The following is a 230,686-nucleotide window of genomic DNA, read 5'->3' on the forward strand; positions in this document are numbered from 1 at the left end:
CCCACGAGCTTATGACACCGCGGCGGCGATGGCATTGCCCACCTCTGCAGTGGAACGCCGGTTTCCGTCCCGGCCCGCAAGGTCCTTTTCCACTGCCCGTTCCACGCGGCCGGCTTCTTCGCTGAAGCCCAGGTGCTGCAGCAGGAGCGCGGCGGAAAGGATGGCTGCCGTCGGATCGGCCTTTTGCTGCCCCGCAATATCGGGTGCGGACCCGTGGACCGGCTCGAACATGGAGGGGTAGGTGCGGTCCATGTTGATGTTGCCGGAGGCGGCGAGGCCGATCCCGCCGGTGATCGCGGCCGCGAGGTCGGTGATGATGTCACCGAACAGGTTGTCAGTGACAATCACGTCGAAACGTGACGGATCGCTCACCATAAAGATGGTGGCGGCGTCCACGTGCAGGTAGTCGTGGGTCACGTCGGGGAACTCCTGCGCCACTTTTTCCACGGTGCGCTTCCACAGCCGGCCGGCGTTCACCAGGACGTTGTGTTTGTGGACCAGGGTCACGTGCCGGCGTGGCCGGGCTGCGGCACGGTGGAAGGCATCGCGGACCACGCGTTCCACACCGTAGGCGGTGTTCAGCGATACCTCGGTGGCGATTTCCTGCGGGGTGCCCTCGCGCAGCACTCCCCCGTTTCCGGCGTATGGCCCCTCGGTGCCTTCCCGGACCACGATGAAATCCACGTCTCCGGGTGCCGCGAGGGGACTGTCCACCCCGGGGTACAGCCGGGACGGACGCAGGTTGACGTAGTGGTCCAGGCTGAACCGCAGCTTCAGCAGCAGGTCGCGTTCGATCAGCCCGGAGGGGACGAGCGTGTCACCCGGTGCCGCGCCTACTGCGCCGAACAGAATGGCGTCATGCCCCTTGAGGGCTTCCAGGGTCTGTTCCGGAAGGGTCTCCCCGGTGCGGAGCCAGTGCTCCGCCCCCAGCGGATACTCAGTCAGGTCAACGGTGACTGGGCTGCCGCTGGTGACCGCCAGCAGCACCTTCACGGCTTCCGCGGTAACTTCAGGGCCGATTCCGTCTCCGGGGATGACGGCCAGGGAAATGGTCCGGGGTGTTTCATCGCTCATGCTGCCCATCCTAGGGAGCCGGACCGCCAGCCGGGCAACGCGGGCCGCATGGTGGACACCCGGGGACCACGGTGGACACGCGGGGACAAAGTAGGCACCGGGGACAGTTGCCACCCGGGGCAGCTGGAGTTCACCCCGCAGTATGACGCGGAGCCAGCCTTCGGCCCCCTACAGTTGGTATCCATGCTCGTGCATCGAAGATTCTATGCCTGGATCCAGGCGAACCCCGGGAAAGTGGATTTCTGGCTGGCCGTGGCTGCCACGCTCCTGTTCGCCCTGCCCTTCCTGCTGATGAGGGGAGGTCAGTTTGTCGAGTTCGCCCTCTCCGCGGCGATCTGCATGGCGCTGGCGTGGCGGCGGCGCCGTCCGGTGGCCGCTGCCGCGGTCCAGGCTGCCGCCTGCATCCTCCAGCTGTTCCTCGTACCGGTCACCGCCCTGCCGGCGGACCTCTTTGTGTTTGCCACTGTGTACTCTCTGGCCGCCTTTGCCCCGCGCTGGGCCAGTGTGGGCGGTCTCATCCTCGCCTCAGTCGGCGGCGTCCTCTTCATCATGCAGTACTCGGTTATACCGTCCATGGAGTCCGGATATTCGCTGGACATCGCGCTGACGAGCGATGCGCCTGCATGGGTCGCCCTGGAAGCAGTGCTGCTGGTGGCGTGGATGTTCGGCGATCTGACCCGCACCCGCCGCCTCGCCCTGCGGGCACTGCAGGACCGTGCCCATCGTCTCGAAGTAGAACGCCAACAGGAACGTGAACTCGCAGCGGCCGATGAACGCAGCCACATTGCCCGCGAAATGCACGACATCGTGGCGCACTCACTCTCCGTGATCATCACCCAGGCCGACGGCGCCCGGTATGCGAGCGCGAAGGACCCGGAAGTCGCGCCGAAGACGCTGGGCGTCATTGCGGAAACGGGCCGCGGTTCCCTGCGGGAGATGCGCCGCCTGCTCGGGGTGCTCCGCGGCGACGAGGCCGCCTCGACCCGCCCCCTCCCCTCCCTGGCCGACGTCGAGGAGCTCCTGGGGACGGTCAAGCGCAGCGGCCTGGAAACCGCGCTCAGCATCACGGGAACACCCCGCCGCCCCCTGCCGCCCGGTGCCGAGCTGACCGCTTACCGGGTGGTACAGGAATCCCTGACCAACGTACTCAAGCATGCGGGACCGGAGGCGAGCGCCGAGGTCACGCTGCAATGGACTCCGGCGGGACTGAAACTCGGTGTCCTCGATAACGGCCTGGGCGCGGCGTCAGCCCTGCACGACGACGGCGCGGGGCAGGGCATCAAGGGCATGGACGAACGGCTCTCGCTCTACGATGGAACGTTGACGGCCGCCCCTGCGGCCGGCGGAGGATTCCGCGTTGAAGCATTCATCCCCTACACGGAGGCCTAGGCACAGTGCCGGATTCCCCCTGGACGGCAGCGTCCGACCCCTCACCCACCGAACCCATCCGGGTGCTCCTGGTGGATGACCAGCAGCTCGTGCGCGGCGGTTTCCGGATGCTGATCAATTCCCAGCCGGACCTCACGGTTGTTGCCGAGGCCGGTAACGGACGCGAGGCCCTCGCCGCGCTGGCAGCGGTATCCGCCGACGTCGTGCTCATGGACGTGCGGATGCCCGGCATGGACGGCATCGAGGCCACATCCCGGATGCTGGACGGAGGAGCCAGCAGCGCCGGACCGAAGGTCGTGGTCCTGACCACCTTCGACCTGGACGAATACGCGCTCTCCGCCATCCAGGCCGGAGCCAGCGGTTTCCTGCTCAAGGACGCCCCGCCCGAGGAACTCCTCGAGGCCATTCGGACGGTCTACCGCGGGGACGCGGTCATCGCTCCGTCCACCACGCGCCGCCTGCTGGACCACGTCGCTCCCCTGCTGCGCACGGCCGGCGCTCCCGGCAGCCGGCATGCCGCCGCCGTCGCTTCCCTGACCCCGCGCGAACACGAGGTCTTCACCCTGATTGCGCAGGGCCTGTCCAACCCGGAAATTGCCGCAAAACTGTACCTGTCCGAGGCCACGGTAAAAACCCATGTGGGACACATCCTGGCCAAGCTTGAGGCGCGGGACCGGGTACAGGCAGTGGTTATTGCCTACGAGACGGGAATTGTCGCACCCTAGGGACATGGCCACGGTCGACGACGTTCGCTCCATCTGTCTCTCCCTCCCCGGCGTGAACGAGCGCCTCAGCTGGAAGCAGCCGGCCTGGTTCGCCCGTACCCTGATGGCGCGGATGTGGGAGGAAGATGTCCTGACCGTGAAGAGCGCCGAACGCGGGGCGCTGGCAGCGATATCGCCGGACGTGTTCTATTGGACGCCGCATCACGACCGGTCCCCGTTGCTCCTGCTGGCCCGGCTGGAGCGTCTGCCCCCGGATGAACTGTCCGAGCTGCTCCGCGAGTCCTACCGGCTGGCCGGCCCCCTTCCACCCACGGTATGAGACACGGAGGAACAGGACCCACCTGCCCTCCGATGTGACGGCACCCGGCTGGTCCATACGCTGGCGGTATGACATCACTTGCACAGCATTCCCCTGCGCCCGGCTCCGGAAAACCGCGTCTCGCCGCAGCAGCCCAGCTCCTGAATAAGACGTACGGAACCGGGGACACCCGCGTCCACGCCCTGAAGGACGTGGACGTCAGCTTCGAAACCGGTACGTTCACCGCCATTATGGGCCCCTCCGGCTCCGGCAAGTCCACCTTGATGCACTGCCTCGCGGGCCTCGACACCGCCGGCTCGGGGCGTATCTGGATCGGCGGTACGGAAATCACCGGTTTGAACGACGCCGACCTCACCCGCCTGCGCCGCGACAGCATCGGCTTTGTGTTCCAGGCCTTCAACCTCGTGCCCACGCTGACCGCGGAACAGAACATTACCCTGCCGGTGGCCCTGGCCAATGGCACTGTGGACCGTGAATGGCTGGACTTCATAACGGAGACCCTCGGGCTGCGGGACCGGCTGCGGCACCGCCCGCACGAACTTTCCGGCGGACAGCAGCAGCGCGTGGCCGTTGCCCGCGCCCTGCTGACCCGGCCGCATGTCCTCTTCGGCGACGAACCCACCGGCAACCTGGACTCCAAGTCCGGTGCAGAGGTCCTCTCGCTCCTGCGCCGCTCCACCAAGGAGTTCGGCCAGAGCATCATCGTGGTCACGCATGACCCCGTGGCCGCTTCCTACGCGGACCGGGTGGTGCTGATGAACGACGGCGAGCTCGTTGGGGAACTGACGCAGCCGACCCCCGAGTCCGTGCTCGCCGCCCTCACCAAGCTGGGGGCATAAGCATGCTGCAGGTAGCCCTGGCGCAGGTGCGCCTGAATGCCCGGCGGTTCATCGCCGTTTCCCTGGCGGTGCTGATCGCCGTCGGCTTCCTCACCGCCACCCTCATTATCAATTCCTCATCCAAGGCGTCACTGACGCAGAGCGTCGGCGGGGCGTACCGGAACGCCGACCTGCTCATCACCCGCGACATGTACGTCGATGACGCCGCCGTGCTCGATGAGGACACCGCCGCCGGAGTCCGGGACACCCCCGGAGTGGAAGAGATCTACGCCGCCCAGCAGTCCTTCGTCACTTTCAGCCAGGACCGGGGCTCCGTGTTCGCCCAACTGGGCAACACCTCAGACTCCGCGGAACTTTTCCCCGTGGAAGTACTGCAGGGAACGCTGCCCACCTCCGACTCCGAGGTAGCCGTGGACCGGGACACCGCCGAGCGCTATGACCTGATGGAGGGATCGGTACTGGGCATCACAGCGAGCCTGGCCGACGCTGCGCCGGCGACAGCCCAGCTCACCGTGACGGCGCTGGTCTCCACTTCCGGCGATCCCCAGGTCCGGGGAACCCCGCAGCTGTACTCCACCGGCGCAACGGTTGCCAGGTTTGCCGAACCAGAGGCGGGTTTGAGGAGCATCCAGGTGGCAGTGGCCGACGGCGCCGCCGTCGAGGATGTCCGCACAGCCCTGCAAGAAGACCTCAGCGGTCTGGCGGGCATCGACGTCCGCACCCCACAGGAGCAGACCGATGACATGGTCGCTTCCTTCACCGGCGGGAACAATATCCTCACCACCATCCTCATGGCCTTTGCCGCCGTGGCGCTGTTGGTGTGCGCATTGGTGGTCTCCAATACCTTCTCGGTACTGGTGGCCCAGCGCACCCGCGAGCTGGCGTTGCTGCGGTGCATCGGTGCGGCCCGGTCCCAGATCCGGCGTTCGGTCATCGTGGAGGCGCTGATCATTGGAATCGTTGCGTCCGCCGCCGGGGTGCTGGCCGCCGTCGGGCTGGTTGGAGGGACCATCGCGTACCTGCGGACCCTGCCCGACAGCGGTTTCGCGACGCTGTCCGTCTCCCCACTCTCGGTTGTTGCCGGGCTGGTAACCGGCATCCTGCTGACCGTGCTGGCGTCGTTGGTTCCGGCCCGGGCCGCAACGGCCGTTGCGCCGCTTGCAGCCCTGCGTCCTGCCGAGGACATCCGTGCCGGCACCCGCCGCGGACGCGTCCGGCTCGGCATTGGACTGGTGCTGCTGGCGGTCGGCAGCGCACTGCTGGGCATCGGTGCCGTCAGATCGGACCTCATCATCGCTTTGCCCGGCGGCATACTCAGTTTCGTGGGTGTGCTCATGTGTGCCACCTTGTTTGTCCCCTCCCTGGTGCGCACTGTTGGCAGGATTGCCGCACCACTGGGTGTGCCGGGCAAACTGGCGGCGGTGAACGCCGTCCGGAACCCGCAGCGCACCTCTGCGACCTCTGCGGCATTGTTGATCGGCGTCACCCTGGTCACCATGATGATGACCGGCGCTGCAACCGTCCGGACCTCCCTGGACGACGTGCTGACCGCCGAGTACCCGGTGGACATCGCCGTCAGCGGCGGGACGGCGGTTGGCGGTACCGCCGACGCGGCCTCCCCATTCACCTCCGCAGATGTCGAAGCGGCACTCGCCGTGGACGGCGTGCAGGAGGCCGTTCTGCTGCCCGTTGGCGGCGTGGCCCAGCTCCGCGGCGGACCGTTTGCTGTCTACGCTGTGGATCCTTCCGACGCGGCGAAGGTCCTACGGGATTCCTCACTGGTGCCTGAGGGGAACACCATCCTGATGCCGGAAGGCATTGACGCCAAAACCCTTACGGTGCGGGGAGCCGACTCCAGCGTGGAACTGGATGTGGTCGTCTCCGACAGCAGCAACATGCTGCCGCTCATCAGCACCTCCACCGCCGAATCCCTCGGCGGTCCGCCACTCGACGACCCTAACCAGCCGCTGCCGCAGATGTGGCTGTCCGTAGCGGAAGGTCTCGCCACCAACGCGTTGATCGATCTGCGCACCGATGTGGCGGAAGCCCTGGACGTGGACGACTACGCTGTCTCCGGCTCGGCCATTGAGCGGGGTGCTTTCGAACAGGTCATCAATGTCCTGCTGATGGTGGTCACCGGGTTGCTGGGAGTCGCGGTGGTGATTGCCCTCGTGGGCGTGGCCAACACCCTCTCCCTCTCCGTGTTGGAACGCACCAGGGAATCCTCCCTGCTGCGCGCCCTCGGTCTCACCCGGGGCCAGCTGCGCGGCATGCTCGCGTTGGAAGCTGTGCTGATTGCCGGCGTCGCGGCCCTGATGGGCAGTGTCCTGGGCTCGCTCTACGGCTGGCTGGGAGCGCAGTCGGCGCTGGGTTCATTTACCACTGTGGCGCCGTCGCTGCCCTGGCTGCAGCTGCTCGCGGTCCTGGCCGTAGCGCTCCTGGCCGGACTCGGTGCCTCGGTGCTTCCGGCACGCCGCGCGGCCCGGCTCTCCCCCGTCGCCGGGCTGGCAGCGGACTAGCTCCTCGCGGTCCGGGCGCCGATCTGCAAGGATACTGATCAGGATGAATTACTAAGCAGGCTGACTTCAGCCGGCACACGAGATGCGTCCCGACGACGTGAGGAGAGCACATGCAGCAGTCCCAGACGGAACACGAATCACTGGCCGCCTATCTGGACGACCATCTGGTCGGAGCAGAGACGGGCGTCCGCCTTTTCACCGCCGCGCAGCGCACCTGGGAGGGATCCCCCTATGAGGAGACCTTCGCGCGGCTCGTGGAGGAGATTTCCGATGAACGCGACGAACTGGAATCCCTGATCCATGCACTGGGCTATTCGCGCAGCAAGGTGAAGGCGGCTGCCGCCATGGTGGGTGCCGCGGCAGGCAAGCTGGGTCCGCTGAATCCGCTCAGCACCGGCGGCGGCGCCACGGGACAGCTGGAACTGGAATCCCTGCAGTCGCTGGTGCGGATGAAGGAATCCCTGTGGCGGACCCTGTTGGTGCTTTCCGCCACGGACCACCGGTTCAACACGGCCCGCCTGCAGGAACTCGCCGAAACCGCCCGCCGTCAGCAGGAAGACGTGGCCGGGGTGATGGAACAGACGGCCGCGCAGCGGTTCCTCGGCTGAGCCGAATCCACCTGCGCAGGATCCAAAAACACCCCCGGCAATCCGCCGGGGGTGTTTTTTGTTTTGAGATCCGTTGGGCGGGGCCCTATTCGGCCGGTTCTTCGTACTTCGGGAAGATGGGCGCCGGAGCCGGCAGCTCCGTGCCCGGCACCAACGGAGTGCCGATGGCGCCGAACAGGCGGGCATCGCCGTCGGGCTGGCCCAGGACGGTGAGCAGCTTCGCCGCGCTCTGAGGCATCACCGGCTGGATCAGGATCGCGACGATCCGCAGGACCTCCAGGGTCACGTAGAGCACCGTGTTCATACGCTCGACGTCGGTCTTCCGCAGCACCCAGGGCGCCTGGTCGGCGAAGTATGCGTTGGTGTCGCCGAGGACCTTCCAGGTGGCTTCCAGGGCGCCGTGGAAATCCTGGACGTCGTACGCCTCGCGGGAAATCCGCAGCAGGTTCCCGGCGGCTTCCAGCAGTGCCGTGTCCTCGGGGGTGAAGGCGCCCGGCTGCGGCACGGCCGCGCCGCAGTTCTTCGCCACCATGGACAGGGAACGCTGGGCCAGGTTGCCCAGGTTGTTGGCGAGGTCGGAGTTCATCCGGCCGACGACGGCGTCGTGGTTGTAGGAGCCGTCCGCGCCAAAGGGCACTTCGCGCAGCAGGAAGAACCGGACCGAGTCCAGCCCGTACTGGTCGGCCCAGGCCTTCGGTGCCACCACGTTGCCCAGGGACTTGGACATCTTGACGCCCTTGTTGTGCAGGAAGCCGTGGATCATGATGCGTTTCGGCAGTTCCAGCTTCGCGGACATCAGGAACGCGGGCCAGAAGATGGCGTGGAAGCGGGAGATGTCCTTGCCGATCACGTGCACATCGGCCGGCCAGTACTTCTTGAAGGTTTCGCTTTCGGTATCGGGGAAGCCGACGCCGGTGAGGTAGTTGGTCAGCGCATCCACCCACACGTACATCACGTGGTCCGGGTTGCCCGGCACCGGGACACCCCAGTCGAAGGTGGTGCGGGAAATGGAGAGGTCTTCCAGGCCGCCCTTGACGAAGCTGATGACTTCGTTGAACCGCGAGCGCGGCGCGGCGAAGTCCGGCTGCGACTCGTAGAGGGCCAGCAGCCGGTCCTGGTAGGCCGAGAGCCGGAAGAAGTAGCTTTCCTCTTCGGTCCAGGTCACCTCGGTGTCTGTCTCCTTGGAGTAGCGGACACCGTCCTCACGGACTTCGGTTTCGTCTTCGTTGTAGTAGGCCTCGTCCCGGACGGAGTACCAGCCGGAGTACTTGGAGAGGTAAATGTCTCCGTTCTCCTCCATCCGCTTCCAGATGGCCTGCGCGGCAGCGTAGTGGTCCGCATCGGTGGTCCGGATGAAGCGGTCATAGGAGGTGCCCATGTCCGCTTCCATCTGCTTGAAGGCGGCGGAGTTGCGGTCCGCGAGTTCCTTGGCGGTCACGCCTTCCTTATCCGCGGACTGCTGCATCTTCAGCCCGTGCTCGTCCGTACCCGTCATAAAGAACACGTCGTAGCCGTCCAGGCGCTTGAAGCGGGCCATGGCGTCTGTGGCGATGTGCTCGTAGGCGTGCCCAATGTGGGGTTCGCCGTTGGGGTAGGAGATGGCCGTGGTGATGTAGAACGGGGTCTGGGAATCGGAAGAAGTCACATAAGAAAATTACCCTGTTTTGCCCGCCGGTGTCGCACTGCAGCGGCGCCGGCCCCGCGGAGGCGGAACCGGCGCCGGACTGCTGGATGCCTGCTGCTAGTCCTGCAGGTCCACTTCCCGGGCCACGGAGGCGCCGATTTCGAGCTTCAGGGCCTCCAGCACATCCTGCGGCACGGAGGAGTCCACGGTCAGCAGGGACAGCGCCTGGCCGCCCTCGGAGTTGCGGGCCACCTGCATGCCGGCAATATTGATGTCCTTTTCCCCCAGGACCCGGCCGAGTGCGCCGATGACGCCGGGACGGTCCTGGTAAATCAGCACAATGAGGTGTTCGCTGATGGGGATTTCCAGGTCGTAGCCGTTCACGCCCACGAGCTTCTGGATCTGTTTGGGACCGGTCAGGGTGCCGGCAACTTCCAGCCGTGTCCCGTCGGACAGGGCACCCCGGATGGTGAGCAGGTTGCGGTAGTCGTCGACGTCCGGCGTGGTGAGCAGCCGCACCTCGATGCCGCGCTGTTCGGCCAGGACCGGGGCGTTCACGTAGGAGACCTGCTCGGACACGATGTCCGTGAAGATCCCCTTCAGTGCTGCCAGTTCCAGCGCCTTCACATCCAGGGCCGCAATCTCGCCGGCCACCTCGATGTCGATGGCGGTCACGGAGTCGTGCGCCAGGGCGGTGAAGATCCGGCCCAGCTTTTCGATCAGCGGGATGCCGGGACGGACGTCCTCGGCAATGATGCCGCCGGCCACGTTCACGGCGTCGGGCACCAGCTCGCCGGCGAGGGCCAGGCGGACGGACTTGGCCACGGAGATGCCGGCCTTTTCCTGGGCTTCGGCGGTGGACGCGCCCAGGTGCGGGGTGACCACCACGTTATCCAGGGCGAAGAAGGGCAGGTCGGTGCTGGGTTCCTTCACAAACACGTCGACGCCGGCGCCGGCAATCGTCCCTGCCTGCAGCGCCTCGTACAGGGCGGCTTCGTCCACGAGCCCGCCGCGGGCCACGTTCACCACGTAGGCGGTGTCCTTCATCTTCGCGAAGGCATCGGCTCCGAGCATCCCCAGGGTTTCCGGGGTCTTCGGCATATGGATGGTCACGAAGTCCGACTCCGCCAGCAGTTCGTCCAGGGACACCAGCCGGACATTCAGCTGTGCGGCGCGGGCCGAGGTGACGTACGGGTCATAGGCGAGGATCTCGGTGCCGAAGCCCTGCATCCGGGCGGCCACCAGGGCGCCGATGCGGCCCAGGCCGATGATGCCGATCTTCTTTTCGAACAGTTCCGTACCGCTGTACTTCGAGCGCTTCCATTCGCCGTTCTTCAGGGCGGCGCTGGCCTGCGGGATGTTCCGGGCCAGGGACAGGATGTGCCCCACGGTCAGTTCCGCTGCGGAGATGATGTTCGACGTCGGCGCGTTGACCACCATCACGCCGGCCTGGGTGGCGGCTTTAATGTCCACGTTGTCCAGACCCACGCCGGCCCGGGCAATCACCTTGAGGTTCCTGGCGGCGGCAATCGCCTCGGCATCCACCTGCGTGGCGGAGCGCACGAGGATGGCGTCGACGTCGGCAATTGCGGACAGGAGCTGGGAGCGGTCGGCGCCGTCGGTCGTGCGGATGTCGAAATCGGGGCCCAGGGCCTCGACGGTGGCGGGCGAGAGTTCCTCCGCAAGGAGTACGACTGGTTTGGTGGCAGACACCGGTGACCTCTTTACACTGGACTATTTCTTTACGCAGGACAGTTGACTGGGGCTTTTCGTGCAGGAGGCCGGACCCGTTGCGGGTCCGGCCTCCTTGCCGTTACGTGCCTTTCGAGCCTATCGCGCAGGCAGCGGCAGAAGACGTATCGGCGCCGGAGATTACTAGCGGGCCACGGAGCCTTCGGTGTAATCGTCGTCGTTTTTGATCCAGGAGAAGAGCTTGCGCAGTTCCCGGCCGGTGGATTCGATGGGGTGCTCCTCGCCCTTCTTCCGCAGTGCCTTGAACTCCGGGGCGCCGGCGTCCTGGTCATCGATGAAGCGCTTGGCGAAGGCACCGTTCTGGATGTCGGCCAGGACGGCCTTCATGTTTTCCTTCACGTGCTCGTCGATGACGCGCGGGCCGGAGACGTAGTCGCCGTATTCGGCGGTGTCCGAGACGCTCCAGCGCTGCTTGGCGATGCCGCCTTCGACCATCAGGTCCACGATCAGCTTCAGTTCGTGCAGCACCTCGAAGTAGGCGACCTCCGGCTGGTAGCCGGCTTCGGTCAGGGTTTCGAAGCCGTACTGGATCAGCTGCGACGCGCCGCCGCAGAGTACCGCCTGCTCGCCGAAGAGGTCCGTTTCGGTCTCTTCGGTGAAGGTGGTCTCGATGACGCCGGCACGGGTGCCGCCGATGGCCTTGGCGTAGGACAGGGCCAGTTCCTTGGCGGTTCCGGAGGGGTTCTGCTCGACGGCGATCAGGTCCGGGACGCCGCGGCCGGCTTCGAATTCGCGGCGCACAATGTGTCCGGGACCCTTGGGTGCCACGAGCGCGACGTCGACGTCGGCCGGCGGCTGGATGTAGCCGTAGCGGATGTTGAAGCCGTGGCCGAAGAACAGAGCGTCGCCGGCCTGCAGGTTCGGAGCGATGTCCTCCGCGTAGACAAAGCGCTGGACCTGGTCCGGGGTGAGCACCATGATCAGGTCGGCTTCGGCTACGGCGTCCGCCACGTTGAGGACCCGCAGGCCTTCGGCTTCGGCCTTGGCGCGGGAAGCCGAACCTTCCTTGAGGCCGACGCGGACGTCCACGCCGGAGTCGCGCAGGCTGAGGGCGTGGGCGTGGCCCTGGCTTCCATAGCCGATGACCGCGACGGTGCGGCCCTGGATGATGGACAGGTCGGCGTCGTCGTCGTAGTACATGTCAGTCACTTTGGTTATCTCCTACTGGTTTCTGAGGCTAAGGGTCTGGGGGTGGAACTCAGGCGCTGCGCAGCGCGCGGTCGCTCATGGACTTTGAGCCGCGGGCAACGGCCAGGGTTCCGGACTGGACTATTTCGCGGATGCCGAAGGGCTCAAGCACCGAAAGCAGTGCGTTGAGCTTCTCGGCGGTGCCGGTGGCCTCGACGATGAGCGAGTCGGTGGAAACATCCACTACCGAAGCGCGGAACAGCTCGGCTGCCTGGGTTACCTGCAGCCGGGTTGCGGCATCCGCACGGACCTTGACCAGGATGTGGTCCCGCTGTACGGAGGAATCGGGAACCAGCTCGACAATCTTGATGACGTTGATGAGCTTGTTCAGCTGTTTGGTGACCTGCTCGAGCAGGTCGCCTTCGGCGTCGACCACCACGGTGATGCGGGACATGCCCGGAACTTCCGAGGGACCCACGGCCAGGGAATTGATGTTGAAGGCCCGGCGGGCAAACAGCGACGCCACCCGGGTCAGCACGCCGGGAACGTCTTCCACCAGCACGGAAAGGGTATGACGGGCCATGTCCTAGTCCTCCTCTTCCCATTTGGGGGTCATATTGCGGGCAATCTGGATCAGGTCGTTGCTGACCCCGGTCGGAACCATCGGCCACACCATGGAGTCGCGGCTGACCACGAAGTCGATGACGACGGGGCGGTCGTTGATCTCCAGGGCCTTCGCAATGGTCGCGTCGATGTCCTCATCGCGTTCACAGCGCAGGCCCACGCAGCCGTAGGCTTCGGCGAGCTTGACGAAGTCCGGCACCCGTACGGTGTCATGCCCGGTGTTGAGGTCCGTGTTGGAGTAGCGGGACTCGTAGAAGAGGGTCTGCCACTGCCGGACCATGCCCAGCGAGGAGTTGTTGATGATGGCAACCTTGATCGGGATGTTGTTGATCAGGCAGGTGGCCAGTTCCTGGTTGGTCATCTGGAAACAGCCGTCACCATCGATGGCCCAGACCACCCGGTCCGGTGCACCCACCTTGGCGCCCATGGCTGCCGGTACGGAGTAGCCCATGGTGCCGAGGCCGCCGGAGTTGAGCCACGCGCGGGGGCGTTCGTACTTGATGAACTGGGCGGACCACATCTGGTGCTGGCCCACACCGGCTACATAGACACCCTCGGGGCCGGTCATGGCACCGATGCGTTCGATCACCTTCTGCGGGGCGATCAACCCGTCTTCGGGAGTGGCATAGCCGATCGGATAGGTTTCGCGCAGCCGGTCCAGCACCGCCCACCAGGCGGAAATATCCGGCTTCCCCGCTTCAAACTGTCCGCGCAGGGCGTCGGCCAGCTCGGGCATGATTTCCTTCACCGAGCCGACAATCGGCACATCCGCCGGCCGGTTCTTGGAGATTTCCGCCGGGTCGATGTCCGCATGGATGACCTTGGCGGCGGGTGCGAAGGAGCTCAGTACACCGGTGACCCGGTCGTCGAAGCGGGCGCCGAGGGTGATGAGCAGGTCCGACTGCTGCAGGGCGGTCACCGCCGACACCGCGCCGTGCATTCCCGGCATTCCGACGTGCTGCGGGTGCGAATCGGGGAACACACCACGGGCCATCAAAGTGGTGACCACAGGAGCGCCCACCAGTTCGGCCAGTTCGAGCAGCTCTTCCGAGGCATTGGCCTTCAGCACGCCGCCGCCCACGTAGAACACCGGCCGCTGCGAAGCGGCAATCAGGCGGGCAGCTTCACGGACCTGCTTGGAATGGCCGCGGACCACCGTGCGGTAGCCCTGCAGGTCAATCTTCGGCGGCCAGGAGAACGTGGTCTTCGCCTGCTGGGCGTCCTTGGCGATGTCCACGAGGACCGGTCCGGGGCGTCCCGACGTCGCAATGTGGAAGGCCTCGGCCAGCACCCGGGGAATGTCGGCGGCGTCCGTCAGGAGGTAGGAGTGCTTGGTGATGGGCATCGTGATGCCCACGATGTCGGCTTCCTGGAAGGCGTCTGAACCAATGAAGGCGCTGGAGACCTGGCCGGTGATGGCGACCATCGGCACCGAGTCCATGTGGGCATCGGCGATGGCGGTGACGAGGTTGGTGGCTCCGGGTCCCGAGGTCACGATGCAGACACCGGCACGCCCGGTCACCATCGCGTAGCCCTCGGCTGCGTGCCCGGCACCCTGTTCGTGGCGCACGAGGATGTGCCGGATCTTTTTGGAATCCATCAGGGGATCGTAGGTGGGCAGGATGGCGCCGCCGGGCAGGCCGAAGACTTCGTCGACGCCGAGTTCCTCCAGCGAACGGACGATGGCGGAGGAACCTGTCATTTCGGTGGGCGGAACAATGTTGTTGGGCCCCTGGATACGCTCATCCGCTTCCGTGGAGGAGGCCACGGAACTGGCTACGTCTTTGGTTTTGGCCGCCGCCGCGCGTGCAGCGGCATTTGCCTTTGAGGCCATCAGCGAAGGGCTGATTGGCGATCCCTTACTCATCGGAACTTCCTTTGCGGATGCTAATCCATGGTCAATGCGGTCAAGCGGCGGCCGGCCCGGGTGGTACCCGGTACGGCTTCTGTGTTCAGCGAAGCCAAAACTGACGATGCCAATAAAAAAACCCCTCGTGCCTGTTGGCTCCGTAGGGGTTCGCGCGTGACGTCTTAGACAAGTCGGGCTGTTACGCCACGCGCTTGATAAGGACGACGGGTACGATCTGCATACCGTTCAGTCTCGCGTTCCCCTGCGGGGGTGTCAATCATATGAGACCTCAGTCTCATAATGTGGACCTGGGCGACCCGGGTTTGGATTCCCTTCCCACTCAGGGCGGCAGGGCTTAATAAGGGTGAAACCCTTTAGGGGCCCCATACGTCAGGCGCTCCAGCGCCTGACGTATGGGGAAGGGTTTCACCCGCAGTACGCCCCGGTGGAAGCCGAGTTGACCAGCTTGGTGTACTTGCCCAGGACGCCGGTGGTGAACTTGCCCGGCAGCGGCTGCCAGCCGACCTTGCGGGCCTCGAGTTCCTCCGGGTCCACCAGCAGGTCGAAGCTGCGGGCGGCAATGTCCACCCGGATCCGGTCACCGTCGTGCACAAAGGCGATGGGGCCGCCGTCGACCGCTTCCGGTGCCACGTGGCCGATGCACAGCCCGGTGGTGCCGCCGGAGAACCGGCCGTCGGTGAGCAGCAGGACATCCTTGCCCAGCCCGGCACCCTTGATGGCTCCGGTGATCGCCAGCATTTCGCGCATGCCCGGTCCGCCCTTGGGGCCTTCGTAGCGGATGACGACGACGTCGCCGGCATGGATCTGCCCGGCGTCGAGCGCGTCGAGGGCGCCCTGCTCACGCTCGAACACGCGGGCGGTGCCTTCGAAGACGTCGGCGTCGAAGCCGGCGCTCTTGACCACGGCACCTTCCGGAGCCATGGAGCCGTGCAGGATGGTGATGCCGCCGGTCCTGTGGATCGGATTGTCCATCGCGCGCAGGACCTTGCCGTCGGGGTCCGGCGGGTTGATGGCCGCCAGGTTCTCCGCCACGGTCTTGCCGGTGACGGTGAGGCAGTCGCCGTGGATCAGGCCGGCGTCGAGCAGTGCCTTCATGATGACCGGAACGCCGCCGATCTTGTCGACGTCGTGCATCACGTAGCGGCCGAACGGCTTCAGGTCGCCCAGGTGCGGGATGCGGTCGCCGATGCGGTTGAAGTCTTCCAGCGTGAGGTCCACGTGCGCCTCGCGGGCAATGGCCAGCAGGTGCAGCACGGCGTTGGTGGAGCCGCCGAAGGCCATCGTGACCGCGATGGCGTTTTCGAAGGCCTTCTTCGTCATGATGTCGCGGGCGGTGATGCCCTTGCGGAGCAGGTTGACCACGGCTTCGCCGGATTTGCGGGCGAAATCGTCGCGGCGGCGGTCGGCGGAGGGCGGCGCGGCGGAGCCGGGAAGGGACATGCCCAGCGCCTCGCCGATGCAGGCCATGGTGTTGGCGGTGTACATGCCGCCGCAGGCGCCTTCGCCGGGGCAGATGGCCCGCTCGATGGTGTCCAGGTCCTTGAGGCTCATCTTGCCCGCGGCGCAGGCGCCGACGGCTTCGAAGGCGTCGATGAGCGTGACTTCGCGCTCCGTGCCGTCTTCCATCCTGGCGAAGCCGGGCATGATCGAACCGGCGTAGAGGAAGACGCTGGCGAGGTCCAGCCGTGCCGCGGCCATCAGCATGCCCGGCAGGGACTTGTCGCAGCCGGCCAGCAGGATGGAGCCGTCCAGGCGCTCGGCCATCATCACGGTTTCCACCGAATCGGCAATGACCTCGCGGGAGACGAGGGAGAAGTGCATGCCCTCGTGGCCCATGGAGATGCCGTCGGAAACGGAGATGGTGCCGAACTGCATGGGGAACCCACCGCCGGCGTGCACCCCTTCCTTGGCACCCTGGGCCAGCCGGTTCAGTGACAGGTTGCAGGGAGTGATCTCGTTCCAGGAACTGGCGACGCCGATCTGCGGCTTCGCGAAGTCGTCGTCTCCCATCCCTACGGCACGGAACATGCCGCGGGCAGGTGCCGCGTGGATGCCGTCAGTGACTACTCGACTGCGGGGCTTGATGTCCGGTGTGTTGTCTCCGCTCATGGGTAGATCGTAGGACTTAAGGCCAGTTGCTTCGCCCTTGTGACGGACAGAGGCACCGGTTGTTACGGCCTGTGAACAGCGGATGAAGTTCTGGGTCACGGCCGCAGCGGGCTTCCCCGATCGGGGGACAGTGTTCATAGACTGGGGGTATGACAACAGGATCCATGGGTCCGGACGCAGACACTGCGCCGGAGGCCCCCACCAGTGATCACCTGAAGCTGGTGCTGCGCCGCGTCTTCGAATCCCAGATTCCCAACTATGGGGACTACAACCTGGTGTTGGCCACGCCGGCACTCGACGGGGAAACCGGTTTCTATGTGCTTGGCTACCGCTGGCGTCCAGCCGAGGTGGTGTTCGCTCCGTTCGACGTCGACTCCCTCGCCGCGCTGGAAGCACCCACCTCGGTGAACACGACCAACCTCAGCCACACGGACGAGCTGGACACGGACGCCTACGAGGTGGGCACAAGCACCGGCCGCGTTTTCCAGTTCGCCGTCGAACCGCAGGCCGCGCTGCCGGCCACCGCAACAGAGAGCGAGCGCCTGCTGGAGCAGGCCGCGGACTGGGAGGATTTCTGCTCCTTCGTGGACTCCTACCTGGAACTGGCGTAACGCCCCAGGTCTTCTCCTAGCCCCAGGGGCCGGGGCGGACCAGGTTCAGCGGCTCCTGTCCTTCCGCCAGCCGGCGTACCTGCTTCCGCAGGAGCGCCTTGATCCGCGGCTCGAACGCCGCAGTGTTCCCGCCCCAGTGCGGGGTAATGATGGCCCCGGGCGCCTGCCGCAGGGGATGGTCCGCCGGCAGGGGTTCCGGATCGAAGACATCGAGAGCCGCGCGCAGCCTTCCGGATACCACTTCCTTGGTCAGGGCCCCGCTGTCCACGACGGCACCGCGGGCAACATTGACCACCAAGGCCCCGTCCGGCAGGGCGGCCAGGACGCGGGCGTCGATTAGGTGGCGGGTCTGCCCGTCCAGCGGCGTGATGACCACCAGGATCTCCGCCCGGGCCGCCAGATCGACCAGTTCGTCCGTCCCGTGCACGGCGCCGTCGTCGTCCGTCCGGGCCGTGCGGCCCACTCGGGTGAGTTCGACGTCGAAGGGGTTCAGGCGTGCGGCGATCTCACGGCCGATGCCGCCCGCCCCCACCAGGAGCACCCGCCGGTCGGCCAGGCCCGGGTACCGGACCGCCTCCCAGCGGCCCTCATGCTGGGCAGCCAATGCATCGTCGATGCCCCGCTGTGCGGTCAGGATCAGGGTCAGTGCCATCTCGGCAGTGGCTGCGGCATGGACCCCGGCGGCGCTGGCGATTGCGGTCTGCTCCCCCACGAGTTCGGGCAGCCCGTCGTAGCCCGTGGACTGCGCCTGCAGGAGCAGCAGGTGGGGTACCCGCTGCAGCGCTTCGCCATAGTCGGATCCGTTGGCGTAGGGCAGGACTACGGCGTCGATCTCCGGGTACTCCAGCCCCTCGGGCTCGTGGATCAGGTCCCACACGGCCGCGCGCATGCCCTCGGGCAGCGGCTGCAGGGCATCAAGCAGTTCGGGGGTAGGTACGGTCAGGGTCCGCACCGGGACGCTGCGGGGAGTCGAATCGGACATGCCAGACAGCGTAGCGGCTGGGACGGCGGACGGCAGGCCAGCAGCCGCTATCCCGGCTATGGACAGCGGCAGGCGCCCGCCGTAACGTGAAAAACGTGCCGTCCGCCGACCAAAGGATGCCGCCGTGCCTCGGAAATCACTTCTCTTCACAGCATTGGGGATCGGCTCCGCTGCGGCGGTCTGGGCGGCCCGAACGGTGGTGCGGATGCTGGACCGGCGTCCGCTCCGGCTGGCGGCGGGTCTGGACACTGCCGGACTGGCCGAACCCGATCTGCCGGTTACCCCGGTGCCGCGCGATGCCGTCACCACGGTGACCACCGGTGACCCCGCGTCGGACCTGCCCGACCGGACCTGGGTGGTGGACGAGGGAACCGGCTGGGACGGGAATCCGGGTGAACTGGTGGTCCTCCCCCACTCCCGGCAGCCGCCGGAAGGGGAGCCGCCGGAACGGGATAAACAGTGAGACGGGACACATATGCCGCCGGGATTTCGTTCTCCGGCGGAACTGCTGGTAATGTTTCATGTCGTTGCTGATGGCGGCTGCGGAAGAAAAACCGCCGGTATCCATCGCTTCGAATGCGCACCTCTAGCTCAATTGGCAGAGCAATTGACTCTTAATCAATGGGTTCCGGGTTCAAGTCCCGGGGGGTGCACCAACAACCCCGTCCGCTCAGGCTCAACGCCTGGCCGGGCGGGGTTTTTCGTTGTCCGGAGGCCGCCGCGGCAGGCGGTGCCGTTTCGCGCCGGGGCGCCGGACATGGTAGTGTTTCATGTCGTTGCGGAGAACGAACGGTGCCTCACGGCGCAGGTCTTCCGTCCAGCAAAGCACGCACCTCTAGCTCAATTGGCAGAGCAATTGACTCTTAATCAATGGGTTCCGGGTTCAAGTCCCGGGGGGTGCACCAACGAAAGACCCCGTCCGATCCGGCTGTTTGCCGGTCAGGGCGGGGTCTTTTGCTGTCTCCCCCGGGCTACGCAGCCTCAGCACGCCAGAGATACGGCGTTGTGGTGGACACTTTGCGGAAGCCTGAACGCTCCAGGATGGGACGGGAGTACTCCGTTGAATCGCTGTTGATCAGGGTCTTACCCGCGGCCAGGGCAGAACGGGCACGGGCTGCGGTGAGGGCACGGTAGATCCCCCGGCCCCGCCAGCCCTCCCGGGTTGCGCCGCCCCAGATACCGGCGAACTCCGTACCCTGCACCGGTTCCAGCCGTCCGGTGCTGATAATCGTTCCGCCGCTTTCCGCCACCCAGAGTTCCATCCCGTCACCGCGGGACAACCGGTGAAGGAGGGAGTCTGCCGTCGCCGGGGACACCGGATCTCCAAACACCTCATCCGCCATGGCACTCATCGCACGGACATCCTCCTCCTCCGTCACCCGCCGGAGGGCGACGCCGGCGGGCAGCTCGACGTCCACCGCGAGATCGGCGGCGCGCCCGATCATGATCGATTCGGGTTCCCCCGGCTCAAAGCCGTTCCGGACGAGGGCCCTGTGCAGGCCGGGCGCCCGGTCATGGCCCCGGGTCTTCCACTCCACCTGGTTGATCTCCGGATTGCTCCGGAAGTGCGCGAGTGCCGCGGCGACCCAGCCTGCAATGGTTCCGGCGTCCGCCCCGTCCAGATCGGCGTAGGTGATGAAGCCCCGGCCGCCGCCGAACGTCACCAGGCGCAGCGGTCCCAGCCGGTCGACGGCGGCTGCGCCCGGTGTTTCGGCGTCGGTGCGCAGCTGGGAGTCGTAGGCGGCAAGGAGATCCGTGGATGAGGGCATGGGACCACAGCCTACCGCCGGTGCGGGAACTCCCCTTAGTTTCCCTTGACGTTCACGATCTGGCGGAGCACATGCTTTACCGTGACCAGGTCCTTGGCGTCCGCCATTACGGCGTCAATGTCCTTGTACGCGGCGGGAATCTCATCAATGAAGGCCGGAGTGTCCCGGAACTCAATCCCCTTCATGGCCTTCCGCAGCTGCTTCTGGCTGAATGTCTTCCGCGCCTTGTTCCGTGAATACTCACGGCCCGCGCCGTGGGGCGCGGAGTTCAGCGACGGCGCGTAGCCCTTGCCTTCCACCACGTACGACGCCGTGCCCATGGATCCGGGAATCAGCCCGGGGCGCCCCGGTGAAGCGTCGATGGCGCCCTTGCGGGAAAGCCAGACGTCCCGGCCGTAGTGGTGCTCCACCTCGGTGTAGTTGTGGTGGCAGTTAATCCGCTCCCGCTCCTGCACCGGCTCACTGGTCCACGCGCTGAAACACCCGATGACGCGGTCCATCATTTCCTCGCGGTTGAGCAGGGCGAACTTCTGCGCCCACATCAGTTCCGCAATGTACCGGTCGAATTCCGCGGTCCCCTCCTGAAGATAGGCCAGGTCCCGGTCGGGCAGGTCGATGGAGCGCTTCCCACAGTAGTTCTGTGCCGCCCAGATATGCTGCTGTGCGATCTTGTTTCCGACGCCGCGCGAGCCCGAATGGAGGAACAGCCAGACGGCGTCCTCTTCGTCCAGGGAGACTTCGATGAAGTGGTTTCCCGAGCCCAGGGTGCCCAGCTGCAGCCGCCAGCCTTTGAGATAGGACGCGGGGTCAAAGCCGGCGGCAGCGGCGTCGTCGGCCAATTCCTCGACCCGCGGACGTGCCGACCGTGTGAGGCTGCGGTTGTTGTTCCCTGCCGAGAGCGGAATGGCGTGCTCTATCGCTTCACGGAGCACCCGCCGGTTTTTCCCGGCAATGTCCCCAGCCGAATGCTGGGTGCGGACGGCGATCATGCCGCAGCCGATATCGACGCCGACGGCCGCGGGGATGATGGCCCCCAGTGTGGGGATCACTGATCCGACAGCCGCCCCTTTCCCCAAATGGGCGTCCGGCATGGAGGCCAGATGCGGATAGATAAACGGCATCCGGGACGTTTTCTGATTCTGCTCCAGGGTTCCGTCATCAATGACGCTCGCGAAGTTGATGTACTTTCCGTTGACCTTCTGCTCCACTGCCGCCCTCCCCTACCTTGCCCACCTTTGACGCCGGCGGGCAGAACGGAAGAGGAGGCACATCCGGGTGGATGTGCCTCCTCTTTACATGTCCTACGTTTCGCGCTGCGGTCAGCGGCTGTCTGCCGTGGCTTCCGTAGCTTCCGTGGCTTCCGGCAGGATCACCAGCCCGCTTTCGGGCGGGACCGGGAGCCCGGGCACGTCGACTCCGACCTGCCACCGCGGGTTGCCCAGTTCGGTGATGACGTTCCGCAGCTGGCCGCGGAGCGCATCGGACAACAGTTCGCCACCCTCCAGCAGGGTGCGCTCAATGTTCTGGGCTTCGCGCAGGGCCTCTACACCCTGGGCGGTGATGGTCACCATATGGCTGCGCTTGTCGAGGTCATTGCGCACACGGCTGACATGGCCATGGGTCTCGAGGCGGGCCAGGGTCTTACCCATGGTCTGGGCCTGTACGCGCACCAGCTGCGCCAGGCGGGCCTGGGTCATCGGTCCCTGAGAATCCAGAACGCCCAGGGCGATAACACCCGCATGGGTCAGTCCAATGCTGACGAGCCGCTCGTTCCAGGCATGCTCTACCAGGCGGGCTGCTGTCGACAGCAGACGACCGGTGGGCCAACGCTCCATATCCGGCATAAAATAAAACTCTTCCTCTCGGCGACGGATCCGTCCGCACCAATCAGCTGGGGAAAGGTGCTGTGCAGAAATTGCAGGGCAACAGTCAGTTTGCTGATTATGGACCGATCCACAGTCTAGGATAGCCACCGCGCGTTGGAATGTCGCCTTACGACACCCCACCGGCGAAATCGATACCAAGGAGACACCTCATGCCACGCCTCAGCCCGGACGAAACCGCCCCGGAATTCGCTCTCCCTGCCGCCGACGGCACCACCGTTTCCCTGGCGGACCTGCGCGGCAGCAGCACCATTGTGTATTTCTATCCGGCCGCGGCCACTCCCGGCTGCACCAAGGAGGCCTGCGACTTCCGTGACAACCTGAACAGCCTCAAAGGCGCCGGTTACACCGTCCTGGGCATCTCCCCCGACCCGGTCGGGAAGCTGGAAAAGTTTGCAGCATCCGAGGACCTGAACTTTCCGCTGCTCTCCGACGCCGACCACGCTGTGGCCGAAGCCTATGGCGCTTGGGGCGAGAAGAAGAACTACGGCCGCACCTATGAGGGGCTGATCCGGTCCACCGTGGTGGTGGATCCCGAAGGCAAGGTCGCTCTGGCCCAGTACAACGTCAAAGCCACCGGCCACGTTGCCAAGCTCCGGCGCGATCTGGGGCTCGACTAACCTCGGGTAGACTAAAACCGGTTTCCCGGCGGCGCGTAACGCCTGCAGGGAAAATCGGCGCGAGTGGCGGAATTGGTAGACGCGCTGGATTTAGGTTCCAGTGTCTTCGGACGTGTGGGTTCAAGTCCCTCCTCGCGCACTAAACATCAAAGCCCCGGTCTTCGGACCGGGGCTTTTTGTATGTCCGGGTAAACTCCTCCGGCCGGACGTGACCGAATCGTGACCACGCCGACGGTGATGAATGTCACGTAACAGAAACACTTCCCCATTAGGCTCTGTCCATACGTTTGTGTCCGAGGACACAAGCGGGCCGGCTTTCCGGCCGCAGGCACCACTCGCTTAGCGTTCATCCGCCCATGAGGAGTACCCAAAACATGTTCCCAGCAGACAGCGTCCGGAAAGGCCGGTCCGCGAAGAAGCGCGCGTCCACCCTTACCGCCGGCCTTGCCCTGAGCGCCCTCGTGCTCTCGGGCTGCGCCCAAAGCAACCGCGAAGAAGGCGACGCCGGTGCTTCCGGTGACGTAGACGGCACCTTCGTCTTCGCAGCCTCGTCCGATCCCAAGTCCCTCGATCCGGCCTTCGCCTCCGACGGCGAATCCTTCCGCGTCAGCCGCCAGATATTCGAAGGCCTTGTCGGCGTCGAACCCGGCACCGCGGACCCGGCACCGCTGCTGGCCAAGTCCTGGGAAGCCTCCGACGACGGCATGACCTACACCTTCGATCTCGAGGAAGGCGTCAAGTTCCACGACGGCACCGACTTCAACGCCGAAGCGGTCTGCGCGAACTTTGACCGCTGGTACAACTTCACCGGCATCCAGCAGGCCGAAAGCCAGGCTTACTACTACGGCATGCTGTTCAAGGGCTTCTCCGACTCCCCTGACACCGCGACCTACAAGTCCTGCGAAGCCTCCTCGGACTCCGAAGCCGTGGTGAGCCTGAACAAGCCCTTCGCCGGTTTCGTTGCCGCCCTCTCCCTGCCCGCGTTCAGCATGCAGAGCCCGGCGGCCCTGGAGGAGTTCGGTGCCAACAACTCGTCCGGAACGGCCGAGGCTCCTGAGTTGACCGAATACGCCAAGGCCCACCCCACCGGCACCGGCCCCTACAAGTTCGACGGGTGGGACGTGGGCAACCAGCTCACCCTGTCCCTGAACGAGGATTACTGGGGCGGCGGCGAACCCCAGGTCACCGACATCATCTTCCGCGTGATCGACGATCCGCAGGCCCGCCGCCAGTCGCTGGAGTCCGGCGACATCGACGGCTACGACCTCGTGGCCCCCGCCGACACTGAGTCACTGGCCGCCGCCGGTTTCAACGTGGTCCCGCGCGATCCCTTCACCATCCTGTACTTGGGCATGAACCAGCAGGTGCCCGAACTGGCCGACCCCAAGGTCCGCCAGGCAATCTCGCACGCCATCGACAAGGAAGCACTGGTCAGCCAGACGCTTCCCGAGGGCACCAAGGTCGCCACCCAGTTCATCCCCGACGTGGTCAACGGCTACAACGAAGACGTCACCACGTACGAGTACGACCCCGAGAAGGCCAAGTCCCTGCTCGCCGAAGCCGGCTACCCGGACGGTTTCAGCGTGGACTTCAACTACCCGACCGGCGTCTCCCGGCCGTACATGCCCACCCCTGAGCAGGTCTTCACCAACCTGAGCGCCCAGCTGGCCGAAGTTGGCATCACCGTCAACCCGCAGCCCGACAAGTGGTCCCCGGACTACCTGGACCGCGTGCAGGCCGGCTCCGACCACGGTCTGCACCTTTTGGGCTGGACCGGCGACTACAACGACACGGACAACTTCGTGGGTGTGTTCTTCGGTCAGGAGAAGCCGGAGTTCGGCTTCAACAACCCGGACATCTTCGCTGCCCTGGAAGAGGCACGCCAGGTGTCCACCCTCGAGGAGCAGACACCGCTCTACGAGCAGATCAATGAAGACATTGCCGAGTTCGCACCGGCCGTCCCGCTGGCCCACCCGGCGCCGTCGCTCGCGTTCTCCGAGCGGGTCGAGTCCTACCCGGCCAGCCCGGTGAACGACGAGGTCTTCAGCGACATCAAGCTCAAAAAGTAACACCTTAGAGGAGGCCGGGGACCCGCGGGTCCCCGGCCTCCTCCGCGCCTCGTCTTTTCCTCCCAGATCCTCCAGCCCCACAGCTGGGAAAGGACACTCGTGCTACGAGTCATCGGCAAACGCCTTCTTATGCTGATCCCCACCCTGATCGGCCTTTCGATCCTGCTGTTCCTCTGGGTGCGCAACCTGCCCGGAGGTCCGGCCACTGCCCTGCTGGGCGACAAGGCCTCCCCCGAAGCCATTGCCAACATCAATAAGGCCTACGGGTTCGACCGCCCGCTGATCGAGCAGTACTTCACCTATGTCGGCAAGCTCCTGCAGGGCGACTTCGGAACGTCCATCGTCACCGGACGCCCCGTGCTGGAGGAATTCGCCACCCGCTTCCCCGCCACGGTGGAACTGGCTGTCGTCGCCCTCATCTTCGCCATCGGCATCGGCATTCCGCTGGGCTACCTGGCGGCCAGCCACTACGGGCGTTTCTGGGACCACTCCTCCGTGGTCCTGTCCCTGATCGGCATTACTGTCCCCGTGTTTTTCCTCGCCTTCATCCTCAAGTGGGTGCTGGCCATCCAGTTGGGTTGGTTCCCCACCGACGGACGCCAGGATCCACGTATCGACGCCACGCACGTGACCGATTTCTATGTACTGGACGGTCTGCTCACCCGGGAATGGGACGCGTCCTGGGACGCCATCCTGCACCTGGTGCTTCCGGCCATCGCACTGGGCACCATTCCCCTGGCGATCATCGTGCGCATCACGCGGGCGTCGGTCCTGGAAGTCCAAGGTGCGGACTACGTGCGCACCGCCCGCGCCAAGGGCCTGATGGAGAAAACCATCCGCGGCCGCTTTGTGCTGCGCAACGCCATGCTGCCGGTGACCACCACCATCGGCCTGCAGACCGGGCTGCTGATCTCCGGCGCCGTTCTGACGGAAACGGTGTTTGCCTTCAGCGGTATCGGCAGGTTCCTGAGGGATGCAATCTTCGCCCTCGACTATCCCGTCCTGCAGGGATTCATCGTGTTCATCGCCGTGGCGTATTCACTGATCAACCTGCTGGTTGATGTGTCCTACGGCTTCATCGATCCAAGGGTGCGTGTCCAGTGAGTACTACTCTGCCTCCCGCTGCCGGCGGGTCCGTCCTTCCGGAAGGCGCACCGACGGCCAAGCCCGCCACCGGCAGCGGCATGTGGAAAGACGCGTTCCGCCGCCTGCGCCGCAACCCGGCTGCCGTCACCGGCGCCGTCATCGTTGGCCTGTTCATCCTGGTCGCCATCCTGGCTCCGCTGCTGGCGCCCTACGGCGGCAATGACCTGCCGGGCCGCACGGATATCACCCCCACCCGCATTCCGGGGCCGGGAGACCTGGACGGCTACCCCCTGGGCCTGGACCGTTTCGGCGGCGATGTCCTCTCCAAGCTCATCTGGGGCGCCCGCGCGTCGCTGATCATCGGCGTGGTCTCCACGGCGCTTGGCCTTGCGGGCGGGGTGCTGCTCGGTGTGATCGCAGGCGGCCTCGGCGGCTGGGTGGACAGCGTGATCATGCGCTTCGTCGACATCCTGCTCTCCGTGCCGAACCTGCTGCTGGCAGTAAGTATCGCCGCCCTCCTGGGACAGAGTTCGCTGGCAATCATGATTGCCATCGGCGTCTCGCAGGTGCCCATCTTTGCCCGGCTGCTGCGCTCGTCGATGATCTCCCAGCGCAGCGCCGACTACATTTTGTCGGCGCAGACGCTGGGGCTGAGCCGGCGCACCATCACCATGAGCCACCTGCTGCCGAACAGCATGGGACCGGTGATCGTGCAGGCGACCCTGACTCTGGCAACAGCGGTCATCGACGCCGCGGCGCTGTCCTTCCTGGGCCTCGGCGGCGGCCTGCCGCAGACCGCCGAATGGGGCCGGATGCTTACCTACGCGCAGGCCGAACTGGCCGTGGCTCCGCAGCTGGCCTTCCTCCCGGGTATCTGCATTGCAGTCACCGCACTTGGTTTCACGCTGCTGGGCGAGTCCCTCCGCGAGGCGCTGGACCCCAAGACCCGGAGAAAATAGCCACTTGGAACGTGGCCCCCGGAACCAGGTGTCCCGCATCAAGACAGCATTAGAACAGCATCAAGCGAACGGAAGGGCCCTCCCACCGGGAGGGCCCTTCCGTTTGTCCGCTGTCCGCTGTCCTCAGGCGCCCTGACCGGCCCCGGCTCCTGCCACCGCGTCAAGCGAGGCGAGATACCCGGCATTGCCGTGCAGCGCCGGCAGGTACCGTTCCAGCTCCTCCGCGGAGACATTCTCCGCAAGCAGGACCAGGAGCCCTGCGAGCGCGGCGTTCACCTTGCCCGCCGCATGCAGCGTCAGGGCCTCGAAGGCGCCGAGGGACACCGAGCCGGGAAAGGCCTGCCGGGCACGGGCAAAAACCACCAGCGATTCCTCCGTGCGGCCAAGGATCCTTAAGGTGCTGCCGTACTGCAGGTAGCAGCGGCGCAGCACATCGCCTTCCAGGCCCCGGGCCAGGGCCCGCTCATAGAATCCCGCCGCCGTCGACTCTTCACCGGCGGTGTCATAGGCACCGCCGACTTCATACAGGACCCGGGCGTTGCCCGGATACCGGCGGTGGACGCCGAGCAGCGCCGCAATGGTTGGCGCCATGTCCTCACGGTTCCGGGCTGAAAGCAGCGCCTCCAGCTCGGCCTCCAGTTCCCTCCCGGCGGTATCCGGTGTTTGCTCCACTGCTAGGAAGCCAGCTCGTCGTCGACGGTCAGTCCGCCGTCAATGTTCAGCTCATTGCCGGGTATCGAGGCCAGGAGCTTCCGGGTGTAGGGATGGCGGGGATTGGAGAAGACTTCCTCGGAGCTCGCCGCTTCCACCAGTTCGCCGTCCTTCATCACGCACACGTAGTCGGAGATGAGGCGGACAACCGCCAGGTCGTGGGAGATGAAGAGGTAGCTGAGGCCGAACTCGCGCTGCAGGTCCCCCAGCAGCTGCAGGATCTGGGCCTGCACCAGGACGTCCAGTGCCGAGACCGGTTCATCACAGACGATCAGCTCCGGCTGCAGTGCCAGGGCGCGCGCAATCGCCACGCGCTGCCGCTGCCCGCCGGAAAGCTCGGCCGGATAGCGGTGCAGCATCTCCTTGGGCAGCGCCACCTGGTCCATCAGTTCCAGCACGCGCCGGTGGCGCTCGGCCTTATCCCCGCGGCGGTAGGTCTTGAGCGGCTCTTCCAGGATGCGTTCGATGGTGTACATCGGGTCCAGCGAGGAATAGGGGTCCTGGAAAATCGGCTGCACCCGCTGGCGGAAGCTCCGCAGCTGGGCCTTGTCCAGGGTGCCGACATCCATGCCGTCGAAGGTCATGGTTCCGCTGGTGGGTTCAATCAGTTTCAACAGCATCCGCGCGGTCGTGGTCTTGCCCGACCCCGACTCCCCCACAATGGCCACGGTGCGTCCGCGCGGGATGTCCAGCGTGACGTTCTTCGCGGCGTAGAAATCGTCGGCACGGCCGCGGATCTTGAAAACCTTGGTCAGGTCACGGAATTCCACGATGTTGTCCGGCGCGGTTTCGGTCCCGGCGGGGGCGGCATCGCGGTCGCCCGCTGCGGACGGCGCCGCTGCTGTCCCGCTCTTCGGTGCGGCATGCCCGGCAAAGGCACCGGGGCTCAGCCGCACCGCAGCGACGCTGGGCGCTGCGCGGACCAGGGCCTGGGTGTACGGGTGCTGCGGATCCTCCAGGAGTTGCCGGGCTGGGCCCGTTTCGACGACCTCGCCGCGGTGCATCACCACGAGTTCGGAGGCACGTTCGGCCGCCAGCCCCAGGTCATGGGTGATCAGCAGGACGGATGAGCCCAGTTCCTCGGTCATCCGGTCGATCTGGTCCAGGATGGTCCGCTGGACCGTGACGTCCAGGGCGCTGGTGGGTTCGTCCGCGATCAGCAGGCGGGGACGGCAGGCCAGGCCGATGGCAATCAGGGCCCGCTGGCGCATGCCGCCGGAGAATTCATGGGGGTACTGCTTGGCCCGCTCCGCGGCGTTGGGCAGACCGGCAGCGGTCAGGACCTCCACGACCTTCCGGTCCACGTCCTTCGACGTCGCCATGCCGTGCACCAGCAGGGTTTCGGCAACCTGGGTCCCGATCTTCGTCACGGGATTGAGGTTGGACATCGGGTCCTGCGGCACCAGTCCAATGGACCGTCCACGGATGGCCCGCATCTTCGACTCGGGAAGGCCTACCAGCTCCTGCCCATCAAAGCGGATGCTGCCCGAAGCCACGGTGCCGTTGCCCGGCAGCAGGCCGATGACGGCCATGGCGGTAGTGGATTTACCGGAGCCGGACTCCCCGACGATGGCCAGGGTCTTCCCTGCCGGGAGGGAAAAACCGGCGTTGCGCACGGCAGCAACTTCTCCGTCCATGGTCCGGAAGTTAACGGCGAGGTTGCTCACCTCGAGCAGGGGCGAAGCAGTGGTCAAATCAGTCATTTCCCCATCCTGCCCCACTCACGCCCCTTGTGACGCGTGTCTCACAGCTGTTTACCGGTTTTTAATCATTTAGAATGGAAAATCATCGATTTATGAGGGATGGAGCGTCCCGGAGGAGTATTCACCGTGGCGAATGCCGGCACTGCAAAACCCGGAACCGGCAGTTCTGCCCTGTCCCGCCGCACACTTATCGGCGCCGCAGCGGCGGCTTTTATGCTTGCCGGCTGCAAGGCAGCGGCAGATGAAACCCCGACCCCGGCGCCCAGCCCGACCGCAACCGGACCGGCCGGCCCGAACGGGCGGTTCACCATGGCCACCGCCGCCAATCCGGTAACCCTGGACCCCGCGCTGGCCGTCGACACTGAGTCCTTCCGGGTGACCCGGCAGGTCTTTGAAGGCCTCGTCGGCGTCGATCCCCTGACCTCCGCCCCGACACCGCTGCTGGCGAAGAGCTGGACGAAGTCGGAGGACCGCAGGACGTACACCTTTGAACTGCGCCGCGATGTCACGTTCCACGACGGTGAACCCTTCAACGCGGAGGCCGTCCGCCGGAACTTCGAACGCTGGTTCAACCTGCCCGAATCCGCGCGCAGCGATTCCCTCATGTACCGGTCGGTCTTCCGCGGGTTCTCGGATACCCCCCAGACCGCGGTCTACAAGGAATGCACGGCGGTCGATGAATACACGGTACGGGTGCAGCTGACGGAGCCGCTGGACAGCTTCATCCCCGCACTCGCCGCCCCGGCCTTCGGCATGTCCTCGCCGAAGGCCCTGGCTGACGGCAGCGCCGACGACCTCACCCAGGAACGCAACGGGCGGAGGGTTTCCGCCTACGGCGTGCAGCCTGTCGGCACCGGCCCGTTCCGCTTCGTCGGCTGGGACGGCGACACCGTCGAGCTGGCTGCCTACCCGGAGTACTGGGGCGAACCAGGCCAGATCGGCACCGTGGTCTTCAAGACGATTTCCAGCCCTGAGGGCCGGCTGCGGGCGCTGAAGAAGGAACAGGTGGACGGCTACGACCTGGTGACCGTCAACGACGTCGGCGACCTGGCGCGCAACGGCCAGCAGATCCAGCAGCGTGACCCCTACTCCATCCTCTACCTGGGCATCAACTCGAATTTCCCCGGCCTGGACAACGTCCTGATGCGCCGGGCCGTAGCCCACGCCATCGACAAGCCCGCGGTTCTGGACGGCCTGTTCCTCAACGGCACCAAGCCGGCCAACCAGTTCCTCCCAGAAAAGCTGGGGCTGACCTCCGACTCCGCCACAGGTTACGGGTATGACACCGACAAGGCCCGGGAACTGCTCCTGGAAGCCGGCTACGACGGCCGGGAGCTCCCCTTCTACTACCCCCGCCACGTCACCCGCACGTACCTGCCCACACCGGAGAAGGTCTACGCCAGGCTGAGCAGCCAGCTCACCGCAGCGGGGTTCAACATCCGTCCGGTCCCGGTGGACTGGTCGGAGGGGTACCTCGAAAGGGTGCAGGGCAAGGAGGACCGGGCGTTCCACCTGCTGGGACTTGCGGGCACCTACGAAGCCGGGGACAACTTCGTCGGAACACTTTTTGGCCGCTATACCGAGGAATTCGCTTTCAACGACCCCGAGGTATTCCTCGGTGTCGACAAGGCACGGGCCTTCCCGGAAGGCCAGGAACAAACCGATGCCTACCACGCGATCACCGACCGCATTTCGGAACGCGTGCCGGCGGTCCCGCTCGCCTTCCCGATCTCCGCCCTCGCCCTCTCCCCCCGTGTTTCCTCCTATCCCACCAGCCCGGTCCTGCACGAAATCTTCAACCGGATTACGCTCACGGAACGCTGAGTCCGCGCGGCACCCCTCCACCGCAATAGGCGCACCCTCTCCCGCTGACGGATTACCTGCGGCAATAATTTTAGGAAGGCACCTGATCGGGATACGCTTCTATGGCTAGCGCCCACGCGACTGGAGAAGATGTTGACTGCTAATAGCCCGGCGGATAATTCCGCAACGAAAACTGATGTACTGCTGATCGGCGGCGGCATCATGAGCGCAACCCTTGGGGCGTTCCTGAAGCAGCTTCAGCCGGATTGGGACATTTCCCTCTACGAGCGCCTCGACCGCGCAGGCCTGGAGAGTTCCGACCCCTGGAACAACGCCGGAACCGGCCACGCCGCCCTCTGCGAACTGAACTACAGCCCGGCCGCGGCCGACGGATCGGTTGACCCGGCCAAGGCAGTGGGTATCAACGAGCAGTTCCAGGTTTCCCGTCAGTTCTGGGCGCACCTCGTCTCCGCAGGCCACATCTCCAACACCTTCATCAATCCGCTGCCGCACATGAGCTTTGTCTGGGGTGACGCACACTCCGAGTACCTGCGCCGCCGCTACGAGTCCCTGAGCGCACAGCCCCTGTTCAAGACCATGGAGTTCTCCGAGGACCCGGCCAAGCTGGCGGAATGGGCTCCCCTGATCATGGAAGGGCGCGACCCGTCACAGCGCGTCGCCGCCTCACGCGTCGCCGGCGGCACCGACGTCGACTTCGGTGCGCTTACCCGTGAACTGACGAACTACCTCGGCGCCAACGGCGTGAACATGCACTTCGGCCACGAGGTCGGCAACGTGTCGCGTTCCTCCACCGGCGGCTGGGACGTCAAGGTCAAGGACCGCGCCAGCGGCACCACCAGCACCGTCTCCGCCCGCTTCGTCTTCATTGGCGGCGGCGGCGGAGCCCTGCACCTGCTCCAGGCCTCCGGCATTCCCGAGGGCAAGGGCTTCGGCGGCTTCCCGGTATCCGGCCAGTTCCTGCGCTCCACGGACGAATCCATCATCTCCCGCCACAACGCCAAGGTGTACGGACAGGCCTCGGTGGGTGCGCCGCCCATGTCTGTGCCGCATTTGGACACGCGCTTCGTCAACGGCCAGCGGTCACTGCTGTTCGGGCCGTACGGCGGTTTCTCCCCGAAGTTCCTGAAAACCGGTTCATACCTGGACCTTCCGCTTTCGGTCCGCCCGTCCAACCTCGTCCCCATGCTGGGCGTGGCCAAGGACAACATGAGCCTGGTCAAGTACCTCGTCACCGAGGTGATGAAGACTCGCGAGGGCAAGACGCAGGCGCTGCAGGAATTCATGCCGTCCGCACAGACCGAAGGCTGGGACCTCATCACTGCGGGCCAGCGCGTGCAGGTGATCAAGAAGGATCCGAAGAAGGGCGGCGTGCTGCAGTTCGGCACCGAACTCATCACCGCCGCCGACGGGTCCATCGGCGCCCTGCTCGGTGCTTCCCCCGGTGCCTCCACGGCGCCGCCCATCATGATCAACCTCCTCAAGCGTGCCTTCCCCCGCCAGTTCGATGGCTGGGAGCCGAAGATCAAGGAAATGATCCCGGGCTACGGGGTCAAGCTCAACGAAAACGAGCACCTCGCCGAAGAGATCGAAACCGACACCAATAAGGTCCTGGGGCTCTCCTAGCCCCGGCCGCGCCCGCGGCGCAGCCCTTCCCTCCCGGGTGGGGCTGCGCCGCGAAGCGTTTCCCGGCCCCGGAACGTCGGCGCCGTCCAACTCCAGTTCGCCCTTCCTAAGGCAGGATCATGGACCGATTGGCCAGGCTGTCCCTTTCCAACCGGGCGCTCATTGCCCTGATCACGGTGTTCGTGGCCGTTTTCGGGGTCATCTCGATGGGCTCGCTGAAGCAGGAACTGATCCCGTCGCTGGAGTTTCCCCAGATCAGCGTGATCACGGCCCTGCCGGGGGCTTCCCCGGAGGTGGTGGACGCCCAGGTCAGCGAACCGCTCGAAGGCGCCCTGACCGCTGTGGAAGAGCTCGAGGAATCCACCGCCACGTCCCGTTCCGGCATTTCCACCATCAGCCTCACCTTCGCCTACGGCACGGACCTGGACCGGGCGCGCGGGCAGGTGGACCGGGCCATTTCCAACGCCCGCCAGCTGCTTCCCGAGGACGCCAATCCCCAGTCCCTGGCCGGAAGCATCAGCGATTTCCCGATCGTCTACCTTGCGGTGTCCTCGGATGAACCACTGGCGGAGCTCAACGCGGACCTGCAGCGCCTGACCGTTCCCCGCCTGCAGAAGATCGAGGGGGTCCGCACGGCCGAAGTCACCGGCGGTGCAACCCGGCACGTCGCCATCCTGCCCGACAACGCGGCCCTTGCCGCTTCCGGGGTCACCCCCGCGGCCATCGTCGACGCCCTTGAGAACAGCGGAGACCTGCTGCCGGCCGGCACGGTCCAGGAAGACGGCCGCACCCTGTCGATCCAGGTGGGCGCACCCCTGGACAGTCTCGAAAAGATATCGGGCCTGCCGGTCGAATCCAGCTCCCCTACGGCGGACAGCACCCCGGTGACCATCGGCGACGTGGCATCGGTGGACATCACCGAGGACGAGTCCAGTTCCATCACCCGCACCAACGGTGAAGCCACCCTGGCAGTGTCGATCACCAAGACCCCGGCCGGGGACACTGTGGGCATCTCGCACCAGGTCATGGACCTGCTGCCGTCGCTTCAGGATGAGCTGGGCGGAGGCGCGGTCTTCACCGTCATTTTCGATCAGGCCCCCTTCATTGAAAAGTCCATTTCGGACCTCACCACCGAAGGGCTGCTCGGCCTCGGCTTCGCTGTCCTGGTGATCCTGGTCTTCCTGCTCTCCCTCCGCTCCACGCTCGTCACCGCGGTTTCCATCCCGCTTTCGCTGCTGGTGACCTTCATCGGGCTGCTGGCGTTCGGGTACTCCCTGAACATCCTGACCCTCGGGGCCCTGACCATCGCCATCGGCCGGGTGGTGGATGACTCGATTGTGGTGATCGAGAACATCAAGCGGCATCTGGGGTACGGCGAGGACAAAACCGCCGCCATCCTCACGGCCGTCCGTGAGGTCGCCGGTGCGGTCACGGCCTCCACCCTCACCACAGTGGCCGTGTTCGCTCCCATCGCCTTTGTCGGAGGGCTGGCCGGAGAGCTGTTCCGGCCGTTCGCGGTGACCACTTCCCTGGCGCTCCTCGCCTCGCTCCTGGTCTCCCTGACCATCGTGCCGGTACTCGCCTACTGGTTCCTGAAGTCGTCCCCGCCGGTTGCCGATCCGGCCGCCTACCGGGCCCAGGCTGAGGAACGCGAGTCGCGGACCATCCTGCAGCGCGGCTACCTGCCGATCCTGCGCACCACCCAGCGCCACCCGGTGTTCACGGTTGGCGCCGGCGTGGTCATCCTGGCGGCTACGGCTGCCATGACTCCGCTGCTGCCGACCAACCTCCTGGGCGACACCGGCCAGAACACCTTCAGCGTGCGGCAGGAGCTGCCCGCCGGAAGCTCGCTGGAACGCACATCGGAGGCGGCCGGAGAGGTCGAGGAGATCCTGGGCGGCATCGAGGGCGTTAAGGATGTCCAGGTCACCATGGGCACTTCCACCTCCGGCCTGGCGGCCTTCACTGCAGGCGGTTCCTCGGTGGCCAACTTCACCGTGATCACCGAGGAAGGAGTGGATCAGGAGGCCCTGCGGGAAGACGTGCGGTCCGCACTCGATGAGGCCGACGACGCCGGCGAGGTCACGCTGGGCAGCACCGGCGGCGGTTTCGGAACCTCCAACACCGTCGAAATCTCGCTGTCCGCCGGTGACCCCGCGGAACTGCAGCCGGCCAGTGACGCCGTCGTCGACGCCATGTCCGATCTGCCCGGGGTCGCCCAGGCCAGCTCCAACCTCTCCGCCTCCCAGCCCCAGGTCCAGGTCACCATCGACCGCGCCAAGGCGGTGGCTGCGGGCCTGAACGAGCAGCAGATTGCCGGCCTGGTGGCCTCCACCATCAGCCCCCTGCCCGCCGGAACGGTCCGGCTGGGCACCGACGACCTGCCGGTGCTCATCGGTGAAGGAACCCCGGTCACCTCGCTGGAACAGCTCAACGGCATTTCCGTGCCGGCCGGGAGCGGGACCGTGCCGCTGAGTGCGCTGGCAACCATCGAGGAGGTGGAGGTGCCGACGTCGGTCTCCTCCTCCGGCGGCGAACGCACCGCCGTCGTCTCCGTCTCCCCCGACGGAGATAATCTGGGCGGCACCATTACCGAGGTCCAGGCCAGGCTGGGCGACGTTGACCTGCCGGCCAGCGTCACCGCCGAGCTCAGCGGCGCCGCGACACAGCAGAACGAGTCCTTCACGCAGCTGGGATTGGCCCTGTTGATAGCCATCGCGATTGTCTACGTGATCATGGTGGCCACCTTCAAGTCCCTGCTGCAGCCCCTGATCCTGCTGGTCTCCATCCCGTTCGCGGCTACGGGAGCCATCCTGCTGCTGCTGATCACCGGTGTGCCCCTGGGGCTGGCGTCACTGGTCGGCATGCTGATGCTGGTGGGCATTGTGGTGACGAACGCCATTGTCCTGATGGACCTGATCAACCAGTACCGGCAGCCGCGGGGGGACGAGCCGGCCATGAACGTGGAGGACGCCGTCTTCCGCGGTTCCCGGCAGCGGCTGCGTCCCATCCTCATGACCGCCCTGGCCACCGTTTTCGCCCTGACCCCGATGGCCCTGGGCGTGACCGGTGAGGGCAGCTTTATCTCGCGCCCGCTGGCCATCGTGGTGATCGGCGGCCTGATCTCCTCCACCGCCCTGACCCTGATCCTGGTGCCGGTGCTCTACCGCCTGCTGGAGGGTTCCCGCGAGAAGCGCCGGCAGCGGAAGCAGGACACCGGGGCAACCGCCGCAGCCCGGGTAAAGACCGGCGTCTAGCCGGACGGCCCCTTCCGGGAGGCTGTGCCGGGAATGAACCTCCGCCGCCGGCGGTTAGGGAAGGTATATGCATTTGCATATACTTGAAGAAACTTCCAACCCCCCTCCGGAGGCCAGCATGCAGATCGGTGTCTTCAGCGTCAGCGATATCACCCGGGATCCCGTCACCGGGCTCGTCCCCACCGAGGCTGAGCGGATCAAGGCCGCGGTGGCCATTGCCCGCAAGGTCGAAGAGATCGGCATGGACGTCTATGCCACCGGCGAGCACCACAACCCGCCCTTCTATGCCAGCTCCCCCACCACGCTGCTGGGCTACATTGCCGCCCAGACCGAGCGCATCATCCTCTCCACCACCACCACGCTGATCACGACCAATGATCCGGTCAAGATCGCCGAGGACTTCGCCATGCTCCAGCACCTGGCGGACGGCCGCGTGGACCTGGTCCTGGGCCGGGGCAACACTGCACCGGTGTATCCCTGGTTCGGCAAGGATCCGCAGGACTCGGTGGAACTGACCGTGGAGAACTACAACCTGCTCCGCCAGCTCTGGGACAAGGACACCGTGAACTGGGAGGGCAAGTTCCGCACTCCCCTGCGCAACTTCACGGCTACGCCGCGGCCGCTCGACGGCGTCGCCCCGTTCGTCTGGCATGGCTCCATCCGTACGCCGCAGGTCGCCGAGATCGCCGCCTACTTCGGCGACGGGTTCTTCGCCAACAACATCTTCTGGCCGAAGGAGCACTACATGCAGCTCATCGGCCTGTACCGCGAGCGTTACGAGCACTACGGGCACGGCCGCGCGGACCAGGCCATAGTGGGCCTGGGCGGCCAGTTCTTTATGCGGAAAAACTCCCAGGACGCCGTCAACGAGTTCCGCCCGTACTTCGACAATGCGCCCGTCTACGGACACGGTCCGTCCATGGAGGACTTCACGGCGCAGACTCCGCTGACCGTGGGAAGCCCGCAGGAAGTGCTGGAGAAGACCCTGAGTTTCCAGGAGTACTTCGGTGACTACCAGCGCCAGCTTTTCCTTATCGACCACGCCGGGCTGCCGCTCAAGACCGTCCTCGAGCAGCTGGACCTCTTCGGCGAATACGTGCTGCCCGAGCTTCGGAAGGAATTCGATTCGCGCCGCCCGCAGGACGTTCCGGAGGGTCCCACCCATGCAGCGCGCGTCGCCGCCCGCGCTGCGGCGGCCGGCACGGCGTCGGCCTCCGCTGCGGTTCAGTAGGCTGGAACGATGCACCCCACAGACGACGTCACCGCGAAACAGGCCGCCGAAACATGGGAGTCGCTGTTCCGCGTCCAGGTGGGCGTGATGCGGCGCCTGCAGCGGGACCCGGAATTCCGGGAACTCACCATGCGGGAGTACGACGTCCTGTTTAACCTGACCCGTTGCCCCGGGGGCTGGACCCGGCTGAACGAGCTCAATGAACATCTGCTCATCAGCCAGCCCAGCCTGAGCCGGATGGTGGACCGGCTCCAGGCCCGGGGACTGGTGCAGCGCCGCCCGGCCGAGCAGGACCAGCGCGGCGTGGAACTCTCGCTCACCGATGAGGGACGGGCCGTCCAGCGCCGCCTGGGCCGTATCCACGTACGCGGCATCCAGAAACTGCTGGCACCGGCCCTGGACAGTGCGGAACTGGCGCAGCTGAAGGAACTTACGGACAAGGTCCTGGCGAGCCTGGCGGACCCGAGCGGGGACTAGGCAGCCGCCTCCGTCAGCGGTGGGTCGGCAAACGCGAGCCTGGGCACCAGCAGCAGGACAGCCGCCGCGATAAACGCCGTCACGGAACACACGGCCCAGACCGTCAGGTAACCCTGCAGCGGGGCCACCGTCCCGGCGTCCGCGGCTCCGCCCGAGAGCGCGTCAGCTGCCGCGCCGGCCAGCGCGATCCCGAAGACCGCCGAGGCGAAGGACCCGCCGATGGTCTTGGTGGTGTTGGTCAGCCCGGTCGCCATGCCGGTCCGGTTCAAAGGCGCCGCGGCGGCAGCAGCCGAGGGAAGCGCGGCCACCAGCGCCCCGGAACCGAGCCCGGCCACCACCATGTTCACCAGGGCCTGCGGCAGCGTGTCGTGGAAGGGCAGGAAGAGGCCGTACCCGATGCCCACCAGGAGCGATGCCCCCACCAGCGTGTTCCGCGGAGTGGTCCGCCGGGCCGCCAGGGGGAAGAGCAGCGCACCTAGAAGCAGGGCGAAGACGTAGGTACCGATGATGATGGACACCTGCGAGGCCGCCAGTCCCAGCCCGTAGCCGTGCAGTCCCGGATCGGTGCGGGCAAACGTGGACATGGGCGCCTGGGCACCAAGGACCGAAATGCCGAACAGCCCCGCGGTGAGCTGGACCGGCCACATGGACGGGCTCCGCAGCATCCGGAAGTCCACCAGCGGGTCCTTCTGCCCCAGTTCATACCGGACAAAGGGAATGAACGCTGCGGCACCGACGGCCAGGACGGCCCATACCCACCAGGTCTCCGGGCCGTTGATCCGCAGGAAGGTCAAGCCGGAGGTCAGCAGCAGCAGCCCGGCAGCCAGCAGCACGAACCCGGTGCGGTCCACGGTGCCGCCGTCCAAAGCGGTGGATTCGGGTACCCCGAAGTACACCGCGAAGATGCACAGGGTCACCGCGGCCGCGGGCAGGCACAGCGTCAGCCACAGCGGGAGGTGCTCCACCAGGACCCCGCCCAGCAGGGCTCCGCCGATCACCCCCAGCTCAAGGGCGCCGACCAGCAGGCCCGCCGCCTTGCGGGTGAGGACCGCACGGTCCGGCGCGTGCCGCAGCCGGCTGAAGATCAGGGCGATCTCCATCGGCAGCCAGACCACGTAGAAGCCCTGGAACGACCACGCCGCCAGGAAGGTCCAGAAATCCGGGGCGAAGGCCACCCCCCAGGACGCTGCAGCCGTCAGGACCGTAGCGGCCAGCAGGATGCGTTTGTGCCCGTAGATGTCGCCGAGTTTAGCCAGGATCGGTACTGCCAGCGCACTGAGCATCAGCTGGGCGGATTCAAACCAGTTGACGTCGCCGTCGTCGATCTCCAGGTGCCGGGCAATGTCGGTGAGCAGCGGCGTGTAGTAGCCCTGCAGGATACCGCTGGTGATTTCCACCAGCACCAGGAACCACACGAGGGGACCGATCATGCGTAGCCCGGACGCGGAGGGCGCGGGCATCAGAGCCCACCCATCAGCGACTTGTAGAAGAGGATGCCTTCGCCGAAGGTCTCAATGCCGAGCCGTTCGTTGTCGGCGTGGATGCTGGCCCGGTCCGCAGCACTCATACGGAACGGGGCGAACCGGTACACGGCGTCGCAGATGGAGGTGAAGCGGCGCGCGTCGGTTCCGCCCAGCATGATGTACGGCACCGGAACAGCGTCCGGGAAGCAGCCCTTGATGGTGTCCGAGAGCAGGGCGAACTGGGCGTTGTCCGTCGCGGAGACCGGAGAAGGCTCGTTGCCCTCGACCACGCGCAGGCTCACCTTGGGGTCACGGATAATCGACCGCAGACGCGCCACCGTCGATTCCACCGTCTCCCCCACGGCCACCCGGATATTGGCGTTGGCAGTGGCCCGCGTGGCCAGGACGTTGGATCCCTTGCTCCCCCGCAGCTGGGTCACGGCGACGGTGGTGCGGGTCATCGCATTGGGTTCCCCGCCAAGGAGGCCGAACACCCGGGTCAGCACACCCCGCAGACGGGCTGCGTTGCCCAGCACCAGGCGCGGCAGCAGCGGCGCTGCCGCGGACAGCCGCTGGATCATGTCCACGCTGACGTCCGGCAGGGATGCCGGGAACGGGCGTTGGTCCAGGCGGACAACCGCACGGGCCAGCCGCGCCGTCGCGCCCATCCGGTGCGGCGTGGACGCATGCCCGCCGGCGTCCTCCACCGCCAGTTCGACGTCGAGGATGCCTTTTTCGGAAACGCCGACGACGGCGAGCGGTACAGAGACGAAGGGGAACGCGCCGGAGGCCACCGCACCCCCTTCGTCCAGCACCAGCCAGGGACGGATGCCGCGTTCAGCGAGCAGGGCAGCCGCAGCAGCAGCCGTGTCGCCGGCCGTCTCCTCGTTGTCGCCGAAGGAAAAGTAGATATCCGCCGCCGGTGCGAACCCCTCGGCGAGGAGCTGTTCGGCCGCTTCCATGACGGCGGCCAGTGCGCCCTTGTCATCGAGGGCGCCGCGGCCCTCGATGGTGGTCTCCGTGACCGTGCCGGCGAACGGCGGATAGTCCCACCGGTCCGGGTCCTCCACGGGGACCACGTCATAGTGGGCCATCAGCACCGTGGGACCCCGGCCGTCCGCCGCGCCCGCGGCAGGCTCCGCCGCGGCTTGCCCGGGCCAGCGGTACAGCAGCCCGAAGCCGTTGACCCGTTCCAGCTGCAGGGCAGCGGAAACACGTGGAAAGAGTTCAGGCAGCGCGGCGATGAAGGCCTCGAACTGGTCCGTCTCCACCTCCCCGGGCACCCGCGAAGAGACAGTGCGGCAGGTCAGGAGCCGGGCAAGCTTGGGGGCGGCCATCCGGCCAAGGAGGGCCGCGGACGGCGCGGGGGTGGTAAGCATGGGGCGAGTGTAACCGGAGTGCCGTGGGTCACAGTCAGCCGTGGAAGGAATGTTACTGAGGAGTAACCAACTCGTGGCGGGTCAGGCCTCCGGGGCTGCCGCAGCGTGCAGCAGCGGCAGCATCCGCCCCTGGAAGTGCGTGTTCAGCACAATGACCGAGGAGGTCCGCAGGACGGTGTTGGTGGCCACGATCGCGTCGATCACCCGCTGCAGGTCCGAATTGGACCGCGCGGCAACCCGGGCCAGCAGGTCGCTCTCCCCCGACACGGTATGCACCTCCTGGATTTCCGGAATCCGGGACAGCGCCGCGACCACGGCGTCATGGCCGGTGTCCTGGCGGATGGTGAGCGAGCAGTAGGCGACGACGTCGTAGCCCAGCGCCTCGGCGTCGATCCGCGGACCCCAGCCGGCGATGACGCCTGTTTCCTGCATCCGGTCCAGGCGTGCCTGCACCGTGGCCCGGGCGACTGAGAGCCGGCGCGAGGCCTCCAGCACCGACATCCGGGGGTTGTCGGTGAACAGGGTGACGATACGGGCGTCCAGCGCGTCGGTGGGCATGGGGTCCTTTCCGGGACTAAGCACAGGCAGTGTACAAATTGTAGAGGCAGCACGGATGTCCACCGGAACCGGGCACACACAAAGCGGCCTTAAGATGGAATCAGGTGTACATTTCCGCAGCGGCTTCCCCGGCCTGCCGGCGGACCCACCGGCAGCCAATCCGTTCGTTCTAAGGCCTCTCCCGTTATGCCCAGTTCCACCCGCCCGTCCAGCGCTGATACTGCACTTCCGGCGGGGGAACCGTCCGGTACGCGGAAGATGCAGCCGAGGCACCTCGTCCTGATGAGCCTGGGCAGTGCCATCGGCACCGGCCTCTTCGTGGGCTCCGGGGAAGGCATTGCAGCAGCCGGTCCCGCCGTGCTGATCTCCTTCCTGATCGCCGGAACCATGGTGATTCTCATCATGCGCATGATGGGCGAGATGGCTGCGGCCGACCCCAGCAGCGGGGCGTTTTCCGTGTATGCGGAGAAAGCCCTGGGACGTACGGCCGGCACCACTGTCGGGTGGATGTGGTGGTTCCAGATCGTGATCGTCATAGCCGCGGAGGCCACGGCCGCTGCCGCCATCGTCGCCTCCCTGGTTCCCGGCGTCGAACAGTGGGTGCTGGCCCTTGCCTTCATCATCGTGTTTACCGCCGTCAACCTGGCCGGGGCTGCCAGCCTGGGTGAATTCGAGTACTGGTTCGCGATCCTCAAGGTTGCGGCAATCATTATCTTCCTGGGCGTCGGCGTTGCCTTCGTGGCCGGCCTGCTGCCCGGTGTCCCGTCACCGGGCACCTCCAACCTCTTCGGCAACGGCGGCTTTATGCCCAACGGGCTGACCGGCGTGGCCTCGGGCCTGCTGCTGGTGGTGTTCGCCTTCGGCGGCACCGAGATCATCACCATCGCGGCGGCGGACACCGAAGAGCCGTCCAAGAACATTGCCGGGGCCATCAACTCGGTCATCTGGCGGATCCTGGTCTTCTACATCGGCTCCGTCCTGGTGATGGTCACCGTGCTGCCCTGGGACAGCGAAGCCCTCAGCACCGGCCCCTTCGTGGCCGTCCTGCACGCCGCCCAGGTACCCGGCGCGGACACGGTCATGGCCGTCGTGATCGTCATTGCGCTGCTGTCCGCCATGAATGCGAACCTGTACGGCGCGTCCCGGATGATCTACTCCCTGGGCGAGCGCGGCCGGGCACCGGCAGCCCTGGGCCGGCTCGGGTCCGGAGGGGTGCCGCGCCGCGCGGTGCTGGCGTCAGTGGTCTTCGGCTTTATTGCCGTGGTGCTGAACTACCTTTACCCCGAGACGGTGCTGATGATCCTGCTCAACACCGTCGGTTCCACCTGCCTGGTGGTCTGGGGCATCTCCATCGTTTCGCAGATCATCCTGCGCAAGCGCGCGGAAGCGGCCGGCGTCGAACTCAGCTTCAAGATGTGGGCCTTCCCCTGGCTCTCCTACTTCGCCCTCGCCCTGCTGGCGGGCATTGTCATTCTCGGGTTCTTCGATCCCGACGTCCGCGTCCAGCTCCTGGCGACGGCGGCGCTGAGCGCGCTGCTGGTGCTGCTGGCCTGGTCCTTCGAGCGCCGAAGCGCCGCCAAGGCCCGCACCTCGCCCCGCAACCCGGCGGCATAGCCGGGCGGGGTCCGGCCCGGAGCATGCCTTAGGCAAACTGCCAAGCCCAGGTGCCGGCTGACCGACACATTTGTACAGACTGTGTCATGTTCCTGATGCTGTTTGCCCACTGTGGCGCAAGGCACTAGGTTGCGGACTATGGACAATAATCTGCAACCTGCGGCCCTGCCCGCGGAGGAACTCCGGCAGCTTTACCGCCTGGTCACCGCCGTCCGGCAGCTGGACCTCGCCGCAATCGCCTGGCAGCGCCAGGGCATCATCCCCGGCTACGCCCCGGAACTGGGCCAGGAAGCCGCCCAGGTGGGCAGCGCTTTCGCCATGGACCCCGAACTGGACTTCGTTTTCCCCACCTACCGGGAAATGGGGGTTGCCCTGACCATGGGCGTGGACATGACCGCCTATATGTCCACCCACAAGGCCAGCTGGCACGGCGGCCTTTACGATCCGGTGCAGACCCGGCTTGCTCCGATCCAGGCAGTGGTCGGCGGATCAGTGCTGCACGCCGTGGGCTGGGCACACGGCCAGACCCTCTCCGGCACGCGCGGCGTCGCCCTGACCTATTTCGGCGACGGCGCGAGCTCGCAGGGCGATGTCCATGAAGCGATGAACTTCGCCGGCGTGCTGAAAGCACCGGTCATTTTCTTTGTCCAGAACAACTGCTGGGCCATTTCGCTGCCCACCGAGGCCCAGGTGGCCGGCGGCACCGTCGCCGCCCGTGCCGCCGGGTACGGCATCAAAGCCATCACGGTGGACGGCAACGACGCCGCCGCCGTCGTCCTCGCCACCCGCGAGGCCGCCGCGCATGCCCGCGCGGGGCACGGACCCGTGCTGATCGAGGCCATGACCTACCGCCGCGGCCCGCACTCCACCAGTGACGACCCGGGCAGGTACCGCAGCCTGGAGGAGGAGCGCCGCGACGCCGGCGCCGACCCGGTCCAGCTGCTCGCCGACCGGCTCCTGGCCGAGGGAATCGCGGACCGCGGCTTCCTCGACACCGCGCTGCAGGACGCCAACGCCAATGCCGACCGCGTCCGCGAAGGGGTTATGCAGCTGGGAACCAGGCCCGGATCCGAAATGTTCGACTTCGTTTTCGCCGAACCCACCGAAGCACTGAAGGCCCAGGCCCGCGCCTGGCGGGAGGAATCCGAACATGTCTGATCAGCAAAGCACCACGGCGGTCGACGCCGTCCCCTCCTCTGACCTGGAAGCCGCCGCGCGGAACGCCGGGCAGGCCCGGTCCGGTCCGGTCCCCTCCCCCGCGGACGGCGCAGGACGGGTGGAAAACCTGTCGATGCAGGCGGCCCTGAACCGCGCCCTGGCCGAAATCCTGGCGGAGGATCCCAAAGCCGTGGTCCTGGGTGAGGACGTGGGACGGCTCGGCGGCGTCTTCCGCATCACCGACGGCCTGCAGCAGCGCTTCGGCGCCGACCGCGTCTTTGACACCCCGTTAGCTGAATCCGGCATCCTCGGCATGTCGGTGGGACTGGCGATGGCCGGTTTCCGCCCCATTCCCGAAGTGCAGTTCGACGGCTTCGCCTACCCGGCCGTGAACCAGATCATCACCCAGCTGGCCCGGATGAACTACCGCAGCCGCGGCACCCTGCCGATGCCGGTGACCCTGCGGGTGCCCAGCTTCGGCGGCATCCGCGCCCCCGAACACCACGGCGAATCCCTCGAAGCGCTGTTCGCCCATGTGCCGGGACTCAAGGTGGTCTCACCGTCCAGCCCGCATGAGGCCTACCACCTGCTGAAGCACTCCGTGGCACGTCCGGACCCGGTCATCTTCATGGAACCGAAGTCCCGGTACTGGCAGAAGGGCGACGTGGCCCTTGACGACGCCGGCCCCCTGGAGGGCGCCAAGGTGGTCCGCCCGGGCAAACACGTCACGCTGGTGGCGTGGGGTGCCATGGTGGCCCGCTGCCTCGCCGTGGCCGAACTGGCTGCCGAGGACGGGATCGAGGTGGAGGTCCTGGACCTGCGCTGGCTGAAGCCGATCGACGCCGACGGACTGGCGGCCTCGGTGGCACGGACCCGGCGCGCCGTCGTCGTCCATGAAGCGCCGCTGACCTCCGGCCTGGGCGCCGAGGTGGCCGCCCTGATCACCGAACGCTGCTTCGACACCCTGCGCGCACCGGTTGGGCGGGTCACGGGATTCGACGTACCGTATCCCTCAGGCGATCTTGAAGACGAATACATTCCGAACATCGACCGCATCCTGTTCGGAATCCAGCGAGTATTGGAGTACCGGCGTGGCTGAAATCCCCTTCCCCCTTCCCGACCTCGGCGAAGGCCTCATCGAAGCGACCGTGCTGGAATGGCTGGTGGCCGAGGGCGATCAGGTGGAACGCAACCAGCCGCTCGTGGAGGTGGAAACCTCCAAATCCGCTGTTGAGCTGCCGTCCCCGCAGGCCGGACGCGTGGCACGCACGTACGGCGAACCCGGTGAAAAAATCAACGTGGGCGAGCCGCTGATCGTCTTCGAAGTGCCGGACAACACGGCCGGCATCGTCGGCACGGTCCCCTCGGAGGCACCGGCCCGGCGCCGGGTCCGCCTGACCGCCGTTCCGGACGAGGACTAGGCGGTGGCCGGCCCGGGTTCCGTGGTGGAAGGCACCAACCCGCACCTGCTGGTGGAGATCACCGGGCCCGACGGCGGTACGGGTGCCGTGGGTGCCCTGCGGCCGGTGCTGCTGCTGCACGGCTTTGCCTCCAGCTCGGAGCTGAACTGGCAGACCTCGGGGTGGATCCCCGCCCTGACCGCCGCCGGCCGGCGCGTCATCACGGTGGATCTTCCCGGCCACGGCGGCAGTGCCGCCCCGGACGACCTTGATTCCTACCGTCCAAGCCGCATCCGGGCGGACCTGCTGCAGGTGCTGCAGGACGCCGGGGTATCCCCTCTCACGGACAACGATCCCGCCAGCGGCCTGGACATCATCGGCTATTCGCTCGGCTCCAGGCTCGCCTGGGAATTCGGGGCGACCCAGCCCGAACTGGTGCACCGCATGGTGCTGGGCGGGCCGGGCAGCGGCGACCCGCTGGCCGACTTCGACCTGGACGCCGCCCGGGAAGCGGCGGCCGGCGGGGCACCCGTGGCGGATCCCGGCACCGCCGAACTGCTGCGGATGGCACAACTGGTCCCGCAGAACCGCCTGACCGCCCTGTTCCGGATGATCGAAGCCATCAAGGAGGAGCCCTTCTCCCCCGCCGCGGCCGTGCCGGCCATGCCGCTGCTGCTGGTCGCCGGGGACCGGGACGCGCTGGCGGTCACGGCACCGGAACTGGCCGCCCTGAGCGGTTCCGCCGAACTGGTGCAGCTTCCTGCCCGCACCCACACCAACGCCGTGACCTCACGGGCGTTCAAGAACGCCGCCCTGGAGTTCCTGAACGGCTGACGCCCGGAGGTTACAGCTTGGTCACATACGCCGGATTTTGCCGCCGACACGCAGATCCGGGCGCTAAGATGGGACCGCTGGTGGGCTAGCCTGAGATTGATCAGCGTACTGATTGTTTCAGGCTCTCTTCCTGCTTCACCGTTTACCCCTCTAGGAGGACACCCGTGGATGTACTCCTTGGGCACCGCTACCGCACCACCGAACTCATAGGGTCCGGCGGTGCCGCATCGGTGTACCGGGCAGTGGACCAGAACCTCGGGCGGGAAGTCGCCGTCAAGATTTTCGGTGCCGGGATCCACGGAGACGACGAAGCACGCCGCCAGCAGACCGAGATGCAGCTGCTGGCAACCTTGACCCACCCCGGCCTCGTGACGCTCCTGGACGCCGGAGTCACCGTTGACTCCGAAGGCCGGACGTCCAGCTACCTCGTGATGGAACTCGTTGACGGGCCGGACCTGCGCGGGAAGCTCAAAGAGGGTCCGCTCTCCTCAACCGCCACGGCAACGCTCGGCGCGGACGTGGCCGACGCACTGAGCTACGTGCACAGCAACGGAGTCATCCACCGTGACGTAAAACCCGCGAACATCCTGCTGTTCCCCCAGGAAGACAAAGACACCCGGCTGTATCCGCGGCTCACGGACTTCGGGATCGCCCGGATGGTTGAGGCCACCGTCGCCACGGCCCACGGCGCCACCATCGGAACAGCCAATTACCTGAGCCCGGAACAGGCGCAGGGCGCCGCCGTGGAACCGCGCACCGATGTGTACTCCCTGGGCCTGGTGCTCCTGGAGTGCCTCACCGGCGAAAAGGCGTTCCCCGGCCCCATTGTGGAAGCCGCCGTGGCACGCCTGCTCCGGGACCCCGAGATCCCCGAATGGGTGGATTCCGACTGGACTGACATCCTGCGTGCCATGACGTCCCGTCTGGTTGATGCACGCCCCGAGATCCACGACGTGGCGGTGGCGCTTCGCTCCCTCGCTTCCGAAGCCCTCCTGCTGGACGGTCCCGGAATGGCGGCTCCGCCGCAGGACGGCACCCCGGACAGCTCAGCGGACAGCCAGCCGGTCACCGGCGAACCCGCCACGGGCGGCGTGACCACAGGGAACATCTACATTCCGGCTCCGCCGGCGCATGCCCCCAGCCTGGGGTAGGCGCTTTCGATAAAGCCAACGCAAAAACGGATCGGTCCCGAGGGGCCGATCCGTTTTTTCTTGCCTGGAGCATTCCGTGCGCCGAACAGGGACGCCTATTTGCCGTCGTCGGCCGCGTCGTCCTCTTCGGGCTCAAAGTTCGAGGGTTCCTCGGTGCTCGCGGCCGCGATTCCATCCTCACTCTGGGGGATGGTGCCGTCCGGGCCCTGCGAACCGGTCTTCGGCTGATCTTCGCGGCCGGATTCCTTGTTTCCCATGGTGTTTCTCCTTTGTGATGCTCGCTGGCCTACTTATCGATACTAGGCCAACCGTGGCGCAGCCAACACCTGCGGACGGTTCAGGCCTGCGCTTGTTTCCGGGACGCGTTCCGCGACGCTGCGCGGACGGCAACCAGGCTCAGGACCAGAAGGGCCGCGGCGGACGCCGTCGGCACCATAAAGGCGTGGCTGTAGCCATGGGAGTCCGCCAGCCGTCCGGCTACGGACGAACCAAGCGCGGTACCGGTGACGACGCCGCTGGCCAGCATGGTCATGACGGTACCCATCAGTTCACGGGGTGCCACAATGGCGCCGATACCGAAGATGCTCACCATGGTCGGGCCTACCGGGATGCCCAGGACCAGCAGCACCACAACCATGGTGCCGATATCCGCGGGCAGGAAAAGCAGGAGAGTGAATGCGGTCATGGCAGCGGCGCACAGCACCCACCGGCCGGCCGTCCCGAAACGCTCGGGCCAGAAGGCGACGGAAAGGGCTGCGACGGCGGAGCTGAGTGCCATGACGGCGTAGATCAGGCCGGCCGACGAGGCGACGCCGAAGCTGCCGGCAAATGCCGTCAGGCTGGTCTGGGTGGAACCGAAGAACGATCCCATGGCGACCATGCCCAGCACAGGAACCATGATGACCAGCCACTGCGGACGGTTCACCGGGGCCGTATCGTCTGCCTGTCCGGCGGCGGGAGCCACACCCTTGCGGGAAGTCCTGGCCCGGCGGGCTGCGGGAACCACGTGCTCCACGGTGCGGTGCACGGCAAACGCAGTCACCATGCTCGCGGTCAGCACCGCGGCGAGGGCCAGCGGCATCCAGGGGGCGACGGCGGCCGCGAGGAGGCCCACGAGGGCCGGGCCCAGCACGAAGGTCAGTTCATCTGCTGTGCCTTCGTATGCGAGGGCCGTATCCATTTCGCGTCCCTGCGGCCGGCGTGCGGTCATGGCCATCCAGCGGACGCGTGCCATGGGTCCGACCTGCGGGCAGGAGATGCCCATAAACAGGGCCGCGGCCAGCATCCAGAGCGGACCGTCGGAGGGGTCCAGCAGTGCCGCTGAGAGCAGGAACAGACCGATGGCTACGGGGTTCAGGACGGCGGTGCCCAGCAGGACGGGACGCTGTCCGATCCGGTCGGCGAGGTAGCCCAGCAGCGGGGCGCCCACGGCCGAACCGATACCCACACCGCCGGCGGCGAGGCCGCCGAGGGCGTAGGAGCCGGAAACTTCGGTGATGAGGGTAAGTGCACCGACCGTGAGCATGGCCAGGGGCAGCCGTGCGAGGAAGGCGACGGGGAAGAAGGACTTGCCGGCCAGTGCGAAGATCGCCTGGTAGCGGCCGCCCGGTGAGGATGGTGCCGGCGCTGCGGCGTTATGTGCTGAGGCCTCGTGAACTGCAGTGTCTGCGGCTGCGGTGGCCGCGGCAGCGGTGACGGCCGGGGTGGGGGAAGTGTTGTTGTGGGTCATGGTGCGGTATCCAGGTACGTCGAACCGCACACCGTCCCCCCTCCCGGTGTGCCCGACCCTAGTACCCGTCGATTTTACCCACGCCCCGCCGCTCGACCTAACCCGGGTTTCACCCGACCAGCACGTCCCCGGCGCTGTAGCGGACCGTGGACCCGCTTCGGCCCTTCAGGATCTGGAGCTGCGCCGGGATCCGCTGTTTCATTTCGGCCACATGGCTGACCAAACCGACGACGCGGCCGCCGTCGCGCAGTCCCTCAAGCGCGTCCATGACCTGTTCCAGGGACTGCTCGTCGAGGCTGCCGAAACCTTCGTCCACAAACAGGGTCTCGATATTCACGCCCCCGGCTTCCTGCTGGACCACGTCGGCCAGGCCCAGGGCAAGGGCCAGCGAGGCCATGAAGCTTTCGCCGCCGGACAGGGTGGAGGTGTCCCGCCGCTGGCCGGTCCATTCGTCCGTGACATGCAGGCCCAGGCCTGCCTTGCGGTTTCCGGACTTGGAATCGCTGTGCACCAGCGCGTACCTGCCGCCCGTCATTGCGGCGAGCCGTTCCGTGGCCGCGGCCGCCACCTGCTCCAGCCGGGCGGCGAGGACGTAGGTGCTCAGCGTCATCTTGTATTCGTTCTCTCCCCCGCCCCGGGCAGTGTCCGTGACTGATTGCAGCAGGTCCCGGCGGGCTCGCAGGGGCGCTGTGCGTTCAAGCGCCTCCACCAGTTCCGCCGAATACTCCGCGAGCCGGATGGCCGAGCCTTCCAGCAGCCGGACGAGCAGGGCCGCTTCTTCCTGTGCCTTCCGTGCCGCCGCGGCCTGTTCCGCTGCTTCGGCCACGTCTTCCTCATCCGGCACGGCCAGCGGCTCCCCCGCTGCGTCCTCGGGTCCGGCGGCAGCCTGGGCTTCCCTCCGCAGCTGCAGCCTCCTGCCCTGCTCTTCCCACTCCGCGACCGCCGAGGCGTAGGCGTCGGCGGTTCCGGGATCCAGCAAGGCGGCAGAAACCTCTGCCGCGGATCCGAACGCGGTGCCGGTCAGTTCAGTCTCCAGTTCAGCGGTTGCCCGGGCAGCTTCCTCGTCAGCGGTGTCCGCCGCCCCGGCTGCTTCCCGGGCTGCTGCGGCCAGCTGCGCAAACGCTGTCAGGGCCTGGACCCGTTCACTGATGCTGCCGAAACCGCTCAGTGCCGCCGCCGTGCGGTCCGCCAGGTCTGCGGCCTGCTCCCGGGCTGCCCCGGCACGGGAATCGGCTTGGGCGGCGGCGATAAGTGCCTCGGAACGGGCTGTTTCAGCAGCCGCAAGTTCCGTCGCAATTGCCGCCAGGCGCCGGCTGGCCTGCGCCAGTGACCGGACTGCGGCGCGGGCGCTTTCCACGTCAGCCCGGGCAGCATCGAGCTGTTCCTGGGCCTGGCCCATGTCTCCCTCGCCGCCGCGGGCCCGCAGCGCCGCTGCTTCCTCGGCCGCCGTCCCGGCCAGGCGCCGTGCGTCGTCGTAGGCAGCCTCTGCCTTGCCGGCACGTTCCTTGGCTTCCTGCTCGGCTTCCCGCGTCACCGGCGCTTCGCCGTCGGGAAGGGCTGCCGGGCGGGGATGCTCCGCGGCGCCGCAGACCGGGCAGGGCTCCCCGTCGGCCAGCTGCTGCGCCAGTTCGGCCGCGGCCTGGTCCAGTCTGGCCTGCAGCAGGTCCTGCCACGCCTGACGGCGGTCCTGGTATTCCTGGCGGGCGTCGGCGGCTGTCTTTTCGGCTGCCTCCGCCCGCTCGTTGGCCAAGGCGTAACCGCTGATGGTTGCCACCAGTTCTTCCGCAGCGGCCAGGGCGGTCTCGGCCCGCGATTCACCTTCCGCGAGCCGTTCCAGTGCGGCTGCTTCGCCTGCCAGTGTGGATTCTTCCGCCCGCAGGGAATCCAGTTTTCCGGCGGTGTCGGCCGCCTGCACCCGGAAAGCCTCCGCGGCATCCGTCTCCGCCGCGGCGCGGGCGAGCAGGGCCGAGGTCCGTTCCTCATCCTCCAATGCGGCGCGGGCGGCTGCCAGGTCCGCGCCGATCAGTGCCTCCAGCCCCTCCGGCAGACCGGTTCCGCCCTCCGGGAGCGCACTGTAGGCAGCAGCCATCCGGTGACCGGCCAGGTCCTTCAGCGTTGCCGAAGCCGCGGCACGCCGGTTTTCCGCCCGCCGGGTGGCTGCGTCGGCTGCCCGTACGGATCCTGCCAGCAGGGACGCGGCTGTGTGGGTTGCCAGTGCTGCCCGCTGCGGGTCAATGTCCGCTTCCAGGGCGGCGTGCTGGGCTTCCTCCCGGACCAGCTGCTGGAGGGCAAGGCCGCGGGCCCTCAGATGCTCCAATTCCTGCAGGTGCTTCTCCGCACGTTCCCGCGCCGTCCGCAGCTCGGCGAGCTCCTTGCGGGCAGCTGCGCTCCGGGAGTCCAGTTCGGCCCGGAACTGCGCTATCTCCGTTTCGGCCTCATCCGTTCCGGCCGTGTCAGCTGCTTCTACTGTGTCAGCCGTGTCGGCGGGGTCGGCCTGCTGCGATCCGGCCGTCAGCTCATCGCGGTAGCGGCGGATTTCGTCGCGGGCACGGCGCAGCACATGCTCGGACTCCTCCTGCGCGGCGTCGAAACGCTCGGTGGCTTCGATCAGCTCCACCTTGAGACGGCGTTCAATGTCTTCGAACCTGGAGGTTCCGAACAGCTGCTGCAGAAGCTGCTCGCGGGAGGCTGCGTCAGCGCGGAGGAAGGCGGCGAAATCCCCCTGCGGCAGCATGACGACCCGGGTGAACTGCTCCCGGTTCATTCCGAGCAGTTCGGTGATTTCCGCCGCCGCTTCGTCATTGCGGGAGGACTTCTGAACCCAGGCGCCGTCGACAAATTCGCGCAGCAGGGTCTTGGCCTGCTCGGTCACAGTGCTTTTCCCGCCGGACCGCTTGGCCGGACGCTCCCACTGGGGGCTGCGGACAACTTCGAAACGCCGCACACCGGAACTGAACTCGCAGACGACCTCCGGTGCGGTGTCCGGTCCGGCGTGGTCGCTGCGCAGCCGGCGCCCCTGCTGGCGGGCGCCCGGAACAGTCCCGTAGAGGGCGAAGCAGATGGCATCGAGCACGCTGGTCTTGCCGGCACCCGTGGGCCCGTTCAGCAGGAAGAGACCGTGGGCGCCGAGTTCATCAAAGTCGATGGTCTGCCGGTCCGCGAAGGGGCCGAAGGCCTGCATTTCCAACCGGTGGATTCTCACTGTGCAGCCTCGCGGACCTTGTCCAGGATTTCAATGAAGAGGTCTTTTTCCGCATCCGCCGCACTGCGCGAGCGGACATGTTCAAGGAAGCCGCAGCAGACATCCAGATCGTCGGTGGCCTTGGCCAGCCGTTGGCTGTAGGTCTGCGCCGGTCCGCGGGTGCCGCCCTCCGGGTCAAAGGCCAGCACCAGGGTGTCGGGGAACCTGCGGCGCAGCAGTTCCATGGCCTTCGCCGGACGCTGGGCGTCCGTCAGGGTCACCTGGCAGTACGCGTCCTCCGCGTCTGCCAGGCCCGGGTCAGCGAGCAGCTCCTCCAGTTTTCCGCGCAGCACGGCCAGCCTGCGCTGCACCGGCCAGGTGACCGGTTCCACGGAGACGAGGCCGCCGCCGTCGAACTCCAGGAGCCAGCCGCCCTTGGCCTGGCGCGCCTCCGAGAAGGAATAGGGCAGCGGAGAGCCGCTGTAGCGCACTGTGGGGCTGAGTTGCTGGCGGCCGTGGAGATGGCCCAGGGCGGTGTAGGAGAACTCCTCGAAGAGATCCAGCGGCACGGCGCCCAGGCCGCCCACGGCAAGGTCGCGTTCGCTGTCGCTGCTGATGCCGCCGCTGGCGAAGGTGTGGGCCAGCACCACCGAGGAAACGGGTGCGCCGGCCTGCTCCCGGGCCAGGATGTCTTTGCGGATCCGCTGCACGGCGGCTTCGGTGACGGAGAAATGGTTGGGGAGTTCGACGCCGAGCTCCCCGGCGGCGAGCCGCGGTTCCAGGAACGGGATGCCGTAGACGGCCACGGGCCTGCCTTCCAGGGGCAGGATCACCGGCCGGGCAATGTCCTCATACCGGGTCCTCAGGTGGACGCCGGCACGTTCAAACAGCGCACTGCCGAAACCGAGCCGGGCCGCGGAATCATGGTTGCCGCTGGACAGCACGACTGCTGCGCCCGCGCCGGTGATGCGTGCCAGGGCGGAATCCAGCAGGCGTACGGTGTCCACCGCTGGAAGCGCCCGGTCATACACGTCACCGGCAATCAGGACGGCATCTATCCGCTGTTCCCGGACAGTGTCCACGAGCCGGTCGATGAAATCAGCCTGGGCATCGAGCATTCCGACGCCGTGGAAGGACCTGCCCAGGTGCCAGTCTGAAGTGTGCAGTAAACGCATGTTTCAAAACTACAGCCCGGCTCCGACAGTTAACGGATCGGGGGCAGCGGCGTGTGCCACTGCCCCCGGGTGTCCTGCTAGCTAAAGCCGGACCAGGATCGTTCTAGGCGCGGTTGCCCGGCGTGCCGTCCTCGGGACGGGCAGTGCCGGTACCGGTGCCGGGCTTGTCGAAGAAGCCGCGGGCTTCCTCGTCCACGACGGGCTCCGGCTTGCTGGAGTCAGCGACGGCGGACTTGGCCGGCTTGGCTGCCGGCTTGGCGGCGGCGTCGTTCTCAACGGCCGGCGTGGTGTCCGCGGCAGCGGCGGCGTCATCGGTAACGACGGCGTCGCTGCGGTGGGCGTCGACGGTCATGTCGACGCTGCGGAAGATCAGGCCGGCGATGACGGCGCCCAGCAGCGGTGCCACCCAGAACAGCCAAAGCTGCTCCAGGGCCCATCCTTCAGCGAAGAATGCGACGGCGGTGGAACGGGCGGGGTTGATGCCGCCGTTGGTGACGGGAGCAAGCACAGTCAGCAGGACCGCATAGGTCACGCCGACGGCGAAAGCGCCCTTGACGGCGAGGGACCGGCGGGCGTCCGTACCCGGGCGGCGGGATGCTGCGCCGAGGAAGACAGCTGCCAGCAGTGCACCGGCGATGACCTCCATCAGCAGCGCGCTGGCCAGCGGGAAGAGGTTCACGGAGTGCTCACCGTAGCCGTTGGCCGTACCGCTCATGAACTGCCGTGCCTGCTCACCGATCTGCTCGTGGCCGGTGATGACGACCCACAGGATCGCGACGCCGAGTCCGGCACCGACCAGCTGGGCGACGATGTACGGCAGGACGAACTTCCAGGGCGTACGTCCGGCGACGGCGCTGCCGAGGGTGATCGCGGGGTTGAAGTGGCCGCCCGAAACGTAACCGAACGCGACCATTGCGGCCGCAAGGGCCAGGCCGAACGCCAGCGGCGACGTAATACCGCCGCCGGTGCTGCTGCCGAAGATGGCAATCCCGATGCCGACGAAGAGAAGCAGGAACGAACCGATCGCCTCAGCTACCGACCGACCGACCAGCCCGTAAGTGTGGCCACCGTTCGCAGGTGCTGCGCCGCGGGCGGGGGCAACAGCCCGGGCACCGCTGAGTGGTAAGGACTCAGATGACATGAAAGAGGAATTCCTAACGTGTGGATGGTGGCAACGGATACTCGGTCGCCGATAGGGACATGGCCGGTACTGCGATATGGGCGGTAGCGACCATGCCGGACTCACAACAAACTACCCCACCGTGTCAGCGCAGCCTGTGAACTCCCTGAGTTTGATCTGTGCGCAGCGTGAATTGCACGGCCTGAGTCCTCAGCCGGGGTATGCCCTGGACACCTTTTCGACACAGCATGTGGGACCACAGGAGGGCACTCCCGTCCCACCCCATGGGACGCCGTGCTGCCGCGGATCATTGCCGGACACAGCATCCCACCGGGTGGTGCTGCTGATGCCCGTGGGACCACGGGAGGGCACTCCCTTCCCACCCCGTGGGACTCCGTGCTGCCGCGGATCATTGCCGGACACAGCATCCCACCCGGTGGTGCTGCTGATGCCCGCGGGACCACAGGAGGGCACTCCCGTCCCGCCGGGTGGGACACCGTGCTGCTGCCGCACGGCAACCCTGCTCCTCCGGCCTGCATCCGCCCGGCACCTATGCTGGAAGAGTGAGCAACGATCCCCGCCCCGCCCCTGTTTCCCCGTCCGCCGCCGATTTGGCCGCAAAGATCCGCGGCTGCCTCCTCGGGGGCGCGTTGGGTGATGCTGCGGCAACGGCCGCCGGGAGCCCGACTGGAGCCGGCACCTCCATCTCCGCCAACACGCAGCTTGCGCTCTACTCCCTCGACGGACTGCTCGAGGCCATTGAATGGGCGAACGAGGGAGTCGGCGCCGACGAGACGGCGTGCCTTTGGCTGGCCTATCTGCGTTGGATGCGCGGCCAGGGGCTGCCCCTTCCCGAGTCCGGCCCGTCCCCGCTGCCCCGGCCGATTGATTCCGAACCGCTTCTGCAGGCAGCTGCAGACGGCAGCCAGTCCGGCCTGGACGCCGATGTCCTTGCCGCACTGTCCACAGGGGAAATGGGCACCCGGCAGCGTCCGGTCAATACCGGTGTCAATACTCCGGCTGCGTTGGTTCGTTCGGCCCCGTTTGGGCTGCTGCCCTACGTTGAGACCGAGACCGTCTACAAACTCGCCCTGGACGCCGCATCGCTGACGCACGGTCACTCCTCTGCCCGGCACAGCGCCGCTGTCTTCGCCTCCATGATCCACGGCCTGCTGGCTTCAGGGGCAACGCTCCGCAGCACCACAGAAGCAGCCCTGAAACACGCCAACGCAAACGGAGCTGTCGAACTCGCCGGACAGGTGCAGGCGGTACTGAACTCCCCCGCAGGACCCACGGGTACGGACGGAGCGGGACACACGGCGGAGGATGCCCTGCTGACCGGGCTCCGTGCAGCCCTCGCGGCTGAAAAGGACGCGCAGGGACCGTCAGAGGACCGGGCCGCCGCAACAACCGCAGCCGTCCAACAAGCTGCCGCCGCCGGAGGAGCACCTGCCGCCATCGTGTCGGGAAGCCTGTTGGGCACCAGGTTCGGTTCGCTGCCCGAGGCCGGCCTGGATGCCCTGCGCGAACGCAGCGTCATCGAGAAACTCGCTTCGGGGTTCATCGCCGCCACGATCGCACCCTAGCCGGGGGGCCAGCTGCCTACGTCCAGGTCGGCCGCAGACCCTCGGGGTAGCGGGAGCCGAACCCTCCCTCCGGAAGGATCTCTTTGATCCGGGCGAGATCGGTTTCGGTGAGCGCGAGGTTGGCGGCACCGACGTTTTCCTCGACGCGCTTGGCGCTGCGCGTGCCGGGGATCGGGACGATGTGTTCCCCCTGCGCGAGCAGCCAGGCGAGGGCCAGCTGAGCGACCGTGGCGTCCTTGGAAGCGGCAAGTTCAGTCAGCTGGCGTGTGGCGTCGACGTTCTTCTCGAAGTTGCCGGGCTGCCAGCGGGGGTCGGCGCGGCGCATGTCGGTCTCGTCGTACTCGGAGGCCGGTTTGGCGCTGCCGGTGAGGAACCCGCGCCCGAGCGGCGAGTACGGAACGAAGCCGATGCCCAGCTCGTTCAGGACCGGGAACAGCACCTCCACTTCACGTTCGAAGAGGGAGTACTCGGTCTGAAGGACCGAGACGGGCTGGACGGCATGGGCGCGGCGGATGGTCTCCGGGCCGGCTTCACTGAGACCGAAGTACTTCACTTTGCCGGCATCGATAAACTCCTTCACGGTGCCGGCGACGTCCTCGATGGGGACGTTGGGGTCCACCCTGTGCTGGTAAAGCACATCAATGTGGTCCACCCCGAGACGCTGCAGGCTGTTTTCGACGACCTCGCGGATGTGTTCCGGGCTGCTGTCGAGGCTGAAATCGGGTGCCCTGAATCCAAACTTCGTGGCGATGACGACGTCGTCACGGAAGGACCTGACGGCCCGGCCGACGATTTCCTCGTTCGCACCCCAGCCATACATTTCAGCTGTGTCAAAGAGCGTCACACCCAGCTCATGCGCTTTCCGGATGGCGGCAATACCCTCCTGCTCGTCGCCGGGACCGTAAAAATCCGAGATTCCCATCGAGCCGTAGCCGATCGCGGACGTGGCCAGGCCTTGTGTGCCCATTGTGCGTGTCTGCATCATGTCTCCTCAGGTGTGGACCGGGCGGCGCCCAGGACGCCCCCAAACGTGCGTGCAGTCTATGCCCTTTGTGTCAGTCACTGTCAATAAGGGCGGCGGATGCATTTCGCCTTGTATCCTCGACCTATGAGTGCAGGTACTGATGGCATGGGGTTGAGGCAGCGCACACGCGATACCGTGCGTCAGCAGATCGCTGAGGTTGCCCTGGTGATGTTCGACGAACAGGGTTTCGACGAGACCACCGTCGATCAGATCGCGGCAGCGGCCTGCATGTCACCCCGGAGCTTCTTCCGCTACTTCGCCTCCAAAGAGGACGTGGTTCTCGGCGACCCCATGCTCTACGGCGAGCCCGTTCGAGAGCGCCTTGCCGAAAGCCTGGAAACGATGCCGGTATGGCAGGCCCTGCGGGCGGGGTTTGAGCCGGTCGTCGAGACAGTGGAAGCGGACCCTGAACGGACCCTGCGTGCAACGAGGGTAATGATCAACACGCCTTGTCTGCGCGCGCGGAACACGGAGAAGCACCTGGCCTGGATGACGGTTCTTGTGCCGCTGGTCGCCACCGCCCTGGCCGGCCCCGAAGCGGAACGGCAGTATCGTGCACGGGCAATCACCCTGTGTGCGCTGACCTGCCTCGACGTCTCCTCAGCCGAACTGGTGCACCGCAACGGTGCTGCGACCCACCGGGTTTTGCTCGATGAAGCCTTCAGGCTCCTGAAACCCACAACACTGGTCGACTAGCTGTACGGACAGCCCGGGCGTGCCGCTACTGCGAGGCCCGGGGCCAGATTCCACCGAGGGTCTGCAGGAATTCCGCCTCCGAGAGCACTTCGATGCGCTGGCCGCGTTCGTGCAGGTCCAGGACGCGCCGGGCCTTGCCGGTCAACCGCCCGCTGCGCAGGTCTCCGGGCTCAAAGCCGTCCCCCACCACCAGGACGCTGGTGGCACGCGTGACGTTGCTGGCCGTGCGGGCACCGACCTCGGCGGCCCGGTCCTTGGCGGTCTGCCGGGCCATACCCAGGTTTCCAGTGAAGACAACCGTTTGTCCGAACAGCGGATGGGCAGGATCCGCCAGCGGATTCGGCGGCGGGTTCTCCCCCTCGGACGGCCAGCCCTCCCACGCGCCGGCTGCCGCAGCGGGGGTCCCGGTGCCCCGGGCCAGGGCGTCCCGGGTCGCTTTGGAAAGCGGGTGCTGCCCCGGCACATAGGCGGGCAGGTGGGATGCAGGCCGGCCGTCGCGCAGGAAGAACTCCGGCATGGACTGTGCACCGCTGCGGCGGGCAATATCGATCATGATCCCGGCACAGGCACGCGCGTCCTCGGTGGCGTCGTGGTGGTTCAGCAGGGGCACCCCGGCGGCTTCCGCCGCGAACGGCAGCGAATGTGAGGGCAGCTGGTACGTGCGCCGTGAGTGGACCACCGTGCAGGTGTAGTCGTAGGCCGGTCCTGCCAGCTCTGAGACTTCCAAGGCGGAGCGGATGACGCCCAGGTCAAAGGCTGCATTGTGCGCCACCAGCAGGTCGTCGCCGATAAAGGCGCCGATCTCCGGAAAGAGCTCACCGAACCGCGGAGCTCCCGCCACCATTCCGGGTTCGATCCCGTGGATCCGGACATTGCGCGGGTCGAAATAGTCATGGCCCTCCGGGGGCCGCATCAGCCAGGATGCTTCCTCGACGACCTGGCCGCCGCGGACCCGGACGAGTCCCACGGAGCAGGGCGAACCGCGGAAACCGTTGGCTGTTTCGAAATCTATTGCGGTAAAGCTAAGTCCCGTGTCAGGCATTTTGGCGGGCTGCACGCTTCTGCCGCGAACTCCGGATCTTGGCGGCCACAAACCATACGGCTGCAACGAGCACTGCAACGATGACTATTTTCTGGAAGATCCCGGCGTACTGTTCGACGATGTGCCAGCTTTCGCCCAGGTAGTAGCCGGCCGCGATGAAGATCGCGTTCCAAATCAGGCTTCCGGCCGTGGTCAGGGCCGTGAAGGTCAGCACCGGCATCCGCTCGATCCCCGCAGGAATGGAAATGAGGCTGCGGAACAACGGAATCATCCGGCCGAAGAACACTGCCTTGTTGCCGTGCCGCCCGAACCAGGCTTCAACCTTGTCCACGTCTTCCAGGTCCACCAGCGGAACCTTCGCGACCAGCCGGCGCATCCGGTTGCGGCCCAGCAAGGCGCCCAGTGCGTAGAGCGCCAAGGCACCGACGACGGACCCCAGCGTCGTCCAGAACAGTGCGGCGATGATCGAGAAGTTGCCCTGGCTGGCGGTGAATCCGGCCAGCGGGAGAATGATTTCGCTCGGCAGCGGGGGAAAAAGGTTTTCGAGGGCGATGGCCAGCCCTGCGCCGGGAGCACCGATGGTTTCCATCATGCCGACCGCCCAGTCCGCCACACCCCCGAGGGCTGAGGGATCGCCGGAGCTTTGCGCTGCGGCTACGGAGGTGGCTGGGGTAACGGCTTGTGTAATAGTCATCTCGCGCTCAATTCTGCCCTAGGCCCCCCGGCGCGGAAGAATCGGAGCCGCGTTGCCCGGCGTGTTTGGGACACATCACACAACCGGGCCGCGGTCAGGAAACGCGCGGAGTCCCATCCGCCAGCGCGAGGACAATGGCCGGCAGCAGGGCGCGGAACGCCTGGCCGCGGTGGCTGATGGCGTTCTTTTCCGCACCGGTCAGTTCCGCGCAGCTGCGGTCCAGCCCGGCCGGCTGCAGGATCGGATCGTAGCCGAAGCCACCCGCGCCCCTCGGCGATTCCAGCAGGGTTCCGCGCAGTTCACCGCGCTCCACGGTCTCGCAGCCGCCGGGCAGCGCCAGGGCAGCGGCGCAGACAAAAGCGGCTCCCCGGTGCTCGGCGGAAATGTCCGCCAGCTGGGCCAGGAGCAGCTCAAGGTTCGCGGCGTCGTCGCCGTGCCGGCCGGACCAGCGCGCGGAGAAAATACCCGGCGCTCCCCCAAGGACGTCCACGGCCAGCCCCGAATCGTCCGCCACCGCAGGCAGTCCGGTGGCAGCAGCCACCGCATGGGCCTTCAGCAGCGCATTCGCTTCAAAGGTCACGCCGGTTTCGGCGACGTCGGGAACCCCTGCGGCCGCAGCATCGATCACCTGTGTGTCGACGTCGAGCCCGGGGACCTGGCCGCGCAGCAGTTCCCGCAGTTCGCGCAGCTTCCCCGGGTTGCGGGTGGCCAGGACCAGGCGGGCGGAAGGCTGAGTCATCTACGCCGCGCCCAGGGTCTGCCGCTGGATCGCGGCCAGCTCGGCGGTTCCCTGCAGGGCGAGGTCAAGCAGGGCATCGAGTTCCGCCCGGTCGAACGGAGCGCCCTCGGCGGTGCCCTGGACCTCAACGAACTTGCCGGATCCGGTGACTACTACGTTCATGTCGGTTTCCGCCCGGACGTCCTCGACATACGGCAGGTCCAGCATCGGAACTCCGTCGATGATCCCCACGCTGATGGCAGCCACGGTGTCCAGCAGCGGAGAGGCGTTGCGGGCAATGAGCTTGTTTTCCTTGGCCCAGGCCACGGCGTCGGCGAGGGCGACGTAGGCACCCGTGATCGCGGCGGTCCGGGTTCCGCCGTCGGCCTGCAGCACGTCGCAGTCCAGGACAATGGTGTTCTCGCCCAGGGCCTTGGTATCGATGATCGAACGCAGCGAGCGTCCGATCAGCCGGGAGATTTCGTGGGTACGTCCGCCAAGCTTGCCCTTGACCGACTCGCGGTCGTTACGGGTGTTGGTGGCCCTCGGAAGCATCGCGTATTCGGCGGTGACCCAGCCCTTGCCCTCGCCCTTGAGCCAGCGCGGCACGCCGGGAGTCAACGAGGCGGTGCACAGCACGCGGGTATTGCCGAACTCGATCAGGGCCGAACCTTCGGCCTGCTTCGACCAGCCGCGGGTGATCGTGATGCTGCGCAGCTGGTCCGGGGTACGCCCGTCGGCACGCAGGATGTCGGCGGACGGGGCAGGGGTGGGGACTGTAGTCATGGGTTCAGTCTATCGCCGGGTCCGGCGGGAGCCCGTTCCGCCGTGGACGTGCCGGAGCGGCTAGAGGCTGCGTGCCCTCTGCACCGCGAGCGGCTCGGCGAAGGGGGTGCCGACGTCGTAGGAGACTCCCGCGACGGCCACCGCCAGGTCTCCGCTGTAGGTTTCGCGTGCTTCCGAAACACTGATGCTCGCATCGTTCCAGACGGGCAGATGCGTGAGGAGCAGCCGCCGGGCATCCGCCGCGGTGGCCGCTTCGCCGGCCCGCCGTCCGGTGAGGTGCACCCCTTCAATCGCGTCATCGCGGCCCTCGTGGAAGGCGGCTTCGCATAAGAAGACGTCGGTATTCCGGGCCGCTTCCTCCAGCCCGGGGCAGGAGTCGGTGTCCCCGGAATAAGCCAGCGTCCGGAGCACCGGTTCGCCCGCCGCGTCCAGGGTGCGGGCCTCCACCCGCAGGGCGTAGGCCTCCTCGGCTGGATGCCGCACCGGGTAGGGGGTGACGGTGAACGGTCCGATCTGCACCGGGCTGCCCGCGGTCCAGTTGGCAAACTCGAAGTCATCATGCATTCCCGGATCCAGCTCCAGGCCGTAGGCCGTGGCCATCCGGTCCGCGGTGGCGGCCGGACCCCAGACCTTGATCCGGTCGCGGTTCCAGCCGGACGGGTCCCAGTGCACGGCCACGTGCAGGCCGCACAGGTCCATGCAGTGGTCCGGGTGCAGGTGGGTCAGCAGGACAGCGTCAATGTCCCGCAGGTCCATGTAGCGCTGCAGGGATCCCAGCGACCCGTTGCCCAGGTCCAGCAGGATCCGCCAGTCACGGACGCCGTCGTTGGCGGTCACGAGATAGCACGACGCCGGCGAGGCCGGGCCGGGGAAGGAGCCGCTGCAGCCCACAATGGTCAGTTTCATGAGGTGCCGTTCCAGGCGGCACTGGTGGGCGCCTCCATGCGTTCGGGGGCGTCTGCCCTGGCGGAGGCAATCATTTCTGGGGTCACCCTCGCCATGCTGCCCGTCGGGTAATGCGCTGCCACGTGTTCAACCTGCTGCACGCTGAGGACTTCCGGCCCCAGGAAACGGCGGGCCAGCAGTTCGAAGGAGGCCGAGTCGCCGGTGGCCACAAACGTGTGCCGGGGGGCCGCCTGGGAGCGCCGTTCAATCCCGTGGGAGATCAGCGCGCGGTATACGTCCTTGGCGGTCTCCTCGGCACTGGAGACCAGCGTGACGCCGTCGCCCATCACATAGGAGATCACGCCGGTAAGCAGCGGGTAGTGGGTGCAGCCGAGGACGAGGGTGTCTACGTCGCGGGCCTTCAGCGGAGCGAGGTATTCCTCCGCTGTGGCCAGCACGTCCGGCCCGGAGGTGATGCCGGCTTCGACGAACTCCACGAAGGCCGGGCAGGCCACCGAGGACACCTGCAGGTGCGGGGCGGCGGCAAAGGTGTCGTCATAGGCGCGCGAGCCGACCGTGGCGGCAGTGCCGATCACGCCGATCCGCCCGGTGCGGGTGGCGGCCACCGCCCGGCGGACGGCCGGCTGGATGACTTCGATGACCGGAATGCCGTACCGCCGCGTGTAGCGTTCGCGGGCGTCACGCAGCACGGCGGCCGAGGCGGAGTTGCACGCTATAACCAGGAGTTTGACGCCGGAATCCACCAGTTCGTCCATCACGCCGAGCGCCTTGGCCCGGACTTCGGCGATCGGCAGCGGCCCGTAGGGACCGTTGGCGGTGTCACCCACGTACATGATGGCTTCGTGGGGCAATTGGTCCAGGACCGCGCGTGCCACAGTCAGCCCGCCGACGCCGGAGTCAAAGATTCCGATCGGCGCGTCCGGGTCCTTGACCCGCACGGCTTCGTGGAACGCCGGCAGTGGATGTGCGGAGGGGCTGACCGGGTTCGAACTCATAATGTAACGACAATAGTCCTCCCCCACCGGCGGGCACATTCACGGCTCCGTGCCATTGGTCACAGAACTGTCCGGCGGTGCGGGAAGATCCGCGTCAGTTCAGGGAGTCCAGCAGTGCCTGCATCAGGGTTTCCTGCAGCCATGTGACGAAGTTGTACACCAGCGCAAGGTACCCGTCCACGTCCTGCGCCTTCGACGGATCCGTGATGTCATGCAGCCGCTCGGCGGCTTCGTCATCCTCCAGGCCCAGGCGGTCCCCCAGCACCAGCCGGACGTCGTTCAGGGCGCGGGCGAACAGCTGTGCCTGCTCGGTGTCCAGGCGCAGCGGTGTTGCCTCCAGCTGCAGGGCGGCTGCGCGGAGAGCCGCCTGCTTCGATTCCCGCAGCGAGCGCTCGGTGAAACGACGGAACTCCAGGGCGTCGTCGCCGTTCCCCTGGATGCCGTTGGGAAGCAGCCGCAGCAGGGCGGAATCATCGGGAACAACCGCCGACGGGTCGATTCCCACCATGGCCGCCAGCGGATCGGCGTCGGCTGCCGTCTCCGGTTCCAGCAGCTCCTGCACATCGGAGAAGAGCTTGCGCAGCAGGTCCCGCTCCCCCGGTTCCAGGTTGGCGGTAATGCCCTTGCGGGTGAGCTTGAATCCGGTTGCCACGAATATCCGTTTCTGTTCTGCGTGTTTGAGGGGGCCGGGGGAAGGAACCGCTGCGGCGCTACGCCGCGTCCGCCTTCTGGAACGTGGCCCACAGCCCGTAGGTATGCAGGGCGAGGGTGTCGCGTTCCGCGGATTCCCGGGATCCCGTTGCCACCACCGACTTGCCGGCCTGATGGACCTCCAGCATGAGGCGGTGGGCTTTGGATTCGGAGTAGCCGAAATAGCTCTGGAAAACGTAACTGACGTAACTCATCAGGTTGACGGGGTCATTCCAGACAATAACGACCCAGGGGACGTCCGCTGCCGGGAGGGTATCCGTCTCCTCGCGTGTCAGGGTGTCCGTGCCGGTCGCAGTGCTGGTAGCCATGCGTTCAATTGTAGTGAGGAATCCGGTCCGGTCCTCCGCCGGGCCGCCTTCTACTCAAAGGGGATCCGCGGGTTAGAGTTTTGCCTGTGAACAGTCCCGCCGTCCGGCACTCCCCTAATTCAGCCCTCTACACGGACCACTACGAGCTGACCATGCTCCAGGCCGCCCTCCACGCGGGCACCGCGTCCCGCCGGTCCGTGTTCGAAGTCTTTGCCCGGCGCCTTCCCGATGGCCGCCGCTACGGCATCGCCGCCGGAACCGGACGCATCCTGGAAGCCCTGGAAAACTTCCGCTTCGAGCAGCCGCAGCTGGACTTCCTGGCCAGCACCAACGTGGTGGATGAGCGCACACTCGCCTGGCTCGCGGATTTCCGGTTTTCGGGCAACATCTACGGCTATGCCGAGGGCGAGGCCTACTTCCCGCAGTCCCCCCTGTTGATTGTCGAATCCACGTTCGGCGAGGCCTGCATCCTCGAAACCATGATCCTGTCCATGCTCAACCACGACAGTGCCATTGCCTCCGCAGCCTCCCGCATGACTTCCGCCGCCGACGGCCGTCCGTGCATCGAAATGGGCTCCCGCCGCACGCATGAGGAAGCAGCCGTCGCCGCCGCCCGTGCGGCAGTGATCGCCGGATTCAACAGCACCTCCAATCTGGAGGCAGGCCGGCGCTACGGGCTCAAGACCGTCGGCACGGCGGCGCATTCCTTCACCCTGCTGCATGACTCCGAGAAGGAAGCCTTCACGGCCCAGGTGGCGGCCCTCGGGGTGGGGACCTCCCTCCTGGTGGATACGTACGACGTCGAACAGGGCGTCCGCACCGCTGTCGAGGTCGCCGGCCCCGCTCTGGGCGGCGTGCGGCTCGATTCCGGTGACCTCGTCGCGCAGGCCCGCTGGGTCCGCGAACTGCTGGATGAGCTGGGCAACACCAACACGCGCATCATGGTCACCTCCGACCTGGACGAGTTCGCCATCGCGGCGCTGGCCTCGGCCCCCGTGGATGCCTACGGCGTCGGCACCTCCCTGGTCACCGGATCCGGTGCACCCACTGCCGGCATGGTCTACAAGCTGGTCAGCCGCGAGGGAGACGACCACGAGTTCGTGTCCGTAGCCAAGGCCGCAAAAAACAAGGTTTCGCTCGGCGGGCGTAAGTACGCGCTGCGCCGGCTGAACGACGGCGGCACGGCAACCGCGGAGGTTGTGGGCATCGGCCACGCACCGGAGAATGACGGGAATGACCGTACGCTGCTGCACCAGTTCGTCGCCGACGGCGAAGTCCTGCCCGGCTGGACCGGACCCGAAGCGGTGATGCGGGCGGCCCGGCAGCATGCCGCTTCCTTGGCTGAAATGCCTACCTCGGTGAACCGCCTGCAGCGCGGCGAACCGGCAATCCCTACCGAATACGAGGAGTAAGCATGGCCCGCGCCCTGATTATTGTCGATGTGCAGAACGACTTCTGCGAAGGCGGCTCGCTGGCGGTGTCCGGCGGGGCCGACCTCGCCGGCGAGATCACCGACTACGTGGAGACCTCCGCGGGCCGGTATGACCTGGTGGCCGCAACCCAGGACTGGCACATCGATCCCGGAACGCACTTCTCCGAAACCCCGGACTTTGTGGACTCCTGGCCGCCGCACTGTGTAGCCGGAACTCCCGGCGCGCAGCCGCACCCGGACCTGGACACGGAACTGGTGGATGCTTTCTTCCGCAAGGGCCAGTACGAGGCGGCGTACTCCGGGTTCGAGGGGGTCCTGGCGCCGGACGTCGAGGTGCCCCTGGGCGACCCGGACGCGGAGCCTGACGCCGAGACCGAGACGCTGAGCCTCGATGACTGGCTGCGGGACCACGACGTGGACGAGGTGGTGGTGCTGGGCCTGGCCGCGGACTACTGTGTGCGGGCCACCGCCCTGGACGCCGTCGCCGCCGGATACACCACAGCCGTGATTCCCGAACTTTCCCGCGGCATCAAGCGGGAGACCACCCTGGCCGCCTGGGCGGAACTCGAAGACGCCGGCGTGGAGATCATCGACCTGTAACCGGATGCCAAAGGGCCGGACCGCAAAGCGGTCCGGCCCTTTTTTGTTGCTACTTACGCCCGATGAACCAGTCCTGCAGCTTCTTGAGCCGCTTGTTCAGCTGTTCCTCGTTGGCCTGCGCCACGGGTGGTCCGCCGCAGATCCGGCGCAGTTCACTGTGCACGACGCCGTGGGGCATGCCGGAACGCGCGGACCAGGCCGAGACGTTCTTTGCCAGCTCGCCGCGCAGTTCGGTGAGCCGGCGGTGGTCCACCACCTCCGGGGCTTCGGCCGGCGGCGCTGCCGCTTCGCTGTTGCGGCGTCCCCGGCGGGAGACCTGTTCATGCTGGCGCTGCCGCAGCAGCATGCTCATCTGGTCCGCGTCCAGCAGGCCGGGAATACCGAGGAAGTCCTGCTCCTCCTCGCTGCCGAGCGCGCCGCCGGTACCGAACTCGCCGCCGTCGAACAGCACCCGGTCAAACGAAGCCTGGGATTCGAGCGCCTCGAACTTCTGCTTGGTCAGCTCACCTGAGGCCTTTTCCTCGCGGTTGGCGGCCTCCATGAGGCTGTCCTCGAGACCAAAGCCTTCCTCTTCCAGGTGGTTGTCCGGGCGGTCCAGCGCGTGGTCCCGCTCGACTTCCATCTGGTTCGCCAGCGCCATCAGGTTCGGCACGGACGGCAGGAACACCGACGCCGTCTCGCCGCGCTTTCGGGCACGCACGAAACGCCCCACGGCCTGTGCAAAGAACAGCGGGGTTGCGGTGGAGGTGGCGTAGACGCCGACGGCGAGGCGCGGCACGTCCACGCCTTCGGACACCATCCGCACCGCGACCATCCAGCGCTGGGTTCCGGCGGAGAACTCTTCGATCTTTTCCGAGGCCTTGGCATCATCGGACAGGATGACCGTGGGCGATTCGCCCATGATCTTCTTCAGCCACCCCGCGTAGGCCCGTGCGTCGTCGTGGTCCGTGGCAATGACCAGGCCGCCGGCGTCGGGCACGGACCGGCGGACCTCGGTGAGGCGGCGGTCCGCGGCGGCCAGGACGGCGGGGATCCACTCGCCCGTGGGGTTCAGCGCGGTCCGCCAGGCCTGCGCGGTGATGTCCTTGGTGACAGCGGCTTCACCCAGCGATGCGGCCATCTCATCGCCCGCGCTGGTCCGCCAGCGCATCTGTCCGGAATAGGCCATAAACATGACCGGCCGGACCACGTGGTCCTTGAGGGCCTGGCCGTAGCCGTACGTGTAGTCCGCCTTGGAGCGGCGGATGCCGTCCCGGTCCTCGACATATTCCACGAAGGGAATCGCGGCCGTATCCGAGCGGAACGGAGTTCCCGTCAGGGACAGCCGCTTGACCGCCGGCTCAAACGCTTCGCGGATGCCGTCGCCCCAGGACAGGGCATCGCCGCCGTGGTGCACCTCATCCAGGATCACCAGGGTGCGGGCCGCCTCAGTCTTGGCGCGGTGCAGCATGGGCTTGGAGGCCACCTGGGCATAGGTGACGGCGACGCCGATGAACCCGTGGCCGTGCCGGCCGTCGGCGTTCTTGAAGTTTGGATCCAAGGCAAGGCCGACCTTCGCCGCCGCGTCGGCCCACTGCCGTTTCAGGTGGTCCGTGGGCGCGACGACGGTGATCCGGTTGACGATCCCCCGCTCCACCAGCTCGTTGGCCACACGCAGGGCGAAGGTGGTTTTACCGGCCCCGGGGGTGGCGACGGCCAGGAAGTCGCTGGCATTGGATTCGAAGTACTTCGCCAGCGCCTCTTCCTGCCACTGGCGCAGCTTCGGGGCAGTGCCCCAGGCAGCACGCTCGGGATAGGCGGGCGGCAGGGACGCACCGGCGCCGAAAAGGGTTTCGGAACTCACGCGGGGAACACAGCCTTTCGCAGTTCTCGAGTGGTTGCGGCCGCGCGGGCACCGGACGGAATCGGCACTGAGCGCCTGCACGAAGGCGCAGGCGTAAACACATAGGTCATGCAGGCATCAGGACTAACTGCCTTCACCGCGGAAGGCTGGGGAGCGGAGCGGTCACAACGGCGGGCGGGACGGACTACTTCTTGCCCTTGGGGTTGTCGGCTTCGGGACGCAGGCCCTCGTAGATTTCCTTGCAGGTGGGGCACACCGGGAACTTCTGCGGATCCCGTCCCGGGGTCCAGACCTTGCCGCAGAGGGCAATGACCGGCTCGCCGGACAGCGCCGATTCCATGATCTTTTCCTTGCGCACGTAGTGCGCAAAGCGCTCACTGTCGCCGGGTTCCAGCTCTTCGCGCAGTTCTTCGCGCTCGATGGTGGCCGTGGACGTACCGTTGTCATCCAGGCGGCGGGGATCGTTTTCGAAAGGATCGGGAGGCAGGCTCATGCGTTCCATCTTAGTACCCGCCGGCTATTTGTTGACGGCGACCTGCTGCAGCAGTTCCGGCCCGCGCGCGTCCAGCCAACGCCCGCCCAGCCGGATCCCGAAGACCAGCGCCGCCATCCCCAGGACCAGTCCTGCGGCCAGTGTCACAATCCCCCACAGCAGGCTCTGCATAACGACGGCGGCAACGCCGGGCACCAGTACGGGTACCAGCAGGACGAACAGCAGCAGGCTGAAGGCACCCTGGACCAGCGCGGACCTGCCCGCACTTCCCGGCGGAGTCTTGAAGGCGTTTTCGCCCGGGAGCGGAACGTTGTAGGTGTAGCGTGCCGAGACGACGCTGGACAGCCCCAGCCCCATCAGCAGGGCAGCCAGGCCTATGCCCAGAACGGGCACGGCCACTGAGGCCCGGCCGGTCAGGACCGCCGGGAGCACCGATGACAGGACGACGGCGGGAACAGAGAAGACCGCACACGCCAGCACCCTGCCGGCACGGTCCGCACGGCCCTCCACGCCCGCAGCCAGATGCAGGGCGAACGCGGTGTTGTCATAGGACACATCGGCGTGCAGGGAGAAGCCCATGAGGAAGCCGACCAGCGGGCCGAGGGCCAGGGTGGCCAGCAGGGCGCCGTCGGCACCCGCACTGTTGCCGGTGAACACCAACACCACGGCCAGCAGCGGCACAATCAGCAGGGATGCACTGTAGCGCGGGTCCCGCAGCCAGTAGGTCAGGGCACGGGCCGCAACCGCGCCGGTGGGTGTGGCCGGAAAACGGGCAAACAGTCCCGTCCCGGAGGTCCGGCGGGTGGCTGCCGTCTGCGGCGGCCGGACCAGTGCCCGCAGGAGCAGGACCCGCCAGGCCAGGACCAGCACGGCAAGGAAGGCCAGGGCGATCAGAGCCTTTGCCCCGGCTGCGCCGTAGCGGCCCAGGGCAATATCCCCAGGCACCGCCCAGACTGCGCCCAGCGGCGTCCAGGAAAGCCAGTCCGCGAGGCGTGGAAGGTAGCTGCCGCCGGCCTGGATGCCCTCGCTCACCGCCGCGATGACCGGTCCCAGCAGCACGAGCGGAACCACCAGCAGCAGTCCCGTGAAGTCGCGGAACCTGCGCGATCCGGTCACTGATACAGCCGCTGCCACGGTGACGCGGGCGGCGATCAGGCAGGTGAAGACCGCTACCCCGGAGAGCACCAGCGCTGCGGCCAGCGCGGCGGGCGAGCGGAACCAGCTCACGGCCTGTGCCAGCACCGCCAGGAGCATGGTGGCCCCGGGAATGCCGATCAGCCCGCCGACGGCAAGGCCGGTGAGCAGCTGCGGGGTGGGTACGGCGTACGTGGTGAAGCGCGCCGGGTCCAGGGTCAGGTCCAGCCCGGAAAACACCACCGGGACCAGTGCCCAGCCAAGCACGGCCACGGCTCCTGCCAGGACCACCGCCGTGCGGGCCAGCCCCGGGTCCGTTCCGACGATGAACAGGGCTGCCAGCAGGACCGCGAGAAGCCCTATGGCGTACAGGCCGCCCAGCACGATTCCGACCAGCTGCCAGGGGCTCCGCTTGAGGGAGTTACGCAGCAGGACCAGCTTCAGTCTTAGAAGGTGCGCAACCATTCCAGCCCCTCCGTCCGGGTACGCCCGCCAACGAGCGACACAAACCGGTCCTCCAGGCTGCTGCCGGCACGGACCTCGTCCACGGTGCCTGCGGCCAGCAGGTTTCCGCCCGCCACCACTGCCACGTGGTCGCACATCCGCTGCACCAGGTCCATCACGTGGCTGGAGACGATCACTGTTCCGCCGGAAGCAACGTAGTTGGAGAGGATGTCGCGGATATTTGCCGCGGACACCGGATCCACCGCTTCGAACGGTTCGTCCAGCACCAGCAGCCGGGGCGCATGGATCAATGCGGAGGCGAGCGAAATCTTCTTTGTCATACCTGCGGAGTAGTCCACCACCAGCTTGCCGGCGTCCGCAGTCAGGTCCATGGCGGCCAGGAGGTCCCCGGTGCGGGCGGCCACCGTCTCGCGGTCCATCCCGCGGAGCAGCCCGGCGTACGTCACCAGTTGTTCGCCCGTCAGCCGGTCGAAGAGCCGGACCCCGTCCGGCAGGATCCCCATAAGCCGCTTGGCTTCCAGCGGACGGGACCAGACGCCGGTCCCGTGGACCAGCGCGGATCCCGCATCCGGACGCAGCAGCCCCGTGGCCAGGGACAGCAGGGTGGTCTTGCCTGCCCCGTTGGGACCGACCAGGCCGTAGAACGAGCCCTGCGGCACGTCGAGGCTGATGCCGTTGACGGCGGTCTTGGTGCCGAAGCGTTTTACCAGGCCGCGGATGGCCAGTGCCGGGACGGAAGCCGGTGTTGATGTCATGGCGCCAGCCTACCGAGCCTCGGCCGGCACGTCCTCGGCAGGAAGGACGAGGTTTCCGCCCCGGCGTCGGCCCGGAATCCCCCGCAGGGACTACCCCCGCAGGGACCAAACCGCCGGCTAACGCAGGCTAGAAGATGCCGCGGCGGGCGGCCCGCTCATACTGGGGTACCCACGGCAGCTTCGCGTCCAGCTCGGCTGCGGCACGCATCCACCAGTGCGGGTCCCGCAGGGCTGCCCGGGCAATCAGGACCGCGTCAGCGGAGCCGGACTGGAGGATCTCCTGGGCCTGGGCACCGGAGTCGATCAGCCCGACGGCGGCGGTCGGTACGCCCGCGCCGCGGCGCACGGCGTCGGCATACTCCACCTGGTAGTTCGGGCCCACCGGGATGACGGCACCGGGAACAGCTCCGCCGGTGGACACGTCCACAAGGTCCACGCCGTGCTCGCGGGCTGCGCGGGCCAGGACCACCGAGGATTCGGCGTCCACTCCCCCGGGCAGCCAGTCCGTCGCGGAGATCCGCAGCAGGAGCGGCATGGAATCGGGGATGACGGCCCGGACCGCGTCGATGACCTCAAGGGTCAGGCGGTTGCGCCGGGTGGCGTCGCCGCCCCACGCATCGGTGCGGGTGTTGACCAGCGGGCTGAGGAACTGGTGCAGCAGGTAGCCGTGTGCGCCGTGGATTTCGATGGTGTCGAACCCGGCGTCGACCGCCCGGACGGCCGCGTCGGCGAAGTCGCGGATGACCTGCCGGATGCCGGCTTCATCCAGCTGCGCCGGCGCCGCGTAAGTCCCGAAGGGTTCTGCGGTGGGTCCCACGGTCTGCCAGCCGCCGTCGTCGAGCGGGACACTGCCCTGGCCCGCGGCGAACGGAGCGTAGGTGGAGGCCTTGCGTCCGGCGTGTGCCAGCTGGATGCCGATCCGCGCATCCACCGCGCCGTGCCGGTGCACGAACCGGGTGATCCGCTCCCAGCCGGCGGCCTGCCCGCTGTTCCAGATGCCGGCGTCCTGCGGACTGATCCGGCCTTCGGGGCTGACAGCCGTGGCCTCGGTGATGATCAGGGCCGCGCCGCCGGCGGCGAAGGATCCCAGGTGCATCAGGTGCCAGTCGTTGGGTACCCCGGGAGCATTGTCCGGATCGGCGGGATCCACCGGGTCCGCGGAGTACTGGCACATGGCAGCCACCCAGCCGCGGTGGGCCAGTTCCAGTCCGCGCAGGGTGAGGGGGTCGAAGAGGGACGCTGTATCCATGGACATGGCCTAGAAAAGTGCCCGGGCGAGGGCCGAACGCGCCTTGGTGACCCGGGGGTCGGCGATGCCCACCACTTCGAAGAGGTCCAGCAGCCGCAGCCGGGCTTTTTCGCGGTCGTCGCCGTAAACCCTGGCAATCAGTCCGGTAATGCGCCGGAAGGCATCCTCGACATGTCCGCCGGCAATGTCCAGGTCGGCGACCGCAAGCTGTGCGTCCACGTTGTCGGGCTGCTCGGCGCCGTCCCGGCGGACCGCGTCGGCGTCGGCGCCGCGCAGGCGGGCCATGAGTTCCACCTGGGCCAGGCCGGCCTTGGCTTCGGCGTCGGCGGGCTGCTCGGCCAGGGCGCGGCGGTACGCGGCCGCGGCGGCGTCGTAATCCTCCGCGTTGATGGCGTCGAAAGCTTCCTGGTGGAGCGGGGGCAGGGGTGCTTCCTCCGCCGGAGCTTCCTGGGTGCCGCCCTCGAGGGATCCCGCGACCCCGTTGGCTGCGGCGACCTGCATCAGTTCGCCGACCAGGGCACGGATCTGTTCCTCCGGCAGCAGCCGGTCAAGCAGGGGCACGGGCTGGCCCTTGAGGACGGCAGCCACGGTCGGCACGGACGCGGCGGCGAAGGCCTGGGCGATCTGGGGGTAGGCATCAACGTCCACCCGTGCGAGCAGCATGCGCCCGTTCTGTTCCACCGCGATGGCGGCCAGGATGGCGGACACCTGCTGCGAGTCGGCGCTGGCGTCCGAATACAGGTCAATGACCACCGGCACTTCGGCGGACAGCTGGACCACCTGCGGGAACGTCTGCTCAGAGACCTGCACCACGAACGGCGACGGACCCGGGGCGGCACCGGGTTCCGTGGCGCCGGCGGCCGGGGCCGCCGGCGCTGCGGAGCGTGCCTTGAGGGCGGAGAGGTCGACTGCCCCCCGCAGGTTCATGGAGGAAGGAGCCGGTGACGGGCGGTGGTTCGGTGTGCTCATTCATTCACCTTATTACGCCGTGCCCGTCCACCGGCAAGCCTGCCTCCTGCCTACTTCAGCTTTGCGGACAGCAGTTCCTGGTCCGCACCCACCACCGCGGCCTGGCCGGTGCTGCCGGAAGCCGGTACGTAGAGCATGACGGCCTCGCCGTGCGTGACGTCGATGCCCTTGTCCGTGGTTGCCTGGCCGGTCAGTGCCTCGTAGACAGTGCCCGCGAGGTTGATGGAGTCACCGGCTTCCTTCGGCGTGCTCGAGAAGGTGTTGGACAGGTAGCCGAACACGACCGCACCGCCGTCGTCCGTGCGGAGGGCGTAGGTTCCCGCCGGGTCGGCGGCATGCTGGAACGCGTTCAGGGCGTGCTCGTTCTTCGGGTCGCCCTGTACCTGCTGCTGGAACTTCACCACGTCCTCGCTGAACCGGTTGGCGGCGAAGGTGTCCTTGTTTTCACCGTCCGGCGCGGTCAGGGAATCCGCCAGGGCCGAGACGGCATCCTGCGGGGACATCACCAGGCCGTTGTCCGAGTCGGCCGGGATCTGGTCCGCCCCGGTGCCGGTGGGAGGCTGCGGGAAGGTGCTGGCAGGCAGCATCTGGACGGCGGAAACGAGTTTGTAGTTGTCCCGGGCCGAGGCCTGGACCAGCAGGAGGGCCTGGGGCACGGGGTTACCGTCGCCCTGGGTGACCGCGACGACGGTGCGGGGCCACCCGGCGGCGCCGCTCACGGACTGGGTCCGCAGCGCCTCGGCGGCCACGGGAACCGGGGCCTCCTGGTCGCCGGACTTCCCGGCGACGGCGTAGTTGGCCTCGCGCATGGCGTACGCAGCGCCTTCGACGCGCGGCTTCAGCATGGAGGCGTCCTTGGCGGCGTCCCCGGCCCCTACGGTCGCTGCAACGGAATCCAGGATGCGCTCAAGCTGGGCATCCCCCACTACCGGCAGGCTGCCGCCGTCGGACTCAGCGGCCAGCGCCGCTGCGGGAGCGCTGCCCGCTGCCAGGACAGCAGCTGCGGCAGCGGCAAGGAAGGCCGGACGGCGGCGGGCTGTTGCCGTGAAAGCAGACGTCGAGCCCGAGACGCTGTGCTGCCGGTCTCCGCTGCCGGTGTCCGGACCGCTGCTGCGGCGGCCGCTCCTGCGCGGGCCGTCGGAGCCGCTGCGCAGGAAGGCCAGTGCGAGGCCGAGGACCGCCAGCAGGCCGCCCACAACAATCAGCGGCACGGCGAAGGGACGGGTGGCATCGTTTTCCCAGGTCATAGTCACGTCCGTGGGCGCGGGGGCGGTGCCGTCAGCAGCCAGCAGGATCTCCCACTCGCCGCTTTCCGGTGCCTCCCAGTCGTAGGACAGTTCGCCTTCGCCGGATTCTTCAACGACCCAGAGGTCGGAGCCGGCCGGGTTCGGTGTCTGGGCTTCGCCGTTCTCCGTCTCGACCGCCAGTTCACCGTCGGCCGCGCCGAGGCGGTTGACGGCGGCCTCTCCCACCCATGCCTCGACGTCGTTCGCGCGGCCTACGGCCAGCGTGAAGGGTGCCTCCGAGCGGACGGTGATTTCCACGCCGTCCGGGTGCTCGGCCAGCAGTTCCGTATCGAGAACGGTGACAACGGCGTTGCCCGCTTCAGCGGGAGCGGACACCGATTCGGTCTCCGGGGGCGCCCAGATGGTCCGCTGGCCAATGCCTATCAGCATCAGCAGCACTCCAAGGACGATCAGCGGAACTGCAAATTTGTTTCGCACAACTTACCTATCTTCAGTCTGGGCAAATGACATGGCAGGGCGGCGCATTTCCCGACCGGCAGGCAGGAAAGGTGTTCCTGAAAAACGGCGGCGAAAACACAGCGGGGGTCATTGATGTCCTGGCACTTGATAACCCAATGGTAACGAAATCCCTACGGAGCACCCATTCGCGCGTACCCAATGGTGCCGCTTCCGCATTCCCGCAGCGATGGGAAGGGCTGCGGGGCACCGCCTGCTGGTAGGGTTTCGGTTCGTATCAGGACCGAAGGACGGCAGAGGAGAAACGCGGAATATGAGCGAAAACGAGGACGTGCCTGTCCACGCGCCGCTCCCCGCTCCGGAGGACGGGACGGAAAAGCGCCCCAGGCTGCCCGGATTCCTTTCCACGGCTGCGGACCGGATGCGTTACAGCCTGCGCCACGGCGTCCCGGGTGCCCGCCCAAGGCGGCGCTTTGAATTCCCGCCGGAGAATGTTGGGGATGCGGAAGTCACCGTTGATCCCGAGGTGCGGCTTCCGGATGAACGACTGAGCATCAGTGGTGCCGGAACCGGCTCGGAGCCCGGAAGCGTGCGCGCGCACCCCATCTACTTCGGCTTTATGCTCGCGGTCGGCGTTGGCCTGGCCCTGCTGCTCTACTTCGTGATCACCAATGTCGGCGAGCTGCTCGTCTGGATCGGCGCCGCACTGTTCATCGCCCTGGGCCTGGACCCGGTGGTGCGCTGGCTGGGCGCGCGGCGGATTCCCCGCCCGGCGGGTATCGCCATCACCGTACTGGTGCTGGCCGGAGTCGTGACGGCGTTCTTTGCGACGCTCATTCCAACCATCGTCAGCCAGACGTCCGAGATCATTGCCAACGCTCCGGGGTACATCAACAAGTTCCTGGCGTCGGACTTCTTCGTCAACATCGACAGCCAGTTCCAGGTGCGCGACCGCATCGAAGACGAGGTTGGCCGCTTTTTCTCGAACAGCGACGCCGTAGGCGGCATCTTCGGCGGAGTCCTCAGCGTGGGCACCGTGATTGCAAACGGCCTCTTCGGCGCCCTGATCATCCTGGTCCTCACCCTCTATTTCCTGGCTTCGCTGCCGTCGATGAAGAAGTGGGGCTACCGGCTGGCGCCGCGCAGCCGGCGGCGCCGGGTGGAGGCCCTGTCCGAGGAAATCACCGGCAGCGTCGGCAACTACGTGATCGGCCAGGGCTTCGTGGCACTGCTCGATGCGACGTATGCGTTCATCGTCATGACCATCACCGGCGTGCCGTTCTCCGTGCTGCTGGCGTTCCTGGTCGCGCTGCTGGCGTTCATCCCTCTGGTCGGCCCGCCCATTGCCCTGGTCCTGGTCTCCCTCGTGGCCCTGACCGAAGGCTGGCAGACGGCGGTGGTGTTCGCCATCCTCTACATGGCCTACCTGCAGTTCGAGGCGTATTTTGTCTCCCCGCGCGTGATGCAGCGGGCCGTTGCAGTGCCCGGAGCGGTGGCGGTTATTGCCGTGATCGCCGGCGGCAGCCTGCTCGGGGTACTGGGAGCACTCATCGCCATCCCGACGGCGGCCGCCATCCTGCTGCTGCTGAAGGAAGTCTTCATTGCCCGGCAGGACAGGATCTGACCCGGTCCTGACCCGGTCCCGCACCCGTGGCTGCAGCTGCGGCTACCGCTGCAGACTCAGTAGCGGCGGCGGGTCCGCCAGCAGTGGCTGTGCCAGTGGCGGCGTCCCTCGACGGCTGCCTGCCGGCCGAGCAGCGAGTCTTCCTGCCACACGACCAGGTGCGCCGTTCCGGGCGGGATCCTCTGCCCGCAGCCGGGGCACCGGTAGTCCTTCGCGGCGTTGACTGCCGTGATCTGCCGCACCGACCATTCGCCGTCGGGACCGGTCTCGCGCCGCGGAATACCGGCACGTGTGCGCTCCAGATCCACCTCGGGCGGGGCTGATGCCCACTTACGGCGGGCGTTCCGGCCCGCAGCACTGCCGGCGGCGGGCACACGGCGGGGACGGTTGGAACGGGGCATAGAAGTCATTTTGCCGTAGTTCAGCCGGTAAAGTGCAACTGTGCGTTTAGTAATAGCCCGATGCTCCGTTGACTACGTCGGCCGCCTCCGTGCCCATCTGCCCCTTGCCGTGAGGCTGCTTATGGTGAAGGCGGACGGTTCCGTCCTGATCCATTCCGACGGCGGATCGTACAAGCCGCTGAACTGGATGAGCCCTCCGGCGACCATGCGGAGCGTGGAACCGGATGAGATTGATGCCGCAGCCGGCGTCACCGAAGTCTGGAATGTCCAGAGCGCCAAGACGGATGACCGTCTGGTGATCAGCATCCATGAGCGGTTCTCCGACGTCTCGCACGACCTCGGCACCGACCCCGGACTGATCAAGGACGGCGTGGAAGCGGACCTGCAGCGCCTGCTCGCCGAACAGATCAACCGGCTCGGCGAAGGCCACACACTGATCCGCCGGGAGTACATGACCGCCATCGGCCCCGTGGACATCCTCGCCCGCGACGCGTCCGGCGCCACGGTGGCGGTGGAACTCAAACGCCGCGGTGACATTGACGGCGTCGAACAGCTGACCCGCTACCTCGAACTGCTCAACCGGGACCCGCTGCTCGCTCCGGTCCGCGGCATCTTTGCCGCGCAGCAGATCAAGCCCCAGGCCCGCGTACTGGCCGAGGACCGCGGCATCACCTGCCTGACGCTCGACTACGACGCGATGCGCGGTGTCGACGACCGCGATTCCCGGCTGTTCTGACGCCCTTTCCCTCGGCTCTCCGGCCTGCTGCGGACGGCACGGCGCACTCGCCGCCGCCGTCGGGCATGCCTAGAATCGGTGCATGAACCCATCGGCACGCCCGCGGGACCGCGGCTATCTCCGGGGCACCCTGCACACACCGGACGCACTGCTGCCCGACGGCGTCCTCGCCTTTGAAGGGGACCGGATCACCTACGCCGGTCCAGCGGACGGTTTCGACGACGACGGCTGGCCGGCGCCCGTACGGATACCCGAGGGTTCGCTCATCCTTCCCGGGCTCGTGGATCTGCACTGCCACGGAGCGGTAGGCAGCGACTTCACCACCTCCGATGCCGACGGAGTACGGCAGGCAGTGGCCTTCCTGCACTCGTCCGGAACCACCACCCTGCTGGCAAGCACCATGTCGGTGCAGCGCCCGGAACTGCTGGCGGCCGCCGCCCGGCTCGGAGCCCTGGCCAGGGAGGGGCTTATTGCCGGCATCCATGCCGAGGGACCCTTTCTTTCGCCGGAGCACTGCGGCGCACAGGACCCGGCATCCCTCCTTGCCCCGGATCCGGACTTCGTAGACGAACTCCTTGATGCCTCGGACAGCGAACTGGTCACCATGACCTATGCCCCTGAGCTGCCCGGAGCCGACGACCTGGTGGACCGTTTGGTCCTCCACGGTGTCACCCCTTCAATGGGCCATACGGGGGCCTCTGACGCCGTTGCTGCCGCTTCCCTGTTATCCGCCCAGGAGGAAATGGAGGAGGCCGGCTTCGGCGGCTACGCTGCCCGCCCCACGGTGACGCATTTATTCAACGGCATGGCCCCGATGCACCACCGCTCCCCCGGCCCCGTCCCGGCGGGCCTGCGGGCCGCGCGCAGCGGGGCGGCGGTGGTGGAACTGATTGCGGACAGCGTGCATGTGGATCCGGCCATCATCCGGACCGTCTTCGAGCTGGTGGGGGCACCAAACGTGGCGCTGGTCAGCGATTCCATGGCGGCCACCGGGCTGGGCGACGGCAGCTACCGGCTGGGATCCGCCGATGTCCTGGTCGGCGACGGAACGGCCCGCCTCAGCGATGGAGCACTGGCCGGCGGAACCGCCACGCTGCTGCAGTGCGTACGCACCGCCGTCGCGGCCGGGGTTCCCCTGGCTGATGCGGTGACGGCAGCCGCCGAGGTGCCGGCGGACGTCCTCCGCCTGGCCGATGAAGTCGGTGCCCTTCGCCGTGGGCTGCGGGCCGACGCCCTTGTGGTGTCGCCGGACCTGCAGCTGCATGCCGTCCTGCGCTGCGGGACGTTCCTGCCGCTCCCCGAAAACACCTAGGGAAAACCACGCAGGAAAAGTTTTTCGTATTCCGGCATTGACCAAACATTTCGGTTATGCGACTCTATTACCAAGTCTTTGTGCAGGTGTTTTTTCATGCTCGCAAGACCGTTGCGAGTGAGAAGCTCCTCAAGGAACTGCTGAACGGCAAGAACTTGGGCTTTCTTGCTTCAGTAACATGGCCGGCACGGACTGTGCAGGTAAGTTCCACATAATGAGGAGAAACAATGGCTCAGGGTACCGTCAAATGGTTTAACGCCGAAAAGGGCTTCGGCTTCATCACTCCGGACGACTCCGACGGCGACGTCTTCGTCCACTACTCCGAAATCCAGACCAACGGATTCAAGACCCTCGACGAAAACCAGCGCGTTTCCTTCGAGATCGGCCAGGGCGCCAAGGGCCCCCAGGCCACCGGCGTCACCGCCCTCTAAGGTCCCGAAGTTCCTTTCCTAACGGAAAAAGAGGAAAGCCCCCGGCACATGCCGGGGGCTTTCCTCTTTTTTCAGGTTATTCCGCTTTCGCGCAGGTCCCGCTGTTTTAGCAGTTCGGCAGAATTTTTCGGTTTCCCGTGGTGAGCGGTTCCCCGGCGTTTCCCCAATTGCTGCGGCTATGCCCGGCGGCGGACCACGTTGGCGCCGAGGCCCCTCAGGTTTTCCATGAACCGTTCATAGCCCCGGTCGATGTGGTCCACCCCGCGCACCTCGGTGGTTCCGTCGGCAGCGAGCCCGGCAATGACCAGGGCCGCCCCGGCACGGATGTCATTGGCGACCACCGGCGCACCGGAAAGCAGCTGGACGCCCTGGATCAAGGCATGGTGCCCGTCGAGCCGGACCACCGCTCCCAGGCGGGCCAGTTCGGAGGTGAAGCCCCAGCGCGCCTCGAACACATTCTCCGTGACCATCCCCGACCCTGCGGAGACCGCGTTGAGGGCAACCACGAAGGGCTGCAGATCAGTGGGGAATCCCGGGTACGGCAGCGTGGAGACATTGATCGGTTCCGGACGCTGCGGTCCCTTGACCGTAAAGCTGTCCTCCCCCGTGCTGATTTCACAGCCTGCCTGGACCAGCTTGTCCAGCACCACAGTCAGCGCGGAGGCGTCAGCGGAGCGCACCTCGATTTCGCCGCCGGTGATCGCTGCGGCGAAGGCCCACGTGCCGGCAACAATCCGGTCCGGCACCACGCGGTGCTCCACGGGATGCAGCTCCGGCACACCATCGATCACCAGCGTGCTGGTTCCCACGCCGCTGATTTTGGCTCCCATGCCGTTCAGCATCCGGGCAATGTCGGTGATCTCGGGTTCCCGCGCGGCATTGTCGATGACGGTGCGGCCCCGGGCCAGCGTGGCAGCCATCATGAGGTTTTCCGTGGCCCCCACGGAAGGGAAGTCAAGGATATGTTCGGCCCCGTACAGCCCCTCGGGGACCGAGGCGATCAGGTAACCGTGGTCAATGCCGATTTCCGCGCCCATCAGCTCCAGGCCGGCCCGGTGCATGTCCAGACCCCGCGACCCGATCGCGTCGCCGCCGGGCAGCGCAACCTCTGCGCGGCGGCACCGTGCCACCAGGGGCCCCAGCACCGAGATCGAGGCCCGCATGGCACGGACCAGGTCATAGTCCGCCTGGTGCCCCGGCTCCTGCGGAACGTCCACGGAAACCGACGCGGCGTCGACGTCGTAATCCACCGTGCAGCCCAGCCGGCGCAGCAGCTCAGCCATGATCCATACGTCCTGGATATTGGGCACATTCGTGATGACCGACCGCCCCCGGGCCAGCAGCGTCGCCGCCATAAGCTTCAGGACGCTGTTCTTGGCCCCCGGGACAGTGACGGCGCCGTTCAGGGTGGACGGGCCGGTAACAACAATGACGTCTTCCATTACTCCATAGTAGGCGGACGCGGCACGTGACCCCGGGCGGCCAGGCCCGCGCGGGAAGCAAAAAGCGGGCACCAAAAAGCGGGCAGCAAAAAAGGCACAGGGAAGAATCCCTGTGCCTTTTTTGCCGGCGGTGGAGAACGTGTCCCTAGCGCCAGGTGCCGATGCCGATGACCGGACCGGCCTCAACCCACGAGGACAGGCCGGTGTAGGTCTCGTACTTCATGGCGACCAGCACTTCGCTGCCCTGATAGTTCAGGCGGACGACGACGGCGCCGGGCTGGATGCGGGCCCGTTCCGCTTCAGTGGGTTCCCGCCACCCGGCCATTTCCAGTGAACTGCGCAGGAAACGGTACGGCGGACGGGGACTGAGCGAGACAAGGCGCAGCCACTCCAGGTGTGTGTCCGTATAACGGCAAACCCCCATCCGCCATCCCGCAGGGGGAAGGCAGATGGAGGCGTCGAAGGTGCCCAGGGCGCGCCGCAGCTGGCTGCGGCGCACCCCAAAAAGCACTACTGCAAGGACCAGCAGCCCAAAGAGGGCGGCCAGCGCAATGAACATATAGGAGCTGTCCATCGGAAGGGGTCAGCGGGTCCCGGCGGTTGCTTCGCTGGTCACCTTGGCATTGTCGGCCACGATGACCACGCGGTTGTTGTCGACGGAGAAGAATCCACCGTCAACGCTTACCTCAATGCGGGAACCGGACACCGGTTCGATGGCCAGTCCGCCCTCTGCCAGGATGGCCAGCACCGGCGAGTGGCCGGGAAGGATCCCGATCTCGCCGTCGCTGGTGCGGGCCTTGACCATCTTTGCCGCTCCCGACCACACGAAGTGGTCGGCAGCAACAATCTCAACTTCGAGTTCAGCAGTGTCCGCCATGGGGCTCACTTCCCGGTCTGCTCTTGGATCTTCGCCCACTGACGCTCAACGTCATCCATGCCGCCGACGTTGAAGAACGCCTGCTCGGCAATGTGGTCAACGTCGCCGTCGCAGATGGCCCGGAAGCCTTCGATGGTGTCCTTGATGGAAACCGTCGAACCCTCAACACCGGTGAACTGCTTGGCGGTGTAGGTGTTCTGGGAGAGGAACTGCTGGATACGGCGTGCACGCGACACAACGATCTTGTCCTCTTCCGAGAGCTCGTCCACGCCGAGGATGGCGATGATGTCCTGCAGTTCCTTGTTCTTCTGGAGGATCTGCTTGACGCGGATGGCCGTGTCGTAGTGCGCCTGGCCGACGTACTGCGGGTCGAGGATTCGCGACGTCGAGGTCAGCGGATCCACGGCCGGGTACAGGCCACGGGAAGCGATTTCACGGGAAAGTTCCGTGGTCGCGTCCAGGTGGGCGAACGTGGTGGCCGGGGCCGGGTCGGTGTAGTCATCCGCAGGCACGTAAATGGCCTGCATGGACGTGATCGAGTGGCCCTTGGTGGACGTGATGCGCTCCTGCAGCAGACCCATCTCGTCAGCCAGGTTCGGCTGGTAGCCCACGGCGGAAGGCATGCGGCCGAGAAGGGTGGAAACCTCGGAGCCTGCCTGCGTGAAGCGGAAGATGTTGTCGATGAAGAGCAGCACGTCCTGGTTCTGCACGTCGCGGAAGTATTCCGCCATGGTCAGAGCCGACAGTGCCACACGGAGGCGCGTTCCCGGCGGCTCATCCATCTGGCCGAATACAAGGGCGGTGTCCTTCAGGACGTTCGCCTCTTCCATTTCAACCCAGAGGTCGTTACCTTCACGGGTACGCTCGCCGACACCGGCGAATACCGAGGTACCGCCGAAGTTGCGGGCAACACGGGTGATCATTTCCTGGATCAGCACGGTCTTGCCGACGCCGGCACCGCCGAAGAGTCCGATCTTGCCACCCTTGATGTACGGGGTGAGCAGGTCGATCACCTTGATGCCGGTTTCCAGCATCTCGGTGGAACCCTCAAGGTCGGCGAAGTTCGGAGCCGAACGGTGGATCGGCCAGCGCTCGGTGATCTCGAGCTTGTCTTCGGTGACGTCCAGGGGCTGGCCCAGGACGTTGAAGATGTGGCCCTTGACGCCGTCGCCTACGGGGACGGAGATCGGAGCACCGGTATCGAACACGGCAGCGCCGCGGACCAGGCCGTCAGTGGCCTGCAGGGAAATGGCACGGACGAGGTTGTCACCCAGGTGCTGGGAGGTCTCGAACGTGATGGTGCGGGTCTGGCCGTCGAGCGTGAGCTCGGTGGTCAGGGCGTTGTAGATGGTGGGAATTGCGTCAGCCGGGAATTCGACGTCGACAACCGGGCCGATGACACGGGCAATACGGCCGGTGGCACCCGAGGCTACGGAATCAGTTCCGTGCTCGACAGTTTGGGCAGTCATCTCTCTCACTTCACTCAGTTAGATGGCGTGTGGACTAAGTTTTTTATGCGTTGGAACTTATCTTCGACTGGAGCAGGTCAGGAGGCGCTGAGCGCGTCCGCACCGGCAACAATCTCGGAAAGTTCCTGGGTGATTTCGGCCTGACGGGCGTTGTTGCGCAGGCGCGTGTACTTCTTGATCAGGTCCGTGGCGTTGTCCCCTGCGGCCTTCATGGCGCGCTGGCGGGCTGCAAGCTCGGAAGCGGCGGCCTGGAGCATGGCTGCAAAGATGCGCGACTCGATGTAGCGCGGCAGCAGTGCGTCCAGGACCTTTTCCGGCTCGGGCTCGTATTCGTAGAGAGGCAGGAACTCAGCCGATGACTGGGCTTCTTCCTCCACTACTTCCAGCGGCAGCAGTCGGATGACCGCAGGTTCCTGAATAACCATGGACTTGAAGCGCGTGTACACGATGTGGATTTCGTCCACACCGCCGTCTTCGTAGGCCGTGTTGAAGTCATCGAGGAGTGCCTTGCCGATTTCACGGGCTGTTTCGAACTCAGGTGCATCGGTACCACCGGTCCATACCCGTTCAACTGTCCGGTTACGGAACTCGTAGTACGCCTGCCCCTTTCGTCCAACAAGGTAGGTCTTTACTTCCTTGCCCTCGTCACGGAGCAATTCGTTGAGTGCTTCGCCCTGCTTGAGGACTCCGGCGGAGTACGATCCGGCAAGACCGCGGTCGGAAGTCATTATGACCACGGCTGCGCGCCGGATCTGCTCCGGTTCGGTGGTCAGCGGATGATCGATCTCCGACTGGGATGCCACAGCAGAAACGGCACGGGTGATCGCATTGGAATAAGGCAGCGACGCAGCCACACGGGTGCGCGCCTTTCCAATGCGAGAGGCAGCAATCAGCTCCATCGCCTTGAAGATCTTCTGCATCGACGTGGTCGACGCGATCTTCTGGCGGTAGACCCGAATTTGGGCTCCCATACTCTTCCTTTCAGTTCCCGGCGCTGGGGCCGGGGGCTAAGGCAATGGCCAAGGGTTCCGCTGCCGGGCGCAAGGCCCGGCAGCGGAACTCCAAACCGCTAGCGCTTCTGCTTGACGATCTTTTCCTGGTCTACGGCTTCCTCGTCCAAGGCCGAGGTAGCTTCGTTTCCGGCTGCGACCATACGGTCGTCACCTTCACCGAAGAAACCCTGCTTGAACTTGGTGATGAGGCTCTTCATCTCATCAACCGTGGAATCCTCGAGCTTGTTCGTCTCGGCCAGGACGGTCATGACGGACGAGGAGTGGCGTACGTGCTCCAGGAACTCGGTCTCGAAGCGGCGGACGTCCTCAACGGGAACATCATCGAGGTAGCCGTTGGTGCCCATCCAGATGGAGACAACCTGGTCTTCCACCGGGAACGGTGCGTACTGGCCCTGCTTGAGCAGTTCCATCAGGCGTGCACCGCGGGTCAGCTGCTGACGCGAGGCGGCATCCAGGTCCGAGGCGAACATGGCGAATGCCTGCATATCGCGGTACTGGGCCAGTTCCAGCTTCAACGTACCGGAGACCTTCTTCATGGCCTTCTGCTGTGCAGCACCACCGACGCGCGAGACGGAAATACCGACGTCGACGGCGGGGCGCTGGTTGGCGTTGAAGAGGTCCGACTGGAGGAAGATCTGTCCGTCGGTGATGGAGATGACGTTGGTCGGAATGTAGGCCGACACGTCATTTGCCTTGGTTTCGATGATCGGCAGGCCGGTCATCGAGCCGGCGCCGAGCTCGTCAGAGAGCTTGGCGCAACGCTCCAGCAGGCGGGAGTGCAAGTAGAAGACGTCGCCCGGGTAGGCTTCGCGTCCCGGCGGGCGGCGCAGCAGCAGCGACACGGCGCGGTAGGCTTCAGCCTGCTTCGACAGATCATCAAAGATGATCAGGACGTGCTTGCCGCCGTACATCCAGTGCTGGCCGATGGCCGAGCCGGCGTACGGTGCCAGGTACTTGAAGCCGGCGGGGTCGGATGCCGGGGAGGCCACGATCGTGGTGTACTCCATGGCGCCCTGGTCTTCCAGCGTGCGCTTGATTTCAGCGATCGTGGAAGCCTTCTGGCCGATGGCAACGTAGATGCAGCGGACCTGCTTCTGGACGTCGCCGGACTCCCAGTTGGCCTTCTGGTTCAGGATGGTGTCCACCGCGATGGCGGTCTTACCCGTCTTGCGGTCACCGATGATCAGCTGGCGCTGGCCGCGGCCGATCGGGATCATGGCGTCAATTGCCTTGAGGCCGGTCTGAAGCGGTTCGTGAACCGACTTCCGCATGGTAACGCCCGGTGCCTGGAGTTCCAGTGCACGGCGTGCCTCGGCGGCGATCGGTCCCAGGTCATCCATCGGCTCGCCCAGCGGGTCGACAACGCGGCCCAGGAAGGCATCGCCTACGGGTACGGACAGGACTTCACCGGTGCGGTGTACTTCCTGGCCTTCTTCAATACCGGCGAAATCGCCAAGTACTACGACACCGATTTCACGGGTGTCAAGGTTCTGGGCGAGGCCCAGCGTGCCGTCCTCAAACCGAAGCAGCTCATTCGCCATAACGGAGGGCAGGCCCTCCACACGGGCAATGCCGTCGCTGGCGGTTGTTACGCGGCCAACTTCAACGCGCTCTGCGTTTCCGGGTTCGTAGGACGCCGCGAATTCATTCAACGCATTACGGACGTCGTCGGCGTTGATGGTCAATTCGGCCATCTGCAGTCCCTGCTCTCCTATGTTGTGATCATCGTGTACAACCGATGACCGTGATTGGTTCTTCAATGTTCTGAAGGCCCGTGAAGGCCAACGAGGTGGCTAGACAGCGAGCTTGCGGCGAAGTTCGGTCAGGCGCGTGGTCACGGTGGAGTCAACTACTTCATCCCCCACTGTGACACGGATGCCGCCGAGTATCGCCGGGTCCACGTTGACGTTGATCTTCAGCTCGCGGCCATACAGTCCGTTAAGGGAGGACTGCAGACGCTTTTGCTGTTCCTGCGTCAGCGGGCGGCTGGACTGCACTTCTGCAATCCAACGCTGCTGGCGGCCGGCTACCAGTTCCATGAAACGGGCTACCAAGGCTGCGGGACGCAGACCGCGCGGGGCAGTGACTGCCTGCGTGATCAGCACCTTTGCTTCGGCGCCCATGCCCGGAACCAGCTTCTGCGCCAGTACGGACTTTGCGGAAGCGGATGCCTGCGGTTCCTGCAGGGCACGCTGTACCTCGTGGTTGGCTGCAACGGCCTGGTTGAAGCGGAACAAATCGCTTTCCAGTGCTTCAAGGCCGGCAAGGCCGGGACCCTTCTTTTCCGCGACAGCGGAAACAACCGTTGCACCCAGGGTTTCCAGGGCATCGCCGATGTCGCGGGCTGTGCGCCACCGGGACTCCACCAGAGAAGCAACCAGCTGTTCGGCATCGGCCGAAACCTTGCCGCCGACCAGCTTGGAGACCAGGGCTGCCTTGGCAGAGGCTTCACGAGCCGGATCCGTCAGGGCACGCAGCAGGCCAGCGTCGCTGTCCAGCAGGCCCAGAATTCCAAAGAGTTCCTCAGCCAGGGACAGGGTCGCGCCGGGAAGCTTTGCTTCCAGCTTCTCCTGCGCCGCGGCCAGTGACTCGCTCGATATACCTGCCATTACTTGACCGCACCTGCGTTCTGGGATTCCAGGTCGTCAAGGAAACGGTCAACCACACGGCCGGCACGCGCATCGTCTGCGAGGGACTCGCCGACGATCTTGCTGGCCAGTTCGGTGGCGAGGGTTCCCACTTCGCTGCGGAGGGAAACGACAGCTGCCTGGCGCTCCGCTTCGATGGCGACGTGGGACTGTTCCATGATGCGGGCGGATTCGGCGCCTGCCTTGGCCTTCAGGTCAGCAAGGATCTGGGCGCCTTCGGCGCGTGCTTCCTCACGGATCTTGTTGGCCTCGGTGCGGGCGTCGATGAGCTGCTGCTTGTATTCATCCAGGGCGGCGCTGGCTTCAGCCTGTGCGGCTTCGGCCTTCTTGAGTCCGCCTTCGATGGCCTCGGTGCGCTCCGCATACGTCTTCTCGAACATCGGGACGACGAACTTGACGACGATGTACATCAGCACGGCGAAGCCAAGCAGTGTTACGAGGATCTCCCAGATGTTCGGGACCAGTGGATTCGCGCCTTCTTCGGCGGCGAGGATTAGTGCCTCGTTCATTTCAATCCGTCCTATCTACTTGGTTGGAAAATACGCGCTGACGTTAGAGAACGAACGCGAAAACCAGACCAAGGATAGCCAGTGCTTCGGTCAGGGCCAGGCCCAGGAAGGCGATGGGCTGCAGGACGCGCTGGGCTTCCGGCTGGCGGGCAACGCCGTTGATGTAGGCCGCGAAGACCAGGCCCACGCCGATGGCGCCGCCGATGGCGGACAGGCCGTAACCGACGAGGTTGATGTTGCCGTTGATTTCACCAATCATTATGGCTTTGTTCCTTTCAAGATGCCCGAGGGCAGGTTGTATGGTTCAGGGGGTTCCCCGGAGAGGGGAGGTTTAGTGTTCCTCGGCCAGGGAGCCTTGGATGTAGATCGCGGTCAGCAGGGTAAAGACGTAGGCCTGCAGGACCTGGATCAAAACTTCGAACAGGAACATGGCGACGCCGCCTGCCAGGGTCAGCAGACCCAGCGGCTTCAGCAGTCCTTCAGCCTCGAGCAGCAGGAACGAGGTTCCGGCACCCGCCAGCATGATGATCAGGTGGCCCGACAGCATGGTTGCGAAGAGTCGCAGGCTGTGCGTGATCGGGCGGACCAGGAAGGTGGAGATAATTTCGATCACTACCACGAGGGGCAGGATGGCCATCGGCACACCCGACGGAACAGTGGCGAACTTGAAGTAGGCCAGTCCGTGCTTCCGGATACCAACGATGATCCACGTGAAGTAGACAATCGCTGCCAGCGCGTAGGCCGTTCCCACATGTGAGGTGGTCGGCAGCTGGGCCAGCGGGATGGTGCCCCACAGGTTGTTGATCAGGATAAAGAAGAACAGTGCGAACAGCAGCGGGGTAAAGGACCTGAAGTCCTTTTCACCGATGATGTCCCGGCCGATCGAGTTACGGACGAAGTTGTAGCTCCATTCACCCAGGAACTGCAGCCGGCCCGGAACCATCTGGCCCTTGCGGGCTGCGGCTACGAAGAACCAGCCGATGAGGATGACGGAGAGAAGGATGAGCAGCATCTGCTTTCCAAATCCTTCACCACTTTCGGCGCCCCAGGGAAGGATCTCAGGGAGGTGCATATCTTCGAGGGTGGGTGGAACAAATCCCTCTTCATTGGAGGCGGGAAGCGCAAGCGCGATCAACGCGTTTCCTCTCTGCTGTGTCCATCGTTGGGCATATCATTGGCGGACACACGAGAAGTGCGCCCGTTATTTCGGTTTTGTGAAATCAATTCGATTTATCCGTATCCGGCTGTTTTCCGCCCGTAATCGGTCGGTCTGCACCCGAGGCCCGCCTGTGTGCGAAGGCCACATAGTAGCCACTGACCGCACCCAGGACGATACCGGCCGGTAAAATCCAGCGAGTTCCCAGGAGACTATCCAGGCTCCACCCTATCAAACCCAGGGCGATGATTCCCGCCAGCAGATACTGGAGCAGGGCACGCCGCCCCGAGGACGGTGGAGAGAAGGCAGCAGGGCCGGACGGGCGCTGATTCTTAGGCAAGTCCGCCTCCTTCAGGGGTTGTGTCGGCAGCGTCATTGAAGATCAGGTGACGTGTCCGGGAAAAGGCCCGGATTTCGGCAACCTGCCAGAGGACCACGGCACCGACTGCGGTCAGGGCAAACCATTCACGGTGCAGCCAAACAGGCGTTCCGAGCCCGAAAAGAATGACGGCGAACCCCACGACCTTAATCGCATAGGTCACCACGAACATTCCAATCGCACCGGACGGATTACTGCGTCCTACGACATGGCCGACCAAAAGGCTGATTCCGAAGAATGCGGCAATAAGGAACCAGCCCGAAAGGGCACTCGCCGCAGCACCGGCACCGGCGCTGAGAGCGGCCACAACGGCCGCGAGGACCGCTGCGCCACCGGTAACGGCAAGGGCTGTCCTGAGGATCCCCAGCCAGGGGGCCTTCGTGGGCCCGGAGGGGGTCAGGTACCCGCCGGAGCGGGAACCATCTGCGGATCTCATGGCGGAGTCAGTCTTCCTTGCTGGGCCTTCGGGCGTGCGGTGATAAAAGAGCGGCCATCTTAGAGCCGTCAAAGACGCGGGCTACCGCGACCCTTGAATTCTACAGTACATAGAAGTCGCCCCCTGCAGGCCTGCGTTTCCCGCCTAGGCCACGGGACGGCGGGCAAAGAGGCGCGGCGAGGAGAGATAGAAAGCCAGCACTGCAACGGCAAAGAGGACTCCGGCCACCGTCGCCCCGGCACCGGCTCCGGCCGTGAGCAGCCCGGTGGCTCCGACGGCGAGGGTGCAGCCGGTCACGACCAGGGAAACCTGCACATGGCTAAGTCCCGCGTCGGTCAACCGCTGGTACACGTGCTGGCGGTGCGCGGTGTACCACCGCTCGCCCCGGCGGACACGGCGCAGCAGCGTGGAGAAGGTGTCCACAAGATAAACGAGGATCGGGAACAGCAGGTATTCCACGTACACGCCGGCCAGGAACGCGGCGACGGCAATGCCTGCAATGGACGAACCCAGCAGGTAACTGCCCACATCCCCCAGGAACACCTGTCCCCTCCCGAGGTTCCAAGGCAGGAACGCGGCGAACGCCGCGGCCACCACCGCCCCGGTCACAGTCAGCCAGACATGGTCCGAAAGCACTCCGCTGACGGAGTACAGGGCCCCCACCACAAGGCCGTGCAGGCCGGAGATCCCGTTGATGCCGTCCATGAAATTGGCAACGTTAATGTAGGCGGCAATGGCGAGTCCGCCCACGGGAACCCACCACCAGCTCTGTTCCATGGTCCAGGCCAGGCCTGCCGTTCCAGCCAGGCCGATGGCCAGCTGGGTTGCCGCCCGGGTCCGGACTGAAACACCGCGCCAGTCCTCAATCCAGCCCAGCAGCGAGGCAGCGCCGATCACGGCAATCAGGATGGCAAGCACCGAACGGTCCACGGCAACAAGTCCCGTGGCCAAGGCCAGCAGGAGTCCCACCAGCACTCCGGCGGCAGTCGTTACGCCTACCCCCCGGATGACGGCCTTGGTGTGGGAGGACCGCTCGTTCGGGATGTCCAGGACACCCAGCCGGCGAAGCATCGGGATAAAGACGAAGGGCAGCAGCAGGCTCGTCAGGAAGGCCGCTGCAGCGCAGATGGCCAGCAGCATCAGCCAGTCCGCCGTTCGCTGTAGGGCTCCCCGGGATCGTTGGCGGCATCGCCTGGCGTGCCTGGGCTGCGGGTCCCAGGCATGCGCACAATCTCTCCGGCGTCGGTGACGGCTCCGTCCGTGGGCACGCTGGCGGGTTCGATTCCGCAGCGCCGCAGCCAGTCCGCCAGGTCCAGGTCATCGGGATCCAGGACAGCGACCCCGGCATGGGAGATTTTCGGATGAAGGGGACGTGAATCCGTTTCACCGGAGCCGACGAGGATCTCATGCAGCTTTTCGCCCTGGCGCAGTCCGGTGAAGACAATCTCGATGTCCTTGCCGGACATTGCGATCATGCGGCGGGCAACGTCGAGGATCTTCACTGGCTCGCCCATATCCAGGATCATCACCTCTCCCCCGCGGCCGATCGCGCCGGCCTGGATGACCAGCTGGCAGGCCTCCGGGATAGTCATGAAGAAGCGGGTGACCTCGGGATCCGTTACGGTCACCGGCCCGCCCTGGCGGATCTGTTCGCTGAAAAGCGGGAGCATGGAGCCCCGGCTGCCAATCACGTTGCCGAACCGGACGGAGACATACTGTTCTCCGGTGGCGCGGGCCATCCATGCGGTCAGCTTCTCCGCCACGCGCTTGGAATGGCCAAGGACGGTGGTGGGGTTGGCTGCCTTGTCGGTCGAGATGTTGACGAAGTGCCGGACATTCGCCTTACGGGCGGCGGCCAGGACATTCGCGGTGCCGATGACGTTGGTTTTCCAGGCTTCCTGCGGGTACTGCTCCAGCAGGGAGACGTGCTTCAGCGCGGCGGCGTGGAAAACGACGTCGGGACGGCGTTCGCGGAAGATGCGTTCCAGCGCGTCGGGGTCGCGGATGTCGGCCAGCACCGTGTCCGGACCGTCGAGCAGGCCGCGGCCCGTAATGGAGAGCTGGGTCAGCTGCAGGCCGGTCTCGTCCCGGTCCACCATGATCAGCTCCCCGGGGTGGAAAGCCGTGATCTGGCGGCACAGCTCGGAGCCGATGGAGCCGCCGGCACCCGTGACCAGCACCTTCTTCCCGGAAAGGTAACCCGCTACCTCGTCCACGTGGATGTCCACGGGCCGTCGTCCAATGAGGTCTTCGACCGCGACGTCGCGGAAGTCCCCCAGCCCGGCGCCGTCGCCCTTGGCGAGCATGTCCTTGAGCGGAGGAAGGACAAGCACCCGCAGGTCCAGGCCTTCGGCGAGGTCGGAGATTTCCCGCACCTGGCGGGCTTCGATTTGGGCAATGGCCACGATGAGCACGGTGGCGCGGGTGCGGTGCACCAGGTCGGGCAGGTCCACGAGTTTGCCGATGACGGGAACCGTCGCCAGCCGCAGGTGCTTCTTGGCCGGATCGTCGTCGACCAGGCCCACCGGGTAGTACGGGGAGTCCGGATCCTTCATCATCCGGGACACAAGGGAACCGCCCAGGAAACCGGCACCGTAGACGAGGGCGCGCTGCGCTTCCTCGCCCGGGCGTGCCCGGCTCTCCACGTACATCCGCTTGACGTAGCGGATGGCTGCCATAAACAGGCAGGCGAACGGGAAAGCAATCATGCCGGTGCTGCGCGGGATGTCGATCACGAGGCCGAACAAGGCGCTGGCGAGCACCAGGATCGCGGAGACAATCAGGGTCACCACGGCCAGCAGGCGCATTTCGTGGAAACTGCCGAAGCTGTAGCGGCCGCGGTAGAGGGCGAACGAATAGCCCACTATCAGCTGCGTCAGGACCGCCACACCGCAGAAGACGGCAAGCCCGGCCGGGTTGATCTGCTCAACGGTGAGTTCATACCGCAGCACCAGCGCAAGGCAGATGGACACGATCCAGGCCAGGGAGTCCAACATGTACTGCGACCAGAGCCACAGGACAGGCTTTTCCTCTCTGGGAAGGCTGCTGTTGTCCGTAGGTTTTTGCCTCATGGTCCTCAACGGGTAGGTACCCGGCTCTCTTCTCGGTGATGCAAAGAACAAGTGGAAGAATCCGGTGTAATAGACTGGAATCTACTCAGCATACTAACTGCACACCCTCTTCAGTTTCGGTTTAGGCCGATCCACCGGGGTGCCCGAAAGGACCATCTTGCCGGACTCTGTGGCCGTAGCAGCAGTAACCTTCGACCGTCCCGACGACGTCAAGACGCTCCTGGAGGCCCTGGCAGCGCAGAGCGCGGACATTACGTCCGTGGCGCTCGTCGATTCCGGCAAGAGCCCGGTTCAGGATATCGCTGAAAACTCGTCGGCACCGGTCAATTACATTCGGTCCAACACGAATCTCGGCGGTGCCGGTGGATTCTCGCTGGCAATTCTTTCCGCCATGGCCACCGGCGCCGACTGGATCTGGATCATGGACGACGACGCGCATCCCGAAGATCCGGAATGCGCGGCCACCCTGTTGGCGGCTGCCAAGGAACGCGGGCTCGACGTCGTCCTGCCCCTCGTGGTGGCACCCGGCGCGCCGGACACCCTGTCATTCCACTTCCGCCTCGACGGGAAGCTGACCCACGACCGGGCCGAGGTTGCCGCCCGTGGTTTCCTGCCCAATGTGGGGCACTTCTTCAACGGGGCCCTGATCCGGGCCGACGTGTTCTACCGCGTGGGCCTGCCGGACCTTCGGCTGTTCATCCGCGGCGATGAAACCGACTTCATGATCCGGCTTCGGCGCGCCGGAATCGAGTTCGGCACCGTAACCACGGCAGCTTTGACGCATCCCGCCGCGTGGGCCGAGGTCCAGCCCGTGCTCGGTGACCGCCTGCATGTCCTGGTCCCCGAGACACCGTTCAAACAGTTCTACTTCTACCGCAACCGCGGACACCTGACCCGCCGCTACGGACGGGTGAAATCGTTCGTGGCCGACGCCGTGGGGTACCCGCTGCACTTTGCCAGGACCCGGGATCCCAAGGGCCTGCGGAACTGGCTGCGCGCGTACACCGCCGGCATGAGCGGGCGCCGCTTCGGGCCGCCGTCGGACTTCGGGTTCTAACGTGACTGCGTCCCGGGTGCCGACCGAAGCCGCGCTGACCATCGTCATCACCACCTTCAACCGCTCCGGTTACCTCTCCGGGCTGCTGGAGAGCATTAAGGCGCTCGACCCTGCCCCTGCGGCGGTGGTCGTGGTGGACAACGCCAGCACCGACGGGACTCCGCAGATCCTCGAAGCAGCCCGGTCCGGTTTCGCGGTCCCGCTGACGGTCCGGCGGCTGCAGGACAATACCGGCGGGGCCGGCGGCTTTGCCGCCGGGATCGAGACCGCACTGGCCTCCGGCGCACAGTGGCTGTGGCTGATGGACGACGACGTCGAGGTCCTCCCGGGTGCCGTAGCCGCGCTGCGTAAGTGGACCGGCAGTTATGACTGCATCCACGGCCGGCGGTACGACGACGAAGGCGCACCGTTTTTCTGGCAGCACCGGTTTGTCCCCTTCCTGGGCGTTCATCTGCCGGTGCGGGGCAACGTCTTCCGGGATTCCCCGGTCTTCTCCACCAATGTGGGCTGCTTCGAGGGAATGCTGATCAGTGCGGACCAGGTCCGCCGGATCGGGCTGCCGGATGCCCGCTACTTCATCAACGGAGACGATGTCATCTACGGCTGGCTCGCCTCACTGGACCGGCCGGTGGCGTACGTCAACGACTTTGTGCTTCGGAAGGTCCGCGCGCAGCGGCAGATCGACCTCGGCATCCGGCACCTGAACGACTCCAGCGATCTCGGCCGCTTCACCGCGATGCGCAACCGCGGCCACACCGCCCGCTACCTGCAGGTCCACGGCCGCTATCACCGGTACGGATTTGCTCTGGGCACCGTCCTCACGGCGGGCAAGGAACTGCTCCGGCTGGTTGCTGTGGAGCGTACCCTGCACGGTGCCGGCCGGCTCTGGGCCGGCTGGCGGGGCGCCCGGCGCATCCTCCGCGACCGGACCTGGTCCCCGGTGCCCCCGCTGGCCGTGCCGGAGCAGCCGGAACAGCCGGAGAACGGCAAGCCACAGCAATCTCCCCGAAAGCAGCAGGTTTGAGTATCCCGTCCGCCCCGTCGTCTTCCGCAGACTCCATCTCCTCCCCCGACGCTGCTGCCGGTTCCGCCGCGCCAGTGTGGGTGGTCCTCGGAGCCTCCGGCTTCATCGGTTCGGCCATCCACTCGGCCCTGTCAGCGCGTGGCATCAGCGTTCGCCCGGTTCCAGCCCCGCGCCTGCGGGCAGAGGGCACCGACGCCGCCGCCCTGCTCCACCAAGCGGCCGACGCCGAACGGAACCTGTTGGCGGACGCCTTCGCCGGTGCGGAAATAGTCATCAACGCTGCGGGACTGGCCACGCCGGGAGCAACTGACTCCCCCGAACTGCGCGGAGCGAATTCCCTGCTGCCGCTGGTGGCCGCGGACGCTGCGGATGCCGCCGGCGTCCGCAGGTTCGTGCACCTGAGCAGCGCAGCGGTGCAGGGCCACCGGCCGTTCCTGGACGAAAGCCCGCACGTGGAGCCCTTCTCGGCATACTCACGGTCCAAGGCCCTCGGGGAACAGGTCCTTTCCGCCCGGAAGGGCGGCTCCGGCAGCGTTGTCACCGTGCGGGCCACATCGGTTCAGGGTCCGGGGCGTGCGACGACGGCGAAACTGGCCCGGCTCGCTGCCTCGCCGCTGGCGTCCGTGGCTGCACCGGGAACCGCGCCGAGCCCGGTCAGTTCTGTGGATTCCCTGGTTGACTTCGTGCTGCGGGTGGCGTCGCACCAGGGGCCGGTGCCGGCCGTAGTGCTGCAGCCCTGGGAGCAGGCTTCGGTCTCCTCCGTGCTTGAGGCCGCCGGCGGCCGGCGTCCGGCGCACCTGCCTGCCTGGTTCTGCCGGCTGGCACTGCGTGCCGGCTACGCGGTCTCCTCGCTGGCAGGGGAACGGCTCCACGGGCCGCTGCGCCGGGTCGAACTGATGTGGTTCGGCCAACGCCAAGAGCCGGGATGGGCGGAATTGACGGGCAACGTCCCCGAAGCCCGCGTCCAGGACGTCCTGGCGGCGTCCCGCGGCTGACCCCGCCCGGGGCCGGGTCAGCCGCAGGCCTAGTCTTTGCTGGGACTAGTCCTTGCCGGGCCTAGTCTTTGGCCAGGGAAGGTGCGGTACCGGCGCCGGCGGCGGGAGGTTCTTCGCCAATGTCCAGGATCCCCGGAACCGCTTCACGCAGGGCGTCGATGCTGACCGCACCCCGGCGGACCACACGCATTGGCGCGCTGGTGGCATCCACAATGGTGGAGGGCACGCCGTCGCTCCCGGCGACGGGCCGGTGTCCGGCCTCCAGGTAGACCTCGACGGATTCCCCCAGCTGCCCGCGTGCCTGCGCCGCGGTCTGCCCGGCCGGGGAACCCGTCCGGTTAGCCGAGGATACGGCCAGCGGTCCCGTGACCCCCAGCAGATCCAGGGCAACACTGTCATCCGGCATCCGCAGTGCAACGGTTCCCAGGGTGTCCCCCAGGTCCCAGGTCAGGGACGGCTGCGCATGGAAAATCAAGGTCAGTCCGCCCGGCCAGAAGGTACGGGCCAGAATGCGGGCGTCCTCGGAGATGTCCATGGCAAGCCCGTCCATGGTCTGTACCCGTGGGATCAGCACGGGCGGGGGCATGCTCCGGCCGCGTCCCTTGGCGGCGAGCAGGGTAGCCACGCCCTGCGGTGAAAAGGCATCGGCGCCGATCCCGTAGACGGTGTCAGTGGGCAGCACAACACACGCCTTCGCGGCTATTGCCCGCTGGGCCGCCGCCAGGCCCGCGCTGAGTTCCTCGGGGTTACTGCAGTCATAACTGGTGCTCACGGCAATATTCCTTCACTAGTGGATGCCATTGGTCCGGTACGCCGGACAGCCGACGTGGCGCGGGGGCGGTCATTCAGGTCCCGGTGGGAGACGACGTCGGTCCAGGCGGGGTCGGCAGCCAGCAGCCGGGCAATCGCCGGGGCCTGCACTTCGGCGTGTTCCATCACGAAGTACCCGCCCGGCACCAGCAGGCGTGCTGCGGACCGGGCCGCGGCCATTGGTAGTTCCAGCCCGTCCGCTCCCCCGCCGTACAGGGCCATGGCCGGATCATGCTCGGCGGCTTCGGGTTCGTTCGGGACCGCTTCGGCGGGGATATACGGCGGATTGGACACTACAACGTCGAAGCTGGCGTCATGGTCCGCCAGTGCGGTCCTCAGGTCGTCCAGGACCAGCTGGACACCCAGCGGAGCCAGGTTCTGTTCCGCCCAGGCGAAGGCCAGGGGGCTCAGCTCCACGGCGTACACCTCGGCTGCGGGGACCTCGGAAGCCACCGCTGCGGCAATGGCACCGGACCCGGTGCCCAGATCCACGACCTTTGCCGGGCCGGCCCGGCGTGCTGCATCAATAGCCAGCTGCGCCACCGTTTCGGTTTCCGGCCGCGGCACAAAAACACCGGGGCCCACAGCCAGCTCGAGGTAGCGGAAATGTGCTTTGCCGGTCAGGTGCTGCAGCGGTACGCGTGCCGCGCGCTCGGCCACGAGTGCGTTGTATCCTTCCGGCGCCGGAGCATCGGTGAAGGCCAGGGCCCGGATCCGGCCGGCGCTCTCTCCCAGGAGGTGCGCGGCCAGCAGCTCGGCGTCGACGCGCGGCGAAGGAACTCCGGCTGCGGCAAGTTCCGCCGTCGCCCGCCGCAGCGCCTCGGCCAGGGTGGTCCCGTTGCCCGGTTCCACGCCCGTGGCGGTATTAGCTTTCGTCACCGATGGCGTCCAGACGGGCCTGTTCGTCCATTTCGATGGCGGCCTGCACCACTGCCTCAAGCTCGCCGTTCAGGACGGTATCCAGGTTGTAGGCCTTGTAGCCGGTGCGGTGGTCCACAATCCGGTTTTCCGGGTAGTTGTAGGTCCGGATGCGCTCCGAGCGGTCCATAGTGCGGATCTGCGACTTGCGGATGTCGGAGTTCGCGGCGTCGATCTTCTCCTGCTCGTGTGCCAGGATGCGTGAGCGCAGCACACGCATGGCCGCTTCACGGTTCTGCAGCTGGGACTTTTCGTTCTGCATGGCCACCACGATGCCGGTGGGCAGGTGGGTGATGCGTACGGCGGAGTCGGTGGTGTTCACGGACTGTCCACCCGGGCCCGAGGAACGGTAGACGTCGATCTTCAGGTCATTCTGGCTGATCGCGACTTCTTCCGGCTCATCGACTTCGGGCAGGACCAGCACGCCGGCCGCGGAGGTATGGATCCGGCCCTGCGACTCGGTGACGGGAACGCGCTGGACGCGGTGCACGCCGCCCTCGTACTTCAGGCGGGCGTAGACGCCTTCGGCCGGATCGTTGGAGTTGCCCTTGATCGCCATGGCAACGTCCTTGTAGCCGCCCAGGTCCGATTCCGTGGCGGAGATGATTTCCGTACGCCAGCCGCGGTGCTCGGCGTAGCGGGTGTACATACGCAGCAGGTCGCCGGCGAACAGTGCAGCTTCGTCGCCGCCTTCGCCGCCCTTGACCTCGATGATGACGTCGCGGCCGTCGTTGGGGTCGCGCGGAATCAGCAGGCGGCGCAGCTTCTCCTGCGCCTCGTCCAGCTGCTCCTTGAGTACGGGAACCTCAGCGGCGAATTCGGGATCCTCGTCCGCCATTTCGGCGGCGGCGGCGAGGTCATCCTCGAGTCCGTGCCAGCGGTTGTAGGCGTCCACAATCCGGCTCAGTTCGGCGTAGCGCCGCCCCAGCCGGCGGGCCAGGCCCTGGTCCGCGTGCACTGCCGGGTCGGACAGGCGCAGCTGAAGCTCAGCGTGCTCATCCAACAGGCCCTGAATGGACTCAAACATGTTTTAGATTCCTCTTTCGGCTGTGATTACCACAAGCAGTTTATCGGTTCATCTCCGCCCCGCTGTCCGGGGCGTTAACGCACGAGCCGCCCAGGCCCCCTGCCCGCCGGATCGGCGGGAGGAAGCATGAGCGGCTCGTAGGGCAGCTAGTTGTCCTTGGTGCCCAGGGTGGTCTGCTGAACCTGCATCAGGAACTCGACGTTGGACTGCGTCTCCCGGATCTTGCCGGTGAGCAGTTCCAGTGCCTGCTGGGTATCCAGGCCGGAAAGGACCCGGCGCAGCTTCCACATGATCTTGACTTCATCCGGGGAGAGCAGGTTCTCTTCGCGGCGGGTGCCCGACGCGTTGACATCCACGGCCGGGAAGATGCGCTTGTCCGCAAGGTTGCGGGACAGGCGCAGTTCCATGTTGCCGGTGCCCTTGAATTCCTCGAAGATGACCTCGTCCATCTTGGATCCGGTCTCCACCAGGGCCGTAGCCAGGATGGTCAGCGAGCCGCCGTTTTCGATGTTGCGGGCGGCACCGAAGAAGCGCTTCGGCGGGTACAGTGCGGACGAATCCACACCACCGGAAAGGATACGGCCCGACGCCGGAGCGGCCAGGTTGTAGGCACGGCCCAGGCGGGTCATGGAGTCAAGCAGCACCACGACGTCGTTGCCCATTTCCACCAGGCGCTTGGCGCGCTCGATGGCGAGTTCGGCAACGGTGGTGTGGTCATCGGCGGGGCGGTCGAAGGTGGAGGCGATGACCTCACCCTTGACCGTGCGCTGCATGTCCGTGACTTCCTCGGGACGTTCGTCCACGAGGACCATCATGAGGTGGACCTCAGGATTGTTGATCGTGATCGCGTTGGCAATGGCCTGCAGGATCAGGGTCTTGCCGGCCTTCGGCGGGGAAACGATCAGGCCGCGCTGGCCCTTGCCGATCGGAGCCACGAGGTCGATGACACGCGGGCCGATCACCTTGGCGTTGGTTTCCAGGCGCAGACGCTCGGAGGGGTACAGCGGGACCAGCTTGGAGAACTCCACGCGGTCCTTGTTGTCCTCGGCCTGCTTGCCGTTGACGGACGTGAGGCGGACCAGTGCGTTGAACTTCTGGCGCTGGTTGCCGCCCTGGTTCTCACCTTCGCGGGGTGCACGGATTGCGCCGACGACGGCGTCACCCTTGCGCAGGTTGTACTTCTTCACCTGGGCCAGGGAAACGTAGACATCGTTCGGGCCCGGCAGGTAGCCGGAGGTCCGGACGAAGGCGTAGTTTTCCAGGACGTCGAGGATGCCCGCTACGGGCAGCAGGACGTCGTCCTCGGTGACCTCGACGTCGTCGACCTCGGGGTTCTGGTTGCGGTTGCGGCGGCGCTCGTTGCGGTCGCGGAAACGGTCGTTCCGGTCTCCGCGGTCGTTGCGGTCGTTACGGTCGCTGCGGTTACGGTTGCGGCGGTTACGCCCGCGTCCGTTCTCTTCATTGTCATCGCGGTTGTCGCGGTCACGGTTGTTGTCGCGGTCGCGGTTGTTCTCGCGGTTACCGCCGTTGTCGCGGTTGCTGTCGCGGTCGCGGTTGTTCTCGCGGCTGCCGCCGTTGTCACGGTTGTTCTCGCGGTTGTTGTCACGGTCGCGGTTGTTCTCGCGGCTGCCGCCGTTGTCGCGGTTGTTCTCACGGTTGCCGTTGTCGCGGTCAGAGCGGTTACGGCGCTCACGGCGTTCGCCGCGCTCGTCGTCGCCCTGGGTCCGGTTCTCAGCACCGTTAGCCGAAGCGCCGTTGCCGGCAGCTGCGTTGTTGGCAGCACCGTTGTTGGCAGCACCGTTGGCGGAAGCAGCGTTGCCTGCGCTCTCTGCGGGGGCTTCGGCCTGGGCGTTGGTGTCCGTGCCGTTGGAATCGCTGCGGCGGTTGCGGCTGCGGCGGTTGCCGCGCTCGCGCTGGCCCTCTTCGCGGCCATTCTCTTCGCGTGCTTCGCGGTTCCGGGCCGGAGCCTCGGTGTTTTCCGCGGCGGCGGGAGCCGGTGACTCAGCAGCGGCGGTCTCTGCCGGGGCGGAGGTAACGACGCCGTCACTCGCTGCGCGCCGGTTGCGGTTACGGGTACGCGTCGGGCGGGTCGTCTCTGCATCGGCGGACTGTTCCGCCGGGGCTGCAGAAGCCTTCTCGGGGGCACCCTTGGCTGCGTCGTCGCCGGAACCACGGACGGGACGGTCGGCTACGGCGCCGCCGCGCTGGTGGTTGGAGATAGCCGTAACCAGGTCTCCCTTACGCATCCGGGAGCCACCGGTGATGCCGAGCTGGCCGGCAAGCGCCTGGAGCTGCGCGAGCTTAAGGCCTGCAAGGCCTGTGCTCTTGGATGTGTTCTCGCCGGTCGAACCGGCGGATGCTGAATCCACGCCTGCAGTCAGGCTGGTGGTATCTGTCACGAAGGATCCTTCCCCCTCGTCGGGCGGTCCGGCGCAATGCCGGCCGCGGTGATTGGCCCTGGTCCCAAAGATCAGACATTGGGTCAGGGTCCGCCTACTGCCGGCCCGGTGGCCGGAGAGGCGAATCTACTGGGTGCCTTGTTAAGAAGAATCCACGCGGGGTCTGGTCAGCTTCGCTGCCGAACACGCGGCATTCAAGTGGGACACGCCGCTTCTTGGCGCTTCCGTTTGAAGGCTACACCGGAGACTGCGCCTCCGCTGGTGGGCGATTGAATCAACGGAAATCACCGCGAGAGGGGTGTAGTCACACCTGACGGCGGCAAAGTGTTTTCAACGAAAGCCCGGGGCGGCCCTGAAAGGACGGCTACCTGCGGGAGCACAGGAACGGAAAATTACCGCTGGTGCACTTCCACTCTAGCACCATCTCGCTCTACGCCAAGCCGTAGAACACGCCAATTTGCGCCGGTTCCTGCCGCGTTCAGGTGCCCGGTCATGGCCTTCTCCGCTTCCAGCGCTGCAGCGTCTCCGTTGGCGAGGCACATAACCGTAGGGCCCGCCCCGGAAATCACCGCAGCAAACCCCTCTGTCCGCAGAGACTGGAGCAGCCGGGCGCTGGGCAGCATGGCCGGTGCCCGGAAGTCCTGGTGCAGTCCGTCCCATGTGCCTTCGAGCAGCAGGGTTGGATCCACGGTCAAGGCGTGGATCAGCAGTGCTGCCCGTCCGGCATTGGCGGCTGCGGTCCGGTGCGCCACGGTGGCCGGCAGCAGTCCGCGCGCGCTTTCGGTGGACAGCTCGACGGACGGAACGGCAACTACGGGTACGACGTCGGGGTGCACGGCGGCGCGCGCGGAGCGGAAGACGCCGTCGGTCTCCCATGAAATCGCGAGGTCGCCGGCCAGCGCGGGAGCCACGTTATCCGGGTGACCCTCGAGTGCCGAGCAGCTATGCAGGAGGCCTGCGGAGTCAAGCCGCGCGTCCGCAGGCAGCAGCGCGTTGGCTGCCAGCACGCCGGAGACGATTGCCGACGCAGACGACCCCAGTCCGCGGCCATGCGGAATGGCGTTTTCGGCGCTCAGGTGCAATCCCTGGGCCCGGTAGCCCGCGGCCTCCAGGGTGGAGAGCAGGGTGCGGACCACCAGGTGGGAGGAATCCAGCGGAACTTTTCCGGCACCCTCCCCCGCAACCTCCACGAAGATGCCCTCGTCCTCGGACGTCCGCACCCGCACCGTGTCATAGAGCGTCAGCGCAAGGCCCAGGGAATCAAATCCCGGGCCCAGGTTGGCGCTGGTCGCGGGCACAGCCACGCTCACGTCCTGCCCCGGAGCAAGGACCCGGGAAACTATACGGGAGTCGGACCGCGGCCCGCCCGGCAGATCCACCTGCATTGCCGGCCCTACTTGCCGGATCCGGCGGGCTGCGCCGCTTCCAGGCCCAGCGCTGCAGCCACGCTCACGACGTCGAAGTCCACCTTGGTGGGTTCGACGTCGGAGCCGTCCGCGGTGCGCAGCGCCCATTGCGGGTCCTTGAGTCCGTGCCCGGTAACCGTTATGACGATGGTTTTACCCGTCGGGACTTCCCCGGCGGCGTGCTTCTTGAGCAGCCCGGCCACGCCTGCGGCGGAGGCCGGTTCCACGAACACGCCTTCCCGGGACGACAGCCAGCGGTGCGCGTCAAGGATTTCGGTGTCCGTCACGGCCTCGATCAGTCCGCCGGACTCGTCACGGGCGGCAATGGCCTGGTCCCAGGACGCCGGGTTGCCGATCCGGATGGCGGTGGCGATGGTGTCGGGGTCGGTGACCGGATGCCCCTTCACCAGCGGCGACGCGCCCTCGGCCTGGAAACCCCACATGTGCGGGGTCTTGGTGGCCACCGGAGCCAGCTCCTCGCCGGCCACGTTGGTCCAGGGCTTCGCGTATTCGGAATAGCCCTTCCAGTACGCAGTGATGTTTCCGGCGTTGCCGACGGGCAGCAGGTGGTAGTCCGGGGCGTCGCCGAGGTAATCCACCACCTCGAAGGACGCGGTTTTCTGGCCCTCGATGCGCGCCGGGTTCACGGAGTTCACGAGGAACACCGGGTAGGCCTCGGCAAGCTTGCGGGCCACCTCGAGGCAGTTGTCGAAGTTGCCGCGGACCTGGAGCAGCTGGGCGCCGTGGGCAATCGCCTGGCTGAGCTTGCCCATGGAAATCTTGCCGTCCGGCACCAGCACGGCGCAGGTGATGCCCGCCTGCGTGGCGTAGGCGGCGGCGGAGGCACTGGTGTTGCCGGTGGACGCGCAGACCACGGCCTTGGCCCCGGATTCCACGGCGGCGGTCATGGCCATGGTCATGCCCCGGTCCTTGAAGGAGCCGGTGGGGTTCATGCCTTCGACCTTGAGATAGACCTCGGAGCCGGTCAGCTCGGACAGTGCCTTGGCACGGACCAGCGGCGTGCCGCCTTCACCGAGGGTAATGACCTCGGTGCTGTCGGTGACCGGGAGACGGTCGGCGTACTCGCGGATAACGCCGCGCCATTGGTGAGCCACGGCTCAGACTCCTTCTACCCGCAGGACGGATTGGACTGAATTGATGACGTCGAGGCCCTTGATGGCCTCAACGGTGGCCGCCAGGGCGGCCTCGGGGGCACGGTGGGTCACGAAGCGCAGCTCGGCGCTGGCTCCGGCCCCGTGGATGGTCTGGCGCATGGTTTCGATGGAGACGCCGTGCTCAGAGAACACACGGGCAACAGCGGCCAGCACGCCGGGCTGGTCGGCCACGTCCAGGCCGATCGAGTAGCTGGTGGTGACCTGTTCCAGCGGCAGGGCCGGCAGGGAGCCGGTTGGCCGGCCGCCCGGAACCGGGCCGCCCAGCACCAGCCGGCGGGCGGCGGTGACGACGTCGCCCATCACGGCGGACGCGGTGGGTGCGCCGCCGGCGCCCTGGCCGTAGAACATCAGTTCGCCGGCGTTCTCGGCCTCGACGAAAACTGCGTTGAAGGCACCGTGCACGGCGGCCAGGGGATGCCGGCGCGGCAGCAGGGTGGGATGCACCCGTACACTGACGCCCTCGGTTCCATCAGCGTCCGGGAATTTCTCCGCGATGGCCAGCAGCTTGATCACGAAGCCCGCGTCCTGTGCGGCTTTGATGTCTTCGGCCGTGACGGAGCTGATGCCTTCGCAGGAAACCGCCGAGAGGTCGAACCCGGTGTGGAACGCCAGGGACGCGAGGATGGCACCCTTGGCTGCGGCGTCGTGCCCTTCGACGTCGGCCGTGGGGTCCGCTTCGGCGTAGCCGAGGCGCTGGGCCTCGGCGAGGGCGTCCGCGAACTGGGCCCCGGTCGAATCCATGGCATCGAGGATGTAGTTGGTGGTGCCGTTGACGATGCCCATGACCTTGGTGATCCGGTCCCCGGCCAGGCTGTCCCGGATGGGGCGCAGGATCGGGATGGCGCCGGCCACGGCTGCCTCGTAGGACAGCTGGACACCGGCGGCGTCGGCCTTCTCGTAGAGCGCTGCGCCGTCTGCTGCGAGCAGGGCCTTGTTGCCGGTGACCACGGCCGCGCCCGAGCCGAGGGCGTGCAGGATCAGGCTGCGGGCCGGTTCGATGCCGCCCATCAGCTCGATCACGATGTCCGCACCCTCCACGAGGGCTTCGGCGTCGGTGGTGAACAGTTCCCGCGGCAGGTCCACGTCGCGGGGTGCGTCGAGGTTGCGCACCGCGATGCCGGCCAGGTCCAGCCGGGCGCCGAGGCGCGCGGTGAGGTCGTCTGCGTCGTCGAGGAGGATCCGGGCGACCTGCGAACCCACGTTTCCGCATCCCAACAGGGCTACTTTCAGGGTCTTCATGTGCTGTGCCAACTCCTTGCAGAGGTTAGGAAACGTCGCGTGCCAACAGGTCGTCTTCGGTTTCGCCGCGGACTATCAGCCGTGCGGCTCCGTCCCGCACGGCGACAACGGGCGGGCGGGCCAGGTAGTTGTAGTTGCTGGACAGGACCCAGCAGTAGGCGCCCGTTCCGGGGACGGCGAGCAGATCCGAAGCGGTAACGTCACCGGGAAGGTAGGCGTCCCTCACCACTATGTCGCCGCTTTCGCAGTGTTTGCCAACGACGCGCGAAATAACCGCGTCATCTTCGGACGTACGTGAGGCCAAAACCGCCGAGTAGTCGGCCCCGTACAGCACGGGCCGGGCGTTGTCGCTCATGCCGCCGTCCACACTGACGTAGCGCCGCGGCGAGGTGCCGCCGTCGGGTGTGTCCACCCGGACCGTCTTGGTGGTGCCGGCGCGGTAGAGCGTAAAGGTGCTCGGGCCCACGATGGCACGTCCGGGTTCGATGGAGATCCGCGGCACGGCAAGGCCCAGCTCGGTGCAGGTGCTGCCGACGACGGCGGCCATCGCGTTGGCGATCTCGGCCGGCGGGCGCGGGGCGTCGGCTTCGGTGTATGCGATGCCGTAGCCGCCGCCCAGGTCCAGTTCGGCCAGTTCGACGCCGTAGGACTGCTTCACTTCGGCCAGGAAACCGAGCAGCCGCCGGGCCGCGAGTTCAAAGCCGGCGGACTCGAAGATCTGCGAGCCGATGTGGCAGTGCACGCCCACCAGGTTCACGCCGTCGTGCTTGAGTGCCTTCTCCACGGCGGCCATGGCCGGGGAAACGCCGTCCAGGTCCGGATCGGGCAGCATCGAGAGGCCGAATTTCTGGTCCTCATGCGCTGTGGCGATGAACTCGTGCGTGGAGGCGTGCACACCCGGGGTCAGCCGCAGCATCACGTTGGCGCGTTCCCCCCGGGAGGACGCGAGGTCCCCCAGCAGTTCAAGCTCTCCGAGGCTGTCCACCACGATCCGGCCCAGCTCCATGTCCAAGGCGCGGGTCATTTCGGCGAGGGACTTGTTGTTGCCGTGCAGTCCGAGCTGGCTGCCGTGCAGACCCGCGCGCCGGGCCACTGCCAGCTCTCCGCCGGAGCAGGTGTCCAGCCGCAGTCCCTCGGAGGAGACCCAGCGGGCCACTTCGGTGCAGAGGAAGGACTTGCCGGCGTAGTAGACATCCACTCCCCCGCACAAGCCCGCAAAGGCGGCGTCGAAGGAGTCCTTGAAGTCGCGGGCACGTGCCCGGAAATCCGCCTCGGACATCACGAACACCGGGGTGCCGAATTCCTCGGCAATCCGGGACACGGGGATGCCGGAGATTTCCAGCTCCCCGCCGGCGCCGCGCGCCACGTCCTGCGCCCACATCTGCGGACGCAGGGCGTTGGTGTCCTCGGGATGGCTCAGCCACTGCGGAGCCAGGGGTGAAGCGGTCATGATTTACATCCGTTCGGGCGCGGAAACTCCCAGGAGGCCCAGGCCGTTGGCCAGGACCTGGCGTGCGGCAAGGTTCAGCCACAGGCGGGTGCGGTTGGTGTCGGTGATTTCCTCATCGCCCTGGGGTGCGATGCGGCAGGCGTCGTACCAGCGGTGGTACGTGCCGGCGATGACCTCCAGGTGGCGGGCCACGCGGTGCGGTTCGCGGAAGGCGCTGGCCTGCGCGACGATGCCGGGGTACTGCCCGAGCGCTGCCAGCAGTGCGCTTTCGGTGGGGTGGACAAGCAGCGAGGCGTCGAACACGGAATCGTCGACGCCGGCCGCCTCGGCGTTGCGGGCCAGGGCGTAGGTGCGGGCATGGGCGTACTGGACATAGAACACGGGGTTCTCGTTGCTGCGCTTGGTCAGCAGGTCCAGGTCAACGTCGATGTTGGAATCGGCGGAGAAGCGGGCCAGCGTGTAGCGCGCGGCGTCCACGCCTACGGCATCGACGAGGTCTTCGAGGGTGACCACCGTGCCGGCACGCTTGGACATACGCACGGGCTTGCCGTCCTTGACCAGGTTCACCATCTGGCCGATCAGCACCTCCACGCACTCCGGGTCGTGGCCCAGGGCTGCGGCGGCGGCCTTCAGGCGGGCGACGTAGCCGTGGTGGTCAGCGCCGAGCATGTAGACGTTCAGGTCGAAGCCACGTTCGCGCTTGTTGTGGATGTAGGCAATGTCGCCGGCGATGTAGGCGGCGTTGCCGTCCGACTTGATGACCACACGGTCCTTGTCGTCGCCGAACGCGGTGGAGTTCAGCCACCAGGCGCCGTCCTTCTCGTACAGGTTCTCGGAGCCCTTGAGCTGCTCCAGCAGCTTGGCGACCTGGCCGTTTTCGTGCAGCGAATCCTCGTGGAAGAAAACGTCGAAGTCCACGCCGAAGTTGTGCAGGGATTCCTTGATGTCACCGAACATGAAGTCGACGCCCACGGCGCGGAAGCGTTCCTGCGCCTCGGCGTCGGGCAGCTCGGTGATGTTCGGCTCGGCGGCCAGGACGCGGTTGGCGATGTCGACGATGTATTCGCCGGCGTAGCCGTCTTCCGGAGCAGGCTCGCCCTTGGCCGAGGCGAGCAGGGAGCGGGCGAAGCGGTCGATCTGCGCGCCGTGGTCATTGAAGTAGTACTCGCGGGTGACCTCCGCGCCCTGGGACTGGAAGACCCGGGCGAGGGCATCGCCGACGGCGGCCCAGCGGGTGCCGCCGAGGTGGATGGGGCCGGTGGGGTTGGCGGAGACGAACTCCAGGTTGATCCGGGTGCCCTTGAGGATTTCCGAGGTGCCGTAGGCGGGTCCGGCGTCAACGATTGTCTTGACGAGTTCTCCGGCGGCACCGGCGTCGAGGGTGATGTTCAGGAAGCCCGGGCCGGCAATGTCGACCTTCGCAACGCCGGCAATCTTTTCCAGCCGGCCCTTGAGGATCTCGGCGAACTGGCGGGGGTTCATACCGGCCTGCTTGGAGAGCTGCAGGGCAATGTTGGTGGCCCAGTCACCGTGGTCCCGGTTCTTCGGACGCTCCACGCGCACCTCCCCGGGCAGCTCGACGCTGAAGTCACCGGCAGCGATGGCGTCTTGGAGGCAGGCAGTTACGGCGGAGGAAAGTTCTTCAGGAGTCACCGGTTAAGCATAGCGGGGTGCGGCACGGGTCCCGTTGTCTATGACAGGCCTTACGCTTTGCGGACACCACCACGGTTTTAATGATGCGATGTAATGAATAGGGTGCCGCCCTGTCCCGCGCGGAGGCCATACCCCTGAACCCCCAGCACCAAGGAGAACCGTGAACCGAGCGAGCAAGTCCCTGCTGTGCGCCGCTGCCGGCCTGTCCCTGCTGTCCGCCGCCGGCTGTGCCGCAGGCGAAGACACCGCCGACGCCGGGCAGGCCCCGGCGGAATCCCCCACCGCATCCCCCAGCGCTTCCGCGTCCGGTTCCGCTCCGGCGGGTTCCGCCAGTGCCTCGGGCTCGGCGTCCGGAAGCTACGCCGACGGTGAGTACTCCGGCACCGGCAGCTACATCCCGCCGTCGGGCACTTCCGAGGACGTGGACGTGACCCTGACGCTTGAAGGCGGCGTGGTCACGGAGCTGGAGGTGGAGACCTCGCAGAAGAATCCGACCTCCAAGCAGTACCAGCGGGAGTTCACCTCCGGCGTCAAGGAGCAGGTGGTCGGCAAGAGCCTGGACGAGCTGGACGTGGACAAGGTCGCCGGATCTTCCCTGACCAGCGAAGGTTTCAACCGGGCTCTGGACGCCGTCCGGTCCGTAGCTGCTTCTTAGGAAACACTGTGCACACCCTGGACTTTGAGGCGATCGGTACGCAGTGGTCGCTGACCACTGCCGCGCCCCTGAGCCCGGGAACGGGCGGTGCCGTCACGGAACTGGTTGAAAGCTACGACCGGACCTGGTCACGGTTCCGGTCCGATTCCACCGTGGCACGGATGGCCGAGACGGCAGGCCGCTTCGAGCTGCCTGCCTCGGCCGCCCCCCTGCTGAGGCTCTTCGACACGCTGCAGCAGCTCACCGGCGGGGCAGTCAATCCGTTGGTTGGGCGCTCGCTGGAGGCCCTGGGGTACGACGCCGCCTACACGTTCCAGCGGTCCGGCCCGTCCGCGCCTGCCGCAGCCTGGGACGACACCGTGTCCTGGACTGCCGATGGCCGCGGCACGACGCTGACGACCTCCGCGCCGGTGACCTTCGATATAGGTGCTGCGGGAAAAGGCCAGCTGGTGGACCTGGTCTGCGCAGTATTGGACGAGGCAGGCCACCGCGAGTATGTGGTGGATGCCGGCTCTGACCTTCGCCATTCCGGGGGCGCTCCCCTGCGGGTGGCCCTGGAGCATCCGTACGATGCCGCCCGGGCGATTGGCGTACTGACGCTCGCGGACCGGGCGCTGTGCGCATCTGCGGTAAACCGCCGGCAGTGGGGCGACGGCCTGCACCACGTCCTCGATGCCCGCACCGGGTCGCCGGTGGATGCAGTGGCCGCAACCTGGGCGCTGGCTCCGGACGCCATGACTGCGGACGGTCTGGCCACCGCACTGTTCTTCACCGGGCCGGAGGAACTGTCCCGGTCATTCACGTTCGACTATGTCCGGATGTTCACCGACGGCCGGGCCGACTATTCCCCTGCAATGGCTGGAGTCCTATTCCCATGAGTGTTTCCGCCCCCGCCGCGCCGCGCCGCACCCTGAACACCGTTCTGGGACGCTGGACCATGTACCGGTTCACCGTGTGGCTGCTGCTGGCCATTGCGGCCTGGTCCTTTGTCCTGTCCTTTGCGGGAGTGCTCTTCTACACCCCTGCCGAGCTGGGTGCGACGGCGGTGACTGCGGTGGCTTCCACCCTGATCACCAGCCGTGTCGCCGGATTGCTGCTGCGCACCCGTCCCCAGACGGACTCCTCGCTGATCACGGGCCTGCTGCTGTTTTTCCTGTTCTGGCCCAGCACCGAGGGCGCACAGTTGGCGACCGTTGCCTTGGCTGGAGCAGTGGCGACGGCGTCGAAATATCTGCTGGTCTTCCGGCGCCGGCACATTTTCAATCCTGCTGCGGTGGGGGCATTCGTGGTGGCCGTGACCGGCCTGGGTGGTGCGGTCTGGTGGGTTGCAACTCCCGGAATGCTCATCGTGGTCCTTCCTGCCGCCCTGCTGGGGCTGTACCGGAACCGGCTGCTGCCAATGGCCGGGGTTTTTGCCTTCACTGCTGCGGCTGTTGTCCTGGTGCGCTTCGTGGCTGCCGGTGAGTCGGTTCCGGATGCCCTGGCTACCATCGTCCTGTCCTATCCGGTCGTGTTCCTGGCCGGTTTTATGCTCACCGAACCGTTGACCCTGCCTCCGCTGCGCGTGCAGAGGCTCGTGGAGGCCGCCGTCGTCGGCGTTCTCTTCGCGGTACCACTCTCTCTGGGTCCGGTAATGATGTCTCCGGAGCTGGCGCTGCTGGCAGGCAACGCGCTTGCGTTTGCGATGGGCCAGCGCGGAGCTGTCCGGCTGCGGCTGCGCGAAACCCGGGACCTGACGCCGACGTCCCGTGAGCTGGTGTTTGAACCCTCCCGTCCTGTCCGTTTCCGTGCCGGACAGTATCTGGAGCTGGCCGTGCCGCACTTTGAACCCGATTCGCGGGGTTCGCGGCGGATTTTCAGTATCACCACTGCGCCTTCGGAACCCGGCACAGTGGCTGTGGGGCTGCGGGCGGCTGAACCGGGCAGCAGCTTCAAAACGGCACTGCTTCGGCTGCGGCCTGGTGCGGAGATCGGTGCCACTACCGTTGCCGGAGATTTCCTTCTGCCGCGGGATGCGCGGACACCGGTGCTGATGATTGCGTCGGGCATTGGCATCACTCCGTTCATCAGCCAGTTGCGGCAGGTCCGCGGGGAGGAGCGGGACATTGTGCTGGTGTACGCGGCATCCTCCGCTGATGAACTCGCTTATGCCGCGCAGCTTCAGGAGCTGGACGTCCGGGTGCTCGTCTGTACGCCTTCCGATCCCGGCATTCCCGGCTGGACCTGGTTGGGGCCTGGGCTGCCTGATTCCGATGTTCTGCGCGAAAAGGTTCCCGACGTTGCGGGCCGGGCGATCTACGTTTCCGGCTCGCCCCAGGCTGTGGCTGCAGCCCGGAAAGCAGTGCGTGGGGCCGGCGGACGACGGATCCGTACGGACCCGTTCCTGGGGTACTAGGGGCGGCGGCAGGCGGGCCCGGCGGCTCCGCACTGACCCTCCCTGGAGGTACTGGGGCGCCGCGATTACGAGGCCGCCGCGCTTGCAGGTCACGGCGGCTTCCACTGCATCAGCACGAGTTCACCACGTCAGCAGGACCCCGGCAGTTGAGCACGGCGGCTCCGCAGGGACGATGAATTCATCCTGCCCACGGAGCTGGGTCCTTGTGCCCATGGTCTGGACGGCACTGCATCTCCTCCTTGACGTGCCCGTCTTGCTCTCCTCCTAAGCACGCGCGCCCTGCACGCCCTCCCTACCGTCCCCGCCCTGCACGCAGACATGGTCAAAAGGGCGGTACCGCTTCCGGCGTAGGTGGGCTTGGCGATCCCACTGATGCCCCTTGTTTGACCGGGCCGAGTTCCAGGAACGGCTCAGTCCTGTAGACCCGGCCGGTCGGCGAAGTCCACTCGATCACGCCGGGTGTTGGCTGGCAGGCTTTCCAATAGCCCAGGGTCTTGAACCGGTGATGCCGCCGGCACAGATGTTCCAGATTCCCGTGGTCGGTGGGACCGCCCCGGGACCAGTCGACGGTGTGGTCAATGTCCGAGCTTGCAGTGCTGACCCGGCACCCGGGGAACCTGCAAGTTCCATCCCGGGCACGAAGCCAGCGGCGGAGCCCGGCCGGAACCTTCCTTCGCCTCCCAACACCCAGGATCTCCCCTGTGTGGGGGTCCTGGGCCAGTCCCGTCCAGCCTGCAGCGTTGCGTGCCAGCCTGCGGGCTGCTTCGGCACTGATAGGACCGTAACCGTGCAGTTCGGCAGGCTGCTCGTTAGCGCCGAAGAGTGTTTCGGCGTTGATCAGGACCATGATTTCTGCCCGCGGGACGGCACCCATGTCATCGCAGTTAGGTCCTTCCGTACCGGTCGAACCGCTCGCCCGCTTTGCTCCACCATCACTTGCTCCACCATCACTAGGGGCTCGCGTTGGGCCACGCCCGATAATTCCCCCAGCGCCATCTCCAGCGACCAGCAGCGGGCCAGGACCGGCGGCTCCACCCGCACTACCGCTTACGCGCATCCTCCCGAGCCCGCCCATCAGCAGTTGCGCGAGGATGTCTGCACGCAGCTGATCCGCCGTCCGGGAATCCCCGCCCGCTTGCTCTCCCCGGGTTGCAGTGGTCAGGGTCGTGTAAATCTGCTGGGCTTCTTCGGCCCGCAGGTGGGCGGACAGGCAGGACATGCCGTCCTCTTCGCGGTCCAGGGTTACCTTGCGCTGCTCGAACGCGGTGAGGTGCCTTTTCGCGATGGTTTCCGGATACTGCTTTTCGCGCAGCCGACGGGCCTTGGCGGAGAACTGTGCGCGGGTCTGCCCCTCGGCGGCCTTAAGCAGGCTGGCTTCAAATTCCGGTAGTGCAGCAGCGGGAAGGTTCTCGCATTGTTCCAGCACCACCTGCGCGTGGGCGTAGCTGAGAAGCCCTTCCTCCAAGCTCACCATGGTGGAGGCATGGGTACTGCACAGGCTGCCTGCTTCGTACATCATCCGCTGCGCCGTGGTCTGGGGAACGTTCAGGATGGTGGCGCATTCGGCGGCCGCGAGGCTGAACGCGATCCCGGGCTCAACCGGCCCAGACGCGTCAAAGAAGCGGTCCCGGAAAACCTCTTCCATCCGGTCCATCAGACGGGCCTGCTGCGCCTGCGCCCACGAAATCAGATGCGCGACCCGGCCTAAGGCTTCTCCGACGGTTTGCTCGTCAAAGGCTTCCAGGTTCTGCAGTGCCAACGTTCCGGTGAAGCCATCCGGGTACGCGCTGGCCGTCCCTCCGTCGACACCCGGGCCCTCGGCGGCGGGACATCTTCCGGTGTCGCCCAGGTCCTCGGCGCTGGCAGGAATTCCGTCGGCAGTGGAAGCGGAAGGATTAGGCGAGGAAGGGGCACCTGCGGCAGACCGGGACTCCCGTCCTGAGGCAGCGGTGGCGGCGGTCGGCTCGGCTGTGGACGGCTCGGCTGCGGCCCGCTTGGAGGAAGCAGGGAAGAAGGAGCGGCCAGGATCAACATCGGGTTCCGCGCGGTACACAGCCAGAGTCACCGAAGGGCAAGGCGTCTCTGCGCCGCCGGCGTGCTCTTCCGGCTGCTGCTCTTCGCCATCCTGCTCTTCGGTTATCCGTTCGGTGTTCCCGAGCTGATCCATGCCTAAGGATTTCATCCGGCACTGACATTTCCGGACCGAAAGCAGGCCCAAAACGGCCCCTCCCACAAACCGAAAATACGCGTCTTTCCGGCTCATCCACTTGGTTATTCCAGTTCTGATACTTGCTCTGTTGGCCCGCCGCTACATTCCTGCATAGATCACCAAGACGTACGCCTTTTCGGGGTCACGAACGTTGAAACTTGGGCAGCTCATCCTACGGACAGGCCTTCCGCCAGCGCTCGAGTTTCCTTCGCCCCGCTGAAACCTGCTAAGCTTCTTGAGTCCCACAGGACCTGCCGTTTACGGCGTCCTTGCCCTCGTAGCTCAGGGGATAGAGCGGTTGCCTCCGGAGCAACAGGCCGTAGGTTCGAATCCTATCGAGGGCACATTGAGACAAAGAGAAGAACCCCGCAGCCCCGGCTGCGGGGTTCTTCTGTTTAAGCTCGCAGCTCTTACCGCATACGCCCCCAGCCAGCCCCATCCTCGGGCCGGGCGGCCCCGATTGCGGCAACCTCACCAGCGGCAACAGCGGCGTGCTCAACCACGGCAACCTGGCCAGCGGCAACAGCGGCATGCTCGACGGCGGCACGCCCAGCCGTGATGGCCGGGGCGGCGGGTTCGAACGGGAGAGGCGGGCGCACGGCCGGCTCATGCCTCTGCCCCCGATAGCAGGGAAACCAGAGAAGGCTTCCCTCCGCCGGAATTCTTTCTCCAAAACCCTTGCGCCACCAACCCCTACCGGGGTTATGGTGTTCGCACATACCAACCGGTCGGTTCCGATCGCCGGACCTGCCACGAGAAACCCGGACACCCGCCGCATGAAGACCATGAACATCAAAGAAGAGCTCGCACGGACCTCCGTAGAACTCTTCGCGCGGCACGGCTACGCAAAGACCAGCGTGCAGCAGATCGTGGATGCGGCAGGCGTGACGAAGGGAGCGCTCTATCACTACTTCAATTCCAAGGATGACCTGCTCTTTGACATATACGACCGCATCCTGACCCTCCAGCACGAACACCTGACCGAGATCATCGGCCGGGGGCTTCCGGCGGTGGAAACAATGCGCCTGGTCTGCGAGGACGTCGTGATGACCTCCATCGACTGGATCCGCGAAGGATCAGTGTTCTTCCGTTCGCAGCACATGCTCAGCGAGGACCGGCAGGAAGAAGTGAAGCGGAGGCGGCGTGAATACAACGAGGCATTCACCGCCCTCCTCGTCCGCGGCCAGTCCGACGGCGTCTTCCGCACCGACATCCCCATCCCGGTACTCGCAGCCAATTTCTTCTCCGACCCGCACTATCTCTCGTACTGGTACTCCCCCGGTGGGGCGATTACCCGCGAACAGGCAGCCGCCCAATTGACCGAGCTGTATCTGGCCGGCCTCCGTAAACCGTAATTCCGCACCCCCACAGCAGCCCCGCACTTCCGCACCACAGCACCACCCGCACTTCCGCACCCCAGCGCCACCCGCACTTCCGCACCCACAGCACCACCGCACCTCCAGCACCACCGCACCACAGCACTGCCGGCACCACCGCACCTCCCGCACTACCGCCCTACAGCACCAGACGCCGTACGCAAGGTAAGAGCAGAGACGATGGAGTACTCATGCAGGAGCAACAAACCGACCGGTCGGTTCCGACCCGTCTCCGGTTGGATGGCATCACGGTCCGGTTCGGCGGACTGACAGCACTCGACTCAGTTTCCCTGGACATTCCCGCAGGCAGGATCGTGGGGATCATGGGCCCAAACGGTGCCGGCAAGACCACCCTGTTTAACGTGATCTGCGGGGTTTTCGCGCCCAACGAGGGAAGCCTCGAACTCGACGGCCAGGGCTTCACACCGAAACCGCACCTCCTCACCCGTTCCGGTGTAGCCCGCACACTGCAGGGACTGGGACTCTTCCCCGGCCTGACGGTTCTCGAAAACGTCATGACAGGCCTGGCAGCCGGCGGCCCACGCCGCGGCCCCGGCCTTCTGGCCCTGCCGGGCTCCGTGCGCAGGGAAGCCCGCCTCGCTGAACGTGCGCAAGATGCGCTGGAGGCCCTCGGCGTCGGCCGCTATGCCGCGGCCCTCCCCGATACGCTCCCCTACGGAATCCGCAAGAAGGTGGCGCTTGCCCGCGCATTGGTGAGCGAGCCGAGGCTGCTGCTGCTGGATGAACCCGCAGGCGGGCTCGGACAGGACGATATCGACGAACTGGCCTCGATCATCCGCACCGTTCCCGGCGACGGATGCTCGGTGGCGCTGGTGGAACACCACGTGGACCTGGTGATGGCGGTCTGCGACCGCATCGCCGTCCTCGACTTCGGCCGCCTCATTGCCGAAGGCACACCGGCTGAAATCGGCGCTGATCCTGCCGTCGCCGACGCCTATCTGGGAGTTGAGGCGGCATGAGCAGCGCACTTGCACTCGACGGCGTCAGTGCCGGCTACGGAGCCGTACGAGTGCTGCACGACGTTGACCTTGAGGTAGCGGAAGGTTCCATCACCGCAGTGGTGGGGGCCAACGGCGCCGGGAAGACCACCCTCCTGCGCACCATCACCGGGCAGCTGCGCCCCTCGTCCGGCACCATCCGCATTAAGGACGGAGTGGACCTGACCAAGGTGGCGGTCGAGGACGTGGTCCGCCACGGCGTCGCCCTGGTTCCCGAGGGCCGCGGCGTGATCACCGAACTGACGGTGGAGGAAAACCTGCGCCTGGGCGGACTGTGGCGGAAGGACCGCAGGGCAGCGGAGGCAGTGCTCGCGGATATGTACGAACTTTTCGAGCCCCTCGCCCGACGGCGGAAAGCGGCCGGGCACCAGCTCTCCGGCGGCGAGCGCCAGATGCTGGCACTCGGCCGGGCCCTGATGGCTGCGCCGTCACTGCTTCTGTTGGATGAACCTTCCCTGGGCCTGGCACCCAAGGTGAGTGCGCAGATCCTGGGCATGCTGCGCCGCCTGCGCGACGACACCGGACTCACCGTCCTGCTGATCGAGCAGAACGTCCGGAGCGCCCTAGCCGTCGCCGACCACGGCGTCGTCCTCAATCTGGGCCGGATTGTCGCCTCCCGGCCCGCAGCCGACCTGGCTCAAGACACCGATCTCCGCCACACCTACCTGGGGTTCTAATGGACAGATTCCTTTTCCTCACCTTTGACGGCCTCGCCCGCGGTGCCGTCCTCGCGGCCTTCGCCCTCTCCCTGGTCCTGATCTGGCGTGCAGCGCGGATCGTGAATTTTGCGCAGGGCGCCATGGCCGTGGCGGCAACCTACATCGCCTTCACGGTCACCGCACTCACCGGCAATTACTGGGCCGGACTCGCTGCCGCCCTCGCTGCCGGTTTCCTTATCGGCGCCGTGGTGGAGCGCGGCGTGATGCGCTTCGTGGGCCACGGCTCGGCGCTGAACCCGGTGATTGCCGGCCTGGGGCTGCTGATGCTGATCCAGGCCATCCTGGGCATGGTGTTCGGAAACAACTACCGCACCATGGTGACGCCGTTCAGCTCGGAACCGGTGGAGATCTTCGGCATCACCGCTTTCTCCTCCTACGACCTGTTCGTCTTTGCCTGCATCGCAGTGCTTGTGGGCGGCCTGGTCCTGCTCTTCACGAAGACGCCGCTGGGGCTGCGGCTGCGGGCCTCGGCCTTCGCCCCGGATCTGGCCCGCCTCCTCGGGGTCCGGACCTCGCGGATGCTCACCCTCGGCTGGGCTCTGTCCTCCGCCCTCGGCGCCCTGGCCGCACTGCTGGTGATCCCCACCGAACTTGGCCTCAACCCGCATGCCGCGGACTCCGTCTTCGTTTATGCCTTCACGGTGGCGGTCATCGGCGGGCTCGACTCCCCCGCAGGCGCCGTCCTGGGCGGACTGGCCGTGGGTGTACTGCTCAGCTGGGTCAGCGGCTACTGGGGCGCCACCCTCGCACCGGTCGCCATCCTGGTGCTGCTGCTGGCGGTGCTGCTGATCCGCCCGGGCGGAATCTTCTCAATGGCTAAGGAGCGGACGGTATGACGGTCGCCAGAAGGTATCTCTTCGCCGCCATAGCGGCGGCCGTCCTGATCGGACTCACCTTCGTGGTCCCTTCCTTCTCCTCCTACCAGCTCGCCACCGTCTGCGCGTATCTGTGCGGCATCGCCGGGCTGACCCTGCTGACTGGCGCCGGCGGCCAGCTGTCCCTCGGCCAGGCGGCCCTGATGGCTGCCGGAGCCTACAGCTACGCCTTGACTGCCAACACAATGGCCGACGCCGGCACGGAAGGTCCGCTGCTGCTCCTGCTGCCGCTGGCGGCAGCGGTGGGAGGTGCGGCCGTCCTCGGGCTGGTCATCGGCCTGGCTGCCGGCCGGCTCCACGGCCCGTACCTCGCCGGTTTCACCATGGCACTCGTAGTGGCACTGCCGGCGGTGACCAGCACCTTTTCCTCGGTGCTCGGCGGCGACCAGGGGCTGTGGATCACCGTGGAGAAGCGCCCGACGGCGTTGCGCGGCATGGTCTCCAACGAGGCGTGGCAGGCGTGGCTCGCCGTCGTCTGCTCCGTCCTTGTCCTGACCCTGCTGGCGAACCTGCTGCACGGACGCTTCGGACGCGAACTGCGGGCAGTCCGGGACAACCCCGTGGCGGCTGCCCTGGCAGGCATCAACCCGGCCCGCACCAAGGTCACCGCCTTCGTCATCAGCTCCGCAGCAGCCGGTATGGGCGGCGGGCTGCTGGCCTACACCACGCAGAGTGCGAGCCCCGGCGCCTATTCGCTGGTGTTCTCCCTGTTCCTGCTGATGGCCGCCGTGGTCGGCGGCATCGGCTCCCTGACCGGAGCCGTCTTCGGCGCCGTGCTCCTGGTGGCCCTGCCTCACCTGATCAGCACGGCCACGTCCCGGCTTCAGCTGTCCGCAGACCTGTCCCAGCGGCTGGACGGCAACCTCGCCGTAGCCATCTTCGGCCTGGTCCTGGTCCTCGTGGTGCTGCTTGCCCCGCAGGGCATCCACGGCCTGCTGGTCCGGCTCCGTTCCCGGCTCCGCAGCCGGGCAACGCCACCGCGTTCCGAATCCGTTCCGGACAGCTCCTTCGAACCCGCACCACCGTCAGCATCAACTACCACCACCCGGTTATCCGCCCGGCATGAGTCCGAGCAGCTACCGGCAACCCCGAAAGGTCAATGATGATCAGCTCCAAACTCCGTCTGGGCACCGCCGTCCTTGCAGCCGCAGCACTCGGCCTCGCGTCCTGTGCTTCCGCGGAAGAAGGCGGCGAGGCCGCAGCACCCGAAGACGTTCCCGGGATCACGGACACCACGGTCACGGTGGGCACGCACCAGCCGCTCACCGGTCCGGCCGCAGCGGGTTACTCCACTATTTCCCCGGCCACCCAGGCCTACTTCGACTACGTCAATGACAACGGCGGAATCAACGGCCGGACCATCGAGTACATCGTGAAGGATGACGGCTACAACCCCGCCAACACCCAGACCGCCGTCCGCGAGATGGTGCTCCAGGACGAGGTGTTCGCTCTGGTGGGCGGCCTGGGCACGCCGCCGCACAGCGCGGTCCTGGACTTCGTTAATGACAATGAAGTGCCGGACCTCTTTGTGGCCTCGGGCAGCCCGACCTGGAACCAGCCGGAGGACTATCCCTACACCTACGGCTTCATGGTGGACTACCCCACTGAGTCCCGGATCCTGGCCACCTACGCGCAGGAGGAGTTCCCGGACAAGACCTATTGCTTCTTCGGCCAGGATGATGACTTCGGCGAAGAATTCCAGGCGGGGCTTGAAGCGGTTCTTGGCGAAGACGGACTGGCCGATGCCCAGGTCTACTCCACGGCCAATACCGACATTGCGGCGCAGATCAGTTCCATGAAGGAGGCCGGCTGCGAGGTCAATTTCCTGGCGACCATCAACGGCTTCAGTGCGCAGGCAGTGGGGACGGCCGCAAAGCTCGGCTACTTCCCGCAGTGGATGGCCTCTTCAGCCGGCGGTGACTTCAACACCCTCTCCGGCTACCTCGGAGAAAACACCAACAAACTGCTGCAGGGCTTCGTCAGCGCCAACTATCTGCCCGGCTACTCCGACGCCGAGGACGAATGGACCGCCCAGTTCAAGGAGATCAACGAGGAATACAACGCCGGGGCTCCCTTCGACGGCAACACCATCTTCGGAATGTCCATCGGCTACCTCTTTGTCGAGGCGCTCAAGGAAGCCGGCGAAAACCCGACCCGCGAATCCCTGCTGGAGGCGCTCGAGTCCGGCAACGTCACCGGCAACGGCCATACCCCGCTGGGCTTCGGCGAGGACTCCCACCGGGGGTACACCGGCGCCATGCTGACCAAGGTGGACAACGGTGTGCAGTCCTACTTCGGCACCCCGTACGTGGTGTCCGGCGAGGAAGTGGAGGAATACACCGAGGAACGTCCAGCCATGCCGGCTGACGGCCTCCCGGAGTAGCTTGAGCGGCCGGAGGAGCCTCTAGAGGCATTTCCACTAGAACTTCCCACTAGAAGGGGCCCGTCCGCACTGGACGGGGCCCCTTCTTGATGCGGACAGTGGATCCGGGTGCTGCTAGCCGAGCACGTAGAGGGAAATCGACTCCGCTACGCAGGCAGGCTTGTCCACGCCCTCTATCTCCACGGTTACCAGGAGCTTGACGCGTACGCCCTGCGCCACGGGTTCCACCGAGGCAATCTCCGAGCGGGCCCGGACGCGGCGGCCCACCGGCACCGGATGCGGAAAGCGCACGCGGTCCAGACCGTAGTTCACGCCCATCACCATGCCGTCCACCCGGAACCGGCTGGAGGCGAGCGCGGGAAGCAGCGCCAGGCTCAGGTAGCCGTGCGCGATCGGCCCGCCAAAGGGTCCCTGAGCCGCCCGCTCGGGATCCACGTGGATCCACTGGTGGTCATCCGTGGCATCGGCAAACAGGTTCACACGGTCCTGGTCAATGGTGATCCATTCGCTGGTCTCCACCTGCCCCACGGCCTCGGTAAGTTCCTGCACGGAACCGAAGTGCGCCACCGCTAGGCCCTCGGTCCGCCGGCAACGTAGAGCACCTGTCCGGAAACGAACGAGGCCTCCTCGCGGGCGAAGAAGGACGCTGCCGCGGCAATGTCCGCCGGGGTCCCGGCCCGGCCCACGGGAATCTCCTTTGCCGCATGCGCCACGAAGTCTTCGAACGGCACCCCGACGCGTTCCGCCGTCGCCCGCGTCATGTCGGTCTGGATGAAGCCCGGAGCAATCGCGTTGACCGTGACGTTGTACCGACCCAGCTCGATGGCCAGCGTCTTGGTGAAGCCCTGGATGCCTGCCTTGGCGGCGGCGTAGTTGGCCTGGCCTCGGTTGCCAAGGGCGGAGGTGCTGGACAGGTTGATGATGCGGCCCCACTTCTGCTGCACCTGGTGGGCCTGCACGGCGCGGCTCATGAGGAACGCTCCACGCAGGTGCACCCCCATGACGGCATCCCAGTCCGTATCGGTCATTTTGAACAGCAGGTTGTCCCGGAGGATGCCCGCGTTGTTCACCAGGATGGTAGGCGCGCCCAGCTCCCCGGCGATACGGCCCACAGCCTGTTCGACGGCGGCGGCATCGGCAACGTCGGCGCCGACGCCCACCGCCTTGCCGCCGGAATTGTTGATGGCCTCCACGGTGGCTGCCGTGTCTTCTTCCCGGAGGTCCAGGACTGCCACCCGATACCCGTCCGCAGCCAGGCGCATGGCGACGGCGGCGCCGATCCCCCGTCCTGCTCCGGTGACGACGGCGGTGCGCTGGTCCAGCGGTGCTGATGCCTCTGTCATGTCTCTCCTGTCGGCAAATGAGCGGCGGCCCACTGACTGTGTGCTGCGTCTCTTTTGCCGAGGGTACCGACCGGACGGTACGGACGCAACGGCGGGATGGGGAACGGCGGGGACGACAGGGCCGGGAAGTACAGTGCCGGTAAGTACAGTGCCGGTAACGGCGGGCCGGGTAAAGCCGTAGCCCTAGCCGGGCTGCGGCACGCTCCGCCCCCGAAAGGTCCGGCGGTAGGCCGCGGGGCTTGCGCCCACATCCCGGTGGAAATGATGGCGCAGCAGTTCGGGCTGCCCGAACCCCGCGGCACGCGCCACCTCTTCGACCGTGAGATCCGTATCTTCCAGCAGCTCCTGCGCGTAGAGCACCCGCTGGGCGTTGATCCACGCCGCCGGGGTGGTGCCGGTCTCGGCACGGAAGCGGCGGGCGAAGGTCCGCGGCGACATGGCGGCCCGGGAGGCCAGGTCCTTCACGGAATGCTCCTGCGCCAGGTGTTCCCCGATCCACTCCAGGACCGGTTCGAGAGTGTCACCTGCCCCGGCCGGCACCGCCCGGTCAATGTACTGCGCCTGTCCCCCGTCCCTGTGGGGCGGCACCACCATGTCCCGGGCGATGGCGGCGGCGGTCTTGGCCCCGTGGGTGATCCGGACCAGGTGCAGCGCCGCATCAATACCGGCCGCCGTGCCCGCGCTCGTGATGACGGTGCCGTCCTGGACATACAACACATCCTCGTCCACCTGGACGGCCGGGTAACGGGCTGCCATGTCCGCCGAATACATCCAGTGAGTGGTGGCCCGGCGTCCATCGAGCAGCCCCGCCTCGGCAAGCCGGAACGCCCCCGTGCAGATGCTCATCACCCAGGCACCCCGCCCGTAAGCACTGCGCAGCACCTCCAGTACGCGGGCATCTGTTTCCCCCGCATAGTCCCCTCCGGGAGCCATCACCACCAGGTCTGCATCCGCGGCTGCCTCCAGCCCGGCATCCACAGCGATGCTGAACCCTGCCTTGGTGGACACGAGGCCGGGTTCGGGCGTGCAGAGGCGGAAATCGAAGGCCGGCACTCCGCCGCCGCGCTGGGAACGGTCGATGCCGAAGACTTCGGCCAGCACGCTGAATTCGAACGGCGCGGTGCCGTCCAGGACGATGACTGCTACAGAGTGGAGCATGGCTTCAGTGTGGACCCTGTGGTGGCAGGATTTCTACGGTAATGGGCATTTCTGCCACTTATTTCTGGACGGATCCAGCGCCAGCATGGAGTCATGGTTATTGTGCTTATGCTCCTCGCCGCGGCGGTTGCCTTCACCCTCGTCCTCGGAGCCACCCTTCGGTTCCTGGCCAGTGACGGCCACGGCCACCTCCCTGATGTCCCGTCCCACCGCTCCTGGGACGGAACGGTGTACTGACCCGCTTACTCCGGGTCTGGCTGCCCGTGCGCATACAGGTCCCGCAGCAGGGCAATCTCCGCCAGGTGGTGGATCATTTCCCGGTTGATGTGCAGCACCAGTTGCGCCATGGGAGCGTCTGCCCATTTGCCTTCGGCCGGTCCCACCGGTGCTGCGAGCGCCGCGTCGTCCAGGGAGAACACCCCACTGATCCATCTCCCGTAATACTCATCCAGCACGGCCAGCGCCCCGGCAGCCGTCGCCGGGTACTCGAAGCTGTCATAGGAGACCGGCGGCCCGCCGAACTGCGAAGCATTGCGGGCACCGAGCACGCCCACGAGCAGGTGCCCCAACCGCCAGGCGATAGTGGTGACCGGCGCCGGAACCGGCTCGGGGTGCATGAAGTCGATGACGTACAGGCCGGAGCCGACACCTACCGGCGAGGCCCCCCGCGGCCGCACGCTCCAGCACCCTTGCACGGGTTCCCAGAAGTACTCCGCGTCGCCCAGGCCCTCCTGGCGCGGCCGCGCCAGGTTCTCCCAATGCCATTGAAGCTGCCCGGCCAGCCGCGCAGGGACGTCCAGATCCCTGACTGGTTCCATGGATCCCCTGCGCGCCATGCCTGCCTCCTTTGTGCGGGTGCCGCCGTCGGTGTGTGCCTGCGGCCGGATTAGTTTCCAATCAGGACAGCTTTTGACCTGATCAGCGCGTAGCTTGGATTCCATGTTGGAGACATCCGCCCGGCTCCTGCAGCTGCTGTCGCTGCTGCAGATGCGCCGCGAGTGGACCGGCGCCGCACTTGCGGAGCGGCTGTCCATCACCGAACGCACGGTACGCCGGGATATCGGCAAGCTCCGAACCCTGGGCTATCCCATCTCGGCGTCCCCTGGCATAGCCGGCGGCTACCAACTCGGTGCCGGGGCGCAGCTGCCGCCCCTTCTGCTCGACGACGACGAAGCCCTTGCCGTCGCACTCGGTCTCGCCGCTGTGGCCACCGGACCGGTGACGGGGATCGGAGAAGCCTCGGTGCGGGCACTGGCCAAGTTGGAACAGGTACTGCCGGCGCGCCTGCGTCCCAAGTTCTCCGCCCTGCGGCAGTCGGTATCCACCCTTTCCGGACCTCCGGGCGCCGTTGATCCGGGAATCCTCACGGCTTTTTCCGCAGGCATCACCGAGCACCGGATCGTCAGCTTCCGCTACACCGCCGCCGACGGCGGCACCGGACGCCGGATCGTGGAGCCCTACCGGCTGGTGAGCACCGGACGGCGCTGGTACGCCGTCGCGTGGGACCTGGACCGCCGTGACTGGCGGACCTTCCGGGTGGACCGCTGCACCAGCACTCCAGCCCCACGCGAGCGGTTTACGCCCCGGCCCCTGCCGGCCCGGGACCTGGCCGCCTACGTCCAGGCCTCGATTACCCGTAACCCCTACCGCTACACGGTGGTGGTGCGGCTGGCCGCACCGCTGGCGGCCGTGGCCGAGCAGGTACCACCGGATGTCGCCAGCGTCGAGGCCGACGGCCCCGGACACACCATTGTGCGGGGCGGCTGGGATTCGCTGGACCTGCCCCTGATCGACCTGACCTCCTGGGGTGTGCCGTTCGAGATTCTCGAACCCCCGGAAATGCGCGAACGGGCCCGGCGGGCGGTCTCCCTGCTGCAGCACGCCGTCGGAATCCCGCCCACGGCGGAATCCGGGCAGACCGCGGGGCCAAGCCACTAGACTGGTGGCAATCATGGCACTGACAATTTCCTATCCCGAACAGCTGCCCGTTTCCGAGCGCCGCGAAGACATCATGGCAGCGATTGCCGCCAACCAGGTCACCGTCATCGCCGGCGAAACCGGGTCCGGAAAAACCACGCAGATTCCCAAGATGTGCCTGGAACTGGGCCTGGCCGACAACGGGCTGATCGGGCACACCCAGCCCCGGCGCCTTGCCGCCCGCACGGTGGCGGAGCGGATCGCTTCGGAGCTCGACGTCGAACTCGGCGAAGAGGTGGGCTTCCAGGTCCGCTTCACCGGGGAAACCGGCCGGAAGACCAAGGTCAAGCTCATGACCGACGGCATCCTGCTGGCGGAAATCCGGCATGATCCGAAGCTGAAGAAATACAGCACCATCATCATCGATGAGGCCCACGAGCGCAGCCTGAACATCGACTTCATCCTCGGGTATCTGCGCCGGCTGCTGCCCCAGCGCCCGGACCTGAAGGTCATCATCACCTCGGCCACGATCGACCCGCAGCGGTTCGCCGAGCACTTCGCCGACGCCAACGGCACCCCGGCACCCATCATCGAAGTTTCCGGCCGGACCTTCCCTGTCGAAATCCGCTACCGCCCGCTCAACCAGCCGGCTGACGGCGGCAGCGATGAAGAGGGCATCGAGGACGAGCTCGAAGAGGACCGGGACCCGGTGGACGCAGTGTGCGATGCCGTGGACGAGCTCTCCCGAGAGGCGCCCGGCGACGTCCTCGTGTTCTTCTCCGGCGAGCGCGAAATCCGCGACGCCGCCGAAGCGCTGCGTTCCTCCGTCGCCCGCAATCCCCGGCTGGCCAACACCGAAATCCTGCCGCTGTTCGCCAGGCTCTCCCTCGCCGAGCAGCACAAGGTCTTTTCGCAGGGCCGCAACCGCCGGATCGTCCTGGCCACCAACGTGGCCGAAACCTCGCTGACGGTCCCCGGCATCAAGTACGTCATCGACACCGGTACGGCCCGCATCTCGCGCTACTCCCACCGCACCAAGGTCCAGCGCCTGCCGATCGAACGGATCTCGCAGGCCTCGGCCAACCAGCGTTCAGGCCGCTGCGGCCGCGTCTCGGACGGCATCGCCATCCGGCTGTACTCGCAGGAGGACTTCGAGGCCCGGCCCGAATTCACCGATCCCGAAATCCTGCGCACCAACCTCGCCGCCGTCATCCTGCAGATGGCCGCCATGGGTGTGGCCAAGGGACCCAAGGATGTGGCGGATTTCCCGTTCGTCCAGCCTCCGGATTCCAAGGCCATTAACGACGGTGCCGTGCTGCTGCGCGAACTCGGGGCGCTGCACCCCCAGGGCGGCATCACGGACGTGGGCCGCAAGCTGTCCCAGCTCCCGGTGGATCCCCGGCTGGGACGGATGATCGTCGAAGCCGGGAACCGCGGCTGCACCAAGGAGGTCATGGTCCTTACGGCTGCACTGACCATCCAGGATCCGCGCGAGCGTCCCTCGAAGGACGATCCCGCCCGGGCACAGAAGGCCGCCGAAATGCACAAGCGGTTCGTGGACGAGAACTCGGACTTCACCGGGTACCTGAACCTGTGGCGCTATGTGGAGGAAAAGCAGAAAGAGCTCTCCTCCTCGGCGTTCCGGCGCCTGTGCAAAAACGAGTTCCTGAACTTCCTGCGCATCCGCGAATGGCAGGACCTGTTCGCCCAGCTGCGGCAGCTGGCCAAGCCGCTGGGTATCACGCTCTCCCCCGAGCCGGTGGACCCGGTCGGCAAGTACCGCGAAATCCACATCTCCCTGCTGGCCGGCCTGCTGAGCCACATCGGCCTCTACGACCAGCGCAAGCGCGAATACGCCGGTGCCCGCGGCACCCGGTTCGCGGTCTTCCCCGGCTCGGCCCTGTTCAAGAAATCCCCGGACTGGGTGATGGCTGCCGAACTGGTGGAAACCTCACGCTTGTGGGCGCGGGTGGCGGCGAAATTTGATCCACTCTGGGTCGAAGACGTTGCCGGGCACCTGATCAAGCGCACCTACAGCGAACCCCATTGGTCCAAAAGCCGCGGAGCGGTCATGGCCTACGAAAAGGTCACGCTCTACGGTGTCCCCGTCGTGCCGCAGCGCAGCATCAACTACGGACGCATCGATCCCGTCCTCTCCCGCGAGATGTTCATCCGGCATGCCCTGGTGGAAGGCGACTGGCGCACGCACCACAAGTTCTTCTCCCGCAACCAGGCGCTGCTCGCCGAGGTGGAGGAACTCGAGAACCGGGTCCGCCGCCGCGGACTGCGCGTGGACGATGAAACCCTCTTCGATTTCTATGACGAGCGCGTGGGCGCCGACGTCGTTTCCGAACGCCACTTCGACAAGTGGTGGAAAAACGCCCGGCACGAGAATCCGGCGCTGCTGGACTTCGACCCGGACGCACTGCGCACCGACGACGCCGAGGGACTCGATGAGAACGACTTCCCGAAGTCCTTCTTCTACGGCTCCTTCGAACTTCCGCTGACTTACGAGTTCACCCCCGGAGTGCCCTCTGCCAACGACGGCGTGACCGTGGAAGTGCCCGTGCTGTTCCTGAACCAGCTCACCCCGGGCCCGTTCACCTGGCAGATCCCGGGCCTGCGCGCCGAACTCATTACCGCCCTGATCAAGTCGCTGCCCAAGGCGGTCCGCAAGAACTTCGTTCCGGCGCCCGACGTCGCCCGCTCGGCTGCCGCTGCGCTGGCCGCGGACTTCGATCCGGCGTCGGACGAGCTGGAGCCGTCGCTGGAACTGGTGCTGCGCCGGTTGAAGGGATCGATCATTCCGCCGGGTTCCTGGAACTGGGACGCGGTCCCGGACCACCTGCGGATGACCTTCACCGTGGTGGATTCCTCAGGCCGGGTGCTGGACGAGGGCAAGGACCTCGCGGCCCTGCAGGAAGCCCTGGCTCCCGCCACCCGGCGGGCCATCGCCGAGTCCCTCGGCGCCACGCCGTCGACCGTCCAGCCGCGCGGGCCGAAGGGTGCCAAGGGCGCCAAGAATCCTCCGGGCACGGCTGGAAACGGCACCGCGTCGTTGAACGGTGGCTCCAGCTCCCCCGCCGGCGGCGCCTCCGTAGCGGAGCAGACCGGCCTGACGGAGTGGAGTGTCGGCACCCTGGAGAAGCAGGTCCAGCGGCTGGTGGCAGGGCATACCGTGACCGGCTACCCCGCACTGGTGGACGAAGGCTCAACGGCGGGCGTGCGGATCTTCCAGAGCGCCGGCGAGCAGCAGACTGCCATGCGTGCCGGGGTCATCCGGCTGCTGGTCCTGCGGGTTCCCAGCCCGGCCAAATACGTCCTGGAGCACCTGAGCAACACGGAGAAACTGACCTTCAGCCAGAACCCGCACGGCAGCGTCGCTGCCTTGATCGAGGACTGCACCCTGGCCGCGGTGGATAAGCTCACCCCCGAGAAGCTCCCCTGGACGCGGGCCGAGTTCGATGCCCTGTATGAAACCGTCCGGGCCGAACTAATCGACACCGTCTTCGGTGTCACGGCAATCGTGGAGAAGATCCTCGCCAGCACCCGCCGGATTACCAAAGCGCTGAAGGGCACTACGTCCCTGGCCTTGATCAGCGCCCTGAACGACATCCGGGCACAGCTGGATGCCCTGGTGTATCCCGGCTTCGTGGCCCGCACCGGCTATGCCCAGCTGATGCACCTGCCGCGGTACCTGGCCGGGATTGAACGCCGGCTGGAGAAGCTGCCCGGCAACGTGCAGCGGGACGGTCTGTCCATGGCTGTGGTCCATCGCCTCGAGGATGAGTACGACGACGCCGTGGCGGCACTTGCGCCGGGCCGCGGCACTCCCCCGGAGCTGGCGGAGGTGCGGTGGATGATCGAGGAGCTGCGGATCAGTTTCTTTGCCCAGGAACTGGGAACGGCCCGGACCGTTTCGGAGAAACGGATCCGGACCGCCCTGAACTCGGCGCTGGCTCCGGCCTAGGCGGCGGGGGAAGTCCCCTGCCGCCGGCGCCGCTGCCAGGTGCCTGTTGCTAGGCCTCGGGGACGAAAGCCCCGTGCCCGGCGTCGCGCAGGCCCTGGCGCAGCTTCTGCGCGTTGGCTTCCATCCGCTCGGGATCCGGATCGGATTCGGCGCGGCTGAAGTCGAAGTCCTGCATGGAGTTGGCGGGCCAGACATGCAGGTGCAGGTGATCCACCTCGAAACCGGCGATAGTCAGGCCGGCCCGCTCGGAGCCGAAGACCTCCACCTGGGCCTGGCCAATGGCGTGGGCAACCGCCGTCAGCTTCTGCAGAAGGTCCGCAGGTGCGTCCGTCCACTTGTTGATCTCCTGGCGCGGCACCACGAGCGTATGGCCGTCGCTGAGCGGACCAATGCTGAGGAACGCCACGACGTCGTCATCCTTCCAGACGAAGCGGCCGGGAATTTCGCCGTTGATAATCCGGGTAAACAGGGTAGGCATGGGTGCTCCTTCGGGTTGTTCCCCTGGTGCGGCGGCAGGCAGGGGTGCCCGCAGCGGCGGAGGAACCGGTCGGCCGGTAAACATGATTCGACGCTACCCCTTTTCGGGCAGGGTTTCGGCCCGGCCCGGCCCGGTCCCCACGGCTGCCGGCGTACCGGGCGTGTTGGACCACTGCGACCAGGACCCCGGATACAGTGCCGCGGTGATCCCCGCCTGCGCCAGGGCTGCAACCTCGTGGGAGGCGAAGATGCCCGATCCGCAGTACGCGGCAACGGGTCGATCCGGCCGCACCCCCAGGGCTTCGAAGGAGGCACGGAGTTCAGCGGGGCTGCGGAAGGTGCCGTCCGGAGCAAGGTTGTGGGTAGAGGGCCGGTTCACGGCTCCCGGAATATGTCCGGCCCGGGGATCGACGGGCTCGGTGTCTCCCCGGTAGCGTTCCGGCGCCCGCGCGTCGATAAGCGTTCCCGCTGTGGCCAAAGGCCCCACGTCCTGCAGCTCCGCCACGGGCATGTGCCCCCAGGACAGGTGTGCCGTCCCGGGCTCCGGCGACACCGGGCCGCTTTCCAGCGGCAGTCCGGCTGCGCGCCAGGCGCCGAGCCCGCCGTCGAGCAGGCGTACGTCCTCCCAGCCGGCATGCCGCAGCAGCCACCAGGCACGGGCCGCGGAGGTGCCGCCGGCGTCGTCGTAAACCACCACCGTGTCGCCGTCGTTCAGGCCCCAGCGGCGGGCGGTATCGGCGAAGTCCGCAGGGCCGGGCAGGGGGTGCCGTCCCTCCAACGGAGCTGCGGGGGCCGACAGCTCGGTGTCCATGTCCACGTACACCGCACCGGGCAAATGTCCGTCCAGGTACTTATCCCGGCCGTCGCTGGCGCCCAGGGTCCAGCGCACATCCAGCAGCACGGGCGGACGTGCGGACTCCAGCCGGCCGCGCAATCGCGGGATTGAGATCAGGACGTCCATTACAGGTCCACTGTTTCCCCGGCGTCCAGATGCCGGAACTCAGTGCCGTAGACCTTGCCGAAGCGGGTGATGTGGCCCTCGACCATACCCAGTCCCCGCTCGTTCAGCAGGGCATCGTGGATGGGATACGCGCGCTCGGCGCCGGTGGCGATGACGAAGTCCAGGACCTCCCCCACCTTGGACCACGGTGCGTGCACGGGAACCAGCACTGTGCGCGGCCGCAGCCCGTTCGGAACCACGAAGGAATCGCCCGGGTGGTAGACCCGGCCCTCCACGAGGTAGCCGATATTGGCAACAAGGGGAATCAGCGGGTGGATCAGTGCATGCTGGCCGCCGAACGACTGGATGCCGAAACCGGCGATCGTAAAGCTGGTGTTGGGTTCGACGTCGTGGATGCGGCCGGCCAGTTCCGGCGGGGCATCGGCTCGAAGGAGTGCCGCGAGGGACGCCGGGGCGTAGAGCTCCAGCGCCGGCTGCGCCTGCATTGCGGCAAGCACCCGGCCGCGGTCCAGATGGTCCGCATGCTCGTGGGTGACCAGGATGGCGTCGGCGCCCTGCAGTGCGGTCTCGACCTCGGAGAACGTGCCGGGATCCAGCACCAGGACCTTCCCGCCCTGCTCAAAGCGGACACAGGAGTGCGTGAACTTGGTCATTTGCATAGCGCCACCCTACTCCCGGAGCATCCCGGGTGCTCCGGATATGCCGCAGTGCTGCTGGTAATCTTAGGGTCCTGGTTTAACCAGGGTTTGGTACCCCATCCCCTGCCGTGCCACCGTACCCATACGATCCCGCCCGTACCACCCCGCCTGGAGGAACTTCCGTGTCACCCGAGACATCCCGGACGTCCAAGCGCGGACCGGAGCCGCGCGTGACCCGCCAGCGCCTGGCCGTGGGCCGCACCCTGGACGACCTCGATGACTTTGTCAGCACCCAGGAACTGTTCCGGCTGCTGCAGGAGCGCGGGGAACGCGTTTCGCTTGCCACCACGTACCGGGTGCTGCAGTCCATGGCGGACGAGAACCTGGTGGATGTGCTCCGGGGCGGCGACGGAGAGGCACTGTACCGGCGCTGCGCCGTCGGGCATCACCACCATCACCTGGTCTGCCGCGAATGCGGCAAGGCCGTCGAGGTGGAGGCTCCGGCAGTGGAGACCTGGGCTGCCGGACTCGGCACCAGGTACGGCTTCACCGAGGTGGCGCACACCGTCGAGGTCTTCGGTCTGTGCCCGGAATGCAGCGCCCGTAAGAGCTAGGCCGCGGCGGTGGCGGTGTTCCGGCTCAGCTCACGCCGCCGGTGTCCGCCGCGCACCCGCCGGATGATCCGGCACACCAGGTAGATCGCGAAGGACACCGTGGTGACGTAGGGGCTGATCGGGATCCGCCCGCCCAGCGCCAGCAGGATGCCGCCCACCGAGGAAGCCAGGGCGAAGACCACGCTCAGGAACACCACGAGGCGCGGTGAGGAGGTCACGAGCAGCGCCGCGGCAGCGGGAGTGATCAGCAGCGAGAGCACCAGCAGCGCGCCCACCACCTGGATGGACAGCGCTACGGAAAGACCCAGCAGGAACATAAAGACAATGGACAGCACCCGCACCGGCACGCCGCGCGCCTCGGCGAGGTCCGGGTCCGCGCTGGCGAAGGTCAGTGGGCGCCAGATGATGAGCAGGGCAGCGACCACGACGGCGGCAACTCCGGCCAGCAGATTCAGCTGCACCGTATCCACTGCGACGATCTGTCCGGTCAGCAACCCGAATTTGTTGGCCGAGCGGCCCTCATAGAGGCCCAGGAACAGGATCCCCAGCCCCAGCCCGAAGGGCATGATGACGCCGATGATCGAGTTCCGGTCCCGTGCCCGCAGGCCCATGACGGCCAGCAGGACGGCGGCCGCCACCGATCCCACCAGCGAACCGACCACCACGTTCACGCCGATCAGCAGGGCAAAGGACGCTCCGGCGAAGGAAAGTTCGGCGATGCCGTGCACGGCGAAGGCCAGGTCCCGCATCAGCACGAAGGTACCGATCAAGCCGCCGACCAGGCCCAGGACCGCCGCCGCCCAGATGGAGTTCTGCACCAGCGGGAGCAGCTCCCCATAGTCGCTGAAATCGAAAACAGCATCGAAGAAACTACGCAGGTCCAAGGTCGCCCTCGCTTTCTCCGTGGTGATGGGTGGTGGCGTCGGGAATGCCCAGGACCACAATCCGTCCGTGGCTGCGCAGTACTTCCACGCGGCTGCCATACATTTCCGAGAGCACATCGCTGCGCAGGACCTCGGCGGGGGTGCCGGTGCGGAACTGCCCGCCGGCCAGGTACAGCACGCGGTCCACGTACTCGATGACCGGGTTGATCTCGTGGGTCACGAAGACGACGGCGGCTCCCTCGTCGTGGCAGCGCCGCTCGATCAGCGAGCTGATCGCCTGCTGGTGGTGCAGGTCCAGGGAAAGCAGCGGCTCGTCGCAAAGAAGCAGGTCCGGATTGGTGGCCAGGGCCTGGGCTGCGCGCAGGCGCTGCAGCTCGCCTCCGGACAGCCGTCCGACGGGTTCATCCGCGTAGGCGGTGGCTCCCACCTGTTCAAGCAGCCGGTCCACCCGCTGGCGCACCGGCTTCCGGCGCAGGCGCAGGCCCCAGCGGTCGCCGTCGACGCCGAGCCCCACCAGGTCGCGGCCGCGCAGCGGAGTGCCCGGACTGAAGGATTTCTGCTGCGGGATGTACCCGATGTCCTTGCTGCCGCGGTGGACATCGCGGCCGTTGATGGTCACGGTGCCGCCGGTGAGCGGCTGCAGCCCCAGGAGGACCTTCAGGAAGCTGGTTTTGCCGGACCCGTTGGGGCCGAGGACGGCAAGGAACTCCCCCGCATTGATGTCCAGGTCGAGGTTCTTCCACAGGGTGCGGTCCCCGAAGGACAGTCCTGCGTCCCGCAGGCGGACGACGGGAGCCGGCGGCGTCATCGGAGCACGCTTTCCATGGCGGCGGTATTGGCGGCCATCCACTGCAGGTAGTCCTGCCCCTCGGGCAGGGTTTCGGTGAAGTCCACGACGGGCACGTCCGCAGACACGGCGGCCTCCCGCACGGTCTCGGTCTGGGACGTGGACGTCTGTTCGTTGTAGCCCAGGAAAGCGATCGAGCCGCCGGTGACCAGATCCTCCATTTCCTTCAGCACCTTGGGTGGCACGTCGGCGCCTTCCTCCACTGCTTCGGTGAAGTCGGAGGGGGTGGCATTGTGCAGCCCGGCAGCCGCCACCAGGTAATCCGGCACCGGCTCGGTCAGCGCGACGTCGCGTCCAGCCGAGACGTCCCGAAGCGCCGCCAGGGCAGCATTAATGTCAGCAATGCCCGCCTCGAAATCCGCGGCGTTGGCTTGGAAAGAGTCAGCGGCTTCCGCGTCCAGCCCGGCTAGGCGTTCTGCTGCGGCGCCGGCCAGCCGGCCCATCGCCTCCGGGCTGTACCAGACATGTTCGTTGAAGGAACCGTGGCGATGGCCGTGGTGGTCTTCCCCACCGTCATGGCCGGTTTCCGCCCCGTGGACGCCCTCGGCATCCTCCCCGGAGTCCTCCAGGCCGGAGATCTCCACGGCGTTGAGGATGTCCTCGGCAGGGATGCCTTCATCAGCTGCCAGCTTCTCCAGGAACGAGTCATAGCCGCCGCCGTTAAGCACCACCAGGTCCGCCTTGGAAACCGCCAGCCGGTCCCGGGCAGTAGCCTCATAGGAGTGGGGATCCTGGCTGGGCCGGTCGATCAGGGCAGTGACCTCCACGTTGTCCCCGCCGATCTCCGTGAGGATGCCCGCGTAGACGTTGGTGGACGCCACGACGGTGATGACGCCTTCGTCGGCTCCGCCACGTTCGGGGTCCCCGCTGCCGGCCGCGCATCCGGTCAGGACGGCGGCAGCCAATACGGTTCCGGCCACGCGGACGGGGAAGCGGTGCATAAGGTTGATGTCCCTGGTTAGGCGGGCGGATGGGCTCCGGCGCCGCCGGAGCCCCTTCAGCATAACCTAAACGCGAATCGTTCGCATCTAGCGTCCTACAGGTGTTCGCCCGTCCGGCGGATGCCCTGGGCCTGGGTGGCGTCCCGGATTTCCCCGATCAGCTGTTCGATGATGTCTTCCAGGAACAGGACGCCCCGGGTGCTTCCGTCCGGCCCCAGAACGCGGGCCAGGTGGGAACCCGTCCGCTGCATCACGGCCAGCGCGTCCTCGATTTCGTCGTCGAGGCGCAGGTTCGCCAATGTCCGGACCTTGTTCTCCGTGATCGGCCGCTCATAGGCCTCCAACGGAATCGACATCACGTCCTTCAGGTGCATGTACCCGGTGAGGTTCCCGGCATCGTCCACGAGGACGAACCGGGAAAAACCGGTCCTGCCGACCGCCCGCTCAAATTCGGCCGGGGTCGAGTCCGTCCCCAGCGTGACGAGTTCGTCCAGGGGAACCATCACGGTCCCCGCGGTCTGCCCGGAGAATTCCAGCGCACCGGAAATCAGGCCGGAATTATCGGCCACGGTCCCGTGCTTGGTGGATTCCTCCACGATGGACTGCATTTCCTCCAAGGTGAAGGCTGAGGCGACCTCGTCCTTGGGGGTGATGCCCATCAGCCGCAGGGCGTGGTTTGCCAGCCAGTTCAGCGACCCGATAACCGGGCGCACGAGCTTGGAAATGAAGACCAGCGGCGGCGCCAGCAGAAGCACTGCCCGGTCCGCAACGGACACCGAAATGTTCTTCGGGACCATCTCGCCAATCGTGACGTGAAGGAAGGTCACCACCAGCAGTGCAATCAGGAAACCGGCGCCGTCCGCAATCTCGACCGGCAGTCCGACGGCTTTCAGCGGAACCGAAAGCAGGTGATGGATGGCCGGCTCCGCCACTGACAGGATGAGCAGGGAGCAGACAGTAATACCGAGCTGCGCGCAGGCAAGCATCAGTGAAACGTGCTCCATGGCCCACAGGGTCGTCTTGGCCCGTTTGGAACCGGCCTCCGCATACGGCTCGATCTGGCTGCGCCGTGCCGACATCACGGCAAACTCGCTGCCAACGAAAAACGCGTTGCCCAGCAAAAGGACAACCAGCCAGAAGATTCCCGCTACGTCACTCATCGGATACCTTCCCTGCGGTCCTGGCGCTCCGTAGGCCGGTCGGCGCTGTCTTCGTCTTCGACATGTTCGGGCTGCCCGGAATCGGCGCCTTCCTCGGCGGGAATGAAGCTCACGCGGTCAATGCGGCGTCCATCCATCCGCTCCACTTCCAGCACGCCGCCGGGGACGGACACGCGGTCCCCGGCCTCGGCGATGCGTCCCAGTTCAGCCATGATGTAGCCGCCCACGGTTTCGTATCCGGCTTCGTCCGGCATCCGCAGCAGCGGAACCAGCGCAGTGACTTCATCCGGGCGCATGATGCCCGGGAAGAACCAGGCGCCGGACGCGCTTTGCAGCACTCCGGGCTTCGCCTTGTCGTGTTCATCGGATACTTCGCCGACGATCTCCTCGACGAGGTCCTCCAGGGTGGCGACGCCGGCGGTGCCGCCGTATTCGTCCAGCACGACGGCGAGCTGCAGGTTCGCGTTGCGCAGTTCCGAAAGCAGCGAGTCCAGGTGGACTGTTTCGGGAACCCGGAGGATTTCGCTCATGATCGCGGCAGCGGGCAGCGTTCCGCGTCGGCTGCGGGGAACGGCTACGGCCTTCTTGACATGCACCACGCCGCGGATGTCGTCCGGGGAATCGCCGAGGACCGGGAACCGGGAGTACCCGGTGCGCCGGGCTGCTTCGATGACGTCGGCCACCGGCTGCTCGGCATCGATGGTTTCCAGCCGGATCCGCGGAGTCATCACATCGGCCGCCGTGCGCCCGGCGAAGGAGAACGTCCGGGACAGGAAGTCGGCGGTGCCCTTGTCCAGGGTGCCCATCTCCGCTGAACGGCGCGCCATCGAGGACAGCTCCGACGGGGTCCGCGCTCCGCTGACCTCCTCCTTGGCTTCCAGGCCGAAGAGGTGAAGGATCTTGTTCGCAAAACCGTTCAGCAGGAGTACGGCAGGCTTGAAGACCACCGTAAAGGCCAGCTGTGGACGGGCAAGCGCCTTGCCGATGCGGAACGGCATGGCGATGGACATGTTCTTGGGGATCAGTTCACCCAGCAGCATCGACAGGAAGGTCGCCAGGATCATCGCCACGGTGACGGACACGGAGGCCACGGCCACGGGCGGCAGGCCCAGGGACGCCAGGGGCGCCTCCAGCAGGCGGCCCACCGATGGTTCCATCACGAAGCCGGTCAGCAGGGTGGTCATGGTGATGCCCAGCTGGCAGCTGGAAAGCTGGGTGGAAAGGGTGGTCAGGCAGCGCAGCAGCGGCTCGGCCGCCTTGTCACCGTCCTCGACTGCGCGGCGGACGGACGGCTGGTCCAGCGCCACCAGGGCAAATTCCACGGCAACGAAGAAGCCGGTGCCAAGAATAAGGAGAAGGCCAAAGAGCAGGTAGAGCCACTCCATGTCAGCGCACCCCCGCGGCGGGTGCTGTCAGGCCACGCCTTAAAGAAAGGGGCAGGGAAAGGGGCGCAAAGGCTGCAGGAAAACGTTCAGACGGAGGGTGGTCGGCTGCGGCCGGACTGGAAGGCTCCGATGCAGCGGCAGGTGAATGCTGGGCCGTGGGTGTGCTGGCGTTGCCGGCTCGGGGCGCACCGTCTGCGGTAACCGCAGTCCGTTGCACAGGCCGGCGCCTAGAGAAACTGTCCATAGAATTATCAGTTTACAGGTTTGGCCGGACCCTGCCACAGCACTCGGATTCGGCGGCGAGGCCGGGCGTCCGGCATGCCGCCGGCACCGGAAAACCGATAAGCCGCTGTCTGTTGCGTCATCCGAAGATGCGGGATTGGCCACATCTTCGCCTATGTCACTAGACTGGCATGAAGTCTCGGTCACTGCGCACCGGGCCAGCACCACCAGTTGAGGCGGAAGCGCCCCGAACATGGTGCCATCAGGGCAAACGGCAACTCATGGAAGAGGCGTATATCTAGTGCCAGACCAATCCAACCACCGCCTGCCGGAAGAATTCGGCGGCAACGAGTGGCTTGTCGATGAACTCTACGAGCAGTATTTGTCGAACAAGGACTCCGTTGACAAGAAGTGGTGGAGCATCTTCGAATCCTTCAAGGCTGAAGACTCCCAGTCCGGTAACGGCTCCAACGGAAACACCGCCGGTTCTCCGGACGGCGCCCGGCCGGCCACCCGGCAGCTGCCGGTGGTAAAGGCAGAGACCACAGCACCCAATGCACCGAAGGCCTCCGGCGAATCCCCCGCTGCAACGCAGCAGTCGGGCACACCGCCGGTCCCCAAGGAATCGGCAAAGGCCGAATCCGCTCCCAAGGAACCGGCGAAGGCCGCACCCATTCCGGCCCAGCTGCCCAAGACCCAGCCCAGCGACGCGGCTGCGGAAGAGGACAAGGTCACCGTGCTCCGCGGTCCGGCCAAGGCGATCGCCACGAATATGGACCTCAGCCTGAGCGTCCCCACGGCGACCACCGTTCGTGCGGTCCCCGCCAAGCTCCTGATCGACAACCGCATTGTCATCAACAGCCACCTTGAGCGTGCCCGCGGCGGCAAGATCTCCTTCACCCACCTGCTCGGCTACGCCATCATCCGTGCCGCCGCGCAGTTCCCGTCGATGAACGTGTACTACGACGAAGTGGACGGCAAGCCTGTAGCCGTCCAGCCCGCACACGTGAACTTCGGCCTGGCCATCGACATGCCCAAGCCGGACGGGACCCGTCTGCTGGTGGTGCCGAACATCAAGAAGGCCGAAACGCTGAACTTCTCGGAGTTCTGGCACGCGTACGAGGACCTGGTCAAGCGTGCGCGCAGCGGCAAGCTCGGCGCTGACGACTACCGCGGCACCACCATCTCCCTGACCAACCCGGGCGGCATCGGCACCGTGCACTCCGTGCCCCGCCTGTCCAAGGGCCAGGCCGCCATCATCGGCGCCGGCGCCCTCGAGTACCCGGCCGAATTCCAGGGTGCCAACGAGAAGATCCTTGCCCGCAACGCCATCAGCAAGATCATCACCCTGACCTCCACGTACGACCACCGGGTCATCCAGGGTGCCGGCAGCGGCGAGTTCCTGCGGATCATCCACCAGCTGCTGCTGGGTGAGCAGAACTTCTACGACGAGATCTTCGAATCCCTGCGGATTCCGTACGAGCCGGTCCGCTGGAGCCCTGACATCCAGGTCAACCCGGACGAGCAGATCAACAAGGTTGCCCGCATCCAGCAGCTGATCCACGCGTACCGGGTCCGCGGACACCTCATGGCGGACACGAACCCGCTGGAATACGTGCAGCGCCGGCACGCCGACCTGGACGTCCTGAACCACGGCCTGACGCTGTGGGACCTGGACCGGGAGTGGCCCACGGGCGGCTTCGGCGGCAAGCCGATGCTCAAGCTCCGCAAGATCCTTGGTGTGCTGCGGGACGCGTACTGCCGCACCGCGGGCATCGAGTACATGCACATCCAGGATCCGGAGGAACGCCAGTGGTTCCAGGACCGCCTGGAAACCAAGTACACGAAGCCGACCCGCGAAGAGCAGCTGCGGATCCTCAGCAAGCTCAACGCGGCAGAGGCTTTCGAGACGTTCCTGCAGACGAAGTTCGTCGGCCAGAAGCGCTTCTCGCTTGAAGGCGGCGAGTCCCTGATTCCGCTGCTGGACGCCGTGATTTCCGGCGCCGCCGACGACGGCCTCGCGGAAGTCGGCATCGGCATGGCCCACCGTGGCCGCCTCAACGTCCTGACGAACATTGCCGGCAAGACGTACGCCCAGGTCTTCCGGGAATTCGAAGGCACCCAGGACCCGCGCAGCGTCCAGGGCTCCGGCGACGTGAAGTACCACCTCGGCACCGAGGGAACCTTCACCTCCGACAACGGCAACGAGACCAAGGTTTACCTGGCGGCCAACCCGTCACACCTCGAAGCCGGCGACTCGGTGCTGGAAGGCATTGTCCGCGCCAAGCAGGACCGTCTGGACCAGGGCGACGAATTCCCCGTGCTGCCGATCCTGGTACACGGCGACGCCGCCTTCGCCGGGCAGGGAGTGGTGGCGGAAACGCTCAACCTTTCCCAGCTGCGCGGCTACCGCACCGGCGGAACCATCCACGTGGTGGTCAACAACCAGGTGGGCTTCACCACCTCGCCGACGTCCTCCCGGTCCTCGGTCTACTCCACCGACGTCGCGAAGATGGTCCAGGCACCGATCTTCCATGTCAATGGAGACGACCCCGAAGCAGTCGTGCGGGTGGGCCAGCTGGCCTACGAATACCGGCAGCGCTTCCACAAGGACGTCGTCATCGACATGGTCTGCTACCGCCGCCGCGGCCACAACGAAGGCGACGATCCTTCGATGACGCAGCCCATGATGTACAGCCTGATCGAGGCCAAGCGCTCCGTCCGTAAGCTGTACACCGAGTCCCTGATCGGACGCGGGGACATCAGCCAGGACGAAGCCGAGCAGGCGCTCCGCGACTACCAGGGCCGCCTGGAACGTGTCTTTGCCGAGACCCACGCTGCGCAGACCTCACCCATCCCGGTGATCACCAAGGATTCGGAAGCGGTCTCCGATCTCGAACGTCCTGCCGCACAGCAGGAGGGCACCACGATCATCAAGCCGGCAAGCACTTCGGTTTCACCGGAGGTCCTGGCCCACATCGGCAAGGCCCACGTGGCCGTGCCGGAAGGCTTCACGGTCCACCCGAAGCTGAAGTCCCTGCTGGAAAAGCGCGAACAGATGTCCCGCGAGGGCAATATCGACTGGGGCTTTGCCGAAATTGCCGCCTTCGGCTCCCTGCTGATGGAAGGCGTCCCCGTACGCCTTGCCGGGCAGGACTCCCGCCGCGGAACGTTCACCCAGCGGCACGCCGTCTTCCATGACCGCGCCACCGGCGCGGAATGGGTACCCCTGGCGGAGCTGGACCCGAACCAGGCGAAGCTGTGGATCTACGATTCCCTGCTCTCCGAATTCGCAGCCATGGGCTTCGAATACGGCTACTCGGTGGAACGCCCGGACGCCCTCGTGCTGTGGGAGGCCCAGTTCGGCGACTTCGTCAACGGTGCCCAGACCATCATTGACGAGTTCATCTCTTCGGCCGAACAGAAGTGGGGCCAGCGTTCCTCACTGGTGCTGATGCTCCCGCACGGCTATGAAGGCCAGGGTCCGGACCACTCCTCCGCACGGATCGAGCGGTTCCTGCAGATGTGTGCCGAGGACAACATGATTGTTGCCAACCCGACCACGGGCGCCTCGCACTTCCACCTGCTGCGCCGGCAGGCCTACAGCCGGCCGCGCAAGCCGCTGGTGGTCTTTACGCCCAAGCAGCTCCTGCGCCTGAAGGCTGCAGCCACTTCGGTGGAGGAGTTCACGCACGGCGAGTTCCAGCCGGTCATCGGGGAACACGCCGAACTGGACGGAAACGCCGTCGAGCGGGTCCTGCTGGTCTCCGGCCGCCTCTACTACGATCTGCTGGCCAACCGCCAGAAGACCGGAGATGAGAAGACAGCCATTATCCGCGTGGAGCAGCTTTACCCGCTCCCCGTGGAGGAGATCCAGGCGGCCGTGGCGCAGTACCCGAACGCGGACATCGTCTGGGCACAGGACGAGCCGGCCAACCAGGGCCCGTGGCCCTTCATTGGCCTGAACCTCCCGCAGCACCTGGACCGCCGCCTTCGGCTGGTGTCACGCCCGGCGTCGGCGTCCACCGCCACGGGCTCGGCCAAGCGCCATGCAGTGGAGCAGGACATCCTCGTGAAGAAGGCCTTCGAACGTCAGTAGGCTAGATTTGGGGTGGGGCGCTTCGGCGTCCCACCCTGTTTTTTTTGATTTGAGAAGGTGACTAGTGGAACAACGCAGAATTCGGCTTGCTGCTGTCGGTGACGAGCTGCTGGCCGGACACGGGGATCCGCGCGCACTTGGCTGGCTGGGACGGGTCCTGGCCCGGACCAGGCCTGAAAACGTTGACCTCCAGGCATACAGCCTGGCTGCACCGCACGAGGGAACCGAGGCTTTGGCCAACCGGTGGCTCCCGGAGGCCGGGCGCCGGTTCGAGGACGGGTGCGAAAACCGCCTGGTTATCGGACTGTCGGACCGCGATCTTGACCTTGAGCTGACGACGGCGCGAAGCCGGCTGAACCTGGCGAACATCCTTGATGGGGCTGCCCAGATGAGCATCAAGGTCTTTGTGGTGGGCCCTCCCCCGGGCCTCAACCCCGAACGGAACCGGAAGCTGGCGGATCTTTCGGCTGCCTTCGGCGACGTCACCACGCGGCGGAAGCACATGTACGTGGATACCCTCAACCCGCTGCTTAACCATGAACAGTGGCGGACGGATCTGGCAGCCAACGGCGGAACACCCGGCCAGGCCGGCTACGGCCTGATGGCCTGGCTGGTGCTGCACCGCGGCTGGTACCAGTGGCTGGACCTGCCCGAAATGAACTGAAATCCCCGTCACAATCGGACTTTCAAAAACCCTCCCGGCCTAAGCCGGGAGGGTTTTTCCGTATTCCCCCGCGGTTTCCGGCTGCGCCGTGAGTTCACCGTGATAACGATCGGTTAACAACATGTAACTTAGCTCACAGCGTAAACATTTTGTGGCTAGTGTTTGTCCACATGTGGCGGTCATCACGGCCGCTTGGGGGGCCATCATTGGTGGTTCCTGACTCCTCATCACCAGTTAGGACTACAGATGCGTACTAAGCGCGCGGCATCTCTTGCCGCACTCTCCGTCGGAGCCCTTTTCCTGGGCGCCTGCGGCTCCGCCGGGGGCGGCACCGAAAGTGAAGCCACCGAGGACGCCAACCTCGCTTCGTCGATCTCCGTGGCCATCAGCCAGGCTCCGGATTTCTACAACGGCGGCACGTCCAAGTCGAACAGCGTGTACAACACCTATGTTGACAACCTGGTCCACAGCAACTTCTCGGAGTACAGCCCTGAGGGCGTCATCCGCAATGAGGAGTTCGGAACGTTCGAGAAGACCAGTGACGATCCCCTGACGGTGAAATACACCATCAACGAGGACGCCCAGTGGTCCGACGGCACGCCGATCGACTTCGACGACATCCTCCTGAACTGGGCCGCTTTCTCGGGCAAGGTCTTGGAAGGAGAGGCTGAGATCTTCGAGCCGTCCTCGAACAACGGCTACGAGTACCTTGCAATGCCCGAGGGTGAAGCAGGAGCAAAAGAGTTCGAGTACGTCTTCGAGACTCCGTACGCCGACTGGGAAAACCTGATGATCGGCTCCCTCATGCCGGCCCACATCGCCGCCGAGCAGGGCGGGATGAGCAGCGAGAACGACGGCGAGGAGCTGATTGCCGCGATCCAGGACAGCGATATTGCCGGCCTGAAGCCCGTGGCCGAGTTCTGGAATACCGGATGGGGTTATGCCGAAGGCCTCCCCTCACTGCCGGATGCAGCACTGATCCCCTCGTCCGGACCCTACAAGCTGGACAACGCCGCCGGCGGAAACCTGACGCTGACCAAGAACGAGAACTACTGGGGCGACGAGCGCGAGGCCGCCACCGAAAGCATCATCTTCAAGACCATTGAAGACACCGAGGCTGTCCAGGCGCTGCAGAACGGCGACGTTGACATCATCGAACCGTCCGGTCCCACCGGCGACACCAAGGACCAGATCGAGGCAATCGGCGACAGCGTCACCACGGTCACCGACACCGGCATGACCTTCACGCACATCGACCTCGACCAGTCCGAAAACGGTGTGTTCAAGGACCTGAAGGTGCGTGAGGCATTCTCCAAGTGCGTGCCGCGCCAGGACATCGTTGACAAGTTCGTTACTCCGGTCGCCCCGGACGCCACCGTGCTCAACCTGCGTGAATACCAGCAGTCGCAGCCGGAATACGAAGAGGTGCTCGAAGCTGCCCCTTCGGCCAGTAAGTACGACGAGGTTGACCTCGAAGGTGCCAAGGAACTGATGGAAGAAGCCGGCAAGACCGCGCCTGTTGACGTCCGGATGCTGTTCTCCTCCGCCAGCCAGCTCCGTGCCGACATCACCGCCCTGATCAAGGCTTCCTGCGACCAGGCCGGCTTCAACATCATCGCCTCCCCCGACGCCGAGTGGACCACGAAGCTCGATGAGCTCGGCTCCTGGGACGCTGCACTGTTCGGATGGGCCGGTTCCGGCCTGGTAGCCAGCGGGCAGTCGATCTACGACTCGGAAGGCGTCCAGAACTACGGCAAGTTCAAGAGCGAAAAGGTCGACGAGCTGTGGGATGAAATTGCCACCACCACGGACGCCGACCGCGTACTGGAACTGAAGAAGGAGCTTGAAGAGGAACTGGCCAAGAACGTCTACAACGTCGTTCTCTACACACAGGCCGAGATTGTTGCCCACAACTCCAGCATGGAGAACGTGGTCTACAACCCCACCCAGAGCGGCGTCACCTGGAACGCCTTCAAGTGGACCAAGCAGGCCTAACCAAGGCACCGCGCCTGAACGGTTAGAAAGCGGGATGGGCAGGCCACTGGTCTGCCCATCCCGGCTTTTATGCCGAAAAGGTTTTCCGTACCACCCCCAAGGAGCCTGACGGTGTTCTTCTTCATCCTTAAACGAGCGGTTACCTCGTTCTTCATTCTTCTTGCAGCCACGGTGCTGATGTTCCTCCTGGCCGTCAATGCCGGTGATCCCCTGGCTGACCTGATCGAGCTGCAGGGCGCTGAACGCGAAGCGCGCATTGCCCAGCGCACGGAAGCACTGCATCTTGACCAGCCCGTTGCGGCCCGTTACCTGCTATGGCTCCAGGAGGTCGGGCGCTGCGTCATTCCCGGCGGTGCGGAATGCACCCTGGGACTGAACCGGTCGGGTTCCCCGGTCCTTGAGCAACTCCAGACCGCCATCGGCTCCACCTTCCGGCTCGTCGTTGTCGCTACTCTGGTTGCGATCGTGCTCGGCGTGGCCATCGGCCTGGTTACCGCCCTTCGGCAGTACAGCGTCTTCGACTACTCCATTACGTTCGTTGCCTTCCTGCTCTTCTCGATGCCGTTGTTCTGGCTCTCCACCCTGCTCAAGCAGTACCTGGCGATCGACTTGAACAACTGGCTGGCCAACCCGCAGATGTCCTATCTGGGCATCGCCGCCGTCGGCCTGGTTGCCGGTGCCATCGGGGCCGTGGCCATTGGCGGAGACCGCCGCCGCCGTCTGCGTGTCTTCGCCATTGCCGCCGTCGCCACCTCGGTCACGTTCTATCTGCTGCTCATCACGAACTGGTTCAAGACACCGGGGCTTGGACCGATCGGCCTGTTCGTCACCGCCTTCGGTCTGGCGCTCGGCCTCACGGCCCTGCTGGCCGGATTCCGCCGCCGCCGGATCCTGTACGCAGCACTTGCCACCGCTGCGGCGGGCTTCGCCGGATACCTCATTACGCAGCCGCTCATGGTTGATCCGAGCTGGACGGTCATCGCCGGACTCGCCGTCCTGACGCTGCTTATTTCGCTGGGCATCGGCCATGTCATCGGCGGGCCGTATGCCAGGCAGGCCCGCAGCCTGACCGCCGTGATTGGGCTCGGCATCGCGTTCTTCGTCTTCGTGGACGCGCTCCTGGGCGCCTATCCGTCCCTCTCGCGCAAGAACGGCGGCCGGGCCATCCCGACCACGGGATCATCAACACCCAACCTGCAGGGCACCTTCTGGGAAACCAACCTGGACTACGCCCTGTACCTGGTGCTGCCCACCATCGCCATCATGCTCATCTCCTTCGCCACCTACACCCGCTACACCCGGGCCAGCATGCTGGAAGTCATGAACCAGGACTACGTCCGGACGGCGCGGGCCAAGGGCCTGAGCGAACGGAGCGTGGTCGTCAAGCATGCGTTCCGCAATGCCATGATCCCCATCACGACCCTGATGGCCTTTGACTTTGCCGGCGTCCTCGGGGGCGCCGTCATCACGGAGGCCGTATTTGGCTGGAGCGGTATGGGGCGAATGTTCACGGACGGCCTTCATGACGTGGATCCCAACGTCATCATGGCCTTCTTCCTGGTGACCGGTGTTGCCGCCGTAGCCTTCAACATGCTGGCCGATATCGCATATGCCTTCCTCGACCCGCGCATTAGCCTGAACTGATAGGCGGACACCATGACCGAAAAAATACCGTCGGGAACCCCGGGCAGCAGCCCGGAACTCACCGCCATGACGCTGGAGAGCCAGCGGACGGACATCGCAGATGCACCCGCAACGCGGGCAGTGACTGCGGATCCTGAAATCACCGCCGCCAAGAGCCAGGGCCGGCTGGTCCGGGAACGGTTCCTGCGACACAAGGGTGCACTGGTCGGCATGAGCGGGCTCATCTTCATCGTGCTCCTCTCGTTCACCTCGATCGGCCTTTCCGTCGGCCCGCTCCGTATCCCGGGTTGGTGGCCGTATGCCTTTTCCACGGTGATGCCGCTGGAAGACGGCGGAGCTCCCACCCTTTCCTGGACCGGTCTGGGGAGGCATCCCTTTGGCCAGGACACCCTGGGCCGCGACTACTTCGCCATGACCATGCGCGGTGCCCAGATTTCCCTGACCATTGCCTTCATCGTCGGGATCGTGGGGACCGTGGTGGGAACCGTCGTCGGCGCCCTGTCCGGATACTTCCGGGGCTTCACCGAAGCCGTACTGATGCGCTTCACCGACGTCATCATCACCATTCCGCTGCTGGTCGTCGCCGCAGTGCTGGCAAGCATCGTGTCCGATTTCGGCATCGTGGTGTTTGCCGTCTTCCTGGGCCTGCTGACCTGGACCGGACTCGCACGCATTGTCCGCGGCGAGTTCCTCTCCCTGCGGGAAAAGGAATTCGTTGAAGCGGCCAAATCCGTGGGCGCGAGTTCCAGCCGCATTATTTTCAAGCACATCCTGCCCAACACCGTGGGCGTCATCATCGTCTCCGCAACGCTGGCAATCTCCGGTGCCATCCTGCTGGAAACGGCCCTGAGCTTCCTAGGTTTGGGTGTCCAGCCCCCGGATACGTCGCTGGGCAAACTCATCAACGAGAATCGGGCCGCGATGACCACCCGTCCCTGGCTCTTCTTCTGGCCCGGCATCTTCATTGTGGCCATCGCCCTCACGGTCAACTTCATCGGAGACGGCCTGCGGGATGCGTTTGATCCCCGGCAGACAAGGAACAAGCAATGAGTTCGGCACCCCTGTATAGCGATGTCATTCCACCGTCCGCTGCCGCCCCGATCCTCGAAGTGTCCGGCCTCGGCGTCGACTTCAGCGTCGACAACAAATGGGTGATGGCTGCCGAAGACGTGAGTTACCGGGTCTACCCGGGCGAGATCCTGGCAATCGTCGGCGAGTCCGGCTCGGGCAAAAGCATGTCCTCCATGGCACTGCTCGGCCTGCTGCCCGCCAACGGGCGGTCCACCGGCAGCGCCAAGCTGCACGGGAAGGAACTTATCGGCGCCACGCAGTCCACGCTGCGCAAAATCCGCGGCAATGACATCGCCATGATCTTCCAGGAACCCATGACGGCCCTGAACCCCGTCCTGACCGTGGGCGAGCAGATCAAGGAGATCATCGAGCAGCACACGGACGCCTCCCCGGCCGACGCCAAGCTCCGCGCCATCGAGCTGCTGCGCATGGTGGAGATCCCGGACCCGGAGACCCGCTACCACCGCTATCCGCACCAGTTCTCCGGCGGACAGCGCCAGCGGGCCATGATCGCCACTGCCATTGCGAATGACCCCATCCTGCTGATTGCCGATGAACCCACCACGGCCCTGGACGTCACGGTGCAGGCGGAAGTGCTGGAGCTGCTGCGCAAGCTCAACAAGCGGCTGAACAGCGCCATCCTGCTCATCACCCACGACATGGGTGTGGTGGCCGACCTGGCGGACAACGTTGTGGTGATGCAGAACGGCCGGATCGTCGAAGCCGCCTCCGCCGCGGAGCTCTTCGGCGCCCCGCAGCAGGACTACACGAAGTCCCTGCTCGACGCCGTTCCCCACCTGGGTTCCAAGGTGGGCGGCGTGCTGGCGGCGGTCGAGGTCGAGGATGACGGTTCCCTGCAGATCACCGATGCACCCCGGGCGGTGCTCGAAGCCTCGGACGAAGTGGTGGAACCGACCTCGTCGCTGACCCCCGCCCTCCAGCTGGAGGATGTGGCCATCGAGTATCCGGGACGCTTCCGGCAGCCGGCTTTCCGCGCTGTTTCCAAGGTCTCCTTCACCATCATGCCCGGCGAGGTGATGGGTCTGGTGGGCGAATCCGGTTCCGGCAAGTCCACCATTGGGCGCGCCGTCACCGGGCTGCTGCCGGTTGCGGAGGGCAGCGTGCGGATCGGCGGAACCGATATTGCCGGTTTGTCACCGAAGAAGATGCGCCCGCTCCGGCGGAAGTTCGCCATCGTCTTCCAGGACCCCGCCGCATCGCTGAACCCGCGCATGTCCATCGGCGAAAGCATCGGCGAACCGCTGTTCCTGCATGAGAAGCTCTCCAAAGCTGAACTGGACCGGCGGGTGGAGAACCTGCTTGACGACGTGCAGCTGCCCACGAGCTTCCGCAACCGGTATCCGCATGAGCTCTCCGGCGGCCAGCGCCAGCGGGTAGGTATTGCCCGGGCGCTCTCGCTGCGGCCCTCCCTGCTGGTGGCCGACGAGCCGACGTCGGCCCTGGATGTCTCCGTGCAGGCACGCGTCCTGGCGCTGCTGCAGGACCTGCAGCAGGAATACGGTTTCGCGTGCCTGTTCGTCAGCCATGACCTGGCCGTAGTGGAGATCCTGGCCAGCCACATTGCGGTGCTCAACAAGGGCCGGATGGTGGAGCAGGGCTCCACCGAGCAGATCCTGAAGTACCCGCAGGATCCGTACACCCGCCGACTGCTGGCAGCGGCACCGGTGCCGGACCCGGCCGAGCAGGCCTACCGCCGCGAACAGCGCAATGCGCTGCTCGCGGCAGGCAGTATCGAATAAAGCGGTACCGGATAAAAGCAGTACCGGACAGCTGCACCCCCGACGGCGGCGTCAGTGGCGGAAGACAATCTTTCCCACGACGTCGCCGTCGTGCATTTTCCGGAAGCCCTTTTGTGCGTCCTCCAGCGGCAGCACGGAATCGATCTCCGGCCGGACGCCGGTGGCGAGCAGGAAAGCCACCAGCCGCTGCAGTTCCGCGCGGGTGCCCATGGTGGAGCCCAGGACCTTCAGCTGGAGGAAAAACACCCGGTTCAGGTCCGCCGGCGGATTGGGGCCGCTGGTGGCGCCGCAGGTCACGAGCGCACCGCCGGGCTTGAGTGACTTCAGCGAATGCGCCCAGGTGGCTTCACCGACGGAGTCGAAGACCGTGTCCACCCGTTCCGGAAGGCGGGCACCGGCGTCGAACACCTGCTCAGCCCCGAGGCGCAGCGCCTGCTCGCGCTTGTCCGCGCTGCGGCTGGCCGCCCACACCCGGAACCCGGCGGCGGAGGCCAGGCTGATCAGGGCCGTTGCGACTCCCCCGCCGGCGCCCTGGACCAGGATGGTGGAACCCGGGGCAGCGGGATTGACAGTGAAAAGCATGCGGTAGGCGGTCAGCCAGGCCGTGGGCAGGCAGGCGGCTTCCTCGAAGCTCAGGCCGGCCGGCTTGGGTACGAGGTTGCGGGCCGGGACCCATACTTCGTCGGCCATTGCCCCCGGATACCGCTCCGAAAGCAGGCTCCGCTTCGGGTCAAGGGTTTCATCCCCTTCCCAGCCCGGAGTGGACAGGACCGCGTGGACGATGACCTCGTTGCCGTCGTCGTCGATCCCTGCAGCGTCGCAGCCCAGCACCATCGGGAGGCGGTCGGCCGGCAGGCCAACGCCCTGCAGCGACCACAGGTCGTGATGATTCAGCGCCGATGCCAACACCTGCACCCGCCGGAATCCCTCCGGCGGCTGCGGCAGCTCAAGTTCGCCGACCCTCAGGCCGCTGAGGGGATCTTCGGCAGACTGGGTCTGTGCATACACGGCTCGCATCGGGACTCCTTCGGTTGGGTGCTCCCATCCTAGGGGACCACCGGCCGGGCACCCGTGCATGCGTTAGGCGTGCACGTGAGGCATGTGGGACACTGGAGGGCAGAACTTTTCGGAATCAAAGGAGGCAGCTATGAGCAAGCGTGCACGCAAGCGTCGTGACCGTAAGCGCGGCGGCGCTAACCACGGTAAGCGTCCCAACACCTAAGCAAAGCTTTGGTAGCCGCGTGACCTGTAGGTCAGGCACAAAAAACCCCCGGAACCTCTTGGTACCGGGGGTTTCTTTGTGTCTGCGGCTTGCGTTGGCTGCCGGCGGTCCTAGTGGTCCGCCGTCTGGATCTGGCTGATGCGGCTGAGGATGCTTGCCTTCAGCGTTGCGGGCGCCGCCTCGGTGCAGGAACGCTTCACTACCGACCGGATCACGCACTCCAGGTCATGTTCCTGCGCGCACTCGGGGCACCCGTCAAGGTGCTCTTTGATTTCCACAAGGTCTTCGTGGGACAGGGCGCCGTCCAGGTATTCATACAGCCGTTCGATGCGGGCGTCGTCGCAATCGCCCAGGCTCTGGCAATCGCTCATAGCTCATTCCCCTGTTTCTTTGTTGATGCGCCGACGGCTTCGGCTGCGGGCACTTTGCCCTTGATTCCGCGTTCGTGTGCATACTCGGCCAGGAGTTCGCGGAGCATCTTGCGCCCGCGGTGCAGCCGGGACATCACGGTGCCGATCGGCGTGTTCATGATTTCTGAAATTTCCTTGTACGCGAAGCCCTCCACATCGGAGAAGTACACGGCAAGCCGGAACTCCTCCGGAATGGCCTGCAGGGCATCCTTGACATCGGAATCCGGCAGATGGTCCAGTGCCACGGCTTCCGCGGAACGGAGCCCCGCGGAGGTGTGCTCGGCCGCACGGGCCAGCTGCCAGTCCTCAACCCCCTCGGAGTTGGCCTGCAGGGGTTCCCGCTGCCGCTTCCGGTAAAGGTTGATGTACGTATTCGTCAGGATGCGGTACAGCCAGGCCTTGAGGTTCGTTCCCGGCCGGTACTGGTGGAAAGCGGAGAAAGCCTTGGTGTAGGCCTCCTGCACCAGGTCCTCGGCGTCCGAAGGATTCCGTGCCATGCGCATGGCCGCTGAATAGAGCTGGTCCACATACTGCATGGCGTCCTGCTCAAAACGCAGCTTGCGTGCCTCGTCCGATTCGGTGGCAACGTCGAGTTCGAAGTTTTCCACGGGGCTGCCTTCCGGCGCATCAGTTCTCATCACCTCCAAGTCTACGGTGCGGGACGGAACCCGTACGCGTAGCTTCGGCGCCCGGACAGACCGCTCTGCGGTCAGCGTGTCGGCTGGCACGTTGCTTTTCTCCTGACTGTCGGCAAAGCACATCCTGATACTGGTGCCAACGACGGCGCCCGGCCGGCTATTCCCTTCCCGCTCCCCTTCCGGGCTGCGGACCTGTCCCCTGCCACCGTGTGCCAGCGTGTGCCAAGGTCCGCAAAATGCCAGACTAAGGTGGAAGCAGCACCACATGTAGTTTTTTCGCGTAACCGATGGATTTCCCAGGAGGCACTTATGTCGATAGTCCGTATGTTTGCACGCCCGTTGCTCGCCACCGGCTTCGTAGCCGCAGGCGTGGAGCGCCTTCGGAACGCTGACCAGACCGCTGAACAGCTCACCCCCACGCTGAAGATGATCGGCAAAACCGTTCCTGCCGCCGCAGCCGTGACGTCCAACCCCGCGCTCGTAGCCAAGGTTGTCGGCTACACACAGGTCGGTGCTGCCACGATGCTCGGCATGGGCAAGTTCTCCCGCATGGCGTCCTTCCTGCTCGCCGGCACCGCCGCACTCACCTCGGTCGTGGAATACCGCAACGCCGAAGCCTCCACTGCCGCCGAGCGCAAGGAACGGCGCAGCCAGCTGCTCAAGAACCTGTCCCTGATCGGCGGGGTCCTGCTCTCCGCCGTGGATACCAACGGACGTCCGGGACTCGCCTGGCGCGCCGGCCACCTGGCCTCGGGTACGGGCCGCAAGACCCGTGCCGTCTCGAAGTCGGTCTCGAAGAGCACGCGTAAGCAGCTCAAGGCCGTGTCGAACGCCGCTTCGGACATCGTCGGTTCCTAGCAGCAATGAGTGCTCCGAATGCCGGGGTGCCGGCAACCTGGCCGGCGCCCTTCGTGACCTCGCCGGTGGACGCAACCGTCTCCCTGCCTGGGTCGAAATCGCTGACCAACCGATACCTGGTCCTGGCCGCCCTGGCGGACGGCAGGTCCCGGCTGCGGGCACCCCTGCATTCGCGGGATTCGGAGCTTATGGTCTCCGCCCTGCGGGCCCTCGGAGCAATAATCACCGAAACGGACGGTGATGGCGCGTTCGGACCGGACCTGCTGATAGATCCGCTCCCCGCCGCGCCCGCCCCGCAGGCGCGGCAGGTCGACTGCGGCCTTGCCGGGACAGTGATGCGTTTCGTGCCGCCGCTGGCGGCCCTGACCGCCGGCACCACCGCGTTCGACGGCGATCCGCACGCCCGCACCCGCCCCATGTCCACCATCATCGATGCCCTCCGTGCCCTCGGCGTGCAGGTCGACGACGGCGGCAGCGGTTCCCTGCCCTTCACAGTCACCGGGTCCGGACATGTGGCCGGCGGCCGGTTGGAGATCGACGCCGGTGCCTCCTCCCAATTCGTATCGGCCCTGCTGCTGGCCGCGCCGCGCTTCGACGAGGGGCTGCATCTGGTCCACCGCGGCGCTACCCTGCCCAGTCCCGACCACATTGCGATGACCGTTTCCGTCCTGCGTGGCGTTGGAGTGGACGTTGACGATTCCGTACCGACCGAATGGCGGGTGGCCCCCGGCCCCATCGCCGCCTTCGACACCGTGATTGAACCGGATCTGTCCAATGCCGGCCCGTTTCTCGCCGCAGCACTGGTCACCGGCGGCACCGTCCGGGTGCCCGGCTGGCCGGAGTCGACCACCCAGGTGGGAGACAGGTGGCGGAGCATCCTCCCCGCCCTCGGCGCATCCGCAGAGCTGGCCGGCGGCACCCTCACCGTCACCGGCACCGGCACCATTTCCGGAGCGGATCTGGCGGACACCAGCGAACTTGCGCCCACCGTTGCCGCACTCTGCACCCTGGCGGACTCGCCCTCCACCCTTACCGGCATCGCGCACCTGCGCGGCCACGAAACCGACCGGCTGGCCGCACTTGCCACCGAAATCCGCCGTCTGGGCGGAGACGCGGAAGAAACGGCGGACGGCCTGGTGATCCGCCCGGCAGCGCTGCACGGCGGCCTCTGGGAAACCTACGCCGACCACCGGATGGCCACCGCCGGTGCCCTGATCGGGCTGGCCGTACCCGGCGTCGTCGTCCAGGACATTTCCACAACAGCCAAGACCCTGCCGCAGTTCCCCGAACTCTGGCAGCAGCTGACCCGATCGGCGGAAGCATGACACGCAGTACAAGCGGCTGGGACGAATCCGACGTCCGCGTCCGCCCGAACAAAAAAGGCTCCCGCCCCCGCACCAAGGACCGGCCCGCCCACGATGATGCCGTCATCGGACGGATCATCACCGTGGACCGCGGCCGGTATACCGCCGTGGTAGACGAAGACACACCTACTGAACGCACCGTCATTGCCGCCCGGGCCCGGGAACTGCGGCGCACCCCGGTGGTGGCCGGAGACCTGGTGGCACTGGTCGGCGACGTGACCGGCGCCCCGGACACCCTGGCCCGGCTGGTCCGCGTCGAGGAACGCCGGACCTTGCTGCGGCGCAGCGCCGACGACACCGATCCAGTGGAACGCGTGGTGGTGGCCAACGCCGACCAGCTGGTCATCGTGGTGGCCGCCGCCAACCCCGAACCCCGGACCGGTTTCATCGACCGCGCCCTCGTCGCCGCGTACGACGCCGGGATCTCCCCCGTCCTGTGCATCACCAAGGCAGACATCAAGGACCCCGCCGAGCTGCTGGCCAACTACGAACACCTGGACATGGACGTCATCATCAGCCGCACTGCGGCAGCCGACGCCTCCGGTATCGATGCCCGCTCCGACGACGGCCTTTCCGCGCGCCTGCAGGGCACCGCCGTCGAGGCCCTCCACGAGGTGCTGAAAGGCAACGTCAGCGTCCTGGTCGGGCCCTCCGGCGTCGGCAAGTCCACCCTGGTCAATGCCCTCACGGGATCGGCGCGTGCAACCGGCGGAGTCAATGCCGTGACCGGACGCGGCAGGCACACGTCCTCCTCGGCCCTGGCCCTGCGGCTCAGCGATTCGCCGGCCGGCAGCTGGATCATCGACACCCCGGGCATCCGCTCCTTCGGCCTGGCCCATGTGGACCCGGACCGGATCCTGCAGGCCTTCCCTGACCTGGAACCGGGCACCGCCGACTGTGAGCGCGGCTGCCGGCACGATTCCGTGGCCGTGGGCTGCGGCCTGGATCCGTGGGTGGAGGGCGGACATGCCGGCCCGGCAGGACCCGCGCGCCTGGCGTCGCTCCGCCGGCTGCTGGGCACCGGAACCCGGACCGAGAACAAGTCCTCCGCCAAGGAGCTCGGCGAGCAGTAGCCGCCCTGCCGCGGACTCCCGCCGGTCGGATTCGGGCGTGGAACCACCAGGACACTGCCCGCTTACGGGCCTAATGCGGGGCAGTGCCCGCCGGATAAGGATAAGTTGAACAGTATGCCGTTCGTTCAAAACTACAACGATGACCTGCGCTTGGCCCACGTGATGGCCGATTCCGTGGACGACCAGACCATGTCACGCTTCCGCGCCTTGGATTTGAAGATCGAAACCAAGCCGGACTTCACCCCGGTCACCGACGCCGACAAAGCTGCCGAAGACGCCATCCGCGGCCAGCTTTCCCGTGCCCGTCCCCGTGACGCCGTGCTCGGTGAGGAATTCGGTTCCAGCGGATCCGGCCCGCGCCGGTGGATCATTGATCCGATTGACGGCACCAAGAACTTCATCCGCGGTGTTCCCGTCTGGGCCACCCTGATTGCGCTGGTGGACGACGGTGTCCCCGTCGTGGGCCTGGTCAGCGCACCCGCGCTGGGCAAGCGGTGGTGGGCTGCCACCGGCACCGGCGCCTACATGGGCCGGTCGCTGGCCGCCGCGACCCGCCTGCACGTGTCCAACGTGTCCCGCCTGTCCGACGCCTCACTGTCCTATTCCAGCCTCGGTGGCTGGAAGGACCGCGGCAATCTCGAAGAATTCCTGGACCTGACCGAGTCCGTGTGGCGCACCCGCGCCTACGGCGATTTCTGGTCCTACTGCATGGTCGCCGAAGGCGCCGTCGACATTGCCTGCGAACCCGAGCTGAACCTGTATGACATGGCTGCCCTCGTACCGATCGTGACCGAGGCCGGCGGCCGCTTCTCCTCGCTTGACGGAGAGGACGGTCCGTTCGGCGGAAACGCCCTGGCGACCAACGGGACGCTGCACAGCGAAGTGCTGCAGCGCCTGAACCCCGACCTGGACGACCTCCTGTAACAGTGGGCGCCACCGGACCCCGGCTCGAAGCGCTGCGGCGCAGGCAGCTGGCCGACAGCTACCAGGCCGGCGGGGAGCACTACGACCGTATCCGTCCCGGGTACCCCGCCGAAGCGGTGCGTTGGCTGGTCTCCCGTCCCGGTACCCCGGGCTCCCCCGCAGTCCGGGACGTGGCCGACGTCGGCGCAGGCACCGGGAAATACACCCGCGAACTGCGTGCCGCCGGGTTGAACGCCGTTGCGGTGGATCCATCCCGCGACATGCTCGACCAGCTCGCCCGGATGCTTCCGGAGGTACCGGTGCACGTCGGGACGGCGGAGGACACCGGCCTGCCCGCATCCTCCCTGGACGCCGTGACCGTGGCCCAGGCCTGGCACTGGTGCGACCCGGCCGCGTCCAGCCGGGAGTTCGCCCGCATCCTGCGTCCGCACGGCGTCGTCGGCCTGGTCTGGAACCAGCTGGACGTCAGCGTGCCGTGGGTCCACCGCTATTCACGCATCATCCATGCCGGCGACGTCCTGCGTCCGGAATTCCGGCCCGGGCTGGGGCCGGAGTTCACGCTGGCAGAGTCCTCCACCGTGGCCTGGACCCAGCAGATGACCCCCGAAGACCTGTTCGAACTGGCAAAGTCACGGGCGTTCTACCTCTCCGCCGGTGCCGCCGCACGGGAGAAACTCTCCGCCAACCTGTCCTGGTACCTGTACGAGCACCTCGGCCACACAGAAGGCGAAGTCCTGGACCTGCCGTATCTCACGCTGACCTGGCGGGCGGTACGGACAGTATGAACACGGCGGGTGTAAACCGGTTTGGGCCGGCCACCTGGGCGGCCGTGGCTGTTGGTGGGCTGGCGGGTACCGAGGCGCGGTACGGTCTGCTGCTGGCTTTCCCGCCCGGGAGCTTGACCTTCGACTGGACCACCCTGGGCATCAACGCTGCCGCTTCCCTGCTCCTCGGTTTCCTCACCGCCCGGTGGTTGTTCACTCCTACGGTGCCGCTGTGGGTCCGGGCCGGCCTGGGCCCGGGGTTTCTGGGGTCCTTCAGCACGTTCTCGGCCCTGGCCCTGCATCTGGACCAGCTGCTGGCTGCCGGACTCCCCATGACTTTTGCCCTCTACCTCCTGCTGTCCATGGTCCTTGGACTTCTGGCCGCCGCCGCTGGCCTCGCCATGGGACGGCTTTCCGGGCGCCGGAGCCAGACCCGGCAGGAGCAGGCATGACTGCCCTCTGGATCGGACTGGGCGGCATGGCCGGTGCCTTGCTCCGGTTCGGGCTGGACTCGCTGCTGGCCCGCCGCAGCCGCCCCGACCGGCCCGGCTTCCCCTGGGGAACGCTGCTGGTCAATACTGCCGGATCGCTGCTCATCGGATTCGCCGTCGGGCTGCTGGGCACGGCTGCGCTTTCGGAGGCTGGGTACCAGGCCGCCGCCACGGGATTCGCCGGCGGGCTGACGACCTTCAGCTCGTGGACTGTTGCCACACTGGCCTTGTGGACGGATGGCCGGCGCCGGGCGGCGGCGGCGAACGTCCTGCTGAACCTGTTCCTTGGCTGCCTCGCGGCCGCAGCCGGGCTCCTGGCGGGGCTGTCTGTCTGATTTCGAGTGCGCCGCCTGCGCGGCGTACATAGAATTGTCGGAGTCCGGCGTGGTTGGTGCAGGGAGAAATGCACATGGTCTTCACCTTCGGCATCGAAGAAGAGTTCCTCCTGATGGATACCCGGACCGGGTTCCCCACCGGAGCACGGGCAGCGAGGCGTGCGCTTGCCTCCCCGCGGCACAGCGGCTTCTCCACATCGGCGGAACTGCTGGACGCACAGGTGGAAAGCTCCACCAGGGTCTGCACTACCCGCCGCGAAGCACTGGACGCTCTGCTGGGTTTCCGCTCCAGGCTGGCGGAGGCCGCCGCGGCAGCGGGGGTTTTGGTCGCCGCTACGGGAGCGGCCCCCCGGATTCCGGACAGCCCGCCGGTCATTAATTCCTCGGCCCGGTATCGACGGATGGGCAGTCTCGCCGGGGCTGTCGCGCACGAGCAGTACGTCAATGGAACCCACATCCACGTCGGCATCCCCTCACGTGACGTTGGAGTGCGGGTGCTGAACGGCCTCCGTCCCTGGCTCGCCCTGCTCGGTGCCGTGGCCGCCAATTCCCCCTATTGGCGCGGACAGGACAGTAGCTTCGCCAGTTGGCGGATGGTCCACTACCGGCGCTGGTCCGTGCAGGGCTGCCCGCCTGTCTTTGCCGACGCAGAGGACTATGCCCGAAGGCTGGCAGGCCTGCTGGCCACCGATGTGGTGCCCGACGCCGGGCATGTGGGCTGGGCGGCCCGTCTCTCGGAGAACTTTCCCACGGTGGAGGTCCGGATCGCCGACGCCCAGCTCCAGGCGCAGGACTCGCTGCTGCTTGCGGTTTTAGTGCGGGCCCTGGTGGACAAGTTGGCATCCGTACCCACGGCGGGCCCCGCTGCCGGTCGGGCAGCGGATCCGGAACTGCTAGACGTCGGCCTGTGGCAGGCGGCGCGCTTCGGGATGGGCGGGAACCTGGTGTCACACCCCGGTGGCAGCGTCCCCGCTGCCGAGCATCTGGCCGCACTGCTGGACTTCGTCGCGCCGGCACTGGACGACGCCGGAGACGGAGATTTCGTGGCCGCGGGGATCTCCCGCCTCCTGAACACCGGCACCGGGGCGGAACAGCAACGCGCCGCGTTCGGTTCCGGCGGCTACCCGGCACTGACTGACCTGTATACCCGGAGCCTGACCGCGGAGTAGCCCGTCAGCCGTCCTGGTATGTAGTGACATCGAGGATCCGCGCTTCCCAGGGCCGCAGCAGATGCCGGTCTCCGGCGTCGGGATAATTTCCCAGGATGCGTTCCCCGGCGTCCAGGTTGGAGGGCACCCCCAGCTCGGTGCCGGAGGCGTTGCCCAGGACCAGCAGCGCCCGTCCGCCCCGGGAGCGGCGGAAGGCAAACAGGGATGGATGGCCGGGATCCAGCAGGTGGAAATCCCCCAGCGAGACCAGGTCCGACTCATGCCGGAGGCGCACCAGTTCCTGGTAGTAGCGGAACACTGAGCGTTCCGCCGCACGGTCCGATTCCACGTTTACTTCGGTATGGCCGGCGGCCAGCGGAATCCACGGAGTGACCTGGCTGAAGCCCGCGTTCGGTCCGGAGGTCCATTGCATGGGAGTACGCGCGTTGTCCCGGCTCATCCGGCGCAGTGCTTCCAGGACCGGTTCCGGGTCCACTCCCCGTTCGAGCTGCTCCGCGTAATAGTTCAGGGATTCGACATCCCGGTACTGTCCGATCGAGGTGAAACCGGCGTTGGTCATGCCGATCTCGTCGCCCTGGTAGATATAGGGCGTCCCCCGCTGCAGGTGCAGCAGGGTCGCCCACATGGTGGCGGATTCGTACCGGTACTTTGTGTCGTCGCCGAAGCGGGAGACCACGCGGGGCTGGTCATGGTTGCTCAGGTACAGACTGTTCCAGCCGGTATCGGCGAGTCCCCGCTGCCACCGGTTCCAACTAGTTTTCAGCTCCGGGAGGGCCAGCGGCCGGTACTCGAACTTATCCGCGCCTTGGTCCAGGCTGACGTGCTCGAACTGGAAGACCATGTCCAGCTCGTGCCGGCGCGGATCGGTGAACAGCAACGCCTGGTCCAGGGTGACCCCGGGCGTCTCCCCCACTGTCAGGTACTGCCCGGTGCGGGTTTCGAAAACCTCGCGGTGCATCTCCTGCAGAAATTCGTGGATACGGGGACCGGAGACGAAGTGCGGCGCACCGTCCCCCCAGATCCCGGACGAGTCCACCACCCCGTCAGGGAGCGCGGGGTCCTTCGAAATGAAGTTGATAACGTCCATGCGGAAGCCGTCCACACCGCGGTCCAGCCACCAGTTCATCATTGCGTAGACCTTGGCCCGTACCTGTGGATTTTCCCAGTTCAGGTCCGCCTGCTGAGGGGTGAACAGGTGCAGGTAGTACTGGCGGGTGAGCGGTTCGAAGGCCCACGCCGAGCCACCGAAAAACGACCGCCAGTTATTGGGCTCCGCCCCGGGTTCCCCGGGTTCGAATCCTGGACGGGCATCCCGCCACCAGTACCAGTCCCGCACCGGAGAGGATCTGGACGCTTTCGAGGACTGGAAGTCCGCATGTTCGGTGGACGTGTGGTTGACCACCAGATCCATGATCAGCCGCATTCCCCGTTGATGCAGTCCGGCCAGGAGTTCATCGAATTCCTCTTCCGTACCGAACATTTCGTCAACGCGGTGGTAGTCGCTGATGTCGTAGCCGTTGTCGAACTGGGGTGACTGCTGGATGGGCGACAGCCAGAGGACATCGATGCCCAGTTCGGCCAGATGGTCCAGGTGCTCGATGATGCCGCCGATGTCGCCAATGCCGTCGCCGGAGGTATCTGCAAAGCTGCGGGGATATATCTGGTAGACGACGGCGTTCGTCCACCAGGCGGGACCGGCGGGAGGCTCCATGGACATTCGTCCTTTCACGGCGTTCCTGCATAATACGTCCGCGCCGCCGGGCGGCACAGGGCCCGGGCGGGATACGGTGCCGGCTCTGCCCGGGACGCCGGTTTTCCTTGTACCGGCCCGGACGCGGCACTAACGTTGGCGCTGCCGATAGGTCCCGCGTGTGGACTTATCGAAGAACTCTAACGTTTGGAGTAACTGCCATGGCAACACTTACCGTTTGGAAATTCTCTGACGCGGACGCTGCGGAACGGGCCACGCAGACCCTCGCCAGCCTGCAGTCGCAGGGTCTGATTACAGTCGAGGACGAGGCCCTGGTGACGTGGCCCGAGGGGCGGAAAAAGCCCAAGACCATCCAGGAACACAACCTCGTGGGGGCCGGTGCCCTGGGCGGCGGGTTCTGGGGACTTCTGTTTGGGCTCATTTTCTTTGTACCGCTGATCGGCGCTGCGGTGGGTGCCGCCATCGGCGCAATGTCCGGATCGATGGTGGATGTCGGCATCAACGACGACTTCATCGCGCAGGTGCGGCAGGAAGTAACGCCGGGAAGCTCCGCGCTGTTCGTCCTGTCCAGCAACGCGGTCGAAGACCGGGTGGCGGAAGCGTTCAAGGACTACTCAGGCGCCAAGCTGATTTACACGAACCTTTCGAAGGACCAGGAGGCCAATCTGCGCGAGGCCTTCTTTGAGTCCACCCCCGCGTAGGGCACGGGTTCACGGCCGGGCGGAGTGCAGGCAGCCGCCCGGCCGTGCCGGAAGGCAGGCATTTCCGCGTATCGTTTAACCGATGACTACTCGACGCCAGGCCGCACAGATCCTAGATATTCCGCTTGAAATGGCCGTCCGCCACGGTATCCCCGCGCACGTGGACGACGCCGAACTGGCCCGGCTGCAGGCTGACCCGCCCGGGTGGCTGGCGCAGTCCAGGGCCAACCGTACGGGAAAGCGGCCGGTATGGGTGCAGCTGACCTGTACCGTGTGCGGGCACACCGAGGCGGCACGGCCCAAGAAGTGGTGGCCGGAATTTACCTTCCTGGCGTGCGAGGACCACAGTATCCGGGAACTCCCTGAGCTTCCCTCCGGAGCGGTACGCAGCGAGTACCCGGGCGTCGGCTCCCGTTTCATCGGAGTCGTGGACGCGCCGGTGGAACCGCCTGCGGGCTGACGCAACAGCGGAGGAGCCGCGGCGCGGGCGCCGCGCTGCTGTTAGTGCTGCTGTTACTGCGGAACGGCCAGCCCGGTGCGGGCCATTGCGTCAGTGTAGGCCGCACGCATTTCGTCCAGGGCCTCCTGCTGCCGTTCCGCTGTCGCACCGAAGGAACGGCCGGAAAGTGCGCGCGCCTTGTAGACCTTGATGCTGCGGCGGTAGATCATCCGGTTCTCGGTCTTGAGGAACAATGCAGCCAGGCGCTGGGCCTCAGTGCCGTGCGCCACGATGACCGAGGCACGGGGAACCAGTGCCAGGAAGCGCAGCAGCGGCCGCAGCCCCTCCTGGACCTGCTCCTTAGTCAGTTTGCCGTTCGGTTCACCCGGTACATGCCACGGGTAGGCGTTCCACGGCATCACGAACTCAGGCCGCAGCCCCGCCTGCCAGTGCACGCCGAGAAGGCGTGCCACGGCGTCGTTGTCCCCGGCGGTGATGAACCCCGACTCGTGGGCGGTGCCGATGTTCGAGAAGAGACTGACAATCCGGCACTCCCCGATGTCGTGCATAGGGTCGACGTAAGGCACCTGGCTTCCCGGCTTCATTTCCGCGAGGGAGTCGCAAAGCTGGTTCACATCGGCGACATTGGGGTCGTAGCGCCGGTTCCAAAGGTCGTCATGCTGGGATTCAAGTGCCGGGCTCTGCATAAGGTGGTGCGTCTCCTACAAGGTCTTGCGACCGGTCATATCGCCCGCTCCGGGTCCTGCCCGCGCGGGTCCTGCATAAAACAAAGTTTACCAACGCGGTCCGCCCGCCCGGACTGAAAGTGCCTCCGTGACAGGTGAAAGGGCCCCGGTGTGAGAAACAACTCCACCGGCGCAGTCCGGCCGGCAACCCACAACAGCAGCTAAACCAGCCCGGCAGGTAAACAAACAGCGGTTAAACAAACACAGCGGGGAGCGTCCGTGGACGCTCCCCGCTGTGTGCGGAGTTTCTCAGTGGAGATGGGGGGAATCGAACCCCCGTCCGATGTCGCTTTGTCAGGGCTTCTCCGGGCGCAGTCTGCATCGGAATTTCTCGGTCCCAGCCATCACGCAGACAAGTGGCTGATCCGGACCCAGCCGTCTAAAAGTCCCGAACACCCCAACGGCGAAGGTGTTCAGCAGTGGCCCTCTAAATGACGCCAGGCACCGGGGCGAGAGCATCCCCGGGCTGACGGACTATGCCTTACTGCTTAGGCAGCAAGAGCGAAGTCAGTGCGCTTTGATTCGGCACTTATTGGTTTACAGAGATCGTTAACGAGATAACCCTGTATCCTCGGCCCGCTTCCCCTGTCTCAACAAAACATCGTCGAAACCGGTCATCCCCTTATTGAGTTACCAATCCGGCCGAAGCCGGAACACCCATTGTAGCGCATGGAGCATGCACGGTTCAGAGCCGGAACCCCAGCACCGTGACGGGTGAACCCCAGACCACCAGCAGGATCCACGAGACGAGGACGAAGAGGACCGTAAGGATGCTCAGCGCGGTCATCCCGGGAGCCTTGCTCCGGAAGGCCCACGCGAACAGTCCAATGTTCGCGGCGAGCAGCACTGGTGCGAGCCATACCAGGACGTGCGCGAGGTAGAGGTAGTACGCCGCGAAGAACGGAACCACCACCAGGATCACCACGGGCACGACGGCAAGGACTATCAACAGGTCGACAGCGGTGACCAGCCACGTCCATACCGGCTTGCGGGCAGCAGCCTCCTCGGCGGCGTCGGCCTGCGGTTCCCAGAACGTTCCGCTCATGCGCCGCGGTTCTTTTCGCGCATCGCGCGAAGTGCCTCGCGGTTGTCCTGCTTCTCACGGAGTGTGTGGCGCTTGTCGTATTCGCGCTTACCGCGGGCGACGGCGATCTCCACCTTGGCCCGGCCGTCAAGGAAGTACAGCTGCAGCGGCACGATGGTGAATCCGGATTCGCTGGTCTTGCGCAGGATCTTTTCCAGCTGCTCGCGGTGCAGCAGCAGCTTGCGCCGGCGCCTGGCCGAGTGGTTTGTCCAGCTCCCGTTGAGGTATTCCGGAATATAGGCGGCTTCGAGCCAGAGCTCGTTGTTATAGAACGTCGCGAACCCGTCCACCAGTGAGGCCCTGCCCTCACGCAGCGACTTCACCTCGGTCCCCATGAGAACCATGCCGGCCTCGTAGGTATCGAGGATCTCGTAGTCGTGCCGGGCCTTGCGATTGGTGGCCACTACCTTACGGCCACTTTCCTTAGGCACGGGGGAACTCCTTAGTAGGTGGAAACGAAAGTTCTATTGTAGGCCTACAGCAGGCTCATCGGGTTTACGAGGTTCCCGTTGAGCACGGTCTCGAAGTGCAGGTGGCAGCCGCTGGAGTTGCCGGTGTTACCCACATAACCGATCAGCTGTCCCTGGTTGACCCACTGTCCCTGGCCTACAACGTACTGCTGCAGATGGTAGTAGTTGGTCGCCAGCACGTTGCCGCTGACCACCCCGTGGTTGAGCACCACGTAGTTTCCGGCACCGATCATTTCCCGCTGGTCGTTCTGCGGAACAGCACGCCAGACCTCGCCGGCAGCGGCTGCGTAAACGGGACTGCCGCAGCCCGGGGCAAAGTCGATGCCGGTATGCATCGAACCAAGTTCCAGGGTTCCGGGCGGCGTGGGACGGTGGCCGTAGCCGGAGGAGACCGGCGCGTTGCGCACGGGGAACTGGAGCCCGAACGACGATGGGCTGCCCTGCGCCGGAATGTTCTGGACAGGTGGAGCGGGCCGGTTGTTCCGGGCCGCTTCTTCCGCGGCCGCACGGTTGGCGGCGTCGATCCGTGCCTGCTCCCGCTGCCGGTACTGTTCCAGTTGGATCCGCTGCTGTTCCGCGATGTCGGCGTTGATCTGCGCGGTCTCCTTCTCCAGGCTGGAGATCTGGGCCTGGAGCTTCGGTTTCTGCGCTTCCAGCTCCTTGTTTATTGCCGCGGTCTGGGCAATGAGGTCGTCCACCTTTGCCTTCTCGGCGGCGGCGGCGTCCCGTGCGGACTGCTCGGCCTTGAGCGCTTCATCCGCCTGGGCCTTGAGTTTGCTGATCTCTTCGGCGACGGCCGCCAGCCGGGCCTCGGAGTTCACGTTGTTGGCGTTCTGCTGGGAGAGTTTTTCCACGGCCGCGTTCTGGCCCTTGAGCGCCTGTTCAGCCATGCCCAGGGAATCCGAGAGGCTGTCCGCCCCCTTGGCACCGAAGATCAGCGACAAGGTTGAGGGGACACCGCCGTTTTTGTAGGCCTGGGAGGCAATCTGGCCAATCGCCTTTTCCGAGGCCGCAATATCCTCACGGTCCTTCTCGATCTGCGCGGTGATGGTGCTGTGGGTGTCCTGGGCGAGGGCGACGCGTTCGTTCAAGGCGCTGACCTTGCCGGCAGCGGTATCAACCCGGCCCTCGGCGTCGGCAAGCTGCTGCTGGGCGCCCGGAAGCTGGCCGTTATAGATGTTCAGCTTGGCTACCGTCTCGGCAATGTCTTCCCCGAGGTACTCGTAGTCCTGCAGGACCTGCTGCTTCTCGGATTCGATTGCCGCCTTCCGGTCCTCCAGGCTGTCCGCGCGGGCAGGGGCGCTGAAGGTCATGGAAAGGGCCAGGGCAGCGAGGGCGGCAACCGCCGCCAGTGCCCGGGTCGCCGGTGCACGTCCGATCCCTTGAGACACAGGACTATCCATTAACGAGACTCTCCATGATCTTCCAGCTGATCTTCCAGATTCCATTCCCAGTGTTCATGACTCTAGACCTTTAGGTATCGGCGGAGCGTCAACAGCGAGGATACTCCCGCCAACACCGCCCCGAGAACAAGTAGAACGGGTGTCAGGTACAGGACCTGCTCTGATGAAATAAAGGCTGTAGTGGGGTACTGCCGGGCAAGGTTGCCGATAAAGAAGTGTGCCGTGGCCCAAAGGGCGGCAGATGCCAGCACCGCGCCGATGACGGCGGCAATGACGCCTTCCAGCACGAAGGGAAGCTGGATCACGGCCTTCGAAGCACCCACCAGACGCATGATGCCGGTTTCCCGCCGCCGGCTGAACGCCGACAGCCGAATGGTGGTGGCGATCAGCAGGATGGCACAGACCAGCATGACCCCGGCAACAGCCAGGGCGGCCACGGAGGCAAGGTTCAGGTACGTGAACATCTTTTCGAACAGCTCACGCTGGTCGCTGACAGATTCGACGCCCGGTTTGGAGGAGAAGGCCTCGTTAATGACCTCGTATTTCTCCGGGTCCACCAGGCTCACCCTGAAGGATTCGGGAAGCATTTCGGCGGTGATGCTGTCCACGATCGGTGAATTGGCGAACTGCTCCCGGAAATGCGTCAGCGCCGTTTCCTGGTCCTCGTACTCGACGCTCTCCACGTAGGGGTCCGCCTGCAGGTCCGCTTCGATGGCTGCCCGCTGCTCGTCACTGACGGCACCGGAAGCGCAGGCTGCCGACGTGTCGTTGTCGGTGCAGAGGTAAACGGCTACCTGCACCCGGTCATACCAGTAGCCCTTCATCTGGCCGATCTGCAGCTGCAGCAACCCGGCGGCCCCCACAAAGGTCAGGGACACAAAGGTCACCAGGACTACGGAGACGACCATGGACAGGTTCCGGCGCAGGCCGGAGCCGATTTCCCCCAGGACAAACGCGAGCCTCATTCGGCTACCCCGCTCTCCCGGCGTCCGGACACATCCGTCACGGTCTCCGGCCCGCGCCCCGGTCCGGGTTCACCCAGGTAGATGCCTTCATACTCGTCACGGATGATCTTGCCGTTGCGCAGTTCCACCACGCGCTTGCGCATCGCGTTGACAATGTCGTCGTCGTGCGTGGCCATCACCACCGTGGTGCCGTTCTGGTTGACCCGGTCCAACACCTTCATGATGCCCAGCGAGGTGGTGGGGTCCAGGTTTCCGGTGGGCTCATCCGCGAGCAGGATGCCCGGCTTGTTGACGATGGCGCGGGCGATGGCGACGCGCTGCTGCTCGCCGCCGGAAAGTTCATGGGGCATGCGGTTGTCTTTGCCCTCCAGGCCTACGGTTTTGAGGACTTCGGGCACCGAGTCGCGGATGACGGCGCGGCTGCGGCCGATGACCTGCATGGCGAAGGCAACGTTGGCGAAAACCGTTTTGTTGGGCAGCAGGCGGAAGTCCTGGAAGACGACGCCGATCCCCCGGCGCAGCCGTGGGACCCGCCAGCTGGGAATCCGGGCCACGTTGGCGCCGGCCACGTAGACCGTGCCCTTGGTGGCGTGCTCTTCCTTCATGATCAACCGGATAAACGTCGACTTTCCGGAGCCGGAAGCGCCCACAAGGAAGACGAACTCGCCGCGGTCAACGTCAAGGCTGACGGAGTTGAGCGCAGGCCGGGAGTTCCGGTCATAGAGCTTGGTGACATTGTCGAAAGTGATCATCACTACTTTGTGCCCATGAAGCGGCCGGAGACACGGGCCTTTGTTCGGGGTAAGGGCACCGGCTTTTCGACTATAGCCAGCTTCTGCTAAGTGAGCCACGACCTAAAGGTGCGTGTCGGAACCGGGCCTGCTTCCGGTGCCGGCAGGAACTCCCGTGGGTAATATCTGCCACAGTTCGTCGATCTGTTGCGTTAGAGTCCATCAGTGCCCACCGTTCCGACCGGAGTCCCAGCTGGTGCCATCACCCCTGCCCCGCTCCCGGCGTCGGGCGTAAATTCCCGTGCACGGGGCCGCAGATCCGCTCGTCCCGTGCGCCGTAACATGCTGCAGGAAGGGGGCCGGTACCGGGCTGATATCCAGGGCCTGCGCGCCCTGGCCGTGGGGCTCGTTGTCATCTACCACGTCTGGCCTGCTGCCCTGCCGGGGGGCTTCGTCGGCGTCGACGTCTTTTTCGTCATTTCCGGGTACTTGATTGTCGGCTCGCTGGTGCGCGAGCTCGGTATCACCAAGTCGATCGACCTGGTCGCCTTCTACGGGCGCCGTATCCGCCGGCTCCTCCCCGCGGCGGCCACGGTTTTGCTGGCCACCCTGGCCATAACCGGACTGGTCTTCCCTGAAAGCCGGTGGCAGGGTGTGGCCAGAGACGCCGTCGCGGCCAGCCTGAATGTGCAGAACTGGAACCAGGCCTTCAGCGCCGCCAGCTATGCCGGCGCGACGGCGGCCGTGTCTCCGCTGCAGCATTACTGGTCGCTCGCTGTGGAGGAACAGTTCTACCTGCTGGTGCCCGTCCTGCTCCTCCTCGTTGCTGCTGCCGCACGGTCCCTCCGGACCGGCATGGCCGCAGCGGCCCTCACGGCAATCTGCACGGTCTCGGTGTTTTCCTTCATCCATTCGGTGATGTTCTCCTCATCGAATCCGGACCTGGCATATTTCTTCACCACCACCAGGATCTGGGAACTGGGCCTCGGTGGCATCCTGGCTGTCACAGCGGCCGGTCGCCGCCTGCCGCCTTGGGCCTCACTGGCCTGCGGCTGGAGCGGTCTGCTGATGATCGGCGTGGCAGCGGCCACTTTCACAACGTCCATGTTCTTCCCCGGCTGGGTGGCACTGCTTCCCACACTCGGAACAGTGCTCTGCATCCTCGCGGGAAGCGGTCCCGCTGCATCCTTCACCCTGGCGTCGGCACCCTGGTGGCAGTCACTGCGTCCGGTGACCTATCTGGGGGATATTTCCTATTCCCTGTACCTCTGGCACTGGCCGGTCACGGTTTTTACCGTTTATGCCCTAGGCCACGGTCCCGGCCCGTACTACGGAATCGCCATCATCGGGACCAGCATCATTCTGGGCGCCCTGTCCACGCGTTTCGTGGAAAAGCCGTTCCGGCACATCCAGGGCAGGGGGCGCGGGCCTGGCCGGCACGGAGCCGCCCGGACCACCTACCGTCCGGTTTATGCGCTGGCGGCCGTCCTGGTCGCGGTCCCGGTGGCAGCCGCTGCCGTCCCGTATGCCACCGTGCAGCATAAAATCGACACCCTCGGCGCGGATTACGACCTCGCCCCCTATCCCGGCGCGATGGCCTTCGACGCCGACAACCCCGTCCGGGTGCCGTCGGGTCAACCTGTGCGGCCCGAGCCTGCGGCAGCAATGTCGGACCAGCCAGTCATTGCGGAAGCCTGCAGTATCTACGATCCGGCGAATACGCCCTATTCGGAGTGTGTCTACGGTGACCCCGACGGAAGCAAGAGCATCGTCCTGGTGGGAGATTCCCATGCCGCCCACTTCATGAGTCCGCTGAACGCGGCCGCGAGGGACAAGGGCTTCCGGCTATATGTCCTGACGCGCAACGGTTGCCCGTTCAATGCACGGGCGCTGCACAGCGACACGTTCGTCTACACCAACTGTTCGTCGCAGAACCTGCAGACGGTCAAGGACATCCTTGCCATCGGGCCGGAACTGGTGGTCACGTCCGCCATGCGGCCGGAAAGCTACGCCAACGCCCTGGGCTGGACGTGGGACGTACCAAAGGACGCGGTGGACGGTTATCTCGAGGTTTTGGAGCCACTCGAAAAGGCAGGGATACGCATCGGAGTCATCGGTGACGTGCCCTATCCGGAAACCAGTGTGCCCGACTGCGTCCTTCAAGAGAGCGACATGTCCGAGTGTAGCGTTCCGCATCCTGCACATACTGGCGATCCGGATCCATTACTTGAGGCGGCGGAGCGTCTCGAGGGCAGCACGATTGTCGATCTCACCCCGTACTTCTGCGGAGAACGGGAGTGCCCGCCGGTCATCGGCAATGTGCTGGCGTACCGCGACAACCACATCACGGATACGTTCGCCCGGACGCTGGGTGAGCCGCTGCGAAGGGGCCTCGGCCTGTAGGCACCCCACCCCTTCGGGCCGTCCTTGCCTGCCCGTCCTTAGGGTCCGGGAGGCAGCAGGCTACTTGCGGGCCGAGACGCTGCCGTGGGCACGCCAGCGGATACCGGCATCGATGAAGTCGTCGATCTCGCCGTCGAACACTGCCGAGGTATTACCCACCTCGTGCTCGGTGCGCAGGTCCTTGACCATCTGGTACGGGTTGAGCACATAGGAACGCATCTGGTCGCCCCAGGAAGCCTTGACGTCGCCGGCGAACGCCTTCTTCTCGGCGTCCTCCTGCTCCTTTTTGAGCAGCAGCAGGCGGGACTGCAGCACGCGCATGGCCGCCGCGCGGTTCTGCAGCTGGGACTTCTCGTTCTGCATGGACACCACGGTCCCGGTGGGAAGGTGGGTCAGCCGGACGGCGGAGTCGGTGGTGTTCACCGACTGGCCACCTGGTCCGGAGGAACGGAACACATCAACGCGGATGTCGTTATCCGGGACATCGATGTGGTCGGTGGAGGCAATCAGCGGAATAACCTCGACGGCGGCAAACGAGGTCTGCCGGCGGCCCTGGTTATCGAACGGGCTGATGCGGACCAGGCGGTGCGTGCCGGCCTCGACCACCAGGGTACCGAAGGCGTAGGGTGCCTTGACCTCGAACGTGGCCGATTTCAGGCCGGCCTCTTCGGCGTAGGAGGTGTCAAGGACTGTGGTGGGGTACCCGTGGCGCTCGGCCCAGCGGAGGTACATCCGCAGGAGCATTTCCGCGAAGTCGGCGGCGTCCACTCCCCCGGCGCCGGAGCGGATGGTCACCACTGCCTCGCGTTCGTCGTATTCGCCGGAGAGCAGGGTGACCACTTCCAGCTGGGACAGGGACTTGCGGAGGGACTCCAGTTCCGTGACGGCCTCGGCCCTGGTCTCGGCGTCGGCCTCGTCCTGGGCCAGCTCGACCATAACCTCGAGGTCGTCGATGCGGGACTCGATGGTCTGCAGGCGTTCCAGCTCCGACTGGCGGTGCGAGAGCTTGGAAGTGACCTTCTGCGCTTCGGCGGGGTCGTCCCAGAGGTCGGGAACACCGGCCATCTCGCTGAGCTCTTCGATGTCCTCTTTGATCTTTGCCACTTCCGAGACCTCTTCAATGGAGGCGAAAGTGGAGCGGAGGGCGCGGATTTCTGCGGGAAAATCTATTTCTGCCATGGTGCTTACAGCCTACGCCATGTCCCCACACCGCTGCCTGCCGCCGTCGTCGGGCAGCCCTCCCAATAAAGGACGCGCCGGGCGTGTGCGGGAAGCGGTGTGGGTGGTCGGCGTTAGATTAAAGGAACGGATACGGAAATGCCCTTTCGAAGGAGCTAAGCCTTGACCCATCCCGAGCGCGGACGCATGTACACCCTGGACGAACTCAACGATTTGGCCGAGCAGGGCGACCCCTGGGCCATGGGGAAGGTGGATGAGTGGGAGCAGCACTTTTCCAATGAGTATGTGGGCAACATGAAGGACAGGTGTCCTGACGGCGACTGCGAGCAGTTCGGGGAGCCGGTGACCATTTGCTACGGCGAGAACGGCCAGATCCTGGACGTGGACCACGGTGGCTGGGGGCACGGACCGGCCCGCGAGGCTGAGGAACAGCGTAAGGCTTCGTAGTTACTGCAGGAGTAGTCACTGCAGCAGCCGGGCGCGGGCTTCACTGACCGCGGTCACCGGGATGCCGTCCGGCACCAGGAAGTTCACGATCGGCGGATGCACCCGGGCGGTCAGCACCACGCGCGCTGTCCGGCCGTCCGCCGTGCCGGTGTCCGAAGCGACGGTGAGGTCCGTGAACCGGGCGTCCGCTCCGGTCTCTGCAAGGTACCTCTGCGTGGCGCTCCGGACCGCGTCGGCCTTCAGCACAGCGGCAGGACCGGTCCCTGACGCGGAGTCCCCCAGTGAGAAGTTATCCGCAGCAGCGACTGCCGCACCGTCGGCGGCGGACAGCAGCTTTTTCTGCCCGATATAGACAGCCGACGACGCCATCACCACAGTGACGGTCAGCAGGGCCAGCAGGGTATACCCAATAATCAACACCCCGATCTGTCCTGCGTCGCGGTCCTCCCGCTGCCGGCGGGACACGGCCATGCCCGTTGGCCCGCTCATCCGAACCGCTCCACAACCTGGGTGGACTCCGAATCCACCACCACGGGCGACCCGCTGAGCCACGGCACCCCGGGAAGGGGCACGGTGAACCGCACGCTGACCGTGACGGTCGAGCCCGGTGCCAGGCACGCTTCCGAACAGCGGACCTCCATTAACATTCCCTCTGTTTCCAGCCCGAAGTCAGCCAGGACGAGGTCTGCCGCAGCGGCCGCACGCTGCTCGGCAGTCAAGGCGTCCGGTGCTGCGGCATAAACCTTGGCTGCGGAGTCCGCTGCGTTGACCACCGCGAACGAGGCCCCCTGGACCTGGCCGGCGGTAATCACCAGATACACCACCGGCACCAGCAGGAGCAGCCCCAGGAAGATGAACTCGACGACGGCGCTGCCGGCTTCATCCGGTTCCGGCGGGACTGTGCCTGCCTCACCGCCAGGCCGCATGGCCGCGGACCTCGATTCCGCCGTCGGGCCCAAGGAAACCAACCACCGGCAGTGGCGCCCGCACCGTAATCTCCAGCAGTCTCGACCCGTCCACGGTGCGCTCCGAGCTGCTGACATCACGGGCGTAACCATCGCCAAGCGTGCCCCCGATCAGGGTGGCGGCACGTTCGACGCCGTCCGCCGGCGTGCGGTCCGCCAGTGTCCCGTAGCGCGCACCTGTTGCTGCCGCGTCGATCAGGGTGTTGCGCACATGCAGCACCAGGGCCAGCTGGACCACCGCCATAAAAACCAGGCTCACCAGCGCTCCCACCATCACGAAGTCCACCACCGCAGAGCCCCGCGCCGGATCGGAACCCTCTATCCGGCCGCGGCAGGCGTCCCTGTGCCCATAGAACCTGTCGGCGGTGCGGCGGCGTCTCCGGATTATGGCTGCACCTGTTCAATGGCTGATTGGAACAACTGCTCCAGTGCAGGCTGAACCAGCAGCAGCAGGCCCGCCACCAGGATTGCCGACATCAGCGTGATCATTACCCAGCCCGGTACGTCGCCCCGCTCCCGGTCGGATGGATTCATGGCCGCCCGGACCTGCCGGACCAACCGGTGCCACCAGCGCGCCACAGCGGCGGCGATCGTCTTCCACGCACCGTCAGGAGCGCGCGTGCCGTCCCGGTGCCGGCTTTCATTGCTGCGGTTCATCATGTGCCCATCCCCTCGTTATGGTTTCCCTGGCATTCCGCGTTCCGGGCCGCATCCGGCCGCGCCCCACAACCCCGCTCATGACAATCCTGCTCATCACAAACCCAGCCTCAGCAGTGCCATGCCCGGGAACACTGCAAAGAGCACCGTCAACGGCAGGATGCCGAAAATGACGGGCACCATCATGCCTATTTCCTTTTTGCCGGCCGTTTCCATCAGCTCTCGCTTAGCGGTGTCGCGCACGTCCTGGGCCTGCGCCCGCATCACGTCGGCCAGCGGTGTGCCGCGGTCCACCGCGACGCTGACGCCGTCCACGAAGCGGGTCAGCGGAGCCAACCGGATCCGGTTGGAAAAATGCTGCAGGGCGCTGGACAACGGCACCCCTGAACGGGTTTCCCCAAGGATCCGGGCGAACTCGCCCGCCAGCTCTCCGTGGGCTGTCCGGGCTATCCGTTCCAAGGCGCCGTTCGCGCTCTCACCGGCACCAACAGCGAGCGCCATCATCTCCGCAAGGCTGGGGAATTCGGCGAGCATCCTGGCCTCCCGGGCACGGATCTGGGCGCCTAGCCGGTAATCCCTGAGGACAAAACCCAGAACCGCACCCAGCAGGGTTCCGGCGATCACCCCCACGGCACCCACCCGGCCGGAACCGGCCAGCCAAACGGTAACGAGTCCGCCTGCGAGGAAGCCCGTCCCCGTCCACAGCACCTGCTCTGCTCTGAAGTCCATGATGCGGAGCCCGCGGCCTGCTCTTTCCAGCCGCTGTTCCAGGTCCCGGCTCGCCGGATTGAGCCGGTTGAGCCGGAGGACCGCCAGATGCAGTGCCGGACGGAGGATGCGCTCCAACGGGCCGAACGGAGTCAGGTCCCCCGCCGTCGTCGCCAGCAACCGGGAGCCCTGTCCACCCGCCCGCAGCTGCGGGGCGATACGCTCACTGAACCGGATCTGACGCAGCAGCGGTACCCGGAGCACAGCCAGCCAGAGCGAGGATCCAAGGACCAGCCCGCAGACGATTGCCGGAAACCATGGCGCGTTCATCTGAGCACCCGCTCTTCTTCAGGAAGCGCACCGATCCTCAGCATCATTCGGTAACAGAGCACCGAGATGACGATCCCAGCCGCCAGCACGGGTGCACCGGCAGCCGATTTGTATGCAGCGACGGCTTCTGGTCGGGAGGCCAGCAGCATCAGCACAATCCACGGGGCTGCCACTGCCAGCCGGGCGGCGTTGACTGTCCAGGACTGCCGGGCCAGCAATTCGCTGCGGGTTCGGGCGTTGTCCCTGAGGAACTCATTCAATGTGGCGAGCAGACGGCCCAGGTCCGAGCCCCCAACTTCCCGCGTCAGGCGCAGTGCCTCGATAATCCGGTCCGCCACGGGATCGGCGAGGTTCGTTTTCAACCGTGTCAGGGCGGAGTCGAACTGCCCACCGGCCCGGTAGTCCGCTGCGAATTCACGAAACGGCTGCCTCAATTCCTCCGGTCCGTTATCCCCTAGCTGGATCAGTGCTTCCGGTAATGACAGACCCGCGCGGATTGCCGACCTCAGGTGGTCGACGGCGTCCGGCCAGAGCTCGGCCCGGGAGGAGCGTCTCCTGCGGGCCTGCCAGCGGACCAGAAACCGGGGAACACCAGCACCGAAAAGCCCGAAGCAGGCGGCGATCGGCACCGCACCGGTGACGGCCAGGACCAGCAACGCCGCCAGGAACCCGGCGGTTATGCTGCTGGCTATCACGGCGCCCGGCGTTACGCGCTGGATTCCGGCCTGCAGCAATTCATCCTCGAGCCTGCTGGTCCGCTGTTTCCCTGCGGGAGCGGCCGGAACCACCCAGCAGGACCGCCAGACCAGGAACAGCCCCAATCCCAGCAGCAACCCGGCGGCCGCGCTCACACCCGCACCGCCAGGAGCTCCGCCACGTTGTACCCGCCACGTGCGAACTTTTCCGGGGCAGGCATGGACACCGCTGTTACCTCGAGCCGGCCGTCTGTCCGGTGAAACACGGACGAGGATTCGATCACTCCGTTTTCCACCCGGCTGCCCAGTGCCAGGACCTCCATGACCTGGCGCTTCCCCGCGCCGGTGCGTGCGCAGTGAACCACGAGGTCGATGCAGGACGCCACGGTGGGGACCACGAAGGCGCTGGAAATGTTCCCACCCGCCAGCAGTGGGAGCGTACAGATTTTCGTCACTGCGTCGTGCGCGCTGTTGGCGTGGACGCTGCACATCCCCGGAAGCCCGGAATTCAAGGCGATCAGCATGTCCAGGCTCTCCGCTTCACGCACCTCCCCCACGATCAGGCGGTCCGGCCTCATCCGCAGGGCCTCCTTGACCAGCCTGCGCAGCGGTATCTCCCCCGTGCCCTCCAGGTTCGACTGCCTGCACTGCAGGCCGACCACATCCCGCAGCGGCAGCTGCAGCTCGAAGATCTCCTCGACCGTGACCACCCTCTCCCGCGGGCCTATCGCTGAGCCGAGGCAGTTCAGCAGGGTTGTTTTTCCGGCCTGGGTGGCCCCGGAGACCAGGATGTTAAGCCCGCTGGAGACTGCCGCGGCAAGGAAGCCTGCAGCCTGCGGGGTCAGGGTCCCCAGCTGCACCAGATGTTCCAGGCGGCTGGCCCGGGCGATGAACTTGCGGATATTCACTGCCCAGTGCCGGCGTGTGATGTCCGGGATGACCACATGCAGACGGGAACCGTCCGGCAGGGCGGCATCGACGAACGGCGAAGACAGATCCAGCCGCCGGCCGGAGGTCTTCAGCATCCGCTCCACCAGGTCCCGGATCTGGTCTGCAGACAGTGTCACGGAGGTCAGTTCCGACCGGCCGTCACGGGCGGCGTAAATGTCCGTCGGTGAGTTGATCCAGACTTCCTCCACCGTAGGGTCGTCCAGCAGCGGCTGCAGGGAGCCAAACCCCGCAACGGCGTCGTACACCCGCCGGCGTGCCTGCTCCAGTGCTCCCAACGGCGGCAGCGATCCGAGAAGGGAGCGCTCGTCATAATCCGCGACGGCTTCCGCCACCAGCCGCCGCACTTCGGCAAGCTGGCTTGCCGGATCCAATCCGCGTACGCGGATCAGTTCCCGGACCTCGTCCTCCACTATCCCCACGGCATCCACTGGCTGTCCCCCGGAGTAATCACGGAAAAGGGCCGGAAGCCCGGTCCCTCCCGCGAGACTGGTGCAGCCGGTTTGCGGCCACGGCGCTCAGCCTAGGAGCGCTGAGGAGCTTTGGGGAGGGTAGTGCCCCGACGTGTGGATAACCCGGTAAGTACCAGCAGCACGGACGGCAGGAAAGCCAGACAGGAAACCGGCCGGCAGCCGGTCTTTGGGCACGCACAATTCTTTCCGCCTTGTTCCGGGTCTGGATCTGCCAACTGCTGTTGTCCGCCGGAGCCGGAACGGGCGAATATTAGCCCTACGCTGCCCGTTACATCTTTATTTCCACGCTATCGGTCAGCTTTGTCCATAAAACGCATCCGCCACGGCCAATGGGCGCGTCAGGCGATACCCACTCCGATATTCTTCATGGTGACCCGCATCTCCCAAGAGAAATAACCTGGAGAAATAAGATTGTGAACAGAACTACTTACACCCGCTGGCTGGGGGGTGCGGTCCTGGGCAGCGTCCTGGTGTTCAATGCCCTTCCCGCTGCCGCAATGCCGGTTCCGGGTCCTTCGGAACAGCTCACGGAGCCGACGCAGGCCGCCGTTGAATCAAACCCGGCGGAATCACCGGTCCCCGGAACACCCGGGAACGTCACCGGAACGGAGCCGGGCGGGGAAACACCGCTCGAGGTTCCCGAACCGCTGAGAACAGGCCCGGCCACGCCGGAAGCCGAAGACGCGGGGGCACAGTCCTCCGAAACCCTGGAAGAGAGCGTCGGACCCCTGGGAGCCCGGATGGGTCAGGGCCTGGAGCGCCTGCTGGAGACCGGAGACCCCCAGGTCCCCACCGAGGAAGAGGTCAAGGAACGCACCGAAGCCGAGACCAGTCCCGAGGCTCCGCTGCAGGTTCCGGATCTGACCGCCGGGACTCCTTTCTCGGCGGCTGCAGCTTCCAAGTCCGGCAAGGCTGCGGACGGAACCTTCCGTGCTGTTGCCCAGACATCCTCGGGTAAGCCGAACATGTCCCTGGCCGCGAACTGGATGCCCAATGGCATCCAGGGACTTGATGTCAGCAGCCACCAGAACAATGTTGACTGGAACTCGGCGTGGAACCAGGGCGGACGCTTCGCCTACGTAAAGGCCACTGAGGGAACGTATTACAAGAACCCCTATTACAACCAGCAGTACGTGGGCTCAGCCAATGTCGGAATGGTCCGCGGCGCCTACCACTTTGCCATTCCCAGTCCCGGATCAGCAGTATCCGAGGCACACTACTTCGTTGATAACGGCGGCGGTTGGACCGGTGACGGCAGGACACTTCCGCCGCTGCTTGATATCGAATACAACCCCTATCCGCAGTTGGGCAACACCTGCTACAACATGAACTGGTCGCAGATGGTGACGTGGATCCAGGAATTCTCGAACACCATTCAATCGCGCACAGGCCGGGTGCCGATGATCTACACCACCACTGACTGGTGGCGCACATGCACAGGCAACACCACTGCTTTCGCTAACCATCCCCTGCATATTGCGAGCTACAGCCAGGCCGGACCCGGCGCCATGCCGGCCGGGTGGGGCAATTACGACGTCTGGCAGTACAGCAGCACCGGACCGTTTGTTGGCGACTCCAACGTCTGGAAGGGGGATGGTGCTTCGCTGGGTGCCTTTGCCGCCGGCTCCTCCCCCGGCCGCGATGCGATTACCGCCAAGGCTGCGGCAACGCCGTCGCTGGGCTCTGCCACCAGCCAGGTTGTCTGTGGAATCGGTTCCAACGGCTGCGTCCAGAACTACCAATCCGGGCAGATCCACTGGACGGCTGCGACCGGGGCGAGGGTCACCAAGGGTGGCATCAACGCGATGTGGGCAGGCACCGGATGGGAAGCGGGTCCGCTTGGCTATCCTGTGTCCGACGAAATCTGTGGACTGGCAAAGGGCGGTTGTCTGCAGCAATTCCAGAGCGGAAACGCCTATTGGACCCCCGTGACGGGAGCCAAATACACCAAGGGCGCCATTGACACCATGTGGAGCGACATGGGGCGCGAACGCAGCCAACTGGGCTACCCCACGACCAACGAGCGGTGCGGCCTCAGCGGCGGCGGCTGCGTGCAGGACTTCCAAGGCGGCCAGATCCATTGGAGCCCGGCGACCGGAGCACGTCCCACGTACGGTCCGGTAGCAGCTAAATGGTCATCCCTGGGATGGGAGGGCGGCAAACTGGGCTATCCCACCGGCTCCCCCACCTGCGGCTTGGCTAAGAGCGGCTGCTACCAGGACTTCCAAGGCGGCCAGATCCACTGGACCTCCGCTACCGGCGCCCACCCCACCTGGGGTGCCATCGCTTCGACCTGGGCCGCCGCAGGTTGGGAGAAGGGCAGCCTGGGCTACCCGACCACCGACGAGGTGTGCACCGCCACCGGAGCATGCCGCCAGAAGTTCGAACATGGAACGCTCGAGTGGATCCCCGGCCGGGGTGTTGTCCGCAGCTAAAACGACGTGAGGGGTGCCCGGGTTTTTCCCGGGCACCCCTCAGGTGATAAGGCCGCGTCAAAACCCGCGGCCGTGCCCGTTAGGGCAGGGACTCCGCCAGATAATCTTCAAGCGCGTCCTTCATTCCCCGCGGGCTGAACCCGGTGTCGCGGATCCTGTCCAGAGGCAGCATGCTGTTCAGCGGCCGGGGGGCTGCTTCCTTGCCCTGGAAGTACTCGGCAGTACTGACACCCGTCACGTCCGTCCGGCTGCGGCCCACGAACTCATAGACGTCGGCTGCGATCTCAGCCCAGCTGACGGCCGGCCCGTCATTGGTCACGTTGTACGTGCCATACGGGGCGTGGCTCTCCAGCAGGTGAAGGATCGCCGCCGCGAGATCCTTGGTGAAGGTCAGGCGCCCGATCTGGTCGTTGACGACTGCAGGCTTGATCTCCCGCTGGGCGAGGGCAGCCATGGTCCGCACAAAATTGTTGCCCTCGCCGATGACCCAGCTGGTTCGGACGGTGTAGTGGCGGGGAACCACCGATACGGCCGCATCTCCGGCCGCCTTGGTCTGCCCGTAGACGCCCAGCGGGGAGAATGGTTCATCCTCCGGATGCTCGTCCCGTGTCCCGTCGAAGACATAGTCTGAGGAAACGTTCACCAGCGTGATGTTGTGTTCCGCTGCCACCTTGGCGAGGGCTGCCACGGCAGCGGTGTTGATATTCCAGGCTGCTGCCCGGCCCTCCGGGCTCTCCGCCGCATCCACGGCAGTGAACGCCGCCGCATTAATGATGGTGGAGTACTGATTCCAGTTCCGGGCCGAGTAGGCCGCCGGGTCGGTCAGGTCGAAGTCGGCGCGCGCCGCGAACTCCACCGCTCCCGTGTCTCCGAGAGCACCGCGGAGTGCCTTGCCCAGCTGACCATCCGCTCCCAGGACCAGGGTCTTTTGCCGCGGCATCGGCGTGACGTCCGCCAGACGCGGATGCACCCGGTCCTTGTCCGACAGTTCCGCGTCCTTCAGCGGAATGGGCCATGCGATAGCCGCAGTCTCGTCGCCAAGGTTCAGGAAGGTGTACTGACCCTGGGCGTCAGCGCTCCAGTGGTCATTAACCAGGTAGGTGTACGCCGTGTTGTCCTCCAGCGTCTGGAAGGCGTTGCCCACCCCGCGTGGGATAAAGATGGCCCGGCTGGGATCAAGCTCAGCGGTGAAAACCGTTCCGAAGGAGGGGCCTTCGCGCAGATCAACCCAGGCACCGAAGATTCGTCCGGTGGCCACCCCGATGAATTTATCCCACGGCTCAGCATGGATGCCGCGGGTTGTCCCAGCCTTTTCGTTGAAGGAAATGTTGTTCTGCACCGGTCCAAAATCCGGCAGCCCAAGGGCCACCATCTTTTCCTGCTGCCAGTTCTCCTTGAACCAGCCCCGGTTGTCCCCGTGTACCGGGAGATCAATGAGCAGCACGCCCGGGATGGGCGTGGGGTGGGCGGCCAGCGGTTTCGAGAATTCGACGGTCATCGGCGTTACTGTCCCTGTTCTGTGTACTTGGCCTCGGTTGCATCCTTCTGCGGACGCCACCAGGCTTCATTTTCCCGGTACCAGGCAATGGTCTCTTCGATGCCCTGATCAAAGTTGGAGAACGCCGGCAGCCATCCCAGCTCCGTGCGCAGCTTCGACGAATCAATGGCGTAGCGCAGATCGTGGCCGGGGCGGTCGATGACCTGGTCGTAAGCGTCCGCGGGCTGTCCCATATGCTTCAGGATCAGTTCGATGACTTCCTTGTTGTTCTTCTCGCCGTCGGCGCCGATCAGGTAGGTCTGGCCGATCCGGCCTTTCTCCAGGATGGCGAGCACTGCCGAGGAATGGTCATCGGCATGGATCCAGTCCCGGACATTTTCGCCGGCCCCGTAGAGCTTGGGCCGAACACCGTCAATCACGTTCGTGATCTGGCGGGGAATGAATTTCTCCACATGCTGGAACGGCCCGTAGTTGTTGGAGCAGTTGCTGATGGTGGCCTGGACCCCGAAGGAGCGGACCCAAGCGCGGACCAGCAGGTCGGAGCCGGCCTTCGTGGAGGAATACGGGCTGGAGGGGTTATAGGGAGTGGCCTCCGTGAAACGTTGGGGATCATCCAGCTCCAGGTCACCGTAGACCTCGTCGGTGGAAATGTGGTGGAAGCGTTTCCCGTATCGGCGGACCGCTTCGAGCAGCGTATAGGTGCCGATGATGTTGGTATCCAGGAACGGCCGCGGATCGTGCAGCGAGTTGTCATTATGGGACTCGGCGGCATAGTGGACGACGGCGTCGGCGTCCGCCACCAGCCGGTCCACCAGCTCTGCGTCGCAGATATCGCCCTTGACGAATGTGAAGCGGTCCTCCGGCAGGCCATCCAGCGAGGCCAGGTTTCCCGCGTAGGTCAGCCGGTCCAGCACAGTCAGGTGGGCATCGGTGTGCTCGATCGCGTAGTGGACGAAATTGGAGCCGATGAAGCCGGCGCCGCCGGTCACAAGGAGTTTCTGCATGCCACCACTCTATAGTCTTGGCACTGCGCATTTCCGGCGTCCGGCCCGCCGCCGCCGGGTCTGTGGACCCATCGACTAGAATCTACAGGTGGATACTTCGAGGAAGCCAAGGGCCGTCAGACCGGTGCGGGCATGAGTGGACCTGATCCCTCACCAGACGAATCCGGCGGCGGCGGACCGGGCAGCAAGGGGCTGTCCGGCGTCGGAGTGTCATCCCTGATAGCAGCGGCCTCAGGATATTTCGTCCTCTTTATCGCCGCCCGTGTCTTGGATAAACCTGACAACGCTGCCTTTCTCACTTACTGGGCCGCGTTGTTCTTCGTCATCGGGATCCTCTCCGGAATCATCAATGAGACCACGCGCGCCGTCAGCAACTCTTCACGGCTAAGCGGACCGGCCACCGGGCCGCCCGTCCTCGCCGCCGGCCTGGGCATCGGTGCGGCGGTTTCCGTTGCCATCCTCGCGACAGCTCCTTTGTGGGCGGACATGCTGTTTGCCGACGCAACCTGGCTGGTGGTCGTGGGAATCAGCGTGACGGCCATAGCCTATGCCGGTCATGCTTCCCTGGCCGGCGCCGCCGGCGGCCAGCAGCGGTGGAGCCTGTTTGCCCGGCTCGCAGGCTTGGAAGCCCTCATCAGGCTGGCTGTGGTGGCCGCTGTTGCCCTGCTGGCAGCGGACCTGGTGGGCATCGAACTGGCCTGCATGGCCGGCGCCTTTGTATGGATAGCCATCCTGCTCCTCAGCCCGGGCGCCCGGGAGGCCGCAGGGGCGCGTTCCGACGTTCCGGCCCGGGAACTGCTCGGCAGGATGGGCCATTCGCTGGTCTCTGCGGCTGCGACTGCCACGTTGATCACCGGATATCCGATCATGCTCAAGCTCACCACCCCCGGCGCCGAATACGCTCTGGCCGCACCGCTGATCCTGGCAATATCCCTGACCCGGGCACCGATCATGCTCCCCCTGCAGGCCTTCCAGGCGGTCCTCATCACGCATTTCGTTAACGCCACCGGGGACCGCGCATTCGTGCGGCTGCTCAAGCTCCTGGGCTTGATTCTTGCCGTCGGGGCAGTTGGGGCCGGCTTGGCTGCCTGGCTGGGACCCACCATTATGCTGATCTTCGGCCCCGACTACTCGGTGGACCCGTTGACAATGGCTGCACTGACCTTCGGGGCGGCCCTCATGGCAGCCCTCACGCTGACCGGGACGTTGTGCCTGGCCTTCGCCCGGCACCGGCTTTACGCATTGGGCTGGGTCGTGGCCACGGCCGTCGCCTTCGCCGCGCTTCTCCTGGATCTGCCCCTTCTGGACAGGGTCTACATCAGTCTCCTGGCCGGCCCTCTGGCCGGAACCCTGGTTCACGCCTTCGCGTTCCGCGGACGGGCCATGGCCACCCCGTCCAATCCGTCCACCGAGTCCAAGGACCTGATATGACCGACCAGCCCGCCGTAAGCATCATCATCCCCTGCTACAACGCGGAGGAAGTCCTCCCCCGGGCGGTCGCCAGCGTACTGGCCCAGTCCTTCAAGGACTGGGAACTGATCCTGGTTGACGACTGTTCTACGGATGGCACCGCCCGGGTGGCGGGAACCCTGCAGTCGACGGACCCTTCCGGCCGGATCGAGGTGGTGCACCTGGCTGAAAACAGCGGAAGCTCCGCGGCGCGGAACGCAGGATTGGACCAGGCCACCGGTACCTACGTTGCTTTTCTTGATGCCGACGACGAAATGCTCCCGGCGTTCCTGGCCCGGCTGGTCGAGGCAATGGCCGGTGACACCGACATCGTCCTCTGCGGGCACTACATGGTGGCGGGCGACGGCGGAACGACCAAGCGGACCAGCAGACAGCTGGGCCGGTTGGGGACGGACGATGCTGTCCGCGCGGGCATGACCGGTGCCTTGACGCCGTTCCCCTGGGACAAGCTCTACCGCCGCTCCCTCTTCGACGGGCTGCGTTACCCGGTGGGCGCCCAGCGCTTTGAGGACATGACCATGAATGTCGCCTTGTATGCCAGAAGCCAGGCCGTGCTGGTCCTCGACGAACCCCTTCACCGTTACTACGTCTCCGGCGGATCGCTGACCTGGGGCCGGGTGCCGAGCGCCCAGGACACGGAAATTGCCCTGAAACACCTCGAATCCAGCCTTGACCCGCAGTACCTTACGGGCCGTTTCGCGTCCGCTTATGCCTGCATGCAGACACTCACCACAATGCTGGTCGCGCAGAGTGCCATCGCGGCCGGCCGCAGCCCGGAAGCCGACGAGACCCTACGCGCATGCCGTGCCAAATTGGGCCTCAGCCAGCTTGCGGGCACCGCTGGGGTCTCACCGGTCCTGGCCGCCGCCGGCGCAGTCCTGAAGTTCGCTCCGGCCGTCTTCGCCGGGCTCTACCGCCGTTATGCAGCCAAGACATACGGCATGGGCAAGGTTTGAGGCCTTCTCCTTGTAGTGCTTCAGCTTCAATCCACCTAAAAGAATTGGTATAGATTAAGAGATATGGCCATTCCCCCTAATCAACGCGTCCTTGTTGTCATGCCCGCGTGGAACGAGGCCGAGACGGTCGGATCGACCATCCGCGAGGTCCTGTCCCTCGAGGAACATTTCGATGTTCTGGTCGTAAACGACGGCTCCACCGACAACACGGCCGCTGTGGCGGCCGAAGCGGGAGCCACGGTCCTCCAACTGCCGTTCAACCTCGGTGTCGGCGGAGCCATGCGCGCAGGGTTCAAGTACGCCGTCCGCCTTGGCTACGACCGTGTCATCCAGGTCGACGCCGACGGCCAGCACGACCCCGCAGACATTCGGCGGGTTCTCGACGGACTGGAGCACGCCGATATTTCCATTGGCGCCCGGTTCGCCAAGCGGGGAACCTATAAGGTTTCCGGCCCGCGTAAATGGGCCATGCAGGTGCTTGCCGCCGTCATCTCTTCCCTTGCGGACACCCGTCTGACGGACGTCACAAGCGGTTTCCGGGCGGCAAACAAGCGCGCGTTGAACCAGTATCTCGACCACTACCCCGCCGAATATCTGGGGGACACCATCGATTCCCTGGTCGTTGCCATCCGGTCCGGCTGCGTAGTGACCCAGGTGCCGGTGGAGATGCGCGTCCGCCAAGGCGGTAAACCCAGCCATAACCCGCTTAAAGCCGGCATTTACCTGGGCCGTTCAATTTTTGCCCTCCTTTTCGCGCTGACACGCAAAAAATCCGATTCCTCAACCATTAATGGAGCGTGAGCAGTGGCAATTATCGCCGCATTTGCCTTGCCCCTGATCATCCTTGTTTTCGTCCTGGATCTGCTGCGCAGGAAGAAGCTCCGCGAAAAGTACGCGGCGTTATGGCTGATCGTGGGATTCCTCATCCTGATCCTGGCCTGGTTCCCCTACCTTCTGGGCGTGGCAGCCGGGCTGCTTGGCGTCCAGGTGCCATCCAACCTGCTCTTCGCAATCAGCATCGTCTTCCTCCTTGGCGTCCTGCTCCACCTTTCGGTGGAAATCTCCGAGGTCGAAGACGAAACCCGCACCCTGGCTGAAGAAGTCGCCATCCTGCGCGTCCAGGTTGAGAAGCTGTCGTGCTCGCAGGACAACGGATCCGCGGCCTCCGCCGACCAGCCGTAGCGGTGCCCTAGATGGTCACCACATCTCAACCGAAAGCGTAGAAGTACCTTTATGCCACTTGATATCTTCATTCCCTACTGGGGCGATCCTGATTACATGATGGACACCGTCCAGAGCGTCCTCGCGCAAACGAGCGACGACTGGCTGCTCACGGTAGTGGACGACGCCTATCCGGACACCACCGTGCGGGACTACTTTGCCGGCGTCGAGGATCCGCGGATTAAGTACATTCGAAAAGAGTCCAACGAGGGCATCACTGCCAACTACCGGACGTGCGTCTCCATGGCGACACAGGAAGTCATCACCATCCTGGGGTCGGACGACGTCTTGCTGCCGAATTATGTCGAGACGATCCTCGAAGCCCATAAGCGTTATCCCAAGGCCGCAGTCATTCAGCCGGGCGTCCAGGTCATAGACGAGTCCGGTGCCCTCACCCGCACCCTTACGGACAGTGTGAAGCAGAACGTGGTGCGGCCCCGGGCTGGTGAATACCGGATCCTCTCCGGAGAAGCACTTGCAGCGAACCTCCTGCATGGAGACTGGCTGTACTGGCCGGCCCTTGCCTTCCGGACCGACAAAATCCGTGACGTGGAGTTCCGGGACGGATTCCCGATCATCCAGGACCTCGCCCTGGTCATGGACATGGTCTTCCGGGGGGAGCAGCTGCTGCTTGTCTCGACCGAGTGCTTCGCCTACCGGCGCCATACCGCCAGCGCTTCATCGTCCAAGCTCGTCGACGGCTCCCGTTTCGCAGGCGAGAGGGAATACTTCGAGCTTGCCGCCACCCAGGCTGACGAGTTGGGCTGGTCCCGGGCCAAGCGTGCAGCCATGCTGCGCTTGACGTCCAGGGCACACGCCCTGACATTGCTGCCCAAAGCTCTTCTGAACCGCAACACCGCAGCCGCCAAGGTCCTCCTCCGCCATAGTTTTGGCCGCTGAACCACCTCCAAGAAAGGCACTTTTGTGAATACCGCACAGACCCCTAAAGCAGGCACGGTCCTGGTCACCGGCGGCGCGGGGTTTATTGGCTGCTCCATCTCCCAGGCACTGGTCGAGTCCTTCGACCGCGTGGTAGTCATTGACAGCCTCCACCCCCAGATCCATCCTTCGGCCGAGAGGCCTGCAGAGCTCGCACCCGGTGCAGAGCTGTTCGTTGGAGACATCACCGTGGCTGCGGATCTGGACCGTCTCCTTGAAGACGTCACCCCCGACGTCGTCATCCATCTGGCAGCCGAAACCGGCACCGGCCAGTCCCTGGAGGAATCGACACGGCATGCCATGACCAATGTGGTGGGTACCTCCACCGTGCTGGATGCGCTCAACCGCCACAAGAAGCTTCCGCGCCGGATTGTCCTGACCAGCAGCCGTGCCGTTTACGGCGAGGGTGCCTGGCGCCGGGCTGGGTCCGGCGAGCTGTTCTACCCGGGCCAGCGCACCAGCGAAACGCTGGAAGCGAGCCAGTGGGACTTCCCCGACGCCGAACCTACCGCCATGAAGGCAGAGGAGATTTTCCCGGCACCGGTCAGCGTCTACGGCGCGACCAAGCTGGCGCAGGAAAACATGATCCAGGCATGGGCCAAGTCGTACGGCGTAGAGACCGCCATCCTCCGCCTGCAGAACGTCTATGGACCCGGCCAGTCGCTCATCAACCCTTACACGGGAATCATGTCGCTCTTCTGCCGCATCGCGAAGTCCGGCAAGTCCATTCCGTTGTACGAGGACGGCGACGTTCGACGCGACTTCATCCTGATCGATGATATTGCTACCGCCGTTGTTGCCGCGGCCACCTCAGCCTCGGTACCGTCCCGGATCCTGGACATCGGCTCCGGAGAGTTCCAGACGATCGGCACGGCCGCAGCACTCATTGCTGCCCATTACGGCGCGCCCGAGCCCCACGTCACCGGACAGTTCCGCCAAGGCGATGTCCGCCATGCCTGGGCCGATGTGCAGGCTGCCGGCGCCGAACTGGGCTGGAAGCCCCGGTACACCCTCGAGGAGGGCATTGACCGCCTGGCACGCTGGATCGACGACCAGCCCAACGTCCAGCCGGTCTAGGGTCCGCGGACACACCGCACCGCACCTGCGGTACCGAAAAGGGGAGCAGTTCCATGAACTGCTCCCCTTTTCCGTGCCTGCCGTCCACACACTGCAGACGGACGCGGCTACTACTCCCGATCGCGCAGGATCTGTTCCAGGAGCGCTTCATTCTCCTGATCGACCACCAGCAGGGCTTCCGGCTCTTCATCGAGAACAGCGGTGACCACTTCCTCAAGCCGGTCAGCGCCGTCGTACAGGGGGAACAGGTGCCAGGAGAGCGTCCAGTTCTTCTCCGTGTACGTACGGGTCAGGCCGCTGTACCACTGCTGGGCCAGGATGGGATCGATCTGGCCCAGCGACGTGGTGAGGTACATGGCCGGCGTGCCCTCGTTGCTTTCCACCGCCCGAATGACGCTCCGGATCTGGTTAGGTACCCCGGCAGCGGCCCGCTGGTCCTGTTCTGTCCGCTCCAGGACGCCGGTCGCGGCAGCCGGCAGCCCAAGCTCCGGCAGGGAAACCGTACTCCCGAAGAACTGGGTGGCGGCGAGGACCGAAACGGCACTGGCGATAACCCTGGCGGTTCCACGCGTGCGGCGGCGGGAACGGCGCTTCAAGGGCGCGGCCGGGAGCCGCACGACGTGCATCACCATAAGGCCAAGAAGTACGAGGCTCATCAGCTGGAGTGCCAGGATGAGCTTCAGCGCGTAGTAGGAAAGTTCCCCCAGATCCGTGATCTGCAGGGCCGACATACCGATGGCCACAAGCACGCCGCTGGCCAGTACAAGGACGCTCCAGCGGGCGCGCAGCTCTGCGGAGCGTGTGGTGGAGTCACGTCCCCTGCGGCTGAACGCGAGGACGTACAGAACTGCGCAGGCCAGGACCAGGAACCACAAAAGACCAAAGTCGACTGCAGGGAACCCACCGCCGGCTGTCAGGACATCAGTTACCTCAACCGAAGCGACCTGATAAAGCGCAACTGCCGTGCCGATCACTGCGGCCACCAGGATGAGGGCCGTTCCGGTCCAGCTGCGCGTAGACATCTTCCAGCGGCTGCGCGAGGCAGGAAGGCAGACCATGACCAAGGCACCGGGAATGAACAGAAGCAGCGGCATCCAGTTGTTCGCTATTCCCACCACAGCTGATGCTGCGGCGGCGAGAGGAATCGCCATGGTCAAACGGTCCATGGAGACCGTCAGGAGAACAGCGGCTGCCGTCAGGGAAACGGCAAGGAAGAAGTTGGCGAAACCGTGCATAAAGGCGGAGGCACCCGGGCCGAGCACCCATCCCGCCGCGACCAGGGCTGCGACCGGAGCCCCGAGCAGCTGGTTGTGGCGGAACCTCGGCAGAGCGCACAGACCCGCTGCCACCATCACCACAGCCAGCACGACGACGACGGCCGACAGGTTCGCGTAGCTGACAAGCTCCGCCGCCGCCGTCGTCGGTCCATCACCGTGCACCAGTTCGGAGAGGGTGGCCAGCAGGGAGTGGAATCCCTGCGGGTAGTCGTTGAAGGACCATTGGCTGCCGTCCGGGCTTGGGGGCAGCAGAGGAATGACCTGACCCTCGGTCCGGAGCATGTAGAACATGTTGAAGTGCGAAGCGTGGTCCCACCGGGTGGACAGCAGGGACAAGGCCTGGTCCATCCCGCGCACTGTCAGGTAATTGAGCTGTACGGAGGCCGCACCAACTCCCGCCAGCAGCGGGATGAAGTCAATGGGGCTGATCCGCGGCAGCAGCCGGCCTGCTCCCCTGCCGCCTGCCAACCCGCCGGCCGTCGCCGCTGCCACGGCACCAGCGGCGATTGCCAGGACCAGTGTCCCGCGGTCCGGGAGCAGATTAGGCCAGGGAACCCACCAGAGCATCGGAACGCCACCCAGCAGAATCGGGAAGGTCAGAAGAATCCTGCGGGAAAGTGTCCGTCCAACGGGCAGGAGTAGGACGAGTGCGAGGAGGACAGCGATCATGACCAGACCGTTGAGGACCCCTGCAGCCCGCAGCAGCACAACCAAGGCAAATACCACGATACCGGCGAGGGCTCCGGCGGTGGTTGGGGGCAGGGTCCTGCGCGACGGAGACGGAGCGGCGAGTTCAGGGCCGCGGGTCTGGGTAACCGTCATTTGTTCAAGACCGTGGGAGCAGCTGCCGCCGCCGCGGCCGCGGGCCGGGAAGCTTCCACCGGTGCGGGCTCCGGATGAGAGGCAGAAGGAGCTTTCTTCCTGCGTCCGCGGACCCGGCGCATAACGGGACGCTCAACGAGCAGCCAGCTGGCTATGGCCAGCGGAACGGCCACCACGGTCGCCAGTACCGTGAACGGCAGCAGACCCAGCTCATGGATGCCGTAAACGGCAAGCAGCTGCTGCACGGGGAAGGCATATATATAGAGGCCGTACGAGACGTCGTTCCGCTTGATCAGGTTCGGGGACGGGAGCCAAAGGGAAATCCACAGAATGCCGTAGCAGATAAAGACGGCCGAGGCTGCGCCGCCCCAGCCGGGAACGAAAGCCGTAATCAGGACGGCGGCAAGGATCGACAGGACCGCCGGAAGCCAATGGATACCGATCCGGTCCTTCCAGACCTGTACCACTGCACCGCCCAGGAAGAAGGGCAGCAGTTGGAAGAGGAGACGGAAATCGAAGTTGTTCTGGACGTAGGGCAAAACGGTGTCGATGTTCGCCCGGACCAGGACGCTGCCTGCAAATGCCGCCGTCATCAGCCAGGGGGATTTCCGGAAGAACGCAAAGCAGCCCAGGACAGCAACGACCAGGTAACAGACAAACTCGTAGTACAAGCTCCACAGGGAACCATTCCAGGCACCTGCGTAGGGGACGTTAAGCGGGGTCCCGGCCACGTCGTACGTGGTCATCTTCAAGCCCATGTTGGAGAAGACATAGTTCAAGGGAGTGGTTCCGGTTCCGAAGAAGCCGTCCAGGTTGCCCTTGGCCGCCACGTAGCCGATGGGCGCAAATACAGCCGCAACAACGACGAGGCAGACCACGAAAGCCGGCATGATCCGTGCCACCCGGTGAACGAGGTAGTCCCCCAAACCATGGGTGTAGCGGCTTGCGGTAATCAAGTAGCCACTGACCACGAAGAAGCCGGCTATTGCCCAGCCGCCCAGGGTGTCCCCCGCGAAACCGGGTTCGTTATGGGACCCGGACAGGGGCCAGCTATGGTGCACCAGAACAACCAGCGCAAGCAGCAGGCGGATCAGGTTAAGGCTGTTGTTTCGGGCATCAAACTGCTTCCCGATCCAGAGCTGACCTGCTGAACGATCGATTCTTGACACTGGCCCTCCCGACCATAGACAACTATCCATGATAACCCAGCGGTCAGTGACCGCTGTCGACGCATGAAAGGGCCGCGGGTTCCGCGGGCAGCCATCCTACCGCCCCAATTTTGCCGGTTATAGGGCACAGGGGATACTGCATACTATGCGTGGCATCATTCTGGCCGGAGGAACCGGTTCCCGACTCCATCCCATTACCCTGGGCATCAGCAAGCAGCTGGTACCCGTCTACGACAAGCCGATGATCTACTATCCGCTGTCCACCCTCATCCTGGCGGGGATCAGGGACATCCTGATTATCACGACGCCGCATGACTCGGAACAGTTCAAACGTCTCCTTGGCGACGGCTCGCAATTCGGCGTGTCCCTGACCTACACGGAGCAGCCCACACCGGACGGCCTCGCACAGGCATTTGTCCTCGGCGAGGACCACATCGGTTCAGACACCGTGGCCTTGGTGCTGGGCGACAACATCTTCTATGGCCATGGAATGGGAACGCAGCTTCGCCGGTTTGCGGATGTCGATGGCGGCGCCGTGTTCGGCTATTGGGTCGCCGATCCGACGTCCTACGGAGTCGTAGAGTTCATGCCGGATGGCACGGCCCTGTCACTTGAAGAGAAGCCCGCCGTACCGAAGAGCAATTACGCCGTTCCCGGGCTGTATTTCTATGGCAACGACGTTATCGAGAAGGCCCACAATCTGAAGCCGTCCCCCCGAGGCGAGCTGGAAATTACCGACATTAACAAGGCATACCTGGCCGAGGGCCGCCTGCAGGTGGATATCCTGCCGCGCGGCACGGCCTGGCTGGATACCGGAACGTTCGACTCCCTCAACGATGCCTCCAACTTCATCCGCACGGTCGAAAGCCGTCAGGGCTTGAAGATCGGTGCCCCGGAAGAGATTGCCTGGCGCTCGGGATTCCTCACGGACGACGAGCTGCGGGCCCGCGCGGAGCCCCTCGTGAAGAGCGGCTACGGCGAGTATCTGCTGACTCTGCTCGCCCAAGGAAAATAGTCCGGCCCGACGGCCCATGCCGCCTGCGCTGTCCCGCTTCCTGCGGGCATAACCACGATAGGAACTGAATGGACTGGCTCGAAGCCATCCCTGTGATACTTGCTGCCGCGGCAATCCTCTTTATTCCAGGCCTGGCGGTGACCCTGGCGCTGCGGCTTCGGGTTTTCGACGCCGTGGCGCTTGCCCCGCTGGTGACCATCACCTTTATCAGTGTTGGGGCCATGGTGGCCTCGCTCGCCGGGATCTCCTGGAGCATCGCGGTTCCGCTGGCCGGTGCCGCACTGGTGGCTGTGCTCGCACTGCTGGTCGGCCGCCGGGCTGGCGTGGACTCTCCTGCCCAGCGGTTCGGAAGAATCAGGGGTGACCTGCTGTTCTTCACCGGCGCCGCCGTGGCCTTCCTCATCATCGCCCTGCAGGTGGTCAGGGTTGTCGGAAGTCCTGAGGCTTTTTCCCAGTCGTTTGACAATATCTTCCACCTGAACGCGGTCCACCACATCACCGAAACCGGCGATGCTTCCTCCCTGACGGTTGAATCCATGACCGCTGGCGACGGGCCGGTCTCCTTCTATCCTGCCGCCTGGCACGGCTTCATGTCGCTGATCGTCCAGCTCACGGGCGCCCCTCTGACCGTCTGCATCAGCGCCGGAAACATAGTCCTCGCCGCCATGGTCTGGCCGCTTTCCGCTCTTTTCGCTGTTCGCCAGTTGGCCAAACTCGTGCCAGCGGCAAAGGTGGGCGCCGGCGTCCTGGTTGCAGCTTTCCCGGCTTTCCCCATCCTCCTGCTCGACTTCGGAGTCATTTATCCGAATTTCATGGCACTGGCGCTGGTTCCTGCCGGCCTGGCCATTGCCGCCGTCGTTTTCGGTCAGGCGCCCGAAGCGAAATTCAGTGTCAAAACCGGCGTTGCCCTGGGCGCGCTTACCTACCCGGGAATCGCCATCGCCCACCCCAACGGCATGATGACCCTGCTTCTGCTCGCTGTCCCCTTGGTGATTGGCGCCTATTGCTTCCTGATAGGTTCGCTGCGTTCACGCGGTGCCGGCGCCCGGTCGTTCATCCTGCCCACCGTGGTGTTAGCAGCCGTTCTGGCGTTGTTCGCGGTCCTGTGGAACGTTATCCGTCCGCCCGAAGTGGCTGCGATTTGGGAGCGGGTGGAGACCTCTGCCCAAGCCTTCGGCGAAGCACTTCTCAATGCACCCTTTGGGCGGCCTGTAGCCCTTGTGGTGAGTGTGCTGGCCATTGTCGGTGTTGCGGCCTGTTTGAAAAACAAGCGGCTGTGGTGGCTCCCGGCGTCCTACCTGGTGTCCATCGGTGTCTTCGTCATCGTTGCCGGGTTTGAAAGCACGGACTTCCGGGATTTCGTGACGGGTGTCTGGTACAACGACGCTTACCGCCTTGCCGCGGTCCTGCCTCTTGTTGCCGCTCCCCTGTCCATTCTGGGCCTCAACGCCGTGCTTACCGGGCTCTGGCGCCGTGCCGCTTCCCGGGGCTCCCTTGCAAGAGCCGTTGCCGGGCTGACCCCGCGCAGGCGTACGGTTCTTACCGCAGCCGCAGCTGTAGCTGCCGTGGCCGTCCTTCTTCCGCTAACGCAGGGCCGAAACATGGATGACGCCGTGGCGCGTGCCAGCAGCATGTATGCCCTCACAGACGACTCTGCCCTCGTCTCGACCGACGAGCTCGAACTCATGGAGCAGCTGGACGAACTGGTCCCCGAAGATGCCACTGTGGCAGTCAATCCCTACACCGGCGGTGCGCTGGCGTATGCCTTCGGTGACAGGGATACCACGCACAAGCACACCCTCGACACCGTCAGTGAAGACATCATCACGGTGGAGAAGTACCTTCGCGACGCCGACGAGCGGCCGGAGGTCTGCGCCGCCGCGGCGGAAGAGAACGTCGAGTACGTACTGGACCTTGGCCGGAAGGAAGTCCACGGCGGCGACCACCGGTACCCCGGGATTGAGAAGCTGCGCGGATCGGACGACTTTGAGCTGGTGAAGGCTGTGGGTAACGCCCGGCTGTACGAGTTCATCGGCTGCTGAGAGACTGGCCCCGCGTTAACGCAGAGAAGTGTTCCAGTACCTATCTGGAACACTTCTCTGCGTGGCGGTTTTTTCCTAGCCGGCCCGCAGCTTGGTAACGACCTCATGCACAGGACCGTCCATAACGATGTGTCCGTGTTCTAGCAGGATCCCCCGGTCACAGATCCTTGAAACCAGGTCCAGGTCGTGGCTGACGACGACGAGCGTCTTTCCCTCGCCGGCCAGCTCCTTGATCTTGTCGATGCACTTTTTCTGGAACGGTTCGTCACCGACGGCCAGGATTTCGTCCACAAGGAAGACCTCGGGATCCGTGTGCACGGCGACCGAGAACGCCAGCCGGAGGTACATACCGGAGGAATAGAACTTGACCTCGGTATCTATGAACTGGCCGATCTCGGAGAACTCGACAATAGAGTCGAACTTTTCGTCGATTTCCTGCTCGGTCATGCCCAGGATCGCGCCATTCAGGTAGACGTTGTCCCGTCCGCTGAGGTCATGGTGGAAACCCGCGCCAACCTCGATCAGGCCGGCCACCCGTCCACGGGTGCCAACCGTCCCGGTATCGGGCCTCATAACCCCCGAGATGTGCTTGAGCAGCGTGGACTTGCCGGAACCGTTCAAGCCCAGCAGCGCGACCGTCTCCCCCTGCTCAATGTCCAGGGAGACGCCTTTGAGTGCATGGAACTTCTCGGAGAGATCACCCTTGCGGCCCTTGATCAGCCAGACAAAGGCTTCCTTCATGGAGCGGGTGTGCCGCAGGACGAACTGCTTGTTGACGTTATGTACTTCAATGGCATTTGCCACGGCTCACAGCTCCTGCGCGAAACGGCCTTCAAGGCGACGGAAAACGAGCTGGCCAAGCAGCAGGACCGCTGCCGATATGGCCAGGGCGACGGGTATCCACATGGACAGCAGGTGCGGGGGAATACCCTCCGCACCGTCCGTGGTTGGCAGCCAGAACGCGTAGTGGAAGGCTTCCACGCCCACAGTGATCGGGTTCAACTGGTAGAGGTTGAAGTACGTCTCCCCCAGCGTGCGGTGCACCATCTGCCAGGAATACAGCACCGGCGAGGCCCAGGTCGCGATCATCAGCAGCATGTCCACGAGGTTCTCGGCATCACGGAAGTAGACGTTCACAGCCCCGAACAGCAGCCCCAGCCCCGTGGCAAGCAATGCCACGATGATGAATCCCGCGGCCGCGGCCGCCAGCTGGAGCAGGGAGGGGCGCCATCCGTTGAAAAGGCATGCGATCAACAGAATGACGATCTGCGGAACGAAGTGCACCCCGGAGACCCAGACCGACGCGACAGGAAAGAGCTGCCGCGGCAGGTAGATCTTCTTGATCAGCCCACCGTTTCCAACGATGGACCGGGATGCGTTGCTTAGCGCCTCAGTGAAGAAGTTGATTAGGACAATGCCCGAGAACAGGTAGATCGCGTAGTTGGGCAGCCCGTCTGGATTGCGGTCGCTCTGCTCCTGGTTCAGGAAAACGCCCAGGGCAATGTAGAAGACAACGAACTGCACGCCTGGTTTCACGTAGGACCACAGGAGTCCGAGGATGGATCCGCGGTAGCGGACCTTCAGTTCCTTGGAAACGAGGAGCTTCAGCAGGAAGCGGGAGCGGACTATGTCCGCCAGTCCCGCTCCCCGCCCGGGGGTTTCCAGTGCACCGGTGGCCAAGCTTATTTACTCTCTTCCGAGTGCTGCTCGAACGTGCTCTTCCACGCTTCGAAGGACGTGATTTCCGGAAGCGCTTCGCGGTACTGGTCGCTGAGGCTCTGCCAGTTCTTGAGGATTTCCGCGTTGAGGCGGAGGCTTTCCGCCAGCAGGACACGCAGCTGCTTCGGGTCGCGCTGGTACCAGGAAGCCCCGGTACCTTCAGCATTGGAGACAACCGCACTGTCGTACTGGGACATGCGCCACCACTTGTTGTCCTGGTGGGCGATGTAGGCCTGCGGGTGTTCCTTGCTGGTCTGCGGAATCTTCTTGGTCAGCTGGCGCACCACGGTCTTGGCGGCCCAAGGAATCAGCGTGGCGTAGGACGGCGCCGCGAAGCCCTGGCCGTGCCGCGGCGGCTTGTGCATGACCGGTGCCGGGAAGGCCTCCGGTTCCGACTGGATCTGCGAATCGCTGAATTCCTTGGCCATCGCGCGGATCTCCGGCAGCTTCGTCGGCAGCAGCTCATGTAGATGCCCCGGCCCCTTGAGCAGGTCGCGCATCGCCATGACGCGTCCCTGTGCGGTGTAGTACTGCATCGAGATCAGGTGCTTCAGGTCGATGTAGCCGGTTTCGCGGACTACGCGGCCGCCATGCTCGTACGGGCTGTGGATCAGCGCCGCGATCATCCGGTTGCGGGTATGGAAGTAGGCCTGCCAGCCGACAAGGTCGTCCTTGTCGATCCAAGAGACATGCCAGACGGCGGAACCGGGCATCGAGACCGTCGGGTAGCCGGCGCTCTTGGCACGCAGCCCGTATTCGGCGTCGTCCCACTTGATGAAAACCGGCAGCGAAAGTCCGATGTCACGGATCACCTGAGTGGGGATCAGGCACATCCACCAGCCGTTGTAATCCACGTCCACCCGGCGGTGCATCCAAGAGGTCTGGCGCAGATTGGAGCGGACGAAGTCGTGGCCCAGGCTCATCTCGGCATGGGGCTGGTCGGGCTGGAAACGGTACGAATTGACCGTCTCGCCGAAGGTGTGCAGGACCGTGCGGTTGTACAGGTCGAACATGTGGCCACCCACGATGGTGGGGGTCTTGCACCTGTCGGCGAAGGTCAACAGCCGCGAGATGCTCTCGGGCTCCATCACGACGTCGTCGTCCAGCAGCAGCACATAGTCGCTGCCGCTTTCCACAGCCTCGTACATGCCTCGGGCAAAGCCGCCCGAACCGCCGAGATTGGCCTGGTTGACGATGCGCAGCTTGCCCCCGAGCATTGCCTCGACCTCGGCGAAGCCCTCTGCATCGGCAACCTTCTGGGTACCCTGATCGACAATCAGGACTTCCTTGACGTTGGCCAGCGCTTCCGGGTGCTCACCAAGGATGCGCAGGTTGTTGATGCAGAACGACGTCTTGTTCAGCGTCGTGATTTCCAGGGTGACGGTGCCCGACTTGACCGGTTCTCCGGGCGCCTGCCATTCCGCTTCCTCCAGGACAAAGGACTTGGATCCCGCGACCAGGTCGAACCAGTACCAGCCGCCGTCGCCGAACGGGTTCAGGCTCAACTCGAAGGTGCTGACTTCCTCCCCCGTGACCCGCTGGGTCTGCACGTGCTGGAGGGCGCCGCGCGCACTGGACTTGTAGACGCTGACCGCACCTGTGCCGACGGTCCGGACCCTCAGCCTGACGGTTTCCAGGTTGGTCCAGCGGCGCCAGTAGCTGGCCGGGAACGCATTGAAGTAGGTGCCGAATGAAGCACGCTCACCGGCGCGCACCGACGTGGAATGCCGGGAGAGGAAGTCTTCGGCGTGCACTTCCTTGTTCGGGGCGGATGACACGAGCGGACTGGAAGGCTTGGACTTGGCGTCGCCGTTCATGGTGGACAGCTGCACGCCCGTGGCGCTGCCGGTGTCCATGTAGAGGGGGACGGTGTCCAACTGGTTCAGCGAAGGAAGAATGACGCGTTGCAGCGTGGACCAGTGCTGCTCTGCACTGTCCTCGTCCGGCTGGCGTTCCACTATGGCGTTGCTCACGCGTCTACTCCTCCGCTTTCCAGCTTTGCTCCACCGGTGAAGTGGGGCTTGATCTTGTTGTCGAACATCGACAGCGCCGACCCGATGGCCATATGCATGTCAAGGTACTTGTAGGTGCCCAGGCGGCCGCCGAAGAGGACGTCTTTTTCCCCCTTGGCGAGGTCGCGGTAGGCCAGCAGTTTTGCCCGGTCCTCGGCTGTGTTGACGGGGTAGTACGGCTCATCGCCTTTTTCCGCGAAGCGGGAGAATTCACGCATGATGACGGTGGCATCCTTGGTGTACTCGCGCTCGGGATGGAAGTGGCGGAATTCGTGGATCCGCGTGTACGGAACGTCCTCGTCCGGGTAGTTCATCACCGAGGTGCCCTGGAAGTCCTCGACCGGAAGGACCTCTTCCTCGAGGTCGATCGTGCGCCAGGAGAGGTCGCCCTCGGCGTAGTCGAAGTAACGGTCGACGGCGCCGGTGTAGATGACCGGCACCTGTCCGAGGGTGCTGTTCCGGGAGAACTCGTGGCCTTCGTCGAAGAAGTCGGTCTTCAGGTGCACCTGGATGTTTGGGTGGTCGGCCATCCGTTCGATCCATGCGGTGTACCCGTCGACGGGCAGGCCCTCGTACTTGTCGTTGAAGTACCGGTTGTCGTAGTTGTACCGGACGGGCAGCCGGCTGATAATCTCCGCCGGGAGGTCCTTGGGGTCTGTCTGCCACTGCTTGCCGGTGTAGTACTTGATAAAGGCCTCGTACAGCGGGCGGCCGATCAGCTGGATGCCCTTGTCGTTGAGGTTCGCCGGGTCGGTGCCGGCAAGTTCGCCTGCCTGCTCCTGGATCAGGGCCTTTGCTTCGGCCGGGCCCATCGAGGAACGGAAGAACTGGTTGATCGTGCCCAGGTTGATGGGCATGGAGTACACCTCGCCCTTGTGGCTGGTGTAGACCTTGTGCACGTAGTTGGTGAATTCGGTGAACCGGTTGACGTACTCCCAAACCCGCTCATTCGAGGTGTGGAACAAGTGGGCGCCGTAGCGGTGCACTTCGATTCCGGTCTGGGCTTCGTTCTCGCTATAGGCGTTGCCGCCGATGTGGTGGCGGCGGTCCAGGACCGCGACCTTCAGGCCCAGTTCCTTGGCAGCGCGCTCGGCTACGGTCAGGCCGAAGAAGCCCGACCCAACGACGACGAGGTCAACGTTCACTTGTATCTCCTGTTTGGTACGGCATGGCCGATCCGGCCTATACCCGGGTCAAGGGTATCGGACTATTGCCTTACAGGCACTTTCCACCTCCACTGCGGAACGTGTGTCAGCGGGTGGATACCGCAGTGCGTCCGCTGGTCAACCGCAGGTGTGCCGCAGGAAAGCGGGTGCTCCCCACCGCCATGCGTTTCTGTGCCGCCGCCGTGCCACTTTCCCTCCACAACCCTGGGCGCAGGTGCCGGTTGTCCCCATGCCCGCCCGCATCCCGCTCGGGGTGAAACGCGCTTAATAGGCTGGAAACCGGGCCGGGGCAGGCGAATGTTCGGAGGGTTAATGCTGCTTCACGTAACCGTTGCCGCCGCGCCGGGCGGCACTTTTTCCGTTCCACCGATGCCTCCGCGCGAAGCGGTTATCGACGTCAGGGGTGCGCCATCAGGAAGTGACATCGAGGCCCTGTTCGAGCAACGCTACGGAGCGGGGGCCTATACGGTCCAAGGCTTCCCCCTGCACGACCTGATACCTGGAGTGGCACCTTTTACCAGCGGTGCCGTGATCCTCCGCTCCGCGGGGCCACCCGGCGCGGGGTCCCCGGCAGCAGCACCTGGCCATCTCCCCGCCCCTCCCCTGCTTCTGGCAGTCTGCAGCGGACCCGATGCCGGGCGCGTGGTCCCGCTCCAAAGGGGCAGGTACATCATCGGCCGCACCGTTCAGGACGGGGCAGGCCCGGGCATTGGCATCGCGGATCCAGCCCTGTCCCGCCACCACGCGGAGCTTGTCGTGGGAGCCGAGTCCGTGGTCATCCGCGATCTGGGATCGGCGAACGGCACCTGGGTCGACGGGTGCCGTGTCCGTACAGCAGTGGTGGACACCGGGACCTCCCTTCGGCTGGGCTACAGCCAGGTCCGCCTGTCCCTCCCCGGCGCCTCACCTGAGGTACCGGGGACGCCGCCGGATCTTTTCCAGCCGCTGATCGTCCGGCTGGCGGACCAGGGGCAGAAAACCGGTCTCCTGCTGGTGGGGGCGCTGCTCCCCTTGACCCTTGGTGTGGTGCTGGCCTTGGTGACGGGCCTGTGGATGTCCCTGGCCTTCAGCGCTGTCTCCGCGGTGACGGCGTTGCTCGCGGCTGCCGGTGCCCGCCGCCGGCGACGGGAGGACGCTGCTGCAGTTGCCCGTGCTGTTGAGGAGGACCGCAGCAGACGGATGTTGGCTGCCCCGGACCCCGGGGAGACTGCGCTTGCCGCACATGCGCACCGGAAGCGGGTCGGCGCGCGGTACGCCGCAATGGTGTGCCCGGTGCGGATTGGCGCGGCTACCCAGCCGGCGAACCTGGAAGTGGTTCCGGCCCGCCCGCACTTCACTCCACCTCAAATACCCGAGGCTCCGGTGGTCCTTGCCCTGGGCCGGGACCCCGATATCCGTCTGGACGGCTCCACGGCAGAGGTTGACGCCTGCGCCCGAACGATCCTGATGCAGGCATCCACTGCGGCCGGTCCCCGTGTTGTCTACGCGGGAACACCTTCGGAATTGGAGCTGCACGCACGGTTCCTGCCCGGCGTCACCTTGGCCCCGTTGCCCAGCGCTTCAACCTCTGCGGTGAATGCGGCAGCAGCCACGCTGCGCACCGCGCTGGCAGGGCCTTCAGGGCTGGACGGCCCAGCGGTACGTGTCCTGTTCGTCTCCCGTTCCTGGGCACGGTATGCCGCAGGCCTGCTCACGGCTCTGCCCGAGTCCCTCCAGACACAGATAAGCGTTGTACGGATGGGCGGTCCCCTCGCTGCGATAACGGTGACGCTGGCGCCGGGACGTGGAACGCTGGTGTCACGCAGCGGCTCGTTGGATTTCGTTCCGGACCTGGTCCAACCCCTGACGTTTGAACGGCTTAGCCGGGCACTTGCAGCAGCCGCGGTGCCCCTGGCGGAGCCAACGCGAAGCACAGCCTCCGGAGAGCTTCCTTCGGCTACGGCTTTCGGGGCCTGCCACCGCCTGTCCCCGGAGCTGCTCCTGCGCGGCTGGCAGGACAGGACACAGGAGCTGAAAGCCGTCGTCGGGGTTACCGAGTCCGGGCCCGTGACCCTGGCCCTGGACAAGGACGGTCCGCATTTCCTGGTGGCTGGAACCACGGGATCCGGCAAGTCCGAGTTCCTGCGTACCTTTGTGGCTTCGTTGGCTGTTTCCCAGCCGCCCAGCGCCTTCACCTTCTTGCTCATTGATTTCAAGGGTGGGTCCGGATTGGCGCCCCTTGCCTCACTCCCCCATGCGGTGGGGCTCCTGACCGATCTCACCGCGGAGAACGTCTCGCGCGCCTTGGTTTCCCTGCGTGCGGAACTCCGCCGCCGGGAGTCGCTGCTGTCCGCCGCCGGGGTGGACAACCTCGCTGCCTATAATTCCGGACGGGCCGCAGCCCAGGGCCTCCCCCGGCTGCTGGTAGTGATCGACGAGTTCCGGATGCTGGCTGACGAAGTACCCGGTGCCGTAACCGACCTCCTCCGGATCGCTGCCGTTGGACGCTCCCTCGGCCTGCATCTGCTCCTGGCAACACAGCGTCCCCAAGGGGCCGTCAGCACGGACATCCGGGCGAACATCGCCACCAGCGTTGCACTGCGCGTCCAATCGGCTGCCGAGTCCCGGGATGTCATCAGCACCGACTCCGCGGCCGCAATTCCACCTGAAATGCCGGGACGGGCCTACCTCAGGAAAGGGAGCCATCCACCGCAACCGTTCCAAAGCCTTTCAACCTCGCTGCGCAGCGGCGCCACCCACGCGGAGCTGCGGGAACTGGACGAATACTTCGCCTCCTCCAGCGTCGAAGGCACGGAAACCACCGCTGACCCGGATGCACTGGACCGGCTGGTTTCGGAGCTCAGGGAGGCTGCCGCGGCTGGAGGGTATTCCGCTCCTTTCCCCCCGGTGCAGCAGCCACTCCCCGCTGCCCTGAGCCCCGAGCTGCTCTCCCGCATCCAAAGGCCAGCGGGAGCTGACGGCATCCTACTCGGCCTGCTCGATGAACCCGGTCAGCAGCGCCTGCGGGATTTGAGCTGGCATCCCCGCCGGGATTCGCACCTGGCGGTGCTCGGCGCCCCGAGGTCGGGGGCACCGGACTGCCTCAACCTCACCGTGTCGGCCCACCTTGCCGCGCTGCCCGGCAGGCACCTTTATGTCCTGGATGCCGACGGCAGCCTGGCCTGGCTTGCAGCGGCGGAACAGACCGGCGCCTACACGGGTCCTTCGGACACCCATCGGGCCGCCCGGGTCCTCGCCTACCTCGCGGGACAAATACTGCACCGGCTGGCACCCCCGGCACCTACCGCCGCGGAGTCCCGGGGCCAGGACAGACGCTCACCGGCGGCAGGCTCCGGGAAGGACGACGCCGGATTACCGCCCGCAGGAATCACCCTCATCATTACGGGCTGGGCCCGGTGGTGCACCGCGTTTCGGTCCGGACGCGGATTGTCCGGCGAAGAGGACCTGGCCGACCTTGTCCGTGATGGGGAACGGGCGGATATCTGCGTGGTCCTGGCCGGCGACCGTGAAGTCCTTGGCGCCCGTTTTTTCCCGTTGATCCCCAACCGGATGTTCTTCCCGGCAGAGGCCAGCGCGGAAACGCTGCTCCTCTGGCCCCGCCTCCCACCCATGGACCGGGTCAGGGGACGCGCCCTCGTACAGGGCAGATGCGGAACGCCGGAAGGCCTGTCGGCCCAGATGCTGGACCCGCAGCTCCCCGTCGACCCGGATCGGCTGCCCTCCCTGCCACCCGGGAGCCCCCGGCCGCACCGGATTGAAAGCCTGCCTGCGGTCGTTCCTCCGGAAACATTGGGGAAGGCCTCCTCGGCTGAGTGGCTACCCGTCGGCGTTTCCGGTGACGAATTGGATACCGCTTCAGTCCGGATCCCGTCCGGTTCGGTGTTCCTGGTTGCCGGCCCCCGTGGCTCCGGACGGACGTCCTTTTTGCGGCAGCTGCGGCGGTCGGCGGACCCGGCCCTGTGCTGCCTGGCATCCTCGCCCGAAGAAGTGGAACGCGCTGTTTCGGCGTTGGAGCACCGGCCGGATGAGCTTAGGGGTTTCCTGCTCCTTGTAGACGACGCGGATTCACTCCCGGCCCCTATCCACCGGAAATTGGCAGACCTGCAGATCCTGGGGGTACGGCTGGCGCTGGCGGGGGTTTCGGGGCACCAGCTGGCGGCACGCGTCCCGCTCGCCCTACAGGTACGTTCGTCACCTCACGGCGCCCTGCTTCGGCCTCTGGCACCGGCCGACGGCGATATCTTCGGGGTCCGTATCGACCCCGGCCTCCGGCGGCCGCCCGGCAGATGCTATCTCGTCGAGGGAACGGACATCCGTGAGGCACAGACCGCGTACAGTCCGGCCGGATGACCCTGGGTGCGGGCTGCGCTGCAGTCCAGATACGGCTGCTAGAAGGTTCTGCCGCTGTCCGTCACCCGGGTGGTGTGCGCAAGGACCGGCTTCGTAAACAGCAGCAGCAGGACGGCTGCCGCCGGCAGGAGCAGCACCAGTCCGGGCAGCACCAGCCCGGCCTGCAGGGTCGGCACGGCCAGGACCACCACGAAGAGCTGCCAGACGAGGGCCGCCGCACGGGTCCAGCGGTATCCCCGGAAAAAGAAGTGCCCCACTGCCAGCAGCCAGACGGCAAGGGCCACGGCGAAGGCCAGCGTGAATACGGCCCCACCCAGGGAAAGCGGCGCCGAAACGGTCAGCTGATATCCATACCAGGCAGCAAAGCCGAGCAGGCACAGCGCTTCGAGAACGAGTACTGCCGAGATAACCAGGACAGCGGGTGAACGCTGCGGTGAAGGCGCGTTTTCAGGTGTTGGCACACAGGAAGAATACCGGACATAGCTGTCAGGGAAGCGCCGGCGGCGGTCCCTCAACTCTTGTCACCGGCGCCTCCCGGCCGCGGTACGGATCGTCGGCCGCAGGCACCTCCGGAGGACGAACGTGAGGCCGATTGTGATGCATCCCTCAGGCCTGCGCCCGCATTTTCCGCTTGTTACCCCTTGTTTGGTTTGGGTTGACGTGCCACGCTAGTAGGAGGTAAGTCAGGGGCCGAAACCGGCCCCTTTAGTTTGTAGTTGCTCGTGAATGTTTTCACAAACACGTAGGAGTCAACTTTTCAGAGGAGATAGTGATCAGTATGGATTGGCGGAGCCGCGCAGCTTGCCTGGATAAAGATCCGGAGCTTTTCTTTCCCGTGGGCAATACCGGCCCGGCTCTTCTTCAAATCGAAGAAGCCAAGAGTGTTTGCCGGCGCTGCCCGGTGATCGACACCTGCCTGCAGTGGGCTATCGAGACCGGCCAGGACGCCGGCGTATGGGGCGGTATGAGCGAAGATGAGCGCCGCGCGCTGAAGCGCCGTGCAGCCCGCGCCCGCCGCGCCTCCTAACAGGACTTATCCCGGCATTAGGCCGGTGCAATCGAAGGGCCGCTGCCAATGGCAGCGGCCCTTCGTCGTACGTGGAGGTACTCAGGTGCGGCGGTACTCGGTATCCAGGCCCATTTCGATCGTGACTTCCGTCCCGCCGCCGTCGCTGGCGGACCACTCGATGGTCCCGTCCAGTTCGCTTTGGACCAGGGTCCGGACGATCTGCAGGCCCAGGCCCTCGCGCCGCGGCTCGGGCGGCAGCCCCACGCCGTCGTCGGTCACCGTTACGGTGAGCCGTTCCTCCCGGCCTGCATCACCATGCCGCCGGGCAGCCAGGCCGACGGTCCCGCGCCGGCCCGCCAGCCCGTGTTCGACGGCGTTGGTCACCAGTTCGTTGATGACCAGGGCCAGCGGCGTGGCCAGGTCACTGGGCAGTTCCCCAAAGGATCCCTCGCGGCGGGTCCGGACTTCCTGCGTCGGCGAGGCCACTTCGGCCGAAAGCCGGAACTGGCGGTCGATCAGCTCGTCGAAATCCACGTTCTGGGTCAGGCCCTGTGAGAGGGTCTCGTGCACGAGGGCAATGGTGGACACACGCCGCATGGCCTGGGCCAGGCCCAGTTTGCCTTCCTCGCTCTCCATCCGCCGTGACTGCATACGCAGCAGGGCCGCCACCGTCTGCAGGTTGTTCTTGACCCGGTGGTGGATCTCCCGGATGGTGGCGTCCTTGGAGACCAGTTCCATCTCGCGGCGGCGCAGCTCGGAGACATCGCGGCAGAGCACGAGGGCACCGAACCGCTCTTTTTCGTCCCGGAGCGGGATGGCGCGCAGGGACAGGCTGACGCCGCGGGACTCAATCTCAGTGCGCCACGGCATCCGTCCGGTGACCACCAGCGGCAGGGTTTCATCCACCATCCGCCGGTCCTTGAGCAGTGCGGTGGTGATCTCCGCCAGGGAACGTCCCTCCAGCGTCTCCATATCGCCCAGCCGGCGGAACGCCGAGACACCGTTGGGGCTCGCATACTGCACGATCCCTTCGGCATCGAGGCGGATCAATCCGTCACCGACGCGGGGGGCGCCCCTGCGTGAACCCGTGGGCGTGGCGAAGTCCGGCCAGAGGCCCAGGGTTCCCATCCGCAGCAGGTCATAGGCGAGCTGCCGGTAGGTCAGTTCCAGCCGCGAAGGCATCCGCGAACTGGACAGGTCCATGTGCGACGTGACCACAGCCAGGGTCCGGCCGTTGCGGACAAAGGGGATCGCCTCGACCCGCATGGCCGTTTCAGCGGTCCAGCTGGTTTCGCTGGACCGTTCGATGTGCTGGCTCCGCCATGCGGCGTCGACCAGCGGGTGCAGGTCGGAGCGGATGCGTTCGCCCACAAAGTCGCTGTGGAACACCGTGTGCGACGTCGAGGGGCGGGCATGTGCCAACGCCACGTATCCGCCGTCGGGCACCGGGAACCAGAGCGCCAGGTCCGCGAACGCCAGGTCGGCAACCAGCTGCCAGTCCCCCACCAGCAGGTGCAGCCATTCAGCGTCTCCCGGGCCGAAGTCCGCATGATCCTTGATCGGGTCGGTAAAAATTGCCACGTGGACTCCGGGCTAGCGGCGGACGATGGAGCGAAGCACGCGGAGAGCGACCGAAAGGGAGGCCATGTCATCCTGCTCGAGGCGGTTCACTTCGTTGAACATTTTCGAGGCGCGTTCCAGGTTGTCGGCGTTCTCCTGCTCCCAGGCGTGCAGCCGTTCCCCCGGATCCGTGCCGGACTGGTCAGGCGTTGCGTCCAGGACGGCCACCGTCATGTCAGCCACGGTCGAGTACAGGTCATCGCGCAGGGCACCGCGCGCCAGCGACTGCCACCTGTCTTCGCGCGGAAGGTTGGTGATCCGGTCCAGCAGGCCGTCGATGCCGTACTTGTCGTAGACGGCGTAGTACACGCCCGCCACTTCGGCGGCCGGCTCGTCGCTGCCCCGGCTCGCAAGGGCGACGTCGAGCAGGCCGAAGGACTCGAACTGTTCGGCCCAGTACTTGCCGAGCTCCTGCGGGATATCCAGCTCGCGGGCCTTCTGCCGCATGGCTTCCACCCTCTCGGCGTCTCCGCCGCGGAGGTACCGGGTCAGTTCGGCGAGGAGCGGCTGCAGGACGGGCCGGAACGCCTCGATGTCTTCGTCGATCGTGGTTCCCCGGCCCACGTGGTTGACGAACCAGCGCACCGCGCGGTCCAGCAGCCGGCGCAGGTCCAGGTGCATCATGGACCAGGTCTGCGTGGGGAAGTCCGCGGGCAGCGCACCAAGTCCGGCGAGGACCTTGTCGATTCCGTAAATTTCCCGCAGCGATGTGAAGGCGCGGGCGGCCTCCGCTTCGGTGGCGGAGGTTTCCTCGATGATGCGGAAGGCGAAGGTAATGCCGCCGATGTTGATCATGTCGTTCGCAACCACGGTCGAGATGATCTCCCGGCGCAGCGGATGGGTGTCCAGCTGGTCCCCGAAACGCTCAACGATCTGCTTCGGGAAATACCTGCGCAGGGTGCCTGCGAAGTACGGATCGTCGGCCAGGTTCGAGCGGGTCAATGCCTTGGTGAGTTCGATTTTCGCGTACGCGGCCAGGACGGCCAGCTCGGGTGAGGTCAGCCCCTCGCCCGCAGCGATGCGTGCATGCAGTTCCTCGTTGGTGGGCAGTGCCTCGAGCTCACGGTCCAGGTCGGCATGTTCCTCAAGCCAGTCCATCAACCGCTCGAAGCTGGGGCTGGATTCCAGGACCCGCTGCCGGTCGTTGAGCAGCAGCATGTTCTGGTCGACGTTGTCCTGCAGGACCAGGTGTCCCACTTCGTCCGTCATCGAGTGCAGGAACGCGGCACGCTCCTCCGGGTCCAGCCGGCCGGCTGCAACCATCCGGTCCACGAAGATCTTGATATTGACTTCGTGGTCGGAGCAGTCGACGCCTGCGGAATTGTCAATGGCATCGGTGTTGAGGATGACGCCGGCGCGTGCAGCTTCAATGCGTCCACGCTGGGTCATGCCCAGGTTTCCACCTTCACCGACTACCTTGACCCGCAGGTCGCGGCCGTCCACACGGATGGCGTCGTTGGCCTTGTCCCCCACATCGGCGGAGGTCTCGTCCGAGGACTTCACGTAGGTGCCGATGCCGCCGTTGTAGAGCAGGTCCACGGGGGCCGTCAGGATGGCCTTCAGCAGCTCCGGCGGACTCATCTTCGTCGCCGAAGAGGGCAGGCCCAGAACACGGCGGACCTCTTCGGAAAGCGGGATGCTCTTGGACTGGCGCGGGAAGATCCCGCCGCCTGCGCTGATCAGGGACTCGTCGTAGTCGGCCCAGGACGAGCGCGGCAGCTCGAACAGGCGCTGCCGTTCGGCGTGCGACCGGGCGGCATCCGGATTGGGGTCCAGGAAGATGTGCCGGTGGTCGAAGGCGGCGACCAGCTTGATGTGTTTGGACAGCAGCATGCCGTTGCCGAACACGTCGCCGCTCATGTCGCCCACACCCACCACGGTGAAGTCCTGGCTCTGGGTGTCCAGATCGAGTTCGCTGAAGTGCCGCTTGACCGATTCCCACGCGCCGCGGGCGGTGATGCCCATCGCCTTGTGGTCGTAGCCCACGGATCCGCCGGAGGCGAACGCGTCGCCGAGCCAGAACCCGTATTCCGCGGAGATGGAATTGGCGATATCGGAGAACGAAGCCGTGCCCTTGTCCGCAGCGACCACCAGGTAGCTGTCGTCGCCGTCGTGGCGGACCACGCGTTCGGGCGGAACTACTTCCTCGCCGGATTCCTTCACCACGAGGTTGTCGGTCAGGTCCAGCAGACCGCGGATGAAGGTGCGGTAGCTGTTCTTTCCGTCTTCCATCCAGGCGCCGCGGTCAACCGCGGGGTCGGGCAGCTTCTTCGCATAGAACCCGCCCTTGGCTCCGGTGGGGACGATCACGGCGTTCTTGACCGTTTGCGCCTTGACCAGGCCCAGGACTTCGGTGCGGAAATCCTCGCGCCGGTCGGACCAGCGCAGCCCGCCGCGGGCCACTTCCCCGAAGCGCAGGTGCACGCCTTCCACCCGCGGGGAGTACACCCAGATTTCGTATTTCGGACGCGGGAACGGAGCACCCTCGATGGCACCGGTGTTCAGTTTGAAACTGACGTATGCCTTGTCCTGGTAGAAGTTCGTGCGCAGGGTGGCGTTGATCAGGTTTGCGAAGGTCCGCAGGACGCGGTCGGCGTCGAGGGTGGGTACCTGCTCGAGGCCGCGCTCCAGCGCGGCTCCGGCCTGCTCGACGGCGGTGCGGCGCTCCTCGTCCGTCAGGTCCGGATCGAAACGCCCTTCGAAGAGGGCGATCAGTGCATGGGCGACGTCGGGGTTGGCCAGCAGGGTGCCGGCCACGAAACCGTAGGAGTTCGCCGTGCCGACCTGGCGCATGTACTTTGCGTAGGCCCGCAGGATGACCACCTGGCGCCAGCGCAGCCCCTGCCGGAGGATCAGCCGGTCGAAGGCGTCGGACTCGGCGGTCCCGGACAGGCCGGCGCGGAAGGCTTCGGCGAGCAGGGTGCCGGTCTGCAGCGGGTCGATGCCGGCGGGATACACCAGGCCCAGATCGTAAAGGTAGAAAGTCGTGCCGTCAGCCCGCTGGATTTCGAACGGCCGTTCGTCGAGCACCTCGAGGCCGAGATTGTGCAGGAACGGCAGGATCTGGGTCAGCGACTTGGGTTCGGTCAGGTAAAGCTTGAGCCGGGCGTCCTCGGAACCGTGCCCGCCGTCCCCGGAGGGGATGTAGACAAAGAGTTCCGGGGCGGTGTCCGGGGAGGCCACCCGGGCTTCGAAGCGGGCAATGTCCTCGAGGGCGTCCTCCACCTCATAGGCCACCCGGTAGGCGGCGGGGAAGGCATCAGCCCACAGTGCGGAGAGCTTCTCCGCCTCCCGGCGGGAGAACTTGGTCCGCACTACTTCTTCGATGCCCTCGCCCCAGGACCGGGTCGCCTGGACCAGGCGTGCCTCCAGGGCCGCGGCGTCGACATCCGTGATTTCCTGGCCCCGGGGAAGCCGGATCCGCAGGAAGAGCCGGGCGAGGGCGGATTCCGTCATCCGCGCCTCGAAGTCGATGGATTCGGCCTTGAACGTGGAGCGCAGTTCGTCCTGGATCCGGAGCCGGACCGGCGTCGTATAGCGGTCGCGCGGCAGGAAGACGATCGCGGACATGAAGCGGCCGTAGATGTCGGGACGGAGGAACAGCCGGGTGCGGCGCCTCTCCTGCAGGCGGAGGATTGCCAGGGAGGTATCCATCAGCGCCGAGGGGTCGATCTGGAAGAGTTCGTCGCGCGGGTAGGTTTCCAGGATGGAGAGCAGGTCCTTGCCCGAATGGGAATCGGCGGGGAAACCGCATGTGCGCATCACTTCCCGGACCTTGTCCCGGACAATCGGGATGCTGCGGACGGACCCGGTATAGGCACCGGTGGCGAACAGGCCGATAAAGCGGCGTTCCCCGTTGACGTTGCCGTGCTCGTCGAACCGCTTGACCCCGAGGTAATCGAGGTAGGCGGGCCGGTGCACGGTGGAGCGCGAGTTGGCTTTGGTGATGACAAGGGCACGCTTTTCGCGTGCTTTCGCACGGCCCGCGCCGGTCAGGCGCTGGACCCGCCTGGTGGAGTGCAGCCGAAGGAGTCCGAGGCCGCTGTCCTCCGTGGGACGGAGGGCATCTTCGCCGTCTTCGGTGATGAGGTCGTATTCGCGGTAACCAAGGAAGGTGAAGTTGCCGTTATCCAGCCACGTCAGCAGTTCACGGGCCTGCTGGAGGTCGGGGATCTCACGCGCACCGGGCACGGTTTCGAGGGAACGGGCAATCTCATGCACCTTCGACCGCATGGCCGGCCAGTCCGAGACCGCAATCCGGACGTCGCCCAGCACTTTTTTCAGGCCTTCAATGAGTCCGATGCGTTTGTCCGCGTCCGTTATCCGGGCGACGTCGATGGCAATCCAGGATTCCACCTTGGTGGTGCCCCCGTTTCCGCCCATCAGGTCGGCCAGGTTCGGCAGGGCGGCGGTGTCTCCGCTGGAGACGCCGGCGGTGGCGGGGACGCGCTGCACCTGCTGCAGTTCGCCGCTGCGGGGATCCCGGGTGGCGAGGAAAATCGGGTGCACCACCAGCCGGATGGCGGCGTTGCGGCGCACCACCTCTGCAGTAACCGAGTCGACCAGGAAGGGCATGTCGTCGGTGACGATGAGAATGACGCTGGTGTCACCCTGGTCCACCACGTCTACGGCGGCGGTGCCCTCGGCGCGGGTGAGCGCCAGTTCCATGTGCTTCTGGGCCCGTTCCCGCAGAACCGACGGCTCATACGCCTGGGCATCTTCACGCGCCAGATGCTCGTAGTAATTCCCGATGAACTCATCCAGGGAAGTGTCCGAACTGAAAAGATCCGCGATGCGGGATCCTGACGACATGTAATACGCCTCCGATAGTGCTTACGTCCGGCTGCTCCGTTGCAGCCTGCTCCCCTTGAGCCTATCCGCGAATGCACCAAAGGTCACTTTGCTCCCCATCCCCGTGCGCCGCGACGCCGCCGGGGTACCTGGACGCCAGCCAACTCCGCGATGGCTCCCCGGAGGGCCGACGCCGGAGCCGTTTCCAGCAGGGCCGTTCCGGAGAGCAGGGAGGCGTCCGCGGAGTCGTAGTCAGCCGGAAGGAAGGCACTGATTTCCCGGCCCGGCCCGAATCTTTCCCACGCGCCGCGCAGCTGGCTCTCCGGCTGCCGCCCGACCGATGCGGCCCGGACTTTGTTCAACACGATCCTCGGCTCGACGCCGGGCACTGCTGCGGCAAGGTCCGAGAGGGCGCGGACCAGACGCGGAACACCGACAGAGTCGGCAGCGCCAACAGCGTAGACCGTGTCCGCTGCTTCAAGCACCAGCAGCGTGGCGGCGTTGCGGCGCGGGGCGATGGTGTCGAAGCTCAGTTCCTCATCGGTTTCCAGCGAGAACCCGCAGTCGACAATGGTGACATCCGCCGTCCGGCGTGCGACCTCCAGGACCCCGGACAGCGCTGCGGGGCGCAGTTCCACCCACCGGTCGGACCGAGTGATACCGGTGAGCACCGCCAACCGGTGCCCCCGGAGGGAGACAACGGAGGCAATCCTCTGCAGCGCGGCGTCGTCGAGCAGGCCCTGGTCGGCAAGGCGGCAGGCCTGCGCCAGCCCGGCGGACTCGTCAAGCAGGCCAAGGCTCACGGCTACGCTGGCGCCATAGGTGTCGGCGTCGATCAGGAGCACGCGTTTGCCTGCCGCAGCCGCTTCAGCAGCCAGATTGACGGCCAGCGTGGTCCGGCCGGGCGCCCCTGCCGGACCCCAGACAGCGGTGACGGTTCCGGTGCGGACGTCCGGTTCCCCCGTGCCGGAGACTGCCGGACCCGGCCCCGGTCCCCCCGTGCCTGTCCCGAAGGCAGCCGCCGGGTCGGCGAGCGCGTTGCTGCCCGTACTAGCGGAGGCATCCCCGGCCTGCCCCAGCACCTGTACCGCGGTGGAAATCAATCCCGCGAGCGTACCGGGGTCCACACCAGCGGGGGCATTGAGGATCCGGATGGTATCCAGGCGCCGCCGGAGGACGGGATCATCGGTAAGAGCGACCAGCGCCACGCCGGCGGCGCCGAGCCGCTGGGCCAGGGCTGCGGTAAGTTCACCGGCGTTCCCGGCGACGACGGCGGCCCGCACGATGCCGCTTTGCGAAACGGCGACGAGTTCCGCCAGTTCCGTACACCGCCGAACCACGGTTACTGGACCCTGCAGGCGTTCCAGCCCGTCGAGCACCCCGGCGGTTGCGGCCCCCACGGTGGCCACCGGGATATTCATGAGCCCGGCGACGGGTTGTGGACCACGGTGATCTTGGCCTGGTTGGACAACGCACTCAGGAGCAGCGGCAGGTCCGCGTCCTCCACCAGGACCAGCAGCTCCGTGCTTCGGGTGGTTCCCAAAGCGGACTCCGTAACGGCCATCTCCGATATCTCCGCAGCCTCGATCAATTGCCGCGGCTCGTCGAATCCGTTCACTGCGTTGGGCATGGCCGCCCAGATGTCCACACGCGATCCGGCGTCGGTGCTGGCAGGCAGCGGGTCTTCCACCCGCAGCCCCACGGGTTTGCGGTCCAGCGCGTCAGGGCGGACCAGCGCGGACCGGGCCACCAGCTCCCCCTCGCGGAGCACCGCACCGGCAACAGCGTCCCTGGGCAATCCTGCCGCCACCGGGACATAAAACTCTTCGGCATTGCCGAGCCGTACCGGCACCACGAGTAGGTCTTCAGCGGTCAGGGACGTACCCGGGGGAATATCCCGTTTTGCAGCGTAGACCTCCGTGGTCCGGTCCGCGGCGTCCACCAGGGCGACAACCGAGGCAACGGATCCGAGCACCAGCAGGATGCCCAGCAGGAGCCGTGGATCCCGCCATGACGGTTTCCGCAGCCGTGCCGCGGCCGGTTCCGCACCGGTTGTACGTTCCGATAGATGCAGGCTCATGCTCCACGTCCCCCTTGGATCCCACATGTCCGGATCCCCTATGTCATGCCCAGGTGTAATGCACGGGTGCCAGGCTCAGGTGTCGTCCCCCTGTGCCACTCCCCTGTCCCACTCCCCTGTGCCACTCTCCCGCCCCGCTCCGGGACCATGGCCGCCATTGTGGAGGAAGCCCGGGGGGAAGGAAACGGTGGTTTTCGAGAAAGCCGAATCTGTGGATAACCCATCAGCCCGATCCTGCTGGTGCCACACTGGTGCTGCTGGTATACAACGGTGCAAACCGCAGTGGTGCGGTGCGAAAGGTGAGTGGCATGGGCGATAAGAGATTCCTGACGCTGGCCGATGTCGCCGAGGTATTGAACATCTCCTCCTCGCAGACGTATGCCCTTGTCCGCAGCGGAGAACTTCCAGCTATCCAGATTGGCGGCAGGGGCCAGTGGCGGGTGGAGGCGCAGCAGCTCGAGGACTACATTTCCCGCGCCTACCGGAAGTCCGCCGCAGCTGTGCGGCAGGGCATGCCGGTGGAGGAGAATGCTGGGAGCTGAGCCGGGATGCCGGCAGCGCGTAGCTTCCTTCGGACGCACTGTCCTTGCCCGCCCCAGCCTGCCTGTCCCCTGCCAGGTTCAGTCCTGCCAGGTTCAGTCCCGTCCGGTTCAGTCCCAGCCGCTCTGTTGTGAGAGCACTGCGGCCACCGTGGCCATCGGCAGCACATAGGCGGCTGTGACGTTGGCTGGGCGCCGCGGCTGATCGGACGGCAGGGCGGCCAGTTCCAGGAAATCGTTGCCCACCCGGTCGATGGTTCCGTGCAGGGCGCGTTCCGCCGCCGAACCGACGGAACGGACGACGACGGCGCTGCGGTCCCGGGCAATGCCCCGCAGCGCAGAGGCAACTCCAAGCCGCACTGTCTCTGCAGGCTGGCTGGCAAACCGGTCCATGCCCTTGATGGAAACCACGTGCGCCAGGACCGCCAAGGCGGCGCCGCGGTCCCGCTCCAACACCAGCCATCCTTCCCCCACATGCCGCAGGATCCCCTGCAGCAGGCCTGCCGTGCCGAGATCGACCACCAGGTGCTTCCCGCATTGGCTGCGGAGCCTGTCCTGCAGGCTGATCCCGCGGAGCTCTATCCGCACCCGTTCGGCGATCTCACCTTCGACGGCCACCCCGGCAGCTGCGGCCATCTGTGCCTCCATGTCCCTAAACAGGGCATCCCATCGCATCGCCCTAGGCTAGCGGCCACGAAGCCGTCCGACCACTCTGGACACCGACCGAAGCGAAGTGTAGACACGGGCATCAACTGAACCATCCATCGCCAAGAGAACCGTTCCCTGCCAAACAAGGCAGGGGTCACCAAAAGAACTAAAAACCGGCAAACAAATCAAATGCCGGGCAAATTCAAGCAACCAGCGAACACCACACGACGTGGCCCAGAGAAGCCCCCCAGCACTAAACAAATCGCATAACCGGGTCAGAGCATCCGTACACCTGTCCCGATCCACACCGCCGCTCCCCAGATCGGAGAAAGCCATGACCGTATCCGTTCCCCGTCCGGGACTGGCGGCAGACGCGCTTACCGCCGCAGCCGTGGCTGGTCTAGGCCTGTTGCTGTTGTGGTGCGGTTCCCGGATGCTTCCGGCCGCCGCTGTAGGTTCTGCAGCGTTCGCCCCGGATCCCCTCTCCCCGGAACCGCTTTCATTCGCCACGCTGACGCAGATCGCCGGGTTCTGTGCCGCAGCCGCGGGTGTGCTGCTGACGCTCTGGTGGGTTGCAGGCTCGATTTTCGCCTTGGCCGGGTGCCTCCTGCACCGGTCCGGTTTCCGCACTGCCGCCAGGCGGACGCTGTCGCTGGCGCCGGGGCCGCTGCGCCGGCTGGCCGCGACTGCATTGGGGCTTTCCCTGGCTGCCGGGGGCGCCTTGGGCACCGCACCGATGTCAGCGGCATCCACGCCAGTGGCCGCCGCAGCAGCGGCAGCCAGGACGACTCTCCAGACAGCACACCCGACGGCGGCCGATGCGCCCGGTGCTGGCACAGCAGCAGCTGCTTCAGCGACCACATCGGCCACAGCGGCCACAGGAGAACAAAACGCGGACGGCGCCGGAACTCCGGAAACGGCCGACGCGGAGGAAGCCGTCTCTCCGCTGTGGCGTCCGGCTCCCCCTCAGCCTGCAGCCGGCAACCTGCTGACCGGCTCGCCCCGGCAGGACGAGCGGGAGGTCGTCGTCGCGGCGGGAGACACCCTCTGGGCGCTGGCGGCAGCACAGCTGGGACCGTACGCCACCGACGCCGAGACGGCTGCCCTCTGGCCCCGTTGGTACGAACTGAACCGGGACGTCATAGGTCCCGACCCGGGTCTTATCCACCCCGGCCAGGTCCTGGCCATGCCGCCCCGGTGATGTTCCCACCGAATTCTTGACAGGAAAGGACGCACCATGACGAGCGTGATATTCCTTCCGGCTCCGGATGCCCCGGCCGGGCTGGCGCAGCGGGGGCAGGCGGGGAGCGAACCGGGCCCGATCGCTGTTTATCTGGCACCCGTGCAGGAAGTGCTTCCGGCACCTGTTCCCGCCACCCCGCCGATGCGGTACCGGGCCGACCCGGCACCGGATCCCGCCCGCGTCTCTCCGGCCCCAAACTGGGCCTCGGATCCAGCGGACGACGCCCGGGTGAAGGCCATCTGCCAATCGGTGGCACTCGCCGCCCTGGAGGTACTGGGCGGCGTCCGCCCGCTGCAGCAGATGGCGCGCTGGCTGGATCCGGAAAACTACGAACGGCTGCAGCTGCGTGCCAATCTGGTCCGCGGGCTGAAGCAGAATCCCCGCGGAGGGCCGGGGTCCGACCCACAGCTGCTGCACCGGGGCGTACGCATCCGCTCCTGCCGCCTGTGCCCGGTCGCGGAGGGGATCTATGAAGCCTCGGTAGTGGCCTGGGAAAACGAAAGAGCCCGCGCCGTTGCGCTGAGGGTTCAGCTACGGCGCGGGCTCTGGAAAGTCACCGCCCTGGAAATTGGATAGGTCCCGCCCGGTAGAGGCGGTGCATCTTGGTTACTTGCGGCGCTTCGCCTTCTTGGCGCCGGTCTGCGCTGCCTTGCGGGCGGCAGGAGCAGCCGGATTGGCCTTGGAATCCTGCTTGTCGCGGGACCCTGTCCGCTCGACCCGGGTATCCACCCCGCCCTGGCTGTTCGGTGCCGTGAACTGGAGGCTGGCCGGCTGCTGCGGAGCTTCAAGTCCGGCGGCCTTGATAATGGGGGTGCCGACGACGCCGCGCGCGTCCTTTACGCCGGCCAAGGCGTTCGCTGCCGGGACGGCAGGCTCGCTGACCTGCACGTCGGCGTTGAAGAGGTAGCCGACGCTTTCCTCGCGGATGGACTCCATCATCGTCTGGAACATCACGAATCCTTCGCGCTGGTATTCCACCAGCGGATCGCGCTGCGCCATGGCCCGCAGTCCGATGCCCTCCTTGAGGTAGTCCATTTCGTAGAGGTGTTCCTGCCACTTCCGGCCGATGACCGAGAGCACGACCCGGCGCTCCAGTTCGCGCATCGTGGCGGACCCCAGTGCTTCCTCGCGGGCCTGGTAGGCCAGCTTCGCGTCGGACAGGATCTCGTTGTGCAGGAAGTCGCGGGTGAGCCGGGACCGGCCGCCCGCTTCCTCAACCACCTCGTCAATGGTCAGGCCGATCGGGTACAGCGTCTTGAGGTTGGTCCACAGCTGCTCGAGGTCCCAGTCATCCCCGTGTCCCTCAGCGGTGGCTTCGTTGACGACCGCAGTGACGACGTCCTCCAGGAAGAAGCTGATCTTCTCCTGCAGGTCATCGCCTTCCAGGATCCGGCGGCGGTCGCCGTAGATGGCTTCGCGCTGGCGGTTCAGGACGTCGTCGTACTTCAGGACGTTCTTGCGCTGTTCCGCATTGCGTCCCTCAACCTGTCCCTGCGCATTCTGGATGGCCTTCGACACCAGCTTGGATTCCAGTGCGACGTCGTCGGGCATGGACGAGCTGTTCATGATCCGTTCGGCAGCACCGGAGTTGAACAGGCGCATCAGGTCATCGGTGAGCGAAAGATAGAAGCGGGATTCGCCCGGATCGCCCTGCCGGCCGGACCGGCCGCGGAGCTGGTTATCGATACGGCGTGACTCGTGGCGTTCGGTACCAAGAACGTAGAGCCCGCCGAGTTCGACCACTTCCTGCTGCTCGGCGGCCACGGCATGGCGTGCCTTCTCCAGGGCATCCGGCCAGGCGGACTCATAGTCCTCGGGGTTGTCATTCGGGTCCAGCCCGCGGCGTTCCAGCTCTGCGATGGCATTGAACTCCGCGTTGCCGCCGAGCATGATGTCAGTGCCGCGGCCTGCCATGTTGGTTGCTACGGTAACGGCCCCCTTGCGGCCTGCCTGGGCAACGATGGCGGCTTCACGTGCGTGGTTCTTCGCGTTGAGGACCTCGTGCCGGATGCCTGCCTTCGCCAGCTGCTTGGAGAGGTACTCGCTCTTCTCCACACTGGTGGTGCCGACCAGCACGGGCTGGCCGGACGCGTGACGTTCGGCAATGTCCTTGACCACGGCGTCGAACTTTGCCACTTCGTTCTTGTAGATCAGGTCTGCCTGGTCGATCCGGGACATGGGCTTGTTGGTGGGAATCGGCACCACGCCAAGCTTGTAGGTGCTCATGAACTCGGCGGCTTCGGTCTCGGCCGTACCGGTCATGCCGGCCAGCTTTTCGTAGAGCCGGAAGTAGTTCTGCAGGGTGACCGTGGCGAGCGTCTGGTTTTCGGCCTTAATGACCACGCCTTCCTTCGCCTCGATCGCCTGGTGCATACCCTCGTTGTACCGGCGGCCGGCCAGGATTCGGCCGGTGTGCTCGTCAACGATCATGACTTCGCCGTTGAGGACCACGTAGTCCTTGTCCCGCTTGAAGAGTTCCTTGGCCTTGATGGCGTTGTTGAGGAAGCCGATCAGCGGGGTGTTGGCAGCCTCGTAGAGGTTGGAGATACCGAGGTAGTCCTCCACCTTCTCGATACCGGGCTCCAGGATGCCGACCGTGCGTTTTTTCTCGTCCACTTCGTAGTCGGTGTCCAGTTTCAGGCGCTGGACGACCTTGGAGAACTCGGTGTACCACCGGTTCACGTCGCCGCTGGCCGCGCCGGAAATGATCAGCGGAGTACGTGCCTCGTCGATGAGGATGGAGTCCACTTCGTCGACGATGGCGAAGTGGTGGCCGCGCTGGACCAGCTCCGCGGCGCTCCAGGCCATATTGTCGCGGAGGTAGTCGAAGCCGAACTCGTTGTTGGTTCCGTAGGTGATGTCGGCAGCGTACTGTTCACGCCGGGTCGCGGGGTCCTGGTTGGAAAGGATGCAGCCGCTGGTCATGCCCAGGAAGCGGAACACCCGTCCCATCAGGTCCGACTGGTACTCCGCCAGGTAGTCGTTGACGGTGACGATATGAACGCCACGCCCGGTGAGGGCGTTGAGGTAGGCAGGTGCCGTGGCGACAAGGGTCTTGCCCTCACCGGTCTTCATTTCGGCAATGTTGCCCAGGTGCAGGGCCGCGCCGCCCATCAGCTGGACGTCGAAGTGCCGCATGCCGAGGGTACGCCCGGCAGCCTCGCGGACGGCGGCGAATGCTTCGGGAAGGAGGTCATCGAGGGACTCGCCGTCGTTGTAGCGCTCTTTGAGGCGGTCCGTTTCACCCCGGAGCTCGGCATCGGTCATGCCCTTGAACTCGTCCTCGAGCACGTTGATCGCGTCGGCGTAGTTACGCAGTGTCTTCAGCGTCTTCTTGTCGCCGGTACGAAGAACTCGTTCGAGTAGTGATGCCACTGATTTGCTCCCAATCTAGTGTTGCCGAAATCTGGCGTCCCCAGTCTACGTGAGAGACGTACGGTGGCGGTCCGTGGTTCCCCATTGACCTTTATTCCCTGCTTACTTCCAGCTTCAGGGCCGGAGCCAGGTCTCCCGCGGGCTTCACCGTAATCTGCCCGAGCCCCAGCCACTGTGCCATGAGCCGCAGCTCGGCAGCCAGTTGACGCGCCGTATGGTGCGGCGCCCCGGGTTCTGAATGGGCTGCCTGCACAAGGAGCATACCCGCGCCACGGTCCGCTTTGAGATCCACCCGGGCCACGAGTTCCTCGCCGAGCAGGAACGGCAGGACATAGTAGCCAAACCTGCGCTTTTCCGGCGGCGTATAGATTTCGATCCGGTAATGGAACCCGAACAGCTCTTCGAGTCTCCGACGCTCGAAGACCAGGGAATCGAAGGGGCTGAGGAGCGCCTGTCCGGAGACGGCCCGGGGAATCACCGCTTCGGCATGCAGGTAGGCCGGCTGCCTCCACCCGGCCACCTCCACCCGCTCCAGAATCCCCTTGCCCGCCAGTTCCTCTGCGGCCAGTGCCGTCTCACGCTGCTGGAGACGGAAGTAGTCGGCGAGCCCGCGGACCGTCGCAACGCCGTGCGCCCGTGCTGCGGCCTCGGTCAGGCGCAGCACGGCATCGTCAAAGTCTGATGGCGCCAATGCGGCCGCCCCGGCAGGATGAACGGCCTGCGTGGGCGCATACAGCCGTTCGAACTGCGCGGTCCGCCCTGCGGAACTGATCAGGCCGGCGGCAAACAGGTCCTCCAGGACCCGCTTGGCAGCGTTCCAGTTCCAGCCCCAGTCCGTGGTTCCCCGGACCCGGCTGTGGCCGAGGAGGTCCATGGTCTCGCGGGAGGTCAGGGGCCTTCCCGCGGACTCCAGAACCTCAAGGATGCGTTCACGGAGATCCTCTGCCAGGACCTCCGGGAGCGATCCTGCGGTCATCCATGTCCGCCGTTGGACGGCCCGCAGGTCCGCGAACAGTTCGGGGCGGACAAAGCTGGCCTCGTGCGCCCAGTATTCGACCATCCGCCGCGGCCGCCTGCCCGCCATCCGGTCCAGGATTTTCGAATCATAAGGACCGAGCCGGGAAAAAAGCGGCAGGTAGTGGCTGCGCGAAAGCACGTTGACGGAGTCGATCTGCAATACCGCGAGCCGTTCAAAAGTACGGCCCACCTGCCTTGCGTTAACAACGCCGGTGGGCCGTACCCGGGCCAGTCCCTGCGCCGCCAAGGCCGTACGGCGTGCCTGGCGGAGCGAGAGCCTGGTGTTTTTCATCCCCTCATCCTAGGGGAGCAGGTGCAGGTCAGGCGGTCGCGCGGCCGTCAACTGCGGTTTCGGCGGCGCGGTAGCCGCGTATTTCTTCCCGCGGCTCTTCCGTGCCTTCGGCGCACTTGGCGTCCAGGGTGATGACCCCGTAGGTCCAGCCCCGGCGGCGGTACACCACCGAAGGCGCGCCGGTGGCGGAATCCACAAACAGGTAGAAGTCGTGGCCGACCAGTTCCATGTTGTCGACGGCGTCGTCAAGGCTCATGGGGGCACCCGGGAAAACCTTGCGCCGGATCAATACTGGGCACTCGCCGGCGGCTTCTTCCGCTGCGGCTTCTTCGGCCTCCTGGTCCCGTTCCTCGGCGGCTGCTGCCACCTGGACGTAAAGAGGCTCCGACGTACTCACGGGACCAAGATCAGCAGTGGCAACCCGGACCGGTACCGGCGTGTGGCGACCGTGGTGCACCTTGCGCCTGTCGCTTGCCCGGCGCAACCGTTCCAGCAGCTTTCCGTACGCGAGGTCGAACGCTGCGAACTTGTCCCCGGATGTTGCCTCTGCACGGACAACGGGTCCCCGTCCGGTGACCGTGATCTCCACGGTCAGGGCGCTGTCTGCGTCCCGGACGTTACCCTGCTTCGTGACCCTGGCCTCCACCCGCTGGACTTTGTCGCCGAGCGCCTCCACTTTGCCGATCTTCTCTTCGGCGTACTCGCGGAACCGGTCTGATACTGCAACATTGCGTCCGCTGATCATGAATTCCATGGTGCCCTCCAATAGATTTCGGTGACACAACAACGGCCGCTGTCAGGTTGCTTCGCGACCGTTGCCGCAGGATAGCCCCGCTACTTGAAGCTATCCATACTCAACACGTTAGATCACCGCCGACCTTTATTCACGTCTCCCGATTCCGTTTCCGCCGGCGGTGGGAAGCGCCCCCGGAACGGCAGGGAAGATGGGAACAGTGTTACGTGCAGGGGCCGGTGTTGCGGCAATAACCGCCGCGCCTCGGACCGTGGCGCCGGCCGCCCGGAGAGCCCGCACGGCTTCGGCAAGGGTGGCACCCGTAGTCAGGACGTCATCGAGCACCAGGCAGTCGACACCGGCAAGTGCCCCGGGAGGACCTGCTGTCATGGTGTTTCGTACATTTCGTCTCCGGGCGCTGCTGCCCAGTCCCTTTTGCGTCCCGGCCGGGACGGATCTGCCGGACCCACCTGCACCGCCCAGCCGGGCTGCCCAGGTGGTCACACGAGGAAATCTTTCGGCCATACCGTGCCCGGCCGACACGGAGACCAGGGAGCCAACGGTGCAGCCCGCCGGCAGCAGCTGACGGTGCTGAATCCGCTTCAGGAGCACCACCAAGGGAACGTAGCCCCGTTTTCGCAGTGAGGCGCTGGTACCGGGCACAGGGACAAGCACCAACGGATAAACTCCCCGGTTTTGGTACGCATCCAGCACTGCGGCCTGCAGTGCTCCCGCCAGCACCGGGGCCAGGAAACCAGCCAGATCGGTGTGTCCCCTGTTTTTGAAGGCCAGCAGGGTCTGCGCCAATCCGCCCGCATAAACGCCGGCAGCCAGCACGTGCAGCGGGGCAAAGGGCGCTTCGGCAGGCTCCTGGCCGGCGGCTACAGGTGCAGACTGCGGGTCCGGGTGTTCCGGCGGTTCCTCAGCTGGAAGTGCTCCTGCGCCGTCCTGGGCAAAATACGGGTGCAAGGTACCGCGCCGGATCCTGGCTGCACATCCGCCGCACAGGCACTGGTCCGGAGCGCCGCACGCCACACAGGAGACCGGCACCAGCACGGCAGCAAGGTCGGATACGGCGGCGGCAAGGGCCCGGCCAGGGCCGGAATAAAGCAACCGGTCCAGCTGCCCGCGTAGTGTGCCCAGTGCGCCCATCCATCCACCCTGCTGCCGGGGGGAACCATCGGGTTACGTCACGGGCCACGCCGGGGATATCCCCGGCGCGGACCCGCCGCATCAGAACGCTGTGGAGGAAAGCAGCGCCGGGTCAGCCCGGGAACCCCGGGTCGCGTACCCCTTCGGTCCGCAGCGTCCAGCTGTTGCCCACCTTGCTGAAGATTCCCTCGCCGGTCTGGATAAAAATGTCCTCCACGCCGTTGCCCGCGCTCAGTCCAGTAATCCCCTGCTTCGGGGAAAGCACGTCAGCTTCCTTCCGTCCGGGGCCAAGGATCACTGGAGCAGCCTCCTGCACGCCGGCCTGGACCGCAACCACCGTGTCTTCCGAAGCCCACTTCACCCGGTTCACCTCTCCCGCCGCCGAGGGCACCTGAAGAGTCATCGGAGCCGTCAGGGAAACGGGAACGCCCTCAGCGGAGCGGACGACGCCGGCAACCATCACCTGGCTGCGGCCGCCCTGGTTGGCAGCGACGAGAGCACGGCTGCCGTCGCGGGAAATCCTCAACTCCGTCACCGTGAGCCCTTCCAGCCACGGCGCCGAGAGAACGGCCGCGGAACTGCGGTCGCCATCAGGCGGTATCGCGAGGACCTGGTAACCGGAGCCCGCGGGCCGGGCTGTCCAGACCCATTGGCGGGGGTCGATGCTGGGCGGTGTCAACCGGTCGGCCTCGGCCGCAACCCGGACATCCTGCCCGGGTCCCGTGATCCGCAGGGTGCCCTCCCGGCTGTCCAGGAAGGCAATGACCGATCTGTCCGCAGACATGGCCGGATGCCGGGGACCGTATTCCGCCACGGAAGGGATATCCGCTATCGGCTCGAGACCGTCGGCGTAGAAGGCCAATTCCTCCTGATGGACCACAATCTGGGTGGCTCCGGCCGACGGGTCCGCGATGGCGGACCGCAATTCACCGCTGCCCTTGCCCAGGTCGACGTCCCGCTGCGCCACCGTCATCCTCACCGACGTGCCGTTGTTCAGGCTCCGCAGGTTCTGCTCAAGCTGCTTCACCATCTGTTGGCGGTTCAGGTCGCTGGAATCCCGCAGCGATTCGGACGTGAAATCTACAGTTGCTTCCCCTGCTGCTACCGGCACTGCGTCCCGGGCCAGCGCGGTTCCCGCGGGGAAGGCACTGACGACGGCGCCCTGCAGGTAGGGAGCGGGGCCAAGCAGGAGTGCCTTGATGATGTTGGCCGCGATACCCGAGCGCTGGACGAACCACCGGGTATCCGGCACCCAGTACTGGTAATCGCTGGAGTAGAAGTAGAGGTTGTGGTCAATGAACAGCGCGGGGAAACTGGCCAGGGACACGATGATTCCGTTAGGAACCTCGCTGATCCGCCACTGCCCGTCCACTTTTTCCAGCCGGACGGGATATGTTTCGGTGGTTCCCTCGGGCTCGTCGGTCCGGATGCCCTGGGCATTCACGCTTCCCTGGACTTCCAGCTGAATCTGGAACTGGTCAGGTTCGGGCATGGCCACGATCCGGGAGGACCGGTAAATAGTTACCCGCTCCGTGGGCGACCAGGTGCCGGCCAGCTCAGGTGCCAGGAACTGCCGGGCGACACTGTAGTCGTCGACTGCGCCCCTTCCCGCTTCCATGAAGCCACGGATGATGTCCTGCTCCGAGGCGTCCACCCCTGGGCCTTCAGGGGAGAAAACGGCGTCTTCCCCTGCTTCTCCGCCGTGCTCGGCCGATGCCGTGCCCACCGGCCCCACGGTCGGAATGGATGAGCAGCCAACCAGGACGAGGACGGCACTGAGCCACAGCACCAGCAGCCTTCCCGACTGCCCCGGGCGCCTCGCGGGCACCACGCTCTTGCTAATAGACATCGGGATCCTCTTCCCCGGCCGCTGCCGCTGCCGTGAGCGCGCGGGGGCCGGCCATAACGTCGTCCGGAGACAGGGGCACCGGTGATGATTCAAAGTCCACGCCGTGACGGCGGGGAAGCGTCAGCCGGAAGCATGATCCATTCCCGGGTTCGCCCCAGGCCTCAAGCCAGCCGCTGTGGAGGCGGGTGTCTTCGGTGGCGATGGCCAGGCCCAGGCCGCTGCCGCCCGTAGTACGTGCCCGCGCCGGATCCGCGCGCCAGAAGCGGTCAAAGACGCGGCCCGCGTCGTCCTCTGTCATCCCGATACCGTGGTCGCGGACGGCTATGCCCACCGCGTCTGCGGATGCTGCCACGGCAATTTCGATGGGTTCGCCCTCGCCGTGCTCCAGCGCGTTGACCAGCAGGTTCCGCAGGATGCGTTCGATCCTGCGCGGATCGGCGTCGACCACGCAGCTCGACTCGGAGGACACCACCACAACCTCGGACCCGAGGTTGTTGGCCAGGGGTTCCGTCGCGTCAATGACGTCCCGGATGATGTGGAAGACGTCGGTGGGTTCCAGGTCGAGGGCCGCCGCTCCGGCGTCGAACCTTGAGATCTCCAGCAAATCGGCCAGCAGCGCCTGGAAGCGTTCCACCTGGTGATAGAGCAGCTCCGTGGAACGCCGGTACATCGGATCGAAGCTCTCGCGGGCGTCGTAAAGCACCTCCGCGGCCATACGCACGGTGGTGAGCGGCGTCCGGAGCTCGTGGGAGACATCGGAGACGAAGACCTGCTGCATCTGTGAGAGCGTGGCCAACTGCGTGATCTGGTCCTGCAGGGTGCCGGCCATGCGGTTGAATGATGCAGCCAGGCGGGCGACCTCATCCTCGCCCTTGACCTCCATGCGCTCCTGCAGTTCGCCCGCGGCGAGTTTCTCGGAGACTGCGGCCGCGTCGCTGACGGCGCCGAGTCCGGCCTTGGTCACGATCCACGCGATGGTGCCGCTGATGGCGAGCAGCAGGAATCCTGCAATCCAGAGAATCCGGTGGATGTCGTCGAGGGTTTCCTGCATGGACTGCAGGTCGTAGATCAGGTAGAGGGCATATTCCGAGTTGTCCGGAGGCAGCGTGACTTTGGTGCCAAAGGCAATGCCGGGCTCGCCATTGGCCAGCTCCAGTGGAGACCAGAACACGTAATCCGTCTCGGACTCATCGGCTTTGCTGGCGACGACGGCATCGCTCAGTGTTACGGGAATACCACTGGCGGTGATGTTTCCGCTGTTGACCGAGGACGTGACGTACAGGGGGTCCTTCGTCGGCAACGGGGTGAGCAGGTAGGTCCGTTCGGCGTCTGCCCCACGGCCCTGCAGCAGCGGAAGCGTGTCCATGACCAGGCGGTCTGTGCTTTCGCGGTCGCTCGCGGCGGTGTCGCGGAAGTTGTCCTTCACACTGGTCAGGCCGGTAGTCGCCTCGGTCCGGAACTGTGCCAGGCGCTCTTCATAGAGGGAACCGGCAATCTGGTGCGAGAGGAACGCGCCGATCCCCGCACCCGCCAGCGCCACCAGCAGAAGCGTGGACACGATGGTCTTGAACTGAAGCGACCGCCGCCATTGCCGGGCTATCCGTTGAAGGGTAGCCCGGCGGAAGGAATCGCGCAGGCGCACGAAGCCCTGCAGCGTCTTGTCGAATCTCGGGTCCCCGGCCATCCCGGCCAGGAAACCCGGCACCTTAGCTCTGGCCCGCTTTGTATCCGACACCGCGCACCGTCAGTACTATCTCGGGTGCTTCGGGGTCGCGTTCAATCTTGGAGCGGAGCCTCTGCACATGCACATTGACCAGCCGCGTATCGGCGGCGTGGCGGTAACCCCAGACCTGTTCCAGCAGCATCTCGCGGGTGAAGACCTGCCACGGCTTGCGTGCCAGGGCGACGAGCAGGTCGAATTCCAGCGGCGTCAGCGAAATGCTGTCGCTGCCCCGGGTCACCGAGTGGCCTGCGACATCAATGGAAACTTCGCCGATCCGCAGCGTTTCCGGTGATTTCTGGTCTCCCGGACGCAGGCGGGCACGGACACGCGCGACCAGTTCCGCGGGTTTGAAGGGCTTGGGCACATAGTCGTCCGCACCGGATTCAAGGCCGCGGACGACGTCGGAGGTATCCGACTTTGCCGTGAGCATCACGATCGGGGTATCGGACTCGCTGCGGATCTGCCGGCACACTTCGATGCCGTCGATGCCCGGAAGCATGAGGTCCAGCAGGACCAGGTCCGGCCTGCTGTTGCGGAACACTTCCAGCGCGGAGGAGCCGTCGGCGCAGAAGACCGGTTCAAACCCGTCATTGCGCAGCACGATGCCAATCATTTCGGCGAGTGCTTCGTCGTCGTCTACGACCAGTATGCGTGCCTTCATAGCTCCCTGTTTTTCGCTGCTTGCGTCCACGCGCGCCGTTGCGCGCGTCGGGCAGCATCGGCTGCCGCTCCCCCACGGCGTGCAAAGCCGCCTAGGTTAATCCCTATCATCCTAAGGGACACATCCCCCGGCACGGCTCGCCGGGTGCCCGGTGAAGGAGGCCCCACTATAGTCGAAACAGCAAACGCTGATGTCCGCGGCGGAAACGGGTAGGGATGAGCGAGCAAGAACACACGTCCGGCGCAGGCTGTCTTCGGCTTACGCCGCCGGGAAAGCCGTAGCCGTGGCCTCCATCTACCAGCAGGTCCTCGGCTCGGAATTCCGCCGGCTGCAGCCGCAGCTACAGGACTATTTCAGCCTCGCTCCGGACGGGGGACGGTCCGGGGAAGGGCACGGCGTCTTTAGCCGGGCCGGGTGCCCGCGGACATGGCTGCGTCCCGTGCTCCCGCTGGTTCCGGTGACCAACGCCTTCTTCCCGGAGTACGGGACAAACGTTCCCTTCACGATCCGCAACTATCCGCACCGTGACCCGTGGGGGCGACCGGCGCTGACCGCGGTCCGCAGCTTCGATTTCCCGGGCAGGACCCGGATCTTCGAGGACACAACGGTCCTGACGGCGCCTGGAATCCTCACTGACTATCTGGGGCGCCGCCGCAATCTTGCCACCGGCCTGCAGCTGCGGGTGGACGCGGACGGGCACCTGCACATGACGTCCCCCACCAGCCGGCTCTTCCTCGGTCCACTGCGGCTCCCACTGCCCGCCGTCACTGCGGCCGATGCACAGGTGGAACAGTGGTGGGACGAGGAGCAGCAGCTGTTCCGGATCCGCGCGCGGGTGATCCAGCGGCAGATCGGTACGGTTTTCGAATACGACGGCGCCTTTAGCTACCGGTACCGGGATTTCGACGGCGTCCTGCCCGCAGACGCCGAACCGGAGCACTGGGAACACCGGACCTAGACCCGTTCCGGCGGCGCGGGTTCACCCCTCGGCGGCCACCTGGTCCAGCGCGGAAGCCGTCTGGGTGAGCCGGGCCAGGACCTTCTGCGCTGCCGCGGGCGAAAGGTCAGCAAGTCCTTCCGCGGGTGTGAGGCGAAGTGCCGGCAGCTCCTGCAGCGACAACCCCAGCTTCCGCCAGGGACGCAGCACACGCTCGACGAGGACGCTCACCTGGGGCAGTTCCGTCCCGTTGGCTGGAACGGGCAGGATGCCCAGCCAGATCCTCCGGCCGCCTTCGACAGCTTCCGCGATGCCTTCCCAGTCACGCGCGTCCAATCCGTCGGCAGCCAGGGCCGCACCCCGCGCTCCGGCGCTGACCGCCAGTTCAAAGGGAGACTGCGTTCCGGACCGGAGCGGGCCGAATGCCTCCGCCCGCGGCAGGGCAAAGACAGCGTCCGCGCCAGTGGCCTCGACCGCTTCACAGACCTGCTGCCAGGCACCCGACACCTCGGAGGACGGGACGGAACGCAGGGTGCGGTAGCCGCTGGCGGTGGGGATGCCGCCGACCAGCACCGCGGCGATGTCGGGTTCGTCGATCTGGACGGTGATCCGCGCGCCGGGGGCCGACGACGCGGCCCGGGCCACGTAGTCCCCCAGCCCGGCAGTGAAGGACTGGAGGAGATCCCGGCGTGCCCCGGCGTCGGACAGTGCCCGCTCACCGTTGTGCAGATAGAGGTTTGCCGCAAGCGAGAGGGGTCCCCGAAGGGAGATTTTCAGCGCTTCGCCCGTGCGCTCCTCCGCTCCCACGACGTCGGCTAGGACGTTCAGGTCCTGGCCCAGGAGGGATACCGCGCGCCGGTGGTCCTTGCCGGGGCGGTCCACCAGCCGCCAGCCGTGCGGCTGGATGTCGACGAACAGGTCCACCAGCAGTGCGGCGCTGCGCCCGAGCGCGTCCGCACCCGGGCCGCGCTGCGGCAGTTCAACAAGGAAAGGCAGGTGGGGATCCCCCAGTTCGCCGCGGACCACCCGGCTGGCCTCGATGGGATCGGTCCCGGGCCAGCTGCCCAACGCCGTGGCTGTGACCATCCCGTTCCGCGCCTCGGGGCGCGGAACCTCCCGGGCGGCGTCCTGCGGCCCGTTCAGGTCACTCGCCTGCGGCATCTGTTCCACCGTTGCGGGTCTGGGAAATCGCCTGATGGTGGCGGATGACCTCGCTGATGATGAAGTTCAGGAATTTCTCCGCGAAAGCAGGATCGAGGTTGGCATCCTCGGCGAGGCTGCGAAGCCGTGCAATCTGCGCCACTTCACGCCCCGGGTCCGCGGGCGGCAGGTGGTGCTCTGCCTTCAAATGGCCCACCCGCTGCGTTGCCTTAAATCTTTCGGCAAGCAGGTACACGAGGGTGGCGTCGATATTGTCGATGCTGCTGCGCATGGCGAGCAGCTCCTCCATGACGTCGGGTGCCACTTTCCCCGAAAGGGAACTTGCACGCGGGTCGAACTCAGCGTCCGGTGATTCGCTCATTGGTCCTGTCTGGCTCATTGGTCCAGTTTAGGTGGACACGGCACCGAACCCGGAGCAGGTTACGCCGGGCTTACCGGCGGGACCCTGGGCCCGGTTAGGAAACAGCTGCCGGATCCCACTCAAGGGAACGGGCCGAGTCGATGGTTGCCTGACCCAGCACGCGGGTCCCCTGATAAAGCACCATGGACTGGCCGGGGGCAACCCCGCGCAGGGGGTCGACCAGGCGGACCACAAGCTCCGGGTGCGTGGCTCCGTCCGGTCCGTCGGCCACGTCTTCCATCCAGCCGGTGGCTGCAACGGGGTCGCCGTGCGCCCGGACCTGCACCCTGCACTCGAACGGTGTCCGGGCAGCGATTTCCGGGATCGGCACTCCGGCCCAGGAGATCTTGATGCCGCGCATCTGGTCAATGTTCAGCAGCTGCTCGGGGCCGACCACCACCTTGTTTTCCTTCGGGCGGATTTCCAGGACGAAGCGGGGCTTCCCGTCGGCTGCAGGAGTCCCGAGTTTCAGGCCGCGGCGCTGGCCGACAGTGAACGCGTTCGCTCCCGGGTGGGTGCCGAGCTTTTCGCCCGTCTCGTCCACGATGTCACCCTCGGTCATGTTGATGCGCTCTTCGAGCCAGCCCCGGGTGTCTCCGTCGGGGATGAAGCAGATGTCGTGGCTGTCCGGCTTGTTGGCCACGGACAGTCCGCGGCTCTCGGCTTCGGCCCGGACTTCGGCCTTCGACGGCGTTTCGGCCAGCGGGAACATGCAGTGGCGCAGCTGCTCTTCCGTGAGCACGCCCAGCACGTAGGACTGGTCCTTGGCCCAATCGGCGGCGCGGTGCAGCTCAGGGTTGCCGTCGGCGTTGGTGATCACCTTGGCGTAGTGGCCGGTGCACACGGCGTCGAAGCCCAGCGCAAGTGCCTTTTCCAGCAGGGCGGCGAACTTGATCCGCTCGTTGCAGCGCATGCAGGGATTCGGCGTGCGGCCGGCTGCGTACTCGGCGACGAAGTCGTCCACGACGTCTTCCTTGAACCGCTCCGAGAAGTCCCAGACGTAGTACGGGATGCCGAGGATGTCGCAGGCGCGCCAGGCATCCCGGGAGTCCTCGATGGTGCAGCAGCCGCGGCTGCCGGTGCGCAGGGTGCCCGGCATCCGGGACAGCGCCAGGTGGACGCCGACGACGTCGTGTCCGGCCTCAACTGCCCGTGCCGCGGCCACGGCGGAGTCGACTCCGCCACTCATTGCTGCCAATACCTTCATGAAGTAAAACCTGTTCCTGCGGTTTGAATGCTGCTTACGTGTCCGGCCATACCGGCCTTCTTGGCCCGCTCATACGCTTCGGGCAGTGCTTCCAACAACGTGTCAACGTCTTCGGCAGTGGTTGTATGCCCGAGGCTGAAACGCTGCGCTCCGCGTGCCTCGGTTTCGCTCAGGCCCATGGCCAGCAGGACGTGGGACGGCCGCGGGACGCCGGCGGTGCAGGCGGAGCCGGTGGAGGACTCGACGCCGGCCAGATCCAGCAGGAAGAGCAGGGAATCGCCTTCGCAGCCGGGGAACGTAAAGTGCGCGTTGCCGGGCAGCCGGCGCCCGCCGCCGTCGTCGTCCCGCGCACCGCGCAGCACAGCGTCCGGGATGGCCCGCTCGACGCCGGTGATGAGGTAGTTACGCAGGGTGCGGAGGCGTTCGGACTCATCCGGCAGATGCTCCGCTGCATCCTGGGCCGCGGCAGCGAATGCCGCGATTCCCGCGGTGTCGAGGGTGCCGGAACGGATGTCGCGTTCCTGTCCGCCGCCGTGCTGGACGGGAGTGAGCTTGACCGCCCGCCCGACGACGAGTGCACCTACCCCTACTGGACCGCCGATCTTGTGGGCACTCAAGGCCATGGTGTCCAGTCCGGCGGCGCGGAAGTCCACCGGCAGTGCACCGAAGGCCTGCACCGCGTCCGAGTGGACGGGCACACCGAACTCGTGGGCCAGCGCCGCAATGGCCCGGATGTCCTGGACGGTACCCACCTCGTTGTTCGCCCACATGGCGGTAAGGAGGGCCGTGCTGTCGGCGTTGGACTCAAGTTCCCGGCGGATGGCGTCGAGGGAAATTACGCCGTCGGAGTCCACCGGGATCCATACCGGCACCGCGCCTTCATGCTTTTCCAGCCACTCGACGGTATCCAGGACGGCGTGGTGTTCGATGCCGGAGACCAGGATCCGGGTGCGGGCCGGGTCGGCGTCGCGCCGGGCCCAGAAGAGGCCCTTGACGGCCAGGTTGTCCGCCTCGGTGCCGCCGGAGGTGAAAATAATCTCCGAAGGGTGGCAGCCCGCTGCCGCGGCCAGGATTTCGCGGGAGTCCTCCACCACCATCCGGGCGCGTCTGCCCGAACCGTGCAGGGACGAGGGATTGCCGCTGCGGCTGAGTTCTGAGGTGAGTGCGGCGAGGGCCGAAGCCGAAATCGGCGTGGTCGCCGCGTGATCTAGGTACACGGGCACCAGCTAATTCTAACGGTCGAAGCGCCTGTAGCCGATTCCGCGGGCTGGGACTTTCCTGACGGTGAGCTGTGGCTGCGGCGACACCGGGCCCGGACCGGCCCCAGACCGGACAGAGGTGCCTCATTGCTGTCCCGGAAGCCGGTGCCGGGATCCATGGCAGACTGACCCCGATGGAGACCCACAACCCGGCAGCCGCCCGCCTCCTGCCCCGGCAACCCGCCCGGAAGCGGGACGCCGTGATTTCGGACCTGGCCGCGGTGCTGCTTTCCGCACGGCCCGGTTCCCGCCTGCTCGCAGCGGTCGACGGGGTGGACGGAGCAGGCAAAACCACCTTCGCCGACGAACTCGCGGCCGCTCTCCGTTCCGCCGCCGGCACCCGGGGCCGTCAGGTCCTGCGGATCGGCATGGACGACTTCCACAATGTCCGCTCGGTCCGGTACCGGCGTGGACGCCGGTCGCCGGAAGGTTTCTGGCTGGATTCCTACAATCTTGAGCAGTTCCGGGAATACGTCCTGGAGCCCCTCGCCACCGGTGCCGACCGGTTCCGTCCCCGCGGCCATGACCTTGCCGCCGACGCGGTCCTGGATCCGGAACCGGTTCCGGCCGCCCGCGATGCCCTGGTCCTGGTGGACGGAATGTTCCTGCACCGGGAGGAACTCAAGGGGTCCTGGGATTTCTCGGTGTTCCTCGACGTGCCGTTCGATGTCAGCGCCGCGCGGATGGCACGGCGGGATGGTGTCCGGCAGCCCGCGGGAGCGCAGAGGTATGTCGGCGGGCAGCTGCGGTATTTCGCTTCCGCAGACCCCGCCGCACGGGCGGACCTGGTGCTGGACAACGGGGATGAACGGACACTGCGGGTCATCTCCGCCGGGGATGCCAGCTACCGCTTGGGCAGCCGATGAAACTGATCTGCCGGGACCACGTCCTGGAGACTGCGCTGCCCGGACCGGCAGCGTCCGCGGAACTCTTCATCCTCCGGCAACGCACCGCACCGCCCGGTAGAATTGCCGCACCCGGCCCGGGGGCTACCCCCGGCCCGCCGCCCGACCGGAACGAGCATGCCGCACCCGCCGAGAGGAACCACCGTGAACCCGTCTGACCGGACGCTTTACGAGGTGCTGGGGCTGAAGCCCGCAGCGTCGGCGGTGGAGATCAAGGCCGCCTACCGGAAGGCCGCCCGAAGCTCCCATCCGGACCAGGGCGGTACCAGCGAGCGCTTCCACCGAGTCACGGAAGCCTACCGGGTGCTCTCGGATCCCCGGCGGAAAGCCGCCTATGACCGGCAGCTGGGCCACGGCACGGGTGCAGGCAGTGCCGGTGCGGGCAGCCGGACCGGCGCTCCCGGCACCCCGGCCGGCCGGGCTGCAGGTACCCGGTCCGCCCCGGAACGTACCGCCGCGGATCTGGACCGGCCGCCGGTGTTTGTCCCGGATTTCTCCCCAAAGAATCCTCCCCTCATCCCCCTCACCCTGGCGGGCCAGCAGATCCATGGAACGCCGCGCCGTCCCGGTTTCTTCTCGCGGATCGGTTCCCACGCCGCAGGGCGCTTCGAGGCCGAGAACCGGACGCTCCGCCTGCTGGACCGGGAACTGCTGGAGGACTACCCCGCCGCCCGGCTCGTCAACGGCCTGCACATTCCGGACGCCGGCCCGCGCGGCGGCAACCTCGACGTCGGCCACGTCCTGCTGGGCGGCTACCGCATGGCCGTCCTGGGTTCCCTGATGGCCTCCCCCGGCAACTACCGGTGGGACGGACGGCACCTGCTGCACCGCGGCCGGGAGACCACCACCCTCCGTCTGGCCGATGCTGTGCGGACCCTGCAGATGCGCTTTCCCGAATGCAACGTCACCGGCTGGCTCGTCCTCCACAGCCCCAACGGCAATCCCTTCGAGCCGATAATCGATTACCCGCCGAATCTCAGCCGGTCAGCGCCCGCGGCCCTGCATGCTGCCAACCCGGGCGGCCTGCTGCGGGAGCTGCGCCGCTTCTTTGCCGAAGGTCCCCAGCCGAACACCGTCCAGCTGCCGGTGCTGGCACCATTGATCGACGCGTCCACCCGCTGACCGATGCGTTCGCGTCCCGGGGCCGGGCATAGGATGGTGCTGTGTTCCGTATCCTTTTCCATTCCCCTGAAATCCCCGGCAACACGGGAAACGCGATTCGCCTTGCCGCCATTACGGGAGCCGAGCTCCACTTGGTCGAGCCACTCGGCTTCAGCCTGGAGGACTCGAAGCTGCGCCGCGCCGGCCTTGACTACCACGACCTCGCCGTCCTCCACGTCCACGCGAACCTGCAGGACGCCTGGAAAGCGCTGAAACCGGAACGCGTGTACGCCTTCACCTCGGACGGTGACACTTCCTACACGGATATCGAGTATCGTGCCGGAGACGTCCTGATGTTCGGCCGCGAATCGGTCGGGCTGTCGGACGAGGTGAAGAAGGACCCGCATGTCACCGCCCGGGTCCGGCTGCCCATGCTGCCGACCCTACGCTCACTGAATCTTGCAAACTCCGCCTCCATAGCCGTTTACGAAGCCTGGCGCCAGCACGGCTTCGCCGGTGCCCAGCTCTAGCGAAGGACACTTCCCATGCCTGAACTCCACATCGGCAACGCGTTCGACGACGGCGCCGCCGACTTTGAGCGGCTCGCGCCCTCGCTCTGGAATCCCATGGGAAATGCGCTCGTCGCCGCAGCGGACATCACGCTCGGCGACCGGGTCCTGGACGCAGGCTGCGGCAGCGGAGCCACCACCATCCCGGCCGCGCAGTTCGCCGGTCCGGACGGCGTCGTCGACGGGGTGGACCTCAGTGCAGGGATGCTGGCCCTGGCCCAGGCCAAGGCAGACACCCTTGCACTCAACAATGTCCACCTTGCGCAGGCCGATATCGGATCCTGGCACGCAGATGCGCCCTACGACGCCGTGGTCTGCGCCTACTCCCTGTTCTTCCTTCCGGACATGGATGCCGGAGCCGCACATCTGGTGTCACTGCTCCGCAGCGGCGGGCGCTTCGCCCTCAGCACGTGGGCCGAAGGATCCTGGGAGCCCTTTAGGGAACTGCTGTGGAAAGCCTGCCTGCAGGAACGGCCCGATCTCGAGGCCCTTCCCCAGTCCGGAGCGGAGAACGCGCAGCGGCTTCAGACCCCTGAAAGGGTCACGTCATGGCTCGAATCCCTCGGGCTGACGGACATCACCGTGGCTGCTACGCCCGGACAGGTCCAGCTCAATCCGTCCCTCGCCTGGTCACTGGTGCTCGGCGGCGGTTACCGCATGCTGCTGCCCCGGGACCCTGACGCATTGGAGCGGGTCCGGACGGCGTTCCTCGCAGAACTCGGCGAGGACTTCGCGCTCAACACCGACACGCTGATCGCCACGGCGGTCCGCCCGTAGCCTGCCGCCCGCGGGCCCCGGGCAGGAACGGCGGCTGCTGTAACCGTCAGAACCCGGCGATGGTCTCGGGAGTGTTCACGCCAACGGCGTGGAAGGCTTCCGCGCTGGCACCCTCAGGCAGGCCGTGGCGGCGGGCGTTGTCCTGCAGGAACCGGCGCACTGAAGCGTCCATGCCCTCAATGTCCGGATGCTGGCTGGCGTGGACACGGATGGCCGCCAGTTTGACGTCCACGGTGGAGCTGACATCAACTGCGGTGTTTTCCCGCCCGCGCGGCGCACCGTAAAACCACAGCCAGGGCACCTTGTACGCCTGGAGTCCGCGCTCCGCGAGTTCGGGATAGGCAAAGGGATTCTCGGCCGCCGGATAGACCGCCCGGGTGACAATTTCGCCGCAGGCCAGATGGTCGGGATGGCTTGCCTGGAGCCGGTCCCAGTTCCGCTCGGGGTGCATGGACAGCACGACGTCGGGACGTACCCGGCGGATCTGCTCCACCACCTGGGCGATCACCGCGTGGGTGGCCTCCAGATAGCCGTCGCGCTCCCCCAGGAAGACGACGTCGCGCACGCCTACCTGCCGGGCGGCCTCCCACTGCTCCCCGCTGCGCACGGCGCTGACGCTGGAACGGTCAGCGGGATCGAACCCGCCGGCGTCGCCGGACGTCATGATGCAGTAGGTGATTTCGGTGCCTTCACGGGCCCAGCGCGCCAACGTGCCGGCCGCACCGAAGTCGATGTCATCCGGATGCGCGGCGAAAGCCAGGGCCCGGGCGGGAGCCGACGTCGGGAACATGTCAGGCCCTGCGCTTCCGGATCTCTTCGGCGGCCTGGGGCAGCACGGAAAACACGTCGCCCACAATGCCGAAGTCGGC

Annotated in this window: 205 protein-coding genes, 4 tRNA genes and 1 other RNA gene (1 of these 210 cut by a window edge); 90 read left to right on the forward strand and 120 right to left on the reverse strand. The window is 66.0% G+C overall.

What is annotated here, in order from left to right:
- Positions 1–9 precede the first annotated feature (9 nt).
- Entirely contained in the window at positions 10–1,074 is a 1,065-nt protein-coding gene (locus tag QNO10_RS09430; RefSeq protein ID WP_229950830.1) for a 3-isopropylmalate dehydrogenase, read from the reverse strand.
- A 183-nt stretch (positions 1,075–1,257) separates the two neighbouring features.
- On the opposite strand from QNO10_RS09430, the gene QNO10_RS09435 reads away from it, so the two are divergent.
- The 6 genes from QNO10_RS09435 (at position 1,258) to QNO10_RS09460 (ending at position 7,473) form a co-directional block, all read left to right on the forward strand.
- Complete coding sequence (locus QNO10_RS09435) at positions 1,258–2,463, forward strand: sensor histidine kinase (protein WP_229950827.1); 1,206 nt, start codon at positions 1,258–1,260, stop codon at positions 2,461–2,463.
- A gap of 5 nt (positions 2,464–2,468) precedes the next feature.
- A complete protein-coding gene (locus tag QNO10_RS09440; RefSeq protein WP_229950825.1) occupies positions 2,469–3,188 on the forward strand; it encodes a response regulator in 720 nt (239 codons plus the stop codon).
- A 4-nt stretch (positions 3,189–3,192) separates the two neighbouring features.
- Positions 3,193–3,507: an MmcQ/YjbR family DNA-binding protein gene (locus QNO10_RS09445; RefSeq protein WP_229950823.1), complete on the forward strand. Its 315-nt coding sequence runs from the start codon at positions 3,193–3,195 to the stop codon at positions 3,505–3,507.
- Positions 3,508–3,575: 68 nt separating this feature from the next.
- Positions 3,576–4,346, forward strand: a complete 771-nt coding sequence (locus QNO10_RS09450) for an ABC transporter ATP-binding protein (RefSeq protein ID WP_229950821.1) — start codon at positions 3,576–3,578, stop codon at positions 4,344–4,346.
- Between the two features lie 2 nt (positions 4,347–4,348).
- Entirely contained in the window at positions 4,349–6,865 is a 2,517-nt protein-coding gene (locus QNO10_RS09455) for an ABC transporter permease (protein ID WP_229950819.1), read from the forward strand.
- A 110-nt stretch (positions 6,866–6,975) separates the two neighbouring features.
- The gene (locus QNO10_RS09460; protein WP_229950817.1) at positions 6,976–7,473 is read left to right on the forward strand and encodes a hypothetical protein; all 498 of its coding nucleotides are present in this window, start codon (positions 6,976–6,978) and stop codon (positions 7,471–7,473) included.
- Between the two features lie 85 nt (positions 7,474–7,558).
- Here QNO10_RS09460 and metG read toward each other — a convergent pair whose 3' ends face one another.
- The 6 genes from metG to ilvD all read right to left on the reverse strand — a co-directional run bounded on the left by metG (position 7,559) and on the right by ilvD (position 16,580).
- Positions 7,559–9,118 (reverse strand): methionine--tRNA ligase, encoded by a 1,560-nt coding sequence (metG, locus tag QNO10_RS09465; RefSeq protein WP_229950816.1) that lies wholly within the window; start codon positions 9,116–9,118, stop codon positions 7,559–7,561.
- 96 nt (positions 9,119–9,214) lie between these two features.
- Positions 9,215–10,810 carry a phosphoglycerate dehydrogenase gene (gene serA, locus QNO10_RS09470; RefSeq protein ID WP_229950815.1) on the reverse strand — a complete coding sequence of 532 codons (1,596 nt, stop codon included), beginning with the start codon at positions 10,808–10,810 and terminating at the stop codon, positions 9,215–9,217.
- A gap of 162 nt (positions 10,811–10,972) precedes the next feature.
- Positions 10,973–11,998, reverse strand: coding sequence for a ketol-acid reductoisomerase (gene ilvC, locus QNO10_RS09475; protein ID WP_229950813.1), 1,026 nt, complete (start codon positions 11,996–11,998; stop codon positions 10,973–10,975).
- A gap of 49 nt (positions 11,999–12,047) precedes the next feature.
- Positions 12,048–12,560, reverse strand: coding sequence for an acetolactate synthase small subunit (gene ilvN, locus QNO10_RS09480; RefSeq protein WP_229950812.1), 513 nt, complete (start codon positions 12,558–12,560; stop codon positions 12,048–12,050).
- Positions 12,561–12,563: 3 nt separating this feature from the next.
- Positions 12,564–14,468 (reverse strand): acetolactate synthase large subunit, encoded by a 1,905-nt coding sequence (locus tag QNO10_RS09485; RefSeq protein WP_229950810.1) that lies wholly within the window; start codon positions 14,466–14,468, stop codon positions 12,564–12,566.
- Positions 14,469–14,876: 408 nt separating this feature from the next.
- Positions 14,877–16,580, reverse strand: a complete 1,704-nt coding sequence (gene ilvD, locus QNO10_RS09490; protein WP_229950808.1) for a dihydroxy-acid dehydratase — start codon at positions 16,578–16,580, stop codon at positions 14,877–14,879.
- Positions 16,581–16,729: 149 nt separating this feature from the next.
- Here ilvD and QNO10_RS09495 point away from each other — a divergent pair, with 149 nt between their 5' ends.
- A complete protein-coding gene (locus tag QNO10_RS09495; protein ID WP_229950806.1) occupies positions 16,730–17,191 on the forward strand; it encodes a hypothetical protein in 462 nt (153 codons plus the stop codon).
- A 16-nt stretch (positions 17,192–17,207) separates the two neighbouring features.
- Here the strand turns inward: QNO10_RS09495 and QNO10_RS09500 are convergent, their stop codons facing one another.
- A complete protein-coding gene (locus tag QNO10_RS09500) occupies positions 17,208–18,173 on the reverse strand; it encodes a 2-hydroxyacid dehydrogenase (protein ID WP_229950804.1) in 966 nt (321 codons plus the stop codon).
- A gap of 124 nt (positions 18,174–18,297) precedes the next feature.
- On the opposite strand from QNO10_RS09500, the gene QNO10_RS09505 reads away from it, so the two are divergent.
- From QNO10_RS09505 to QNO10_RS09515, 3 genes are all read left to right on the forward strand, one after another.
- A complete protein-coding gene (locus tag QNO10_RS09505; protein ID WP_229950802.1) occupies positions 18,298–18,636 on the forward strand; it encodes a hypothetical protein in 339 nt (112 codons plus the stop codon).
- Between the two features lie 117 nt (positions 18,637–18,753).
- Positions 18,754–18,829 (forward strand) — tRNA-Lys (locus QNO10_RS09510).
- 173 nt (positions 18,830–19,002) lie between these two features.
- Positions 19,003–19,078: transfer RNA gene (locus tag QNO10_RS09515), tRNA-Lys, on the forward strand.
- 66 nt (positions 19,079–19,144) lie between these two features.
- Here the strand turns inward: QNO10_RS09515 and QNO10_RS09520 are convergent.
- The 3 genes from QNO10_RS09520 to QNO10_RS09530 form a co-directional block, all read right to left on the reverse strand.
- Positions 19,145–19,942, reverse strand: a complete 798-nt coding sequence (locus QNO10_RS09520; RefSeq protein ID WP_229950799.1) for a GNAT family N-acetyltransferase — start codon at positions 19,940–19,942, stop codon at positions 19,145–19,147.
- Positions 19,943–19,977: 35 nt separating this feature from the next.
- On the reverse strand, positions 19,978–21,150 hold the full coding sequence (locus QNO10_RS09525; RefSeq protein ID WP_229950797.1) for an RtcB family protein: 1,173 nt from the start codon (positions 21,148–21,150) through the stop codon (positions 19,978–19,980).
- 111 nt (positions 21,151–21,261) lie between these two features.
- Positions 21,262–21,786 carry a MarR family winged helix-turn-helix transcriptional regulator gene (locus QNO10_RS09530; protein WP_229950795.1) on the reverse strand — a complete coding sequence of 175 codons (525 nt, stop codon included), beginning with the start codon at positions 21,784–21,786 and terminating at the stop codon, positions 21,262–21,264.
- Positions 21,787–21,977: 191 nt separating this feature from the next.
- Between QNO10_RS09530 and bcp the strand changes: the two genes are divergently transcribed.
- The 5 genes from bcp (at position 21,978) to QNO10_RS09555 (ending at position 26,559) form a co-directional block, all read left to right on the forward strand.
- The gene (bcp, locus tag QNO10_RS09535; RefSeq protein ID WP_229950794.1) at positions 21,978–22,445 is read left to right on the forward strand and encodes a thioredoxin-dependent thiol peroxidase; all 468 of its coding nucleotides are present in this window, start codon (positions 21,978–21,980) and stop codon (positions 22,443–22,445) included.
- Positions 22,446–22,502: 57 nt separating this feature from the next.
- Positions 22,503–22,584 (forward strand) — tRNA-Leu (locus tag QNO10_RS09540).
- Positions 22,585–22,819: 235 nt separating this feature from the next.
- Positions 22,820–24,514: an ABC transporter substrate-binding protein gene (locus tag QNO10_RS09545; RefSeq protein WP_229950793.1), complete on the forward strand. Its 1,695-nt coding sequence runs from the start codon at positions 22,820–22,822 to the stop codon at positions 24,512–24,514.
- 99 nt (positions 24,515–24,613) lie between these two features.
- Positions 24,614–25,618, forward strand: coding sequence for an ABC transporter permease (locus QNO10_RS09550; RefSeq protein WP_229950792.1), 1,005 nt, complete (start codon positions 24,614–24,616; stop codon positions 25,616–25,618).
- Positions 25,615–26,559 (forward strand): ABC transporter permease, encoded by a 945-nt coding sequence (locus QNO10_RS09555; RefSeq protein ID WP_442860285.1) that lies wholly within the window; start codon positions 25,615–25,617, stop codon positions 26,557–26,559. The genes QNO10_RS09550 and QNO10_RS09555 overlap by 4 nt, the downstream gene beginning before the upstream one ends.
- Positions 26,560–26,682: 123 nt before the next feature.
- Here the strand turns inward: QNO10_RS09555 and QNO10_RS09560 are convergent, their stop codons facing one another.
- On the reverse strand, positions 26,683–27,231 hold the full coding sequence (locus QNO10_RS09560) for a tetratricopeptide repeat protein (protein ID WP_331460349.1): 549 nt from the start codon (positions 27,229–27,231) through the stop codon (positions 26,683–26,685).
- Between the two features lie 2 nt (positions 27,232–27,233).
- Positions 27,234–28,973: an ABC transporter ATP-binding protein gene (locus QNO10_RS09565; protein ID WP_229950790.1), complete on the reverse strand. Its 1,740-nt coding sequence runs from the start codon at positions 28,971–28,973 to the stop codon at positions 27,234–27,236.
- 126 nt (positions 28,974–29,099) lie between these two features.
- On the opposite strand from QNO10_RS09565, the gene QNO10_RS09570 reads away from it, so the two are divergent.
- The 5 genes from QNO10_RS09570 to QNO10_RS09590 all read left to right on the forward strand — a co-directional run bounded on the left by QNO10_RS09570 (position 29,100) and on the right by QNO10_RS09590 (position 37,385).
- Entirely contained in the window at positions 29,100–30,797 is a 1,698-nt protein-coding gene (locus QNO10_RS09570) for an ABC transporter substrate-binding protein (RefSeq protein WP_229950788.1), read from the forward strand.
- Positions 30,798–30,926: 129 nt separating this feature from the next.
- A complete protein-coding gene (locus tag QNO10_RS09575; RefSeq protein WP_229950786.1) occupies positions 30,927–32,420 on the forward strand; it encodes a malate:quinone oxidoreductase in 1,494 nt (497 codons plus the stop codon).
- A 119-nt stretch (positions 32,421–32,539) separates the two neighbouring features.
- Positions 32,540–35,677: an efflux RND transporter permease subunit gene (locus QNO10_RS09580; protein ID WP_229950784.1), complete on the forward strand. Its 3,138-nt coding sequence runs from the start codon at positions 32,540–32,542 to the stop codon at positions 35,675–35,677.
- 118 nt (positions 35,678–35,795) lie between these two features.
- Positions 35,796–36,908, forward strand: a complete 1,113-nt coding sequence (locus tag QNO10_RS09585) for a CE1758 family FMN-dependent luciferase-like monooxygenase (protein WP_229950782.1) — start codon at positions 35,796–35,798, stop codon at positions 36,906–36,908.
- 9 nt (positions 36,909–36,917) lie between these two features.
- Complete coding sequence (locus QNO10_RS09590; protein WP_229950780.1) at positions 36,918–37,385, forward strand: MarR family winged helix-turn-helix transcriptional regulator; 468 nt, start codon at positions 36,918–36,920, stop codon at positions 37,383–37,385.
- Here the strand turns inward: QNO10_RS09590 and QNO10_RS09595 are convergent.
- From QNO10_RS09595 to QNO10_RS09605, 3 genes are all read right to left on the reverse strand, one after another.
- Complete coding sequence (locus tag QNO10_RS09595) at positions 37,382–38,845, reverse strand: MFS transporter (protein WP_229950778.1); 1,464 nt, start codon at positions 38,843–38,845, stop codon at positions 37,382–37,384. The genes QNO10_RS09590 and QNO10_RS09595 overlap by 4 nt on opposite strands.
- A complete protein-coding gene (locus QNO10_RS09600; RefSeq protein WP_229950777.1) occupies positions 38,845–40,227 on the reverse strand; it encodes a M20/M25/M40 family metallo-hydrolase in 1,383 nt (460 codons plus the stop codon). The genes QNO10_RS09595 and QNO10_RS09600 overlap by 1 nt, the downstream gene beginning before the upstream one ends.
- Positions 40,228–40,308: 81 nt before the next feature.
- A complete protein-coding gene (locus tag QNO10_RS09605; RefSeq protein ID WP_229950775.1) occupies positions 40,309–40,785 on the reverse strand; it encodes an Lrp/AsnC family transcriptional regulator in 477 nt (158 codons plus the stop codon).
- Between the two features lie 186 nt (positions 40,786–40,971).
- On the opposite strand from QNO10_RS09605, the gene QNO10_RS09610 reads away from it, so the two are divergent.
- The 6 genes from QNO10_RS09610 (at position 40,972) to QNO10_RS09635 (ending at position 46,942) form a co-directional block, all read left to right on the forward strand.
- Positions 40,972–42,399, forward strand: coding sequence for an amino acid permease (locus tag QNO10_RS09610; protein ID WP_229950772.1), 1,428 nt, complete (start codon positions 40,972–40,974; stop codon positions 42,397–42,399).
- Between the two features lie 138 nt (positions 42,400–42,537).
- A complete protein-coding gene (locus QNO10_RS09615) occupies positions 42,538–43,557 on the forward strand; it encodes a thiamine pyrophosphate-dependent enzyme (protein WP_229950770.1) in 1,020 nt (339 codons plus the stop codon).
- Positions 43,558–43,690: 133 nt separating this feature from the next.
- Positions 43,691–44,656 (forward strand): alpha-ketoacid dehydrogenase subunit beta, encoded by a 966-nt coding sequence (locus QNO10_RS09620; protein ID WP_229950850.1) that lies wholly within the window; start codon positions 43,691–43,693, stop codon positions 44,654–44,656.
- A complete protein-coding gene (locus tag QNO10_RS09625; protein ID WP_229950768.1) occupies positions 44,649–44,978 on the forward strand; it encodes a biotin/lipoyl-containing protein in 330 nt (109 codons plus the stop codon). The genes QNO10_RS09620 and QNO10_RS09625 overlap by 8 nt, the downstream gene beginning before the upstream one ends.
- A 3-nt stretch (positions 44,979–44,981) precedes the next feature.
- Positions 44,982–45,791 (forward strand): alpha/beta fold hydrolase, encoded by an 810-nt coding sequence (locus QNO10_RS09630; protein WP_229950766.1) that lies wholly within the window; start codon positions 44,982–44,984, stop codon positions 45,789–45,791.
- Positions 45,792–45,955: 164 nt separating this feature from the next.
- Complete coding sequence (locus tag QNO10_RS09635) at positions 45,956–46,942, forward strand: serine/threonine-protein kinase (protein WP_229950765.1); 987 nt, start codon at positions 45,956–45,958, stop codon at positions 46,940–46,942.
- Between the two features lie 95 nt (positions 46,943–47,037).
- On the opposite strand, the gene QNO10_RS09640 is transcribed toward QNO10_RS09635, so the two are convergent.
- The 5 genes from QNO10_RS09640 to QNO10_RS09660 all read right to left on the reverse strand — a co-directional run bounded on the left by QNO10_RS09640 (position 47,038) and on the right by QNO10_RS09660 (position 54,168).
- Positions 47,038–47,199 (reverse strand): hypothetical protein, encoded by a 162-nt coding sequence (locus QNO10_RS09640; protein ID WP_229950763.1) that lies wholly within the window; start codon positions 47,197–47,199, stop codon positions 47,038–47,040.
- An 80-nt stretch (positions 47,200–47,279) separates the two neighbouring features.
- On the reverse strand, positions 47,280–48,671 hold the full coding sequence (locus QNO10_RS09645; protein WP_229950761.1) for an MFS transporter: 1,392 nt from the start codon (positions 48,669–48,671) through the stop codon (positions 47,280–47,282).
- 109 nt (positions 48,672–48,780) lie between these two features.
- The gene (locus QNO10_RS09650; protein WP_283995901.1) at positions 48,781–51,873 is read right to left on the reverse strand and encodes an AAA family ATPase; all 3,093 of its coding nucleotides are present in this window, start codon (positions 51,871–51,873) and stop codon (positions 48,781–48,783) included.
- Positions 51,870–53,027, reverse strand: coding sequence for an exonuclease SbcCD subunit D (locus QNO10_RS09655; RefSeq protein ID WP_229950759.1), 1,158 nt, complete (start codon positions 53,025–53,027; stop codon positions 51,870–51,872). Before QNO10_RS09655 ends, QNO10_RS09650 begins: the two co-directional genes overlap by 4 nt.
- A 103-nt stretch (positions 53,028–53,130) precedes the next feature.
- A complete protein-coding gene (locus QNO10_RS09660) occupies positions 53,131–54,168 on the reverse strand; it encodes an aquaporin (RefSeq protein ID WP_229950757.1) in 1,038 nt (345 codons plus the stop codon).
- A 542-nt stretch (positions 54,169–54,710) separates the two neighbouring features.
- Between QNO10_RS09660 and QNO10_RS09665 the strand changes: the two genes are divergently transcribed.
- On the forward strand, positions 54,711–55,733 hold the full coding sequence (locus QNO10_RS09665) for an ADP-ribosylglycohydrolase family protein (protein WP_229950755.1): 1,023 nt from the start codon (positions 54,711–54,713) through the stop codon (positions 55,731–55,733).
- A 16-nt stretch (positions 55,734–55,749) separates the two neighbouring features.
- On the opposite strand, the gene QNO10_RS09670 is transcribed toward QNO10_RS09665, so the two are convergent.
- Positions 55,750–56,715 carry an aldo/keto reductase gene (locus QNO10_RS09670; RefSeq protein WP_229950754.1) on the reverse strand — a complete coding sequence of 322 codons (966 nt, stop codon included), beginning with the start codon at positions 56,713–56,715 and terminating at the stop codon, positions 55,750–55,752.
- 126 nt (positions 56,716–56,841) lie between these two features.
- Between QNO10_RS09670 and QNO10_RS09675 the strand changes: the two genes are divergently transcribed.
- Positions 56,842–57,453, forward strand: coding sequence for a TetR family transcriptional regulator (locus QNO10_RS09675; protein WP_229950752.1), 612 nt, complete (start codon positions 56,842–56,844; stop codon positions 57,451–57,453).
- A 25-nt stretch (positions 57,454–57,478) separates the two neighbouring features.
- Here QNO10_RS09675 and QNO10_RS09680 read toward each other — a convergent pair whose 3' ends face one another.
- The 8 genes from QNO10_RS09680 to clpS form a co-directional block, all read right to left on the reverse strand.
- Positions 57,479–58,495, reverse strand: a complete 1,017-nt coding sequence (locus QNO10_RS09680; protein ID WP_229950750.1) for a 3'-5' exonuclease — start codon at positions 58,493–58,495, stop codon at positions 57,479–57,481.
- Positions 58,488–59,189 (reverse strand): DedA family protein, encoded by a 702-nt coding sequence (locus tag QNO10_RS09685; RefSeq protein WP_229950748.1) that lies wholly within the window; start codon positions 59,187–59,189, stop codon positions 58,488–58,490. Before QNO10_RS09685 ends, QNO10_RS09680 begins: the two co-directional genes overlap by 8 nt.
- Before the next feature lie 94 nt (positions 59,190–59,283).
- Positions 59,284–59,928 carry an RdgB/HAM1 family non-canonical purine NTP pyrophosphatase gene (gene rdgB / locus QNO10_RS09690; protein WP_229950745.1) on the reverse strand — a complete coding sequence of 215 codons (645 nt, stop codon included), beginning with the start codon at positions 59,926–59,928 and terminating at the stop codon, positions 59,284–59,286.
- Positions 59,929–60,693: a ribonuclease PH gene (gene rph, locus QNO10_RS09695; RefSeq protein WP_269437876.1), complete on the reverse strand. Its 765-nt coding sequence runs from the start codon at positions 60,691–60,693 to the stop codon at positions 59,929–59,931. It abuts the gene before it with no gap.
- Positions 60,694–60,753: 60 nt separating this feature from the next.
- Positions 60,754–61,599, reverse strand: coding sequence for an MBL fold metallo-hydrolase (locus QNO10_RS09700; protein ID WP_229950743.1), 846 nt, complete (start codon positions 61,597–61,599; stop codon positions 60,754–60,756).
- On the reverse strand, positions 61,596–62,594 hold the full coding sequence (murI, locus tag QNO10_RS09705; protein ID WP_229950740.1) for a glutamate racemase: 999 nt from the start codon (positions 62,592–62,594) through the stop codon (positions 61,596–61,598). The genes QNO10_RS09700 and murI overlap by 4 nt, the downstream gene beginning before the upstream one ends.
- A gap of 94 nt (positions 62,595–62,688) precedes the next feature.
- Positions 62,689–63,246 carry a DUF2017 domain-containing protein gene (locus QNO10_RS09710; RefSeq protein ID WP_229950738.1) on the reverse strand — a complete coding sequence of 186 codons (558 nt, stop codon included), beginning with the start codon at positions 63,244–63,246 and terminating at the stop codon, positions 62,689–62,691.
- Between the two features lie 58 nt (positions 63,247–63,304).
- A complete protein-coding gene (clpS, locus tag QNO10_RS09715; RefSeq protein WP_229950737.1) occupies positions 63,305–63,613 on the reverse strand; it encodes an ATP-dependent Clp protease adapter ClpS in 309 nt (102 codons plus the stop codon).
- Between the two features lie 86 nt (positions 63,614–63,699).
- On the opposite strand from clpS, the gene QNO10_RS09720 reads away from it, so the two are divergent.
- Entirely contained in the window at positions 63,700–65,025 is a 1,326-nt protein-coding gene (locus QNO10_RS09720) for a nicotinate phosphoribosyltransferase (protein ID WP_229950734.1), read from the forward strand.
- Positions 65,026–65,027: 2 nt separating this feature from the next.
- Positions 65,028–65,645, forward strand: a complete 618-nt coding sequence (locus QNO10_RS09725) for an isochorismatase family protein (RefSeq protein ID WP_229950732.1) — start codon at positions 65,028–65,030, stop codon at positions 65,643–65,645.
- 49 nt (positions 65,646–65,694) lie between these two features.
- On the opposite strand, the gene QNO10_RS09730 is transcribed toward QNO10_RS09725, so the two are convergent.
- From QNO10_RS09730 to QNO10_RS09760, 7 genes are all read right to left on the reverse strand, one after another.
- Positions 65,695–67,488: a DEAD/DEAH box helicase gene (locus tag QNO10_RS09730; RefSeq protein ID WP_229950728.1), complete on the reverse strand. Its 1,794-nt coding sequence runs from the start codon at positions 67,486–67,488 to the stop codon at positions 65,695–65,697.
- A gap of 184 nt (positions 67,489–67,672) precedes the next feature.
- On the reverse strand, positions 67,673–67,981 hold the full coding sequence (locus tag QNO10_RS09735; protein WP_229950726.1) for a DUF3039 domain-containing protein: 309 nt from the start codon (positions 67,979–67,981) through the stop codon (positions 67,673–67,675).
- A gap of 24 nt (positions 67,982–68,005) precedes the next feature.
- Positions 68,006–69,580 carry a transporter gene (locus tag QNO10_RS09740; protein ID WP_229950723.1) on the reverse strand — a complete coding sequence of 525 codons (1,575 nt, stop codon included), beginning with the start codon at positions 69,578–69,580 and terminating at the stop codon, positions 68,006–68,008.
- On the reverse strand, positions 69,562–70,335 hold the full coding sequence (locus tag QNO10_RS09745) for an ABC transporter ATP-binding protein (RefSeq protein WP_229950720.1): 774 nt from the start codon (positions 70,333–70,335) through the stop codon (positions 69,562–69,564). The genes QNO10_RS09740 and QNO10_RS09745 overlap by 19 nt, the downstream gene beginning before the upstream one ends.
- A gap of 127 nt (positions 70,336–70,462) precedes the next feature.
- Positions 70,463–71,584, reverse strand: a complete 1,122-nt coding sequence (locus QNO10_RS09750; RefSeq protein ID WP_229950718.1) for an NADH:flavin oxidoreductase/NADH oxidase — start codon at positions 71,582–71,584, stop codon at positions 70,463–70,465.
- A 9-nt stretch (positions 71,585–71,593) separates the two neighbouring features.
- Positions 71,594–72,553: a tetratricopeptide repeat protein gene (locus QNO10_RS09755; RefSeq protein WP_229950713.1), complete on the reverse strand. Its 960-nt coding sequence runs from the start codon at positions 72,551–72,553 to the stop codon at positions 71,594–71,596.
- Positions 72,554–72,603: 50 nt separating this feature from the next.
- A complete protein-coding gene (locus QNO10_RS09760) occupies positions 72,604–74,277 on the reverse strand; it encodes a DUF8094 domain-containing protein (RefSeq protein ID WP_229950710.1) in 1,674 nt (557 codons plus the stop codon).
- A gap of 26 nt (positions 74,278–74,303) precedes the next feature.
- Between QNO10_RS09760 and QNO10_RS09765 the strand changes: the two genes are divergently transcribed.
- Together QNO10_RS09765 and QNO10_RS09770 are read left to right on the forward strand one after the other, a co-directional pair.
- Positions 74,304–74,519 (forward strand): hypothetical protein, encoded by a 216-nt coding sequence (locus QNO10_RS09765; protein WP_284162187.1) that lies wholly within the window; start codon positions 74,304–74,306, stop codon positions 74,517–74,519.
- A gap of 50 nt (positions 74,520–74,569) precedes the next feature.
- Positions 74,570–75,880, forward strand: a complete 1,311-nt coding sequence (locus tag QNO10_RS09770) for an AI-2E family transporter (protein ID WP_442860284.1) — start codon at positions 74,570–74,572, stop codon at positions 75,878–75,880.
- 56 nt (positions 75,881–75,936) lie between these two features.
- On the opposite strand, the gene QNO10_RS09775 is transcribed toward QNO10_RS09770, so the two are convergent.
- Positions 75,937–76,281, reverse strand: coding sequence for an Rv1322 family protein (locus tag QNO10_RS09775; RefSeq protein ID WP_229950708.1), 345 nt, complete (start codon positions 76,279–76,281; stop codon positions 75,937–75,939).
- Positions 76,282–76,321: 40 nt separating this feature from the next.
- Between QNO10_RS09775 and nucS the strand changes: the two genes are divergently transcribed.
- The 3 genes from nucS to QNO10_RS09790 all read left to right on the forward strand — a co-directional run bounded on the left by nucS (position 76,322) and on the right by QNO10_RS09790 (position 78,760).
- Entirely contained in the window at positions 76,322–77,017 is a 696-nt protein-coding gene (nucS, locus tag QNO10_RS09780; protein WP_229950706.1) for an endonuclease NucS, read from the forward strand.
- Positions 77,018–77,099: 82 nt separating this feature from the next.
- The gene (locus QNO10_RS09785) at positions 77,100–78,329 is read left to right on the forward strand and encodes an N-acetylglucosamine-6-phosphate deacetylase (protein WP_229950704.1); all 1,230 of its coding nucleotides are present in this window, start codon (positions 77,100–77,102) and stop codon (positions 78,327–78,329) included.
- 227 nt (positions 78,330–78,556) lie between these two features.
- Positions 78,557–78,760, forward strand: a complete 204-nt coding sequence (locus tag QNO10_RS09790) for a cold-shock protein (protein ID WP_146361532.1) — start codon at positions 78,557–78,559, stop codon at positions 78,758–78,760.
- Between the two features lie 176 nt (positions 78,761–78,936).
- On the opposite strand, the gene murA is transcribed toward QNO10_RS09790, so the two are convergent.
- From murA to QNO10_RS09855, 13 genes are all read right to left on the reverse strand, one after another.
- Positions 78,937–80,202: a UDP-N-acetylglucosamine 1-carboxyvinyltransferase gene (murA, locus tag QNO10_RS09795; RefSeq protein WP_229950700.1), complete on the reverse strand. Its 1,266-nt coding sequence runs from the start codon at positions 80,200–80,202 to the stop codon at positions 78,937–78,939.
- Positions 80,203–80,347: 145 nt separating this feature from the next.
- A complete protein-coding gene (locus tag QNO10_RS09800) occupies positions 80,348–80,776 on the reverse strand; it encodes a DUF2550 domain-containing protein (RefSeq protein ID WP_229950698.1) in 429 nt (142 codons plus the stop codon).
- Positions 80,777–80,785: 9 nt separating this feature from the next.
- Positions 80,786–81,079, reverse strand: coding sequence for a F0F1 ATP synthase subunit epsilon (locus QNO10_RS09805; RefSeq protein WP_229950696.1), 294 nt, complete (start codon positions 81,077–81,079; stop codon positions 80,786–80,788).
- Between the two features lie 5 nt (positions 81,080–81,084).
- The gene (gene atpD, locus QNO10_RS09810) at positions 81,085–82,548 is read right to left on the reverse strand and encodes a F0F1 ATP synthase subunit beta (RefSeq protein WP_229950694.1); all 1,464 of its coding nucleotides are present in this window, start codon (positions 82,546–82,548) and stop codon (positions 81,085–81,087) included.
- A gap of 77 nt (positions 82,549–82,625) precedes the next feature.
- Positions 82,626–83,519 (reverse strand): F0F1 ATP synthase subunit gamma, encoded by an 894-nt coding sequence (locus QNO10_RS09815; RefSeq protein WP_229950692.1) that lies wholly within the window; start codon positions 83,517–83,519, stop codon positions 82,626–82,628.
- Positions 83,520–83,617: 98 nt separating this feature from the next.
- A complete protein-coding gene (atpA, locus tag QNO10_RS09820; protein ID WP_229950690.1) occupies positions 83,618–85,255 on the reverse strand; it encodes a F0F1 ATP synthase subunit alpha in 1,638 nt (545 codons plus the stop codon).
- A 99-nt stretch (positions 85,256–85,354) separates the two neighbouring features.
- Positions 85,355–86,170, reverse strand: a complete 816-nt coding sequence (locus tag QNO10_RS09825) for a F0F1 ATP synthase subunit delta (protein WP_229950688.1) — start codon at positions 86,168–86,170, stop codon at positions 85,355–85,357.
- Positions 86,170–86,718 carry a F0F1 ATP synthase subunit B gene (locus tag QNO10_RS09830; protein WP_229950686.1) on the reverse strand — a complete coding sequence of 183 codons (549 nt, stop codon included), beginning with the start codon at positions 86,716–86,718 and terminating at the stop codon, positions 86,170–86,172. Before QNO10_RS09830 ends, QNO10_RS09825 begins: the two co-directional genes overlap by 1 nt.
- Positions 86,719–86,761: 43 nt before the next feature.
- The gene (gene atpE, locus QNO10_RS09835) at positions 86,762–86,977 is read right to left on the reverse strand and encodes an ATP synthase F0 subunit C (protein WP_191807777.1); all 216 of its coding nucleotides are present in this window, start codon (positions 86,975–86,977) and stop codon (positions 86,762–86,764) included.
- Positions 86,978–87,049: 72 nt separating this feature from the next.
- Positions 87,050–87,853 (reverse strand): F0F1 ATP synthase subunit A, encoded by an 804-nt coding sequence (atpB, locus tag QNO10_RS09840; RefSeq protein ID WP_229950684.1) that lies wholly within the window; start codon positions 87,851–87,853, stop codon positions 87,050–87,052.
- Positions 87,854–88,206: 353 nt separating this feature from the next.
- Positions 88,207–88,689, reverse strand: a complete 483-nt coding sequence (locus QNO10_RS09845) for a hypothetical protein (RefSeq protein ID WP_229950681.1) — start codon at positions 88,687–88,689, stop codon at positions 88,207–88,209.
- Between the two features lie 144 nt (positions 88,690–88,833).
- Positions 88,834–89,829, reverse strand: coding sequence for an MraY family glycosyltransferase (locus tag QNO10_RS09850; protein ID WP_229950679.1), 996 nt, complete (start codon positions 89,827–89,829; stop codon positions 88,834–88,836).
- Positions 89,829–91,760, reverse strand: a complete 1,932-nt coding sequence (locus QNO10_RS09855; protein WP_229950676.1) for a polysaccharide biosynthesis protein — start codon at positions 91,758–91,760, stop codon at positions 89,829–89,831. The genes QNO10_RS09850 and QNO10_RS09855 overlap by 1 nt, the downstream gene beginning before the upstream one ends.
- Positions 91,761–91,917: 157 nt before the next feature.
- On the opposite strand from QNO10_RS09855, the gene QNO10_RS09860 reads away from it, so the two are divergent.
- The 3 genes from QNO10_RS09860 to QNO10_RS09870 are packed head-to-tail and all read left to right on the forward strand — an operon-like array spanning position 91,918 to position 94,836.
- Positions 91,918–92,817, forward strand: a complete 900-nt coding sequence (locus tag QNO10_RS09860; RefSeq protein WP_229950673.1) for a glycosyltransferase — start codon at positions 91,918–91,920, stop codon at positions 92,815–92,817.
- 1 nt (position 92,818) lies between these two features.
- On the forward strand, positions 92,819–93,841 hold the full coding sequence (locus tag QNO10_RS09865) for a glycosyltransferase (protein ID WP_229950672.1): 1,023 nt from the start codon (positions 92,819–92,821) through the stop codon (positions 93,839–93,841).
- Entirely contained in the window at positions 93,838–94,836 is a 999-nt protein-coding gene (locus QNO10_RS09870) for an NAD-dependent epimerase/dehydratase family protein (protein ID WP_229950671.1), read from the forward strand. Before QNO10_RS09865 ends, QNO10_RS09870 begins: the two co-directional genes overlap by 4 nt.
- 61 nt (positions 94,837–94,897) lie before the next feature.
- Here the strand turns inward: QNO10_RS09870 and QNO10_RS09875 are convergent, their stop codons facing one another.
- The 9 genes from QNO10_RS09875 to argS form a co-directional block, all read right to left on the reverse strand.
- The gene (locus QNO10_RS09875) at positions 94,898–95,608 is read right to left on the reverse strand and encodes an L-threonylcarbamoyladenylate synthase (protein WP_229950670.1); all 711 of its coding nucleotides are present in this window, start codon (positions 95,606–95,608) and stop codon (positions 94,898–94,900) included.
- Positions 95,605–96,525: a peptide chain release factor N(5)-glutamine methyltransferase gene (prmC, locus tag QNO10_RS09880; RefSeq protein WP_229950668.1), complete on the reverse strand. Its 921-nt coding sequence runs from the start codon at positions 96,523–96,525 to the stop codon at positions 95,605–95,607. The genes QNO10_RS09875 and prmC overlap by 4 nt, the downstream gene beginning before the upstream one ends.
- Positions 96,512–97,591, reverse strand: a complete 1,080-nt coding sequence (gene prfA, locus QNO10_RS09885; RefSeq protein ID WP_229950666.1) for a peptide chain release factor 1 — start codon at positions 97,589–97,591, stop codon at positions 96,512–96,514. The genes prmC and prfA overlap by 14 nt, the downstream gene beginning before the upstream one ends.
- 146 nt (positions 97,592–97,737) lie before the next feature.
- Positions 97,738–99,990, reverse strand: coding sequence for a transcription termination factor Rho (rho, locus tag QNO10_RS09890; protein ID WP_229950664.1), 2,253 nt, complete (start codon positions 99,988–99,990; stop codon positions 97,738–97,740).
- 392 nt (positions 99,991–100,382) lie between these two features.
- Positions 100,383–101,375 carry a homoserine kinase gene (gene thrB / locus QNO10_RS09895; RefSeq protein WP_229950662.1) on the reverse strand — a complete coding sequence of 331 codons (993 nt, stop codon included), beginning with the start codon at positions 101,373–101,375 and terminating at the stop codon, positions 100,383–100,385.
- Between the two features lie 8 nt (positions 101,376–101,383).
- Entirely contained in the window at positions 101,384–102,511 is a 1,128-nt protein-coding gene (gene thrC / locus QNO10_RS09900; protein ID WP_229950659.1) for a threonine synthase, read from the reverse strand.
- Between the two features lie 3 nt (positions 102,512–102,514).
- The gene (locus tag QNO10_RS09905; protein WP_229950656.1) at positions 102,515–103,810 is read right to left on the reverse strand and encodes a homoserine dehydrogenase; all 1,296 of its coding nucleotides are present in this window, start codon (positions 103,808–103,810) and stop codon (positions 102,515–102,517) included.
- A gap of 25 nt (positions 103,811–103,835) precedes the next feature.
- The gene (gene lysA / locus QNO10_RS09910; protein ID WP_229950652.1) at positions 103,836–105,260 is read right to left on the reverse strand and encodes a diaminopimelate decarboxylase; all 1,425 of its coding nucleotides are present in this window, start codon (positions 105,258–105,260) and stop codon (positions 103,836–103,838) included.
- Between the two features lie 3 nt (positions 105,261–105,263).
- Complete coding sequence (gene argS, locus QNO10_RS09915) at positions 105,264–106,913, reverse strand: arginine--tRNA ligase (RefSeq protein WP_229950650.1); 1,650 nt, start codon at positions 106,911–106,913, stop codon at positions 105,264–105,266.
- Between the two features lie 160 nt (positions 106,914–107,073).
- Here argS and QNO10_RS09920 point away from each other — a divergent pair, with 160 nt between their 5' ends.
- Genes QNO10_RS09920 through QNO10_RS09930 form a run of 3 tightly spaced genes read left to right on the forward strand, consistent with a single transcriptional unit; the run spans position 107,074 to position 109,963 of the window.
- Positions 107,074–107,568, forward strand: coding sequence for an FMN-binding protein (locus QNO10_RS09920; protein ID WP_229950646.1), 495 nt, complete (start codon positions 107,074–107,076; stop codon positions 107,566–107,568).
- 8 nt (positions 107,569–107,576) lie between these two features.
- Entirely contained in the window at positions 107,577–108,446 is an 870-nt protein-coding gene (locus tag QNO10_RS09925; RefSeq protein WP_229950644.1) for an FAD:protein FMN transferase, read from the forward strand.
- Positions 108,443–109,963, forward strand: coding sequence for an FAD-dependent oxidoreductase (locus QNO10_RS09930; protein ID WP_229950642.1), 1,521 nt, complete (start codon positions 108,443–108,445; stop codon positions 109,961–109,963). Before QNO10_RS09925 ends, QNO10_RS09930 begins: the two co-directional genes overlap by 4 nt.
- Before the next feature lie 322 nt (positions 109,964–110,285).
- Here the strand turns inward: QNO10_RS09930 and QNO10_RS09935 are convergent, their stop codons facing one another.
- Positions 110,286–112,130, reverse strand: coding sequence for an HNH endonuclease (locus tag QNO10_RS09935; protein WP_229950640.1), 1,845 nt, complete (start codon positions 112,128–112,130; stop codon positions 110,286–110,288).
- Positions 112,131–112,443: 313 nt separating this feature from the next.
- Between QNO10_RS09935 and QNO10_RS09940 the strand changes: the two genes are divergently transcribed.
- Positions 112,444–112,516: transfer RNA gene (locus QNO10_RS09940), tRNA-Arg, on the forward strand.
- 66 nt (positions 112,517–112,582) lie between these two features.
- Here QNO10_RS09940 and QNO10_RS09945 read toward each other — a convergent pair.
- Positions 112,583–112,771 (reverse strand): hypothetical protein, encoded by a 189-nt coding sequence (locus QNO10_RS09945; RefSeq protein ID WP_229950639.1) that lies wholly within the window; start codon positions 112,769–112,771, stop codon positions 112,583–112,585.
- 177 nt (positions 112,772–112,948) lie between these two features.
- Between QNO10_RS09945 and QNO10_RS09950 the strand changes: the two genes are divergently transcribed.
- The 6 genes from QNO10_RS09950 to QNO10_RS09975 all read left to right on the forward strand — a co-directional run bounded on the left by QNO10_RS09950 (position 112,949) and on the right by QNO10_RS09975 (position 118,544).
- Positions 112,949–113,527: a TetR/AcrR family transcriptional regulator gene (locus QNO10_RS09950; protein ID WP_229950637.1), complete on the forward strand. Its 579-nt coding sequence runs from the start codon at positions 112,949–112,951 to the stop codon at positions 113,525–113,527.
- 212 nt (positions 113,528–113,739) lie between these two features.
- Positions 113,740–114,528, forward strand: coding sequence for an ABC transporter ATP-binding protein (locus QNO10_RS09955; RefSeq protein ID WP_229950634.1), 789 nt, complete (start codon positions 113,740–113,742; stop codon positions 114,526–114,528).
- Positions 114,525–115,244, forward strand: coding sequence for an ABC transporter ATP-binding protein (locus tag QNO10_RS09960; RefSeq protein WP_229950632.1), 720 nt, complete (start codon positions 114,525–114,527; stop codon positions 115,242–115,244). The genes QNO10_RS09955 and QNO10_RS09960 overlap by 4 nt, the downstream gene beginning before the upstream one ends.
- A complete protein-coding gene (locus tag QNO10_RS09965; protein ID WP_229950630.1) occupies positions 115,244–116,122 on the forward strand; it encodes a branched-chain amino acid ABC transporter permease in 879 nt (292 codons plus the stop codon). The genes QNO10_RS09960 and QNO10_RS09965 overlap by 1 nt, the downstream gene beginning before the upstream one ends.
- On the forward strand, positions 116,119–117,264 hold the full coding sequence (locus QNO10_RS09970) for a branched-chain amino acid ABC transporter permease (protein WP_229950628.1): 1,146 nt from the start codon (positions 116,119–116,121) through the stop codon (positions 117,262–117,264). The genes QNO10_RS09965 and QNO10_RS09970 overlap by 4 nt, the downstream gene beginning before the upstream one ends.
- A complete protein-coding gene (locus QNO10_RS09975; RefSeq protein ID WP_229950626.1) occupies positions 117,264–118,544 on the forward strand; it encodes an ABC transporter substrate-binding protein in 1,281 nt (426 codons plus the stop codon). Before QNO10_RS09970 ends, QNO10_RS09975 begins: the two co-directional genes overlap by 1 nt.
- A gap of 114 nt (positions 118,545–118,658) precedes the next feature.
- Here the strand turns inward: QNO10_RS09975 and QNO10_RS09980 are convergent, their stop codons facing one another.
- From QNO10_RS09980 to QNO10_RS09990, 3 genes are all read right to left on the reverse strand, one after another.
- Positions 118,659–119,111 carry a MaoC family dehydratase gene (locus QNO10_RS09980; RefSeq protein ID WP_229950624.1) on the reverse strand — a complete coding sequence of 151 codons (453 nt, stop codon included), beginning with the start codon at positions 119,109–119,111 and terminating at the stop codon, positions 118,659–118,661.
- 2 nt (positions 119,112–119,113) lie between these two features.
- On the reverse strand, positions 119,114–119,887 hold the full coding sequence (fabG, locus tag QNO10_RS09985) for a 3-oxoacyl-ACP reductase FabG (RefSeq protein WP_229950623.1): 774 nt from the start codon (positions 119,885–119,887) through the stop codon (positions 119,114–119,116).
- Between the two features lie 183 nt (positions 119,888–120,070).
- The gene (locus QNO10_RS09990) at positions 120,071–121,045 is read right to left on the reverse strand and encodes a GlxA family transcriptional regulator (protein ID WP_229950622.1); all 975 of its coding nucleotides are present in this window, start codon (positions 121,043–121,045) and stop codon (positions 120,071–120,073) included.
- Positions 121,046–121,138: 93 nt separating this feature from the next.
- Between QNO10_RS09990 and QNO10_RS09995 the strand changes: the two genes are divergently transcribed.
- A complete protein-coding gene (locus QNO10_RS09995) occupies positions 121,139–121,282 on the forward strand; it encodes a hypothetical protein (RefSeq protein ID WP_229950619.1) in 144 nt (47 codons plus the stop codon).
- A gap of 5 nt (positions 121,283–121,287) precedes the next feature.
- Here the strand turns inward: QNO10_RS09995 and QNO10_RS10000 are convergent, their stop codons facing one another.
- On the reverse strand, positions 121,288–121,881 hold the full coding sequence (locus QNO10_RS10000) for a DinB family protein (protein ID WP_442860283.1): 594 nt from the start codon (positions 121,879–121,881) through the stop codon (positions 121,288–121,290).
- A 103-nt stretch (positions 121,882–121,984) separates the two neighbouring features.
- Here QNO10_RS10000 and QNO10_RS10005 point away from each other — a divergent pair, with 103 nt between their 5' ends.
- Both QNO10_RS10005 and hrpA read left to right on the forward strand, forming a co-directional pair.
- On the forward strand, positions 121,985–122,983 hold the full coding sequence (locus QNO10_RS10005) for a helix-turn-helix transcriptional regulator (RefSeq protein ID WP_229950616.1): 999 nt from the start codon (positions 121,985–121,987) through the stop codon (positions 122,981–122,983).
- 13 nt (positions 122,984–122,996) lie between these two features.
- On the forward strand, positions 122,997–126,932 hold the full coding sequence (hrpA, locus tag QNO10_RS10010) for an ATP-dependent RNA helicase HrpA (protein WP_229950614.1): 3,936 nt from the start codon (positions 122,997–122,999) through the stop codon (positions 126,930–126,932).
- A gap of 49 nt (positions 126,933–126,981) precedes the next feature.
- On the opposite strand, the gene QNO10_RS10015 is transcribed toward hrpA, so the two are convergent.
- From QNO10_RS10015 to QNO10_RS10025, 3 genes are all read right to left on the reverse strand, one after another.
- The gene (locus tag QNO10_RS10015; protein WP_229950612.1) at positions 126,982–127,410 is read right to left on the reverse strand and encodes an HIT family protein; all 429 of its coding nucleotides are present in this window, start codon (positions 127,408–127,410) and stop codon (positions 126,982–126,984) included.
- 93 nt (positions 127,411–127,503) lie between these two features.
- The gene (locus QNO10_RS10020; RefSeq protein WP_229950610.1) at positions 127,504–128,370 is read right to left on the reverse strand and encodes a sulfurtransferase; all 867 of its coding nucleotides are present in this window, start codon (positions 128,368–128,370) and stop codon (positions 127,504–127,506) included.
- Entirely contained in the window at positions 128,370–129,029 is a 660-nt protein-coding gene (locus QNO10_RS10025; protein WP_229950608.1) for an MBL fold metallo-hydrolase, read from the reverse strand. Before QNO10_RS10025 ends, QNO10_RS10020 begins: the two co-directional genes overlap by 1 nt.
- A gap of 161 nt (positions 129,030–129,190) precedes the next feature.
- Here QNO10_RS10025 and QNO10_RS10030 point away from each other — a divergent pair, with 161 nt between their 5' ends.
- Positions 129,191–129,622 (forward strand): Fur family transcriptional regulator, encoded by a 432-nt coding sequence (locus tag QNO10_RS10030; protein ID WP_229950606.1) that lies wholly within the window; start codon positions 129,191–129,193, stop codon positions 129,620–129,622.
- Here QNO10_RS10030 and QNO10_RS10035 read toward each other — a convergent pair.
- The 5 genes from QNO10_RS10035 to QNO10_RS10055 all read right to left on the reverse strand — a co-directional run bounded on the left by QNO10_RS10035 (position 129,619) and on the right by QNO10_RS10055 (position 134,839).
- On the reverse strand, positions 129,619–130,506 hold the full coding sequence (locus QNO10_RS10035) for a metal ABC transporter permease (protein ID WP_229950603.1): 888 nt from the start codon (positions 130,504–130,506) through the stop codon (positions 129,619–129,621). The genes QNO10_RS10030 and QNO10_RS10035 overlap by 4 nt on opposite strands.
- Positions 130,493–131,314 (reverse strand): metal ABC transporter ATP-binding protein, encoded by an 822-nt coding sequence (locus QNO10_RS10040; RefSeq protein ID WP_229950601.1) that lies wholly within the window; start codon positions 131,312–131,314, stop codon positions 130,493–130,495. The genes QNO10_RS10035 and QNO10_RS10040 overlap by 14 nt, the downstream gene beginning before the upstream one ends.
- The gene (locus tag QNO10_RS10045) at positions 131,311–132,294 is read right to left on the reverse strand and encodes a metal ABC transporter solute-binding protein, Zn/Mn family (protein WP_229950597.1); all 984 of its coding nucleotides are present in this window, start codon (positions 132,292–132,294) and stop codon (positions 131,311–131,313) included. The genes QNO10_RS10040 and QNO10_RS10045 overlap by 4 nt, the downstream gene beginning before the upstream one ends.
- A 95-nt stretch (positions 132,295–132,389) precedes the next feature.
- On the reverse strand, positions 132,390–133,454 hold the full coding sequence (locus QNO10_RS10050) for a hemolysin family protein (RefSeq protein WP_229950593.1): 1,065 nt from the start codon (positions 133,452–133,454) through the stop codon (positions 132,390–132,392).
- Positions 133,451–134,839 (reverse strand): hemolysin family protein, encoded by a 1,389-nt coding sequence (locus QNO10_RS10055; RefSeq protein ID WP_229950591.1) that lies wholly within the window; start codon positions 134,837–134,839, stop codon positions 133,451–133,453. Before QNO10_RS10055 ends, QNO10_RS10050 begins: the two co-directional genes overlap by 4 nt.
- Before the next feature lie 523 nt (positions 134,840–135,362).
- Between QNO10_RS10055 and QNO10_RS10060 the strand changes: the two genes are divergently transcribed.
- From QNO10_RS10060 to QNO10_RS10085, 6 genes are all read left to right on the forward strand, one after another.
- The gene (locus tag QNO10_RS10060) at positions 135,363–139,160 is read left to right on the forward strand and encodes a multifunctional oxoglutarate decarboxylase/oxoglutarate dehydrogenase thiamine pyrophosphate-binding subunit/dihydrolipoyllysine-residue succinyltransferase subunit (protein ID WP_229950589.1); all 3,798 of its coding nucleotides are present in this window, start codon (positions 135,363–135,365) and stop codon (positions 139,158–139,160) included.
- Between the two features lie 64 nt (positions 139,161–139,224).
- Positions 139,225–139,824: a GDSL-type esterase/lipase family protein gene (locus QNO10_RS10065; protein ID WP_229950587.1), complete on the forward strand. Its 600-nt coding sequence runs from the start codon at positions 139,225–139,227 to the stop codon at positions 139,822–139,824.
- 246 nt (positions 139,825–140,070) lie between these two features.
- The gene (locus QNO10_RS10070) at positions 140,071–141,819 is read left to right on the forward strand and encodes an ABC transporter family substrate-binding protein (protein ID WP_229950583.1); all 1,749 of its coding nucleotides are present in this window, start codon (positions 140,071–140,073) and stop codon (positions 141,817–141,819) included.
- A gap of 111 nt (positions 141,820–141,930) precedes the next feature.
- Positions 141,931–143,463 carry an ABC transporter permease gene (locus tag QNO10_RS10075; protein ID WP_229950580.1) on the forward strand — a complete coding sequence of 511 codons (1,533 nt, stop codon included), beginning with the start codon at positions 141,931–141,933 and terminating at the stop codon, positions 143,461–143,463.
- Between the two features lie 12 nt (positions 143,464–143,475).
- Positions 143,476–144,513 (forward strand): ABC transporter permease, encoded by a 1,038-nt coding sequence (locus QNO10_RS10080; RefSeq protein ID WP_229950576.1) that lies wholly within the window; start codon positions 143,476–143,478, stop codon positions 144,511–144,513.
- Entirely contained in the window at positions 144,510–146,294 is a 1,785-nt protein-coding gene (locus tag QNO10_RS10085) for an ABC transporter ATP-binding protein (protein ID WP_229950573.1), read from the forward strand. The genes QNO10_RS10080 and QNO10_RS10085 overlap by 4 nt, the downstream gene beginning before the upstream one ends.
- A 51-nt stretch (positions 146,295–146,345) precedes the next feature.
- Here the strand turns inward: QNO10_RS10085 and QNO10_RS10090 are convergent, their stop codons facing one another.
- A complete protein-coding gene (locus QNO10_RS10090) occupies positions 146,346–147,311 on the reverse strand; it encodes a zinc-binding dehydrogenase (protein WP_229950570.1) in 966 nt (321 codons plus the stop codon).
- A gap of 130 nt (positions 147,312–147,441) precedes the next feature.
- Here QNO10_RS10090 and QNO10_RS14620 point away from each other — a divergent pair, with 130 nt between their 5' ends.
- On the forward strand, positions 147,442–147,516 hold the full coding sequence (locus QNO10_RS14620) for a 50S ribosomal protein bL37 (protein WP_369299106.1): 75 nt from the start codon (positions 147,442–147,444) through the stop codon (positions 147,514–147,516).
- A gap of 110 nt (positions 147,517–147,626) precedes the next feature.
- Here QNO10_RS14620 and rsrA read toward each other — a convergent pair whose 3' ends face one another.
- Together rsrA and QNO10_RS10100 are read right to left on the reverse strand one after the other, a co-directional pair.
- Positions 147,627–147,887 carry a mycothiol system anti-sigma-R factor gene (gene rsrA / locus QNO10_RS10095; RefSeq protein ID WP_229950567.1) on the reverse strand — a complete coding sequence of 87 codons (261 nt, stop codon included), beginning with the start codon at positions 147,885–147,887 and terminating at the stop codon, positions 147,627–147,629.
- Entirely contained in the window at positions 147,884–148,687 is an 804-nt protein-coding gene (locus QNO10_RS10100; protein WP_269437874.1) for a sigma-70 family RNA polymerase sigma factor, read from the reverse strand. Before QNO10_RS10100 ends, rsrA begins: the two co-directional genes overlap by 4 nt.
- Positions 148,688–148,873: 186 nt before the next feature.
- Here QNO10_RS10100 and QNO10_RS10105 point away from each other — a divergent pair, with 186 nt between their 5' ends.
- The 8 genes from QNO10_RS10105 to QNO10_RS10140 all read left to right on the forward strand — a co-directional run bounded on the left by QNO10_RS10105 (position 148,874) and on the right by QNO10_RS10140 (position 155,542).
- Complete coding sequence (locus QNO10_RS10105) at positions 148,874–149,422, forward strand: DoxX family protein (protein WP_229950561.1); 549 nt, start codon at positions 148,874–148,876, stop codon at positions 149,420–149,422.
- 5 nt (positions 149,423–149,427) lie between these two features.
- Positions 149,428–150,747: a 3-phosphoshikimate 1-carboxyvinyltransferase gene (aroA, locus tag QNO10_RS10110; protein WP_229950558.1), complete on the forward strand. Its 1,320-nt coding sequence runs from the start codon at positions 149,428–149,430 to the stop codon at positions 150,745–150,747.
- A complete protein-coding gene (gene rsgA / locus QNO10_RS10115) occupies positions 150,744–151,859 on the forward strand; it encodes a ribosome small subunit-dependent GTPase A (RefSeq protein WP_229950556.1) in 1,116 nt (371 codons plus the stop codon). Before aroA ends, rsgA begins: the two co-directional genes overlap by 4 nt.
- Positions 151,860–151,973: 114 nt before the next feature.
- Complete coding sequence (gene hisN, locus QNO10_RS10120) at positions 151,974–152,783, forward strand: histidinol-phosphatase (RefSeq protein ID WP_229949601.1); 810 nt, start codon at positions 151,974–151,976, stop codon at positions 152,781–152,783.
- 2 nt (positions 152,784–152,785) lie between these two features.
- Positions 152,786–153,568 (forward strand): class I SAM-dependent methyltransferase, encoded by a 783-nt coding sequence (locus QNO10_RS10125; protein WP_229950552.1) that lies wholly within the window; start codon positions 152,786–152,788, stop codon positions 153,566–153,568.
- A complete protein-coding gene (locus tag QNO10_RS10130; protein WP_229950550.1) occupies positions 153,565–153,999 on the forward strand; it encodes a fluoride efflux transporter FluC in 435 nt (144 codons plus the stop codon). The genes QNO10_RS10125 and QNO10_RS10130 overlap by 4 nt, the downstream gene beginning before the upstream one ends.
- The gene (locus QNO10_RS10135) at positions 153,996–154,373 is read left to right on the forward strand and encodes a fluoride efflux transporter FluC (protein WP_229950547.1); all 378 of its coding nucleotides are present in this window, start codon (positions 153,996–153,998) and stop codon (positions 154,371–154,373) included. The genes QNO10_RS10130 and QNO10_RS10135 overlap by 4 nt, the downstream gene beginning before the upstream one ends.
- A gap of 74 nt (positions 154,374–154,447) precedes the next feature.
- The gene (locus QNO10_RS10140; protein ID WP_229950544.1) at positions 154,448–155,542 is read left to right on the forward strand and encodes a carboxylate-amine ligase; all 1,095 of its coding nucleotides are present in this window, start codon (positions 154,448–154,450) and stop codon (positions 155,540–155,542) included.
- A gap of 4 nt (positions 155,543–155,546) precedes the next feature.
- On the opposite strand, the gene QNO10_RS10145 is transcribed toward QNO10_RS10140, so the two are convergent.
- The gene (locus tag QNO10_RS10145) at positions 155,547–157,259 is read right to left on the reverse strand and encodes an alpha-glucosidase (RefSeq protein WP_442860282.1); all 1,713 of its coding nucleotides are present in this window, start codon (positions 157,257–157,259) and stop codon (positions 155,547–155,549) included.
- Positions 157,260–157,453: 194 nt separating this feature from the next.
- On the opposite strand from QNO10_RS10145, the gene QNO10_RS10150 reads away from it, so the two are divergent.
- Together QNO10_RS10150 and QNO10_RS10155 are read left to right on the forward strand one after the other, a co-directional pair.
- On the forward strand, positions 157,454–157,954 hold the full coding sequence (locus QNO10_RS10150) for a DUF1269 domain-containing protein (RefSeq protein WP_229950538.1): 501 nt from the start codon (positions 157,454–157,456) through the stop codon (positions 157,952–157,954).
- Between the two features lie 82 nt (positions 157,955–158,036).
- On the forward strand, positions 158,037–158,414 hold the full coding sequence (locus tag QNO10_RS10155; RefSeq protein ID WP_229950535.1) for a hypothetical protein: 378 nt from the start codon (positions 158,037–158,039) through the stop codon (positions 158,412–158,414).
- Between the two features lie 53 nt (positions 158,415–158,467).
- Here the strand turns inward: QNO10_RS10155 and QNO10_RS10160 are convergent, their stop codons facing one another.
- From QNO10_RS10160 to ftsE, 7 genes are all read right to left on the reverse strand, one after another.
- Positions 158,468–159,100 carry a uracil-DNA glycosylase family protein gene (locus QNO10_RS10160; protein ID WP_229950533.1) on the reverse strand — a complete coding sequence of 211 codons (633 nt, stop codon included), beginning with the start codon at positions 159,098–159,100 and terminating at the stop codon, positions 158,468–158,470.
- Between the two features lie 289 nt (positions 159,101–159,389).
- Positions 159,390–159,761: a transfer-messenger RNA gene (gene ssrA / locus QNO10_RS10165) on the reverse strand.
- 63 nt (positions 159,762–159,824) lie between these two features.
- Entirely contained in the window at positions 159,825–160,184 is a 360-nt protein-coding gene (locus tag QNO10_RS10170) for a hypothetical protein (RefSeq protein WP_229950531.1), read from the reverse strand.
- The gene (gene smpB / locus QNO10_RS10175; protein ID WP_229950528.1) at positions 160,181–160,654 is read right to left on the reverse strand and encodes an SsrA-binding protein SmpB; all 474 of its coding nucleotides are present in this window, start codon (positions 160,652–160,654) and stop codon (positions 160,181–160,183) included. The genes QNO10_RS10170 and smpB overlap by 4 nt, the downstream gene beginning before the upstream one ends.
- Positions 160,655–160,698: 44 nt before the next feature.
- The gene (locus tag QNO10_RS10180; protein ID WP_229950526.1) at positions 160,699–162,084 is read right to left on the reverse strand and encodes a peptidoglycan DD-metalloendopeptidase family protein; all 1,386 of its coding nucleotides are present in this window, start codon (positions 162,082–162,084) and stop codon (positions 160,699–160,701) included.
- A gap of 74 nt (positions 162,085–162,158) precedes the next feature.
- Positions 162,159–163,061 (reverse strand): permease-like cell division protein FtsX, encoded by a 903-nt coding sequence (gene ftsX, locus QNO10_RS10185; RefSeq protein WP_229950524.1) that lies wholly within the window; start codon positions 163,059–163,061, stop codon positions 162,159–162,161.
- Positions 163,058–163,813 (reverse strand): cell division ATP-binding protein FtsE, encoded by a 756-nt coding sequence (gene ftsE / locus QNO10_RS10190; RefSeq protein WP_229950519.1) that lies wholly within the window; start codon positions 163,811–163,813, stop codon positions 163,058–163,060. Before ftsE ends, ftsX begins: the two co-directional genes overlap by 4 nt.
- A 309-nt stretch (positions 163,814–164,122) precedes the next feature.
- Here ftsE and QNO10_RS10195 point away from each other — a divergent pair, with 309 nt between their 5' ends.
- A complete protein-coding gene (locus QNO10_RS10195) occupies positions 164,123–166,195 on the forward strand; it encodes an acyltransferase family protein (protein WP_229950516.1) in 2,073 nt (690 codons plus the stop codon).
- A 60-nt stretch (positions 166,196–166,255) separates the two neighbouring features.
- Here QNO10_RS10195 and prfB read toward each other — a convergent pair whose 3' ends face one another.
- A complete protein-coding gene (prfB, locus tag QNO10_RS10200) occupies positions 166,256–167,374 on the reverse strand; it encodes a peptide chain release factor 2 (RefSeq protein ID WP_229950514.1) in 1,119 nt (372 codons plus the stop codon).
- 162 nt (positions 167,375–167,536) lie between these two features.
- Here prfB and QNO10_RS10205 point away from each other — a divergent pair, with 162 nt between their 5' ends.
- The gene (locus QNO10_RS10205; protein WP_229950510.1) at positions 167,537–167,821 is read left to right on the forward strand and encodes a hypothetical protein; all 285 of its coding nucleotides are present in this window, start codon (positions 167,537–167,539) and stop codon (positions 167,819–167,821) included.
- A 15-nt stretch (positions 167,822–167,836) separates the two neighbouring features.
- On the opposite strand, the gene QNO10_RS10210 is transcribed toward QNO10_RS10205, so the two are convergent.
- From QNO10_RS10210 to QNO10_RS10240, 7 genes are all read right to left on the reverse strand, one after another.
- Positions 167,837–168,310 carry a pilus assembly protein TadG-related protein gene (locus QNO10_RS10210; RefSeq protein ID WP_229950507.1) on the reverse strand — a complete coding sequence of 158 codons (474 nt, stop codon included), beginning with the start codon at positions 168,308–168,310 and terminating at the stop codon, positions 167,837–167,839.
- A complete protein-coding gene (locus QNO10_RS10215; protein WP_229950504.1) occupies positions 168,307–168,747 on the reverse strand; it encodes a hypothetical protein in 441 nt (146 codons plus the stop codon). The genes QNO10_RS10210 and QNO10_RS10215 overlap by 4 nt, the downstream gene beginning before the upstream one ends.
- Positions 168,731–169,072 carry a TadE family protein gene (locus tag QNO10_RS10220; protein WP_502864948.1) on the reverse strand — a complete coding sequence of 114 codons (342 nt, stop codon included), beginning with the start codon at positions 169,070–169,072 and terminating at the stop codon, positions 168,731–168,733. The genes QNO10_RS10215 and QNO10_RS10220 overlap by 17 nt, the downstream gene beginning before the upstream one ends.
- A gap of 98 nt (positions 169,073–169,170) precedes the next feature.
- Positions 169,171–169,446, reverse strand: coding sequence for a hypothetical protein (locus QNO10_RS10225; RefSeq protein ID WP_229950856.1), 276 nt, complete (start codon positions 169,444–169,446; stop codon positions 169,171–169,173).
- A gap of 93 nt (positions 169,447–169,539) precedes the next feature.
- Positions 169,540–170,481, reverse strand: a complete 942-nt coding sequence (locus tag QNO10_RS10230) for a type II secretion system F family protein (RefSeq protein WP_229950502.1) — start codon at positions 170,479–170,481, stop codon at positions 169,540–169,542.
- The gene (locus QNO10_RS10235) at positions 170,478–171,332 is read right to left on the reverse strand and encodes a type II secretion system F family protein (RefSeq protein WP_229950500.1); all 855 of its coding nucleotides are present in this window, start codon (positions 171,330–171,332) and stop codon (positions 170,478–170,480) included. The genes QNO10_RS10230 and QNO10_RS10235 overlap by 4 nt, the downstream gene beginning before the upstream one ends.
- On the reverse strand, positions 171,329–172,555 hold the full coding sequence (locus QNO10_RS10240; protein WP_229950492.1) for a TadA family conjugal transfer-associated ATPase: 1,227 nt from the start codon (positions 172,553–172,555) through the stop codon (positions 171,329–171,331). The genes QNO10_RS10235 and QNO10_RS10240 overlap by 4 nt, the downstream gene beginning before the upstream one ends.
- A 455-nt stretch (positions 172,556–173,010) precedes the next feature.
- Between QNO10_RS10240 and QNO10_RS10245 the strand changes: the two genes are divergently transcribed.
- A complete protein-coding gene (locus tag QNO10_RS10245) occupies positions 173,011–175,032 on the forward strand; it encodes a GH25 family lysozyme (protein ID WP_229950488.1) in 2,022 nt (673 codons plus the stop codon).
- Positions 175,033–175,111: 79 nt separating this feature from the next.
- Here QNO10_RS10245 and QNO10_RS10250 read toward each other — a convergent pair whose 3' ends face one another.
- A complete protein-coding gene (locus QNO10_RS10250) occupies positions 175,112–176,530 on the reverse strand; it encodes a sugar nucleotide-binding protein (RefSeq protein WP_229950486.1) in 1,419 nt (472 codons plus the stop codon).
- Between the two features lie 5 nt (positions 176,531–176,535).
- On the reverse strand, positions 176,536–177,534 hold the full coding sequence (gene rfbB, locus QNO10_RS10255) for a dTDP-glucose 4,6-dehydratase (RefSeq protein ID WP_229950484.1): 999 nt from the start codon (positions 177,532–177,534) through the stop codon (positions 176,536–176,538).
- A gap of 132 nt (positions 177,535–177,666) precedes the next feature.
- Between rfbB and QNO10_RS10260 the strand changes: the two genes are divergently transcribed.
- The 6 genes from QNO10_RS10260 to QNO10_RS10285 all read left to right on the forward strand — a co-directional run bounded on the left by QNO10_RS10260 (position 177,667) and on the right by QNO10_RS10285 (position 183,197).
- A complete protein-coding gene (locus QNO10_RS10260) occupies positions 177,667–178,965 on the forward strand; it encodes a hypothetical protein (protein ID WP_229950480.1) in 1,299 nt (432 codons plus the stop codon).
- Positions 178,962–179,960, forward strand: a complete 999-nt coding sequence (locus QNO10_RS10265) for a glycosyltransferase family 2 protein (RefSeq protein ID WP_229950478.1) — start codon at positions 178,962–178,964, stop codon at positions 179,958–179,960. Before QNO10_RS10260 ends, QNO10_RS10265 begins: the two co-directional genes overlap by 4 nt.
- 63 nt (positions 179,961–180,023) lie before the next feature.
- The gene (locus tag QNO10_RS10270; protein ID WP_229950474.1) at positions 180,024–180,761 is read left to right on the forward strand and encodes a glycosyltransferase family 2 protein; all 738 of its coding nucleotides are present in this window, start codon (positions 180,024–180,026) and stop codon (positions 180,759–180,761) included.
- Positions 180,762–180,764: 3 nt separating this feature from the next.
- On the forward strand, positions 180,765–181,142 hold the full coding sequence (locus QNO10_RS10275) for a DUF2304 domain-containing protein (RefSeq protein ID WP_229950471.1): 378 nt from the start codon (positions 180,765–180,767) through the stop codon (positions 181,140–181,142).
- 51 nt (positions 181,143–181,193) lie between these two features.
- A complete protein-coding gene (locus tag QNO10_RS10280) occupies positions 181,194–182,081 on the forward strand; it encodes a glycosyltransferase family 2 protein (RefSeq protein WP_229950469.1) in 888 nt (295 codons plus the stop codon).
- Between the two features lie 24 nt (positions 182,082–182,105).
- Positions 182,106–183,197, forward strand: coding sequence for an NAD-dependent epimerase/dehydratase family protein (locus QNO10_RS10285; RefSeq protein WP_229950466.1), 1,092 nt, complete (start codon positions 182,106–182,108; stop codon positions 183,195–183,197).
- A gap of 110 nt (positions 183,198–183,307) precedes the next feature.
- Here QNO10_RS10285 and QNO10_RS10290 read toward each other — a convergent pair whose 3' ends face one another.
- Both QNO10_RS10290 and QNO10_RS10295 read right to left on the reverse strand, forming a co-directional pair.
- On the reverse strand, positions 183,308–185,296 hold the full coding sequence (locus QNO10_RS10290) for a hypothetical protein (protein ID WP_229950464.1): 1,989 nt from the start codon (positions 185,294–185,296) through the stop codon (positions 183,308–183,310).
- Positions 185,293–186,465 carry an acyltransferase family protein gene (locus QNO10_RS10295; protein ID WP_229950461.1) on the reverse strand — a complete coding sequence of 391 codons (1,173 nt, stop codon included), beginning with the start codon at positions 186,463–186,465 and terminating at the stop codon, positions 185,293–185,295. Before QNO10_RS10295 ends, QNO10_RS10290 begins: the two co-directional genes overlap by 4 nt.
- Positions 186,466–186,610: 145 nt before the next feature.
- On the opposite strand from QNO10_RS10295, the gene rfbA reads away from it, so the two are divergent.
- Entirely contained in the window at positions 186,611–187,480 is an 870-nt protein-coding gene (rfbA, locus tag QNO10_RS10300) for a glucose-1-phosphate thymidylyltransferase RfbA (protein ID WP_229950459.1), read from the forward strand.
- 68 nt (positions 187,481–187,548) lie between these two features.
- Positions 187,549–189,522: a DUF6541 family protein gene (locus QNO10_RS10305; protein ID WP_229950456.1), complete on the forward strand. Its 1,974-nt coding sequence runs from the start codon at positions 187,549–187,551 to the stop codon at positions 189,520–189,522.
- A 75-nt stretch (positions 189,523–189,597) separates the two neighbouring features.
- Here QNO10_RS10305 and QNO10_RS10310 read toward each other — a convergent pair whose 3' ends face one another.
- From QNO10_RS10310 to glf, 4 genes are all read right to left on the reverse strand, one after another.
- Positions 189,598–190,326, reverse strand: a complete 729-nt coding sequence (locus QNO10_RS10310) for an ABC transporter ATP-binding protein (RefSeq protein ID WP_229950454.1) — start codon at positions 190,324–190,326, stop codon at positions 189,598–189,600.
- Between the two features lie 3 nt (positions 190,327–190,329).
- Positions 190,330–191,202 carry an ABC transporter permease gene (locus QNO10_RS10315; RefSeq protein WP_231707677.1) on the reverse strand — a complete coding sequence of 291 codons (873 nt, stop codon included), beginning with the start codon at positions 191,200–191,202 and terminating at the stop codon, positions 190,330–190,332.
- Between the two features lie 2 nt (positions 191,203–191,204).
- Positions 191,205–193,097 carry a glycosyltransferase gene (locus tag QNO10_RS10320; protein ID WP_231707686.1) on the reverse strand — a complete coding sequence of 631 codons (1,893 nt, stop codon included), beginning with the start codon at positions 193,095–193,097 and terminating at the stop codon, positions 191,205–191,207.
- A 113-nt stretch (positions 193,098–193,210) separates the two neighbouring features.
- Positions 193,211–194,398, reverse strand: coding sequence for a UDP-galactopyranose mutase (gene glf / locus QNO10_RS10325; RefSeq protein WP_229950449.1), 1,188 nt, complete (start codon positions 194,396–194,398; stop codon positions 193,211–193,213).
- 390 nt (positions 194,399–194,788) lie between these two features.
- Between glf and QNO10_RS10330 the strand changes: the two genes are divergently transcribed.
- Positions 194,789–198,769, forward strand: a complete 3,981-nt coding sequence (locus QNO10_RS10330) for an FtsK/SpoIIIE domain-containing protein (protein WP_231707684.1) — start codon at positions 194,789–194,791, stop codon at positions 198,767–198,769.
- 38 nt (positions 198,770–198,807) lie between these two features.
- Here QNO10_RS10330 and QNO10_RS10335 read toward each other — a convergent pair whose 3' ends face one another.
- Complete coding sequence (locus QNO10_RS10335; protein ID WP_229950444.1) at positions 198,808–199,230, reverse strand: hypothetical protein; 423 nt, start codon at positions 199,228–199,230, stop codon at positions 198,808–198,810.
- A gap of 317 nt (positions 199,231–199,547) precedes the next feature.
- Between QNO10_RS10335 and QNO10_RS10340 the strand changes: the two genes are divergently transcribed.
- Positions 199,548–199,796, forward strand: a complete 249-nt coding sequence (locus QNO10_RS10340) for a WhiB family transcriptional regulator (protein WP_055239553.1) — start codon at positions 199,548–199,550, stop codon at positions 199,794–199,796.
- 81 nt (positions 199,797–199,877) lie between these two features.
- On the opposite strand, the gene QNO10_RS10345 is transcribed toward QNO10_RS10340, so the two are convergent.
- The 4 genes from QNO10_RS10345 to QNO10_RS10360 form a co-directional block, all read right to left on the reverse strand.
- Positions 199,878–201,359, reverse strand: a complete 1,482-nt coding sequence (locus QNO10_RS10345) for a sensor histidine kinase (RefSeq protein ID WP_229950442.1) — start codon at positions 201,357–201,359, stop codon at positions 199,878–199,880.
- Positions 201,360–201,371: 12 nt separating this feature from the next.
- Positions 201,372–206,210, reverse strand: a complete 4,839-nt coding sequence (locus tag QNO10_RS10350) for an NAD-glutamate dehydrogenase (protein ID WP_229950439.1) — start codon at positions 206,208–206,210, stop codon at positions 201,372–201,374.
- Positions 206,211–206,293: 83 nt separating this feature from the next.
- Positions 206,294–207,610, reverse strand: coding sequence for a CpaE/TadZ family protein (locus QNO10_RS10355; RefSeq protein WP_229950437.1), 1,317 nt, complete (start codon positions 207,608–207,610; stop codon positions 206,294–206,296).
- Positions 207,607–208,269 carry a CpaB family protein gene (locus QNO10_RS10360; RefSeq protein WP_229950436.1) on the reverse strand — a complete coding sequence of 221 codons (663 nt, stop codon included), beginning with the start codon at positions 208,267–208,269 and terminating at the stop codon, positions 207,607–207,609. The genes QNO10_RS10355 and QNO10_RS10360 overlap by 4 nt, the downstream gene beginning before the upstream one ends.
- Positions 208,270–208,577: 308 nt before the next feature.
- Between QNO10_RS10360 and QNO10_RS10365 the strand changes: the two genes are divergently transcribed.
- A complete protein-coding gene (locus QNO10_RS10365; protein WP_229950433.1) occupies positions 208,578–208,811 on the forward strand; it encodes a helix-turn-helix domain-containing protein in 234 nt (77 codons plus the stop codon).
- Positions 208,812–208,919: 108 nt separating this feature from the next.
- On the opposite strand, the gene QNO10_RS10370 is transcribed toward QNO10_RS10365, so the two are convergent.
- The gene (locus tag QNO10_RS10370; RefSeq protein ID WP_229950431.1) at positions 208,920–209,483 is read right to left on the reverse strand and encodes a hypothetical protein; all 564 of its coding nucleotides are present in this window, start codon (positions 209,481–209,483) and stop codon (positions 208,920–208,922) included.
- A gap of 307 nt (positions 209,484–209,790) precedes the next feature.
- Between QNO10_RS10370 and QNO10_RS10375 the strand changes: the two genes are divergently transcribed.
- Both QNO10_RS10375 and QNO10_RS10380 read left to right on the forward strand, forming a co-directional pair.
- Complete coding sequence (locus QNO10_RS10375) at positions 209,791–210,657, forward strand: LysM peptidoglycan-binding domain-containing protein (protein WP_229950429.1); 867 nt, start codon at positions 209,791–209,793, stop codon at positions 210,655–210,657.
- Between the two features lie 36 nt (positions 210,658–210,693).
- Positions 210,694–211,275, forward strand: a complete 582-nt coding sequence (locus tag QNO10_RS10380; RefSeq protein WP_229950427.1) for an Rv3235 family protein — start codon at positions 210,694–210,696, stop codon at positions 211,273–211,275.
- Between the two features lie 30 nt (positions 211,276–211,305).
- Here the strand turns inward: QNO10_RS10380 and secA are convergent, their stop codons facing one another.
- The 7 genes from secA to mtrA form a co-directional block, all read right to left on the reverse strand.
- The gene (secA, locus tag QNO10_RS10385) at positions 211,306–214,074 is read right to left on the reverse strand and encodes a preprotein translocase subunit SecA (RefSeq protein ID WP_283995899.1); all 2,769 of its coding nucleotides are present in this window, start codon (positions 214,072–214,074) and stop codon (positions 211,306–211,308) included.
- 91 nt (positions 214,075–214,165) lie between these two features.
- Positions 214,166–215,383 (reverse strand): winged helix-turn-helix domain-containing protein, encoded by a 1,218-nt coding sequence (locus QNO10_RS10390; protein WP_229950425.1) that lies wholly within the window; start codon positions 215,381–215,383, stop codon positions 214,166–214,168.
- A gap of 28 nt (positions 215,384–215,411) precedes the next feature.
- The gene (gene hpf, locus QNO10_RS10395) at positions 215,412–216,137 is read right to left on the reverse strand and encodes a ribosome hibernation-promoting factor, HPF/YfiA family (RefSeq protein WP_229950422.1); all 726 of its coding nucleotides are present in this window, start codon (positions 216,135–216,137) and stop codon (positions 215,412–215,414) included.
- A gap of 126 nt (positions 216,138–216,263) precedes the next feature.
- Positions 216,264–217,268, reverse strand: a complete 1,005-nt coding sequence (locus QNO10_RS10400; RefSeq protein ID WP_229950420.1) for a ComF family protein — start codon at positions 217,266–217,268, stop codon at positions 216,264–216,266.
- 112 nt (positions 217,269–217,380) lie between these two features.
- The gene (locus tag QNO10_RS10405; RefSeq protein WP_229950419.1) at positions 217,381–219,117 is read right to left on the reverse strand and encodes an LpqB family beta-propeller domain-containing protein; all 1,737 of its coding nucleotides are present in this window, start codon (positions 219,115–219,117) and stop codon (positions 217,381–217,383) included.
- Positions 219,107–220,801: an MtrAB system histidine kinase MtrB gene (gene mtrB, locus QNO10_RS10410; RefSeq protein ID WP_229950416.1), complete on the reverse strand. Its 1,695-nt coding sequence runs from the start codon at positions 220,799–220,801 to the stop codon at positions 219,107–219,109. The genes QNO10_RS10405 and mtrB overlap by 11 nt, the downstream gene beginning before the upstream one ends.
- A 22-nt stretch (positions 220,802–220,823) precedes the next feature.
- Positions 220,824–221,501: an MtrAB system response regulator MtrA gene (gene mtrA / locus QNO10_RS10415; protein ID WP_229950415.1), complete on the reverse strand. Its 678-nt coding sequence runs from the start codon at positions 221,499–221,501 to the stop codon at positions 220,824–220,826.
- A gap of 283 nt (positions 221,502–221,784) precedes the next feature.
- On the opposite strand from mtrA, the gene QNO10_RS10420 reads away from it, so the two are divergent.
- A complete protein-coding gene (locus tag QNO10_RS10420) occupies positions 221,785–222,459 on the forward strand; it encodes a DUF4166 domain-containing protein (RefSeq protein WP_229950414.1) in 675 nt (224 codons plus the stop codon).
- 21 nt (positions 222,460–222,480) lie between these two features.
- Here QNO10_RS10420 and QNO10_RS10425 read toward each other — a convergent pair whose 3' ends face one another.
- The 4 genes from QNO10_RS10425 to QNO10_RS10440 all read right to left on the reverse strand — a co-directional run bounded on the left by QNO10_RS10425 (position 222,481) and on the right by QNO10_RS10440 (position 226,429).
- Positions 222,481–223,599 (reverse strand): uroporphyrinogen decarboxylase/cobalamine-independent methonine synthase family protein, encoded by a 1,119-nt coding sequence (locus QNO10_RS10425; protein WP_331460346.1) that lies wholly within the window; start codon positions 223,597–223,599, stop codon positions 222,481–222,483.
- Positions 223,583–223,960 carry a chorismate mutase gene (locus tag QNO10_RS10430; protein ID WP_229950412.1) on the reverse strand — a complete coding sequence of 126 codons (378 nt, stop codon included), beginning with the start codon at positions 223,958–223,960 and terminating at the stop codon, positions 223,583–223,585. Before QNO10_RS10430 ends, QNO10_RS10425 begins: the two co-directional genes overlap by 17 nt.
- Positions 223,961–224,054: 94 nt before the next feature.
- The gene (gene mnmA / locus QNO10_RS10435; RefSeq protein WP_229950409.1) at positions 224,055–225,206 is read right to left on the reverse strand and encodes a tRNA 2-thiouridine(34) synthase MnmA; all 1,152 of its coding nucleotides are present in this window, start codon (positions 225,204–225,206) and stop codon (positions 224,055–224,057) included.
- Positions 225,203–226,429 (reverse strand): cysteine desulfurase family protein, encoded by a 1,227-nt coding sequence (locus tag QNO10_RS10440; protein WP_229950407.1) that lies wholly within the window; start codon positions 226,427–226,429, stop codon positions 225,203–225,205. Before QNO10_RS10440 ends, mnmA begins: the two co-directional genes overlap by 4 nt.
- Positions 226,430–226,599: 170 nt before the next feature.
- On the opposite strand from QNO10_RS10440, the gene QNO10_RS10445 reads away from it, so the two are divergent.
- From QNO10_RS10445 to QNO10_RS10460, 4 genes are all read left to right on the forward strand, one after another.
- Entirely contained in the window at positions 226,600–227,331 is a 732-nt protein-coding gene (locus QNO10_RS10445) for a nucleoside/nucleotide kinase family protein (protein ID WP_229950405.1), read from the forward strand.
- Between the two features lie 183 nt (positions 227,332–227,514).
- Complete coding sequence (locus tag QNO10_RS10450) at positions 227,515–228,492, forward strand: J domain-containing protein (protein WP_229950403.1); 978 nt, start codon at positions 227,515–227,517, stop codon at positions 228,490–228,492.
- Positions 228,493–228,533: 41 nt separating this feature from the next.
- Positions 228,534–229,001: a tRNA (cytidine(34)-2'-O)-methyltransferase gene (locus tag QNO10_RS10455; protein ID WP_229950401.1), complete on the forward strand. Its 468-nt coding sequence runs from the start codon at positions 228,534–228,536 to the stop codon at positions 228,999–229,001.
- Positions 229,002–229,016: 15 nt separating this feature from the next.
- Positions 229,017–229,817: a class I SAM-dependent methyltransferase gene (locus tag QNO10_RS10460; RefSeq protein ID WP_229950399.1), complete on the forward strand. Its 801-nt coding sequence runs from the start codon at positions 229,017–229,019 to the stop codon at positions 229,815–229,817.
- Positions 229,818–229,863: 46 nt separating this feature from the next.
- Here the strand turns inward: QNO10_RS10460 and QNO10_RS10465 are convergent, their stop codons facing one another.
- Together QNO10_RS10465 and QNO10_RS10470 are read right to left on the reverse strand one after the other, a co-directional pair.
- The gene (locus QNO10_RS10465) at positions 229,864–230,607 is read right to left on the reverse strand and encodes a PIG-L deacetylase family protein (protein ID WP_229950398.1); all 744 of its coding nucleotides are present in this window, start codon (positions 230,605–230,607) and stop codon (positions 229,864–229,866) included.
- Between the two features lies 1 nt (position 230,608).
- A protein-coding gene (locus tag QNO10_RS10470; protein ID WP_229950396.1) for an electron transfer flavoprotein subunit alpha/FixB family protein crosses the window boundary here: on the reverse strand, positions 230,609–230,686 show its 3' end. Its footprint extends 867 nt past the window's final position; the window shows 78 of its 945 coding nt (coding positions 868–945); its start codon lies beyond the right edge, outside the window — the gene reads right to left on this strand; the stop codon is at positions 230,609–230,611.

The sequence above is a fragment of the Arthrobacter sp. zg-Y919 genome, from assembly GCF_030142045.1.
Classification (GTDB): Bacteria; Actinomycetota; Actinomycetes; order Actinomycetales; family Micrococcaceae; genus Arthrobacter_B.

Coding starts and splice junctions, on each gene's coding strand:
- QNO10_RS09430 (WP_229950830.1), bottom strand. CDS start 1,074: ATGAGCGATGAAACACCCCGGACCATTTCCCTGGCCGTCATCCCCGGA.
- QNO10_RS09435 (WP_229950827.1), top strand. CDS start 1,258: ATGCTCGTGCATCGAAGATTCTATGCCTGGATCCAGGCGAACCCCGGG.
- QNO10_RS09445 (WP_229950823.1), top strand. CDS start 3,193: ATGGCCACGGTCGACGACGTTCGCTCCATCTGTCTCTCCCTCCCCGGC.
- QNO10_RS09450 (WP_229950821.1), top strand. CDS start 3,576: ATGACATCACTTGCACAGCATTCCCCTGCGCCCGGCTCCGGAAAACCG.
- QNO10_RS09455 (WP_229950819.1), top strand. CDS start 4,349: ATGCTGCAGGTAGCCCTGGCGCAGGTGCGCCTGAATGCCCGGCGGTTC.
- QNO10_RS09460 (WP_229950817.1), top strand. CDS start 6,976: ATGCAGCAGTCCCAGACGGAACACGAATCACTGGCCGCCTATCTGGAC.
- ilvN (WP_229950812.1), bottom strand. CDS start 12,560: ATGGCCCGTCATACCCTTTCCGTGCTGGTGGAAGACGTTCCCGGCGTG.
- QNO10_RS09485 (WP_229950810.1), bottom strand. CDS start 14,468: ATGAGTAAGGGATCGCCAATCAGCCCTTCGCTGATGGCCTCAAAGGCA.
- ilvD (WP_229950808.1), bottom strand. CDS start 16,580: ATGAGCGGAGACAACACACCGGACATCAAGCCCCGCAGTCGAGTAGTC.
- QNO10_RS09495 (WP_229950806.1), top strand. CDS start 16,730: ATGACAACAGGATCCATGGGTCCGGACGCAGACACTGCGCCGGAGGCC.
- QNO10_RS09500 (WP_229950804.1), bottom strand. CDS start 18,173: ATGTCCGATTCGACTCCCCGCAGCGTCCCGGTGCGGACCCTGACCGTA.
- QNO10_RS09520 (WP_229950799.1), bottom strand. CDS start 19,942: ATGCCCTCATCCACGGATCTCCTTGCCGCCTACGACTCCCAGCTGCGC.
- QNO10_RS09530 (WP_229950795.1), bottom strand. CDS start 21,786: ATGCCGGATATGGAGCGTTGGCCCACCGGTCGTCTGCTGTCGACAGCA.
- bcp (WP_229950794.1), top strand. CDS start 21,978: ATGCCACGCCTCAGCCCGGACGAAACCGCCCCGGAATTCGCTCTCCCT.
- QNO10_RS09545 (WP_229950793.1), top strand. CDS start 22,820: ATGTTCCCAGCAGACAGCGTCCGGAAAGGCCGGTCCGCGAAGAAGCGC.
- QNO10_RS09565 (WP_229950790.1), bottom strand. CDS start 28,973: ATGACTGATTTGACCACTGCTTCGCCCCTGCTCGAGGTGAGCAACCTC.
- QNO10_RS09575 (WP_229950786.1), top strand. CDS start 30,927: ATGTTGACTGCTAATAGCCCGGCGGATAATTCCGCAACGAAAACTGAT.
- QNO10_RS09580 (WP_229950784.1), top strand. CDS start 32,540: ATGGACCGATTGGCCAGGCTGTCCCTTTCCAACCGGGCGCTCATTGCC.
- QNO10_RS09585 (WP_229950782.1), top strand. CDS start 35,796: ATGCAGATCGGTGTCTTCAGCGTCAGCGATATCACCCGGGATCCCGTC.
- QNO10_RS09590 (WP_229950780.1), top strand. CDS start 36,918: ATGCACCCCACAGACGACGTCACCGCGAAACAGGCCGCCGAAACATGG.
- QNO10_RS09595 (WP_229950778.1), bottom strand. CDS start 38,845: ATGCCCGCGCCCTCCGCGTCCGGGCTACGCATGATCGGTCCCCTCGTG.
- QNO10_RS09600 (WP_229950777.1), bottom strand. CDS start 40,227: ATGCTTACCACCCCCGCGCCGTCCGCGGCCCTCCTTGGCCGGATGGCC.
- QNO10_RS09605 (WP_229950775.1), bottom strand. CDS start 40,785: ATGCCCACCGACGCGCTGGACGCCCGTATCGTCACCCTGTTCACCGAC.
- QNO10_RS09610 (WP_229950772.1), top strand. CDS start 40,972: ATGCCCAGTTCCACCCGCCCGTCCAGCGCTGATACTGCACTTCCGGCG.
- QNO10_RS09615 (WP_229950770.1), top strand. CDS start 42,538: ATGGACAATAATCTGCAACCTGCGGCCCTGCCCGCGGAGGAACTCCGG.
- QNO10_RS09620 (WP_229950850.1), top strand. CDS start 43,691: ATGCAGGCGGCCCTGAACCGCGCCCTGGCCGAAATCCTGGCGGAGGAT.
- QNO10_RS09640 (WP_229950763.1), bottom strand. CDS start 47,199: ATGGGAAACAAGGAATCCGGCCGCGAAGATCAGCCGAAGACCGGTTCG.
- QNO10_RS09645 (WP_229950761.1), bottom strand. CDS start 48,671: ATGACCCACAACAACACTTCCCCCACCCCGGCCGTCACCGCTGCCGCG.
- QNO10_RS09655 (WP_229950759.1), bottom strand. CDS start 53,027: ATGCGTTTACTGCACACTTCAGACTGGCACCTGGGCAGGTCCTTCCAC.
- QNO10_RS09660 (WP_229950757.1), bottom strand. CDS start 54,168: ATGTCATCTGAGTCCTTACCACTCAGCGGTGCCCGGGCTGTTGCCCCC.
- QNO10_RS09670 (WP_229950754.1), bottom strand. CDS start 56,715: ATGCAGACACGCACAATGGGCACACAAGGCCTGGCCACGTCCGCGATC.
- QNO10_RS09675 (WP_229950752.1), top strand. CDS start 56,842: ATGAGTGCAGGTACTGATGGCATGGGGTTGAGGCAGCGCACACGCGAT.
- QNO10_RS09680 (WP_229950750.1), bottom strand. CDS start 58,495: ATGCCTGACACGGGACTTAGCTTTACCGCAATAGATTTCGAAACAGCC.
- QNO10_RS09685 (WP_229950748.1), bottom strand. CDS start 59,189: ATGACTATTACACAAGCCGTTACCCCAGCCACCTCCGTAGCCGCAGCG.
- rdgB (WP_229950745.1), bottom strand. CDS start 59,928: ATGACTCAGCCTTCCGCCCGCCTGGTCCTGGCCACCCGCAACCCGGGG.
- rph (WP_269437876.1), bottom strand. CDS start 60,693: ATGACTACAGTCCCCACCCCTGCCCCGTCCGCCGACATCCTGCGTGCC.
- QNO10_RS09700 (WP_229950743.1), bottom strand. CDS start 61,599: ATGAAACTGACCATTGTGGGCTGCAGCGGCTCCTTCCCCGGCCCGGCC.
- murI (WP_229950740.1), bottom strand. CDS start 62,594: ATGAGTTCGAACCCGGTCAGCCCCTCCGCACATCCACTGCCGGCGTTC.
- clpS (WP_229950737.1), bottom strand. CDS start 63,613: ATGGCTACCAGCACTGCGACCGGCACGGACACCCTGACACGCGAGGAG.
- QNO10_RS09725 (WP_229950732.1), top strand. CDS start 65,028: ATGGCCCGCGCCCTGATTATTGTCGATGTGCAGAACGACTTCTGCGAA.
- QNO10_RS09735 (WP_229950726.1), bottom strand. CDS start 67,981: ATGAGCCTGCCTCCCGATCCTTTCGAAAACGATCCCCGCCGCCTGGAT.
- QNO10_RS09740 (WP_229950723.1), bottom strand. CDS start 69,580: ATGGTTGCGCACCTTCTAAGACTGAAGCTGGTCCTGCTGCGTAACTCC.
- QNO10_RS09745 (WP_229950720.1), bottom strand. CDS start 70,335: ATGACATCAACACCGGCTTCCGTCCCGGCACTGGCCATCCGCGGCCTG.
- QNO10_RS09750 (WP_229950718.1), bottom strand. CDS start 71,584: ATGGATACAGCGTCCCTCTTCGACCCCCTCACCCTGCGCGGACTGGAA.
- QNO10_RS09755 (WP_229950713.1), bottom strand. CDS start 72,553: ATGAGCACACCGAACCACCGCCCGTCACCGGCTCCTTCCTCCATGAAC.
- QNO10_RS09765 (WP_284162187.1), top strand. CDS start 74,304: ATGACATGGCAGGGCGGCGCATTTCCCGACCGGCAGGCAGGAAAGGTG.
- QNO10_RS09770 (WP_442860284.1), top strand. CDS start 74,570: ATGAGCGAAAACGAGGACGTGCCTGTCCACGCGCCGCTCCCCGCTCCG.
- QNO10_RS09775 (WP_229950708.1), bottom strand. CDS start 76,281: ATGCCCCGTTCCAACCGTCCCCGCCGTGTGCCCGCCGCCGGCAGTGCT.
- QNO10_RS09785 (WP_229950704.1), top strand. CDS start 77,100: ATGAACCCATCGGCACGCCCGCGGGACCGCGGCTATCTCCGGGGCACC.
- QNO10_RS09790 (WP_146361532.1), top strand. CDS start 78,557: ATGGCTCAGGGTACCGTCAAATGGTTTAACGCCGAAAAGGGCTTCGGC.
- murA (WP_229950700.1), bottom strand. CDS start 80,202: ATGGAAGACGTCATTGTTGTTACCGGCCCGTCCACCCTGAACGGCGCC.
- QNO10_RS09800 (WP_229950698.1), bottom strand. CDS start 80,776: ATGGACAGCTCCTATATGTTCATTGCGCTGGCCGCCCTCTTTGGGCTG.
- QNO10_RS09805 (WP_229950696.1), bottom strand. CDS start 81,079: ATGGCGGACACTGCTGAACTCGAAGTTGAGATTGTTGCTGCCGACCAC.
- atpD (WP_229950694.1), bottom strand. CDS start 82,548: ATGACTGCCCAAACTGTCGAGCACGGAACTGATTCCGTAGCCTCGGGT.
- QNO10_RS09815 (WP_229950692.1), bottom strand. CDS start 83,519: ATGGGAGCCCAAATTCGGGTCTACCGCCAGAAGATCGCGTCGACCACG.
- atpA (WP_229950690.1), bottom strand. CDS start 85,255: ATGGCCGAATTGACCATCAACGCCGACGACGTCCGTAATGCGTTGAAT.
- QNO10_RS09825 (WP_229950688.1), bottom strand. CDS start 86,170: ATGGCAGGTATATCGAGCGAGTCACTGGCCGCGGCGCAGGAGAAGCTG.
- QNO10_RS09830 (WP_229950686.1), bottom strand. CDS start 86,718: ATGAACGAGGCACTAATCCTCGCCGCCGAAGAAGGCGCGAATCCACTG.
- atpE (WP_191807777.1), bottom strand. CDS start 86,977: ATGATTGGTGAAATCAACGGCAACATCAACCTCGTCGGTTACGGCCTG.
- QNO10_RS09845 (WP_229950681.1), bottom strand. CDS start 88,689: ATGAGATCCGCAGATGGTTCCCGCTCCGGCGGGTACCTGACCCCCTCC.
- QNO10_RS09850 (WP_229950679.1), bottom strand. CDS start 89,829: ATGCTGCTGGCCATCTGCGCTGCAGCGGCCTTCCTGACGAGCCTGCTG.
- QNO10_RS09855 (WP_229950676.1), bottom strand. CDS start 91,760: ATGAGGCAAAAACCTACGGACAACAGCAGCCTTCCCAGAGAGGAAAAG.
- prfA (WP_229950666.1), bottom strand. CDS start 97,591: ATGTTTGAGTCCATTCAGGGCCTGTTGGATGAGCACGCTGAGCTTCAG.
- thrB (WP_229950662.1), bottom strand. CDS start 101,375: ATGCAGGTGGATCTGCCGGGCGGGCCGCGGTCCGACTCCCGTATAGTT.
- QNO10_RS09905 (WP_229950656.1), bottom strand. CDS start 103,810: ATGAAGACCCTGAAAGTAGCCCTGTTGGGATGCGGAAACGTGGGTTCG.
- lysA (WP_229950652.1), bottom strand. CDS start 105,260: ATGACCGCTTCACCCCTGGCTCCGCAGTGGCTGAGCCATCCCGAGGAC.
- QNO10_RS09930 (WP_229950642.1), top strand. CDS start 108,443: ATGAGTGTTTCCGCCCCCGCCGCGCCGCGCCGCACCCTGAACACCGTT.
- QNO10_RS09935 (WP_229950640.1), bottom strand. CDS start 112,130: ATGGATCAGCTCGGGAACACCGAACGGATAACCGAAGAGCAGGATGGC.
- QNO10_RS09950 (WP_229950637.1), top strand. CDS start 112,949: ATGAAGACCATGAACATCAAAGAAGAGCTCGCACGGACCTCCGTAGAA.
- QNO10_RS09955 (WP_229950634.1), top strand. CDS start 113,740: ATGCAGGAGCAACAAACCGACCGGTCGGTTCCGACCCGTCTCCGGTTG.
- QNO10_RS09960 (WP_229950632.1), top strand. CDS start 114,525: ATGAGCAGCGCACTTGCACTCGACGGCGTCAGTGCCGGCTACGGAGCC.
- QNO10_RS09965 (WP_229950630.1), top strand. CDS start 115,244: ATGGACAGATTCCTTTTCCTCACCTTTGACGGCCTCGCCCGCGGTGCC.
- QNO10_RS09970 (WP_229950628.1), top strand. CDS start 116,119: ATGACGGTCGCCAGAAGGTATCTCTTCGCCGCCATAGCGGCGGCCGTC.
- QNO10_RS09975 (WP_229950626.1), top strand. CDS start 117,264: ATGATCAGCTCCAAACTCCGTCTGGGCACCGCCGTCCTTGCAGCCGCA.
- fabG (WP_229950623.1), bottom strand. CDS start 119,887: ATGACAGAGGCATCAGCACCGCTGGACCAGCGCACCGCCGTCGTCACC.
- QNO10_RS09990 (WP_229950622.1), bottom strand. CDS start 121,045: ATGCTCCACTCTGTAGCAGTCATCGTCCTGGACGGCACCGCGCCGTTC.
- QNO10_RS09995 (WP_229950619.1), top strand. CDS start 121,139: ATGGTTATTGTGCTTATGCTCCTCGCCGCGGCGGTTGCCTTCACCCTC.
- QNO10_RS10000 (WP_442860283.1), bottom strand. CDS start 121,881: ATGGCGCGCAGGGGATCCATGGAACCAGTCAGGGATCTGGACGTCCCT.
- QNO10_RS10005 (WP_229950616.1), top strand. CDS start 121,985: ATGTTGGAGACATCCGCCCGGCTCCTGCAGCTGCTGTCGCTGCTGCAG.
- hrpA (WP_229950614.1), top strand. CDS start 122,997: ATGGCACTGACAATTTCCTATCCCGAACAGCTGCCCGTTTCCGAGCGC.
- QNO10_RS10015 (WP_229950612.1), bottom strand. CDS start 127,410: ATGCCTACCCTGTTTACCCGGATTATCAACGGCGAAATTCCCGGCCGC.
- QNO10_RS10020 (WP_229950610.1), bottom strand. CDS start 128,370: ATGGACGTCCTGATCTCAATCCCGCGATTGCGCGGCCGGCTGGAGTCC.
- QNO10_RS10025 (WP_229950608.1), bottom strand. CDS start 129,029: ATGCAAATGACCAAGTTCACGCACTCCTGTGTCCGCTTTGAGCAGGGC.
- QNO10_RS10040 (WP_229950601.1), bottom strand. CDS start 131,314: ATGACGCCGCCGGCTCCCGTCGTCCGCCTGCGGGACGCAGGACTGTCC.
- QNO10_RS10045 (WP_229950597.1), bottom strand. CDS start 132,294: ATGCACCGCTTCCCCGTCCGCGTGGCCGGAACCGTATTGGCTGCCGCC.
- QNO10_RS10050 (WP_229950593.1), bottom strand. CDS start 133,454: ATGAGTGACGTAGCGGGAATCTTCTGGCTGGTTGTCCTTTTGCTGGGC.
- QNO10_RS10055 (WP_229950591.1), bottom strand. CDS start 134,839: ATGGAGTGGCTCTACCTGCTCTTTGGCCTTCTCCTTATTCTTGGCACC.
- QNO10_RS10070 (WP_229950583.1), top strand. CDS start 140,071: ATGCGTACTAAGCGCGCGGCATCTCTTGCCGCACTCTCCGTCGGAGCC.
- QNO10_RS10080 (WP_229950576.1), top strand. CDS start 143,476: ATGACCGAAAAAATACCGTCGGGAACCCCGGGCAGCAGCCCGGAACTC.
- QNO10_RS10085 (WP_229950573.1), top strand. CDS start 144,510: ATGAGTTCGGCACCCCTGTATAGCGATGTCATTCCACCGTCCGCTGCC.
- QNO10_RS10090 (WP_229950570.1), bottom strand. CDS start 147,311: ATGCGAGCCGTGTATGCACAGACCCAGTCTGCCGAAGATCCCCTCAGC.
- rsrA (WP_229950567.1), bottom strand. CDS start 147,887: ATGAGCGATTGCCAGAGCCTGGGCGATTGCGACGACGCCCGCATCGAA.
- QNO10_RS10100 (WP_269437874.1), bottom strand. CDS start 148,687: ATGTGCTTTGCCGACAGTCAGGAGAAAAGCAACGTGCCAGCCGACACG.
- QNO10_RS10105 (WP_229950561.1), top strand. CDS start 148,874: ATGTCGATAGTCCGTATGTTTGCACGCCCGTTGCTCGCCACCGGCTTC.
- aroA (WP_229950558.1), top strand. CDS start 149,428: ATGAGTGCTCCGAATGCCGGGGTGCCGGCAACCTGGCCGGCGCCCTTC.
- rsgA (WP_229950556.1), top strand. CDS start 150,744: ATGACACGCAGTACAAGCGGCTGGGACGAATCCGACGTCCGCGTCCGC.
- hisN (WP_229949601.1), top strand. CDS start 151,974: ATGCCGTTCGTTCAAAACTACAACGATGACCTGCGCTTGGCCCACGTG.
- QNO10_RS10130 (WP_229950550.1), top strand. CDS start 153,565: ATGAACACGGCGGGTGTAAACCGGTTTGGGCCGGCCACCTGGGCGGCC.
- QNO10_RS10135 (WP_229950547.1), top strand. CDS start 153,996: ATGACTGCCCTCTGGATCGGACTGGGCGGCATGGCCGGTGCCTTGCTC.
- QNO10_RS10140 (WP_229950544.1), top strand. CDS start 154,448: ATGGTCTTCACCTTCGGCATCGAAGAAGAGTTCCTCCTGATGGATACC.
- QNO10_RS10145 (WP_442860282.1), bottom strand. CDS start 157,259: ATGTCCATGGAGCCTCCCGCCGGTCCCGCCTGGTGGACGAACGCCGTC.
- QNO10_RS10150 (WP_229950538.1), top strand. CDS start 157,454: ATGGCAACACTTACCGTTTGGAAATTCTCTGACGCGGACGCTGCGGAA.
- QNO10_RS10155 (WP_229950535.1), top strand. CDS start 158,037: ATGACTACTCGACGCCAGGCCGCACAGATCCTAGATATTCCGCTTGAA.
- QNO10_RS10160 (WP_229950533.1), bottom strand. CDS start 159,100: ATGCAGAGCCCGGCACTTGAATCCCAGCATGACGACCTTTGGAACCGG.
- QNO10_RS10170 (WP_229950531.1), bottom strand. CDS start 160,184: ATGAGCGGAACGTTCTGGGAACCGCAGGCCGACGCCGCCGAGGAGGCT.
- ftsX (WP_229950524.1), bottom strand. CDS start 163,061: ATGAGGCTCGCGTTTGTCCTGGGGGAAATCGGCTCCGGCCTGCGCCGG.
- ftsE (WP_229950519.1), bottom strand. CDS start 163,813: ATGATCACTTTCGACAATGTCACCAAGCTCTATGACCGGAACTCCCGG.
- prfB (WP_229950514.1), bottom strand. CDS start 167,374: ATGGCAGAAATAGATTTTCCCGCAGAAATCCGCGCCCTCCGCTCCACT.
- QNO10_RS10210 (WP_229950507.1), bottom strand. CDS start 168,310: ATGAGCGGGCCAACGGGCATGGCCGTGTCCCGCCGGCAGCGGGAGGAC.
- QNO10_RS10215 (WP_229950504.1), bottom strand. CDS start 168,747: ATGCGGCCTGGCGGTGAGGCAGGCACAGTCCCGCCGGAACCGGATGAA.
- QNO10_RS10225 (WP_229950856.1), bottom strand. CDS start 169,446: ATGATGAACCGCAGCAATGAAAGCCGGCACCGGGACGGCACGCGCGCT.
- QNO10_RS10230 (WP_229950502.1), bottom strand. CDS start 170,481: ATGAACGCGCCATGGTTTCCGGCAATCGTCTGCGGGCTGGTCCTTGGA.
- QNO10_RS10250 (WP_229950486.1), bottom strand. CDS start 176,530: ATGACCGTCGAATTCTCGAAACCGCTGGCCGCCCACCCCACGCCCATC.
- rfbB (WP_229950484.1), bottom strand. CDS start 177,534: ATGCAGAAACTCCTTGTGACCGGCGGCGCCGGCTTCATCGGCTCCAAT.
- QNO10_RS10260 (WP_229950480.1), top strand. CDS start 177,667: ATGAGTGGACCTGATCCCTCACCAGACGAATCCGGCGGCGGCGGACCG.
- QNO10_RS10265 (WP_229950478.1), top strand. CDS start 178,962: ATGACCGACCAGCCCGCCGTAAGCATCATCATCCCCTGCTACAACGCG.
- QNO10_RS10270 (WP_229950474.1), top strand. CDS start 180,024: ATGGCCATTCCCCCTAATCAACGCGTCCTTGTTGTCATGCCCGCGTGG.
- QNO10_RS10280 (WP_229950469.1), top strand. CDS start 181,194: ATGCCACTTGATATCTTCATTCCCTACTGGGGCGATCCTGATTACATG.
- QNO10_RS10290 (WP_229950464.1), bottom strand. CDS start 185,296: ATGACGGTTACCCAGACCCGCGGCCCTGAACTCGCCGCTCCGTCTCCG.
- rfbA (WP_229950459.1), top strand. CDS start 186,611: ATGCGTGGCATCATTCTGGCCGGAGGAACCGGTTCCCGACTCCATCCC.
- QNO10_RS10305 (WP_229950456.1), top strand. CDS start 187,549: ATGGACTGGCTCGAAGCCATCCCTGTGATACTTGCTGCCGCGGCAATC.
- QNO10_RS10320 (WP_231707686.1), bottom strand. CDS start 193,097: ATGGACACCGGCAGCGCCACGGGCGTGCAGCTGTCCACCATGAACGGC.
- QNO10_RS10330 (WP_231707684.1), top strand. CDS start 194,789: ATGCCTCCGCGCGAAGCGGTTATCGACGTCAGGGGTGCGCCATCAGGA.
- QNO10_RS10340 (WP_055239553.1), top strand. CDS start 199,548: ATGGATTGGCGGAGCCGCGCAGCTTGCCTGGATAAAGATCCGGAGCTT.
- QNO10_RS10350 (WP_229950439.1), bottom strand. CDS start 206,210: ATGTCGTCAGGATCCCGCATCGCGGATCTTTTCAGTTCGGACACTTCC.
- QNO10_RS10355 (WP_229950437.1), bottom strand. CDS start 207,610: ATGAATATCCCGGTGGCCACCGTGGGGGCCGCAACCGCCGGGGTGCTC.
- QNO10_RS10360 (WP_229950436.1), bottom strand. CDS start 208,269: ATGAGCCTGCATCTATCGGAACGTACAACCGGTGCGGAACCGGCCGCG.
- QNO10_RS10365 (WP_229950433.1), top strand. CDS start 208,578: ATGGGCGATAAGAGATTCCTGACGCTGGCCGATGTCGCCGAGGTATTG.
- QNO10_RS10370 (WP_229950431.1), bottom strand. CDS start 209,483: ATGCGATGGGATGCCCTGTTTAGGGACATGGAGGCACAGATGGCCGCA.
- QNO10_RS10375 (WP_229950429.1), top strand. CDS start 209,791: ATGACCGTATCCGTTCCCCGTCCGGGACTGGCGGCAGACGCGCTTACC.
- QNO10_RS10380 (WP_229950427.1), top strand. CDS start 210,694: ATGACGAGCGTGATATTCCTTCCGGCTCCGGATGCCCCGGCCGGGCTG.
- QNO10_RS10390 (WP_229950425.1), bottom strand. CDS start 215,383: ATGAAAAACACCAGGCTCTCGCTCCGCCAGGCACGCCGTACGGCCTTG.
- hpf (WP_229950422.1), bottom strand. CDS start 216,137: ATGGAATTCATGATCAGCGGACGCAATGTTGCAGTATCAGACCGGTTC.
- QNO10_RS10400 (WP_229950420.1), bottom strand. CDS start 217,268: ATGGGCGCACTGGGCACACTACGCGGGCAGCTGGACCGGTTGCTTTAT.
- QNO10_RS10405 (WP_229950419.1), bottom strand. CDS start 219,117: ATGTCTATTAGCAAGAGCGTGGTGCCCGCGAGGCGCCCGGGGCAGTCG.
- mtrB (WP_229950416.1), bottom strand. CDS start 220,801: ATGGCCGGGGACCCGAGATTCGACAAGACGCTGCAGGGCTTCGTGCGC.
- mtrA (WP_229950415.1), bottom strand. CDS start 221,501: ATGAAGGCACGCATACTGGTCGTAGACGACGACGAAGCACTCGCCGAA.
- QNO10_RS10425 (WP_331460346.1), bottom strand. CDS start 223,599: ATGCCGCAGGCGAGTGACCTGAACGGGCCGCAGGACGCCGCCCGGGAG.
- QNO10_RS10430 (WP_229950412.1), bottom strand. CDS start 223,960: ATGAGCGAATCACCGGACGCTGAGTTCGACCCGCGTGCAAGTTCCCTT.
- mnmA (WP_229950409.1), bottom strand. CDS start 225,206: ATGAAGGTATTGGCAGCAATGAGTGGCGGAGTCGACTCCGCCGTGGCC.
- QNO10_RS10445 (WP_229950405.1), top strand. CDS start 226,600: ATGGAGACCCACAACCCGGCAGCCGCCCGCCTCCTGCCCCGGCAACCC.
- QNO10_RS10460 (WP_229950399.1), top strand. CDS start 229,017: ATGCCTGAACTCCACATCGGCAACGCGTTCGACGACGGCGCCGCCGAC.
- QNO10_RS10465 (WP_229950398.1), bottom strand. CDS start 230,607: ATGTTCCCGACGTCGGCTCCCGCCCGGGCCCTGGCTTTCGCCGCGCAT.